The organism is Bradyrhizobium sp. 190, assembly GCF_023073415.1.
In the GTDB taxonomy this organism is placed as follows: domain Bacteria; phylum Pseudomonadota; class Alphaproteobacteria; order Rhizobiales; family Xanthobacteraceae; genus Bradyrhizobium.
In genome coordinates this window covers 1-175,990 of the sequence record NZ_JADPJL010000077.1, presented here as the reverse complement: position 1 = coordinate 175,990, position 175,990 = coordinate 1, and the positions used below count along the sequence as shown (strand labels likewise).

At 63.0% G+C, this 175,990-nt stretch carries 156 protein-coding genes, 1 tRNA gene, 2 other RNA genes and 5 pseudogenes; 97 read left to right on the top strand and 67 right to left on the bottom strand.

Annotated features, from left to right (window positions below):
- The 3 genes from IVB22_RS38600 to IVB22_RS38590 form a co-directional block, all read left to right on the top strand.
- Window positions 1-312 (top strand): DUF2147 domain-containing protein (locus IVB22_RS38600; RefSeq protein WP_247522369.1); only part of this gene is annotated, 312 nt, incomplete at its 5' end.
- Between the two features lie 353 nt (window positions 313-665).
- Window positions 666-1,937 (top strand): extensin family protein, encoded by a 1,272-nt coding sequence (locus tag IVB22_RS38595; RefSeq protein WP_247522368.1) that lies wholly within the window; start codon window positions 666-668, stop codon window positions 1,935-1,937.
- A 228-nt stretch (window positions 1,938-2,165) separates the two neighbouring features.
- On the top strand, window positions 2,166-2,849 hold the full coding sequence (locus tag IVB22_RS38590; RefSeq protein ID WP_247522367.1) for a hypothetical protein: 684 nt from the start codon (window positions 2,166-2,168) through the stop codon (window positions 2,847-2,849).
- Between the two features lie 37 nt (window positions 2,850-2,886).
- Here the strand turns inward: IVB22_RS38590 and IVB22_RS38585 are convergent, their stop codons facing one another.
- The 4 genes from IVB22_RS38585 to IVB22_RS38570 form a co-directional block, all read right to left on the bottom strand.
- On the bottom strand, window positions 2,887-3,807 hold the full coding sequence (locus tag IVB22_RS38585; protein WP_247522366.1) for a xanthine dehydrogenase family protein subunit M: 921 nt from the start codon (window positions 3,805-3,807) through the stop codon (window positions 2,887-2,889).
- Window positions 3,804-6,494 carry a molybdopterin-dependent oxidoreductase gene (locus IVB22_RS38580; protein WP_247522365.1) on the bottom strand — a complete coding sequence of 897 codons (2,691 nt, stop codon included), beginning with the start codon at window positions 6,492-6,494 and terminating at the stop codon, window positions 3,804-3,806. Before IVB22_RS38580 ends, IVB22_RS38585 begins: the two co-directional genes overlap by 4 nt.
- Entirely contained in the window at window positions 6,491-7,165 is a 675-nt protein-coding gene (locus IVB22_RS38575) for a TetR/AcrR family transcriptional regulator (protein WP_247522364.1), read from the bottom strand. Before IVB22_RS38575 ends, IVB22_RS38580 begins: the two co-directional genes overlap by 4 nt.
- A gap of 82 nt (window positions 7,166-7,247) precedes the next feature.
- Complete coding sequence (locus IVB22_RS38570; protein WP_247522363.1) at window positions 7,248-7,598, bottom strand: KTSC domain-containing protein; 351 nt, start codon at window positions 7,596-7,598, stop codon at window positions 7,248-7,250.
- Between the two features lie 432 nt (window positions 7,599-8,030).
- On the opposite strand from IVB22_RS38570, the gene IVB22_RS38565 reads away from it, so the two are divergent.
- The gene (locus tag IVB22_RS38565) at window positions 8,031-10,280 is read left to right on the top strand and encodes a TonB-dependent siderophore receptor (RefSeq protein WP_247522362.1); all 2,250 of its coding nucleotides are present in this window, start codon (window positions 8,031-8,033) and stop codon (window positions 10,278-10,280) included.
- Between the two features lie 28 nt (window positions 10,281-10,308).
- Here the strand turns inward: IVB22_RS38565 and IVB22_RS38560 are convergent, their stop codons facing one another.
- Entirely contained in the window at window positions 10,309-10,950 is a 642-nt protein-coding gene (locus IVB22_RS38560; RefSeq protein WP_247522361.1) for a TetR/AcrR family transcriptional regulator, read from the bottom strand.
- 187 nt (window positions 10,951-11,137) lie between these two features.
- Between IVB22_RS38560 and IVB22_RS38555 the strand changes: the two genes are divergently transcribed.
- The 4 genes from IVB22_RS38555 to IVB22_RS38540 all read left to right on the top strand — a co-directional run bounded on the left by IVB22_RS38555 (window position 11,138) and on the right by IVB22_RS38540 (window position 16,658).
- Complete coding sequence (locus tag IVB22_RS38555; RefSeq protein ID WP_247522360.1) at window positions 11,138-12,427, top strand: HlyD family secretion protein; 1,290 nt, start codon at window positions 11,138-11,140, stop codon at window positions 12,425-12,427.
- Between the two features lie 46 nt (window positions 12,428-12,473).
- Window positions 12,474-14,063, top strand: a complete 1,590-nt coding sequence (locus IVB22_RS38550; protein ID WP_247522359.1) for a DHA2 family efflux MFS transporter permease subunit — start codon at window positions 12,474-12,476, stop codon at window positions 14,061-14,063.
- Between the two features lie 327 nt (window positions 14,064-14,390).
- Window positions 14,391-16,193: an ABC transporter ATP-binding protein gene (locus tag IVB22_RS38545; RefSeq protein WP_247522358.1), complete on the top strand. Its 1,803-nt coding sequence runs from the start codon at window positions 14,391-14,393 to the stop codon at window positions 16,191-16,193.
- A 63-nt stretch (window positions 16,194-16,256) separates the two neighbouring features.
- Entirely contained in the window at window positions 16,257-16,658 is a 402-nt protein-coding gene (locus IVB22_RS38540; protein WP_247522357.1) for a hypothetical protein, read from the top strand.
- On the opposite strand, the gene IVB22_RS38535 is transcribed toward IVB22_RS38540, so the two are convergent.
- Both IVB22_RS38535 and IVB22_RS38530 read right to left on the bottom strand, forming a co-directional pair.
- Window positions 16,640-17,572 carry a DMT family transporter gene (locus IVB22_RS38535; RefSeq protein WP_247522356.1) on the bottom strand — a complete coding sequence of 311 codons (933 nt, stop codon included), beginning with the start codon at window positions 17,570-17,572 and terminating at the stop codon, window positions 16,640-16,642. The genes IVB22_RS38540 and IVB22_RS38535 overlap by 19 nt on opposite strands.
- A gap of 72 nt (window positions 17,573-17,644) precedes the next feature.
- Window positions 17,645-18,388 carry a sulfite exporter TauE/SafE family protein gene (locus IVB22_RS38530; RefSeq protein ID WP_247522355.1) on the bottom strand — a complete coding sequence of 248 codons (744 nt, stop codon included), beginning with the start codon at window positions 18,386-18,388 and terminating at the stop codon, window positions 17,645-17,647.
- Window positions 18,389-18,491: 103 nt separating this feature from the next.
- Between IVB22_RS38530 and IVB22_RS38525 the strand changes: the two genes are divergently transcribed.
- The 3 genes from IVB22_RS38525 to IVB22_RS38515 all read left to right on the top strand — a co-directional run bounded on the left by IVB22_RS38525 (window position 18,492) and on the right by IVB22_RS38515 (window position 21,190).
- Complete coding sequence (locus IVB22_RS38525) at window positions 18,492-19,208, top strand: alpha/beta fold hydrolase (RefSeq protein WP_247522354.1); 717 nt, start codon at window positions 18,492-18,494, stop codon at window positions 19,206-19,208.
- 170 nt (window positions 19,209-19,378) lie between these two features.
- The gene (locus IVB22_RS38520) at window positions 19,379-20,344 is read left to right on the top strand and encodes an AraC family transcriptional regulator (RefSeq protein ID WP_247522353.1); all 966 of its coding nucleotides are present in this window, start codon (window positions 19,379-19,381) and stop codon (window positions 20,342-20,344) included.
- 117 nt (window positions 20,345-20,461) lie between these two features.
- Window positions 20,462-21,190, top strand: coding sequence for an alpha/beta hydrolase (locus tag IVB22_RS38515; RefSeq protein WP_247522352.1), 729 nt, complete (start codon window positions 20,462-20,464; stop codon window positions 21,188-21,190).
- A 194-nt stretch (window positions 21,191-21,384) separates the two neighbouring features.
- Here the strand turns inward: IVB22_RS38515 and rnpB are convergent.
- Window positions 21,385-21,807, bottom strand: an RNA gene (gene rnpB, locus IVB22_RS38510) — RNase P RNA component class A.
- Between the two features lie 138 nt (window positions 21,808-21,945).
- Here rnpB and IVB22_RS38505 point away from each other — a divergent pair.
- From IVB22_RS38505 to IVB22_RS38495, 3 genes are all read left to right on the top strand, one after another.
- Window positions 21,946-22,380, top strand: coding sequence for a PAS domain S-box protein (locus IVB22_RS38505; RefSeq protein ID WP_247522351.1), 435 nt, complete (start codon window positions 21,946-21,948; stop codon window positions 22,378-22,380).
- Window positions 22,381-22,459: 79 nt separating this feature from the next.
- On the top strand, window positions 22,460-22,810 hold the full coding sequence (locus tag IVB22_RS38500; protein ID WP_247522350.1) for a YciI family protein: 351 nt from the start codon (window positions 22,460-22,462) through the stop codon (window positions 22,808-22,810).
- Window positions 22,811-22,816: 6 nt separating this feature from the next.
- Window positions 22,817-24,058: an RNA polymerase sigma factor gene (locus IVB22_RS38495; RefSeq protein ID WP_247522349.1), complete on the top strand. Its 1,242-nt coding sequence runs from the start codon at window positions 22,817-22,819 to the stop codon at window positions 24,056-24,058.
- Between the two features lie 125 nt (window positions 24,059-24,183).
- Here IVB22_RS38495 and IVB22_RS38490 read toward each other — a convergent pair whose 3' ends face one another.
- Window positions 24,184-25,053, bottom strand: a complete 870-nt coding sequence (locus IVB22_RS38490) for an N-acetylmuramoyl-L-alanine amidase (protein WP_247522348.1) — start codon at window positions 25,051-25,053, stop codon at window positions 24,184-24,186.
- 565 nt (window positions 25,054-25,618) lie between these two features.
- Here IVB22_RS38490 and rsmH point away from each other — a divergent pair.
- The 21 genes and pseudogenes from rsmH (at window position 25,619) to ligA (ending at window position 52,833) form a co-directional block, all read left to right on the top strand.
- Window positions 25,619-26,614 carry a 16S rRNA (cytosine(1402)-N(4))-methyltransferase RsmH gene (rsmH, locus tag IVB22_RS38485; RefSeq protein WP_247522347.1) on the top strand — a complete coding sequence of 332 codons (996 nt, stop codon included), beginning with the start codon at window positions 25,619-25,621 and terminating at the stop codon, window positions 26,612-26,614.
- Window positions 26,615-26,616: 2 nt separating this feature from the next.
- Window positions 26,617-27,009, top strand: coding sequence for a hypothetical protein (locus IVB22_RS38480; RefSeq protein WP_247522346.1), 393 nt, complete (start codon window positions 26,617-26,619; stop codon window positions 27,007-27,009).
- Window positions 27,006-28,757 carry a penicillin-binding protein 2 gene (locus tag IVB22_RS38475; RefSeq protein ID WP_247522345.1) on the top strand — a complete coding sequence of 584 codons (1,752 nt, stop codon included), beginning with the start codon at window positions 27,006-27,008 and terminating at the stop codon, window positions 28,755-28,757. Before IVB22_RS38480 ends, IVB22_RS38475 begins: the two co-directional genes overlap by 4 nt.
- 47 nt (window positions 28,758-28,804) lie before the next feature.
- Entirely contained in the window at window positions 28,805-30,262 is a 1,458-nt protein-coding gene (locus IVB22_RS38470) for a UDP-N-acetylmuramoyl-L-alanyl-D-glutamate--2,6-diaminopimelate ligase (protein WP_247522344.1), read from the top strand.
- Window positions 30,259-31,641, top strand: coding sequence for a UDP-N-acetylmuramoyl-tripeptide--D-alanyl-D-alanine ligase (gene murF / locus IVB22_RS38465; protein ID WP_247522343.1), 1,383 nt, complete (start codon window positions 30,259-30,261; stop codon window positions 31,639-31,641). Before IVB22_RS38470 ends, murF begins: the two co-directional genes overlap by 4 nt.
- Window positions 31,642-31,823: 182 nt before the next feature.
- Window positions 31,824-32,930, top strand: a complete 1,107-nt coding sequence (mraY, locus tag IVB22_RS38460; RefSeq protein ID WP_212417627.1) for a phospho-N-acetylmuramoyl-pentapeptide-transferase — start codon at window positions 31,824-31,826, stop codon at window positions 32,928-32,930.
- A gap of 10 nt (window positions 32,931-32,940) precedes the next feature.
- Window positions 32,941-34,341, top strand: coding sequence for a UDP-N-acetylmuramoyl-L-alanine--D-glutamate ligase (murD, locus tag IVB22_RS38455; RefSeq protein WP_247522342.1), 1,401 nt, complete (start codon window positions 32,941-32,943; stop codon window positions 34,339-34,341).
- Window positions 34,342-34,454: 113 nt separating this feature from the next.
- Window positions 34,455-35,903, top strand: a complete 1,449-nt coding sequence (locus IVB22_RS38450) for a DUF5107 domain-containing protein (RefSeq protein ID WP_247522341.1) — start codon at window positions 34,455-34,457, stop codon at window positions 35,901-35,903.
- Between the two features lie 271 nt (window positions 35,904-36,174).
- Window positions 36,175-37,326 (top strand): putative lipid II flippase FtsW, encoded by a 1,152-nt coding sequence (gene ftsW, locus IVB22_RS38445; RefSeq protein WP_247522340.1) that lies wholly within the window; start codon window positions 36,175-36,177, stop codon window positions 37,324-37,326.
- 65 nt (window positions 37,327-37,391) lie between these two features.
- Complete coding sequence (gene murG, locus IVB22_RS38440) at window positions 37,392-38,492, top strand: undecaprenyldiphospho-muramoylpentapeptide beta-N-acetylglucosaminyltransferase (RefSeq protein WP_249805667.1); 1,101 nt, start codon at window positions 37,392-37,394, stop codon at window positions 38,490-38,492.
- A 158-nt stretch (window positions 38,493-38,650) separates the two neighbouring features.
- Window positions 38,651-40,054, top strand: coding sequence for a UDP-N-acetylmuramate--L-alanine ligase (gene murC, locus IVB22_RS38435; RefSeq protein WP_247522339.1), 1,404 nt, complete (start codon window positions 38,651-38,653; stop codon window positions 40,052-40,054).
- Window positions 40,055-40,056: 2 nt separating this feature from the next.
- Window positions 40,057-40,980 (top strand): UDP-N-acetylmuramate dehydrogenase, encoded by a 924-nt coding sequence (murB, locus tag IVB22_RS38430; protein ID WP_247522338.1) that lies wholly within the window; start codon window positions 40,057-40,059, stop codon window positions 40,978-40,980.
- On the top strand, window positions 40,980-41,972 hold the full coding sequence (locus tag IVB22_RS38425; protein WP_247522337.1) for a D-alanine--D-alanine ligase: 993 nt from the start codon (window positions 40,980-40,982) through the stop codon (window positions 41,970-41,972). Before murB ends, IVB22_RS38425 begins: the two co-directional genes overlap by 1 nt.
- Before the next feature lie 84 nt (window positions 41,973-42,056).
- Window positions 42,057-42,316 (top strand): annotated as a pseudogene (locus IVB22_RS38420) (D-alanine--D-alanine ligase); the annotation flags it as partial.
- Window positions 42,283-43,269 (top strand): cell division protein FtsQ/DivIB, encoded by a 987-nt coding sequence (locus IVB22_RS38415; RefSeq protein WP_247522336.1) that lies wholly within the window; start codon window positions 42,283-42,285, stop codon window positions 43,267-43,269. The pseudogene IVB22_RS38420 and the gene IVB22_RS38415, both read left to right, overlap by 34 nt.
- Window positions 43,266-44,585, top strand: a complete 1,320-nt coding sequence (gene ftsA / locus IVB22_RS38410) for a cell division protein FtsA (protein ID WP_247522335.1) — start codon at window positions 43,266-43,268, stop codon at window positions 44,583-44,585. Before IVB22_RS38415 ends, ftsA begins: the two co-directional genes overlap by 4 nt.
- Window positions 44,586-44,675: 90 nt before the next feature.
- Complete coding sequence (gene ftsZ / locus IVB22_RS38405; RefSeq protein WP_247522334.1) at window positions 44,676-46,484, top strand: cell division protein FtsZ; 1,809 nt, start codon at window positions 44,676-44,678, stop codon at window positions 46,482-46,484.
- Between the two features lie 351 nt (window positions 46,485-46,835).
- Window positions 46,836-47,795 (top strand): UDP-3-O-acyl-N-acetylglucosamine deacetylase, encoded by a 960-nt coding sequence (gene lpxC / locus IVB22_RS38400; RefSeq protein ID WP_247522333.1) that lies wholly within the window; start codon window positions 46,836-46,838, stop codon window positions 47,793-47,795.
- A 313-nt stretch (window positions 47,796-48,108) separates the two neighbouring features.
- A complete protein-coding gene (locus tag IVB22_RS38395; protein WP_247522332.1) occupies window positions 48,109-48,990 on the top strand; it encodes an outer membrane protein assembly factor BamD in 882 nt (293 codons plus the stop codon).
- Between the two features lie 13 nt (window positions 48,991-49,003).
- Window positions 49,004-50,677, top strand: coding sequence for a DNA repair protein RecN (recN, locus tag IVB22_RS38390; protein WP_247522331.1), 1,674 nt, complete (start codon window positions 49,004-49,006; stop codon window positions 50,675-50,677).
- 2 nt (window positions 50,678-50,679) lie between these two features.
- Window positions 50,680-52,833, top strand: coding sequence for an NAD-dependent DNA ligase LigA (gene ligA / locus IVB22_RS38385; protein ID WP_247522330.1), 2,154 nt, complete (start codon window positions 50,680-50,682; stop codon window positions 52,831-52,833).
- 23 nt (window positions 52,834-52,856) lie between these two features.
- On the opposite strand, the gene IVB22_RS38380 is transcribed toward ligA, so the two are convergent.
- The 3 genes from IVB22_RS38380 to IVB22_RS38370 form a co-directional block, all read right to left on the bottom strand.
- The gene (locus tag IVB22_RS38380; RefSeq protein ID WP_247522329.1) at window positions 52,857-53,465 is read right to left on the bottom strand and encodes a WG repeat-containing protein; all 609 of its coding nucleotides are present in this window, start codon (window positions 53,463-53,465) and stop codon (window positions 52,857-52,859) included.
- A 287-nt stretch (window positions 53,466-53,752) separates the two neighbouring features.
- Window positions 53,753-55,036: a multidrug effflux MFS transporter gene (locus IVB22_RS38375; RefSeq protein ID WP_247522328.1), complete on the bottom strand. Its 1,284-nt coding sequence runs from the start codon at window positions 55,034-55,036 to the stop codon at window positions 53,753-53,755.
- A 307-nt stretch (window positions 55,037-55,343) separates the two neighbouring features.
- Window positions 55,344-57,179 (bottom strand): aminopeptidase P family protein, encoded by a 1,836-nt coding sequence (locus IVB22_RS38370; protein WP_247522327.1) that lies wholly within the window; start codon window positions 57,177-57,179, stop codon window positions 55,344-55,346.
- 191 nt (window positions 57,180-57,370) lie between these two features.
- Between IVB22_RS38370 and IVB22_RS38365 the strand changes: the two genes are divergently transcribed.
- Window positions 57,371-57,559 (top strand): hypothetical protein, encoded by a 189-nt coding sequence (locus IVB22_RS38365; RefSeq protein ID WP_247522326.1) that lies wholly within the window; start codon window positions 57,371-57,373, stop codon window positions 57,557-57,559.
- 4 nt (window positions 57,560-57,563) lie between these two features.
- Here the strand turns inward: IVB22_RS38365 and IVB22_RS38360 are convergent, their stop codons facing one another.
- Together IVB22_RS38360 and IVB22_RS38355 are read right to left on the bottom strand one after the other, a co-directional pair.
- A complete protein-coding gene (locus IVB22_RS38360; protein ID WP_247522325.1) occupies window positions 57,564-58,454 on the bottom strand; it encodes a 50S ribosomal protein L11 methyltransferase in 891 nt (296 codons plus the stop codon).
- A gap of 328 nt (window positions 58,455-58,782) precedes the next feature.
- Window positions 58,783-60,384 (bottom strand): NAD(P)/FAD-dependent oxidoreductase, encoded by a 1,602-nt coding sequence (locus IVB22_RS38355; RefSeq protein WP_247522324.1) that lies wholly within the window; start codon window positions 60,382-60,384, stop codon window positions 58,783-58,785.
- Window positions 60,385-60,551: 167 nt separating this feature from the next.
- On the opposite strand from IVB22_RS38355, the gene IVB22_RS38350 reads away from it, so the two are divergent.
- The 3 genes from IVB22_RS38350 to IVB22_RS38340 all read left to right on the top strand — a co-directional run bounded on the left by IVB22_RS38350 (window position 60,552) and on the right by IVB22_RS38340 (window position 63,788).
- Entirely contained in the window at window positions 60,552-62,837 is a 2,286-nt protein-coding gene (locus IVB22_RS38350; protein WP_247522323.1) for a fused MFS/spermidine synthase, read from the top strand.
- Window positions 62,838-62,900: 63 nt separating this feature from the next.
- Window positions 62,901-63,326: a YeeE/YedE family protein gene (locus IVB22_RS38345; protein ID WP_247522322.1), complete on the top strand. Its 426-nt coding sequence runs from the start codon at window positions 62,901-62,903 to the stop codon at window positions 63,324-63,326.
- 3 nt (window positions 63,327-63,329) lie between these two features.
- Window positions 63,330-63,788 (top strand): DUF6691 family protein, encoded by a 459-nt coding sequence (locus IVB22_RS38340; protein ID WP_247522321.1) that lies wholly within the window; start codon window positions 63,330-63,332, stop codon window positions 63,786-63,788.
- 43 nt (window positions 63,789-63,831) lie between these two features.
- Here the strand turns inward: IVB22_RS38340 and IVB22_RS38335 are convergent, their stop codons facing one another.
- From IVB22_RS38335 to IVB22_RS38320, 4 genes are all read right to left on the bottom strand, one after another.
- Window positions 63,832-64,632 carry a L,D-transpeptidase family protein gene (locus IVB22_RS38335; protein ID WP_247522320.1) on the bottom strand — a complete coding sequence of 267 codons (801 nt, stop codon included), beginning with the start codon at window positions 64,630-64,632 and terminating at the stop codon, window positions 63,832-63,834.
- 281 nt (window positions 64,633-64,913) lie between these two features.
- Window positions 64,914-65,675, bottom strand: coding sequence for an ABC transporter permease (locus tag IVB22_RS38330; RefSeq protein ID WP_247522319.1), 762 nt, complete (start codon window positions 65,673-65,675; stop codon window positions 64,914-64,916).
- Window positions 65,672-66,595 (bottom strand): ABC transporter ATP-binding protein, encoded by a 924-nt coding sequence (locus tag IVB22_RS38325; protein WP_247522377.1) that lies wholly within the window; start codon window positions 66,593-66,595, stop codon window positions 65,672-65,674. Before IVB22_RS38325 ends, IVB22_RS38330 begins: the two co-directional genes overlap by 4 nt.
- A 140-nt stretch (window positions 66,596-66,735) precedes the next feature.
- Complete coding sequence (locus tag IVB22_RS38320; RefSeq protein ID WP_247522318.1) at window positions 66,736-69,378, bottom strand: ATP-dependent helicase; 2,643 nt, start codon at window positions 69,376-69,378, stop codon at window positions 66,736-66,738.
- A 287-nt stretch (window positions 69,379-69,665) separates the two neighbouring features.
- Here IVB22_RS38320 and IVB22_RS38315 point away from each other — a divergent pair, with 287 nt between their 5' ends.
- Entirely contained in the window at window positions 69,666-69,839 is a 174-nt protein-coding gene (locus IVB22_RS38315) for a DUF1328 domain-containing protein (protein ID WP_247522317.1), read from the top strand.
- A gap of 40 nt (window positions 69,840-69,879) precedes the next feature.
- Here IVB22_RS38315 and IVB22_RS38310 read toward each other — a convergent pair whose 3' ends face one another.
- A complete protein-coding gene (locus IVB22_RS38310; protein ID WP_247522316.1) occupies window positions 69,880-70,719 on the bottom strand; it encodes an alpha/beta fold hydrolase in 840 nt (279 codons plus the stop codon).
- Window positions 70,720-70,790: 71 nt separating this feature from the next.
- A complete protein-coding gene (locus IVB22_RS38305) occupies window positions 70,791-71,633 on the bottom strand; it encodes a class I SAM-dependent methyltransferase (RefSeq protein WP_247522315.1) in 843 nt (280 codons plus the stop codon).
- 159 nt (window positions 71,634-71,792) lie between these two features.
- Between IVB22_RS38305 and IVB22_RS38300 the strand changes: the two genes are divergently transcribed.
- Window positions 71,793-73,364 (top strand): helix-turn-helix domain-containing protein, encoded by a 1,572-nt coding sequence (locus IVB22_RS38300; protein WP_247522314.1) that lies wholly within the window; start codon window positions 71,793-71,795, stop codon window positions 73,362-73,364.
- Window positions 73,365-73,372: 8 nt separating this feature from the next.
- On the opposite strand, the gene IVB22_RS38295 is transcribed toward IVB22_RS38300, so the two are convergent.
- Window positions 73,373-73,858: a thioesterase family protein gene (locus tag IVB22_RS38295; RefSeq protein WP_247522376.1), complete on the bottom strand. Its 486-nt coding sequence runs from the start codon at window positions 73,856-73,858 to the stop codon at window positions 73,373-73,375.
- A 145-nt stretch (window positions 73,859-74,003) separates the two neighbouring features.
- On the opposite strand from IVB22_RS38295, the gene IVB22_RS38290 reads away from it, so the two are divergent.
- The gene (locus IVB22_RS38290; RefSeq protein WP_247522313.1) at window positions 74,004-75,422 is read left to right on the top strand and encodes an FAD-binding oxidoreductase; all 1,419 of its coding nucleotides are present in this window, start codon (window positions 74,004-74,006) and stop codon (window positions 75,420-75,422) included.
- Between the two features lie 224 nt (window positions 75,423-75,646).
- Here the strand turns inward: IVB22_RS38290 and IVB22_RS38285 are convergent, their stop codons facing one another.
- Window positions 75,647-76,423: a hypothetical protein gene (locus IVB22_RS38285; protein ID WP_247522312.1), complete on the bottom strand. Its 777-nt coding sequence runs from the start codon at window positions 76,421-76,423 to the stop codon at window positions 75,647-75,649.
- A 569-nt stretch (window positions 76,424-76,992) separates the two neighbouring features.
- Here IVB22_RS38285 and IVB22_RS38280 point away from each other — a divergent pair.
- Entirely contained in the window at window positions 76,993-77,691 is a 699-nt protein-coding gene (locus tag IVB22_RS38280) for an outer membrane protein (RefSeq protein ID WP_247522311.1), read from the top strand.
- Between the two features lie 62 nt (window positions 77,692-77,753).
- Here IVB22_RS38280 and IVB22_RS38275 read toward each other — a convergent pair whose 3' ends face one another.
- The 9 genes from IVB22_RS38275 to IVB22_RS38235 form a co-directional block, all read right to left on the bottom strand.
- Window positions 77,754-78,740 (bottom strand): hypothetical protein, encoded by a 987-nt coding sequence (locus tag IVB22_RS38275; RefSeq protein WP_247522310.1) that lies wholly within the window; start codon window positions 78,738-78,740, stop codon window positions 77,754-77,756.
- A complete protein-coding gene (locus tag IVB22_RS38270; RefSeq protein ID WP_247522309.1) occupies window positions 78,737-79,522 on the bottom strand; it encodes a creatininase family protein in 786 nt (261 codons plus the stop codon). The genes IVB22_RS38275 and IVB22_RS38270 overlap by 4 nt, the downstream gene beginning before the upstream one ends.
- Before the next feature lie 17 nt (window positions 79,523-79,539).
- A complete protein-coding gene (locus IVB22_RS38265; protein ID WP_247522308.1) occupies window positions 79,540-80,325 on the bottom strand; it encodes a DNA-binding domain-containing protein in 786 nt (261 codons plus the stop codon).
- Window positions 80,322-81,227 (bottom strand): DUF692 domain-containing protein, encoded by a 906-nt coding sequence (locus tag IVB22_RS38260; RefSeq protein WP_247522307.1) that lies wholly within the window; start codon window positions 81,225-81,227, stop codon window positions 80,322-80,324. The genes IVB22_RS38265 and IVB22_RS38260 overlap by 4 nt, the downstream gene beginning before the upstream one ends.
- A gap of 109 nt (window positions 81,228-81,336) precedes the next feature.
- A complete protein-coding gene (locus IVB22_RS38255; RefSeq protein WP_276576937.1) occupies window positions 81,337-81,594 on the bottom strand; it encodes a hypothetical protein in 258 nt (85 codons plus the stop codon).
- A 190-nt stretch (window positions 81,595-81,784) separates the two neighbouring features.
- Window positions 81,785-82,048, bottom strand: a complete 264-nt coding sequence (locus tag IVB22_RS38250) for a hypothetical protein (protein ID WP_247522306.1) — start codon at window positions 82,046-82,048, stop codon at window positions 81,785-81,787.
- 385 nt (window positions 82,049-82,433) lie between these two features.
- Complete coding sequence (locus IVB22_RS38245; RefSeq protein WP_247522305.1) at window positions 82,434-84,218, bottom strand: thioredoxin domain-containing protein; 1,785 nt, start codon at window positions 84,216-84,218, stop codon at window positions 82,434-82,436.
- A 56-nt stretch (window positions 84,219-84,274) separates the two neighbouring features.
- Window positions 84,275-84,772: a DoxX family protein gene (locus tag IVB22_RS38240; RefSeq protein WP_247522304.1), complete on the bottom strand. Its 498-nt coding sequence runs from the start codon at window positions 84,770-84,772 to the stop codon at window positions 84,275-84,277.
- 107 nt (window positions 84,773-84,879) lie between these two features.
- Entirely contained in the window at window positions 84,880-85,611 is a 732-nt protein-coding gene (locus tag IVB22_RS38235; RefSeq protein ID WP_247522303.1) for a cytochrome c biogenesis CcdA family protein, read from the bottom strand.
- 199 nt (window positions 85,612-85,810) lie between these two features.
- Here IVB22_RS38235 and IVB22_RS38230 point away from each other — a divergent pair, with 199 nt between their 5' ends.
- Window positions 85,811-87,853: an adenylate/guanylate cyclase domain-containing protein gene (locus tag IVB22_RS38230; protein ID WP_247522302.1), complete on the top strand. Its 2,043-nt coding sequence runs from the start codon at window positions 85,811-85,813 to the stop codon at window positions 87,851-87,853.
- Window positions 87,854-87,955: 102 nt separating this feature from the next.
- Entirely contained in the window at window positions 87,956-88,933 is a 978-nt protein-coding gene (locus tag IVB22_RS38225; protein ID WP_247522301.1) for an NAD(P)-dependent oxidoreductase, read from the top strand.
- Between the two features lie 104 nt (window positions 88,934-89,037).
- Here IVB22_RS38225 and IVB22_RS38220 read toward each other — a convergent pair whose 3' ends face one another.
- From IVB22_RS38220 to IVB22_RS38210, 3 genes are read right to left on the bottom strand one after another with little or no spacing between them, the layout of a single operon-like run.
- Window positions 89,038-89,574 (bottom strand): hypothetical protein, encoded by a 537-nt coding sequence (locus IVB22_RS38220; RefSeq protein ID WP_247522300.1) that lies wholly within the window; start codon window positions 89,572-89,574, stop codon window positions 89,038-89,040.
- A 10-nt stretch (window positions 89,575-89,584) separates the two neighbouring features.
- Window positions 89,585-89,770, bottom strand: coding sequence for a PqqD family protein (locus IVB22_RS38215; RefSeq protein ID WP_247522299.1), 186 nt, complete (start codon window positions 89,768-89,770; stop codon window positions 89,585-89,587).
- Window positions 89,771-89,819: 49 nt separating this feature from the next.
- Window positions 89,820-90,863, bottom strand: a complete 1,044-nt coding sequence (locus IVB22_RS38210) for a radical SAM protein (protein ID WP_247522298.1) — start codon at window positions 90,861-90,863, stop codon at window positions 89,820-89,822.
- Between the two features lie 115 nt (window positions 90,864-90,978).
- Between IVB22_RS38210 and IVB22_RS38205 the strand changes: the two genes are divergently transcribed.
- Both IVB22_RS38205 and IVB22_RS38200 read left to right on the top strand, forming a co-directional pair.
- On the top strand, window positions 90,979-94,317 hold the full coding sequence (locus IVB22_RS38205) for an adenylate/guanylate cyclase domain-containing protein (RefSeq protein WP_249805681.1): 3,339 nt from the start codon (window positions 90,979-90,981) through the stop codon (window positions 94,315-94,317).
- Window positions 94,318-94,504: 187 nt separating this feature from the next.
- Window positions 94,505-95,806: an MFS transporter gene (locus tag IVB22_RS38200; protein ID WP_247522374.1), complete on the top strand. Its 1,302-nt coding sequence runs from the start codon at window positions 94,505-94,507 to the stop codon at window positions 95,804-95,806.
- Window positions 95,807-95,829: 23 nt separating this feature from the next.
- Here the strand turns inward: IVB22_RS38200 and IVB22_RS38195 are convergent, their stop codons facing one another.
- Both IVB22_RS38195 and IVB22_RS38190 read right to left on the bottom strand, forming a co-directional pair.
- Entirely contained in the window at window positions 95,830-96,807 is a 978-nt protein-coding gene (locus IVB22_RS38195; RefSeq protein WP_247522296.1) for a M23 family metallopeptidase, read from the bottom strand.
- Window positions 96,808-96,955: 148 nt separating this feature from the next.
- Complete coding sequence (locus IVB22_RS38190; protein ID WP_247522295.1) at window positions 96,956-97,567, bottom strand: TetR/AcrR family transcriptional regulator; 612 nt, start codon at window positions 97,565-97,567, stop codon at window positions 96,956-96,958.
- Between the two features lie 112 nt (window positions 97,568-97,679).
- Between IVB22_RS38190 and IVB22_RS38185 the strand changes: the two genes are divergently transcribed.
- Window positions 97,680-98,933, top strand: coding sequence for a cytochrome P450 (locus tag IVB22_RS38185; RefSeq protein ID WP_247522294.1), 1,254 nt, complete (start codon window positions 97,680-97,682; stop codon window positions 98,931-98,933).
- A 148-nt stretch (window positions 98,934-99,081) separates the two neighbouring features.
- Window positions 99,082-102,726: an AsmA-like C-terminal region-containing protein gene (locus IVB22_RS38180; RefSeq protein WP_247522293.1), complete on the top strand. Its 3,645-nt coding sequence runs from the start codon at window positions 99,082-99,084 to the stop codon at window positions 102,724-102,726.
- A 128-nt stretch (window positions 102,727-102,854) separates the two neighbouring features.
- Here the strand turns inward: IVB22_RS38180 and IVB22_RS38175 are convergent, their stop codons facing one another.
- Window positions 102,855-103,532, bottom strand: coding sequence for a hypothetical protein (locus IVB22_RS38175; protein ID WP_247522292.1), 678 nt, complete (start codon window positions 103,530-103,532; stop codon window positions 102,855-102,857).
- A gap of 254 nt (window positions 103,533-103,786) precedes the next feature.
- Complete coding sequence (locus IVB22_RS38170; RefSeq protein WP_247522291.1) at window positions 103,787-105,376, bottom strand: ABC-F family ATP-binding cassette domain-containing protein; 1,590 nt, start codon at window positions 105,374-105,376, stop codon at window positions 103,787-103,789.
- Window positions 105,377-105,673: 297 nt separating this feature from the next.
- Here IVB22_RS38170 and IVB22_RS38165 point away from each other — a divergent pair, with 297 nt between their 5' ends.
- Entirely contained in the window at window positions 105,674-106,258 is a 585-nt protein-coding gene (locus IVB22_RS38165; RefSeq protein ID WP_247522290.1) for a lipopolysaccharide assembly protein LapB, read from the top strand.
- A gap of 56 nt (window positions 106,259-106,314) precedes the next feature.
- On the opposite strand, the gene IVB22_RS38160 is transcribed toward IVB22_RS38165, so the two are convergent.
- The 5 genes from IVB22_RS38160 to ssrA all read right to left on the bottom strand — a co-directional run bounded on the left by IVB22_RS38160 (window position 106,315) and on the right by ssrA (window position 109,526).
- A complete protein-coding gene (locus IVB22_RS38160) occupies window positions 106,315-106,572 on the bottom strand; it encodes a ribbon-helix-helix domain-containing protein (RefSeq protein ID WP_247522289.1) in 258 nt (85 codons plus the stop codon).
- Window positions 106,569-106,757, bottom strand: coding sequence for a DUF4169 family protein (locus tag IVB22_RS38155; RefSeq protein ID WP_247522288.1), 189 nt, complete (start codon window positions 106,755-106,757; stop codon window positions 106,569-106,571). The genes IVB22_RS38160 and IVB22_RS38155 overlap by 4 nt, the downstream gene beginning before the upstream one ends.
- A gap of 265 nt (window positions 106,758-107,022) precedes the next feature.
- Complete coding sequence (gene fumC / locus IVB22_RS38150; protein ID WP_247522287.1) at window positions 107,023-108,438, bottom strand: class II fumarate hydratase; 1,416 nt, start codon at window positions 108,436-108,438, stop codon at window positions 107,023-107,025.
- Window positions 108,439-108,509: 71 nt separating this feature from the next.
- Window positions 108,510-109,025 carry an SspB family protein gene (locus IVB22_RS38145; RefSeq protein WP_247522286.1) on the bottom strand — a complete coding sequence of 172 codons (516 nt, stop codon included), beginning with the start codon at window positions 109,023-109,025 and terminating at the stop codon, window positions 108,510-108,512.
- A gap of 143 nt (window positions 109,026-109,168) precedes the next feature.
- Window positions 109,169-109,526: a transfer-messenger RNA gene (gene ssrA / locus IVB22_RS38140) on the bottom strand.
- Between the two features lie 374 nt (window positions 109,527-109,900).
- Here ssrA and IVB22_RS38135 point away from each other — a divergent pair.
- From IVB22_RS38135 to IVB22_RS38090, 10 genes are all read left to right on the top strand, one after another.
- On the top strand, window positions 109,901-110,419 hold the full coding sequence (locus IVB22_RS38135; RefSeq protein WP_247522285.1) for a tripartite tricarboxylate transporter TctB family protein: 519 nt from the start codon (window positions 109,901-109,903) through the stop codon (window positions 110,417-110,419).
- Window positions 110,420-110,426: 7 nt separating this feature from the next.
- Window positions 110,427-111,992, top strand: coding sequence for a tripartite tricarboxylate transporter permease (locus IVB22_RS38130; protein WP_247522284.1), 1,566 nt, complete (start codon window positions 110,427-110,429; stop codon window positions 111,990-111,992).
- 112 nt (window positions 111,993-112,104) lie between these two features.
- Entirely contained in the window at window positions 112,105-113,085 is a 981-nt protein-coding gene (locus IVB22_RS38125) for a tripartite tricarboxylate transporter substrate binding protein BugD (protein ID WP_247522283.1), read from the top strand.
- Window positions 113,086-113,258: 173 nt separating this feature from the next.
- The gene (locus IVB22_RS38120; RefSeq protein WP_247522282.1) at window positions 113,259-114,053 is read left to right on the top strand and encodes a thymidylate synthase; all 795 of its coding nucleotides are present in this window, start codon (window positions 113,259-113,261) and stop codon (window positions 114,051-114,053) included.
- Between the two features lie 22 nt (window positions 114,054-114,075).
- Window positions 114,076-114,561, top strand: coding sequence for a GNAT family N-acetyltransferase (locus tag IVB22_RS38115; RefSeq protein WP_247522281.1), 486 nt, complete (start codon window positions 114,076-114,078; stop codon window positions 114,559-114,561).
- Window positions 114,561-115,073 carry a dihydrofolate reductase gene (locus tag IVB22_RS38110; protein WP_247522280.1) on the top strand — a complete coding sequence of 171 codons (513 nt, stop codon included), beginning with the start codon at window positions 114,561-114,563 and terminating at the stop codon, window positions 115,071-115,073. Before IVB22_RS38115 ends, IVB22_RS38110 begins: the two co-directional genes overlap by 1 nt.
- A 171-nt stretch (window positions 115,074-115,244) precedes the next feature.
- Window positions 115,245-116,390 carry an FtsH protease activity modulator HflK gene (gene hflK / locus IVB22_RS38105; RefSeq protein WP_247522279.1) on the top strand — a complete coding sequence of 382 codons (1,146 nt, stop codon included), beginning with the start codon at window positions 115,245-115,247 and terminating at the stop codon, window positions 116,388-116,390.
- Entirely contained in the window at window positions 116,387-117,286 is a 900-nt protein-coding gene (hflC, locus tag IVB22_RS38100) for a protease modulator HflC (protein WP_247522278.1), read from the top strand. The genes hflK and hflC overlap by 4 nt, the downstream gene beginning before the upstream one ends.
- Window positions 117,287-117,380: 94 nt before the next feature.
- Window positions 117,381-117,581 carry a DUF2065 domain-containing protein gene (locus IVB22_RS38095; protein ID WP_247522277.1) on the top strand — a complete coding sequence of 67 codons (201 nt, stop codon included), beginning with the start codon at window positions 117,381-117,383 and terminating at the stop codon, window positions 117,579-117,581.
- A 240-nt stretch (window positions 117,582-117,821) separates the two neighbouring features.
- The gene (locus IVB22_RS38090) at window positions 117,822-119,336 is read left to right on the top strand and encodes a Do family serine endopeptidase (protein ID WP_247522276.1); all 1,515 of its coding nucleotides are present in this window, start codon (window positions 117,822-117,824) and stop codon (window positions 119,334-119,336) included.
- 272 nt (window positions 119,337-119,608) lie between these two features.
- Here IVB22_RS38090 and IVB22_RS38085 read toward each other — a convergent pair whose 3' ends face one another.
- Together IVB22_RS38085 and serB are read right to left on the bottom strand one after the other, a co-directional pair.
- A complete protein-coding gene (locus IVB22_RS38085) occupies window positions 119,609-120,511 on the bottom strand; it encodes a restriction endonuclease (protein ID WP_247522275.1) in 903 nt (300 codons plus the stop codon).
- Between the two features lie 97 nt (window positions 120,512-120,608).
- Window positions 120,609-121,511, bottom strand: coding sequence for a phosphoserine phosphatase SerB (serB, locus tag IVB22_RS38080; protein ID WP_247522274.1), 903 nt, complete (start codon window positions 121,509-121,511; stop codon window positions 120,609-120,611).
- Here serB and miaA point away from each other — a divergent pair.
- From miaA to ilvC, 8 genes are all read left to right on the top strand, one after another.
- Window positions 121,510-122,439 carry a tRNA (adenosine(37)-N6)-dimethylallyltransferase MiaA gene (gene miaA, locus IVB22_RS38075; protein WP_247522273.1) on the top strand — a complete coding sequence of 310 codons (930 nt, stop codon included), beginning with the start codon at window positions 121,510-121,512 and terminating at the stop codon, window positions 122,437-122,439. The two genes, serB and miaA, sit on opposite strands and share 2 nt — an antisense overlap.
- Window positions 122,440-122,963: 524 nt before the next feature.
- On the top strand, window positions 122,964-124,739 hold the full coding sequence (locus tag IVB22_RS38070; RefSeq protein WP_247522272.1) for an acetolactate synthase 3 large subunit: 1,776 nt from the start codon (window positions 122,964-122,966) through the stop codon (window positions 124,737-124,739).
- 14 nt (window positions 124,740-124,753) lie between these two features.
- Window positions 124,754-125,740, top strand: a complete 987-nt coding sequence (locus IVB22_RS38065; RefSeq protein ID WP_247522271.1) for a threonine dehydratase — start codon at window positions 124,754-124,756, stop codon at window positions 125,738-125,740.
- A gap of 153 nt (window positions 125,741-125,893) precedes the next feature.
- The gene (gene ilvN, locus IVB22_RS38060) at window positions 125,894-126,436 is read left to right on the top strand and encodes an acetolactate synthase small subunit (RefSeq protein ID WP_247522270.1); all 543 of its coding nucleotides are present in this window, start codon (window positions 125,894-125,896) and stop codon (window positions 126,434-126,436) included.
- 3 nt (window positions 126,437-126,439) lie between these two features.
- Window positions 126,440-127,135, top strand: a complete 696-nt coding sequence (locus IVB22_RS38055; protein WP_247522269.1) for a class I SAM-dependent methyltransferase — start codon at window positions 126,440-126,442, stop codon at window positions 127,133-127,135.
- Window positions 127,136-127,172: 37 nt separating this feature from the next.
- On the top strand, window positions 127,173-128,078 hold the full coding sequence (locus IVB22_RS38050; protein WP_247522268.1) for an EamA family transporter: 906 nt from the start codon (window positions 127,173-127,175) through the stop codon (window positions 128,076-128,078).
- A 6-nt stretch (window positions 128,079-128,084) separates the two neighbouring features.
- Entirely contained in the window at window positions 128,085-128,690 is a 606-nt protein-coding gene (locus IVB22_RS38045) for a LysE family translocator (protein WP_247522267.1), read from the top strand.
- Window positions 128,691-128,835: 145 nt separating this feature from the next.
- Entirely contained in the window at window positions 128,836-129,855 is a 1,020-nt protein-coding gene (ilvC, locus tag IVB22_RS38040; RefSeq protein ID WP_247522266.1) for a ketol-acid reductoisomerase, read from the top strand.
- Window positions 129,856-130,367: 512 nt separating this feature from the next.
- Here ilvC and IVB22_RS38035 read toward each other — a convergent pair.
- Together IVB22_RS38035 and IVB22_RS38030 are read right to left on the bottom strand one after the other, a co-directional pair.
- Window positions 130,368-131,453: a DUF2336 domain-containing protein gene (locus tag IVB22_RS38035; protein ID WP_247522265.1), complete on the bottom strand. Its 1,086-nt coding sequence runs from the start codon at window positions 131,451-131,453 to the stop codon at window positions 130,368-130,370.
- A gap of 188 nt (window positions 131,454-131,641) precedes the next feature.
- The gene (locus tag IVB22_RS38030) at window positions 131,642-131,881 is read right to left on the bottom strand and encodes a hypothetical protein (protein ID WP_247522264.1); all 240 of its coding nucleotides are present in this window, start codon (window positions 131,879-131,881) and stop codon (window positions 131,642-131,644) included.
- Between the two features lie 25 nt (window positions 131,882-131,906).
- Here IVB22_RS38030 and IVB22_RS38025 point away from each other — a divergent pair, with 25 nt between their 5' ends.
- Together IVB22_RS38025 and IVB22_RS38020 are read left to right on the top strand one after the other, a co-directional pair.
- Window positions 131,907-132,758, top strand: coding sequence for an SDR family oxidoreductase (locus IVB22_RS38025; protein ID WP_247522263.1), 852 nt, complete (start codon window positions 131,907-131,909; stop codon window positions 132,756-132,758).
- Between the two features lie 11 nt (window positions 132,759-132,769).
- Entirely contained in the window at window positions 132,770-133,012 is a 243-nt protein-coding gene (locus tag IVB22_RS38020) for a hypothetical protein (protein WP_247522373.1), read from the top strand.
- A 1-nt stretch (window position 133,013) separates the two neighbouring features.
- Here the strand turns inward: IVB22_RS38020 and IVB22_RS38015 are convergent, their stop codons facing one another.
- Window positions 133,014-133,631 (bottom strand): hypothetical protein, encoded by a 618-nt coding sequence (locus tag IVB22_RS38015; protein WP_247522262.1) that lies wholly within the window; start codon window positions 133,629-133,631, stop codon window positions 133,014-133,016.
- A gap of 125 nt (window positions 133,632-133,756) precedes the next feature.
- Between IVB22_RS38015 and IVB22_RS38010 the strand changes: the two genes are divergently transcribed.
- The 3 genes from IVB22_RS38010 (at window position 133,757) to IVB22_RS38000 (ending at window position 138,181) form a co-directional block, all read left to right on the top strand.
- On the top strand, window positions 133,757-134,419 hold the full coding sequence (locus IVB22_RS38010; protein WP_247522261.1) for a TetR/AcrR family transcriptional regulator: 663 nt from the start codon (window positions 133,757-133,759) through the stop codon (window positions 134,417-134,419).
- 291 nt (window positions 134,420-134,710) lie between these two features.
- Window positions 134,711-136,420 carry a sulfatase-like hydrolase/transferase gene (locus IVB22_RS38005; protein WP_247522260.1) on the top strand — a complete coding sequence of 570 codons (1,710 nt, stop codon included), beginning with the start codon at window positions 134,711-134,713 and terminating at the stop codon, window positions 136,418-136,420.
- Between the two features lie 30 nt (window positions 136,421-136,450).
- Window positions 136,451-138,181 (top strand): sulfatase-like hydrolase/transferase, encoded by a 1,731-nt coding sequence (locus IVB22_RS38000; protein WP_247522259.1) that lies wholly within the window; start codon window positions 136,451-136,453, stop codon window positions 138,179-138,181.
- Window positions 138,182-138,326: 145 nt separating this feature from the next.
- Here IVB22_RS38000 and IVB22_RS37995 read toward each other — a convergent pair whose 3' ends face one another.
- On the bottom strand, window positions 138,327-139,886 hold the full coding sequence (locus IVB22_RS37995; protein ID WP_247522258.1) for an ABC transporter permease/substrate-binding protein: 1,560 nt from the start codon (window positions 139,884-139,886) through the stop codon (window positions 138,327-138,329).
- Complete coding sequence (locus IVB22_RS37990) at window positions 139,883-140,671, bottom strand: ATP-binding cassette domain-containing protein (RefSeq protein WP_247522257.1); 789 nt, start codon at window positions 140,669-140,671, stop codon at window positions 139,883-139,885. Before IVB22_RS37990 ends, IVB22_RS37995 begins: the two co-directional genes overlap by 4 nt.
- A gap of 367 nt (window positions 140,672-141,038) precedes the next feature.
- Here IVB22_RS37990 and IVB22_RS37985 point away from each other — a divergent pair, with 367 nt between their 5' ends.
- Together IVB22_RS37985 and IVB22_RS37980 are read left to right on the top strand one after the other, a co-directional pair.
- Entirely contained in the window at window positions 141,039-141,698 is a 660-nt protein-coding gene (locus IVB22_RS37985) for a VIT1/CCC1 transporter family protein (RefSeq protein WP_247522256.1), read from the top strand.
- 3 nt (window positions 141,699-141,701) lie between these two features.
- Window positions 141,702-142,646, top strand: a complete 945-nt coding sequence (locus IVB22_RS37980) for a TorF family putative porin (protein WP_247522255.1) — start codon at window positions 141,702-141,704, stop codon at window positions 142,644-142,646.
- A gap of 122 nt (window positions 142,647-142,768) precedes the next feature.
- On the opposite strand, the gene IVB22_RS37975 is transcribed toward IVB22_RS37980, so the two are convergent.
- Complete coding sequence (locus tag IVB22_RS37975) at window positions 142,769-143,143, bottom strand: hypothetical protein (protein ID WP_247522254.1); 375 nt, start codon at window positions 143,141-143,143, stop codon at window positions 142,769-142,771.
- A gap of 401 nt (window positions 143,144-143,544) precedes the next feature.
- On the opposite strand from IVB22_RS37975, the gene IVB22_RS37970 reads away from it, so the two are divergent.
- Window positions 143,545-144,372: an ABC transporter ATP-binding protein gene (locus IVB22_RS37970; protein ID WP_247522253.1), complete on the top strand. Its 828-nt coding sequence runs from the start codon at window positions 143,545-143,547 to the stop codon at window positions 144,370-144,372.
- Window positions 144,372-145,160, top strand: a complete 789-nt coding sequence (locus tag IVB22_RS37965; RefSeq protein ID WP_247522252.1) for an ABC transporter permease — start codon at window positions 144,372-144,374, stop codon at window positions 145,158-145,160. The genes IVB22_RS37970 and IVB22_RS37965 overlap by 1 nt, the downstream gene beginning before the upstream one ends.
- Window positions 145,161-145,325: 165 nt before the next feature.
- Here IVB22_RS37965 and IVB22_RS41205 read toward each other — a convergent pair whose 3' ends face one another.
- Window positions 145,326-145,787 carry an OsmC family protein gene (locus IVB22_RS41205; protein WP_247522251.1) on the bottom strand — a complete coding sequence of 154 codons (462 nt, stop codon included), beginning with the start codon at window positions 145,785-145,787 and terminating at the stop codon, window positions 145,326-145,328.
- 251 nt (window positions 145,788-146,038) lie between these two features.
- Window positions 146,039-146,488, bottom strand: coding sequence for a cupin domain-containing protein (locus IVB22_RS37955; protein ID WP_247522250.1), 450 nt, complete (start codon window positions 146,486-146,488; stop codon window positions 146,039-146,041).
- Window positions 146,489-146,624: 136 nt separating this feature from the next.
- On the opposite strand from IVB22_RS37955, the gene IVB22_RS37950 reads away from it, so the two are divergent.
- Window positions 146,625-147,653: an ABC transporter substrate-binding protein gene (locus tag IVB22_RS37950; protein ID WP_247522249.1), complete on the top strand. Its 1,029-nt coding sequence runs from the start codon at window positions 146,625-146,627 to the stop codon at window positions 147,651-147,653.
- A 41-nt stretch (window positions 147,654-147,694) separates the two neighbouring features.
- Window positions 147,695-148,405 (top strand): NUDIX hydrolase, encoded by a 711-nt coding sequence (locus IVB22_RS37945; RefSeq protein WP_247522248.1) that lies wholly within the window; start codon window positions 147,695-147,697, stop codon window positions 148,403-148,405.
- On the opposite strand, the gene IVB22_RS37940 is transcribed toward IVB22_RS37945, so the two are convergent.
- Window positions 148,402-149,232 (bottom strand): FadR/GntR family transcriptional regulator, encoded by an 831-nt coding sequence (locus IVB22_RS37940; RefSeq protein ID WP_247522247.1) that lies wholly within the window; start codon window positions 149,230-149,232, stop codon window positions 148,402-148,404. The genes IVB22_RS37945 and IVB22_RS37940 overlap by 4 nt on opposite strands.
- 279 nt (window positions 149,233-149,511) lie before the next feature.
- On the opposite strand from IVB22_RS37940, the gene IVB22_RS37935 reads away from it, so the two are divergent.
- The 6 genes and pseudogenes from IVB22_RS37935 (at window position 149,512) to IVB22_RS37910 (ending at window position 155,231) form a co-directional block, all read left to right on the top strand.
- Entirely contained in the window at window positions 149,512-150,822 is a 1,311-nt protein-coding gene (locus tag IVB22_RS37935) for an ABC transporter substrate-binding protein (protein ID WP_247522246.1), read from the top strand.
- 83 nt (window positions 150,823-150,905) lie between these two features.
- Complete coding sequence (locus IVB22_RS37930) at window positions 150,906-151,673, top strand: ABC transporter ATP-binding protein (RefSeq protein WP_247522245.1); 768 nt, start codon at window positions 150,906-150,908, stop codon at window positions 151,671-151,673.
- Between the two features lie 3 nt (window positions 151,674-151,676).
- Entirely contained in the window at window positions 151,677-152,381 is a 705-nt protein-coding gene (locus IVB22_RS37925; protein ID WP_247522244.1) for an ABC transporter ATP-binding protein, read from the top strand.
- Window positions 152,382-152,455: 74 nt separating this feature from the next.
- A complete protein-coding gene (locus IVB22_RS37920; protein ID WP_247522243.1) occupies window positions 152,456-153,337 on the top strand; it encodes a branched-chain amino acid ABC transporter permease in 882 nt (293 codons plus the stop codon).
- A pseudogene (locus tag IVB22_RS37915) lies at window positions 153,334-154,345 on the top strand (branched-chain amino acid ABC transporter permease). The gene IVB22_RS37920 and the pseudogene IVB22_RS37915 overlap by 4 nt, the downstream one beginning before the upstream one ends.
- A complete protein-coding gene (locus tag IVB22_RS37910) occupies window positions 154,311-155,231 on the top strand; it encodes a polyphosphate kinase 2 family protein (protein WP_247522241.1) in 921 nt (306 codons plus the stop codon). Before IVB22_RS37915 ends, IVB22_RS37910 begins: the two are co-directional and overlap by 35 nt.
- Before the next feature lie 647 nt (window positions 155,232-155,878).
- Here the strand turns inward: IVB22_RS37910 and IVB22_RS37905 are convergent.
- Window positions 155,879-156,304, bottom strand: coding sequence for a nuclear transport factor 2 family protein (locus IVB22_RS37905; RefSeq protein ID WP_247522240.1), 426 nt, complete (start codon window positions 156,302-156,304; stop codon window positions 155,879-155,881).
- 130 nt (window positions 156,305-156,434) lie between these two features.
- On the opposite strand from IVB22_RS37905, the pseudogene IVB22_RS37900 reads away from it, so the two are divergent.
- Window positions 156,435-157,008: pseudogene (locus IVB22_RS37900) on the top strand (bifunctional transcriptional activator/DNA repair enzyme AdaA).
- Between the two features lie 46 nt (window positions 157,009-157,054).
- Here the strand turns inward: IVB22_RS37900 and IVB22_RS41300 are convergent.
- Complete coding sequence (locus IVB22_RS41300; protein ID WP_308200502.1) at window positions 157,055-157,744, bottom strand: CHAD domain-containing protein; 690 nt, start codon at window positions 157,742-157,744, stop codon at window positions 157,055-157,057.
- The gene (locus IVB22_RS41295) at window positions 157,720-158,568 is read right to left on the bottom strand and encodes an inorganic triphosphatase (RefSeq protein ID WP_308200501.1); all 849 of its coding nucleotides are present in this window, start codon (window positions 158,566-158,568) and stop codon (window positions 157,720-157,722) included. The genes IVB22_RS41300 and IVB22_RS41295 overlap by 25 nt, the downstream gene beginning before the upstream one ends.
- A 449-nt stretch (window positions 158,569-159,017) precedes the next feature.
- On the opposite strand from IVB22_RS41295, the gene IVB22_RS37890 reads away from it, so the two are divergent.
- Together IVB22_RS37890 and IVB22_RS37885 are read left to right on the top strand one after the other, a co-directional pair.
- Complete coding sequence (locus IVB22_RS37890) at window positions 159,018-160,577, top strand: 2-isopropylmalate synthase (protein WP_247522239.1); 1,560 nt, start codon at window positions 159,018-159,020, stop codon at window positions 160,575-160,577.
- Between the two features lie 143 nt (window positions 160,578-160,720).
- Entirely contained in the window at window positions 160,721-161,236 is a 516-nt protein-coding gene (locus IVB22_RS37885; RefSeq protein WP_308200500.1) for a GFA family protein, read from the top strand.
- Here IVB22_RS37885 and IVB22_RS37880 read toward each other — a convergent pair.
- Window positions 161,206-161,400 carry a hypothetical protein gene (locus IVB22_RS37880; RefSeq protein ID WP_247522238.1) on the bottom strand — a complete coding sequence of 65 codons (195 nt, stop codon included), beginning with the start codon at window positions 161,398-161,400 and terminating at the stop codon, window positions 161,206-161,208. The genes IVB22_RS37885 and IVB22_RS37880 overlap by 31 nt on opposite strands.
- 280 nt (window positions 161,401-161,680) lie before the next feature.
- Between IVB22_RS37880 and IVB22_RS37875 the strand changes: the two genes are divergently transcribed.
- A complete protein-coding gene (locus tag IVB22_RS37875) occupies window positions 161,681-161,845 on the top strand; it encodes a hypothetical protein (protein WP_247522237.1) in 165 nt (54 codons plus the stop codon).
- 251 nt (window positions 161,846-162,096) lie between these two features.
- Here the strand turns inward: IVB22_RS37875 and IVB22_RS37870 are convergent.
- Window positions 162,097-163,663 (bottom strand): annotated as a pseudogene (locus tag IVB22_RS37870) (winged helix-turn-helix domain-containing tetratricopeptide repeat protein).
- A 431-nt stretch (window positions 163,664-164,094) separates the two neighbouring features.
- Here IVB22_RS37870 and IVB22_RS37865 point away from each other — a divergent pair.
- From IVB22_RS37865 to IVB22_RS37845, 5 genes are all read left to right on the top strand, one after another.
- Window positions 164,095-165,096 carry a TRAP transporter substrate-binding protein gene (locus tag IVB22_RS37865; protein WP_247522236.1) on the top strand — a complete coding sequence of 334 codons (1,002 nt, stop codon included), beginning with the start codon at window positions 164,095-164,097 and terminating at the stop codon, window positions 165,094-165,096.
- 127 nt (window positions 165,097-165,223) lie between these two features.
- Complete coding sequence (locus tag IVB22_RS37860) at window positions 165,224-165,799, top strand: TRAP transporter small permease (RefSeq protein WP_247522371.1); 576 nt, start codon at window positions 165,224-165,226, stop codon at window positions 165,797-165,799.
- The gene (locus IVB22_RS37855) at window positions 165,796-167,121 is read left to right on the top strand and encodes a TRAP transporter large permease (RefSeq protein ID WP_247522235.1); all 1,326 of its coding nucleotides are present in this window, start codon (window positions 165,796-165,798) and stop codon (window positions 167,119-167,121) included. Before IVB22_RS37860 ends, IVB22_RS37855 begins: the two co-directional genes overlap by 4 nt.
- A 130-nt stretch (window positions 167,122-167,251) precedes the next feature.
- Window positions 167,252-167,833 carry a Spy/CpxP family protein refolding chaperone gene (locus IVB22_RS37850; RefSeq protein ID WP_247522234.1) on the top strand — a complete coding sequence of 194 codons (582 nt, stop codon included), beginning with the start codon at window positions 167,252-167,254 and terminating at the stop codon, window positions 167,831-167,833.
- A gap of 175 nt (window positions 167,834-168,008) precedes the next feature.
- Window positions 168,009-168,084 (top strand) — tRNA-Lys (locus IVB22_RS37845).
- A 308-nt stretch (window positions 168,085-168,392) separates the two neighbouring features.
- On the opposite strand, the gene IVB22_RS37840 is transcribed toward IVB22_RS37845, so the two are convergent.
- The 5 genes and pseudogenes from IVB22_RS37840 to IVB22_RS37820 form a co-directional block, all read right to left on the bottom strand.
- A complete protein-coding gene (locus tag IVB22_RS37840) occupies window positions 168,393-169,919 on the bottom strand; it encodes a hypothetical protein (RefSeq protein WP_247522233.1) in 1,527 nt (508 codons plus the stop codon).
- 61 nt (window positions 169,920-169,980) lie between these two features.
- The gene (locus tag IVB22_RS37835) at window positions 169,981-170,235 is read right to left on the bottom strand and encodes a hypothetical protein (protein ID WP_247522232.1); all 255 of its coding nucleotides are present in this window, start codon (window positions 170,233-170,235) and stop codon (window positions 169,981-169,983) included.
- Window positions 170,236-171,023: 788 nt separating this feature from the next.
- Complete coding sequence (locus tag IVB22_RS37830; RefSeq protein ID WP_247522370.1) at window positions 171,024-171,239, bottom strand: AlpA family transcriptional regulator; 216 nt, start codon at window positions 171,237-171,239, stop codon at window positions 171,024-171,026.
- 128 nt (window positions 171,240-171,367) lie between these two features.
- A pseudogene (locus tag IVB22_RS37825) lies at window positions 171,368-172,649 on the bottom strand (Ti-type conjugative transfer relaxase TraA); the annotation flags it as partial.
- A gap of 72 nt (window positions 172,650-172,721) precedes the next feature.
- Window positions 172,722-173,039, bottom strand: a complete 318-nt coding sequence (locus IVB22_RS37820) for a hypothetical protein (protein WP_247522231.1) — start codon at window positions 173,037-173,039, stop codon at window positions 172,722-172,724.
- Between the two features lie 237 nt (window positions 173,040-173,276).
- On the opposite strand from IVB22_RS37820, the gene IVB22_RS37815 reads away from it, so the two are divergent.
- On the top strand, window positions 173,277-173,771 hold the full coding sequence (locus tag IVB22_RS37815) for a DUF4142 domain-containing protein (protein ID WP_247522230.1): 495 nt from the start codon (window positions 173,277-173,279) through the stop codon (window positions 173,769-173,771).
- A 29-nt stretch (window positions 173,772-173,800) separates the two neighbouring features.
- Here the strand turns inward: IVB22_RS37815 and IVB22_RS37810 are convergent, their stop codons facing one another.
- Window positions 173,801-173,977: a hypothetical protein gene (locus tag IVB22_RS37810; RefSeq protein ID WP_247522229.1), complete on the bottom strand. Its 177-nt coding sequence runs from the start codon at window positions 173,975-173,977 to the stop codon at window positions 173,801-173,803.
- A 10-nt stretch (window positions 173,978-173,987) separates the two neighbouring features.
- The gene (locus tag IVB22_RS37805) at window positions 173,988-174,185 is read right to left on the bottom strand and encodes a hypothetical protein (RefSeq protein ID WP_247522228.1); all 198 of its coding nucleotides are present in this window, start codon (window positions 174,183-174,185) and stop codon (window positions 173,988-173,990) included.
- 275 nt (window positions 174,186-174,460) lie between these two features.
- Here IVB22_RS37805 and IVB22_RS37800 point away from each other — a divergent pair, with 275 nt between their 5' ends.
- Window positions 174,461-174,670 carry a hypothetical protein gene (locus IVB22_RS37800; protein ID WP_247522227.1) on the top strand — a complete coding sequence of 70 codons (210 nt, stop codon included), beginning with the start codon at window positions 174,461-174,463 and terminating at the stop codon, window positions 174,668-174,670.
- Here the strand turns inward: IVB22_RS37800 and IVB22_RS37795 are convergent.
- A complete protein-coding gene (locus IVB22_RS37795; RefSeq protein WP_247522226.1) occupies window positions 174,647-174,991 on the bottom strand; it encodes a response regulator in 345 nt (114 codons plus the stop codon). The genes IVB22_RS37800 and IVB22_RS37795 overlap by 24 nt on opposite strands.
- Before the next feature lie 625 nt (window positions 174,992-175,616).
- On the opposite strand from IVB22_RS37795, the gene IVB22_RS37790 reads away from it, so the two are divergent.
- Window positions 175,617-175,790, top strand: coding sequence for a hypothetical protein (locus IVB22_RS37790; RefSeq protein ID WP_247522379.1), 174 nt, complete (start codon window positions 175,617-175,619; stop codon window positions 175,788-175,790).
- Window positions 175,791-175,990: the final 200 nt, after the last annotated feature.

Here is a 175,990-nt window from a genome sequence, read left to right as displayed (position 1 = left end):
GTGGAGAACAAGGGCAACGTTCGCGTCGAGGAATGCGGCGCCAATCTGTGCGGTTATTCCGTCAACACCGGCGAAGCGATCCTGATCAACATGAAGCCGAAGACGGAAAGGCAATGGACCGGCGGCGTCTACAGCCAGGACTCTGGCGAGACGTATTACGGCACGATGTCGATGAAGGGGATCAACACGCTTCGCATCGAAGCCTGCGCGCTCGGCCGCTTCTACTGCTCCGGCAACAACTGGAGCCGAATCACGCGCCGCGCCGACGGCCTGGTGACGTCGCGGCAGATGTCCGCTGACCCAAGATCCTAACCGGTCACGAAAACGCCCGGTGACACGGCCACCGGGCGCTCAGGTCCATCGCTGGACGGAAGTTTAGAACACGCCGAGTACAATCGCCCCGACGAAAGCGAGTGCAACATACGCGGTTACAACGCTAAGTCTGGTGACGAGAGGACTTGCGAAATCCATTGGGAGTACTCCCTGGGTTCACGTCGTGCCCGCACATAACACTTAAGGCTAGCAAACCGTTCCCGGCCCAAAAAGTCAGCGTTGCTGTCCATCCATGGGCTCTAAACAGGCGGCAGCCCCCGAAAACATGGTAAAAAATTCGTAAAATCAACATGTTGAAGAGTCTTTAAATAAATTCGTTGAACGTGCGGGGGATGACGCACGGAGTTCGTTTGTATCTCGTCGGCTCCTTCGTCCTCGTCTCGCTAGCGGGTTGTGGCCGCGGATTTTTTCAGTCCGCCGAACGCGAACCGTGGCGTGCCGAGGCCGAAGTCGCTTGCCTGAAGTCCGGCGCGGTCAAGGAGAGCCCGGAACTGGTCCGGATCGATCCGATTTCCGGTCCCGGCGTGTGCGGCGCGGAATATCCGCTGAAGGTGGCGGCGCTCGGCGAAAACATCACCAGCTTCGGCTTTGCCGATGAAAGCCTGCGGCCGCCCGGCAATATCGGCAATCAGCCGCGCTGGCCAATCACGCGCGCGCCGGCGGCGGCTCCGCCCCAGGGAAATTATCAGGGAAATAATCAGGGAAGCTATCAAGGAAACCATTCAGGAAACTATCCGCGAACCTATCCTGATCCGGCGCCGCGCCAGCCGACCTATGCCGCGCCGTCGAACGGCCCGATCTCGCTGTCCGCGCCTGGTGTCGCCACGCAAGAGGATGACATCGACCTGCCGCCCCAAGGCATGCCGGCATCGCGCGACGGCGGCTATCCGCCGCGCGACCGTTACACGGCGCCTTCTCCTGCGCCGTATCCGCAGCCATCCTATTCGCCTCCGCCGGCAACGCCGGCTGCGCCGCGGCTCGGGCCCGCGCAGGGCAATTCCGTCGGGGCCTTCGGGCAGGTCTCGATGAAGCCCGCGGCGACGCTGGCGTGCCCGATCGTCTCGGCGCTCGACCGCTGGCTCACCGATTCCGTGCAGCCGGCGGCGATGCGCTGGTTCGGCGTGCGTGTCGTCGAGATCAAGCAGATCTCCGCCTATTCCTGCCGCGGCATGAACGGCAATCGGCACGCGCATATTTCCGAGCACGCCTTCGGCAACGCGCTCGACATCGCAGCCTTCACGCTCGCCGACGGCCGCCGCATCACGGTGAAGGGTGGCTGGCGCGGCATGCCGGAAGAGCAGGGCTTTCTGCGCGACGTGCAGGGGGCCGCCTGTCAGCAGTTCAACACCGTGCTGGCACCGGGCTCCAACTCCCACCACGAGGATCACATCCACGTCGACCTGATGCGCCGCGCCTCGCGCCGCACGATCTGTCAACCCGCCGCGGTGCCGGGTGACCAGGTTGCCGCGCGCGCCGGGCAGCGCAATCCCTATGCGTCACGCGATCCTTATTCGACGGGATCGGTCGGAGCCAAAAAGTCGGTGTCACGCTGGTTCAGGGGCAACAGCAAGGTCAACGAGGAAGACGAGTTCGAGGATCACTAGAACGATCTCGGCTTCGTTGGGCGGATCGGCCAAAGGCGTAATCCGCCGGCCACAATCATATCGACATCAGCCTTTCGTCTATCCGTCACGTGTGGAAATTCCTGCCGCTGTCGGCAAGATTTTCCGGCGCGCGGCCCTTTTCGAGAGAGAGGACACCAGCCTTATCAATCATTTCCGCGTTGGCATGGTGATTGCTTCACCCTGAAATTGCCGAGGAAGGGTGTATCCATGATTACGAGTATGGCCAATGCCGGAAGCTATTTGCGTCCCACCCAAGCGTATCCGTCGAAGACGACATTGACGCCGGCAGATGCGTTGCCGGCGGCTGGCGCAGATGCAGGCGCGACAGCAGCAAATGCGAAGCCGGGAATTCCAGTTTCGGCCGTCAAGGCACTCGACATCTCGGGACTGAAGATCATCTCGATCAGGGACATCCCCGAGCTTCGCGACCGGATGGCGTCGAATTGGTTAAGGATGCAAGCCGCTAACTCAGCCGCCGTCACTGACGTTCCCGACAATGCGCCGCAAAATATCTATGCGACCGTCAAGGTCAACGGCAAGGTCGTTGCGACCCTTTATAACGCTGGTTCTTCGGCGATGACGAACGATGCGGCGGGAAAGGTCGGAGACTGGCAAGACCCTCCCGGCCTGATCGGCGGCCCCGATCTGGCGCAATGGCGTGCGGAGCATTTCGCGAAAGCCGTCGGCGGCACGGTCGAGAAGGCATCCACGGCGATCACGCAGTCCGAATGGAAGCCACGTGAGACGACCTCGACAGACTATACCCGCGCGCAGTTGGACGCTGCCTTCGAAGCCATGATGGCGGAACGACAGACGGCCATCATGCAGCGGTATGCGGGCTATTCAACTCCGCACGAATCCTCCGGCGGCTATACAGACATCAATGCCTGAGGCTCCTCAATCCGCCGCAAGTGAATGCACGCCCAAGTTATCCAGCCAGCCGCTCCAGCAGATCCTGCACGACGCCCTTCAGCAGATCGAGTTTGTACCCCGTCATCGGCAACGGTTTTGCACCTGATGTCGCTTGTTTGGCGGCAACGGCAATCGTTGCGACATTGGCGCGCTTCCCCTGCAGTGCGGCTTCCACGGCCGCAAGGCGAAGCGGCACCGGTGCGATGCCGCCGGCGGTGAGGCGCGTGAACTGGAAGGCATCGTCCTTGATCACGACACGCGCGCAGACTTCGACCAGCGGCCACTCGGCATGGGTGCGGCTGATCGCGCGCTTGTAGAGCGCGCGCTCGCCTTCCAGCGGTGAAGCAAGTGTGACGCTCTTGATCATCTCGCCCGGCTGCAGCGCGTTATCGGCGGTGCCGTTGGAGCCGTCGCCGAGGAGATCGCCGATCGTCAGCGAACTCCTGCGGTCGGTGGTTATCTTCGCTTCATAGGCAAGCAGCGCGGCGGCCATGGTCGAGGGATGCGGCGCCACGCAGGGGCCGAGGTCGAACGCTGAGTGATAGAGATGATTGCCCGATCGTGCCGGACAATCCGATCCGCCTTTCTTCAGGCAGGCGATATGCGGATTACGGTAGTACCAGCAGCGCGAACGTTGCGCGAGATTGCCGCCGAGGGTGGCGAGGTGGCGGATCTGCGGCGTCGCCAAACCTTGTGCCGACGCCGCAATGCCGGGATACGCCTCGGCGACGCGCGCATCTGCGGCGATGACCGCAATGGTGGTGAAGGCGCCGATGCGCAAACTGCCGTCATCGCCCCAATGCATCCCGATCGTGTCGGGTGCGGCTGATATATCGACCAGCGGTCCCGTCGAGACGCCGCTCCGTCGCCTCTCGCTGAGGTCGGTGCCGGCGGCGCGGAATTCGCCTGCTGTGGCGGTCATGGCTGATGGTGTCATGCGGCGGCCCTCCCTTTGAGCGCGGCGACGAGACGGTCCGGACGGATCGGCAGTTCGGTCAGCCGAACGCCGGTGGCGTTGCAAATGGCGTTGGCGACCGCGGGCGAGGTCGGCACGGTTGCGACTTCGCCGATGCCGACGCTGCCGCCGAGCACGTGGTCGAAGCCGCCCTCGTCGAAATGCACGTCGATCATTGGCGTGTCCGCGATACCGGGAATGCGATAGTCCTCCATGCCGCCGCTGAGCACATCGCCGGTGCGGGCATCGACTTCGCGCGCTTCGTAGAGCGCGTAGCCGATGCCCTGAATGACGGCGCCGGCCGCCTGGCTGTGCGCCAGCGCGGGCGCTGCGATTTTGCCGACCGCAATGCCGGTATGAACGTTGAGGACGCGCACATGGCCGAGCCAGGTGTCGACTTCGACTTCGATGACCTGCACCGAACTCGGCACGCCGGCGCCGATCGCAAGGTTGGAGAAGCGTCGCATCATCCAGCCGAAGATCCAGCCCAGGAAGCCGACTTGCTTGAGCGGCGATTCGATTCCCGGCGCCGTCTGCCTGGAGTCTTCCGGCCGCACGCTGGAAGCGGAGAGGTCGGGCGAGGCCGCGAGCATTTCGCGCCATGGCGCGTTGGAGCCGGGGACCGGTTGCCGTTTTGCATTTTGCTGGATCGCGGCTTTCAACTGCTCGATCGCCAGCAGCATCGGCGGGATCATCGAAGCCGTGACCCGGCTGCCGCCCGAGCCGGGTCCTTCCGGCAGTTTCGAATCGCCGATCCTGACCTCGATCTCATGCGGCTCCAGGCCGAATTCGCGCGCGACCGTATTGGCGATTACGGTGCGGGTCCCGGTGCCGATATCCTGCGTCGCGGTGCTCGCGATCAGGCGTCCGCCCTTCACAGCGACTTCGACCTTCGAGCCGGGCTGCCACAGATAGAGCCAGTAGCCGGTGGCGACGCCGACGCCGCGGCGATAACGGCCGCTCTGCGCGGCGATTGGTTTGCGGTTGCGCCAGACCTCCAGGTTTGTCGCCCAATCGTAAAGCCGTTGTCGGTTGGGATCGGGATCCCAGCGCTTGCGCAGCGCGATCGGATCGACGTTCATGCGCAGCGCCGCTTCGTCGATCGCCTGTTCCAGCGCAAAGGCCATCGGCGGCCCGCCGGGCCCGCGGAAGGGAGCACCGGCCGGCAAATTGCTGATGACGTCGAAATCGGCCAGTTCCTTGCCTTCCGCGGGATAGATCAGGCGGGCAAGCGCCGCGATGGTCGAATTGGTCGCGGCTCCCGTGTCGGCATAAGCGGTTAGCGACAGTGCTTTCAATTCGCCTTGCTCGGACGGCAGCAACGCAATTTTCATTTCCGTCGCCGGCCGATAGCCGGTCACCGAAAGCTCCTCGTGCCGGTCGTAGGCTATTCTGACCGGCGCCTTCGCTTCGCGCGCCAGTTCGATCGCGGTGGTCGTTTCCACGCCAAGCGCGGCCTTCGAACCAAAACCGCCGCCGACATGATCGGCGATCACGCGCACCTTGTCGTGGCCGAGCTTGTAGCGCTTGGCGATCAGCTCCATCAGATGAAACACCGACTGCGTCGAAACATGCACGGTCAGCCGGTCGCCGTCGAAACGCGCCACCGCGGCATGCGGCTCGAGGCACGCATGCTGTTGCGTGCCGGTGCGGAAGGTGCCCTCGACCAGCAGCGGATTATTCGCTGCGCGCGCGCCGTCGACCCAGCTCCGCACTTTTTTCGGCTTCTTGGAGAACGCCGCCGACGGGCCGCGGACATTGCCTTTCCAGGCGGCCGGCGCACCGCCGCCTTCGGAGACGTTGCCGGCCTTTTTTCGCGCGGATTTTTCGAACACCACCGGCGCATCGGCCCTGCGCGCCTCGTCGAGCCCGATCGCCGACGGCAGGCGCTCGCTGCCGAGTTTGATGGCGGCGATCGCGGCGCGCGCAGTCTTGCGGTCCTTCGCCGCAATGGCGGCGATCGGTTCGCCGACATAGCGAACGATGCGGTCGTCGCCGAGCAGCGAGATTGCCGCGCTCACGCCCGGCATCGCGCGCGCCGGCGCCAGATCGAGTTCGCTGATGCGCGCATGCGCGAACGGCGAGCGCAGGATCACGCCTTCGAGCTGGCCGTCATGATGGATGTCGACGGTATACTTCGCCGATCCCGTCACCTTGTCGCGGGCTTCCATGCGCGGCGGCAGGATATCGTTGCCGTCGAAGCGGCCGGCGCAGGCATCCGCCACCGCACGGAAGATGCCGTCGTAGGCGCCGCAGCGGCAGAGATGGCCCGACAGCGCCGCGCCGATTTCCTCGCGCGATGGCACGGATGCCCCCTTTGCTGCGCGCCAGGAATCGTGAAACGCCGCGGCCTCGACGATGAAGCCTGGCGTGCAGAAGCCGCATTGCAGGGCGTCGTGCGCCATGAAGGCCTTCTGCACCGGGTGCAGCGCCTTGGCGCCGATGCCTTCGACCGTCGTGATGCTCTTGGCTGCGGCTGATCGAGCCGGCATCAGGCAGCTCACGGCGGGCTCGCCATTGACCAGCACCGTGCAGGCGCCGCAGACGCCGGCCTCGCACACGAGCTTGGTGCCGGTGAGATCGAGCGCGTCGCGCACGACGTCGACCAGCAGCGCATCGGGATCGTCGGGGAGGGGAGCGAGCTTGCCGTTGATCGTCATCGTGCTCATCTGCGATCTCCAGGTTTGCGGGCGGTGGATCGAGGGACTGCTTTCTTCGCGGGCTTCAGCGTGGCTGCGCGTGGCTTCGATGCCGGGCGCACAGCGCCCGCAATCAGCGTGCGCAGCATGATTTCCAAATCCTTCAGGAAAGCATCGGCCGGCTGCATCGCGGGGTAGGCGGACTTGGTGCCGTTGACCGCCATCTCGACACAACGCGCAAGGTCGCGCGGCGTCATGCCGGCGCTCAGCGTCAGGCCCTGCTTGCGGCAGACGCGCGCGATCGTCGCGGCAAGCTGCTCCGCATACAACGTGGTGTATTTCTGGTAGAGGTCGCGCGCCTGCAGCAGATGTTCGGAGAACAGTTCCTCGACATGGGGCGAGCCGTCGAGCGAAGCGGCCAACTGCCCGAGCTTGGCGCTGACCGACGCGACCAGAATATCGGCAAGGCTGCAGCCTTGCTTCTCGGCGGCGCCGGCTGCCGCGATCTCGGCGGCGAGCGCGTCCTCGTGCAGCCGCTCGATGACGGCGCGAAACAGCGCTTCCTTGGACTTGAAATGATGGTAGAGCGCCTGCCGCGTCAGGCCAGCGGCCTCCGCCGCCTGCTCGATCGACGAGCGCCGGAAACCGTGCCGGCGGAACACCAGCATCGCGGCATCGAGAATACGTGTACGCGGGCCCATTTGACGATTTTGACAAAATTAGAAGAAGTGTCAAATAACGAGATCGCGAACAGGGATCCGTGCGGTAACGGCAGGTCTGATGTCACTGATAGGACGAGACTTTATGTGTCCGGCAGTCGTACGGGCCGCTCTCGTTGCGGCCGGCCCCCTTGATGTTGGCGTTGAAGTACTGGCCCATCGAAGGTGCGTTCAGGAACGCATCGAGCGTGTCCTTCGGCACATCGCAATATTGGTGGTAGGCTGCGTAGCGCTGGACGAGCATACGCCGGTCGTCGGCGTCGTAGCAGACCCGGCTGATGACGCTGCTCCGGGTGGTGTCCAGACAGTTGAAAGGCTTGAGATCGACCGCTCCCCGATCTTTCACGTCAACGATCTCGGCTTCTTCCCAAGGCGCGGTGAAGAGCAGGGCGAGGATGAAAGCAAGACGGATCATGGCGTTTTGCACCTGTGAAAATAGCTCACGCGCATGCTGCCGGCGACGACCCCGCCGAACGATCCGTCGTCGTTGGTGATGCGCCGGCTGAGACCGATCAGATATTGGCCGTCGGAGGCGACCCCCATCGCGTGGCGGCCTGAACCATCCGATCCGGCGCTTCGCTCGCAGTGATGTGGAGGCTGTCGCGTGTGGATACAAGCGCACGCCGGCGTGACGGTCGTCAGCGGTTGCAGGGCTCGCTGTGTTCTCGCATAACGTCATTTGATTAGACCAATACTAATTCAAAAAATTTTTCCGGCGGCTGCGAGTCATCTGTTTGGACAAATACTAATTCTAAACGCGTGTTTGATGCGCCGCTGTATCCTTCGCGCACTTCATTGCAGTGGTCGCGCTTGTTACTGGTCCCGCGCGAAGCGATGAGGACTGGAAATGAATGCATGCTTGAAGACCGCGGGATGGCTCGGCGCCGCGCTGCCGATGTTTGCCGCGATGATCGATGTGACGCCGGCGGAAGCGCAATCGTCCTCACGGGAATTACCGGCAGTCGTCGTCGACCAGCCCTCACGTCCGCCGGCCGCGCGGTCGCGCCCCGCGCCCAGACGGCAAGCCGCGTCGGCGGCGAGCCGTCGCGCAGCTCAGCGCGCACAGACAACGCCCGATGCCGCGGCGGCCGCAGGCGCGGGCGCCGAGACCGCGACCGGCCCGGTGCGCGGTTATCTCGCGGGCCAGAGCGGCACCGGCACCAAGACCGACACGCCGCTGCGTGAAACCCCGCAATCGATCACGGTGGTCACCGCCGACCGTATCACCGACCAGGGCGCGCTCACCGTGCAGGAATCATTGCGCTATGTGCCCGGCGTCTTCGCCGACGCTTATGGTCCCGATTCGCGCGGCGATTATCCGCGCATTCGTGGCCAGGATCCCAACATCTATCTCGACGGCACGCGCGTGGTGAACACGTGGCAGTTCAACGAATGGCGGCCCGATCCTTTCACGCTGGAACGCATCGAGGTGCTGCGCGGTCCGGCATCGGTGCTGTATGGCGACACATCGACGGCAGGTCTCTTGAACCTGGTCTCGAAGCGTCCGCAGGCGGAGGCATTCAACGAGATCGGCGTGCAGTATGGCAGCTTCAACCGCAAGCAGGTGCAACTCGACTCGACCGGCAAGCTGACCAAGGATGGCGAGTGGCTGTATCGGTTCATCGGCGTGTTCCGCGACAGCGGCACGCAAACCGACTACGTTCCGGACGACCGCCTCGTGCTGGCGCCGTCGCTAACCTGGCGGCCGACCAACAACACGAGCTGGACCGTGCTCGGTACCTATCAGAAGGACACGACCGGCTCCTCCACCGCGTTCCTGCCGCATGAGGGAACGCTGTTCCCCGGTCCCAACGGCTTGATTCCGGTGCGGCGATTCGCCAGCGATCCGAGTTTTGACAAATACCAGACCGAAACCGGCGCGGTCTCCAGCCTGTTCGAGCACAGCTTTGGCTATGGGCTGAAGATCCGTCACAACATGCGCTACACCCATGTCGAGGGCATCTACCGGTCAGTATATCCGGACAATTATACAACCCCGGCCGATCCGTTTCTCGATCCCGGGACGCATCGCACCATGGCGCGCTGGGTCTCGAGCCGGCAAACGACCAAGGACAGCTTCACCTCGGACTCCAACGCCGAATTGAAGTTCGCGACTGGCGCGATCACGCACAAGGCGCTGTTCGGTGTCGATTATCGCGGCCTCGGCGAGCGCGCCTCGGCAGGGTCCTACCTTGATACGAAGCCATTCGACCTCTATGCGCCGGTCTACAATCCGGTCGTCCCGCCAACGCTGTCACCTGAACCGGACCTGCGGCAAAGCCAGCTCGGGCTCTACGCACAGGACCAGATGCGGCTCGGGCCGTGGCTGGCGGTCCTCGGCATCCGCCAGGATTTCGTCAGCAATAATGTGCAGGGCTCGCCCGCGGAAGATACCAAAGCGACCACCGGCCGCGCCGCGCTGATGTACGAATTGCCGTTCGGGCTGACGCCCTACGTCACCTACGCGCAGTCGTTCACGCCGATCTTCGGCTCCGCCTGCATTGGCGGCATCTGCAAGGCCCAGCAGGGAGAAATGGTGGAGCTCGGCTTCAAGTACAATCCGATGCCCGGCACGGCAATCAACGGCGCGATCTTCGACACCATCGAGAAGAACCGGCTGGCGAGCGACCCCGGCGGCACCCAGTTCTCGGTCCAGACCGGCAAGGTGCGGATTCGCGGCGCCGAGCTCGAGGTGATCTCCCGCGTGACGCCGGACCTCGATCTGATCGGCGCTTATTCCTACCTCAATGCCACAGTGGAAAGCGGCGACAACGCCGGCAAGCGCGTCGAAACCGTACCCGAACATCAAGCCTCGCTATGGGCGAAGTACCGTCTCACCGCGGTCGGCCTGCAGGGTGTCACGATCGGCGGCGGCGTGCGCTATATCGGCGTCTCCTGGGACGGCGCCGACAAACTCCAGACGCCTGACTACACCCTGTTCGACGCGATGATCCGCTACGAGACCGGGCCGTGGCGGTTTCAGGTCAATGCCAGCAACATTGCCGACAAGCGCCATCTCACCACCTGCCTCGCGCGTGGCGACTGCTTCTACGGCATCGGCCGCACCGTGCTCGGCAGCGCGACGTACAGGTTCTAGGGCATGACGCCGAAAAGGGGAGGCCGGCTTACGCCGGCTTCGCCCGATACGTGTTCAGAAACATCCGCGTCGCGCTGTCGACCACGCGCGCGATGCGCTCCGCCGATGGCGCCGGCTCTGCCTGAAACACGAACGGCAGAAACAGCGTCGCCTGGCACATCTGCAGGAACTGCGCGGCGGCAAGCACGCAATCGTCGATCGCAAGATCGTCCGGCCCGACATGGGCCTGCAGATAGTCGGCGAGACGGTTGATCGTCTGAGCCAGCACGTTCTCGTAGAACTGGCGTCCGACGTCGGGCATCCGCTCGGCGATCGCCATCACCGTGCGGATCGACGATCCGCCGCCTGGCCGGCAGATCGATCCGATGTAGGTTTGGCCGAATTCCCGCAGCGTGGTTTCGGCATCGCGTTTGGGATCGAGATTGTAGGCGATCCTGGCCTTTTCGAGCGCTTCGTCCTCGACGATGGCCTCGAACAGCCGGCTCTTGTCGGCGAAGTAGACGTAGAGCGTGCCCTTGGAGACGCCGGCGGCGCGCGCGATCTCGTTCATACTGGCTCCATCAAAGCCCAGATCCATGAACACCTTTCGCGCGCCGTCCAAAATCTGGCGGCGCTTCGAACTGTCCTCCTCGCCAAAGGGATGAATGGTGTTTGAAGTGGATGCAACCATTGGTTTATCTTCCTCGCGAAAGAATTCAACCCGGGGTGAGGCCCGCATGTGTTTTCGCTTTATGGTCTGTGCCATTGAATGGGTATCTTGACCGAACCGTTCGGTCAATGCTACATTTTGTCTCGATGGTGACCGCGCGGCAAGGATTAGGCTCGCTGGCACCGCGATATTGTATGGGGGGCCGGTGATGGCCGCAGCGAGAGAGCAGGCCGCGCGCATCGTTCGCGCCGGACCCGAAACGGCGGAGGATGAAGCCGAAGTCTCGGCCCAGCCACGAACCGCCGCTGCGGAAGAAGCGAGGCGCCGCCCCGCGGAGACCCCCGGCGCGCCGACCATCGAACAACCCGTTGCGACACCCGCCAGCGCCACAGATGCGTCGGCGGCCAAACCGGCCAAACGCAAATTCGTCATGGTGGGTGCGCTCGCACTGCTCGCGCTGGCCGCGATCGCTTACGGCGCCTACTTCGTCCTGGTGGGGCGCTTCTATGTCTCGACCGACAACGCTTATGTTCGCGCCAATAACACCACGCTTGGTGCCCGGGTGTCGGGCCATGTCGCGGCAATTCTGCCTGCCGACAATTCGACCGTTCGCAGCGGCGATGTGATTTTCAGGATCGATGACGGCGATTATCGCATTGCGGTGGAAGCGGCGCGCAGCAAGATCGCGACCCAGCAGGCGACGATCGACCGCATCGGCCATCAGGTCACGGCGCTGGAAAGCGCCGTGGAGCAAACCAAGGCACAGCTTGCCTCGTCCGAAGCGGCACTGAAGCGCGCCGGTCTCGACTTCGATCGCCAGCAGACGCTGAGCACCAAGGGCTTTGCCTCGCGCGCCGCCTTCGAAGTCTCCGAAGCCGGCCGCGACCAGAGCCTTGCCGCGGTGAAGTCGGCGCAGGCCGCCTATGAAGCCGCGCGCGACAATGTCGAGGTGACGAAGGCGCAGCAGGCCGAGGCCCGCGCGCAACTTGCCGAATTGCAGACCCAGCTTGCCAAGGCGGAGCGCGACCTTGCCTTCACCGCGGTGCGCGCCCCCATCGACGGCACCTTCGCCAACCGCATCGTCAATGCCGGCGACTTCATCCAGGCAGGGCAGCGGCTCGCCAACGTGGTGCCGCTCAATGACGTCTTCATCGACGCCAATTTCAAGGAAACCCAGCTCAAGCGCGTCCGTCCCGGCCAGCCGGTCAAGATCTCGGTCGATGCCTACGGTCATCGCAAATTTGCAGGCGTCGTCGACAGCATCTCGCCGGCGGCGGGATCGGTGTTCACGCTGCTGCCGCCGGACAACGCCACCGGCAATTTCACCAAGATCGTGCAGCGGCTGCCGGTTCGCATTCGCGTCCCGAAGGATGTGGCGAAGCAGCACCTGCTGCGCGCCGGCATGTCGGTCTATGTCACCGTCGATACCCGTGAGGGTGCGGCCGACGCCGACAGCGAGACCGATCTCGACGCTCCGGCGATGGTTCAACCGCAGTAATTTTTATGGGCGCCGGCTAACGACCGGCGCCTGCCTCGAGCAAATCATGGCCGACGCCACCACCGCTTCGCCTTCGATGATGAACGCCGGCGCCGAAGCCTCCGAGCGCATCCCGCCGCGGCGGCTGTTTGCGTTTCTCATCATGGTGTTCGGGATGTTCATGTCGATCCTGGACATCCAGATCGTCTCGGCATCGCTGGCGGAGATCCAGGCCGGCCTTTCGGCCAGCTCCAGCGAAGTATCGTGGGTGCAGACCTCCTACCTGATCGCCGAGGTGATCGCGATCCCGCTGTCCGGATTCCTGTCGCGCGCGTTCGGCACCCGCTTGCTGTTTGCGATTTCCGCCTCCGGCTTCACTATCGCGAGCTTCTTTTGCGGGCTTGCCTCGACCATTGAGCAGATGATCCTGTGGCGCGCGCTCCAGGGATTTCTCGGCGCCGGCATGATCCCTACCGTGTTCGCGTCAGCCTATACGGTGTTTCCGCGCTCGAAGTTCCACATCGTCGGTCCCATCATCGGATTGGTCGCAACGCTGGCGCCGACCATCGGACCGACGATCGGCGGTTACATCACCGGCATGATGTCCTGGCATTGGCTGTTCTTCATCAACATCATCCCCGGCATCGGCATCACCATCGGCGTGCTCGCGCTGGTCGACTTCGATCGGCCGAACTTCGCCCTGCTCGAGCATTTCGACTGGTGGGGCCTTTTGTTCATGGCGGGCTTCCTCGGTACGCTGGAATACGTGCTGGAAGAGGGCCCGCAATCCGAGTGGCTGCAGGACACCTCGGTTGCGATCTGCGCGGCGATCTGTGTGGTCTCGGCGATCGCCTTCTTCTGGCGCGTGCTCACCGTCAGGGAGCCGATCGTCGATATCAGAACCTTCACCGACCGCAATTTCGGCGTCGGCTGTCTGATCTCGTTCTGTGTCGGCATCGGGCTCTACGGCCTGACCTACCTGTATCCGCGCTATCTGGCCGAAGTGCGCGGCTACAGCGCGCTGATGATCGGCGAGACCATGTTCGTCTCGGGCATCGCCATGTTCCTCACCGCGCCGATCGTGGGGCGGCTGATGGTGAAGTACGACATGCGCTACCTCATCGCGATCGGCCTGGTGCTGTTCGCGCTCGGCTCCTACCAGATGACCTGGATCACCCGTGACTATGATTTCTACGAATTGCTGATTCCGCAGATTCTGCGCGGCGTCGGCATGATGCTGGCGATGGTGCCGACCAACACGATCGCGCTCGGGACGCTGGCGCCGGAGCGGGTGAAGAACGCCTCCGGCCTGTTCAACCTGACACGCAATCTTGGCGGCGCGGTGGGGCTGGCGGTCATCAACCAGGCGCTGAACGAACGCACCGACCTCCACATCTCGCGCCTGCACGACAGCGTTACCTGGGGCAACGCCACCGCGGTCGAGACGCTCAACATGCTTACCCAGCGCATGCAGGGCATGGGCGATGCCGCGCTGATGGCGTTGAAGCAATTGTCGCAGATCGTGCATCGCCAGGCGGTGGTGATGGGCTATGGCGACGTCTTCTTCCTGCTGGCCGTGTTTTATTTCGGCCTGAGCCTGCTCGTCCTGGTTCTGAAAAAGCCTTCCGCGATGGCGGCCGGGGGCGACGCGCACTAGCAGGCGTGGCTATACGCGATCACGCCCTTGTCATGTTGCAAATCACCCACGACGCATTTATAAGCAGCACGTTGTCGCTCGAACCGGGGAGATTTGCATGATTTCGATGTATTCGCAGATCGCACCCTCGCGTCCGATGCTCGTGCTGGTATTTCGATCGCGTCACTGAGCGCGATCTCCGCCGGCCCTGATCGGGTCTGACGCCTGATCTTCAAAGCTTCCCAACGACTTAACGCTAATTTCAACGACGCTTGCGTTCGGCCTTAGGCCACCGCGCGTCAATTCAGATGGAGCCGGCGTGTGCCTTAAGCGCAGCCGGATGACGCCATGATCGCTCTTAAAGACAAACGTCCTGCGGCAATACGCGTGGTGATCCCGTTCGTGTTTCGCCACTGGCTGCAACAGCCCGGCCGCGCCGCAATCGTCGCCGGTGGCCTGCTCGGCGCGACGGCGGCCGACCTGTTCATGCCGATCTTCTCCGGCCGCCTGGTCGATGCGCTGACCTTGGGCACTTCGGACGCGGCGGCGCGGCATGCCGCGTTCGTTGCCTTCGGCGGGATCGTGGCGCTCGGCCTCATGTCGATGATCCTGCGGCTGATCGGCCTGCAGGCGATCGTGCCGTTCACGCTGAAGACCATGTCAGACGTGTCGCGCGATGCGTTCGCGCGCGTGCAGCGTTTCTCCACCGACTGGCACGCCAACAGCTTCGCAGGATCGACCGTGCGCAAGGTCACGCGCGGCATGTGGGCGCTCGACCTGCTCAACGACACCATCCTGATGGCGCTGGCACCGTCGCTGCTGGTGCTGCTGGGCTCAATGATCCTGCTTGGGCTGCACTGGCCCGTGCTCGGCGCGGTCATCGCTGTCGGCACGGTGATCTACGTCTCGATGACGCTGGCGTTCTCGATGAACTACATCGCCCCTGCCGCGCGCGTCTCCAACGCCTGGGACACCAAGGTCGGCGGTACGCTGGCGGACGCCCTGACCTGCAACGCGGTGGTGAAATCCTTCGGCGCGGAGGCGCGCGAGGACGCGCGGCTGGCCGGCGTCATCGGCCGGTGGCGCACGCGTGTGCGGCGGACGTGGTACCGTTACAATTACACCTCGACGGCGCAGCTCGCGGTGCTGTTGTGCTTTCGCGCGTCGGTAATCGGCGGCGCGATCCTGCTGTGGATCGCGGGCCGCGCCACGCCGGGCGACGTCACCTATGTGCTGACCAGCTACTACATCATCCACGCCTACCTGCGTGACGTCGGCATGCACATCAACAATCTGCAGCGTTCGGTGAACGACATGGAGGAGCTGGTCGCGATCCATGGCGAGCCGATCGGCATTGCCGATGCGCCCGATGCCAAGCCGATCGACATCCAGGGCGGGCGCATCGTGTTCGATGACGTGACGTTCCATTATGGCGGCCATCGCGCGCCGCTGTATGACGGCCTGTCGGTGGAGATCCGCGCCGGCGAACGGGTGGGCCTGGTCGGCCGTTCCGGCTCCGGCAAGACCACCTTCGTCAAGCTGGTGCAGCGGCTCTACGACGTCAGTGGCGGCAAGATCCTGATCGACGGTCAGGACATCGCGAAAGCGACGCAGCATTCGCTGCGCAGCCAAATCGCGATCGTGCAGCAGGACCCGATCCTGTTTCACCGCACACTGGCCGAGAACATCGCCTATGGCCGGCCGGGCGCCAGCATGGCTGCGATCGAGCAGGCGGCGCGGCTTGCCAACGCGCACGACTTTATCCTGCGGCTGCCGAAAGGCTACGGCACGCTGGTCGGCGAACGCGGCGTTAAGCTGTCGGGCGGCGAGCGGCAGCGCGTCGCGCTCGCGCGTGCGTTCCTGGCGGACGCGCCGGTTCTGATCCTGGACGAGGCGACTTCGAGCCTCGATTCGGAATCGGAAGGCCTGATCCAGCAGGCGATGGAGCGGCTGATGAAAGGGCGCACCTCGATCGTGATCGCGCACCGGCTGTCGACGGTGCGCAGCCTCGACCGCATCCTGGTGTTCGACCGCGGCGAGATCGTCGAGCAGGGGACGCATGCGGCGCTGACGGCGCGTCCGGGCGGCATCTATCGCGGGCTGTTCGAACTGCAGGCGACCGAGTTCGGCCGCATCTCGGCAGCGGAGTAAGGTGCATTCTTGCGGTCCAGCTCGGTGTCGGAATATGTTTCCGGCATCGAGAGGACTTGCGCGATGAGCTGGTTTCATAGGGAACGGCAGCCGGAAGTCTGGGAAGTTGCCGACGATCAACCGTTGGGCGATATCGGTGCGGTCCAGAAGATCCGCGATATTTGTGCTTCCGCCGGCGCCATCGCGGAAAAGCTGGTGGCGGCCGGCGGGCCCGATACCGAGAAGAAGCTCGCCGCCGATGCCGAGCGATACCAGGCCGCCATCAAGCGCGCGCTCGAAATAGCGATGCAAATCTCAGACGATTCGATGCGCGACGTTTCAGTGAGCCAGATCATCAAGCTGTGCGTGCAGGTAGATCATCTGAAAACCGCGAGGGTCCTGCTTCGCACCGTACAGTCGGAAAAGACGAGGGCGGAATTGGTGGCCGATCACCCGAAACTGATCGATCAGGATGCCGCCAACTGAGGCGGCTCCCGATCCTGCTTCGATGGCGCCGGCGCCACAGATGCGCGCGTGCGCGTCGAGATCGCAACCGTCACCACGACGGCGGCGGCGAACAGCAGGATCTGCAGCGTGATGGTCTCGTCGTTGAACAATGCCGCGAGCGCAAAGGTGACGAAGGGTTGCAGCAATTGTATCTGCGACACCCGCGCGATGCCGCCCATTGCGAGGCCGGCGTTCCATGCGAAGAACCCGATCCATTGCGAGAACAGCGCGACATAGAGCAGCCCGAGCCACGGCTTCAGCGCGATGTGGCTGATGTCGGAAGGCATGGTCAGCGCGGCCGCGGGGATCGAGAGCGGCAGTGCGATGACCAGCACCCAGCTTATCACCTCCCAGCCCGGCATCTGCGACGTGAGCCGGCCGGAGAACGCGTAGCCGATCGCGGCGACAGCGACGGACGCGAACAGAAACAGGTCGCCGGCCGCGAGCGCCCCGCCGCCTTGACGCAAGGCAAACATGATCACCAGCGCGGCGCCGGCGACGGAAGCGATCCAGAACAGCGGCCTCGGCCGCTCATGGGTGACGGCGACGGCGACGAGCGCGGTGGCGATCGGCAACACGCCCAGCACCACGCCGCCATGCGAGGCGTCGACCCGCTGCATCCCGAGCGACATCAGCAGTGGAAACAGGATGGCGACGCAGAGCATGGCGATCACGAGTTGCGGCCACAGTGCGCGCGGAGGCAGCGGGCGGCGCAACACGAGGAGAAGCGCCAGCGAGCACAGCCCGGCGATCGCGGTGCGCAGCGAGGTCAGTGCAATCGGATCAATTTCCGCAACCGCGATCCGCGTCGCCGGTAGCGTGCCGCCGAAGATCGCCATGCCGACGAAGCCCAGCAGCAGACCGAGACGCTCGCGTGACGCAGGGGAGGACATGAGGCGATTAGTTAGCTGCTTTGCCGGTCAGCGTACAGCAATCTACTCGGAGCACATGGCGGCCATGCGCCGCTATCTCGGAGCAATGCTGCTCCACACCAATCCGGCGCCTGACAGAAACAGCAGCGCCAGCACGACGTCGTAGAAATTGCGGTCGTTCAGGGCCTGGTAGGTTCGCATGCCGAGGCGAGCGCCGATCAGTGTGCCGGGCATCGCCAGCAGCGCCAACCAGAAGACGTTCAGCTTCACGAAACCGGTAGCGGCTTGCAGGATCAGCGCGGCGCCGAGCACGGTGCCGTTGAAGATCTGGAAAACGCCGCGGCGCTGATCCTTGGTCCAGCCGCGTATGCTGGCCCACAGGGTCGGAAGCGGGCCCGACAGGCCGGCAAGGCCACCGAGAATGCCGCCGGCAAATCCGACGCAGGCATCGGCGATGCGGCCGCCGAAACGAAAGGCCATCGGCTTGCGGATGAAATAGAGCGCGGTCGGAAACACCAGCAGCATCACGCCGACGCTGAGCTTGAAAACCTGCGGGTCGGCGCGCGCGACCAATAGCGCCCCGATCGGCATGCCGACAAGTCCGCCGGCCACGAACGGCAAGGCCAGCTTGAAGTCGAGCAGCTTCCACATCAACGGCAATGTCGAGATCTGCGAGCTGACCGAACAGATCAGCACCAGCGGCACGGCAATCGCGGGCGGCAGGATGTATAGCCAGATCCCCAGCGCCATCAGCGCCGTGCCGAAACCGGCGAGACCTGAGACGAAGCCACCGGCGAGCGCGCCGGCAAGCAGGATCGCGTAGGTGGCGACGTCCATTACTGTCTCTTGTTCTTGATCATTGCGGCGACGTTTACACCACGCGACGGACGGGTACTATCGCAATTGAAGCCTTCAACAACAACCCGGTGGAAACGGCCCGATGAGCACAACTCCTTCGAAAACATTTCTCGTCTGTCACGGCGCGTGGTCCGCGGGCTGGGTCTGGAAGAAGATGCACCCGCTAATGCAGGCGGCCGGGCATCGTCTGGTGACGCCCACCTATACGGGTCTCGGCGAACGCGCGCATCTGGCCAATGCATCGATCGATCTCAATTCGCATATCGAGGACATGCTGAACGTCATCAAATACGAGGACCTGCGCGACATCGTGCTGATCGGCCACAGCTATGGCGGCATGGTTGCTACCGGCGTTGCAGACCGTGCGCGCGACAAGGTCAGGCAACTCATCTATGTCGACGCCTTCGTGCCGCAGGACGGCCAATCGCTGCTTGATCTGAACGAGGTCGCGCGGGCGCGGATGCAGGAGCTCGCCAAGAGCGGTGATGGCTGGCGCGTTCCGCCGAACCCGACGCCGCCGGATACGTCGCCTGCCGATGTCGAATGGCTCAGCGCGCGCCGCGTCGACATGCCGATCAAATGCTTTGAAACAAAACTCAAGCTGCAGGGCGGCGCGTTGACGCTGCCGCGAAGCTACATCTACGCCACGCGCATTACGCCGGCCGATACGTTCGGGCCGTTCGCCAGGATGACGAAGGGCGATCCCGCCTGGAGCTATTACGAGATCGACGCCAGCCATTCGCCGAATGTAACTGCGCCGGAAACGCTGATGGCGCTGCTGCAAAAGATCGCTGCGTAGCCCGGATGTAGCGAAGCGAAATCCGGGGGCCGGTGCCTGACCGGGCGCACAGGTCCCGGATTGCGCTGCGCTCCATCCGGGCTACGATGCCTCGCATACCGATTGACTCTCCGCCATGCGCCCAACAAGCTGGGAAACCGGTGGTCGACGTCGATCGCGGAGGGCGGGTCATGACGGCCAGGACGACGGCAGGCATCGAGACGTGGTCGACCGGCCTGGTCGAGCCTGAACGGCGCCTGGACTATTGGATCGGCGCCGTCTGCGAATGTTTTCTCGAAATGGATATCACGACGCAGGTTCGATCGGGCTTCGACTGCTCGGTTCAGCGCGGGCAACTCGACACGATCGGCATCAACCGCGTGCAGGGATCGGCGCAGCACGTCTACCGCCGGAAAGCCAGCGTCTCGCGCAGCACGGCCAACTACTATTACCTGCTGTGCAAGACCGACAACGACTGGACTGTCATGCAGAACGGTCACGCGTCGCGGATGCGGCCGATGGATCTCGTGCTGCTGGATTCCCGGCGCTGCTATGAATTCAACTTTCCGGTGACCGCCGACACGCTGTCGCTGGAGCTGCCGATCCACTGGGTCGAATCGTGGATATCAGATCCCGAGCAGCGCATCGGGCAGCGCATCGACGGTCGCGCCGGCTGGGGTGCTGCGCTCAGCGCATTTGCCTGCCAGCTAACGCCCAAGCTCGCCTCCGACCAGCCGCTGCCGGCGCGAGTGTTGACCGACCAACTCGGCGCGCTGCTGGCGCTTGGGTTCGGCAGCGAGATTCCAGGCACGCCCGCCGAGCAGCGCGATGGCGCGAAGCTCTTGGACCAGATCGGCCGTGTCATCCGGCTGCGTTACGCCGAACCGGGGTTGACGGCTGTGGCGGTCGCGGAGGATTTGCGTGTCTCGGAGCGGACCTTGCATCGCTGCCTCAACAAAGCGGGGCTGACGTTCAGCGGGCTGCTCAACGATTGCAGGATGGCGGCGGCGCGACGGATGCTGAGCGAGCCGCGGTTCGATCGCATCAGCGTCGGCGGGATCGGACTGCGGGTCGGGCTATCAGATCCATCCCACTTCATCCGTCAATACCGCAAGTTTCTCGGGATGACCCCGGGCGCATTCCGGCGGCAGCGCTGAGGCGTTATTGTAGCGCCCCTGGCGCAATCAGGCGATGACGTTGGCCGAATCCGGCCATCGGGGGCGAGACGCCATCTCTATCAAGGTCTGATTTTTCGAAATCGAGGGGAGACGGGAATGGCAGACACTTACGTCCTGGTTCACGGCGCGTGGCACACCGGCGCTGAGATGGAAGCGGTGGCCGGACATCTGCGAAAGAGCGGCCACGTCGTGCATTGCCCGACGGTTGCCGGCAACAACAAGGACGACGACCGCGAGACGATTGGCCTCGAGCAGGCGATCTCGTCGATCGCTTCCTACATCGAAGCGAACAATCTGCGCGACATCCGCCTGGTCGGCCACTCCTATGGAGGCATGGTGATTTCGGGCGTCGCCGATCGTCTGACCGACCGCATCAGACGGCTCGTCTACGTCAACGCCTTCGTTCCGCTGGACGGGCAGTGCCTCAACGACATGGTGCCGCCGCACTATGTCGGCCTGTTCGACGCGGTGGCCGCCGCCAACAAGGGCGCCGTCATGCTGCCGTTCGAGATCTGGCGCGATGCCTTCATCAATGACGCCGACCTCGAACTGGCGAAGTCCGCCTATGCCAAACTCAATCTGCATCCGTACAAGACATTCACCGACAAGATCACGCTGAAGCACGTGTTGGCGGAACTGCCGGTCGGCAAGTCCTACGTCAACTGCCGGCAGGACATCGCGCTTCCGCACGGCATGCCATGGCATCCGCGGTTGTCGGAACGGCTGGGCCTGTTTCGTTTGGTCGAGTGCGACGGCAGCCACGAGATGTTCTTCAGCAATCCGGCGCGGCTGGCGCAGGCGATCGCGGAGGCCGGGCGCGACTGAGGCATCGCCAGTCGTGTAGCCCGGATGGAGCGCAGCGCAATCCGGGATCTGTGCACCAGAGCGGCCCCCGGATTGCGCTGCGCTCCATCCGGGCTACGGGTTGCGTTGGTTGAAATGGCGAGGGGCCCGGCGTGTTTGCGCCGAACCCCTCATTCTTAGCAAGACGCGTTTTCTTCGAAAACGCTTTCGCTTAGAGCATCAGCCAGCCTGTAAGCCGGGTTCTGTAGGGCACCATTCTTGCGAATGGTACGTGACGGCCATTCCTCTGGGGCCATGTTTACACATGGCCTCGAGCAACCTACCCGGACGGCGAGCCTGACATCGCCCTGCGGTGTTATCGCTTTCGCGAACGGACCCGCGTTGCCGTCCCTATTCGGTTTTGCTCCCGGTGTGGTTTGCCATGCCGTTTCCGTTGCCGGATACGCGGTGCGCTCTTACCGCACCTTTTCACCCTTACTGTCCTCTCCCTTTCGGGCGGGGAAGCGGTTCGTTCTCTGTGGCACTTTCCCTGGGGTCACCCCCGCCGGACGTTATCCGGCACCGTATGTCGATGGAGCCCGGACTTTCCTCCCCCGCAGCCTTTCGACGATAGCGGGAGCGGCCGTCCGGCCGACTGACGCCCTACGCATGGGGATTTCGGTGCGCCGCGTCAAGGGAAAGCGATGGTTAATCAGGTTCCGTTCGGGCTTATTTTGACATCTGCGAAGCAGCGGCATTTCACGCCAATGACTGAGGATGATGAGCAGATAACAGCGATGAATACTCCTGCCGGTCTTGGTGAAGCCCTGCTGAACAGCGCCTCCGACGCGATCATCGCCACCGATCGCGAGGGCCGTATCACATTCTGGAATCCCGGCGCGGAGCGGATATTCGGCTTCACGGCCGCCGACGCGGTCGGGCAGTCGCTCGACCTGATCATTCCCGAGAATTTGCGTGCTCGGCACTGGAGCGGATTTCGCCACACGATGGCGACGGGGACGAGCCGCTATGGTCACGGCGACCTGTTGTCGGTACCCGGCCTGACCAGGGATGGCGCGCGGATTTCGGTCGAGTTCACCATCGTGCTGCTGCGCGATGGGGCGCAGGCTGTCACGGGCACCGTGGCCGTAATGCGCGACGTGACGAAGCGCTTCGAGGAGGTGAGGGAATTGAGGCGGCGGCTCGCCGGGGCTGACGCCCGCTCAAAATAATTATCCCGGCGATGTCGTCTTGCGAGAACCCCGTTCGACTGGGTGTCGGCGATCCAGCCGATCAAGAGGAGTTTTCGAAATGCAGTATCTGTTGATGACCTATCGGAGCGAAGCCGAGCTTGGCAAAATGGACGCGGCGGCGCGCAAGGAAATGTCGGCGGAATACGGCGCGTTCACCCAGTCCATTATCCAGAGCGGCCATTTCAAGGCCGGCGACGGCTTGCAGCCGACGACGACGGCGACCACGGTGCGCGTCCGCGACGGCAAGACACTGACGACGGACGGTCCGTTCGCGGAAACGCGCGAGCAGCTTGGCGGCTATTACCTGGTCGAGGCCAAGGATCTCGACACGGCGCTGGCGATCGCCGCACGCATTCCCGGCGCCAGGACCGGTTCGATCGAGGTTCGGCCGGTCATGGTTTATGATTGACGGTGCATGACGCCCATCGAAATCGAAGAAATCTTTCGCGACGAGGCGGGGCGGGCGCTGGCCACGCTGATCCGCCTCGTCGGCGATTTCGATCTGGCGGAAGATGCGTTGCAGGATGCGGTCGCGGTGGCGCTGGAACGCTGGCCCGCGGCCGGCCTGCCTTCCAATCCGCGCGCCTGGCTGGTCAATGTCGGGCGCAACAAGGCGGTCGACCGCGTCAGGCGCAATGTTTCGTTTCGGAGCAAACAGCAGCAACTGACACATGAGCTGCTGCTCAACGCGTCCACGGCATGCGAGGACGCTGACAACGCGCTCGAGGACGACATGCTGCGGCTGATCTTCACCTGCTGCCATCCGTCCTTTGCCGCCGAGGTGCAGGTCGCGCTGACGCTGCGCACGGTGTGCGGGCTGACGACAGCGCAGGTCGCGCGCGCCTTTCTCGCGAGCGAAGACGCGATGGCGCAGCGGCTGTTGCGCGCCAAGCAGAAGATTCGTCTCGCCGGCATTCCTTATGAGGTGCCGGAGCGCGACGCGCTGGAGCCGCGGCTGCGCGGCGTGCTCGCCGTGATCTATCTCGTGTTCACCGAAGGCTATGCGGCGACATCAGGCGAAGACCTGATGCGGCCGGATCTGGCGCGCGAAGCCATCCGGCTGGCGCGGCTGCTCGACGCGCTGATGCCGGGACGCGGCGAGATCAAGGGATTGCTGGCCCTGATGCTACTGCACGATTCCCGCCGCGCCGGCCGCGAGACCGCGGGCGGCGATATCGTGCTGCTCGAAGAGCAGGACCGGACGCTGTGGGATCGCGGGCAGATATCGGAGGGTCTGCTTCTGGTGGAAGAAGCGCTGCGGATGCCGGGGCGGCCGCAATCCTATGCGGTGCAGGCGGCGATTGCGGCGCTGCATGCGCGTGCGTCCAGCTACACAGATACCGATTGGCGGCAGATCGCCGGCCTCTATGAAGTGCTGCTGCGGATCAGCCCGTCGCCGGTGATCGAGCTCAATCACGCCGCTGCGGTGTCGATGGTCGACGGGCCGGCGCGGGCGCTCGACCTGACCGATGCGCTGGAGGCGCGTGGTGGGCTGAAAGGTTATGAGCTGCTACCAGCGATACGCGCTGATCTGCTGCGCAGGTTGGGCCGACGTGACGCGGCGCGCGCAGCGTATCAGATGGCGACGGCCGCGACGCGGCTCGAGCCGTTGCGGCGATTTTATGCGCGGCGGATCGCGGAACTGGATCGCAATTAGTTCTCCGTCATTGCCTGCGACAAACGCGAAGCGCTTGCGCAAGGGAGCGAAGCGACGAAGCAAATCCATATATCCACGGATGCGGAAAGATGGGTTGCTTCGCTGCGCTCGCAATGACGGTGAAACTACTTCGCCGCCACCACCGTCGTGGTCGCTTCCGGCGGCAGGCTCGTCAGCAGCGCGTGCAGCGTGCTCATGGTCGAGTGATCGGCGATCCCATCGACGCGCGCGGGACGGAAGTGGCGCTGAAACGCGGTGACCACTTCCATGGTCGGGCCGTCAAACTTGCCGTGGGTCGGAATTTTGTAGCCGTATTTGGCAAGCGCCGCCTGCATACCGGCGACGTCGTCGCTGATGCTGCCGAGCTTGAGCGTTTCGCCGCGCACGATCGGCGCCGGCTGCACCCAATGGCCGACGCCGGAATTGGCCAGCGAATGCCACGGAAACTTTTCGCCGGGATCCCTTTTGCGCGCCGGGGCGACATCGGAATGCGCGAGCACGCGATGCGAAGGAATCTTGCGGCGGAGCATGATGCCCCGACACAGCGCGATCACGGCGGCGATCTGGCGCAGCGGGAAATCCGGATAGCCCCAGTCGTGGCCGCGATTGATGATCTCGATCCCGATCGAGCAGGAATTGATGTCTTCCTCGCCGGCCCAAAAGGACACGCCGGCGTGCCAGGCGCGCTGGGCTTCCGGCACGCATTGCACGATGCGGCCGTCTTCCAGCACGATGTAATGCGCTGACACGTCGGTGCCGGGGGTGCAGAGCTGGGCGATCGCGCCTTCCACATCCGGCATGCCGGTGTAGTGCAGCAGGATCATGTCCGCGAGGCGGCCATTGTTGCGGTCGCCATGGTTCGGCGACGGGATGACGTCGGATGCGATCGAGGAATCTGGAGTAAAGATCTTCATGTCGGCGTTGGCCCTGGGAACGGGAAGGGCGCGTTGACGCCTCGAATCAATACCAGCAGATGCGAACGAACCAGTAGCCATTTTTTCAACCCAAACGGGGCGGGAGAGCGGCAACATCGTGGCTTAAGCGGCAATGCCGTTTACTATTCATTTACCGCGTGGCCGCGCAATCCGGCGGTCGAGTTCCATCTCGCATTTTGACCGAGTGTGTGCGAGGCGCATCACGATTTTTCAGTATCTAGAGCTTCGGGTCTGATTGAATCAGAACCGAAGCTCTAGGTTCTTGTTTTGACGCGTTTTCTTCACGCGAACCGGTACCCACTTCGCTCGAAAACGCTGTAGAAAGCGCGCAAAGCCCGTAGCCGACCATCAACGCTTTCTTAACGCTAAGTGCCGTTACTGAGTGGTGAAGAGCCGAACCGGGTTGGGGACGGCCGAGGCCCTCTTTCACGCTCGCAATGCCATGGCAACCCAGCAAATTCCGTCTGGAAATGAGGGGGCGCGGGACCGGGCCAAAAACGGCAATCGCGCCGAGTCGCGGCTTTTTGGCCGGAAAAGCGCGGCGAGGCGCAGAGATTTGAGGCGCAATGGGCCCGTTCGCGTCCATCTTCCATATTGCAGGCTGGAAAACGCCGGGGGACGGCGCATGAGCCCGGCTGCGCCGCGCCATATCTCGGTGCTCGGCCGCGAGGCGGTCGAGATGCTCAACCCTAAGGACGGCGGCATCTATGTCGACGCGACCTTCGGCGCCGGCGGCTACAGCCGCGCGATCCTCGCGGTCGAAGGAACCCAGGTCATCGGTATCGATCGCGACCGGTCGGCGGTTACCGGCGGGTTCGATCTGGTCGATCAGTCCGACGGCCGGCTGACCCTGGTCGAAGACCGATTCTCCAACCTTGCAGACATCTGCGCGGCGCAAGGCATTGTCCGGGTGGACGGCGTCGTGATGGACGTCGGCGTTTCCTCGATGCAGCTCGACCAGGCCGAACGCGGCTTCTCGTTCCGGCTCGGCGGCCCGCTCGATATGCGGATGGGCCATGACGGGCCGACCGCCGCGGATGTCGTTGCGAAGGCCTCCGAGGCCGATCTCGCCAACATCATCTATATTTTTGGCGAAGAGCGACATTCTCGCGCCGTGGCGCGCGCCATCGTGGCGGCGCGGAAAGAGGCGCCGATCACGACTACGCAGGCTCTGGCCGATATCGTCGGCAAGGTGGTGCGCTCTAAACCGAACGAGATTCATCCGGCGACGCGCACGTTCCAGGGCCTGAGGATTTTCGTCAACGCGGAACTCGACGAATTGCATCTAGCGTTGGCGGCAGCCGAGCGCGTGCTGAAGCCCGGCGGGCGGCTGGTGGTCGTGTCGTTCCATTCGCTGGAAGACCGCATCGTCAAGGACTTTTTCAACGCGCGCGGCAAGACCGGCGGCGGATCGCGGCACTTGCCCGAGGTGGCGCAGGCGGCACCGAGTTTTCATATCCTGACCAAACGTCCGGTTACGCCAACTGAAGCGCAAGTGTCAGCCAATCCACGCGCGCGTTCCGCAAAACTGCGCGCTGCCGAGCGCACCACAACGCCCGCGCATGCGGCAGGCCGCCTGCCGGCCTGGCCCGTTCTCGCCGACGTGATGAGGGGAGGCTGACCATGCGGATGATCCACCTCCTCGTCATCGGCGTGCTGGTGTTCGCGGCAGCCTACGTCTATCGGATCAAGATGGAATCGACCTCGCGCGTCGAGCGCGTGCTGCGGCTCAACGCCGAGATCCGCGAGCAGCGCGACGCCATCGCGGCGCTGCGCGCGGAATGGGCCAAGCTCGATGCGCCGCTGCGGCTGCAAGGGCTCGCCGACCGCCACCTCGGCCTGAAGCCGCTCAACGCCACGCAATACGATCAGTTGAAAAACCTGCCGGAACGGCCGCCGGCCTTTGCAAGGCCCGGGGCGCCCGATCCGATCGGCGCGATGATCAACACCATCGAGGCCGCTGCCGATGCACCGCCGACAACCGGGTCCGTGCCCGCACCGGGAGATCGGCAATGACCGGCCGGGCGCTCACCAACATCAAGCGGCCGGCGGAGCCGTGGCGGCAGCGGTTGATCCGCAGCCTGCTCTACGGGCGCAACGTCGATCGCGCCGTCAAGGCTCGGGCCCGCGTAGGGCTTGCGATCCTGCTGTTCGCGGCGATCTATGCGGTGCTGGCCGGACGTCTGGTGATGTTTGCGGTCGGTGCCGACAGCCACGGCGCGCGCCGCGCCGGCTCGCAGGACGCGATCGCGACCGCGCGACCCGATATCGTCGACCGCAACGGCACAGTGCTCGCGACCGACGTCAAGAGCCCGAGCCTGTTCGGCGAGCCCAGGCGCATCATCGACAAGGACGAGGCGATCGAACTTTTGACCGCGGCGCTGCCGGACCTCGACGAAGCGGAGGCCCGCACGCGCCTGTCGTCGCGCAAGGGTTTTGTGTGGCTCAAGCGTGAGATCACGCCAAAGCAGCAGCACGACATCCACAAGCTCGGCATTCCCGGCATCGGATTCCTGCGCGAGAACAAGCGCGTCTATCCGACTGGTGCTGCGGTCGCGCATTTGATCGGGCTCGTCAACATCGACAACCAGGGCATCGCCGGGATGGAGAAGTGGCTGGACAATAATGGTCTGGCCGATCTGCACCGCGCCGGCTTCGCCACCGATCGCCTGCAGCGCCCGGTGGAACTGTCGATCGACCTGCGCGTCGAGCACGCCCTGCGCGACGAGCTGCTGAAGGCGAAAGAGAAATACAAGGCCAAGGCGGCGTCCGGCCTCGTCTCCAACGTCCGGACCGGTGAGATCGTGGCCCTGGTGTCGCTGCCGGACTTCGATCCGAACAATCCGAAAGAGGCACACGACCCCGAGCGCATCAACCGCCTGACCACGGGCGTGTTCGAAATGGGCTCGACCTTCAAGGCGCTGACGCTGGCGATGGCGCTGGATTCCGGCAAGGCCAACCTCAACACCCTCTATGACGGGCGCGGGGCGCTGAAGTTCGGCAAGTTCACCATTCACGACACCCATCCGGTCGGCCGCAACATCACGCTGGCGGAAGTGTTTACGTTCTCCTCGAACGTCGGCGCGGCCAAGATCGCGCTGGCGCAAGGCGTCGAGGCGCACAAGGCGTTCCTGAAGAAGCTCGGCCAGATGGACCGGCTGCGCACCGAGCTGCCTGAAAGCACCGCGCCGATCGTGCCGAAGCGCTGGACCGAACTCAACACCATCACGGCTTCCTTCGGTCACGGTATCGCGGTGGCGCCGCTGCAGGCGGTGATGGGCATCAACGCCTGCATCAATGGCGGTCTCCTGATCCCCCCGACCTTCCTCAAGCGATCGGAAGAGGAGGCGAGGGCTATGGCCAAGAAGGTGCTCCGAACCGAAACCTCCGACAAGATGCGCTATCTGATGCGGCTCAACGCCGAGATCGGAACCGCCAAGAAGGCCGACGTGAAGGGCTATTATATCGGCGGCAAGACCGGCACGTCCGAAAAGGTGGTCAACGGCCGCTATTCCAAGAAGCAGGTGCTCAACTCCTTCACCGCGATCATTCCGGCCGACAATCCCCAGTATCAGCTGCTGGTCATGCTGGACGAGCCGAAGGCGCTGCCGGAAACCCATGGCTTCATCACCTCGGGCTGGAACGCGGTGCCGACCGGCGGCAAGGTGATTGCCCGCATCGGGCCGCTTCTGGGCATCGAACCGCGCTTCGATCTGCCGCCGTCCGACCGCCTTATTCTTGCGGCATCGAGGACAACCCAGTAAGGCGTAATATCACGCGCGCCTCACTGCGCCGGCCGGACTGGAACACGATGAAACTTCGCGACCTCTTCAGCGATGACGCTGCGATCGAGCCGCAGGCGGAAGCTGTCGATGTGAAAGGCCTTGCGGTCGACAGCCGCGCGGTGAAGCCGGGCGACCTGTTCTTTGCCATTGCAGGCAGCAAGACCGACGGCTCCCGCTTCGTCGATGCCGCCATTGACGCGGGCGCGGTTGCGGTAGCCGGCGACCGCGCTTCGCCAGACCGCAGCGTGCCGTTCGTCGTCACGCCAAATCCGCGCCGTGCGCTGGCGCAGGCGGCGGCGAGATTTTATCCGCGCCAGCCTGCGACAACAGCAGCGGTGACCGGGACCAGCGGCAAGACGTCGGTCGCAGCGTTCACGCGCCAGGTCTGGGAACGGCTCGGCCATGCCGCGGCCAGCATCGGGACCATCGGCCTCGTTTCGCCGAAGCGCACGGTCTACGGCTCGCTGACGACGCCGGACCCGATCGCGCTGCACAAGCAGCTCGACGAGATTGTGGGTGAGGGCGTTACGCATCTGGCCTTCGAGGCATCCTCGCACGGGCTCGACCAGTTCAGGCTGGACGGCGTGCGCATCGCCGCCGGCGGCTTCACCAATCTTTCGCGCGATCACATGGATTATCATCCTGACGTCGCGCATTACCTCGCCGCCAAGCTGCGGCTGTTCCGCGATCTCGTTGCGCCCGGTGGTGCGGCGGTCATCTCGGCCGATCATGAGTGTTCTCAAGAAGTGATCGACGCGGCGCAATCGCGATCCCTGCGGATCATCACCGTCGGCCGCAATGCGGATGGCGCCGGTGAAGGCATCCGCCTCGTTGGTGCTACCGTCGAAGGATATGCGCAGAACCTTGCGCTGACGAACCGTGGGCGCAATTACACGATCAAGCTGCCGCTGGTCGGCGAGTTCCAGATCGAGAATGCGCTGGTTGCCGCGGGGCTGGCGATCGGCACCGGCAGCGAGGCGGATGACGTCTTCGCGACACTCGAACACCTCGAAGGCGCCAAGGGGCGGCTGGAACGGGTCGGCGAACACAACGGCGCGCCGATCTTCGTCGATTACGCGCACAAGCCGGACGCGCTGGCGAAGGCGCTGCAGGCGCTGCGGCCTTACGCCAAACGCAAGCTCGTCGTCATCTTCGGCGCCGGCGGCGACCGCGATGCCGGCAAGCGCCCGATCATGGGCGCGATTGCCGCCGAGAATGCCGATCAAATCATCGTCACCGACGACAATCCCCGCAGCGAAAATCCAGAAACGATCCGCGCCGCCATTCTGGCGGCGGCGAAGGGCGCCAGCGACATCGGCGATCGCGCGGAAGCGATCAGGGCAGCGATAGCCGCGCTGCAGCCCGGCGATGCGCTCTTGATCGCCGGCAAGGGCCATGAGACCGGCCAGATCGTCGGCGACAAGGTTTTGCCGTTCAGCGATCACGAGGCAGTGGCCGCCGCGCTGGCAGCGAGGGTGGCATGAGCACGGCGCCATTGTGGACCATCGCCGAAGTCGCGCGCGCGCTCGGGCTATCAGGCGAATATCCGGATACGCCGATTGATTTCGTCACGCAGGACAGCCGTTTGGTGAAACCAGGCTGCCTGTTCGTGGCGCTGAGCGGCACGCCGAGCGGCGGCTTCATTTCGAGTTTCGCCAGCGCGCGCGACGGCTGGGAATTCGCCGACAAGGCGCAAGCCGCCGGCGCGGCGGCGATGATCGTTCCGCATCGGATCGACGGTGTCAGCGTTCCGCAGCTGATCGTCAAGGACACGCTGATCGATGGTTTGTGGACATTGGCGCGCGCCGCGCGGGCGCGGTTCAACGGCCCGGTGATCGGCCTGACCGGCAGCGCCGGCAAGACCAGCACCAAGGAATTTCTCGCCGCGTATCCTGCCGCCTATGCCAGCCCGAGCAGCTTCAACAATTTCTGGGGCGTACCGCTGACGCTGTGCAACGCCAGCCCTGACGCGAGCGTGTGGGTCGTTGAAATGGGCATGAACCAATCAGGCGAGATCGCGCGGCTCAGCGAACTGACCCAGCCTACGGTCGCGCTTGTCGTGAACGTGCAGCCGGTGCACCTGGAAAAGCTTGGCAGCCTGGAGGCGATCCGGCGCGAGAAGGTGAGCATCGCGCAAGGTCTGCCAAAGGACGGCGTGCTGGTGTTGCCTGATGATGTCGAGGCGCCGGAATGGAACGGCAAGGTCGTTCGCTTCGGCGAAGCGTCTGAGGTTCGGGAACTGAAGCATACGGCCGAGGGCGAGAGCTGGAATGTCGCCGCCGATGTGAACGGCAAGCCGATCGAATTCGGCCTGACGCCCGGGGCCCCGCATCGCCTGCAGAACGCGCTTGCCGCGCTGGCGTCCATCCATGCCGCCGGGCTCGAACCCGCGGCGCTGGCCAACGAGCTCAGCCATGTCGGCATCATGACCGGCCGCGGCGTGGAACAGGCGGCCCGCGGCGTCACCGTGATCGACGACAGTTTTAACGGCAACCCGGCCAGCATGGTGGCAGCGCTCGGCAGCCTGAAGGCGCGGCCGGTGAAGGCCGGCCGGCGCATCGCCATTCTCGGCGACATGCTGGAATTGGGCGCTGACGCGCCCGCCTATCACGTGAAGCTCGCAAAAGACCTGCCTGATATCGACGGCGTCTACTGCGTCGGCCCGCTGATGCGCCATCTATATGATCTCGTGCCGGCGGAGCGGGCGCTCGGCTGGCATGAAGACCCGGCCACGCTCGATCCCCAGGAAATCGCCACATTGCTGCGGGACGGGGACGTGGTGGTCGTCAAGGGCAGCAAAAAGATGTTCTGGGTGAACAAGTTTGTGCCCCGGCTGCTGGCCGCCTTGCAGGCAAAGGCGTAAACTGGCCGCACTTGACGGCTGTTGTTTCGGCGAGACCCGATTCGTCAATACCCCATGCATGACCAAGATTTGCTTGGTTTGAGGATGAAAACGATTATCAAGGCGTTCCCGGAACGAAGGCGTTCTCGGAGCACTTCCCGCCAAAGACGGCGCAACCAAGCCGCGTGATAGGGCCTACCTGAATGTTTTACTGGCTGATCGAGCTTTCCAATACCGTCCCGGGTTTTGGCATCTTCCGCGGCTTGTTCAACGTGTTTCGCTACATCACCTTCCGCACCGGCGGGGCGATGGTGACGGGCGCGCTGTTCGTATTCCTGTTCGGCCCCTGGATCATCGATCATCTGCGGCTCAGGCAAGGCAAGGGCCAGCCGATCCGCACCGATGGCCCGCAATCGCACCTGATCTCCAAAAAGGGCACGCCGACGATGGGCGGGCTGATGATCCTGTCGGGCCTCGTCGTCTCGACGTTGCTGTGGGCCAATCCGCTCAATCCCTATGTCTGGATCGTGCTGGCGGTGACGCTCGGCTTCGGCTTTGTCGGATTTTACGACGATTATCTGAAGGTCACGAAACAGAGCCATAGCGGCTTCGCCGGCAAGCTGCGGCTCATGATCGAAGCGGTGATTGCGCTCGCGGCCTGCTATGCGCTGGTGCGGCTCGGCCGCGATGCGACCTCGACCTCGCTTGCGGTACCCTTCCTGAAAGATGTGGTGATCAATTTCGGCTGGTTCTTCGTGATCTTCGGCGCCTTCGTCATCGTCGGCGCCGGCAATGCGGTCAATTTGACCGACGGCCTCGACGGGCTTGCGATCGTGCCGGTCATGATCGCCGCGGCGAGCTTCGGCATGATCTCGTATCTGACCGGCAACGCGGTGTTCTCCGACTACCTGCAGATCAGATACGTCGCCGGCACCGGCGAGCTCGCGGTGCTGTGCGGCGCGGTGCTCGGCGCCGGACTCGGATTCCTCTGGTTCAATGCGCCGCCGGCCTCGATCTTCATGGGCGATACAGGCTCGCTCGCGCTCGGCGGCATGCTCGGCGCGACCGCGGTGGCCGTGAAGCACGAGATCGTGCTGGCCGTGATCGGCGGATTGTTCGTGCTGGAAGCCGTCTCCGTGATCGTGCAGGTCGCCTCGTTCAAGCTGACGGGAAAACGGGTGTTCCGGATGGCGCCGCTGCATCATCATTTCGAGCAGAAGGGCTGGACCGAGCCGCAGATTGTGATCCGGTTCTGGATCATCTCGGTGATGCTGGCGCTGGCCGGCCTCTCCACGCTGAAGCTGCGGTGAGCCGCGCGCGATGATTCCCGTCACCTCCTTTGCACGCAAGACGGTCGCCGTCTTCGGCCTCGGCGGTTCCGGCCTTGCAAGCTGTCACGCCCTGAAAGCGGGCGGCGCGGAAGTGATCGCCGGCGACGACAGCGCGGACAATATCGCCAAGGCGGCGCAGGCCGGTTTCACCACCGCCGATCTGCGCACGGTGTCGTGGTCGAATTTCTCGGCGCTAATCTTGACGCCCGGCGCGCCGCTCACCCATCCGGCGCCGCATTGGTCGGTGCTGATGGCGCGGCAGGCCGGCATTGAGGTGATCGGCGACATCGAATTGTTCTGCCGCGAGCGCCGTCGCCATGCGCCGGACGCGCCGTTCGTCGCGATCACCGGCACCAACGGCAAGTCGACCACCACGGCTCTGATTGCGCATCTGATGAAGGTGGCAGGCTACGACACCCAGATGGGCGGCAATATCGGCACCGCGATCCTGTCGCTGGAACCGCCGCGCATCGGGCGTGTGCATGTGGTTGAGATGTCGTCCTACCAGATCGATCTGGCGCCCTCGCTCGATCCGTCGGTCGGCATTCTCCTCAATATCAGCGAAGACCATATCGACCGCCACGGTACGCTGGAGCACTACGCCGCCGTCAAGGCGCGGCTGGTTGCCGGCGTGCAGCCGCAGGGCACGTCGATCGTCGGGGTCGATGATGGCTGGTCCCGCAACATCGCCGACCGGCTCGACCAGGCCGGCAAGCGCGTGGTGCGGATATCAGTGAAGAACCCGCTGCCCGACGGGATCTATGTCGAGCGCGAGACCATCGTGCAGGCCTCCGGCGGCGCGCGCCGCGAGATCGCAAGGCTGGGCGGCATCGGTTCGCTGCGCGGCCTGCACAACGCGCAAAATGCCGCCTGCGCCTCGGCCTGCGCGCTGGCGATGGACATCTCGACTGACACGTTGCAGAACGGCCTGCGCAGCTTTCCGGGCCTGGCGCACCGCATGGAGCAGGTCGGCCGCCGCGGCAACGTGCTGTTCGTCAACGACTCCAAGGGCACCAATGCCGATGCCGCCGCGCATGCGCTGTCGTCGTTCGCCGATATCTTCTGGATCGCCGGTGGCAAGCCGAAGCAGGGCGGCATTACCGGCCTGACCGAATATTTCCCGCGCATCCGAAAAGCCTATCTGATCGGCGAGGCCGCGCCGGAATTTTCCGGCACGCTCGGCGAGCGCGTGGCACACGAAATTTCAGAGACGCTCGATGTCGCCGTCGCCAGCGCCGCGCGCGACGCAGAGGCCTCAGGGATCGCCGATCCGGTCGTGCTGCTGTCGCCCGCCTGCGCTTCGTTCGACCAGTATCGCAACTTCGAAATTCGCGGCGCCAAGTTTCGCGATCTGGTGACGGCGTTGCCGGGCGTCAAGCCGGTGGTGTGAGCGCAGACTGTAGGATGGGTAGAGCGCAGCGAAACCCATCGCTGCGGTGTCGGATTGATGGGGTTCGCTGCGCTCTACCCATCCTACATCCTGCTCCTTCGAGGGCGTCGCAAATGGCAGTTCATGCTCCCTCACGTGCCCGTGTCCGTTTCGTGGTTGCAGTGCTTTCAGCGACCGTTGCGCTTCATACCGTCGCAGGGACGGCTTCGCTGGCGTCCGACGGCGTGACTCTCACCGAGTCGACGATTTCGTGGAGCACCGTCAACTACGCGACCTCTGCGGAGAACGGATTCGTCAGCGGGTCGCTCGACAAGAAGACCATCGTCGATCGCACGTTCAGGACCCACGTGCTCGAGAATCGTTATCTGAAGGTAACGCTCGTCCCCGAATTTGGCGGGCGCATTCTTTCCATCATTTACAAGCCGACCGGCCACGAACAACTCTATCGCACTGAGGTGGGCGTACCCTACGGGATGACGGCCGGCGTCTTTTATTACGACTGGCTGATGGTGTATGGCGGCATCTTCCCCACCTTCCCGGATGCCGAGCACGGCAGGGCGTGGCTGAAGCCGTGGAATTTCAAGGTGGTGAAGGAGAGCGCCGGCGAAGTGACGGTGTCGATGTCGCTCAAGGATGATGCCGCATATTCTGCCGCACCAAGCCAGTTCCTCAAGGGTTCGACGGGCATCGAAGCGACTTACTATGTCACGCTGAAAGCCGATCGCGCCGCACTTGATGCGCGCGTGGTGCTGAAAAACTCGCAACCCAGGGCGATCGATTACGAGTACTGGACGTGCACGACGCTCGCGCCGGGATCGGATCCGAATAATCCGAAGACGACCGGCGGCGCCGAAATCGTCGCGCCGATCGAGGCCTACAGCACACCCCGCTGGTCGGCCAATCTGTCCGAAGGCGACGAGAGCTTGGGTCAGGGCAGGAGCCGTTTCGAAAAACTGCGCTACTTCAGGAATTGGCCGACGATGGGCATCGCCTACGCGGCGCCCGATATGCAGGGCGGGAATTTTTGGGGTGTGATCAATCACGACAACGAGGAGGGGATCATCCGCATCGCCGACAATAGGGTCACGCCGGGCCTGAAGATGTGGACGTGGGGATATCAGTCGTTCACGAACGAGACCGACGCACGCAAGGACCCGAACGAAGCGCGGCCTTACGTCGAATTGTGGGCCGGCGTGTCGGACCAGTTTTTCCACCGCGCCAAGCTTCCCGCGCGGAGCGAAGTGTCGATTCCGGAGACCTACAGCCCGATCGTCGGCATGAGCAACGTGACGGCTGCGAACGAGAATATCCTGATCAATTTCTCGGCGGCGGCATCGAGCGTGAACCTTCAGTTCTTCAGCATCGAACCGGCCAAGCCGTTGCGCGTCACGTTTAAGCGCGGCGATGCGATATTGTTCAACGACGCCGTGAAAGCCGACCCGAAAAACGGAAATCGCATTTCCGTAGGGGTTCCTGCAGGCCACAGCGGCGAACAGGTGCGGCTGACGATCACGACCGCCGAAGGCAAAGAGCTGATCGCGGCCGAGACAAGAATAAAGTGATCTGACCGTAGGATGGGTAGAGCCATCGGGTCCGGCCTCCGGCCGGCCCGATGATAAACTCCGCGAAACCCATCAACTTCGCTAACCGACCCAGTATTCCAGAGACGGCGGTAGTTGAGCTGAGAAGCCGCGGCGTACTGGATACCGCCTTCGCGGGTATGACGACCTTTTGTGAGGTGCGCTCCCATCTTAGAAGTTACCGCCCCCGTTAACCCCCCGTAAACCATCCTGCGCCACCAATGGGCGTTACCTCTGCCATTTGGGGACGCCCATGCTCGCCCGTGACCAACGCACGCCGTTTTCGGACTGGTGGTGGACCGTGGATAAGCTGCTGCTCGGCGCGATCATGGCGCTGATGCTGGGCGGCGTCATCCTGTCGCTGGCGGCAAGCCCGCCGGTGGCGACGCGGATCGGGCTCGATCCTTTTCATTTCTTCGGCCGGCACGTGCTGTTCCTGTTGCCGTCCTTGATGGTGCTGATCGGCGTATCGTTCCTGTCTCCGAAGCATATCCGCCGCCTCGCGTTGCTGGTGTTCGTGGTCTCGATCCTGCTGATCGTGGCGACGCTGGTCTTCGGCGCGGAGGTGAAGGGATCGCGGCGCTGGATCACGCTGCTTGGCGTCAACATCCAGGCCTCCGAATCCGCAAAACCCGCTTTCGTGGTGATGGCGGCGTGGCTGTTTGCGGAATCGACCAGGCGGCCGGAAATGCCGGCAACGTCGATGGCGATCGTGCTCTTGCTGACGCTGGTGGCTCTTTTGGTCATGGAACCGGATTTCGGCCAGACCATGCTGATCCTGATGGTGTGGGGCGCGCTGTTCTTCATCGCAGGCATGAGGATGATCTGGGTGGCCGGCCTTGCCGGCATCTCGGCGGCCGGATTGTTCGGCGCCTATCTTCTGGTGCCGCACGTCGCAGGCCGCATCCGCCGCTTCATGAACCCGGCCTCCGGCGACACCTTCCAGGTCGACATGGCGATGGAAGCATTCTGGAACGGCGGCTGGTTCGGCCTCGGCCCCGGCGAAGGCATCGCCAAACGCAGCCTGCCGGACAGCCATACCGACTTCGTGTTCGCGGTGGCCGCCGAAGAGTTCGGCATCATCCTGTGCCTGGCGCTGGTTTCGCTGTTCGCCTTCGTCGTGATCCGGACGCTGACGCGCGCCTATTCGAACGAGGATATGTTCGCGCGCTTTGCGGCGTCGGGGCTTGCGATCCTGTTCGGCGTGCAGGCCGCGATCAACATGGCGGTCAATCTGCAACTGATCCCCGCCAAGGGCATGACGCTGCCCTTCATCTCCTATGGCGGCTCGTCGATGATCTCGCTGGCCTATGGGATCGGCATGATGCTGGCGCTGACCCGGCAACGCCCGAGCACCGAGGTGGAATCGATGAACGCGGCAGGCGCGGCGCGGGGCTACGCGTAGAACCTTATCGGTTCTGAAAACGCTATGGGGCGTGACTAGCGTCGCCGCGTCGGCTATTTGAAATCATGGAAAACGTGCCTCTCATTCTACTCGCCGCGGGCGGCACCGGCGGTCATCTGTTTCCCGCCGAAGCGCTGGGCGTCGAGCTCATCAAGCGCGGCTTGCGCGTGCGTCTCGCAACCGACGCCCGCGCGCTGCGCTACAGCGGCCTGTTCACCCCTGACAATATCGACGTGGTGCCGAGCGAGACCGTGCGCGGCCGCTCGCTGATGTCGCTGGTGCGCACCGCTTACATGCTCAGTTACGGCACGCTGGTTGCCGCCAGACTGGTGCGGCGGCTAAAACCCGCCGCCGTGGTCGGCTTTGGCGGTTATCCGACGCTGCCGCCGCTGATGGCGGCAAGGCTGCTCGGCGTGCCCGGTATCATTCACGACGCCAATGCCGTGCTCGGCCGCGCCAACCGCTTTCTTTCCCGTCGCGTCAACGCCATTGCCACCTCGCTGCCGGGCGTGCTCGATCGCGATCCCGATCTCGCAGGCAAGACGACGACCGTCGGCACGCCGATGCGCCCCGCGGTCCTCACGGCCGCCGCCGTGCCGTTTGCGTCTCCGGAACCGAACGGACCGCTGCGCGTGCTGGTGGTCGGCGGCAGCCAGGGCGCGCGGGTCATGAGCGATATCGTGCCGGGCGCAATCGAAAAGCTGGAGCCGATGCTGTGGAGTCGCCTGCTTCTGACGCAGCAGGTCCGCAAGGAAGACATGGGGCGGGTGCGCTCGATCTATGAGCGGCGCAGGATCAATGCCGAACTCGCGCCGTTCTTTACCGACCTGCCGGCGCGGCTGGCGTCCAGCCATCTCGTGGTCTCGCGCTCCGGCGCCGGCACGGTGGCGGAACTCGCCGCGATCGGCCGGCCCTCGATTTTGGTGCCGCTGCCCGGCGCGATCGACCAGGACCAGTTCGCCAATGCGGGCGTGCTGGCCCAGGTGGACGGGGCTTTACGGATTCCGCAGGCCGAATTCACGCCCGACCGGCTGGCAGCGGAAATCTCCGCCTTTGCCGCCGAACCGGCGCGGCTGACCGCGATGGCCGCCGCCGCCCGCAAGGTGGGCCGGCTGGATGCCGCGGAACGGCTGGCCGATCTGGTGATGAAAACCGCCGGAATCTAGGCCGTCGCGTGCAAAATTGCCCCTTGTCATGCCCCGCGAAAGCGGGGCATCCAGTACTCTGCGGCGCCTGATTTGAGCCTCAGCTTCGCGGGATACTGGGTCATCCGCTCCTGTGCGCAATTGCGCACAAGGCGGATGATGACGATTAAGGATGCTTCATGAGACTGCCGCGCGAGATCGGACCCATTCACTTCGTCGGGATCGGCGGCATCGGCATGAGCGGCATCGCCGAGGTGCTCGTCAATCTCGGCTACATCGTGCAGGGCTCGGACGCCTCCGAGAGCGGCAATGTCGCGCGGCTGCGGGAGAAGGGCGTCACGGTCTCGGTCGGCCACAAGGCCGAGAATGTCGACGGCGCCGACGTGGTCGTGGTCTCGACCGCGATCAAGCGCGACAATCCCGAATTGATGGCGGCCCGCGCCCAGCGCATTCCGGTGGTGCGTCGCGCCGAAATGCTGGCCGAACTGATGCGGCTGAAGAGCTGCGTCGCGATTGCCGGCACCCATGGCAAGACCACGACCACCTCGATGGTCGCAGCCCTGCTCGATGGCGGTAATCTCGACCCGACCGTGATCAATGGCGGCATCATCAATGCCTATGGCACCAATGCGCGGCTGGGGGCCGGCGACTGGATGGTGGTCGAAGCCGACGAGAGCGACGGCACGTTCCTGAAACTGCCGACGGATGTGGCCATCGTTACCAACGTCGACCCTGAACATCTCGACCACTTCAAGACGTTCGAGGCCGTGCAGGACGCGTTCCGCAATTTCGTCGAGAACGTGCCGTTCTACGGCTTTGCCGTGATGTGCATCGATCATCCCGTGGTGCAGTCAATCGTCGGCAGGATCGAGGACCGTCGCATCATCACCTATGGCGAGAACCCGCAGGCCGACGCGCGGCTGGTCGATCTGACACCGACCGGCGGCGGCTCCAAATTCAAGGTCGTGTTCCGAAACCGCAAGACCGACGCCACCCACGAGATCGCGGACATCATGCTGCCGATGCCGGGACGCCATAACGCCTCAAATGCGACGGCGGCGATCGCGGTGGCGCACGAGCTCGGCATTTCCGACGAGGCGATCCGCAAGGCGCTCGCAGGCTTCGGCGGCGTCAAGCGGCGTTTCACCCGGACCGGCGAATGGAACGGCGTCACCGTGATCGACGATTACGGCCATCACCCCGTCGAGATCGCGGCCGTTCTTAAAGCGGCGCGTGAATCCGCCAACGGCAAGATCATCGCCGTGGTGCAGCCGCACCGCTTCACCCGCCTGCAATCGCTGTTCGAGGAATTCTGCACCTGCTTCAATGATGCGGACGCGGTCATCGTCGCCGAGGTCTATCCGGCCGGCGAGGCGCCGATCGAAGGCATCGACCGCGACCATTTCGTGCTCGGCTTGCGCACGCACGGCCATCGCGAGGTGATTCCGCTGCCGAGTTCGGCGGAGCTGGCGAAAGTCGTTCGCGGCATCGCCGCCCCCGGCGATCTCGTCGTCTGCCTGGGCGCCGGCAACATCACGCAATGGGCCTACGCCTTGCCGGGCGAATTGAAGGCTTTGGGTTAGCGGTGGCATTCCCCGACATCACATCCGAACTGAAAGCCGCCATGCCGCAACTGCGCGGGCGCTTGCTGGCGAACCAGTCGCTGGCGGAGCTGACGTGGTTTCGTGTCGGCGGGCCGGCGCAGGTGCTGTTTACGCCGGCGGATGAGGACGATCTTGCGTACTTCTTAAAGCTGCTTCCGAAGGAATTGCCGGTCTATGTCGTCGGCGTCGGCTCCAACCTGATCGTGCGCGACGGCGGCATGGCGGGTGTGGTGATCCGCCTGTCGCCGCGGGCGTTCGGCGAGACATCTGCGTCGGGCGATATCGTCAGCGCGGGTACGGCCGCGCTCGACAAGCGGGTGGCGGAGACCGCGTCAGCCGCCAATATAGGTGGCATGGAATTCTTCTTCGGTATCCCCGGCACCATCGGCGGCGCGCTGCGGATGAATGCTGGCGCCAATGGCAGCGAGACCAAGGATGTACTAGTCGAGGCCGTCGGCATCGGCCGCGACGGTACGAAACACATCTTCAACAATGCCGACATGAAGTTCGTCTATCGCAGCAGCGGCGTCGACCCATCGATCATTTTCACCTCCGCGCGTTTTCGCGGCGCCATCGCCGACCCCGAAACCATTCGCGCGCGGATGAACGAGGTGCAGAACCATCGCGAAACCGCCCAGCCGATTCGCGAAAAAACCGGTGGTTCGACCTTCAAGAATCCACCCGGCAACAGCGCGTGGAAACTGATCGACGCTGCCGGCTGCCGGGGCTTGCGCGTCGGTGGGGCGCAGGTCTCGGAAATGCACTGCAATTTCCTCATCAACACCGGTAATGCTACCGGGCATGATATTGAAACGCTGGGTGAAACCGTGCGCGAGCGGGTTAAAGCGAATTCTGGAATTGAGCTACACTGGGAAATCAAAAGGATCGGAATCGAGCAAAGCTGATGCGGATTACCATTCTCTTTGGCGGCACTAACACGGAGCGGCTGGTCTCGGTCGCGAGCGGCCAGGCGCTGCATCGGGCGTTGCCCGAAGCCGATCTCTGGTTCTGGGACGTTGCCGATACCGTGCATGAGGTCGCGTCGCAGAAGCTGCTCGGGCACGCGCGTCCGTTCGAGGATGAATTCAAGCCCGGCAACCGCGGCCTGCCGCTCGAAGCGGCGCTCGACAAGGCGAAGTCCGAGGATCGCGTGCTGGTGCTCGGCCTGCATGGCGGCCGGGCCGAGAACGGCGAATTGCAGGCGATGTGCGAACTGCGTGGGATTCCCTTCACCGGCTCCGGCTCGGCGTCGTCCAATCTCGCCCTGGACAAGGTGGCGGCCAAACGATTCGCCGCGATAGCGGGCGTAGCAACGCCGGCCAGCGTCACCCTGGAACACCTCGACGCGGCGTTCGCCGAATACGGCAAGCTGATTGCAAAGCCGGCGCGGGATGGATCGAGCTACGGCCTGATCTTCGTCAATGCGCAGCAGGATCTTGTCGCCGTCCGCAACGCCGCCAAGACAGAGGAATATCTGATCGAGCCGTTCGTCTCAGGAGTGGAGGCGACCTGCGGCGTGCTGGAGCAGTCGGACGGCTCGATGTTTTCGCTGCCGCCGATCGAGATCGTGCCCGCGGATGGCGCGTTCGACTACGCGGCGAAATACCTGCTGAAATCGACCCAGGAGATCTGTCCGGGGCGATTTTCGCCCGAAATCAGCGCCGCGCTCATGGACCAGGCGCTGCGGGCGCACCGGGCGCTGTCGTGCAGCGGTTACTCCCGGACCGACTTCATTGTCTCGGCGAAGGGGCTAGTTTACCTGGAAACCAACACGCTGCCAGGCTTGACCGCCGCATCGCTCTACCCGAAGGCGCTGAAGGCGCAGGGGATCGAATTCCCGGATTTTCTGCGTGATCAGATCACGCTGGCCGAACGGCGCAGCCGCGAGCGGGTTTGACCGGCCGCACAAGCCATTAACAGGTCGTTAACCCGGAACTAACCTCGCCACGAGAATTATTGCTAAAATCCTAAGAATTGTGGGGCAAACCACTCAAAAGACGCACCAAAGCGCGTCCGCAGCGCCCCGAATTTACACTTTGTTTACCAGGAAGTCCGAAGGTTAACGCTGGCGGCGCATGTTGCGCTTGGCTCCGGGGCGTGCGCTGTTCCGACTTCAGATCAGCACCAAGTCCGGCAAGACCGAGGCGTCACATGGGCCGGAACCCGCAAAAATGCTTGCGGGAACAACACTTGGACAGGCTCGTGCAATGGATGGTGCAGGACGCCTCGCTCGGTCGGTGAGATCGCTGGGGCCCCAAGCTGACCTGAAAGCGGCCGCTATTGGAGCGGCCGTGCTGCTGCGCGAGCGGCTGGGCCTTCGTGCCCGCGTCCCGGCAAAGCGCGTGGTCGATCGCGAGCCGCCGAATCGCCTGGTCCGTCTGGTCGAACGTCATCTTCCGAATCGCCTCGGCGTCACCCTGACCGCGCTGATGTTGCTCGGCAGCGCCGGCCTTGGGATCGTCAAGGGCGGTCATGTTGACGAATTCATGGTTGCGCTCAGCGACACCCGCAACGCGTTGGCCAATTCAGCCGGGTTCCGCATCACCGAGGTTGCCATCAACGGCCGCAAGCAGTTGAGCCAGGACGAGGTGCTCGCGATCGGTGGCGTCAATGGCCGCTCTTCGCTGCTGTTTCTCGATGCCACCACCCTGCGCGACAAGCTCAAGGCGAATCCCTGGATATCAGACGCGACCATCTTGAAGCTTTATCCGGGCCGGCTGCAGATCGACATCGTCGAGCGCACGGCGTTCGCGCTGTGGCAGCAGGACGGCCGGCTGTCCGTGATCTCGGAAGATGGCGCGGTGCTGGAGCCCTACGTGTCGCGCCGCTTCGTGACGCTGCCGCTGGTGGTGGGCAAGGGCGCCGACGTCAAGGCCCGCGACTTCCTCGCCCTTCTGGACCGCTATCCGCAGGTTCGCGCAGCGACCAAGGCTGCGATCTTCGTCGGCGAACGGCGCTGGAATTTGCGGCTGAAGGACGGCCTCGACATTCGCCTGCCGGAGAACGACGTCGGCAACGCGCTTGCCATGCTGAGCAAGCTGGACAAGGACGACCGGCTGTTCTCGCGCGACATCGTCGCCGTCGACATGCGCCTGCCGGACCGCTTGACGGTGCAACTGTCTGAGGACGCGGCCAAGGCCCGCGAAGAACTGTTCAAGGAAAAGAAACCAAAGAAAAAGGCCGGTGACGCATGACCGGCCTCGATCGCAACCAGACCCCGAAGACGCGTCCCGTCGATCACAAGCGCACGGCGCTGGTGGCGTCGCTCGATGTCGGCACCAGCAAGATCGCCTGCATGATCGCGCGGCTGAAGCCGTCGCCGGCGAACGACGCGCTGCGCGGCCGCACCCATGCGGTGGAATTGATCGGCTACAGCCAGATCCAGTCGCGCGGCGTCAAGGCAGGCTCCGTGGTCGATCTCGCCGAATGCGAGCAGGCGGTGCGCCAGGCGGTGGCGCTGGCCGAGCGCATGGCCAAGGTCCGTGTTGAGTCAATATTGCTGTCGGTTTCCGGCGGCCGGCTGCAGGGCCAGCTGGTCGAGGCCGCGGCCGATATTCGCGGTGGCGCCGTTACCGCAGATGACGTCACACGGGTGACCTCCACCGGCATGCGCCACGCCACCGGCGAGGGGCGCACGGTGCTGCATGCGTTGCCGGTCGGCTACGCGCTGGATGGCGTCAAGGGCATCCGCGACCCCCGCGGCATGGTTGCCCGGCAGTTCGGCGTCGACATGAACGTGGTGACGGCGGACGCAACGGTTGCGCGCAACCTGATGCTGGTGGTCGAGCGCTGCCATCTCAATGTCGAAGCCATGGCGGCGAGTCCTTATGTCGCAGGCCTGTCCGTGTTGACCGACGACGAGGCCGATCTCGGCGCCGCCGTGATCGAAATGGGGGCCGGATCCACCACGATTGCGACCTATTCGGCCGGCCGCTTCGTTCATGCCAGCGGATTTGCGCTCGGCGGGCAGCACGTGACGATGGATCTTGCACGCGGCGTCGGCGCATGCATTGCGGATGCCGAGCGAATCAAGACTTTATATGGGACCGTGCTGACCGGCGGGTCCGACGCGCGCGAGCTGATGTCTGTTCCGACTGCAGGCGAGGAACACGATGCGCCGCAGATCGTCTCGCGCGCCACGATCGCGAACATCGTCCGGCATCGCGCCGAGGAGATTTTTGAAATGGTCCGGGACCGGCTCGCGGATTCCCCCTTTGCGGCAGAGCCGCGGGCGCGGGTTGTCTTGAGCGGCGGCGCGTCCCAGCTGACCGGCACCGTCGAACTCGCCACGCGCATTCTCAACCGGCCGGTCAGGATCGGCCGTCCGCTCGGTTTCGGTCGGCTGCCCAACGAGGCCAAGAGCGCCTCGTTCGCGGTGCCGACCGGCCTCTTGGTCTATCCGCAATACGCTCATCTGGAACACGTCGAACCGCGGCATACGCGGCAGCTCAGGACAGGGACTGACGGCTATTTCGGAAAGGTCGGACGATGGCTTCGCGAGGGCTTCTGATGACCGGTCCAGTAACCAAACGATTTTCACCAAATCCCGCGGCCGCCGGCCCGGGCGAACCAAAGCGCGCGTCGTAATCGAGAGGCACCCATGGCACTCAATCTGACCCCCCCTGACATCAGTGAGCTGAAACCGCGGATTACCGTCTTCGGCGTCGGTGGAGCAGGCGGCAATGCCGTCAATAACATGATCACTGCCGGGTTGCAGGGCGTCGATTTCGTCGTCGCCAACACCGACGCGCAGGCCCTGACCATGTCGAAGGCCCAGCGCATCGTGCAGATGGGCACGCAGGTGACGCAGGGCCTCGGCGCGGGGTCCCAGCCTGATGTCGGCGCGGCGGCGGCGCAGGAGGTCATCGACGAGCTTCGCGACCATCTCTCGGGCGCCAACATGGTGTTCGTCACCGCCGGCATGGGCGGCGGCACCGGCACCGGAGCAGCCCCGGTGATTGCCAAGACCGCGCGCGAAATGGGCATCCTTACCGTTGGCGTCGTGACCAAGCCGTTCCACTTCGAGGGCATGCGCCGCATGCGCACCGCCGAGTCCGGCATTGCCGAACTGCACAAGGTGGTCGATACGCTCTTGATCATCCCGAACCAGAACCTGTTCCGGGTCGCCAACGAAAAGACCACCTTCGCCGACGCCTTCGCGATGGCTGACCAGGTGCTCTATTCGGGCGTTGCCTGCATTACCGATCTGATGGTCAAGGAAGGCCTGATCAACCTCGACTTCGCCGACGTCCGCGCCGTGATGCGCGAGATGGGCAAGGCGATGATGGGCACCGGCGAAGCCACCGGCGATAAGCGGGCGCTGACCGCAGCCGAAGCCGCGATCGCCAACCCGCTGATCGACGACTCATCGATGAAGGGCGCCCGCGGCCTGTTGATCTCGATCACCGGCGGCAAGGACCTCACGCTGTTCGAAGTCGACGAAGCCGCTACCCGGATTCGCGAGGAAGTGGATCAGGACGCCAACATCATCGTCGGCGCCACCTTCGACGAAACGCTCGACGGCATCATCCGCGTTTCCGTCGTCGCCACGGGTATCGAGCAGGCGCAGATCGCGCGCAATGCCGCCGCCGCTCCGGCGGTCGCTGCCACTGCGACGGCCACCGGCACGTCCACGCCCGACAACCGTCTGGCCGAACTGACCGCTCGCCTTCGCGCCGACAATGCCCGCCTGGCCGAACGCGCCCAGAAGCTCGAGCCAGCGCCCGCGCCGCAGGCGGTTGCTCCGGTTCCCGCGCAGGCCCCTGCCGTCGCGTCGGCGCACCGCGCAGCCAGCAATGTCGAGCGTGCAGCGCTCGCCGCGATCGCCGCGGCGGTCGAGACGCCGCAACAGGCTCCGATCCAGCCGGCGTCCTATGGCGATGTCACGGTCCGCCCGATCGCGCAGAAGCCGACCTTGTTCCCGGATCATAACGAGGCCGCCCGCGTCGAGCCCGAGCAGCCTGCGACACCGGAAACCTTCATCCCGCAGGCGGCCGAGCGTCCGCCGTCCCGCTCGCCGCGGATGCCGAAATTCGAGGATCTCCCGATGCCGGCGCAGGCCGAAATCCGGCAGGCCCGCGGCGACGGCGAGGAGGAGCATCCGCAGAAGACCCGGCTGTCGCTATTGCAGCGGCTTGCCAATGTCGGCCTCGGCCGCCGCGACGAAGAGACCGAGCCGCCGATCGCGGCCCGCGCCTCCGGTCCCGCGATGGCGCCGCTGCCCGATCGCAAGCCGCAGCGCACCGTCGCCCAGCAAATGGCGGCGAATCACGAGCCGGTATCGGAGTACGCTAAGCGCCCGGCGCCGCAGGGTTTGGACGTCCATGGCCGCCCGGCACCTGTTGCGCCGACGCCACAGGGCGACGACCATCTTGATATCCCGGCCTTCCTCCGACGCCAGGCCAACTGAGGTTTTGTAACAATTGAGGCAAGCCAAGTGGCCCCGGCTGACCCAGCCGGGGCCCTTCTCTTTGGGGTGGTGGCGAGCCTCGGTTGACCACTCAAGCAACTGATTTTAAATGATTAATTATTCATTCCATGATCGGATAATACAGCTGAAACGGCCCTCGGCCGCGCCGGAGTTTGGTTAACCCTTGGCGCGATTGCGGCAGAGATAGGGTAACAATCCGTAAAGAAGCGTGAGTTGGCGCGCTTTGGGAAATGACTATGGTTTGCCGTGACTTGGGGATGCCTAGAACGCGAATCGGCGCTCACGCGTGGTTCCAGTCTTTAGGTTAAGTCGGGTAGTGGGCAGTTATCGATGAAATTCAGCCGCCAAACGACGCTTCGTGCGCAAGCCACCGTAACGGGTGTTGGCGTTCATTCCGGTTTACCTGTCAGCCTGACGCTTGGACCGGCACCTGTGGATGCGGGTTTTATTTTTGTCCGCACCGGCCTTGATGAGGCCGACCGCGAAGTTCCCGCAATCGCGGAATCCGTGACCGCCACCGATCTCGCTACCGTTCTCGGCGACCGCGAAGGCCCGCTGGTTTCCACCGCCGAACATGTGCTCGCTGCCTTGCGCGGCATGGGCGTCGACAACGCCATCATCGAAGTCGACGGTCCGGAAGTTCCGATCATGGACGGCAGCGCGGCGGCCTTCGTCGCCGCCATCGATCAGGCCGGCATCGTCACCCAGTCGGCCTCGCGCCGCTTCATTCAGATCTTGAAGCCGGTGCAGGTCGCGATCGGCGATAGCTTCGGCGAGCTGCGACCCCATGCAGGCGGGTTCCGCGTCGAGGTCGAGATCGATTTCGCCAATCCCGTGATCGGCCGCCAGAATTTCTCGCTCGATCTCAACCCGGAAAGCTTCCGCCGCGAGATTTCCCGCGCCCGGACTTTTGGCTTCATGAACGACGTCGCGCGGCTCTGGAGCGCCGGCTTTGCGCGCGGCGCCTCCTTTGAGAATACCGTGGTGCTCGATGACGCCCGTCTGCTCAACACCGAAGGGCTGCGCTTCAGCGACGAATGCGCCCGCCACAAGGCGCTGGATGCGGTTGGCGATCTTACCCTGGCCGGTTTGCCGCTGCTCGGCGCCTACCGCTCGGTGCGTGGCGGCCACAAGCTGAACCACGCGGTGCTGACAGCCCTGTTGGCCGATCGCAGCGCTTGGCGGGTGGTCGAGGCCGAACCGGCACGCCGTCCCCGCGCCCATGTCGAGGCCGGCGCGGGCATGGTGGGCGGCTTGATCGCCCCGGCCTATGGTCCGGACGTTTCCTGACTTTCGCTTCGCTTGTGAAATGCACTGACGTCGGACGTGAAAGGCCGGGCTTTGCCGTACGGACGCGTTTTCCGTAGTAACCACAATTGGTAACGATGCCCGTTCCGCCGCCTTAATCCGGGCGAATTGGCTGCGTATTCGGTTGGTTGAGGACCATTTTTCGGCTACAGAGGCTCGCGGTTGCACGACAAGCGCCACGGGCCCCTGAGGAATTACGCATTTGGGCACGGGAAATATGGCTTCCATGATCGCGGTTCATGGACAGGCGGGCTCCAGTCATCAACCGCATCAAAGGCGTCAGGTCACAGATTCAATGTCGGCACAGCGTATGACGCTTGAACCACGCAAATCACTACGGTCGCTGCGGCTGGTGGCGGGCCTGATTGCGCTCGCCATTCCCTTGAGCGGATGCGGCACCGGCGCGCTGTGGGACAAGTTCACCGCCAAGGACGACACCTTCAACGAGGAACCGGCAGACAAGCTCTATAATGAGGGCTTGTACCTGATGAACCAGCGCAAGGATAACAAGGCGGCGTCGAAGAAATTCGAGGAAGTCGACCGCCAGCACCCTTATTCGGACTGGGCGCGCAAATCGCTGCTGATGTCGGCCTATTCCTTCTACAATTCCGGCGACTACGACAGCTGCATCGGCGCCGCCACCCGTTACGTCACCCTGCATCCCGGCAGCTCCGATGCGGCTTACGCGCAATATCTGATCGCGGCCTCGCATTACGACCAGATCCCGGACATCTCCCGCGACCAGGGCCGCACCGAAAAGGCGATCGCGGCGCTGGAAGAGGTGATTCGCAAGTATCCGACCTCGGAATATGCCAACTCCGCCAAGGCCAAGCTCGAAGGCGCGCGCGACCAACTCGCCGGCAAGGAAATGGACGTCGGCCGCTATTATTTGGCTAAGCGCGACTTCACCCCGGCGATCAACCGTTTCAAGACCGTGGTCACCCGCTACCAGACCACGCGGCATGTCGAGGAGGCGCTGGCGCGGCTCACCGAGGCCTATATGGCGATCGGCATCGTCGGCGAGGCGCAGACCGCGGCGGCCGTACTTGGACACAACTTTCCTGACAGCCGCTGGTACAAGGACGCCTATAATCTTGTAAAGTCGGGCGGTCTCGAGCCGAGCGAGAACAAGGGTTCCTACATTTCCAGGGCCTTCAAGAAATTGGGTCTCGGCTAGGAATTTACTTCGCATGCTGGCGCGTCTGTCGATCCGTGACATCGTCCTGATCGAACGGCTCGATATCGAATTCTCCCGTGGCCTCGCGGTGCTGACCGGCGAAACCGGCGCGGGCAAATCCATCCTGCTTGATGCCTTCGCGCTGGCGCTCGGCGGCCGCGGCGATGCGGGCTTGGTTCGCCATGGCGCGGAGCAGGGCCAGGTGACGGCCACTTTCGACGTCCCCAAGGGCCATCCGGCGGCAAAGATCCTGTCCGAGAACGGCCTCGACGATACCGGCGAAATGATTCTCCGCCGCGTACAGCTTGCCGACGGCCGCACCCGCGCCTTCATCAACGACCAGTCGATCAGCGTGCAGACCCTCAAAGCGGTCGGCGCGGCGCTGGTCGAGATCCATGGCCAGCATGACGAGCGCGCCCTCGTCGATGCCTCGACGCACCGGCAGTTGCTCGACGCCTTTGCCGGACTGGAGAAAGAGGTCGCGGCAGTGGAAACGCTATGGGAAGTGCGGCGCACCGCGAATCAAGCGCTCGACGCGCATCGCGCCAGCATGGAACGCGCCGCGCGCGAGGCGGACTATCTGCGTCACGCCGCCGACGAGCTGAAGACGTTGAAGCCGAAGGACGGCGAGGAGACGGCGCTCGCCGAACGCCGCACTATCATGATGCAGGGCGAGAAGATCGCAAGCGACCTGCGCGAGGCGCAGGAGGCGGTCGGCGGCCCCCATTCGCCGGTGCCGGCGCTGGCCGCCGCCGTGCGCCGCCTCGAACGCCGTGCCGCCAATTCGCCCGCCCTGGTCGAGCCGGCGGTGAGGGCGATCGATATCGCGATCAACGCGCTGGAAGAGGCCGACCAGCATCTCAGCGCAGCCCTGATCGCGGCCGATTTCGATCCCGCCGAGTTGGAGCGCATCGAGGAGCGGCTGTTTGCGCTGCGCGCCGCCTCGCGCAAATATTCGACGCCGGTCGACGGGCTGGCGGCGCTCGCCGCCAAATTCGTCGCCGACGTCGCGCTGATCGATGCCGGCGCGGACCGGTTGAAGAAACTGGAAGCCGCCGCTGCCGAGGCCGACCAGCGCTATGGCGCGGCTGCCGAGAAGCTTTCTGCGGGCCGCAACAAATCCGCCGAGAAGCTCAACAAGGCCGTGAACGCCGAACTGGCGCCACTAAAACTCGAACGCGCAAAATTCATGACGCAGGTTGAAACCGACGCGAAGTCGCCGGGGCCGCAGGGCATCGACCGCGTCGAATTCTGGGTGCAAACCAATCCGGGCACCAAGCCAGGCCCGCTGATGAAGGTTGCTTCCGGCGGCGAGCTGTCGCGGTTCCTGCTGGCGCTCAAGGTGGTGCTGTCCGACCGCGGCTCGGCGCCCACGCTGGTGTTCGACGAAATCGATACCGGCGTCGGCGGCGCGGTGGCGGACGCGATCGGTGCGCGGCTTTCGCGGCTGGCCGGCCAGGTCCAGGTGATGGCGGTGACGCACGCGCCGCAGGTCGCGGCACGGGCCAACCAGCATCTGCTCATTTCCAAGGACGCGCTCGACAAGGGCAAGCGCGTCGCCACCCGCGTCAACGCGCTCGCCGCCGACCACCGCCGCGAGGAAATCGCCCGCATGCTGGCCGGTGCCGAGATCACGGCCGAGGCAAGGGCGGCGGCGGAGCGGCTGTTGCGCGCGGCGACGGCGTGACCATGGCTGCGAAAGCGACGAAAGCGCTGGTTGAAGTCGAGAAGCTCACCAAGGCGCAGGCCAAGGTCGAGCACATGCGGCTGTCGCTCGAAATCGAGGCCCACAACGAGCGCTATTATCAGAAAGATGCACCGACCGTTTCGGATGCGGCCTATGACGCGCTGCGCCAGCGGCTGGTGGCCATTGAGGCAAAATTTCCAGATCTCGTCACGACGGATTCGCCCACGCAAAAGGTTGGCGCGGCGCCCGCACGCGGCTTTGCGAAAGTGCAGCATGCCGTTCCGATGCTGTCGCTCGGCAACGCCTTCAGCGATGAGGACGTCACTGAGTTCGTCGATCGCATCCGGCGGTTTCTCAAGCTCGATACCGAGCATATTCCGGCACTTGTCGCCGAACCGAAGATCGACGGCCTGTCGTTGTCGCTGCGCTACGAAAACGGCGAGCTGGTCCGCGCGGCGACGCGCGGCGATGGCTTCACCGGCGAGGATGTCACCGCCAACGTTCGCACCATCAAGGATATTCCGCACACGCTGAAGGGGCGAAATATTCCCGCGGCCTGTGAAATGCGCGGCGAAGTCTACATGCTCAAGAAGGACTTTCTCGAGCTGAACAAGAAGCAGGCAGAAGCCGAAGACACGGTGTTCGCCAATCCGCGCAACTCGGCGGCAGGTTCGCTGCGCCAGAAGGACGTTTCGATCACCGCGTCGCGGCCGCTGAAATTCTTCGCCTATACCTGGGGCGAGATGAACGAACGCCCGGCCGATACGCAGCACGGCATGCTGGACTGGATGGACAAGGCCGGCTTCGTCGTCAATCCGCTAACGAAACTATGCAAGGATGTCGACGCCGTCCTGGAATTCTACAACAAGATCGGCGAAGAGCGCGCCTCGCTCGGCTACGATATCGACGGCGTGGTCTACAAGGTCGACCGGCTCGACTGGCAGGATCGGCTTGGCTTCGTGTCGCGCAGCCCGCGCTGGGCGATCGCGCACAAATTCGCGGCCGAGCAGGCGATGACGATCCTCAATGGCATCGACATTCAGGTTGGCCGCACCGGTGCGATGACGCCGGTGGCGCGGCTGGAGCCTGTCACCGTCGGCGGCGTCGTCGTGTCGAACGCGACGCTGCACAACGAGGATTACATCAAGGGCATCGGCAACGACGGCAATCCGATTCGTGACGGCGTCGATCTCCGTGTCGGCGACACGGTCGTTGTCCAGCGCGCCGGTGATGTGATCCCGCAGGTCGTCAGCGTCGTCATGGACAAGCGGCCGAAGAGCGCGAAGCCCTACAAATTTCCCGAGACATGTCCGGTCTGCGGCAGTCATGCCGTCCGCGAGGAAGACGAGGCGGTGCGCCGTTGCACCGGCGCGCTGATCTGTCCGGCGCAGGCGGTGGAGCGGCTGAAGCATTTCGTTTCGCGGCTGGCGTTCGATATCGACGGCTTGGGCGACAAGCAGATCCAGGAATTCTACGAGGAGGGCCTCGTGATGTCGCCGGTCGACATCTTCACGCTGCAGAAGCGCGATGCCCGCTCGACCACCAAGCTGATGGCGCGCGAGGGTTATGGTGAGACTTCGGTACGCAATTTATTTAATGCGATCGATGCCCGCCGCACGATCGAGCTGCACCGCCTGATCTTCGGGCTCGGTATCCGTCACGTCGGCGAGGGCAACGCCAAGCTGCTGGCGCGGCACTACGGCACGATCGAGAATTTTCGCGAGGCGATGCTGGCCGCGGCCAAGGGAACGAAGGACGAGGAGAACACCACCGAGGCCTATCAGGACCTCAACAATATCGGCGGCATCGGTGAGATCGTTGCCGATGCGGTGGTGGAATTTTTCGCCGAGCCGCGCAATGTGAAGGCGCTCGGCGAACTCCTCCGCGAGATCGAGGTGAAGCCGGCCGAACAGCCGCGCAAGAGCTCGCCGGTCTCGGACAAGACCGTGGTGTTCACGGGCTCGCTGACCAAATTCACCCGCGACGAAGCCAAGGCGATGGCGGAGCGCCTCGGCGCCAAGGTCGCGGGCTCGGTGTCGAAGAAGACGGATTATGTCGTGGCGGGCGAGGACGCGGGCTCGAAGTTGACCAAGGCGCGTGAGCTTGGCGTGGCCGTGCTGACCGAGGACGAGTGGCTCAAGCTGATTGGGGAGTGAAGGTCGTTGGTGGAGTTCGGTCGTCAGTTGAATTCGAGGCGCTGACCTTTTACCCACAGTCGGAAGGGTGAGACCACACGTCCCCTGCGGTCGATGCGTCCCCATTGTCCGCCCTCGTACCAGCTACGCTCGCCCTCAGTGACAGTGCGGTCATAGACAATCGTGCAAGCCGTGCAGACAACAGCAACTCCATCCCTGAACGGATAGGCTCCGTCATACGTCGCCGGGATCACGAGATTGAGTTTGCGGTCGATGTATCCAATCTTGCCTCCGACCCGCGACCGCGCGAGACCATCCTCGAAATAGTCCGGGCCGTTGTCCATTGTTTCAACCGGCACCGGGATGACGCCACGTCGAACGTAGAACCATTGGTATTTTCGTGTGTCAGTCCCATTGAACAACATGACGGAAGCCAGCCCATCACGGTCATATCGAAGTCGAGCCAGATAGGATCGCTTCAAGCGCGGCCGCCCGTCAGGGGCGGTTGCCGCACACCGCTTGAAAGTGCGCTCGGGCTCCCAGCAATCGAACACCGCTGGCGCGACCGTGTCCTGATCTTTTGCTATGACCGGCTTGGACGAGAGTGCAAACAGAGCGCCCAGTACAATAATCTTGAGAAAATCCGGCATCATGCACGCTCGTCGTGGGCAGACTGTATCCAGCCGTCATTGCGAGCAAAGCAATCCATTGCGGCATAAAGAAGTGATGGATTGATTTGCCTGGCCCGCAACGACGAAATGACGTCGTCGGGTGCGACCAATCGGCACGACAACACGTTGTCATCACCCGCGAAGGCGAAGGCGGGTGATCCAGTATTCCAGAGATGCTGGTTATCAATCGAGAAGCCGCGGCGTACTGGATCCCCCGCCTTCGCGGGGGATGACAGCGGAGTGTGAGGTGCTGACGTCGCTCATACCTCTCACAACATCCCCGACTCTTCCTCCTCCGCCTTCTTGATCAATTCCTCGCTGACCACGACGTCCCGCCGTGGCACGAGAAAGAACATCGCCGACGCACAGGCGATCGAGAGCGCGAATATGGCCGCCGTCAACGGCAGCGTGGTGGTGGAGTGGCCGCCGAGATAGGCGCCGAATTGCGAGACCAGCGCGCCGATGCCCTGCTGCAGGAAGCCCATCGCGCCCGCGGCGGTGCCGGCGGCCTCGGGCCGCACGCTGATGGCGCCGGCCGCGGCGTTGTTCATTACGAAGGCGTTGGCGACCATCACGATCATCTGGGTGCCGAATAGCCAGAGCGGCGCCTGGTTGGTCCCGGCGATGCTCAAGAGAAGGTTCAGCAGGGCGCCGGCGAATTGGAGCGCTAGCCCGAACCAGATCAGCTTCTCCAGCGAATGGCGCGGCGCGAAGCGGACGCAGAACAGGTTGCCGACCAGATAGGCAAATCCGGTGGTCGCAAACCAGGCGCCATATTCGGCGGTGGTTCGGCCCATCTGCGTTACCACGATGTAAGGCCCGCCGCCGGCAAAGGCGAAGATGATCTGCGAAGCTAGCACCTGGCACAGCACATAGCCGAGGAAGGCGCGGTCGCGGATCAGCTTGCCGACATCGCCGCGGAAGCTGCTGCTCGCGATGCGGTCGCCGCGCGTCTCGGGTAGCGCGATGGTGATCAGCACGGCAGTGCTGAGCGATGCGGCCGTGATGAAATAGAAGATCGCGCGCCAGCCGAACGCAGTCTCCAAAAGGCCGCCGACGAGCGCGCTCAGCATCTGCGCCACCATCATGACGGCGATCACGAGGCTGATCATCGAACTGATGCGGTCGCGGCTGTAGAGATCGCGGATGATGGCGCGGCTCACCACCATGCCGGTGGCGCCGCCGAGCGCCTGCAGGAACCGCGCGGCGATCAACTGCGGCAGCGTCTGCGCCAGCGAGCAGCCGATGCTGGCCGCCACCATCAGGGCAAGGCCCGCGAGCAGCACCGGACGGCGGCCGAACTTGTCCGACAGCGGCCCCATGATGAGCTGCGAGCAGGCGATGCCGACCATGAACAGCGACACCGTCATCTGTGCGATCGAGATGTCGCTGCCGAACGTCGTCGCCAGCACGGGCAGCGCCGGCACCAGCATATAGAGCGAGATCGGCGCGACGCCGGTCATGGCGACCAGCATCAGCAGCATGATCTTCGATGTCGCGACGGCGTTATTGTTCGCCGCCGCGCCGGGCGGCTTGCCCACGACGCCGTGCATTCAGTCCGATCCTGTTTTGGTTGAATCGGACTTTTAACCGAATGGCTCAGCAGGAATACGGATGTTTCAGCATGCGGCCATGCCGAATTCGGGAGGCGAGGCGAGACGTATTTCGTCAGGCGCAACAAGTTCCGCCGTCGTCACCCGCCTTGTGCGCAATTGCGCACAGGGGCGGGTGACCCAGTATTCCAGGGAAGTCAGCGATTGAACCGATAGGCCGCGGCGTACTGGGTCCCCCGCCGGAGCCTGTCATCGGGCGGCGCTTCGCGCCGACCCGGTGGCGGAGGACGACAGCGGAGGATGACGATCAAAGCGGCAGCATCGCTGCCGTCGCGTCATCCAGCCACAGTTTCGTGGCGTTGTCGTCGAGATGCGGGCGCACCGCGCGATTGACGCGTTCGTGGTAATCGTTCAGCCATTTCAGTTCCGTCGCGCTCAGCATATTCACGTCGATCAGGCGGCGGTCGATCGGCGCCAGCGTCAGCGTCTCGAATGCATTCACCGGCTTCTCGGCGCCCGGCACGTCGGTGCCGATGACGAGTTCGAGGTTCTCGATCCGGATGCCATAGACGTCGGTCTTGTAATAGCCGGGCTCGTTGGAAAGGATCATGCCGCGCTTCAGCGGCGTGGTGCCGAGTTTAGAAATGCGCGCCGGGCCTTCATGTACCGAAAGGTAGCTGCCGACGCCATGGCCGGTACCGTGCTCGAAATCGAGGCCGGCCTGCCACAAAAATTGCCGTGCAAAGGAGTCGAGCTGTGCGCCGGTCGTGCCGTCGGGAAAGATCGCGCGCGCGATCGCGACGTGCCCGCGCAGCACGCGGGTAAAGCGGTCGCGCATTTCGTCGGTGGGCTTGCCGATCGCGATCGTGCGGGTGACGTCGGTGGTGCCGTCTTCATATTGCGCGCCGGAATCGATCAGCAGGAGGTCGCCGGGCGAAATCCGCCGGTTGCTCCTGCGGGTGACGCGGTAATGCACGATCGCGCCGTTCGGCCCGGTGCCCGCGATCGTGGGAAACGAAACATCCTTCAGCGCGCAGGTCTGGCGCCGAAAAGTTTCCAGCGCCTCGACGGTGTCGATCTCCGTCAGCGAGCCGGAGGGTGCCTCGCGGTCGATCCAGGCGAGGAAACGTGTCAGCGCCACAGCATCGCGCCTGTGCGCGGTCCGCGTGCCCTCGATCTCGGTGATGTTCTTCACCGCCTTCAGCAGGCTCACCGGATCGTTGCCGCGCACCGGTTTTCCCCCGGCGCCTGCGATCAGACGGCTCAGCGCGTCCGCGGCGGTGGCGCTGTCGAGGGCGATCGCGGCGCCGCTGCGCGCGAGCTCGCTCAGATCAGGCACCAGCGCGTCGGGCTCCCGGACATCGGCGGATTGTTCGAGATGGTCGCGCGTCAGGTTCGACAGCTTGCGATGGTCGATGAAGACGGTGGGGCGGCCGTCCTTGGGCACCAGCGCGTAGGACAAAGGCAGCGGCGTGTGCGAGACGTCGGCGCCGCGGATGTTGAAGGTCCAGGCCACCGCGTGGCTGTCCGACAGCACCAGCGCCTCGACCCCGAGCTTGCTCATCTCGAGCCGGATCCGCTTGAGTTTTTCGGCCTCGATCTCGCCGGAAAACTGCGTGCCATGAATGGCGACGGGGCCGAGCGGCGGGGCCGGGCGCTCATGCCACACCGAATCCACGGGATTGCTGTCCACCGCGATCAATTCGGCGCCGGCCTTGGCGCAGGCGGCGGCCAGACGCTCGGTTGCCGCCGAAGTGTGCAGCCAGGGGTCAAAACCGAGGCGGTCACCGGCCACGAGATGCTTGGTCAGCCAGTGTTCCGGCGGCGGATCGGCCAGCGGCTCGATGTGCCAGGCCTTGCGGTCGACCTGCTTGGCGGCCTGCAGCGTATAGCGGCCATCGACGAAAACAGCGGCCTCGCGCGTCAGGACGATGGCCATGCCGGCCGAGCCGGTGAAGCCGGTGAGCCAGGCCAGCCGCTCTTCGGAGGCGGCGACATACTCGTTTTGCTGCTGGTCGGCGCGGGGAATCACGAATCCCGTCAGCTTCCGGCGCGCCAGTTCCTCGCGGAAGGTGCCCAGCCGCGCGGTCAGCGCGATGCCGCTCTCGGGTTCCTCGAATGTCTGGAAATGAGCTTCGAACATCGCCTGGTCACTTTAGAGTTCGGTGGAGCGGTCCGCAATGAGGCGGAGTTGGCCACCATTTGGCATAATCCGTGCTTCAATATATCCGTCCGCGTCAGTCGGATCGAACGGTTTTGCGGGTGCAGGCTGTTCGGCTCAAGATAGCCGGGAGGCTCCGGGAGTGTTTCAACTCAACGAAGAGGGGATGCACCATGCCTGTTTTTACGTTTGAGAAGATTTCCCCACCGGCCGACCGCGGCCCGATCCCGCCGGTCGCCAACAAGAAGCAGCGCGGCGTCATCGTGCAGATCCTCGATCGGTTCGCGGAAGCGCGCGTCAAGCGGTCGCTGAAGGAAGAAAAGCACGTGATCGCCCGCAACCGTCGCAGACCAGCCGAATAGAGTTTCAATTCACCTTGCGCAGCAACAGGCTGCTCCAGCCTTCGATGCGAAGGTGCCGCACCGGCACCAGCCCACGGGCGCGATAGGCCGCGATGACGCCGGGCGCCTGGTGCGTCAGCAGGCCCGACAGAATGACCAGCGCCGATGGCGCCAGATGCTGCGCCATCGGCCCTGCCAGTTGCCGCAACGGATTGGCGAGAATATTCGCCAGCACCAGGTCGAACGGCGCGGCATCAGCGAATTGCGGGGCCGCGAAGCCGGTAGCGCGGATCGCCTGCACCAGATGCCCTGACACGTTCAGCCGCGCGTTTTCGCGGGCGACCTGCACCGAGGGCGGATCGATATCGCTGGCCAGTATCTTTTCATGCAGCGCCCTGGCTGCGGCGATCGCCAGCACGCCGGTGCCGGTGCCGAGATCGAGCACGCGGCGCGGACGCCGGGCTTTCAGGACATGATCGAGCAGCAGCAGGCAGCCGCGCGTGGTGCCGTGGTGGCCGGTGCCGAATGCCAGCGCCGCCTCGATCTCGATGCCGAGCTTGTTGGCCGCGATCCTCTCGCGGTCATGCTGGCCGTGAACCACGAAACGCCCGGCGGGGACGGGGACGAGGTCTTCGAGGCTGGCCTTGACCCAATCCTTGGCCTCGACCGTGTCGAAGGTGATGCTCTCTGCGGCTTCTGCACCGGCTGCGTTGGCAACAAGCTCGCGGACCAGCGTCTGATCGGGCGGCTCAGCAAAATGCACCGTGACGTCCCATCGGCCATCCGGCCGTTCGAACGCGGCGATTGCGGCCTCGCCCTCAAAAAAAATTTCGGTCAGGGCATCGACCACGCCTTTGGCTGTGTGCTCGTCGCCGATTGCAAAGCTGACACGGTACGTAGGGGCGATGGAAGTCATTGAAGGACCTGGAGAAAAGCGGGAGGGGTCGATTGGGGGAAGGTGCGTTTCGGGTTCGGCGCGCCAAAGCGCCGGCCCCGTCTTTTTATAGGCCGGGTTTGCGCACGCAATCTCCACCGGATATCCACAGCCGAGCGGGGCATTAGCCAACCGGCTATTCGCGAAAGCATCCCGATGCTTTCCACAGATGCTGCGGTGAGGTTTCCACAGCCGCCCCGGCAAGTTTTCGACAACCAATCCACAGGCTTTTTCCGTCGTTATCCACCGGCCTTACACACATTGTCCCCATCGAGCCGCATGCCGGAGCCGAATGCGAGCGGCGGGAAACCTATCCGAACAGCGCGCGGTGATCGCCCAGGATTACGTGCGCAGCGTTGTGGCCGGGGGCGCCGGTGACGCCGCCGCCGGGATGGGCGCCCGAGCCGCAATGATAGAGGCCCTTCAGCGGCCCGCGATAATCGGCATGGCCCAGCATCGGCCGCGCCGAGAACAATTGGTTCAATGTCAGGGCGCCGTGAAAGATGTCGCCGCCGAGCAGGCCGAACTGCCGCTCGAGGTCGAGCGGCGAGAGTATCTGGCGGCCGATCACGCTGGCCGCGAAGCCCGGCGCGAATTTATCCACAGTCGCAATCATGAGGTCGGCGACCTCCTCGCGATGGTCGTCCCATGATTTCCCGTCCGGCAATTCCGGTGCGACATGCTGGCAGAACAGGCTCGCGACATGTTGGCCTTCCGGCGCGAGCGAATCGTCGAGCGTCGAGGGGATCAGCACTTCCACCACCGGCTCGCGGCTCCAGCCATGGCTGCGCGCATCCTGCCAGGCGCGATCCATGTAGCCGAGGCTGGGCGCAAGGATGATACCGGCGGTGAGATGGTCGCCGGCGCCGGGCAATGCGGTGAAGGAAGGCAACGCGTTCAGCGCGACATTCATCCGGAAGGTGCCGGAGCCGTTGCGCCAGCGCGCGATACGCTCGAGGAATTCCGGCGCCAGCGCGCCCGACGGCACGAGCCGCGTATACAGCAATTTCGGATTGACGCCGGAGACGACGTATTTCGCGCGGATGGCCTCGCCATTGTCGAGGATGACGCCCGCGGCGCGCCCGCCCTCGACGATCACTTCGCGCACGCTCGCCTCGGTTTCGATCTCGACGCCATGCCCGCGCGCGGCGCGCGCCATCGCCTGCGTGATCGCTCCCATGCCGCCGATGGCATGGCCCCACACGCCTTTCTTGCCGTTCACCTCGCCGAACGCATGGTGCAGCATCACATAGGCGGAGCCGGCGGCGTAGGGGCTGGCGTAATTGCCGACGATGGCGTCGAAGCCGAACAGCGCCTTCACCAGGTCGTTCTCGAAACGCTCGTCGAGCATCTCGCCGGCCGAGCACGTGAACAGGTCGAGCAGATTGCGCTGCTGTTCCAGCGAGAGCTTGCGCAGGATGCCTGCGGTGCCCATGGCGTTGAAGGCTTCGCGGATCGCGCCGATCCCAAAGCCCTCGACGATGTTCGGCGGCGCGCGCAGCACGAATTGCCGCAGCACGTCGGCGATGGCCTCCAGCTCGCGCGAGAAAGCTTCAATAGTGGCCGCATCGCGCTCGCTGAGTTTTGCCACCGATTGCCTGGTGCGGCCTTCGCCGGTCAAAAGATAGCTGCCGTCGGGCGCGGGCAGAAAATTCTGTGCGCGGCGCTCGACGATGCGCAGGCCGTGTTCGGCGAGTTTCAGGTCGGCAATGATCTGCGGATTGAGCAGGCTGACCGTATAGGCGGCCACCGAATTGCGGAAGCCGGGATGGAATTCCTCGGTCACCGCGGCGCCGCCGACCGCCTTGCGGCGCTCCACAACTTTCACGCGCAGGCCGGCCATCGCGAGATAGGCGGCGCAAGTGAGGCCGTTATGCCCCGCCCCAACAATGACAACGTCCGTCTCGTTCATGCCAGTTTCAGCTCAAGAAGGTTTGATCGGGATGGGCGCGGCGCGCCCTATCCATGCTTTCTTATCCCGCATTGCTCGCCGTGTCGCCCTATGCTCCATTGCACCCCTCCGGCGACTCCGCCGGGCATCCCGCCACCGGCGCCCGCCGGTTTCCAGCCGGAGTTTTGATGACTTCTCCCTATCCGTCCGTTTCAGCGGACCAGCCTTCCGAAAGTCGGAACCGGCTGGTCTTGGTCGTCTACACCGCTGCGATCTTCGTCAGCGCGCTGCTGCTGTTTTCGGTGCAGCCCCTGTTCACCAAGATGGTGCTGCCGCGGCTCGGCGGCTCGCCGGCGGTGTGGTCGGTGGCGATGGTGTTCTTCCAGTCGCTGTTGCTCGGCGGCTATGCCTATGCGCATTTTCTGATGCAGCTCCGCAACCGCGCGATTCCCGTGGCGATCCATCTGGCGCTGCTCGCGGTCGCGATGCTGACGCTGCCGCTGTCGATCTCGAGCGGGTGGGGCGATCCGCCGAATTCAGGCTATGCGCTCTGGCTGCTCGGCCTCTTTGCGGTGTCGATCGGGCTGCCGTTCTTCGCGCTGGCGGCCAACAATCCGCTGCTGCAGGCCTGGTTCGTCCGCACCGGCCACCCCAACGGCCCCGACCCTTACTTTCTCTACGCTTCCTCGAATATCGGCAGCTTCCTGGCGCTGCTGTCCTATCCAGTGCTGCTGGAGCCGATGTTCACGCTGCGCACGCAAAACCTGATCTGGACCGGCGGTTACGGCCTGCTGATCGTGCTGATCGCAACCTGCGGCGTGTTGCTGCTGCGCTCGCCGGCGAATGCGGCAAAGCTGAACATGCCGGACGACGATACCGACGCGCCAGCGCCGTCATGGATTTTGCGCGCCCGCTGGATCTTCCTTGCCGCCGTCCCGTCGGGGCTGCTGATCGCGGTGACCGCCCATATTTCCACCGATGTCGCCGCCGCGCCTCTGCTGTGGGTGCTGCCGCTGTCGCTCTATCTCCTGACGTGGGTGCTGGTGTTCCAGTCGCGCCCGCTGTTGCCGCACAAGTTCATGCTGATGCTGCAACCGCTGGCGATCATGGGGGTGATCCTGCTGTTGGCGATAGGCGGCGAGCAGAACCTGTTGCTGACGCTCGGCGGCCACCAGCTTTGCTTCTTCATCATTGCGATGGCCTGTCATGGCGAGTTGGCGCGCACCCGCCCCGCCGCGAAATATCTCACTGGTTTCTATGTCGCGCTGTCGTTCGGCGGCATGGTCGGCGGACTGTTCGCGGGACTGATCGCGCCGTTCACGTTCTCCTGGGTCGCGGAATATCCGATCATGGTGGCGCTGGCGGTGCTGTGCCGGCCGCCGGTCGCCGAGCGGTGGCCGCAATGGACCCGCTGGTTCTGGCCACTGCTGGCCATCGCTGCGGTGGCGCTGATCGCGCCGTCCTACAGCAGCGGCAAAATCTTCACATGGCTGGATACCAATCGAGTCTACGTGGTAGCCGCAGTTGCGGCCGTCTCGATGTTGTTGGCGATCCTGCTCAAGGCGGATCGCTGGAAGCTGGCCGCCGTGGTGACGTTGGCGCTGGTGCTGATCCGGATGTATCCCACCGACGAGGGGCGCGTGGAGACCGTGCGCAGCTTCTTCGGCGTCCACAAGATCGTGGTGACGCCGAACGGCCAGTATCACGTGCTGATGCACGGCACCACGATCCATGGCGCGGAAAAATTCAAGAACGACGACGGCACGCCGGTCACCGGCCAGCCGGAGCCGATCACCTACTATCACAAGGATGGCGGCATCGGTCAGGCGATCACGGCGATCCGCGAGCGCAAGGGCGCCCCGCTGCGGGTAGCCGTGATCGGGCTCGGCTCCGGCACGCTGGTCTGCGCCTCCGAGCCCGGCGAGGAGTGGAAGTTCTTCGAGATCGACCAGACAATGGTCGATACTGCGCGCGACCCGAAATATTTCACCTACATCCAGGTCTGCGAGCCGAATCTCGAACCCGTGATCGGCGATGCGCGGCTGACCTTCGCGCGAGAGCCCGACGGCGTCTACGATCTGATCATCGTCGACGCCTATTCCTCGGATGCGATCCCGATTCATCTGGCGACCGAAGAGGCGATGGAAATTTACAAGTCCAAGCTGGCGCCGCAGGGAGCTGTCGTGATGCATGTCTCCAACCGGCATCTGGAACTGTCGAGCGTCGTCGTCGGCATCGCCGACGCCAACGACTTGAAGAGCTGGGTCTACAGCGAGGATTCCGGCCGCGACAATGAATACATCTTCTCGACCTCGGTCGTGGTCTCGGCGCGCGAAGAGGCCGACGTCGGCAAGCTGGCGTCGTCGGATAAATGGACGCTGACCGAGGCCGAGGATCACCAGCGTGTCTGGACCGACGATTATTCCAACGTGCTGGGCGCGGTATGGCGACGGCTCAGAAATAGTGAGGAATAGACGGGTTGCGGTCAGGCAAGGCGCGCCTATGATTGAGCACGCCCCAACGAAGGAAAACCCGTCATGGCCAATTTCACTCCCGTATCGGCCGCGATCGGCGGTGTGCTGATCGGGCTTTCCGCTGTCCTGCTGATGTTGTCGACCGGGCGGATCGCCGGCATCAGCGGCATCTTCAGTGGCCTGTTGAATTTGCGCGGCGAGGACAAGGGCTGGCGCATCGCTTTCATCGCCGGGCTCATTCTCGCGCCCGTCATCGCCGGCCTGATCGGCCACGGAATGGCGCAGCCCAAGCTGCCATCGAGTTGGGCCGTCATTATCGCAGCAGGACTGCTGGTGGGGTTCGGCACCCGGCTTGGCGGCGGCTGCACCTCCGGTCACGGTATCTGCGGAATAGCACGGCTGTCGCCGCGCTCGATCGCCGCCACGATCGTCTTCATGGTGACGGCGGTCATCACGGTGGCGGTCACCCGCCATGTGTTGGGAGGTTGAGCCATGTGGATCATCGCTCCCTTGATTTGCGGCCTGATCTTCGGCGCGGGCCTGCTGATTTCAGGCATGGTGCAGCCGACAAAGGTTTTGGCTTTCCTGGATATCTTCGGCGCGTGGGATCCGAGTCTCGCGGTGGTGATGGCTGCGGCGCTCGCAGTGTCGGTGCCCGGCTTCAGGTTGGCTGATCGCGGTGCGCAGCCCTGGTTTGCCGGGCAATATTTTCGGCCGGGCAAATCGGGAATCGATCTACCGCTGGTTGCGGGCGCAGCGCTGTTTGGAATCGGGTGGGGCCTTGTCGGGTTATGCCCGGGGCCGGCCTTGGAGAGCCTGGCGACGCTGTCGCCGGAGGTCATCGTCTTCGTGGTCGCGATGGCCGCCGGCATGGTGGCTCACGACGCCTGGCAACAGTCGCGGCTGACGGCGCAACGCGAACGTCTGCTGGCGAGTGCGACGGACGGCTGAAATGACGGCTTGCGGCCGTGCGCGACCGCGATGAAGCTGCCGGCTAGTCCTGGTAGGTGAACAGCCCGCGCTGCTGATAAGTCTGCCGCGGTTGATAGTAGTAGCCCTGCGGCGCCGGCACATAGCCGCGGTTGCCGTAATATTGCTGCTGCGGCTGCTGCTGCTGCTGATAAGCTTGGGTGTCGTAGACGCGGCGGCTGGGTGGCGCGGGGTAGCGCGCTTCGTTCGAAGAACCATCGGCGGGATAGATATAGCCGTCATCGGCCCGCGCCTGCGGCGCCACGCGCTGCTGTGGCGGCGTGATCACGACGGGATCGCCGGCGGCGGAGTCGTATTGCTGCTCATATTGCGGCAGCGGCGCGCGGCGGGCGACGGCGGTGTTGGTGCGCGGCCGCGGATTGCGCGCCAGCGCGACCTGGGACGAGCCGGACAGCGTCACCGTAGTGTTGAGCACGCCTTGCTCCTTGACCAGTGCAAAGAGCTTTGCGGCGTTCTCGCGCGACAGCCGCACGCAGCCATGCGAAGCGGGAGAACCGAGACGGTTGACGGAATCTGTGCCGTGGATGGCGTGGCCGATCTTCGTGAAGAAGATCGAGTGCGGCATCGGCGCCTCGTCGAATTCCTTGGAGTAGTGGTCCTCCTCCATGCGAAAGGCGCGGAAACTGCCGTTCGGCGTCTCGTAGGAGGGAAGGCCTGACGACACCGGCCACCGGTACGTTTCGACGCCGTCGACGGCGACGGTCATCTGCTGGTTGTCCTTGTCGACTGATATGGCGACTTTGGCTTGGGCTGTGCCCGCCGCAAACAGCGTCAGGGCAGTGACGGCAATGAGGAAGGAACGCATTTTACCTTTGGCCTCCAGGCCCTGTACTAAAGCTGCCGGCTCTCCGTCCCCGGCATCCAATATGCCCGGAAACCGGCACTGGTTCCAGTGGCCCGCGCTCGCAATCGTTAACATCAGCCGCGGCGCAAACAAGGCGTTAGGACGGCGCAGGCCTGCTGTGGCGCTGACTTTTTCGCGAGCGGAAGACCGTAGCCCGGATGGAGCGAAGCGTAATCCGGGACTTCGCCCGATCGCGGGAATCCCGGATTGCGCTTCGCTCCATCCGGGCTACTGACCCTCCGTCAATTCTTCAGCCGGTAACCGGTCCGGAAAATCCACCACACCAGGATCATGCAGATGGCGAGGAAGCCGAGCGTCATGCCGAGGCTCAGGGCCACGCTGACGTCTGCGATCTCGTAAAAGCTCCAGCGGAAACCCGAGATCAGATAGACCACCGGATTGAGCAGGGTGATGGTGCGCCAGCCCGACGGCAGCATGTTCACCGAGTAGAAGCTGCCGCCGAGAAAGGTCAGCGGTGTTACTATCAGCATCGGGATCATCTGCAGCTTTTCGAAGCCGTCGGCCCAGATGCCGATGATGAAGCCGAACAGGCTGAAGGTTACCGCGGTCAGCACCAGGAAGGTCAGCATCCACCAGGGATGAAGGATATGCAGTGGTACGAACAGCGCCGCGGTGGCCAGAATGATAAGGCCGAGGATGATGGATTTGGTCGCGGCAGCCCCGACATAGCCGATGACGATCTCGTAATAGGAAATCGGCGCCGACAGTATTTCATAGATGGTGCCGACGAATTTCGGAAAATAGATTCCAAACGAGGCGTTGGCGATGCTCTGTGTCAGCACCGACAGCATCACCAGCCCCGGCACGATGAAGGTGCCATAGCTGACGCCCTCGACCTCGGTGATGCGCGAGCCGATCGCGGCGCCGAACACCACGAAATAAAGCGAGGTGGAGACCACCGGCGAGACGATGCTCTGCAGCAGCGTGCGCCAGGTGCGGGCCATTTCGAACAAATAGATGGCGCGGATCGCACGGTAATTCATGGCGCCCTCACCAGGCTGACGAAGATGTCTTCGAGGGAAGATTGGCGGGTATCGAGGTCCGAGATGCGAATGCCAGCATCGCGGAGATCGGTGAGCAGGCTGGTGATGCCTGTGCGGTCGCCCTTGGTGTCGTAGTCGTAGATCACCGCGTGGCCATCGTCGCACAGTTCGAGATTGTAGGCGGCGAGCGAGGCGGGGATCGCATCGATCCTGCCTTGCAGATGCACCTTCAACTCTTTCTTGCCGAGCTTCTGCATCAGCCCGGCCTTGTCTTCAACCAAAATGATCTCACCCTTGTTGATGACGCCGATGCGGTCGGCCATCTCCTCGGCTTCCTCGATGTAGTGCGTGGTCAGGATGATGGTGACGCCGGAGGCCTGCAGTGTGCGCACCACCTCCCACATGCCCTTGCGCAGTTCGACATCGACGCCGGCGGTCGGTTCGTCCAGGAACAGGATCTGCGGCTCGTGCGACAGCGCCTTCGCAATCATCACGCGGCGCTTCATGCCGCCGGAGAGCGTGATGATCTTGGAATCCTTCTTGTCCCACAGCGACAGGTCTTTCAGGACCTTTTCGATGTGCGCTGGATTCTTGGGCTTGCCGAACAGGCCGCGGCTGAAGCTGACGGTCGCCCATACGGTTTCAAAGGAGTCGGTGTGCAGTTCCTGCGGCACCAGCCCGATCAGCGAGCGCGCGGCGCGATAATCCCGGTTGATGTCATGGCCATCCACCGTAACGCTGCCCTCGCTCAAATTGGCGATACCGCAGATGATGCTGATCAGCGTGGTCTTGCCGGCGCCGTTCGGCCCGAGCAGCGCGAAGATTTCGCCGCGCTTGATATCCAGATTGATACCGTTCAGCGCCTTGAACCCGGAGCCGTAGGTTTTTGAGAGATTTGAGACGGATATGATGGGAGTCATCGCGAGCATGGCAGTCTGAAACGGAAATGGGCGAACGACACAGCGGCGCTTCGGCCGGATCGACGCGGGGAAGGGGTGGGAACCGGGAGATAAGAACGCGAGGCGCGTTCCGCAATGCGTCGGACGGAGAAAAGCGCCCCCTACGCCCGCTCGACGAAACTATCGACGACCTTCTTCTCGCCGGCCTTCTCGAACGCGATCGTCAGCTTGTTGCCGTCGATCTTCACCACGTTGCCGTAACCGAATTTCTGGTGAAACACGCGGTCGTCGAGCGAGAATTCCGAAACCGTGCCGGTGGATTTTGCGACCAGTTCGCCTTCGATCACCATCGGACCGCGCTTGTTGCGCGAGAAGCCGCCAGAGAAGGCATCGCTGCGCGAGCCTGAAAATGGCGACTGGCTTTCCTCGAAACCGCCGCGGGCCTGTCCGCGACCGCTCTGGCCACGGTTGCGATTGGCCTGCGCGCGCTGCCAGCCCGGCGTCGTGTAACTGGAGCCGAAGGATTCGACGTTGTCGAAACGTGAGGGGCCGTAGCCGCCGCTGCCGCCCCAGCCGGAGCCGCCCTTGGATTCCGTGATCTCGACATTGGTCGTCGGCAATTCGTCGAGGAAGCGCGACGGGATCGTGGTCGTCCACGTGCCATGAATGCGGCGGTTGGTGGCGAAGTAGAGTTTGGCGCGGCGGCGCGCGCGGGTCAGCCCGACATGGGCGAGGCGTCGTTCTTCTTCGAGACCGGCGCGTCCCTGTTCGTCGAGCGTCCGCTGGCTCGGAAACAGGCCTTCTTCCCAGCCGGGCAGGAAGACGTTGTCGAATTCGAGCCCCTTGGCCGAGTGCAGCGTCATCAGCGAGACGGCTTCATCCTCGGCGCCGCCGTCGCGGTCCATCACCAGCGAGATGTGTTCGAGAAAGCCTTGCAGGTTCTCGAACTCTTCCATCGAGCGCACGAGTTCCTTCAAGTTATCCAGCCGGCCGGCAGCATCGGCCGAGCGGTCCTTCTGCCACATCTCGGTATAGCCGCTCTCGTCCAGCACGATTTCGGCCAGCTCTGTATGCGCAGTGACCTCGCGCTGCGCGCGCCAGCGATCGAAATGCAGGATGAGATCGCGCAGGCTCCCGCGCGCCTTCGGCTTCAGCTCGTCGGTTTCGACCACGGCGCGCGCGGCCTCGAACAGGGGAATGCGGCGCTTGCGGGCGTGGTCGTGCAGCATCTGCACGGTGGCGTCGCCCAGCCCGCGCTTGGGCACGTTGACGATACGCTCGAAGGCGAGGTCGTCGGCCGGTGAATTGATCACGCGCAAGTATGCCAGCGCGTCGCGGATCTCGGCGCGCTCATAGAACCTGGGACCGCCGATGACGCGATAGGGCAGGCCGAGCGTGACGAAGCGATCTTCGAACTCGCGCATCTGGAACGAGGCCCGCACCAGGATCGCGACCTCGTTAAGGTTCTCGCCTGAGCGTTGCAGCTCCTCGATTTCCTCGCCGATGGCGCGGGCTTCCTCTTCCGAATCCCAGGAGCCGGTCACGGTTACCTTCTCGCCGTCAACATCCTCGGTGCGCAGCGTCTTGCCGAGACGGCCTTCGTTGTGCGCGATCAGATGCGAGGCGGCGGCGAGGATATGGCCGGTGGAGCGGTAATTGCGCTCGAGGCGGATGACTTTTGCGCCGGGAAAATCGTGATCGAAGCGCAGGATGTTGTCGACCTCGGCGCCGCGCCAGCCATAGATCGATTGATCGTCGTCGCCGACGCAGCAGATGTTCTTGAGGGGGGAGGCGGGCGCCGCAGCCGTCGTCATTCCGGGTTGCGCTGAAAGCGCAGACCCGGAATCTGGAGATGAGTCTTCGCCTGCTCGAGATTCCGGGTTCACGCCTTCGGCGTGCCCCGGAATGACGGCGGGATCGATGCGCTCCGGAATGACGGCGGGGTCCGTGGCCCCCGGAATGATCGCGGAAAGCGGTACCCCGGGCCGCGACGGCGCCTGCGACAGCAGCCGCAGCCATAGATACTGCGCGACGTTGGTGTCCTGGTATTCGTCGACCAGAATGAACTTGAACCGGTTCTGGTACTGCCGCAGCACGTCGGGATGCTCGCGGAACAGCCGGATGTTCTCCAGCAGCAGATCGCCGAAATCGGCGGCGTTGAGAATCTTCAGCCGCTCCTGGTAGCTGGCGTAGAGCTTGCCGCCCTTGCCGTTGCCGAACATGGCGGCTTCACCCGCCGGCACCTGGCCGGGCGTCAGGCCGCGGTTCTTCCAGCCGTCGATCAGTCCGGCCAGCATGCGTGCGGGCCAGCGCTTGTCGTCGATGCTCTCGGCCTGCAGCAATTGCTTCAAGAGCCGCACCTGATCGTCGACATCGAGCACGGTGAAATTGGATTTGAGCTGCACCAGTTCGGCGTGGAAACGCAGGATGCGGCCGCCGATCGAGTGGAAGGTGCCGAGCCACGGCATGCCTTCCACGGCCTGGCCGAGCATCTGGCCGAGGCGCAACTTCATCTCGCGCGCGGCCTTGTTGGTGAAGGTCACCGACAGGATTTCATGCGGCCGCGCCCGGCCCTGACTCAGGATGTGGGCGATCCGCGTGGTCAGCACGCGCGTCTTGCCGGTGCCGGCGCCGGCGAGCACCAGAACCGGTCCGTCCAGCGTCACGACCGCATCGCGCTGTTCGGGATTAAGGCCGTTGAGATATTGCGGGCCGGCCGCGGCCCGCGCACGCGCGGCGATACCGCCAGCCGCTGGCTGGTGCTCGGGGACGCCGCGATGGGGTAGTTTGCTCGGCTCGGTCATGCTCGAATCGTCTTGGCCCCACGATGGCACCGTGAGGCGGTAAAGGGGAGCCTTCATAGCAAGGATTAAGGGCCATATAGGGCCTGTCCGGCCGTTTTGACAGGTTTTATCCCGGCGCTTTTGCAAGCCGGATTTCGAGGCGCGGCTGCGATTTTGTTCCGCCGGAATCGTCAAATTTCGCGGTTTTGCCGCCCGGAACCATCATTCCCGGCCCGGATTGTTCCTGCAGGCGATGCGTGGCGCTTCAGTCACCACCGTCGCGAGCAACAGCCAATCGAGGTCGTGTCATGCTGAGCTGGGTCGTTACGTTTCTGATCGTCGCGTTGATCGCAGGTATTCTGGGCTTCGGCGGCATCGCCGGCGCTTCCGTCGAAATCGCCAAGGCGATCTTCTTTATCGCCGTGATCCTGTTTCTGATCTCCGCCGTGGTCGGATTGGTGCGCGGACGAACCAACGTCTAGCCAGTCGGCGCAACCAATGGCTGGTGCCGCGCGCAAAAAGCTAGCGCGCGGCGGCCAGTTCAAGGCTGGACTGCCCGAGGCCGGACTGGCCGACGTGACGGGCCACCAAGTCCGCAAACTGCTTCGGGTGGGTCGCGATCATGAAATGAGCCGCGCCGGCAATCGTGGCGCGGTCGGCGCGCGGGATATATCGACTCAGGCAATCGTTCGCCTGACGTACAGCCGGATGACTGGTTTCACCCCATATGACGAGCGTGGGAATTTTCACGGTCGCCAGTGACATGGGTGTTAGTCGAAAACCATAAGCCGATTTCCAGTCCAGCAAATTCGCAGAGGTCGTTTCGATGGCGTAGTCGCGAACGCGCTGCGGCCAGGCGGCGAAGGTGCCGGCGCCGCCGTAGAAGTCGACCATTCGCGCGATCGCATCGGCTTCGCCGCGCATGACAGCATCGGAATAGGCGCGGGACATGTTCCGGAAAGCGCCATAGTGCTGCTGCTCTCCGGTTTCTTTCAGGATTTCCATGGCCGGTGCTTCGGCGATTGTCAGGCTGAGCAGCGGAACACGCCCCCGTAGTGCGACTGCAAGCGCCGTCAATCCGCCGAACGAGTGACCAACGAGATGCACCGGGCCGCCTGCACGACGAATCACAGACTCGAGGATTTCGCGCTCATGGGCGATATCGGTATCATCTGCGGCGCGGCGCTCGGCGGTACCGCCATATCCCAACAGGCTGGTGGTCACGCAGCGGAACTGGCCCTGCCAATGAGCCATGACCGGCCGCCAGGCCGCGCCGGTGCTGCATGAGCCCGGCACGAGCACTACGGTCGGGCCCTTGCCGGTCTCTTGGTAATCGATGAGCCCGGGCGTTTGGTAAATCATCTCGGAAGCTCCTTCGTGGACACCACCGACGGACGGCGGCCCGTTGGGGCCGTCGCCGCGTCACAGTTGAATCATCGCTTGGTGATGACGATTTCCAGATACTCACTCGCCACCACCATGGTGCCGTCCTCGGCGCGATTCATCGATGCGATCAGTTTCAGGATATCGTCGGCGAGTTGGCGCTGGTTGGTTTCATCAAGCGCGGCAAAGGCTTTCAGCGTCGGGCCATAGTAGTTCCTGAACACGTCGAGAAAGTGCATCGGCGAGCGGTAGCGGAACGTGAAGTGACGCTTCTCGGCCTTGATCGAGGCTGCCGACGCGCCGAACATCTCCGTGATGCGCGCCTGCGTTCCCCACATCGCCGGCGATTTCGCGCCGGCAGGCGGCGGCAGATATTTGCCGAGCGTCTTGAACAACTGGCCAATAAAGCCTTCCGGCGTCCAGTTGGTGAGGCCGATCTTGCCGCCGCTCTTGCATACCCGCAGCAATTCGGAAGCCGCGCGATCCTGGTCCGGCGTGAACATCACGCCGAAGGTCGAGAGCACGGTATCGAAAGTCGCATCGCCGAAGTCGAGGGCCTCGGCATCCGCTTCCTTGAACTGAACCGACAGGCCTTCCGCCGCGGCACGCGCGCGGCCGCGTTCGAGCAGGCTCGGCACATAATCGGTCGAGGTCACCTCGCACCAGCGGCGCGCAGCGGCCAGCGTCGCGTTGCCGTTGCCGGCGGCGACATCCAGCACCTTCTGGCCGGCCCTAAGATCGAGGGCCTCGCACAGCTCTTCGCCGACGATCTGCAACGTGGTGCCGACAATGGCATAGTCGCCGGACGACCAGGCGCCGTGCTGCTTGGTCTTGAGTGCGGAAAGGTCGATCTGGCCGGGTTGTTCGTTCTTGACGGCAGCGGATGTAGCCATGGGCTTCCTCCTTGGAGGCGTGGGGTTGACGGTTCGGCGTGGTCCGGGCTTTAGGCCCGAGGACCGCCGGACGGCTATCCACTTCGCGACACGGCTATCCCGAACGTGAACCTTTCCGCTGTTCCCAGGACTCACAACCAGGGGCCTTCGGAGTTGCGGATGATTGCTGGCCAGGACATTTCACAAGTCATTTCACAAGACATTCCACAACGCATTTCATCGGCGACGTCGCCGGTGCCGCGCGGTGTCAGGCGGGCGCTGGACGCGATGCGCGCCAATGTCGGCCACAATTGGCGCTTGACGGAACTCGCTGCCATCGCCGGCACTTCCGGCCGAACCTTGCAGCGCCAGTTCCTCAGCTTTGTCGGCAAGACCCCGCGCGCCGTGCTTCGCGACATCGGGCTCGAATGCGCCCGCCGCGAGCTGCTGCAGGGAGCGCCCGGCGTCACGATCATGGATGTCGCGCTGCGCTGCGGCTTTCCCCATTGCGGCCGGTTTTCGATCGCGTATCGCCGTCGCTATGGCGAGACGCCGTCGCAGACGCTGAAGCGGCAGGGGGTGTTCACGGCCACGCTCGGCGCCATGCCTTCGCTGTTTGGATCGGCGCGGGACCGGCCGGCGGTCGCCTTCGGGGCGATCGAGGCGGCGACAGAAAATCTGGAGATTGCGGCCGATATCGCCGACGATATTGCCGCCGCACTCACCCGCGCCGGGATTTCGGTCGCATCCAGCCCGCGGACGGCGGGCTATCAGTTGACCGGTTCGATGCGGGGATCAGGTCCGCAGACGCGCCTGATCTTCCGGCTGATCGACACTGAAACCGGCGGCCAGCTCTGGGCCCATCGCGCCGACGGGGTGCCGCGCGACGAAACCGCAACCGGAGAACATCTCGCGACCAGGATCGCTGCGGCGCTGCAGCCATGCCTGCGCGTCGCCGAGATCGATCGCGCCTTGCGAAAACCGGCGAGTTGCCTCAGCGCGCGCGATCTCGCCCTGCGCGCCATGCCGGGCGTATTGTCGCTCGATGCCGACGGCAATGCCCGCGCTCTCGAACTGCTGGAGCGCGCACTCGATCTGGATCCCGATCATCCACTGGCGATTTCACTGGCGGCCTGGGCGCATGTCCAGCGCGTTGTCTATCACTTCACGCATGCACCACGGGAAGAGCGCGCCCGCAGCCTCGAGCTGGCGCACAAAGCGAGCACGCTTTGCAACGATGCCACGGTGCTCGCGGTTCTCGGCAATGCATTGACGTTGCTCAACGAGGTCGACGCCGCGGATGTCGTCATTCGAAAGGCGCTTGCGGTCGACGGCGGATCTGCCTGGGCGTGGAGCCGCAGCGGATGGATCGACGTCTACAAGGGTGACCCGCAATCCGGGATCGAGCGCTTCAAGATCGCGCTCGACCTCGCGCCGCACGATCCGCTCGCCTTCAACAGCATGGTCGGAATCGGCTGCGCGCATTTCAACGCCGGCCAATATGCCGATGCGGCCGTCTGGCAGGAACGCGCGCTGGCCGAACATCCCTCGGCAAGCTGGGTGCATCGTACCCTGTGCCCCGCCTATGTGCTCGCGGGGCAGGGGCCGCTGGCCCGCCGCAGCCTCGGTGCGCTGCGGCAGCACTATCCCGATCTCACGGTGTCGGAGGTGGAGCGAGGCATGCCGCCGCTGCCGCCAAGCCAGTGCGACCTGGTTTTCGGGGCCCTGCAAGAGGCCGGGCTGCCGGCCTGAACCGAAACCTATTTCTGGGGCATCGCAACCTTGCGGCCGGTCCCCTCGGGCCGCGGCACGGCTGCATGCGAATCCACCACCGCCTGGACGCGGGCGTAAATGTCCGGCGGGAAGGGAGCCACTTTCCGCGCATTCATGTCCATATGGAGCGTCATGTTTTCCGACGTCGCGGAGAGCCAGCCTTCGGTCGCGTGCCGCAATTCCTCGAACGTGTGCAGCCGCTTCTCGTCATGACCTAACAGATAAACCGAAATCTGAACGGGATCGCCGAGGTGAATCTCGCGTATGTAGCGTACATGGCATTCGGCGGTGAAGGTCGAGCTGTGGCGCTCCTTCATGTAGGCCGGCCCGATCCCGAGTTGCAGCCACATCTCGTCGATCGCGCGGTCCATCATCACGTTGTAGTAGGCCATGTTGAGGTGGCCGTTATAGTCGATCCATTGCGGTTCGATCTGCATCACCGAGGACAGGAACGGAGCCGGCGGTAACGGCATATCCTTCAAATTGTCCTGCAAATTATCCTTCAAGTTTTCCTTGGCGGCGGCAGCGGTCGTCATCATCCATCCCTTTGTTTTTACGGGTCTCTTGACCCCCCTTATATCCTTTGCCACGGTCCGCTCAAATCCGGAGGAATTTGGCGTGGCGACGACGATATCAGGTAGTGTGAAGCGGCCGGAGCCGCAGGCGCTGGCAAGCGCGGTCGAGGCGCTGGCGGCGCGATTCGGCAACCGGCTGATTACCTCGCAGGCGGTGCGCGAGCAGCACGCCCATACCACCACGTGGCTGCCGACGCAGCCGCCCGATGCGGTGGTGATGGCGCAGGAAACCCAGGACATCCAGGACGTGGTGCGGATCTGCGCCAAACATAGCGTTCCCGTGATCGCCTTCGGCACCGGCACTTCGCTGGAGGGCCAGGTCAACGCGCCGGCCGGTGGCGTCTGCATCGACCTGCGCGACATGAACCAGATTCTCGAAGTTCACGCCGAGGACCTTGATTGCGTGATCCAGCCGGGTGTGACCCGCAAGGCGCTGAACGAGCATCTGCGTGACCAGGGGCTGTTCTTCCCGATCGATCCCGGCGCCGATGCTTCGCTCGGCGGCATGGCTTCGACGCGGGCCTCAGGGACCAATGCGGTGCGTTACGGCACTATCCGCGACAATGTGCTGGCGCTCAAGGTGGTGCGCGGCGACGGCGAGATCATCACGACCGGCACGCGGGCGAAAAAATCATCGGCCGGTTACGACCTGACGCACCTGTTCGTCGGCGCCGAGGGTACGCTCGGCATCATCTCCGAACTCACCATCAAGCTGCGCGGTATCCCTGAGACGATCGCAGCCGCGGCCTGTTCGTTCGAGACCGTGCGCGGCGCCTGTCAGGCCACGATCCTCGCCATCCAGACCGGCATTCCGCTCGCGCGGATCGAACTGCTCAACGCCGAGCAGGTCCGCGCCTGCAATTCCTATTCGAAGCTGACCCTGCCGGAGACGCCGCTGCTGCTTCTGGAATTTCATGGCAGCGAGGTCGAGGTGGCCGAGCAGTCGAGGAATTTCAGCGAGATCGCCAAGGAATGCGGCGGCGGCGATTTCACCTGGACCACCAAGCCGGAGGACCGCACCAAGCTGTGGCAGGCGCGGCATGACGCCTATTGGTCGGTGAAGGCGCTGCGGCCCGGGGCCGGCGTGGTGGCGACCGACGTCTGCGTGCCGATCTCAAGGCTGGCAGATTGCGTCACCGAGACCGAAGACGATCTGAAGCGGCTCGGCCTGCTGTCGCCGATCGTCGGCCATGTCGGCGACGGCAATTTCCACTGTTCGCTGGTCTGCGACGTCGACAATGCGGAGGAAATGGCGCGCGGCGAGGACTTCATGCATCGCCTGGTCGAGCGGGCGCAATCGATGGGCGGCACCTGCACCGGCGAGCATGGCATCGGGCAGGGCAAGCAGAAATACCTCAAGGCCGAGCTTGGCCCCGAGGCGATCGACGCCATGCGCGCGCTGAAGCAGGCGCTCGACCCGCAGAACATTTTCAATCCCGGCAAGATCGTGCCGGTGAACTAGCCAGGGCGTGGGCTCATTAGCGCGCAGCCACAGCCTGGTCAAACGCAACGCCCCTAGCCAAGGCCTGGCTTCGGCGTGCTTTCGAGGCAAAGCGGACATCAACCAGCCGACAACCTCCACTGAATCCGTCGAAAATGACCCGGAGCGGACCTCAGCTCTGAACCTGCAAAGCGCCGAACTCCGGCGATGAATCACGGCAACGCCCGCTGGCTTGTGGATCGGCGCTAGGGGTTTCCTGTTGCAGGTTTCATGCTTTTAAGGACGTTGATGATATCTTCCGGCGAATAGTCATCGCCAGCGCTCTGCGTCAGAGAAATCGAAATCCTTTGTTTGGGGGGATTGAGCCAGACGAGAGTCATCTCTTTGCCCCTTTTGCCACTGTATGCGTACACGTGGCCGGTTATTCCTTGATAATCGAACTCACGAACTAGCTTTGATTGTGAATAAAGGAACTGTGTAATGGGACTCTCGAATATATCCAGATCGATCTGATTATCGTTCTGCATCTTTCTGAATTTGATTTCGTACTCCTGTTTCGTATAGCGATGAGAAACTTCTTGAAAGCCCGGCGGCGCCTCTCCCGGAGGCAGAATGAGAAAGCCCGGATATGGGGCAGGCCTTGGTCCAAAGTTATCCAAGATGGGGTCAGGCACGACCGCGTTATGAATTTGCCCCGCGAAGGCGGCAACGGTCAGCAGAACTAATGGTAACGACGCTGCAGCACGGTAGCTTCCATTTCTGTGGAGCAGAAATGATAGAATGATGCCAATGGGCAAGATTAAATAGGGCGCTAAAGCAGCAACGAGCCTTCCTAGATGGGAGAACCAAGCGCCTGCTCCGATGACGTACCCGAGTTGCTGAAAGAGAAAAATCGTTCCCAAAACGAACGCTAGGATTTGTAGAAGCAGAACACAAGCTGACAGGTATTTCATACGAGGCATCTTTCCAGCATCAAGATCAGGCAGCACCAACGCTTTTGGTTCGAACTCGATCTTACCCATGAGAGGCTTCAGAGATCGATAATGGTCTCGTTGCAGTGTTTGGCGGCGGGCTCCTCGGCGCGGGCAACTCCACAGTGGAAGCAATGCCGAGTGTTGACATATCATATCTATCCTAGGTTGATAGAGGGCAGGTTCGTTCAGTCACCGACCGCCTGCAGTGGCGAAGGCTCATCCAGTCAACGTGCACTGCCGCCGAAAATAGTGCGCCTTGCAACGGCCCACTTCGGTTACTGGGCCCTTCGCGGCATATTGCGCCGCTGCGCTAGCCTGGTCGCTACCGGCGCAAGGCGGAGCCTTCGTCGCGTTACGCCAACGGGATTATGAGTACACGGCCCAGATGAGCCGCACTCCGCCACCTTCGTGTTGAAACCGCAGGTGGCGGCCAGGGGCTTGCAGCGACCTTCTTCGCCCACAGGTTGTACATTGTGGCGGCCGTCGCAGTTTGGTTCCAAACATAGCCTCGTTTCAACACAGCGCCGCCCGACTTAAACATCGTCGCGCCCGAAGTTCCCTCTCCAGCTTGGTTCCGCAACATGTGTTGCGTGTGTCGTGCGTGATGAGGTGCGTTGATGCGTTTTGTTTCCTGGGGGATTGTTGCGGCTTGTGGCTTTTTACTGGCAGGATCGGCAGCTAAGGCTGCCGATCTTCGTATTCCGGACCTGCCTTCGCCTCATTACAACTGGACCGGATTTTATGCGGGCGTTTACGGCGGCGGGGCGTATGCGGCGTGGGCTGCCGATTACTGCCGAAACGGCGCTTGTCGCCATGCAGAGGGGCAGGCGGGCGGCTTCGCGGTCGGCGTCTATGGCGGCTACAACCATCAGTTCGCCAACCGCTTTGTGATCGGCGGCGAGTTCGAGTGGGGCAAGTCCTCTTCGTCGCGGGACGAACTGATCTTTGGTGACAGCGCCTTGCTGTCGAGCTTCGGCGCGTTCGGTGGGGCTCGCCTGCGCGCCGGCTACGCGTTCGACCGCCTGCTGGCGTACGGCGCCGTCGGTGTCGGCGTAGCCAGCATCGGCAACGGCTACCGCTATACGGTGCAGAAGGGGTGCGACACCGTGCAAGAGATGATCTGGGACGAGCAGGTCAAGGCCGGGTTGATCGTGGGCGGCGGCTTCGAGTATGCTTTCACGAAGCATTTTGTCGGGCGCGGCGAATATCTCTATGCCGACTATGGCAGCGTCACGCTGTCAGGCAAGGACCGCACGCGAACAGAATTCCGCAAAGAGATGCACCTCGTGCGCGTCGGCGCCAGCTATCGGTTCTGACCTCTGGCGCAAAGGGTCCGGCAGCGACTGGCTGCCGGATCTTCGAGTTCTCCATAGGCCTTTTATCCACGCGGCGCGGTGATCGCCTTGCGGATCGCCGCGAGCGGCGCGGCGTCGTCGAACTCAAGATCTTCGCCAATCCGCTTCAATCCGAGGTCGTGCCATAGCGCGGCAAGGTCTGGCGTCATCGGCTTCGGCCCCATCTCGTTGTGGAGCCGGGTCAGTACGTCGACGCCGACGGCCCTGTCGGCGGTCGAGAGAATGCGCTCGATCGGCCAGTCCTGCTCATGATTGCCGCCGGCGGCGAGCACGCCGCGCATCGCGTCCTGCAAACCCAGACGATTATTCGTCGCTTTGCGGATTTCGATGTCGGCCAGCAGGCAGAACATCGCGCCGCCCCAGTACTTCCGTCCCCAGGTGGGCGTGTTGTCGAGACCCTGATCGCCGGCCTGCGGCAATCCTTTCGGCATGTCGCGCGTCATCCCCTGCCAGATTTCCCGCTCGTTAAGGTCTCCGGCCTGCACCCGCGCGACCGGCTCGACATAGACGGCAAGCCCCTCCGACAGCCAGGCGTAGCGATCGGGCATATCGGGCAGGGCGGTATGCACCATCTCGTGCACCATCACCCAGTCGCGCTGCAAGACATCCTCGGTGGAATCGCGGCCGAGCGGAATCCGAATGGCGGCGCCGCGATAGCCCCAGGTCGTGCCGCCGCGGATGCGCCCGCCATCGACGGGCACCAACAGCAGCCGCAGCGATTTGACGGGAAAGCGTCCATAATAGGTCGTGACGGCCCGGGCCGACATACTGATCCAGCCGAGCAGCTTTTCCTTAGGGAGCGTGATGTCGCCCGGCGCGAACGCGACATGGATGGTGCCGCCAGGCACTTCAAGATCGGTCTTCGGTAGCCGGTCGAACGCATCATAGGGCATGCGGTCGCCGCGCATATATTCCGATTGCGCGTCGGCGCGGAACGATATGGCGCTTGTCAGCATTGCGGCGATGACGGCGGCGGCAACGGTCCAGCGAAAGACGCCGCCGGCTTTCATCTCAGCACGCTTTGGACCGCGGCCGGTCGGTGCTCCTCGGTGCCTTGCGCGATGAACGCGGCGGCCTGTTCGTGGAGGTCGTCCAGCATGGCGGCGAGCAAGGCTTCGCCCTTGGCCGATGTCGCCCGCGTCGGATCGCCATAGCTGCCGGAGCGGCTGTAGTTCGGGGAATTCGGATCCGACGGCGTCAATGCGCCCGGTGTCTCCTTCAGCTCGGGGCTGGCTTCGGCGCGCGTCATGTCGACCAGATGCGGCGCCAGCGCCAGCATCAGCGAGGTTTCCAGTTCGTCGGCATGGCTGCCATGGCTCTGCTCGGCCAGCTGCTTGGCCGCGCGGGGATAGCGCGGACCTTCATGGATCCACAAATGCTTGACCCGCTCGTTCGCGAGGCGCGCCAGCGCGCGGTCGACCGGCGCCAACGTGCTGATCCCGGTATTGAGCACGAGGAGCTTTGCGCATCCGCTGGCGAGAATCTGCCCCGCAACCTCGCGCACGAGCGCCTCGAAGGTCGAAATCGAAAGACTGCTGCTGCCGGCATATTCGACGAAGGCAGGGTAATGGCCGTAGGTCAGCGTCGGCCAGACCAGCGCGTCGATTTTTTCCGCCATCCTGCCTGCGAGCCATTCGGCCTGAATGCGGTCGGTATTGAGGGGGAGGTGGAAGCCGTGCTGCTTGGCTGCGGCGCCGATCGGCAATATTGCCACCGCGCCATCACCGATGCGCCGCGCGACTTCGTCCCAATGCATGCGCTCGATGAAATGGCGATCGGTGTCTATTCCCATTCGCCGAGCGCTCCCCTTCATGAGCCGACGGAAACATCCGCCAAAAGTCCTGCCGTGATCCAGCCGTGCAGATAACCCGCGCCGCGGCCCGCCGCGCTGTCGGGATCGTCATAGGTAGCCAGCATTTCGCAGAGCACGCCGAACGGAATGCCGTTCGCGGCCTCGTCCCACATCATCGCTTCCTCCGCCGAAAGTTCGCGGAACATCGGCGTGACGTCCTGGCGCCAAATCAGGAGATGCGCGGGCTGCTCCAGCCCGGTCGCGTCCGGCGGCGCTTCGTCGTTCTTGAGTGCGAGCCAGATCGCAGCCGCGTTGGTCGCAAGGTCGAGCCTGATCGCGCTGGGATGCGGCCGGAATCGGAGGCCGGACCATGCTTCCGGCGCAAAGCCCGCCATGTCGGTCAGCTCGTCGACCTTGCCTTCCGCGGCATCGAAGGCGTCGTTGAGCGCCTTTTCGAGTGCGGCGAGATCGGACAATTCGGGATGCTCGGCGTAGGGCGCGGTCGACTTCAGGAACTCCGGCAGGCCTTGCGAGAACCAGCGCAGGTTCGGATGCGCGGATGGGCGCGCCTTGACGTAAGCGTGGCCCATCTCGTCGAACATCTCGTCACCGAGATAGAGATGCAGCACCTCGTGGTCGTTGCGCATTGCCTCGACCAGCCGTGAACCATAGGCATAGCGATAGACACCGAACAGCACGCCGCGCTTCTCTCGTGGGCTGTCGAGGATTTCAGCCAGCACCGCATCATCGCCATCAAGGATGCCGCGCTGAAACTCGGCCTGCTGTCGCGCGAAGTCACTCATTCCGCATGCACGCCCGCAGGCAAGACCTTCTCGGCCATGTCGCGGGTCCTGGCGACCTCTATCAGCAGTTCGTCGAGCGGTGGAATGTTGTCGTCGCGCTCGATCATGGTCGAGACCCGGCCGAAGCGTCTTAACGCCGCGGCATAGAGATCCCAGACGTCCTCGCACACCGGATGGTCGTGGGTGTCGATGATATGGGTGCCCATGTGGCTGTGGCCGGCCATGTGAAACTGCACCACGCGATCCGCCGGAATTCCATTGAGGAAGGTCAAGGGATCGTAGCCGTGATTGAAGGCGCTGACATAGACGTTGTTGACGTCGAACAAGAGCCAGCATCCGGAGCGTCGCGACAGCTCGGACAGGAATTCCCATTCCGTCATTTCGGAATTGCTGAACTGGACATAGGTCGAGACATTTTCGAGCACGATGGCGCGGCCGAGAAAATCCTGCACCAGTTGCACCCGGCTGACGACATGGTCGAGCGCTTCTTTGGTGTAAGGAATCGGCAGGAGATCATGCAGGTTCTTGCCGTGGACGCCGGTCCAGCACAGATGGTCCGACACCCATTTCGGCTCGACGCGTCTGGCGAGGTCCTTCAAGGCTTGCAGATATTCGAAATTCGGCGGCGCGGTGGAGGCGATCGACATCGACACGCCGTGCATCACCACGGGATAGCGTTCGCAAATGCGATCGAGCGTGCGCAGCGGCTGGCCGCCGGGCAGCATGTAGTTTTCGCTGATGACCTCGAACCAGTCGATCGGCGGACTGCCGCTCAGGATTTCGTCGTAATGCTGGTGGCGCAGGCCGAGCCCGAAGCCGAGGAAGGGCGGCTTGGCCGATATCGCCGGACGGTCTGCAAGCGCGGCCGCCGAAGTCTCAGGCAATCTGCTCGCGACGTTCATCTCGTCTCCGCTCGGACGGCACCGCCAAACAATGCGTGTCCTAAACCGTTCCGTCAACCCAGCATGGATACGAGGCCCGGCCTACACCGGGCCTCGATCGGACCGCGACTTACGACGGCATGTACTTGCCCTTGGCGGCGTCGCACTTTTCCTTGGTCATGGCCGAGAAGCCCTGGCCCTTGCAGGCGTTCTGGCCCTTGCAGGCATTTGCCCCGCCCTTGCATGCGCTCTGACCCTTGCAGGCATTGGCGCCGACGCACTTACCTTCGCCGGCAGCATAGGCCACGGTCGACATGGTGGCGCCCGCCAGAAACAGGGTGGCTGCGGCGGCGGCGAGGGTCGCGCCGGACTTGGAAGTCATCTTCATTTGTATCCTCCAACAGAAGTGTGAGGGTGCATCGCCCGCAAGCGACAGTTCCAGCCGACAAACGGCACCCGGAGATAGTTACGCGATGGGTCTGGCATTGGTTACACGCGGGGCCGAATTTATTTCAGCCGCCGGGTCGAAACAACAAGGGCCCGGCACCGCCGGGCCCTCCGCGCACCTGATCCGCCGATCAGCCCTTGACGAACTTGGCACCCTTGGCGGCGCACTCCTTTTCGCCAGCCATCGAGAAGCCGGTGCCCTTGCAGGCGTTCTGGCCCTTGCAGGCATTGGCCGAGCCCTTGCAGGCGCTCTGGCCCTTGCAGGCGTTGCCGGCCATGCACTTGCCCGCGGCGGCGTTCGCTGATGTCGACACCGTCGACACGACAGAGCCGGCGAGGAACAGGGTGGCGGCGGCAGCGGCGAGCGTCGCACCGGATTTCGAATTCAACTTCATGACGATCTCCTCGATGATTGTTTGAATACAGAACGTGACGCCGTGAAGATCTGTCGACCGTTCGGTCGCAGACCCCCACGACGCAGGGGCAGGGCGGATGCCAATCAGATCGCGATGACTTGCCGAAGGAGGTCAGGTCGCCTTGATGTGAGTGCTCATCCAGAACCAGCTACGGGGCATCGGGCGATTTGGTTACAAAGTTTCGAAAGAAAATTTTCTTTTTCTGCGGCTGGACATTCCGCCGCTGTTTAACCCCGGCGCCGCCGGCGTATTTCCTTGCGAGGCAACGCGATGGCAGAAGCGTAATTCAGCCGGAAAGCGTGCAGCTTCAACCGATTAGACCGGACGCGCATGCGGCCGGTTTGCGTCGCACAGTGAACTTCCGCTAGCCGCGCACAGGTTTCAGCCTGGCCATCTGCGCAACCGTGGCCCGCAATTCCTCGGCATTGAAGGAGGGAAAAGAACAGATGCGGTTGCTGCAGGCGAACGCCGCGGGTTCGCCGAGGTCAGGATATTCGACGTCGGGGTTGGGCAGCTTGCCCTCGCGCAGATCCAGCCACTCCAGGCGCTTGTAGCGGGCCGGCAGCGCGCGGGCGAGTGTGTGCAAGGTTTTCGCGCGGGCGTCGTCCTTGTGTCCGACGATTGTCATGTGGGTGGGCTCGATCGCGAGTTCTTCGTCGGCGAGCAGGACGCCGGGCAGGGGGCGCATCATGCCGGCCGAGGCGCTGGCGAGATAACGCATCGCGTGCGCGGCCTGCTCGCGATAGCCCTCGTTGCCGAAGTAGCGGTTGAGCAGGTTCATGAACCTTGCGACCTGCACCTGGTCGTCAATCGGCTTGGCGGGCTTTGCGAGCACGCCGGTCTTGCCTTCCGCGGTCTTCGAGGTCACGAAGCCGCCGGCCTCATCCCGGAAGGTCGCGACGAAATCGCCAGCCTTGGCGGCGGCGGTGAGCCAGTCGCGATTTCCGGTGGCGGCATAGAGATCGAGGAAGGCCTGGCCCATAGAGAGCGTATCGCCCAGAAATGGGCCGCCGCGATCCTTCTCGCCATGACGGAAACCGCCACCCGGCAGCGCGCGGTTGTCGATCACCCATTTCGCCGCGCGTTCTGCGATCGCCAGCACCTTGGAATCGTTGGTGACGTTGTAGTACGCGGAAAGTCCCGATATCGCCCAGCCGTTTTCGCGCGCGTATAAATTCTTGTCGATGCGCGGCATGCCCAGTTTGCGGCGTTCGCCGTCCGGCAGCGCGTAATATTTGTGCCCGTCGGTATCGTGATCGAGATCGGCGTCCTGGCTGACATAGAACGCACCGTCAGGGCTCGTCAGAAACGCCGCGAGATAGCGCTCGATGTTGCGTGCGGCGGCAAGATATTTCGGATCCTTCCACAGCGCATAGGCCTGGCTGTACTGCCGGAGATATTGCGCCTGGAACGACATGATCTTTTCGAAATGCGCGTGCGTCCAGGAGCCCGCTTCGGAATATTGGTAGACGCCGCCCCAGACCGGATCGATCAGCGCGACCGCGGCATCCAGCGTCTGCCGGGCGCGCTTGATCGCCATGGCGTCGCCGGCCTCGGCGCGGGTGATGGCAAGGTCCATGCTGTCGGCGTCGATGTATTTCTGGTTCTCGCCCCAGCCGCCGAGTTTTTCCTCGTAGGATTCGTCGACATTCTTCGTCAACGCGGCGCGCTGCTCCTTGTCGAGGAAGGCCGAGGTCGACGGCTTCACCTCAAAGGCTTCGCCGACTGACGGTCCGGGTGAGGGATCGTCGATGATCGCCTTGAGAAGCGCCTGCATCCGCTCCGGCTCGATATATCCCCTGATCTTGGCGATCTCGGTGCCGTCGGGGCCGAACACGATGGTCGCCGGCCAGCCCCAGTCGCCATAGCGGCTCGACAGATCGGGGTTGGCGTCCTGATCGACCCGCACCGGCAGATATTTCGCGGCCAGCAATTCCTTGACCTCGGGATTGGCGTAGGTCGTCTTCTCCATGACGTGGCACCAGTGGCACCACACCGCCTCGAGATCGAGGATAACGAAGCGCTGCTCGGCCTGCGCGCGGGCGAACAGATGGTCGCTCCATTCACTCCATTTCGGCCCATCCGCGGCTAACGATGGCGACGCAACCAGCGTGGCGAGGGCGAAGGCGACGATGCGGACGAGTGTCATGGCGGCTCCCGGAAACGCTGGCGTTTCGACAGCTACGTGGCGGGCTAGATCCGGGCTCAGCTTTTCGGCGCTGTCACGGGATTGTGAGATCGGGTTGATTTCTCGCTGTGGCCGGCCGCATTCGCCAGCAGCCGGTCCAGCGAGGCAGCGCCGGGACCTGCGATGGCGAGCCACATGAAGCCGGCGAAGTAGGCCGCTTCCTCGAAGCCGAGGAGCGTTTCCAGCGAATCGACGTCGCCCCATTTCGCGGACTTGATGGCGACCACCATGACCACTGCCAGCATCGCGGCTGGGATTCGCGTGAACAGGCCGAGGATAAGCATGGCGCCGCCGAAGCATTCGACGCCGGATACAAAGGGGGTGAGGATTTTCGGGAACGGAATGCCCCAGCCGACAAAGTTCTCGGTCACCTGCTCAAGATGGGTCAACTTGCCCCAGCCGGCCAGCATGAAGGTGTAACCGACGATCAGCCGCATGATCAGCGGCCCGACCCAGGAAAAATACGATGCGATTTGCGCGGGCAGCAGGATGAGCAGATGGACGATGAAATACATACGAACCCCCCTTCAAATATTTTGGCGACGTGGTGCGCGCAAAAAGCCGCGGCCGCGATCTGGTCCTGACAGGAATTTCGCTATGGCCGGCCCGCTTGTTACGGGGCCTAACCGAAATTTTGCAGTGCGGGGAAAGTCTCCAGCAGCCAGATGCTGATGCTGGTGACGGAGCCGGTCAGGAAGCCGATGCCGGTGATCACCATCAGGACACCCATTGCCTGCTCGACCTTGCCGAGGTGTCGCTTCATCCGCGCAAACAGCGAGGAGAACTGCTCGACCATGAAGGCTGCCAGCAGGAACGGGATTCCGAGCCCGGCGGAATAGACCGCAAGCAAGCCCGCGCCCTTGGTCACGGTAGCCTCAGCCGCTGCGATCGACAGGATCGCCGCCAGAATGGGGCCGATGCAGGGCGTCCAGCCAAACGCAAAGGCGAGCCCCATGGCATAGGCACCCCAAAGGCCGACCGGCTTCGGCATCGTCATCCGTCCCTCGCGCATCAACAGCCCGATCCGGGTCAAGCCGAGGAAATGCAGGCCCATGATGATGATCACGATGCCGGCGACGATCGAGAGCTCGGCCGACCAGGCTCGGATCAGGCCGCCGATCAGGGAGGCGCTGGCGCCAAGCGCCACGAAGACGGTGGAAAAGCCGAGCACGAACATCAGCGCCGACGCCATCACCGCGCGCCTGGAGGCCTGCGTCGGTCCGTCATTGGCGACACGCTCGATGGTCGCGCCGGTGAGATAGATCAGATAAGGCGGCACCAGCGGCAGCACGCAAGGAGACAGGAAGCTGACGAGACCGGCAATCAGGGCCGCCGGGATGGAAACATCGTGCATTGCATGACCTTCGAGAATTGCCACAAGGCATAGCGCCGTCCTGGCTTGTACGGAACAGACAATCGATAAGTTTCGTCGTCATTGCGGCTCAACTGCGGTCACAGAGCCGTGTCCGGGGCGCCGAAATGGCCCCGCGGCTGAAACAGACGCTGCTATGGTCGCGTAAAGCCCATAAGCGCCCCGCGAAACAGGACCCTGCATGCGTCTCGGCATCCGCACCGCCATTTCCGCCCTCGTGCTGACGTCCATCGTCGTCAGCGCCGTCGGCGTTCATCTGTTGTGGTGGCGCACCGCCCATCAGGTCAGCCAGACGCTCGCCAACACCATCAACGACCAGATCGTTTCAGCTGTTGGCGACGAATTGCAGTCGGTCACGTCGGAGGCGCGCTCGTCGATGATGGCGGTGCGAACGCTGCTGGCCGAAAAGGTGTTCGAGCCGCGCGATGCCAGGAAACGCGAAGTCGTCTTCCGGTCGCAATTGTTGTCGCAGCCGACCATCTCCTGGGTGGCGTTCGGGTGGCCGGATGGATCGTTCTTTGCCGGGCACAAGCTCGGCAACAATGTGATCGAAATGCTCGAGATCACGCCCGATCGCAACATGCGCATTAACCGCTACGAATTCGTCGGCAACGATCTGCGCCTCAAGGCCAGCTGGTTCGAAGAAACCGACTATTCCGTGACGGAGCAGGAATGGTTTCGGGTCGCCCACCAGACCAACGATGAATACTGGTCGACGTTGACGGCGCATCCGCGCGGCGAACGGTTGGCGGCGGCGTTTTCGGCCCCGGTCGCGATTGACGGCAAGCCGGCCGGCGTCGTCGCCATCATCATCGAACTGACCCGTGTCTCGAATTTCCTGTCGCAGCTCACGGTCGGAAAATCTGCCGGCGCCTTTATCCTTGAGCGGGACGGCAAGGTGGTGGCCTCGCCCGATCCTGATGCCAGCGAGCTGGTGACGCTGAAAACCAATCATCCGCTGTTTCCGGTCGCGGTCGATGCGATCCGAAACGCCGGCAGCGCCTATGAGCCCGGTGAAGGGGAGCCGTTCAATACGACGGTGACGCGGGACGGCAAGGCTTACCAGGCGGTCATAACGCCGATTTCGTTTCCCGGCTGGTCACTGGTGACGGTGGTGCCGGAATCGGAATTTCTCGGACCGGTGCAGATGACGATCCGGAATTTGCTGATCGGCCTTGCGGTCCTGATCGTTTTCGCGGGGCTCTTGTCGGCATGGCTCGCCCAGCGCCTGATCGCCGCGCCCCTGATCAAGGTGGTGAACGAGATCAGGCATGTCGAGCGTTTTGACCTCGACAAGGTGCAGCGGCATCCGTCGCGGCTGACCGAGATCGGGAATCTCTCTGGCGCGATCGGCGACATGGCGCAGGGGCTTGCCGCTTTCCGGAAATACATTCCGGCCGACCTCGTGAAGCGGCTGATCAGCGACGGCAACGGGGCGCGCCTCGGCGGCGCGGTGCGGCCGATGAGCGTGATGTTCATCGACCTCGCCGGCTTTACCGGGATGTCGGAGCGGCTCGGCGACCGCATCATTCCGCTGCTGTCGCGCTATTTCGACAGCGTCTCGGTGCAGATTCAAAACCAGAACGGCACGATCGACAAATTCATCGGCGATGCCGTGATGGCGTTCTGGGGCGCGCCGTCGCCCAACCCGGATCATGCCGTCGATTGCTGCCGGGCGGCCCTGGCGTGCCGGCGCGCGGTGGAGGAGGCTGGCCTCGTCGACGACCATGGCGAGCGCGTCAAGATTCGCATCGGCATCAATTCCGGCGACATGCTGGTCGGCAATATCGGATCGGAAGTGCGGCTGAACTACACCGTGATCGGCGATGCCGTGAATATTGCGAGCCGGCTGGAGAGCACCAACAAGGCGTATGGCTCCACGATCATCATCGGCCCCGAAACGCGCCGGCTGGCGGGGAAAAGCATCGTCGTTCGCGAACTCGACCGGCTGGCGGTCTACGGCCGCGCGGGTGGACTGCAGATCTATGAATTGCTTGATATGGCCGGCGAGTTCGGCGGCGCCCCCGACTGGGTGGCCTCGTATGAATCCGGCCTGGCCGCCTTCCGCGCGCGCGATTTCACGGCCGCGATCGGCGCGTTCGAGCGTGTGCTGGAAATCCATGACGATGCAGCATCATCGGCGATGATCGAACGCTGCCGACAGCAGCTCGACAATCCCGCCGGCGAAGATTGGGACAGCACGACGGTCGCACGATCCAAGTAGCCCGACGCGGCCGCCGCAGCCTTGCGCGAGGCGGCAGCTTTGCCATAGATGTGCCGGCCGTGACGCCACATGTCATGGCGATCGACAGGGAGACCGCCAGCGTTGAAAATCCTGCTGACCCATACGCCGCAGTCTCGCACCCAGTATAACGGCGCGCGCAGCCTCAACGGGCTGCAAGCCATCGCGCAGGTCAAGCTGCATGAATCGAACGATGCGCTCGATGCCGCCGGTCTGGTCGAGGCCGCGCGCGAGGTCGATATCATCGTGGCCGACCGGCTCACCGCGGGGCCGGGCGAGATATTTCCGGCGCTACCAAACTTGCGCGCCTTCGTTCGCTGCGCGGTCGATATCCGCAACATCGACGTCGATGCCGCGTCCGCGGCCGGCGTGCTGGTCACGCGGGCGGGGCCGGGGTTCGTCCAGTCGGTCGCCGAGCTCGCACTCGGCTTCATGGTCGATCTGTCGCGCAGCGTTTCGCGGGCCACCGCCGATTATCACGCCGCGCGCAAGCCCGAGATCATCATGGGCCGGCAACTGGCCGGCAGCCGCCTCGGCATCATCGGCTACGGCAGCATCGGCCGTTATCTGGCGCAGATCGCCATGGTGTTGGGCATGGAAGTTCTCATTGCCGATCCCTTTGCGACCGTGAGCGAACAGGGTCTCCAGCATGTGCCGCTCGACGATCTGCTGGCGCGCTCCGACTACATCGTCTGTGTCGCTGTTGCCAACGAGCAAACCGAAAATCTGATCGGGCAGGCGGCGTTGGCGTGCATGCAGAGGCATGCCTTCTTCATCAACCTGTCGCGCGGCAATCTCGTCGACGAGGCGGCGTTGTCGGCGGCATTGCGCGAGAACCGCATCGCCGGCGCCGCGATGGATGTCGGCCGCGCGCTGGACCAGATGCCGACGCCGGAATTGGCAAAACTGCCGAACGTCATCGCAACGCCGCATATCGGCGGCCTGACGCCGCCGGCGATCGAGAGCCAGTCGCTCGAAACGGTGCGGCAGGTCGGGGCCATCATCGCCGGCGAGGTGCCAGCCGGCGCGGTGAATGCCGATCATTGGAAGCGGCATATCTGACTCAAGCGCGGGCGATCGCGCCTTCGGATTTCGTGCGCGATGCTTATCGCATTCGCCGCGATGGATAACTACAGCCACAGCCGCCAGCGATGTATTGTTCGGTCTTAACCGAAACGATGTGCGCAACGCACCGGCTGGTAAATTTGCTGGCTACTGTCTGCGCCGCGGTCGCGGTCGCGGAAGTCGCACAGTTTGTTAACAAGTTGGGCAAAATCCGATCCGTCGTGCATGGCGTCGCTGAAGGTCTCTAGCGCATGAAGCGTCCTGAACGACCAGATTGTGCGGTAGAGCCCGCTGCGCTTTTCGCTAGTTGCTGAAACTGCATAGGTGCCGCGGTAGCGGACGTCTTCCGGCTGATACGTTACAATTTTCTTTTCATTGTCGATCAGCCACGTCTTGAACTCGTCGTGCTTGTCGAACGGAACGTCGTAACCCCATTCAATCACAAGCGCGCCCAGCAGGGTGCTGTCCGCAAGGAGCTGTGTAATTTCTCCCGGGCTCGCATCATGCTTGAGGAGATCGCAGAAAGGGAAATAGCCGCCCGATCGCACCTCCGGATCGATCGGCTTGACGGTGGGAGTGGTCAGCTGGTTGCCGGCGATAAGGTCGGCAACGAGCAGTGTCGGATCGACGTTGCTCATCCAGTCCTCCTCAATCTGTTACGTTCAACTCAATCAAACCCTGGTCATGCAAGTTCTTGATACCAATCATAAGATTGCGATCGGCCTCGCGTTCGGACATCTGAGCCGCCACGCTTTTTCGATACCTCTGCGCGACGTGCTCGGGCCTGCTGCCGTCGCAGAGCTCAAAAATGAGCCAGGCATTGAGGTTCAGCATGAAAAGTTTCGGCGGTTTAGGCCGAAACACCACGCAACTCTTCATCTCTTCAACGGGGCGTACCCGGAGGTTTGGGGCGCGGCTGTAGCAGCCATTCGGGTAGGACACGCAAATCAACTCCATGGTTGAGCGTTCGGTCGAATGGATCCGGCGCGTCCCACGCGCCGTGGAATGCGTAAGCAGTAGATCGACATCCACCGTGAGACCCTTGGCTCGAAGAGCAGCTAGAGCACGTCTCCTTAACCCGACCTGATCTCAACTCGCGGTACAGCGGATGTTCCCACGTCTCCATAAAGGAGACATTCCTGATATTTCCGTAGTCAACGTATTCCCGAAGATAGGCGCATCCTATCGAATCCCCGAACGCATTGACCGCGGCCATTTGCCAGCACGAATTGCCATCGTTTGGATGCCAGGACTGCATCAGTTTCATGCCAGCGGGCAACTGCAGCGCGTCGAGCGCCGCATGCATCTCGTCGAGCGACAGGGAAACTTCGTTCCAGCGGTATTTAAAGCGGCCAAGCGGATAAGGCCGCAAAACGCCGGCCGTCTTCACGCCGAGCCGTTGAGCCAGATCGATGTAGCCTTGCAGATCATCGACGTTTTTCCGGTTAAGGATGGTGAGCAGTTGTGTTTCAATCCCTGCTTCCACCAGGTACGTGACGGCTTCGCAGGCGCGCGCATGACTGCCTTGCGTGCCCGTAAAGTAGTCGTGCACCTCGGCATGTGGGCTAAGAATATCGACGAGCACGATACCGACGCCGATATCCTTAAGTCTGTTGGATAGATCGCGCGTAATAAGCGTGCCGTTGGTCCGAACTTCCGTGAAGAAACGGTTCGATGCGGAAACCAGGAAGGGCAGGAAGTCCGGCCGATGAAAAGGCTCGCCTCCTTCAATGTAGAGATAGACTACGCCCAGCTCGGCAATTTCATCGAGAAAGCGACCCCACTCCTCGCTATTCAGCTCGGCCGATGCTTTTTCAGGTGAGCAGTCTGCATAGCAATGTTGGCAGGAGAGGTTGCAAGTTTCCGTGTAGCAAATCGAAAGCTTGAGCGGCTTCTCAAGCGAAAATGGATTTTGTATGGATGCCATGGTGGCTGACCATATGGTTGCGACGCATCCTGTCGCGTCGCGGGCCTATCTCGCGCAAGCTTAGAGTGCTAAGCTGGCATAAGATATTTTGATTGGCAAGTCTGCAGTCATTCACATGCAATGCTCCGGTTGCGGTTGTTCGAATCCAGAAATAGCGCGTTTCTGCCTGCACTGCGGCGCGAGGCTGCATCTGGTCTGCGAGGGCTGCGGCTTCGAGAGCCCAGCCGGATCTCATTTTTGTGGCGGGTGCGGTGCGTCGCTTTCCGATCTCTTAGGTGTTCAGCGCCCAGATCACTCCACTTCAACTGAGGCGGCTAGCGCGCCGAACCATGATCAGCGCCCCGAGCGACGCCAAGTTACTGTGCTTTTCATTGATATGATCGGGTCTACCGATCTGTCGGTTCAGCTCGACGAGGAAGATTTCAGAGATGTTATTTACAAGTACCGCGACACGTGCGCCAACGCGGTTCGACGATTTGATGGCACCATTGTTCGCTACATCGGAGATGGGCTACTTGTTTGTTTCGGCTTTCCAGTAGCGCACGAGGATGATCCGGCCAGAGCGGTGCGCGCTGCGCTGTCACTCCTGGACGAAATGCGTCAGCTGAACAGCCGGGAATCTTCTTCTATGCCACCGATCCGTGTGCGTTTGGGCATGCATACTGGCATTGTCATTGCAGGCGATCTGAGATCATCAGGCACATTTGAGACGATGGGTATCCTCGGTGAGACCCCCAATATTGCGTCTCGACTGCAGCAAATTGCGTCCCCCGATAAGTTGGTGATCTCCGAAGCCACGGCGCGGCTCGTCGGCAATTCGTTCGATCTACATGGCCTTGGTCCGCACGAAATCCGCGGCACACATGGAGCGATGAACCTCTACGAGGTAATTGCTGAACAGCCGTATCTCGGTCGCGATGCGCTGCGCGCTGTCCATCAGATGGTTGGACGCCGTCAGGAGCTTGCCCTTCTACAGGATCGCTTCACTCAAACGAGCAACGGGGACGGGCAGCTTGTCCTCATTACGGCTGAGGCTGGCGCGGGCAAGACACGATTGGTGCGCGAGTTCAAGGATTCGCTTGTAGGCACGAAATTTCTCCCCGTCACCTGCTATTGCTCGGCGTACAATCAGTCGAGCGCGCTTTACCCGATCATCGAGTTGATCCGGCGAGCGCTGAGCTTGGATAGTCTCGGCAACGTCGAGGACAAGCTTGCGAGTATTGACCGGGCATTTGCCGGATTGGAGTCCGTTACCTCAGATGCCGTTCAGCTGATTGCTGAGCTGCTCGAACTACCAGTATTGTCATCGAAACACGAGTTGGCGCCATCGCAGCGCCGCGAACTCCTGCTTGATGTCCTCACACACTGGCTGCTTAAACAATCTGAACAACTGCCTGTTCTGCTTATTGTTGAAGATCTTCATTGGGCTGATGCTTCAACTAGCAGCCTGCTCGCCCGGCTAATTCAGCGAATTGCGGCACGGCAGGTGATGGCGATCTTTACGTTCCGACCAGAATTTAGGGCTGAATGGGTGCTGGAAGCGCAAGGGACGCGCCTCGGCCTTCGGCGACTTTCTCCGATTGAGGCTCGATCCCTGGTCGAGCAAATCGTCGGGGCCGCGACAATCCCGACCGATGTGACCGAGTTAATTATTGTAAAGACGGCTGGTATCCCGCTTTTTATCGAGGAGCTAACTAAGACGGTGCTTGAGGACCATGTGTCCACAAGCGACGAGGGCGATTTGCGACTTGCATCTGCCGTTGACAGCATTCCCTCTACGCTGCGTGGTTCACTGGCTGCCCGGCTGGATCGTCTGAAAGTCGCTAAACCCCTGGCGCAAATCGCTGCAACACTCGGAAGTGTTTTCGATGGAGAAGTTCTAAGTGCGGTCACTGGCGAAAGCCAGGCGGTACTTCGCGATCAGTTGGATGAACTCCTGCGCGACGACTTTCTGCAGCAGCACGGAATGCTCGCCAATGCCAAATATTCGTTCCGGCACGCGCTCATTCAAGACGCCGCGTACGACTCGTTGCTGAAAAGTGAGCGCCAAGCATTGCATTGTAAAATTGCGGAGGTTCTGTCGAGCCAATTTCCAGCCGTGGTCGCGGCAACGCCCGAAGTGGTTGCTCAGCACTACACGGCAGCGAACCTCATTGAACCTGCCATATTGCATTGGGAGGCGGCGGGAAAAAAGGCTGCGGAGCGCTCGGCGAACGTAGAAGCCGCCAGTCATTTTGCGAGCGCTCTGGCCGCATTGCGTCGCCTCCCTGATACAGTCGAGCGCGCGCGGCGCGAGCTCTCGCTGGAGATTGACCGGGGATCGCAGCTTCTCGTCACAAAGGGTAATGCTGCGCCAGAAGTCGAAACGGTATTCTTCCGCGCTTGCGAATTGAGTGAACGGCTAGGTGAGCATCACCTGCTTTTTAGGGCCCTTTACGGCCTCATGATGTTCTGTATCGTTCGAGGTCAGCTTGACAAGGCGAATACGCTCGGCGTGCGTCTGGTTGAACGAGCAGAACTGGCAAATGACCGCGATCTCCTGCTGCAGGCAAAGCGGCCGCTTGGACTGACTCTTTTCTACCTCGGTCAATTCGCAGTTGCAAAGGCAACTCTTGAGGAGGCGCTCCGGCTATATGATCCGGATCGGCACCACCATCACCGTTTTGAGTATGGTTCGGATCCTGCCGTTCTGGCCCAATGCAATCTCGCGTGGACTGAGTGGTTTATGGGCTTGGCCGATAGCGCTGTGACGGACAGCGCGCAGGCGATTGATAGAGCCGTTCAACTCGATCATCCCCACAGTCTTGGGTTTGCGTTGAGCTTCGAGGCTTCGATTCGACAGGCGCGAGGCGAACCAGCCGAGACCCTCGAAGCTGCCGAGCGAGCCATTAATGTCGGGCGCAAGTATCGCTTTCCATATTGGAGTGCGTGGGGCCAGATGCTGCGGGGCTGGGCTATCGGCAAGCTCGGCGACTCGCGAGAAGGCGTTGCAGAAATCGAACAGGGGCTTGCCGATTATCGCGCAACGGGTGCAGAGCTCATGCGGCCTTATGGACTTATGTTGCTCGCTGAGACTGTTGCGGCAGCCGGCGATCCGCAGCATGCGCTACATCTGCTCGATGAGGTCGCCGTGACCATATCGACGAATAAGTTCTGTGAACCGGAATTACACAGACTCCGAGGCGAGTTTCTTCTTGCTGGAAATCGCGGAAGTTCAACGGCTCTTGATCTTATCCGAAGAGCCGCCGACCTTGCGCACGAAATGGGTGCTCAGGCGCTGGAACTGCGAGCGATCCTTAGCTTGGCATCGGCTACACGGGGCGCTGAACGGGTGACCGCCTTGGAGAAGCTCAGGCAGCTCCACGGCCAAATTACCGAAGGATTTGGCACGTCAGATCTGATTTCAGCTGCTCGTCTATTAGATTCGACAGCTGGACAGAAAACCAACGCCTGATCCGCTTCAGCTGAGGCACCGGGCGATCTCGAGCCCAGCTCTTCGAGCATGCTGCCCTGGTCTTGCCCGATCAGATAGGAAGTGCTTCATGTTTTAGGCGTTTCCTGACTTTCTTCGCGAACCAATTCGAACAGAACAGACCTTGGCGAAGCCAGCCGGCATTCAGAACCACACAAAAGGCCCGCTGATGCGTCTTCCCTTCTTCTACGGCTGGTTGATCGTTGCGGTGACGTTCGTCACCATGGCGATCGGCGTCAATGCGCGGACGGCGTTCTCGCTGTTCTTTCCGCCGATCATCGGCGAGTTCGGATGGGAGCGCGGCGTCACGGCCGGCGCCTTCTCTTTCGGCTTCGTGGTTTCGGGTGCCGTCAGTCCGCTGATCGGACGCATGATGGATCGCTTCGGTCCGCGTGGGGTGATGGGGCTCGGCGTCGCACTGATGGGCGGCGGTTTGTTGCTCGCGCCGCTGACGACGCAGCCCTGGCATCTCTATCTCACGATCGGCGTGCTGGTCGGCGCGGGGAGCGTGTGCCTCGGCTATTCCGGCCAATCGCTGTTCCTGCCGAACTGGTTCATTCGCCGCCGCGGGCTCGCCATGGGACTAGCCTTTGCCGGCGTCGGCATCGGTTCGGTGACCTTGCTGCCATGGGTGCAGCATTTGATCGAGCAGACCGGCTGGCGCACCGCCTGCACCGCGATGGGCATTCTGGTGCTCGCCGTGCTCGCGCCGATCAACCTCTTGCTGCGCAAGCGCCCCGAGGATATCGGGCTATTGCCGGATGGCGATGCGGCGCCGTCGGCGACATCGGCCGCGCCTCGCTCGAACGTTGTCGATCCCGTGTGGGCCGCCACCGACTGGACGCTGCGCCGCGCGCTGCGTACCGCGCGATTCTGGTGGATCTCGCTCGGTTACTTCTGTGGCCTTTATGTCTGGTACGCGGTGCAGGTGCACCAGACCAAGTTTCTGCTCGATATCGGCTTCAGCGCGAATGTCGCGGTGTGGGCGCTCGGCGTCGTCAGCCTGCTGGGAATCCCCGGCCAGATCTGGCTCGGGCATCTTTCCGACCGGATCGGGCGCGAATGGATCTGGGCCATCAGCTGCGCCGGCTTTGCGATCTGCTTTGCGGCGCTGATCGCCCTTAAATTCGCGCCGGTGTTGCCGCTGGTCTATCTCATGATCTTCACCCAAGGCGTGCTCGGCTACGGCCTGACGTCGGTCATGGGCGCGGTGGTGCTGGAAATTTTTCAGGGCAAGCAATACGGCAGCATCTTCGGCACCATCATGCTGGCGGCGCTGGCCGGCGGCGCGGCAGGTCCGTGGGCGACCGGGCTGCTGTACGATCTTTCGGGCAGCTACACGTCAGCCTTTGCGATCGGCATTGCCGTCAGCATCCTGTCGGCGGTTGCGATCTGGCGGGCGTCGCCGGGCAAGGTGAGGGCGGTCGCGGGACAAATGCACAAGGCGCATGTCAGGAGCGGCGCGGGCTAGCCGCAATTGCTCTCGTCCGCGGCTCACCGAGGCCGTGCGTCAATGTCGAACGTTTTTCGCAGCACTTCCGCACCGTCTCTGGTCACCCGGTACGTCGCGCTGTAGCGGCCGGCAGGCCACGCCGCCTCGTTGCGCTTCTTTCCAGCGATGACAAGAAACTGCGCCTTGTCTCGATCAAGCGCCGGAAGATTGTTGGCGGAGATGGAAGCGCCGCCCGGGCCTTGCACCGTGAGGATTTGCTGGTCGCCTGCCTGCAGGCCGATGGCCCTGACATAGGCGACGAGAGCATCCGAGCCCGGCGTGACGGGATGCTTGCCGATTTCGCCGGACTCGATCAGCTCCATGGTCGGAGCGATACCGGCAAAGCCGTAATCGATGATTTCACGGGGGCGGTATTGCGTCTGCTCGCCAAGGGAAGCAGCCCAGATCGACCGGCCGCCGCCGCAGGAATTCTCAGGCGCACCATAGGCAAAGGGATCCACGGTCTTTCCGCGATGCCGCACCGTGAAGTGAAGATGAAAGAATTCGGTATCTCCGGATAGCCCGACCAGGCCGATCGGCTGCCCGGTCGTCGTTTGATCACCTGCTTTGACGCGAACGCTGCCCTTGGCCATGTGACAATATTGGGTACGCCAGCCGCCCTCATGCTCGATGACCACACCGTTGCCGCATTCCTTTCCGGCGATCGTGGCCTTGCCCGCGGTCTTGACCGAGATGTCTTCCATGTCGTTGCGCGTCCCGATCACGCGTCCGGGCGCGGCGGCGAGCACCTCTATTCCCTGTCTTTGTATTTCGAGGTTTACGATCCTGATGTCGGTGCCGTCGTGACCGTCATAGCTGCGTCCGCCGCAGCGATAGTCGCGGGCCTTGTCCGAGGCATCATGATCGACATAGTTCTGAAAGAAGCAGGTCAGGCCCGGCCGGCACTTGATCGGCAGCGCGAGTGAAATGACTTCCTCGGCCCTGGCGTCGATCGCACCGGCAAGACATAGAGAAATCAAAGCCAGGCACGTCAGGCGCGGCCATCCGAGTGCATGGATCCGACATATGCGTCGGTGCGCGGAATGTGTCGAATATTCGGTGTCGGCGTTCGCAGGCATCCGCCAACGCTAGCAACTCACAATGACTTGCGCGAGGCGGATTTCCGTCTCAGGCCGCTGAAATTCCCATCGCCCGCTGCAGGTCGCCGATGGCGCGAAAAAAGCTGTCGGGCGACGTCGTCTCGGGATCGATCAGGCGGTGCAGACGGAAGCCGTCCTCCAGCGCCAGCACCAGCGCGCCGGCCCATGTCGGGTTGAGAATGGTCGTCCTGCCGCTGTTCCTGGCCGTGGTCTCGATGATGTCGGTGACCAGCTTTCGCCGGGCGCGCAGCCGCTTGGCGAGTTCAGGCCGGCGCTTTTCCGCGCGCGCCACGAACAGGATCATTTCCATATGCAGCAGGGGAGAGCGGCCGAGCGGATCCTGCTGGCTGCGGTCCATGGTCTTCAGCGCATCGATGAAATCCGCAAGGTTCTTGTGCCTGTCGAGCAGATCGCGGATGCGCCCGATGGATTGCTCGACGTGATCCTCGAGCATGGCGATGATCAGTTCGTCCTTGCTCTTGAAGTTCGAGTAGAACGCCCCGCGCGTGAAGCCGGCCGCCGCCGCGATCGCCTCGATGCTGGCTCCGCCTATGCCTTGGTCCTCGAACACGCGCGCCGCCGCCTCGAACAGCTTTTCGCGGGTGTCGTCCCTTGTGGGTCTCGTTCGCACTCTTGACATCCGCCCAGTTTAGGCGAGAATGCAACTCAATACAATAATGTATCGAGTTTCGATCGATCGGCCCGGGGAAACGCGCTGTACTACGCACGGCCAGCAACCAGTTGAGGTCACCATGAACGAGCATGCTCAGACTGCCAGTAGCGCGCCGTTGTTCAATCCGCTGTCCCCCGATTTCATTCGCGATCCCTATCCGCATTACGAGCGGATGCGCGCCACTGATCCGGTGCACCTGACGCCGTTCGGCGTATACGCCTGCAGCCGCCACGCCGAGGCCAGCCTCGTGGTCCGCGACAAGCGGTTCGGCAAGGATTACGTCGAACGCACCATCCGCCGCTATGGCCCCAAGATCATGGACGAGCCGGTGTTCCGCAGCATGAGCCACTGGATGCTGCAGCAGGATCCGCCGGACCACACCCGCCTGCGCGGGCTGGTGGTGAAGGCCTTCACCGCCCGCCGGGTCGAGGACATGCGCCCGCGCATCCAGCAGGTCGTCGATGAGACGCTCGACCGCATCATCCCGCACGGGAAGATGGACCTGATCGAGGACTTTGCGTTCCGCCTGCCGGTCACCATCATCTGCGACATGCTCGGAATCCCCGAGGAGCATCGCGAGGTGTTTTATACGAGTTCGCGCGATGGCGGGCGCCTGCTCGATCCGGTGCCGCTGACGCCGGACGAGATCAAGCAGGGCAACGCCGGCAATGCGATGGCGGCGATGTATTTCCAGCAGATGTTCGAGCTGCGGCGGAAGACACCCGGCGACGACCTGATCACGCAACTGGTGCAGGCCGAGGAGGACGGCAGCAAGCTCTCCAACGAGGAACTGACCGCCAATATCATTCTGTTGTTCGGCGCGGGCCACGAGACTACCGTCAACCTGATCGGCAACGGTTTGCTGGCGCTGCATCGCAATCCCGACCAGCTCGCGCTGCTCAAGGCCAGGCCCGAGCTCATCACCAACGCCATCGAAGAATTCCTGCGCTACGATTCATCAGTGCAGCTGACCGGCCGGGTGGCGCTGGAAGACATCGACGATCTCGGGGGAAAGCGCATCCCAAAGGGCGAGAGCGTGCTGTGTCTGCTGGGCTCGGCCAACCATGACCCGGCGGTCTATCCCGACCACCCGGAACGCCTCGATATCACCAGGCCCAATGTGAGGCCGCTGTCCTTTGGCGGCGGCATCCATTTCTGCCTCGGCGCCCAGCTGGCGCGGATCGAGGCCGAGGTCGCGATTTCGACCCTGCTGCGCCGGCTGCCGGACCTGCGGCTCGATGACGCTGTCAATCCGGAATGGCGGCCGACCTTCGTGCTGCGCGGCCTGAAGCGCCTGCCGGCGAGCTGGAAGGCCTTGGCGGGGCGTTTTTAACCCTCTGCGCCGGTGCTCGGAGCCGGGCGGGGCGCCTGTCAGTATGACGCTGTGACTTCGCCATACTTCTCTCTATATTCCGGGCAGCTCCGGGGCCGGATTCGGCGTAGCGCGGCCTGCGCGCCGGGGCGGTTCAAAGGGAGATACCGTGCAGACGACGCTGCTCGGCCTGGCAATCGCCTTCATCATTGCGCTGATTGCCGCGCTCGTCGGGCCATATTTCATTGACTGGAACCAGTTCCGGCCGCAATTCGAGGCCGAGGCGACGCGGATCATCGGCGCGCCGGTCCGCGTCGGTGGCAAGCTCGACGCGCGGCTGTTGCCGGCGCCGTCGCTGCAACTGCGCTCGGTCGCGGTCGGCGGCGCCAACGATCTCGGCAAGGTTCGCGCCGACAAGCTCGACGTGGAATTCAGTCTGGGCTCGCTGATGCGCGGCGAGGTGCGCGCCACCGAACTGACGATCAACGGCATGTCGCTCGATCTCGGGCTCGACGCGAAGGGGCGCATCGATTGGCCGGCGACGACCGGGACAGTCAATCTGGGCTCGCTGGCGATCGACCGGCTCAATCTCACCGGCCGCATCGCCCTGCATGATGCGGCCAGCCGCAGCACGTTCGAACTGAACGATATCGCCTTCAGCGGCGATGTGCGCTCGCTGGCCGGCTCGATCCGCGGCGACGGCAACTTCATGCTGTCGGGCACGCGCTATCCGTTTCGCGTCTCCTCGGGGCAGGGTCCCGACGGCAACGGTACCCGCGTTCATCTCAATATCGATCCGGGCCAGCGTGCGCTCGCCATCGATCTCGACGGTGTTCTGAATTTCGATGCCCGCGCGCCGCGCTTCGAGGGCGCGATGACGCTCGTCGCTCCTCCCGGACAGAAGGGCAAGGGCAACGATCCACCGTGGCGTATCGCGGCGAAAGTCAAAACCGATTACTCGGCGGCCCGGCTCGAACAAATCGAGGTGACCTACGGCGCCGAGGAGCGCGCGCTAAAACTCTCCGGCAACGGCGACATTCGCTTCGGCGCATCGCCGCTGTTGCGTGCGGCGCTTTCGGCGCGCCAGCTCGATGCCGACAGATTCGTCACCAAGGACAATTCCACCGAACCGGCCCGCGCGCTACCGGCGCTGTGGGCGCTCACATCCGTCGTTCCACATCTGCCGGTCCCCGCGCAGATCGAACTCGCTTCCGAGCAGGTCATGCTGGGCGGACGCCCATTGCAGGACATCGCTGCCGAGCTGGAAGGCGATGCCAAATCCTGGCGCATTCACAGGCTGGAGTTCCGCGCGCCCGGCGCGACCAGGGTTTCGCTCAGCGAGACCGGTACGAAGAGCGTTGCGCCTGATAGCTTCAAGGCCGCGCTCAGCGTCGAATCCTCCGATCCAGAGGCGCTGCTCACCTGGCTGCAGGGCCGCGGCGAGATCGCCTATCGCAGCCAGAAGCCGCTTCGGCTGCGCGGCGACGTGACCGTCGCGCCCGAGGGCTTTGCCATCGACGCCATGAAGGCCGACATCGAAGGCGGCACGGTGGAGGGGCGGGTGGTGGTGTCGCACCGGCAGGTGGATCGCGGCTCCCGCGTTGATGCGGAATTGAAGGCGGAGCGGCTCGATCTCGGTGCCGCCACCGCCTTTGTGCGGTCGCTGGCGGGACCGCAAGGCGAGTGGCCGGATGAAGGAAAGCTTTCGCTCGACATCGGCCGCGCCACCTCCGCCGGGCAGGAGCTGAGTCCGCTGCTCGCCAGACTGGCCTACTCGCCGGCAAAGATATCGCTCGAGCAGTTGAAGATCGGCCAGCTTGAAAGCGTGACGCTGGACGGCGCGGGCAATTTCGACCGCGTCAACGCGACCGGATGGTTCGCGCTCAATTCAAGCGCCGCCTCGCTCAGTCGGTTGACCAGCCTGATCGTTCCCTTTTCACCGGTGCTGGCCGCGCGGCTCAATGCGATGGGGACCAGCCCGGGCCCGGCGCGCCTGAAATTGGCGCTCGACCTCACCAGGAGTGCCGGGCAGTCCGATCGCGTCCAGGCGCGTGCCACAGCCGATCTCGACTCGCCGTTGCTCAAGGGCGTCACCACGATCACCGGCAGGCCGGCTGTCGCGGCAATCCAGGGCCTCGATCTCGCAGCTCTCGGGCGCAGTGAAGTCTGGGTCGATTCGAAATTGTCGTCCGAGCAAGGTCGCGCCTTGCTTGCCGGGCTCGGTCTTGATCGCGTCGTCGCGGCGGGCGATGGCCCTGGGCAGTTCGAGGGCACCGCGACCGGCGCGTGGGGTGCGCCGTTGCGGCTCAAGGCAAAGATCTCGGCAACGGGCCTTGATGCCGAAGCGGAAGGCTCCGCCGAGCCATGGGCGCCAGAGGCGCAGGCAAGTCTCGGCCTGAAAGTTCGCCGCGGCGATTTCGGGCCGCTGCTCGATCTCAAGCCGGCGGATACGCTGGCGCAGAACATCGGCCTGTCTTCGCGCGTACAGCTCACCGGGAACAGGCTGACCTTCGACGACCTCGACAGTAGCCTCGGCGGTTCGCGCCTGCGCGGCAGCCTGGCGGTGACGCTCGGCGCGGAGAAGGAGATCGAGGGTGAAATCGGCGCCGATCAGGTCGCGCTGGCGCCGGCCTTTGCCATGGCGCTCGGCGCCGCCGGACACGATGCCGCCGAGCCGCTCGGCACTGGCCTGGCGAAGGGCTGGCGCGGCCGGATCGCGTTTCAGGCGCTGCGCGGCCTGCTGCCGGGCGGAAGCGAATTGCAGCCGGTGAGCGGGGTGATCAAGAGCGACGGCCAGTCGCTGACCTTCGATGCCATCAAAGGCAAGATCGGCGGCGGCGATGTCACCGCCAGCATGGATGCGAAGCCAGGCGCGACCGGCATTGCGTTGAACGCGAGTATCCAGTTCTCCGGTGTCGACGGCACGGCGCTGCGCTATCGCAACCTCGCGATGCCCGCCGGTCGCGCGTCGATGCAGATGACGCTGACGAGCCAGGGCCGCAGCGCCTCGGCGCTGGCGGGCGCGCTGTCCGGCAGCGGAACGCTGACGCTGGAAGCGGCCCGGATTTCAGGCCTCGATCCGCGCGCCTTCGAAGTAGCGGTCCGCGCCAATGACAGCGGGCAGGCAAAGGACGACGTCCGACTGAAGCAGATCGTCGAAGCCGCGCTTCCGGTGGGCGCGCTTGCGGTTCCTTCCGCGCAGATACCGTTCACCGTCAGGGACGGCCGGCTTCGGGTGGGAGCGACGACGCTGGACGGCAATGGCGTGCGCGCCATCGTTTCGGGCGGATACGATATTGCCGCCGATCAGGCCGATGTCCGCGCCGCCCTTTCCTTGACGATGACGACCGGGCGTCCGGAGATTCAATTGCTTGCCGTGGGCACGCCCGACGCGATGAATCGCAGCGTCGACGTTGCCCCCTTGTCTTCGTGGCTGGCGGTGCGCGCGATCGATCACGAAACCCGAAGGCTCGATGCCATCGAACGGGGCGAGCCGCCGCCGCCGTCGCCGCCGCCGATCGTGCTGCCCGCGGATGGACTATCGCCGATCCCGGAGGCGGCGCTGCCGCCCGCGCCGGTGACCCCAAAGGGCCGCGACCCACGGCGGCCTCCTGCGAAGAAGGCGACGGCGCCGCGTCCGCCCGTCGTCAATGCGCCGCCGGCGCCTGTCGCCGGCCAGCCGCAGGTTGCGCCGCTGCCGCCGCCGATCGAAATCAGGCCAGCGCCGGGCACGGCCAAGCAGAAGCCGCCGCCGCCGCGTCCGCCGCTGGCGCTGACGCCGCAGGTCGCCAATCCGCCGGCGCGTCCCAATTAGGGCGTGGACTCATCATTAGCGCGCAGCCATAGGCAGCCGGTCGCTTTTGAGGCAAAGCAGACATCAAATGACAGGCAGCGCACGCAGACTCAGTCGAAAATGACCCGGAGCAGACGAACGTCCGCCGGTCACGTCGTGTTTTCTCCCACAAACATCTTGTAAATGAGCTGGAATTTTCCGGGCTCTGATAGGATGAGTTTTCCCTTCTGCGCCTCGAGCAATGCCGGATACCACGGCAGCTTTTTTGCGATATCCACGACAATCGGGTCGCGCGTGATTTCAACGAAGGTTTCCGTGAAGCGCGCAGTCGGATCGACAATGCTTGCGACATTCTCCGCGGTCACCTTCCGGGCGGATTTCGGATCGGCTGGATTTGAGAACCAAACCAGCCGTGGAAGGCTATTTGGCGAAAGTTCGCGACGTCCCTTGAGGAGCGGAAGCTTCGGTAAGTCCTCGGTGGTGCTTCGATTGCCGAATGCGTTGGCGCATAGCCATGTCGCGTCAACGGCTCCGTCTGGAACGGGAGAGACATTTTCTCCGGTATAAAGCGTTGCGACGACAACCCCGCGGGATCCAAGATCTATCACGGTTGCCTGTCCGCCAAGGCTCGGCGCGCACTGACCCAAGCCAGCGATCTTCGGTCCACACCCCCAGGCAACCTCGATCACACTCGATCCGGTGTAAACCTTTCCATCAACCGATAGAGATATCTCAAGACGGTAGCGATACGAATAGGTCGGAAAATTCAGCTTGTAGACCGCGTAAACGGCAACAATGACAGCCAACGACGCTGCAAGCCATTTCATGCTGGTTAGCGAACCTCTACAGCAGATTCTGAACCGAATAAGGTGTTCAGCCTAAAGACCGGCAAGGATTTGGCCCATGATCACGCATTCCTGCATGTAGCAAACGAAGATTAACTGAATGTTTGGGTGACGCCAGCAATTGTCTCCTCTTGGCCCTTCGCGTCATTTCGCTGCCGTGCGGTATCGGCGTCGCTCCAAAAGCAAAGCAGGCATTTCTTCTTTACGTCACGCCACCGGTTTCATGAGTACATGGCCTAGCCGAGCGCGATCTCCCGACTGATTCCGATCGCCCGCAAAAATGCCTCGTCATGGCTGACCACGATCAACGCGCCGTCGTATCCTTGCAGCGCATCTTCCAGTTCTTCGATTGAGGCGAGATCGAGATGGTTGGTCGGCTCGTCCAGCAGCAGGATGAAGGGCGGCTGCGGGCGTGCGAATACGCAGGCGAGGCCCGCGCGCAGCCGTTCGCCGCCTGAGAGCGTGGCCGCGATCTGCAACGCCGCCCGGTTACGGAACGCAAACCGCGCGAGCGCCGCGTGGGCCTCGTTGGCTGTGAGCTCTGGATTGAGGCGACGCAGATTGTCGAGAATGCTCGCGTGGGGATCGAGCAGGCCGATGTGCTGATCGAGCACGGCAATGCGGTCGGTGCGGCGGCCGACGTCGCCGCTCGCAGGTTTCAGATCGCCGGTGATCAGGCGGAACAAGGTGGTCTTGCCGGAACCGTTGGCGCCGCGGATGGCAATCCGCTCGGGTCCGCGAACGTCGAATGACAGCGGTCCGAACAGATGGCGCTCCCCAAAGGTCATCGCCACGTCCTTGAAGGCGATGAGTTCGCGCCCGCCGGGTAGGTGGGTGCGCGGCAGGTCGATCGAAAGCGGCGTCAGGATCTCGACTTGCGACCTGGCCATCTCCAGCGCCTCGGCGCGCTCACCGAGCAGGCGGCCGGCGAGCTGGCTTTCGCGGGCGGCGCTGTTCTCTGCGCGCTCCTTCTCGCGGTCCATGAACATCTTGTCCTCGATGCCCTTGGCGCGCCAGGCGCGGCCAGCCTTGTCGCGGCGCGCCTTCTTTTCCCGCGACTTCTGCAGCGCGCGCTCGGTGTTGCGCAGGGCGTCCGAGGCGCGGTCGAGGTCATCAGCGGCGCGGGCGCGTGCGGCCTCGCGCGCTTCGGCAAAGGCCGACCACGCGCCACCGAATATGCTGATGCCGACCGGCGTCAACTCGACGATGCGGTCGACGCGTTCCAGTAGCGCGCGGTCGTGGCTGGCGACGAGGACGCCGCCCTGCCAGCGTTCGAGCATCTGCGCCACGGCCTGCCGGCCGCAGCTATCGAGATTGTTGGTGGGCTCGTCCAGCAGCAGCAGATCCGGCGCTTCGATCAAGAGGCGCGCCAGTGCGATCCGCGTCCGCTCGCCGCCGCTCAAGGAGACGATCGGGCGATGCAGCGGCATTGACGGCAGTCCGGCTTCGACCAGCGCCGCCTGTATCCTCGCCTCCAGCGTCCAATCCGCTTCCGTCGCGTCATCAAGCGATCCTTGAATCGATCCTTGGCCGCGTTCGAGCCGGCGTAGGCGGGCAAGGCCGCCGGCGACGCCGAGCGCCTCGTCGACCGTCAGTCGTTCATCGGTCAGTTGCGCGAGCATGCCGATCGAGCCGATGCGTTGCAGCGATCCGCTCGCGGGCTCGATCTCGCCCGCGATCAAGCGCAGCAATGTGGATTTGCCGCAGCCGTTGCGGCCGACAAGGCCGGTGCGCTCGCGCCCGTTCGCAAGCGTCAATCCATCGAACAGCAGGCGTCCGTCAGGCGTGGCGAGGGAGATGGAATCCAGAACGAGAAAGGCAGGCATGGAGAGCTTCCGAAAATGGACTGAGGTCGCGAGGCGCGGTCAGCTTTGCGATGTCCATTTCTCTCTCCAGGCTCTCTGTGCGACGGGTCTTCTTCCGTCAGTCTTCGTCGGTTCCGCCCGCCGCTTTTGCGGGGAACTGTCACGACCATCAATTAGATAGGCGCCTTGCCGTCATTCGTCCAGCCTGCCGCAATGCGCAACGCTTGCGCTGGTCCGGCGGGAATACTTGCCGCCCGGCGGGGTCTGTACCTGCGGCTGGACCATGGATTCGCTCACGCAGGAAAACCGGAGGTTCGCATGATGAAATCGGCAATCAGGCTCGCAACGCTGGCACTGTTTTCGGTGGCTCTGATCGCATCGCCGCCATCCGGTCCGGCCTTTGCCGCGGGAGGCGGCGGCGATCCACCTTCGGCCACCCCACCACCGCCGCCGCCGGACAATAGATCCGCTCCCAGGTCGAGCTCCAAATCCAAGAAGAAGCCCACCAAACAGTCGAGCGCCGACGATGCTGCCTTCCGACAAGGATACCGTGCCGCTCACGCGACGATCTATGAGCGCAACGATTATGCTGCCGCCATCGAGCAGCTAAAGGCGCTTCACCGCGACGACAACGCCAGCGTCGCCAACCTGATCGGCTATTCCTATCGCAAGCTCGGCGACTACAAGCTGTCGCAGACCTGGTACGAGCGCGCGCTGAAAGCAGACCCGAAGCACGTGCTGACCTGGCAGTATTACGGCCTGTGGCAGATCGAACAGGGCAATCGCGACCAGGCCTCGTATCATCTCGGCCGCATCGCAGCGATTTGCGGCACGGGCTGCGAGGAGTATCGGTCGTTGGCCGCGGCGCTCGAAAAACCGCCCGGCACCGGACTCGTTTATTGAGGTTGCGATGAAACAGGGCGGGTGCGCTTGCGGCGCGCTCGCCTGAACAGCAAGCCTTAAGCCTGGGGCCGCGGAGCGTCCGGCGCGGCAGGCGGCATGGCGCGGGTGCGGAAATAGTCGAGCACGAAGAGGCGGATCGCCGAGGACAGATTGCCCTGCTGGCGATTGCTGTCGATCTCGCCGACCAGCTCGGACAAGGTCATGTTCCGCAGCCCCGAGATTTCCTTCATGCCGTTCCAGAAAGCCTCTTCGAGGCTGACACTGGTCTTGTGGCCGGCGACCACGATCGAGCGCTTGACGACGGGTGACTTCATGACGCGTCTCCGTCATCGAGCTTGTGCTGGTCCAAAAGATCGCCGGCGCGATCCTTGCGACGTTCATCGAGAGCGCGTTCGGCTTTGGTCCGGCCAAACCGTGCGCGGTTGGCGTCGGCCTGCCTTTCCGATTGTTCCCGTTCGTTGCGCTTCTTGAATCGCTTCAGATTGATCACGTCTGCCATGTTCGCCTCCATCATCCGGCGACTCGAAGGCATGATAATTCATTGGCTGGAAAAAAATCGTGTGGTGCGTTGACAAATTGAATGGTCATTCGGAATCCCCGTGTAGCGTTCTTTGATAGCATCAAAAAATATGTTTCGCTCTGCGAAAACCGAATAATTCCTGCTCGTACCATGCGTCAACGCAACCGCGATAGATGACCAACCTCATTCTTCAGGTATGATCCATAATTTATATTTCTCACCCGTAGTTTCCCGGGGGAGGCACTCAGCCCGGGTGTGTCATTTTGTCCGGCTGCACCAGGCGTTCGAATTCGGCGGCGTTGACAAATCCGAGGCGTACAGCCTCTTCCTTCAATGTTGTTCCGCGCGCGTGCGCCGATTTGGCGACCTTCGCGGCGTTGTCGTATCCGATCTTCGGAGCCAGTGCAGTGACCAGCATCAGCGAACGCTCCATCAATTCGCGAATTCGCTTTTCGTCGGCGCTTATGCCCGCCACGCAAAGTTCGGTGAACGAGCGCGTCGCGTCCGACAGCAGTTGAATGGAATGCATCATACAATATGCCAATACGGGTTTGTAAACATTCAATTCGAAATGTCCCTGGCTCCCGGCAACGGTGACGGCTGTCTGGTTACCGAACACCTGACAGCAGACCATGGTCATCGCTTCGCACTGGGTCGGGTTGACCTTGCCGGGCATGATCGAAGAGCCCGGTTCGTTTTCCGGCAGGATCAATTCGCCAAGACCGGAGCGCGGGCCCGAGCCCAAGAAGCGAATGTCATTGGCGATCTTGAACAGGCCGGTCGCCACCGAATTGATCGCGCCATGCACCATGACATAAGCGTCGTTGGAAGCCAGTGCCTCGAATTTGTTGGGCGCGCTGGTGAAGGGCAGTTTTGTAATCTTCGCGACGTGCCTGGCAAACAGTTTTGCAAATCGCGGCTTGGAATTGAGACCGGTTCCAACCGCGGTGCCGCCTTGCGCCAGCGGGAACAACTCCTTCACCGCGATGCGCAGCCGCGCGATGCCGCTCTCGACCTGCGCGGCATAGCCCGAGAATTCCTGCCCCAGCGTCAATGGCGTTGCGTCCTGGGTGTGGGTTCGCCCGATCTTGACGATTTTTGCGAAGGCCTTTTCTTTCTTGCGCAACTCGCGATGCAGTTCGCTGAGCGCCGGAATCAGGTCGGCGATGATGCGTCCCGCGGCGGCGATATGCATCGCCGTCGGAAATGAATCGTTCGACGACTGGCTCATGTTGACGTGGTCGTTGGGATGAACCGGCTCCTTGGCGCCGAGTTTGCCGCCCAGCAACACGTTGGCGCGGTTGGCGATCACCTCGTTGAGGTTCATGTTGCTCTGGGTGCCGGAGCCGGTCTGCCAGACCACGAGCGGAAAGTGATCGTCGAGCTTGCCCTCGATCACCTCGCGTGCGGCACGGATGATGGCGCCGGCGCGGCGCGCATCGAGCAATCCGAGTTCCTGGTTGCTTTGGGCGGCGGCGAGTTTGACGGTTCCTAACGCATGGACGATCGCCATCGGCATGCGATCCTGGCCGATCTTGAAATTCTGTCGCGAGCGTTCGGTCTGCGCGCCCCAATAGCGGTCGGCGGGAACGTCGATCGGACCGAAGCTGTCGGTCTCACTGCGGGTAGATTTGTTTCCGGATGTTTCTGATCGAGCCATGCGTAAGTCCGTTGCGCCGTGAAATGGCGGAACGTGTACACTACAGCGTAGCCGATTTTCTCGCGCTTAGATTATTTCTTACGAAAGCGATCCAGTCGCACCACTTCCGCGCCTTCGCTCGTCTTCGCCGGCTCGTCCTTGCTTTCCGCGGCGAGCTCCGGCGCGGCGACGGGCAGGGCGGACGGAGCGGGGACAGCCGGCAGCTTCGCTGCAGGTGTCTCTGCCGTGGCTTCCGACGGCTCGAACTGCAGGCCGAACTGCACCGAGGGATCGAGAAAACTCTTGATCGCCGCGAACGGCACCACCAGCCGTTCGGGGATGCCGCCGAACGACAGGCCGACCTCGAAACGATCCTCCGTCACCACCAGGTCCCAGAACTGATGCTGCAGGATGATCGTCATCTCTTCCGGATATTGCGCCAGAAGCCTCGGCGACAGCTTCACGCCGTCGGCGGTGGACAGGAAGGTGATGAAGAAGTGATGCTCGCCCGGCAGGCCGTGTTCGGCGGCGTCGGTTAGCACGCGGCGCAGCACCCCGCGCAGCGCGTCGCGCGCCAGCACGTCATAACGGATATGATCGGTCGCCATGGTCGTCCTGTTACGTTGGATGGCCGCCGGTCTCCCGACTCGCCCCTTTGCCCCATGCTACCCCGGCGGGAGCCGCAGGTCAGCAGGCGTGACGGAGCGAATTTGCGGCAGAACGGCGTCGTCGGCCGGAAATGAAAGAATAAAGTGGAGGCTTCTGTTGCCAGGTGCCTCCGAACCCCGCCTAGCGGAGCTTAACCCACCAGGACTTTAGACTTGGTCTTTCAAACTGCGTTACGCAGCCTGAGCAACCGGAGCATAGTTGTCGTTTGCAACTATTGCATAGCCCGATAACGGCGGAACCATACCGAGAAAAAACTCGCCCTTTACGCCCTCGTCGATCCTGTTTCGCCCCCGCCGAAACCCATCCTTCAGGGGTGGGCTTGGGTGGAGGCGCCGGGTACTGCCCCCGGGTCCGAATGGTTTATTGCGACGGCCATTTATTTCCATAGCCGGCGAACCGGCACCCCCAATATAGGGTGCAAGTTTGGAGAAAAATAGGGCTGAAGGCGCTGAACGGGCGGGGATTACGGCCCCCGGGCTTTCGGTTTGATGTCGCACAGTTGCGGTTTCGCCACGAATTCGACCATTCCCGAAATGCACGGGGTTCCGACCGCGTCCCAGCGCGGCATGAATTTTCGCCGGCGTAGACGCTGGATCGTGCTGCTGATCGGCTGATCGCTCGCGTATTTGCGGCGCTACAATCGCAAAGGTTGCGATCTGCGGCCCCTTGCTGGGCTGATTGCAGCTTTGCCACTTCATTTGCCATCCGACTCGGAGGCGCCTTGGGTTTTGCTGGCGTTGTCTGAGGAAAATCGCTAGCAAGTTTCCGGGACAAGCATCCAGGTTATCCAAACAAGCGGGCGAGAAGCCCGCTGTTGGGGGAGGAGATATCTATGAACGCTACGCCGGGCCATGCGCCGGTCAAATCCATCATACCGAAATGGGTTCGCAACCCGCAGGAGTTTGTCGGCGGAATTGCCTTGATGGCGATTGCCTTGTTTGCCCTTTGGGCGTCGAGCGACCTGCAGGGAATGCGCGGGTTCTCGTTCGGCGCCGGTACCGCGCCGCGGATGTTCGGATTTTTGCTGCTGGGACTGGGCGCCCTCATCACTGTTGTCGGCGTTGTCACCGAAGGTCCCCACCTGGCAAAATACCATTGGCGGGGACCCTTTTTCGTGACGGTCGCGATCTTGACGTTCGCCTTCACGATCCGGCCGATGGGAATGATCTTTGCGGCCATGGCGAGCTTTATGATCGCGGCATGCGGGACGCCCGAGACTCGGTGGGTGGAAACGTTTATCGTGGGCGTCTGCCTGACCGCATTTTGCTGCCTGTTGTTTCCGTACGCGCTCGGACTGCCTTTGCAGCTCCTGCCGTCATTCATGATCCGTTGAGGGCGCAATGGGAGACGTTTTCACAAATCTTGGACTCGGCTTCGGCGTCGTTTTCCAGTTCGTGCAGTGGACGCCCGCCTTTCTTGGCGGAATGTCCATTCCGATCCCGGTCAATATTCTGCTGTGCCTGATCGGTGCGCTGGTCGGTACGCTGGTCGGCGTGCTGCCGGGCATCGGCACCATCGCCACCGTGGCCATGCTGCTGCCGATCACCTTTGGCCTGCCCCCGGTCGGCGCGCTGATCATGCTGGCCGGCATCTACTACGGTGCGCAATATGGCGGCTCGACCACGTCGATCCTGGTCAACATTCCAGGTGAGGCTGGTTCCGTGGTCACCGCGCTCGACGGTTTCCAGATGGCGAAAAAAGGCCGCGCCGGTCCGGCGCTGGCGATCGCCGCGATCGGATCGTTCTTCGCCGGCTGCGTCGCGACCGTGCTGATTGCCCTGCTCGGCGCGCCGCTCACCAAGATTGCGCTGGCGTTCGGTCCTGCCGAATACTTCTCGCTGATGGTGCTCGGTCTGATCTTCGCAGTTGTGCTCGCGAAGGGCTCGGTGCTGAAGGCGATCGCGATGATCGTGTTCGGCCTGCTGCTTTCCATGGTCGGGTCCGACATCGAGACTGGCGCGTCTCGCATGGCCTTCAACATTCCAGAACTGGCTGACGGTCTTGGTTTTGCCACGCTGGCGATGGGACTGTTCGGCTTTGCGGAGATCATTCGCAATCTCGATGCCGGCGGCGAGACCGATCGCAAGCTGGTTCAGGAGAAGGTCTCGGGACTGATGCCGACGGGGAAGGATCTCAAGGAGTCGACCCCTGCGATCCTGCGCGGCACCATGCTCGGATCGATTCTCGGCATCCTGCCGGGCGGTGGTGCTACGATCGCATCGTTCGCGGCATACACGTTCGAGAAGAAAATCGCGAAGGATCCCTCGAAGTTCGGTCATGGCGAAATCCGGGGCGTCGCAGCACCCGAGAGCGCCAACAATGCCGCCGCGCAGACCTCCTTCATCCCGTTGCTGACGCTCGGCATCCCGCCCAACGCCGTCATGGCGCTGATGGTCGGAGCGATGACCATTCACGGCATCGTGCCGGGCCCGCAGGTGATGCAGAAGCAGCCGGAACTGGTTTGGGGCATGATTGCCTCGATGTGGGTCGGCAATCTCATGCTCCTCATCATCAACCTGCCGATGGTCGGGATATGGGTGCGGCTCCTGCGCGTGCCGTATCGCCTGATGTTTCCGGCCATCGTGATCTTCTGCTGCATCGGCATCTACTCCGTGAACAATGCGCCAACGGATGTCATGATCGCAGGCGCCTTCGGCCTGGTCGGCTACTGGCTGATCAAGCACGATTTCGAGCCGGCGCCGCTGCTGCTCGGCATGGTGCTCGGACCGCTGATGGAAGAAAATCTGCGTCGGGCGCTTCTGATCTCGCGCGGCGACTGGTCGGTCTTCCTGACGCGTCCGCTGTCGGCGGTGCTGATGGCGATTGCCGCAGCGTTGCTGGTCCTTACGGTACTGCCAGCGCTACGCAAGAAGCGCGACGAGGTGTTTGTGGAGTCGGAAAACTGACCTGCGTCGGTGCGCCGCAGCCCGAAGTCTGGTCGACTTCGGGCTAATTTTCTATGCCATGGAAAATGCCGGCCGGCGGGTTCGGCATTGCAACGGATATCGGGAGGTCAAAATGAATTGGTACGGTCGCTCGCTCGCGAGCGGTTTTCTGGCAGTGCTTGCCGGAATGGGCTTGTCTTCGCAGGCTCAGGCTCAGGCCTATCCGACGCGCAACATCACCATGATCGTGCCGTTCGCGGCAGGCGGTCCGACCGATGTCATCGCACGCATCGTCACCGGCCATATGGCGCAGACGCTCGGTCAAGCCATCATCATCGAGAACGTCGTCGGCGCCGGTGGCACTACCGCCACCACGCGCGCATCGAAGGCCACGAATGACGGCTATACGCTGATTACCGGGCATATGGGCACGCATGCGGCCTCCGTGCCGCTTTATCCCAAGCTGGCCTATCACCCGGAGAAGGATTTCGAGCCGGTCGGTATGCTCGCCGGCACCCCGATCCTGATCCTGGCGCGCAAGGATTTCCCGCCGAAGGATCTCAAGGAATTCATCACCTATGTGAAAGCGAATGAATCCAAGGTCAACGCGGCGCATGCCGGCATAGGTTCTGTCTCGAATGTATCGTGCGAATTGTTGAACTCGATCCTGGGAGTCAAGCCAATCGGCGTTCCCTTCAACGGCACCGGGCCGGCGATGAACGCGCTGGTGGCCGGGCAGGTCGATTACATGTGCGACCAGATCGTCAATGCCGTGCCGCAGATCAACGGCGGCACCATCAAGGCCTATGCCGTGGCGACGGCGGAGCGCAATCCGTCCCTGCCTAATGTTCCGACCACCACCGAGGCCGGTCTGCCGGCCTTCCAGGCTCAGGCGTGGAACGCGATTTTTGCGCCCAAGGGAACGCCTGCAGACGTCATCGCCAAATTGAACGCTGCGATCGTCAAGGCGCTGGATGACGAGGGCGTGCGCAAGCGCCTGCTCGAACTCGGCAGTGTGATCCCGGCTCCCGCCGACCGCACCCCGGCCGCGCTGGGAACCCTAGTGAAAAATGAAATCGCCAAGTGGACGCCGGTGCTCAAAGCGGTGAATTAACCCACACAATCAAGACAATGGGCGAGGGGCGGGACGCAGGTTCCGCCCCTTGTCGTTTGCGCAGGGGATGATCATTTTTCCGGGTATAATCGGTGTGCGAAGCCGAATCGGCGTGTCGATCGGATCTCCCGGCCGCTAAATTCGCCGTCCCGAAAAGGTCTGAAGCACCTGCCATGAACCAGTACCACGATCTGCTTGAACGTATCCTCAGCGACGGCGCGGAAAAGCACGACCGCACCGGCACCGGCACGCTGTCGATCTTCGGCCACCAGATGCGTTTCAACCTGTCTTCCGGCTTTCCGATGCTGACGACCAAACGGCTGCCGCTGAAGGCGATCGTGCACGAATTGCTGTGGTTTCTCGCCGGCGACACCAACATCAAATATCTCAAGGACAATGGCGTTTCGATCTGGGATGAATGGGCCGACGCCAACGGCGATCTCGGCCCCGTCTACGGATCGCAGTGGCGCTCGTGGCCGGCGCCGGACGGGCGCAGCATCGACCAGATTTCCAACGTCATCGACATGATCAAGCGCAACCCGGATTCGCGGCGGCTGATCGTCAGCGCGTGGAATCCGGCCGATGTCGACAAGATGGCGCTGCCGCCCTGTCACTGCCTGTTTCAGTTTTACGTCGCGAACGGCAAGCTCTCCTGCCAGCTCTACCAGCGTTCCGCCGATGTGTTCCTCGGCGTGCCTTTCAACATCGCTTCCTATTCGCTGCTGACCATGATGGTCGCGCAGGTGACGGGCCTGAAGCCCGGCGATTTCGTGCACTCGCTCGGCGACGCGCATCTCTACTCCAACCATCTCGAACAGGCGCGGCTGCAACTGACGCGGCCGACGCGGCAATTGCCGGCCATGAAGATCAATCCGGAAGTGACGGATATTTTCGCGTTCCGTTACGAGGATTTTGCGCTCGAAGGCTACGATCCGCACCCGCATATCAAGGCCGAAGTGGCTGTATGAGCAGCAGCGGTGTGAGCATCTGATGTCCCTCACGATCCGCCGCGCGCGGCCGGGCGAAGCGGGGCTTGTCCTGTCCTTCGTGCGCGAACTCGCCGAATACGAAAAGCTGCTTCACGAAATGGAGGCGACGGAGGCCGACATCGATGCGGCGCTGTTCGGCGCCAATCCGCGATTGTTCTGCGAGATCGCCGAATGGGACGGCGTCCCCGCCGGCTTCGCGGTCTGGTTCGTCAATTTCTCGACCTTCAGCGGTCGCTCCGGGATCTATCTCGAAGATCTGTTCGTTCGCCCGGCGCTGCGCGGCAAGGGCATCGGCAAGGCGCTCCTGGTGCATCTCGCAAAAGAATGCGTGGCAAACGGCTGGTCGCGTCTGCAATGGTCGGTGCTGGACTGGAACACGCCGTCGATCGAATTCTACAAATCGCTCGGCGCGGTCCTGATGGACGAGTGGACGGTTTGCCGGGTCAGCGGTCCTGATCTGACAGCGCTGGCGCAAGGGACGCGGTAATGGAAGTCGTTCTCATCGTTGCGGTCGCGGAGAACGGCGTCATCGGGGCAGGTGGCGCCATTCCGTGGCGGCTGAAATCCGACATGGCGCGTTTCAAGGCGCTGACGACGGGAAAGCCCGTGGTGATGGGGCGCAAGACCTTCGTCTCGATCGGCCGGCCGCTTCCCAGACGGACCAATATCGTGGTCACCCGCGATTTGGGCTTTCGCGCCGATGGCGTGGTGGTTACCCATTCCTTCGCCGACGCGAAGGTGATCGCCACCGGCGATGCGCTGCGACGTTTCGCCACTGAGATCGCGGTGATCGGCGGCGCGGAAATCTATGCCCAATGGATCGACAGCGCCGATCGCCTGGAGATTACCGAGGTGCACGCCCGGCCCGACGGCGACACGCGTTTCCCACCTGTCGATCTGACCGCTTGGGAAGAGGTGGCGCGGGTGCGGAATCCGGCCGGTCCGCAGGACAGCGCCGGTTTCTCGTATGTGACATTTCGCCGGCGCAAGCCGCGTTAACCGCGCTAGCCAATGTTTGCATTGACAATTTTGGCATCAGGCATAGCTGCTTCGAACAGGAAGCTTGCGTTGTAAGGGACCTAGCGGTCCCCTATAAAGCCGGGCGGATATGCGAGGCTTAAGGCATCTTGCCAACAGGCGGACCCGGGCCCCCCGCAGAGGAGAGTTTATATGCCGTGGAAGAATCAAGGCGGAGGCCCATGGGGCCAGGGTCCCAAGGGGCCATGGGGCGGCGGACCGCAATCGGTCGGGCCGAGGCCCCCCGATCTGGAGGACCTTCTGCGGCGCGGCCAGGACAAGCTGCAGGCGCTTTTGCCGGGCGGACATTTCAGCGGCATGGGCATCGCGCTGGTGCTGGTTGGCGCGCTGGCGATCTGGGGATTGTCCGGATTCTTCCGCGTGCAGTCGGAGGAACTCGGCGTCGTGCTGCGCTTCGGCAAGCATGTGCGCACGGTGCAGCCCGGCCTGAACTATCATCTGCCCTATCCGATCGAGACCGTGCTGCTGCCGAAGGCGTTGCGCGTCTCCACCCTCTCGATCGGCATGTCGCTGATTGACGATCCGGCGCGGAGAGGCCGCACCATGCGGGACGTGCCGGAAGAAAGCCTGATGCTGACCGGCGACGAAAACATCGTCGACGTCGACTTCACCGTGTTGTGGCGGATCAAGCCCGACGGCGTCGGCAATTTCCTCTTCAACATCCAGAACCCCGAAGGCACCGTGAAGGCGGTGGCCGAAAGCGCGATGCGCGAGGTGATCGGCCGCTCCTTGATTCAGCCGATCCTCACCGGCGCCCGCACCACGAACGAGCAGGGCGTGCAGGAATTGATGCAGAAGACGCTGGATCAATACGGCTCCGGCATTCAGATCACGCAGGTGCAGATGCAGAAGGTCGACCCGCCCGCGCAGGTGATCGACGCGTTCCGCGACGTGCAGGCCGCGCGCGCCGACTTCGAGCGGCTGCAGAACGAGGCGCAGACCTATGCCAACCGCGTTATTCCCGACGCGCGCGGCCGCGCCGCGCAGATCCTGCAGGTCGCCGAAGGTTACAAGGAACAGGCGGTCGCCGAGGCCAAGGGCCAGAGCTCGCGCTTCACAAAAGTCTACGACGAATACAAGAAGGCACCTGACGTGACGCGGCAGCGAATTTATCTCGAGACGATGGAGCGGATTCTCGGCGGCTCCGAGAAGCTGGTCTATGACGGCGGCAACGGCAACGCACAGAGCGTCGTGCCGTATCTACCGCTCAGCGAATTGACGCCGCGCCGTCCGCCGGCCACGGCTGGCCAGCAGCAGCAGCAGGGAGGCACGCGATGAGGTCTCCCGTTACAGGTATTGTCATCCTGGTCCTGCTGTTCCTCGCGGTGATCGTGGGCTACAGCTCGATCTTCACGGTGTCGCAGACCGAACAGGCGCTCGTGGTCCGGCTCGGCCGGCCGGTCGACGTCGTGTCGCAGCCGGGCCTGAACTTCAAGGCGCCGTTCATCGACACCGTCATCAGCATCGACAAGCGCATCCTCGATCTGGAAAATCCGTCCCAGGAAGTCATCGCTTCCGACCAGAAGCGGCTCGTCGTCGACGCCTTCGCCCGCTACCGGATCAAAAACCCGCTGCGCTTCTATCAGAGCATCGGCTCGATCCAGGCAGCCAACATCCAGCTCACCACGCTGTTGAACGCGGCGCTGCGCCGCGTGCTGGGCGAGGTCACCTTCATCAATGTGGTGCGCGACGAACGCGAGGGCCTGATGACGCGTATCCGCGACCAACTCGACAGGGAGGCCGATCAGTATGGCATCGAGGTGGTCGACGTGCGTATCCGCCGCGCCGATCTGCCGGAGCAGAACAGCCAGGCGGTCTACAAGCGAATGCAGACCGAACGTGAACGCGAGGCCCAGGAATTTCGCGCCCAGGGCGGCCAGAAATCGCAGGAGATCCGCTCCAGGGCCGATCGCGAGGCGACCGTCATCGTCGCCGAGGCCAATTCGACCGCCGAGCAGACGCGCGGTGTCGGCGACGCCGAACGCAACCGCCTGTTCGCCGAGGCCTATGGCAGGGATCCGGATTTCTTTGCCTTCTACCGTTCGATGTCGGCCTACGAGACCGGGCTTCGCTCCAACGATACTCGCTTCTTGTTGCGGCCGGATTCCGAGTTCTTCCGCTTCTTTGCCAATCCGTCGGGCTATCCCCCGACGGCCGCGGCGCCGAAGCCATAGCCGTCCGGCCGGAATACACGCGTTGCGGCGAAGCGGGCTCGCTTCGCCGGCATAGAAAGCAAAAGGCGCTTGAATAGCGGGGGGTTACCATCCGATGAGGTCCATAGCGTTTGCCGACTTCCTCATCGGTGTGGCTCTGCTTTTTGTATTCGAGGGCCTGATGTTCGCCGCGAGCCCAGCCTGGATGCGCCGGGCGATGAAGAGCGCGCTGGCAACGCCTGACAATATCCTGCGGATCGTCGGCATCGTCTCGGCGGTCGTGGGTCTGCTCCTGATCTGGTTTGTGCGGCGGTAAGCTTCCACCGTCATTCCGGGATGGTCCGCAGGACCGGGCCTCAGACGTGAAATTGCGCATCTGGGTTCGCTTCGCGCCCGGAATGATGGCGACCAACCCGTGCAAGTAGCTGTGGCGTCAACGTAATCGTGAGCCGGCTGGGGCCGGTTTTTCGCCGGAATATCGGGCGCAGATGCTTGCGCCTCGGACCCGTTCGGGCGCACTGTGGGCCCGAATTCACCCCCTTGGAGACAAGCCGACATGACCGGTGTCAGACCCACCTTGAGCCGCCGCCTGCGCCTGATGGGGATTGCGATCTCGTTCAGTGCCGCCAGCTTGCTGGCGTCGGTGCCGGCCAGCGCGCGCGGGCCGGACGGCATCGCCGACATTGCCGAAAAGGTGATCGACTCAGTCGTCAATATCTCGACCTCGCAGAACGTCGAGGCCAAAGGCGGCGGCAACAACAGGGAAGCGATGCCGCAATTGCCGCCGGGCTCGCCGTTCGAAGAGTTCTTCGACGATTTCTTCAAGAACCGTCGCGGCGGCGCTGCTCCCAAGGACGGCGACAAGAGCGGTGAGATGCAGCGACGCAAGACCAATTCGCTCGGCTCCGGGTTCATCATCGATGCCGCGGGCGTCGTCGTCACCAACAATCACGTCATTGCGGACGCCGACGAGATCAACGTGATCATGAACGACGGCACCAAGATCAAGGCCGAACTGGTCGGCGTCGACAAGAAGACCGACATCGCGGTGCTGAAGTTCAAGCCGGTGAAGCCCGTGAACGCGGTGAAGTTCGGCGATTCCGACAAGCTGCGGCTCGGCGAGTGGGTGATCGCGATCGGCAATCCGTTCAGCCTCGGCGGCTCGGTCACGGCCGGCATCGTGTCGGCGCGCAACCGCGACATCAGCCAGGGGCCGTATGACAGCTACATCCAGACCGATGCATCGATCAATCGCGGCAATTCCGGTGGGCCGCTGTTCAACCTCGAAGGCGAGGTAGTCGGTGTCAACACGCTGATCATCTCGCCGACCGGCGGTTCGATCGGCCTCGGCTTCGCGGTGCCGTCGAAGACGGTGGCGGGCGTGGTCGATCAGCTCCGGCAGTTCGGCGAGCTGCGCCGCGGCTGGCTCGGCGTGCGGATCCAGCAGGTCACCGAGGAGATCGCCGAAAGTCTCAACATCAAGCCCGCCCGCGGCGCGCTGGTTGCGGGTATCGACGACAAGGGGCCGGCCAAGCCCGCCGGCATCGAGCCCGGCGACGTCGTCGTCAAGTTCGACGGCAAGGACGTCAAGGATCCGAAGGATCTCTCGCGCGTCGTTGCCGATACCGCGGTCGGCAAGGAAGTCGACGTGGTGGTCATCCGTAAGGGCAAGGAGGAAAGCCGCAAGGTCACGCTCGGGCGCCTCGAGGATAACGAAAAGGTGCAGCAGGCCGCCGCCAAGACCAAGGACGACCCCGTCGAGAAGCCGGTGACGCAAAAGGCGCTCGGCCTCGATCTCGCCGCGCTGAGCAAGGACCTGCGCACGAAGTACAAGATCAAGGACAGCGTCAAGGGCGTGATTGTCACCGGTGTCGATGGTTCCTCCGACGCCGCCGAAAAGCGGCTCTCCGCTGGCGACGTCATCGTCGAGGTGGCGCAGGAAGCGGTCACTAACGCCGCCGACATCAAGAAGCGCGTCGATCAGCTCAAGAAGGACGGCAAGAAGTCGGTGCTGCTGCTGGTTTCGAACGGCGAAGGCGAATTGCGCTTCGTCGCGCTGAGCGTGCAGTAAAACTGGTGTGACCTCGGCTGGCCGCTCCACACGACGATGTCGTCCCTGCCTAGTGCGCAATTGCGCACGGGCGCAGGGACCCATACGCCGCGGCACCAATTGTTTTGGAAGACGTCAGCCATCTTGCTTTTATCGAGAGGACAACGCGCTATGGGTCCCTGCGTTCGCAGGGACGACGTAGAGTTTTATCCCCCGCGAACTCCTCGCGCCGCAATTTTCGCGCCTGCGAGCGAGCGTCACCACAAGCACTTCGGTAGCGATGCGCGAAAGGCTCAGGTGAGCGAGACCACGGCCAGAAAGTGGATTGGTTCGAGGCGAAGCTTTGATCGCTTGACTTCAGGTATCTTGCTGTAGTGCTGCAGCCAAAGTTCAAGAAAACGGTCGAGGTCGACCAGTTCGATGTGAACGGCGCCATTGCCGGCTTCGCGACGCGCCTCCCTTGAGAAGCCGCCGGAAGAAACAAACAGGCCAATTTCCCGATCGCCACGGATGATGCCTCGAAGTGCTGCGACATCTTCACGCGAAGCTGTCTGGTCTCGATGCTTCACCTGAACCCGGATATGCGGCGTCTGCGCGCCCAGCGGATCGATATAGGCAAGGATGTCCGTCCCTCCATCCGAGCCTGGTTTTGAGACCGTGCTTGTGGCGTATCCCATCCCTTCAAGCAGCGCCGCTACGAGGTTCTGAAATTCGTAGCCCGAGAGGGTGTCGAGATAGGTGTCGATTTCCTCGCGGGCCTTTTCCTTGGCATCTTCGAACAGAACCGAAGTGTCGAGTGGCGGCGTTTCGTCGACAGCGTTTGCAGTTCCAGCGCCAGTCTTTACCTTCTGATGGCTCCAACGCCATTCGCGGTAGCGGGATCGCATCAGCCGCTTGAGTTCGTAATCCGGCAGGGTCACAAACTTCTGGCCCTCGTCCGTCACCCGCCACCGTCCGTCTGACTTGACGAGCAATACAGCTTTCGTCGCTGCGACAGAGTGGAAATGCAGGGTGGCTCGCCACCGCGGCAGCCCCGAGCCCTTCATCGTCTCCTTGTCGAAATCATCCAGGGGCAGCTTTGATTGGATCTCTGCGTAGATGTCGCGTGGGCGCATGCCGTCCGGGTGAGCCCTTAGAAGTCCAAGCACGAATTTTATGAATGAAACGCCACGATCAACCGTCTTAGGTTGGCTCATTGCGACCCCTTAAGATGCTCATTTGTGCAAGCTACTTAAGGTTGCTCATCGTCGCAATAGGTTCGCGTTGCTGGCGTGAGCAACAGACCAATTTCAATTAGTCCGCGAACTCGTCGCGCCGGTAGCCCTGCGTATATAGCAACGCGGTGAGATCGCCGTAGTCGATCCGCGCGGCGGCAGCGGCGGCGACCGCGGGCTTGGCGTGATAGGCGACGCCGAGCCCCGCCGCCTGGATCATGCCGAGGTCGTTGGCGCCGTCGCCGGTCACCAGCGTGTCGATTTCGTCGAGGTCGAAGGATTCGCGAAGCTCGATGAGTGTTGCGAGCTTGGCGGCGCGGCCCAGGATTGGTTCAGCGACTTCGCCGGTGAATTTGCCGTCGCGCACAACGAGTTCGTTGGCGCGGTTCTCCTGGAAGCCGATCTTGGCGGCGACCGCATTGGTGAACAGCGTGAAGCCGCCCGAGATCAGGCAGGTGTAAGCGCCGCTCGCGCGCATGGTGGAAACCAGCTCGCGGCCTCCCGGCGTCGGCGTGATGCGTTTTGCCAGCACCTCGTCGACCACGCCGACCGGCAGGTCCTTCAGCAGCGCAACGCGCTCGCGCAGCGCCGGCTCGAATTCGATTTCGCCGCGCATGGCCCGTTCGGTGATTCCGGCGACATGCGCCTTTAGCCCGACGAAATCCGCCAGCTCGTCGATGCATTCCTGGCCGATCATGGTGGAATCCATGTCCGCCAGAAAAAGCTTCTTGCGCCTGAAGGCGACAGGCTGCACGACGATGTCGATCGGCAGGTCGCCGCGCGCCTGTTGCAGGCGGGTTTCGATCGCCTTGATGTCATCAGGGCTCTTGACCTGATGGTCGAAGGGAATGTCGACTGCGACCTCGTCGAACAGCCATTGCGCCGTGCCGGGCGAGGGGAGAACGGCCAGCGCGCCGTCGACAATGGTGGTGTCGAGCGCGGGATTGGCCGGGTTGCAGATCAGGGTGGCGACGAGGGACATGCAGGCGAATTCGCTTAGTTTGAGCAAGGCCGTGCTTATCGCAGGGCCGACCGCCAGCGGCAAGTCGGCGCTGGCGCTCGAATTGGCGCAAAAGACCGGCGGCGTCGTCGTCAACACCGATTCCATGCAGGTCTATCGCGATCTCCGCATCATCACGGCGCGGCCGACGGTGGAGGAGGAGGCCCGCGCGCCGCACCGGCTCTATGGCCATGTCGACGCGTCGGTCAACTTTTCGGCCGGCGCCTGGGTGGCGGACGCTGCCAAGGTGCTGTCGGAGGCGCGTGCGGAAAAGCGCGTGGCCGTCTTCATCGGCGGTTCCGGCCTGTACTTCAAGGCGTTGACGCGTGGTCTCTCCGCAGTGCCGCCGATTCCAGCCGAGGTGCGCGATGCGGTGCGTGCGCGGCTGGAGCGCGACGGTGTCGAAGCGCTGCATACTGAGCTGGCGCGGCGCGATCCCGTCTCGGCCGAACGCCTGAAGCCGCGCGATCGCACGCGGATTGCCCGCGCGCTGGAGGTCGTCGAAGCCACCGGCCGTACGCTGCCCGACTGGCACCAGGAAGGCCTGCCGCCGCTGCTGCCTCGGAGCGAATTCACCGCGCTGTTCCTCGCGCCCGAACGCGACCAGCTTTATGCGCGGATCGATGCGCGGTTCGACGCGATGCTGGCCGCGGGCGCGCTGGAGGAGGTCGCGGCGCTCGCCGCGCGAAAGCTAGATCCCTTGCTGCCGGCCATGAAGGCCCATGGCGTACCGGCGTTGATCCGCTACCTACGCGGCGAGATCACGCGCGAAGAGGCCGCCGAAATCGGCCGCGCCGATACCCGCCATTACGCCAAGCGGCAATTCACCTGGTTCCGGCACCAGCTGCCGGAGTTTGAGTGGGTAGCCCCGGAAGCGGCGAGGGGGTGGGTGGCGGCGCGGACCTCGTAGCCCGGATGGAGTGCAGCGCAATCCGGGATTCTCTCCGCGGCTCCCGGCCCCCCGGGTTGCGCTTCGCTCCACCCGGGCTACGGGCTACCGGCTACGAGCCTCCCCGCATGGCTGCAGGCTTAAAATTCCCACTCGCCGAACGCCCGGAACGCCGCTAAGCTGCAAAAATCGCGCTAAAGGCGTCCTTCCCTTGACTTCCGGGGATCGGGCGGTATAACCGCGCAACCTTTGGGAAGTCCGAGCCGCCAAATGCGTAACATTATTACCAAACTCCTTATCGTAGTCGTACCCAGGCGCACCGCCGGGGGTGGCTGAGGCCATCCCAAATTCAGGCGGTGTGCATGGGGCCTCTCGGGCCCTTTTTTTATTCCCTGAAGCATGATCCGGAAAAGTGGGAACCGGTTTTCCGAAAAGATCATGCTCAAACAAGAAGATAGAGCGAGATGAAGTTTCGAAGAAACGTCATCTCGCTCTAGCACTCGAAACCGAAGAAAGCCGCGCCAGCAGCGCATCCGGAGCAAGCCATGACCGACAAGAGCCACGATCCGAACCAGATGACCGGCGCCGCGATGATCGTGCGCGCGCTCATCGATCATGGCGTCCAGCACCTCTTCGGCTATCCCGGCGGCGCGGTGCTTCCGATCTATGACGAGATTTTCCAGCAGAGCGACGTCGAGCACATTCTGGTGCGGCACGAGCAGGGCGCCGGCCATGCCGCCGAAGGCTATGCGCGCTCGACCGGCAAACCCGGCGTGGTGCTGGTGACGTCAGGTCCCGGCGCCACCAACATGGTGACGCCGCTGACGGACGCGCTGATGGATTCGATTCCCGTGGTCTGCATCACCGGACAGGTGCCGACGCATCTGATCGGCAATGACGCGTTCCAGGAATGCGACACCGTCGGCATCACACGTCCCTGCACCAAGCACAACTGGCTCGTGCGCGACGTCGAAGACCTGGCCAAGGTGCTGCACGAGGCGTTCTATGTCGCGACGTCAGGCCGTCCCGGTCCGGTCGTGGTCGATGTCCCTAAGGACGTGCAGTTCGCTGTCGGCACCTATCATCCGCCGCGCAAGTCCGACGTGCATGTCTCCTACACGCCGCGGGTCAAGGGCGATGCCGCGCAGATCCGCAAGGCGGTGGCGCTATTGGCGTCCGCCAAGCGGCCGGTGATCTATTCCGGCGGCGGCGTCATCAATTCCGGACCCGAGGCGTCGAAGCTCCTGCGCGAGTTGGTCGACGTCACCGGATTCCCGATCACCTCGACGCTGATGGGCCTCGGCGCCTATCCTGCGACCGGCAAGAACTGGCTGGGCATGCTCGGCATGCACGGCACCTACGAGTCCAACATGGCGATGCATGATTGCGACGTCATGCTGTGCGTCGGCGCGCGCTTCGACGACCGCATCACCGGCCGCACCGACGCGTTCTCGCCGGGCTCGAAGAAGATCCACATCGACATCGATCCGTCCTCGATCAACAAGAACATCCGCGTCGACGTGCCGATCATCGGCGATGCCGCCAACGTGCTGGGCGACCTCCTGCAGGTGTTCACGGCCGAAGCGAAGAAGCCTGACATCAAGAGCTGGTGGCAGGAGATTGCCACCTGGCGGGCGCGCAATTCGCTCGCCTACAAGAAGAGCAACGACGTCATCCTGCCGCAATACGCCATCCAGAAGCTGTTCGAGGCGACGCGCGGCCATGACACCTACATCACGACCGAAGTCGGGCAGCACCAGATGTGGGCGGCGCAGTTCTTCGGGTTCGAGGAGCCGCACCGCTGGATGACGTCGGGCGGTCTCGGCACCATGGGCTACGGCCTGCCGGCAGCGCTTGGCGTGCAGGTCGCGCATCGCGACAGCCTCGTGATCGATATCGCGGGCGACGCCTCGGTGCAGATGACGATGCAGGAGATGTCGACGGCCGTTCAGTATGAATTGCCGATCAAGATCTTCATCCTGAACAACCAGTACATGGGCATGGTGCGGCAGTGGCAGCAGCTCCTGCACGGCAACCGGCTGTCGCATTCCTACTCCGAAGCGCTGCCGGATTTTGTCAAGCTCGCGGATGCGTTCGGCTGCGTCGGTTTGCAGGCGATCAAGCCCGGCGATCTCGACGGCGCGCTCAAGGAGATGATCAAGGTCAAGCGCCCGGTGCTGTTCGATTGCCGCGTCGCCGCACTGGAAAACTGCTTCCCGATGATTCCGTCCGGCAAGGCGCATAACGAAATGCTGCTGCCGGTGGAAGCCACCGACGAAGCCACCGCCGCCGCCTTCGCCGGCGGCAAGGCGCTGGTGTGAGGTGAAGCATTCAAATGTTTGACCTCACGGACCTCGAACGCGCGCACGAAATCGTCGGCCAGGCCGTGCCGCCGACACCGGCGCATGCCTGGCCGCTGCTTAGCGAGCGGCTCGGCGCTGATGTTGTGGTCAAGCATGAGAACCACACGCCGATCGGCGCCTTCAAGGTGCGCGGCGGGCTGGTTTATCTCGACCGGCTGAAGCGGGAGCGGGCGAACACACCCGGAATCATTTCCGCCACGCGCGGCAATCACGGGCAGAGTCTTGCGTTCGCCGCCGGCCGTCATGGCGTTCGCGCGGTGATCTATGTCCCGAAAGGAAATTCGGTCGAGAAGAACCGCGCCATGTGCGCGTTCGGCGCCGAGTTGGTCGAACATGGCGAGGACTTTCAGGCGGCAGCCGAAGAAGCCGCGCGCCGCGCCCAGTTCGATGGTCTTCATATGGTGCCGTCGTTCCATCCCGACCTCGTGCTCGGCGTCGCGACCTATGCGCTCGAATTGCTGCGCGCGGCGCCGGACCTCGACGTGCTCTATGTGCCGATTGGGCAGGGCTCAGGCATCTGCGGCTGCATCATGGCGCGCGATCTGCTTGGACTGAAGACAGAGATCGTCGGCGTGCAGTCGACCGAAGCGCCATCCTACGCGCTGTCGTTTGCGGCCGGCACGGTCGTGACTACCGAGACCAGCAACACGCTGGCCGACGGCATGGCCACCCGCGTTCCCGTTGCCGAGGCGCTCGCGGTTATCCGCAAGGGCGCCTCGCGCATCGTGCAAGTTACCGACGACGAGGTCGCTGCGGCGGTGCGCGCCTACTGGACCGATACGCACAATCTTGCCGAAGGCGCAGGCGCCGCTGCGCTCGCCGCCGCGCTGCAGGAGAAGGCAAAGCTCGCCGGCAAGCGCGGCGGCCTGATCCTGAGCGGCGGTAATATCGATTTCGATCTGTTCCGCAAATGGGTCGGGACGGATGCTACCGCCGTTGGTGAAAGGGCATTGGCGTGATGTCACGAATGCCAGCCAAGTATTTTGCCGTCATCGTCCGGCTTGACCGGACGATCCAGTACGCCGCGGCCTGTCCGTTGATCTCAGGCGCCGGCGATTACTGGATGCCCGCCTTCGCGGGCATGACAACTGAGAATGTTGAGGGGACTTGAAATGAACCAGCCCGCATCCGCCTACTTCCTGGAAGACCGCCACGATCCCAACGAGACGCACACGCTCTCAGTCCTGGTGCAGAACGAGCCGGGCGTGCTCGCGCGCGTGATCGGGCTGTTCTCCGGCCGCGGCTACAACATCGAGAGCCTTACGGTCTCTGAAACCGAAAGCCAGAAACATCTCTCGCGCATCACCATCGTCACCACGGGCACGCCGATGGTGATCGAGCAGATCAAGCACCAGCTCGATCGCATGGTGCCGATCTATCGCGTCGTCGACATGACGATCACCGGCCGCTCCATCGAGCGGGAACTCGCCATGGTGAAGGTGCGCGGTGGCGGCGACCACCGCGTCGAGGCGCTGCGGCTGGCGGATGCGTTCCGCGCCCGCGTGATCGACGCCACCACCGAGAGTTTTGTGTTCGAGATCACAGGCAATTCTTCCAAAATCAGTCAATTCATCGATCTGATGCGCCCGCTCGGCCTTGTCGAAGTGTCGCGCACCGGCGTTGCCGCGATCGGGCGCGGGCCTGAGGGGATGTGAAACATGCTGGCGCGGGACTGGTATTACAATCAAAGGCGACAGCTCGGGCTCGATTCCGCGGTCGCCTCGATCTACGACCGGCATGACGACAGCGACCTCCGCGCCCGCGCGGCGCTGACCATGCTCGGCGTGCAGAAGGGCTGGCGGCTGGCCGATATCGGCTGCGGCAACGGCGTGCTGGCCTGCGAGGCCGCGCTGTTGGGCGCCGAAGTCGATGCGATCGACATTTCGCCTGCGATGCTGGCGCTTGCCAACATCCAGGCCCGCGACCGCAAGGTGGCGATCCGTACCCAGCCGGCCGGCATGCTGAGCTTTGCCTACCAGCCGAATTCGTATGACCTGATCGTCAGCGAATTCACGCTGCATCATTTGCCGGATTTCTGGAAGGCGGTGGCGCTGGCAAGAATCTACGCGGCGCTGAAGCCCGGCGCCAATTTCTACCTGCGCGACATCGTGTTCGTCAGCATGCCCGACGGCACCGAGCGCGATGTCGAGCAGTGGGCCGATTTCACCATCAAGAACCACGATTTCCAGCGCGAGGGCGTGGTCACCCATATGCGCGACGAATACTCGACCTTCGGCTGGGTGATCGAGCGCATGCTGACCGATGTCGGCTTCACGCTGGAATCGGTCGACTATCACGCGCCCCTCCACGGCACCTATCTCCTGCGCAAGCCAAAGCCGGACCAACAGAGCTAAGAAAACCAACAGAGCCAAGAACCAACAGAGCCAAAAAATGAAACCGGCCGATGTCTGCATCGCCGTCCTGGTAGCGGTGATCTGGGGGCTTGCCTTTGTCGCGAGCCGGATCGCGCTGAACGAGTTTTCGCCGGAACTGATGACGACGCTGCGCTTTGCCATCGCCGCCTTGCCTTGCCTGTTCGTGGCGCGGCCGAAGGTTTCATGGACGGTGCTGGCCTCGATCAGCTTCACGCTGTTCCTCGGCCAGTTTCTGGCGCAAGCCTTTGCCATCGCCTACGGCGTTCCCGTCGGCCTTTCCAGCGTGATCGTGCAGAGCCAGGCGCTGTTCACCATCGGCTTTGCCGCGCTGCTGTTCCGCGAGCGGCCGGGTGCGTGGCAGACGGTGGGCATCGGCGTTGCCACGGTCGGCCTGCTGATGATCTGCGGTACCGTCGGTTACGATTTCAGCGTCAGTGCCTTCGCCATACTGATGATCTCGCCGCTCAGCTTCGCGGCCGGCAATCTTCTGCTGCGGCGTGCGCAGGGCGTGCCGATGTTCGACCTGTTCGCGTGGCTGTGCCTGGTCGCCGCGGTCCCGTTGTTGGCGCTGACGCTGGTCAGCAACGGCCCGCAGCCGACCTGGCATGCGCTGACCCATATGTCGCAGACCGGCCTGTTGTGCATGATCGGTCTCGGCGGCGTCTCCACCAGCATCGCCTACTGGCTGTGGGGAAGGCTGCTGCGGGACTACCCGGCGGCGCAGGTGGTGCCGTTCGCGCTGCTGGTGCCGTTCGTCGGTTCCGCCGCCTCCAGCGTGGTGTTCGGCGAAACCTTTGGACTGCTGCGGCTGGCCGGGATGGTCACCGTGGTGGGCGGCATTGCTATCATGCTGCTGTCGAAGCGGCCCAAGGCTTCAGAAGATTCGGCCTTAGAAAAACAAGTTCTGCCAAAGATCGCGTGAGGCCCCATGTCGCATTCGCTCCTGATCGCCTTCGTCATGTTCGCCACGGTGATGTTTTTCACGCCGGGGCCGAACAACATCATGCTGCTGTCGTCGGGGCTCACCTACGGCTTCCGCCCAACCATCCCCCACATCATGGGCATTACGGTCGGCTTCGCCTTCATGGTCGGCGCGGTTGGCCTCGGGCTCGGGACCATCTTCATCGCCTATCCGATTTTGCAGACCATCCTGAAATATGCCGGCGTGGCCTATCTGGTCTATCTGGCGTGGGCGATCGCGATCTCCGAGCCGCCCTCGGCGGAGCAGGACAAAGCCCGCGGCCGCCCGATGACGTTCTGGGGCGCGGCCATGTTCCAGTGGGTCAACGCCAAGGGCTGGGTCATGGTGATCGGCACCATCACCGCCTATGCGGCGATCGCCGCCTATCCCTGGAACATCGTGATCCAGGTCGGGCTGAGCCTGCTCCTGGGCATCCTGTCCTGCACCGCCTGGGCCCTGTTCGGCACCGCGCTGCGGCCGGTCCTGACCTCCCGGCGGGCGGTGCGGGCCTTCAACATCGTCATGGCGGTCTTGCTGCTGGCCTCGCTCTATCCGGTCTTCATGGACGCATGATGCCGCACCGGGCCATGCATAAACGGGTTTCCCAGAAAGCGGAAAATGCTCTAGACAACGCCGGAAATTCACGGGCGACCGGCGGTCACATCCACCCAAATGCCTGATTAACCGGCCGATTTGGCCATCGATTAAGGAAACGACCATGCGTGTTTATTACGATCGCGACGCCGACCTGAACCTGATCAAGGGCAAGAAGGTTGTCATCGTCGGCTATGGCAGCCAGGGCCATGCCCATGCGCTGAACCTGAAGGATTCCGGCGTCAAGGAAGTCGCCATTGCGCTGCGCAAGGGCTCGGCCTCGGCCAAGAAGGCGGAAACCGCCGGCTTCAAGGTGATGGAAGTCGCCGAAGCCGCCAAATGGGCCGACCTCGTCATGATGCTCACCCCGGACGAACTGCAGGGCGACATCTACCGCGAGCACCTGCACGACAACATGAAGAAGGGCGCAGCGCTCGTGTTCGCGCACGGCCTCAACGTCCATTTCAACCTGCTCGACCCGCGCGCCGACCTCGACGTGCTGATGATCGCCCCGAAGGGCCCCGGCCACACCGTCCGCTCGGAATACCAGCGCGGCGGCGGCGTGCCCTGCCTGATCGCGATCGCCAAGGACGTTTCCGGCAATGCCCACGACCTCGGCCTCAGCTATGCCTCGGCGATCGGCGGCGGCCGCGCCGGCATCATCGAGACCTCGTTCAAGGAAGAGTGCGAGACCGACCTGTTCGGCGAGCAGGTGGTGCTTTGCGGCGGCCTGGTCGAGCTGATCAAGGGCGGCTTCGAGACGCTGGTGGAAGCCGGCTACGCCCCCGAGATGGCCTATTTCGAGTGCCTGCACGAGGTGAAGCTGATCGTCGACCTGATCTATGAAGGCGGCATCGCCAACATGAACTACTCGATCTCCAACACCGCCGAATACGGCGAGTACGTCACTGGTCCGCGCATCGTTACCGACGAGACCAAGAAGGAGATGAAGCGGGTTCTCAACGACATCCAGTCCGGCAAGTTCGCCCGCGACTGGATGCTGGAGAACAAGGTCAACCAGACCTCGTTCAAGGCGACCCGCGCCAAGCTCGCCGCCCATCCGATCGAGGAAGTCGGCGAGAAGCTCCGCGATATGATGCCGTGGATCAAGAAGGGCGCGCTGGTCGACAAGACCAAGAACTGAGGCTGGCTCGATCGCCGTAGGGTGGGCAAAGCGCAGCGTGCCCACCATTCAGGTGCCTCGGTGCATAGAATGGTGGGCACGGCGCAAGAGCGCCTTTGCCCACCCTACAATTCCTGCAGCGCGTCCGGGACACGAGAGAGTCCAAGCGCAGGTTCGGCGTTACCGACATACCAATAATTAAGCCCTCGACGCTACGTTCCGGCGAGATCGCGAATGCGGTCTCGCCGCTTCTTCGAAGAATTGACGGCTCAACTATATTCTTGAACGTGGCGCGCAGAGTGCGCCGCCCGAGCCAAAACGAAGAACTGACGCTTCATGCACATTCTTGGTGCGAAGCAATTCAACAGCTACATCAGCGACGGAAAAGTCAGCGTTTACCGAGTCAAAGCGCGATTGCTTAATCTGCATCCCCGTGCGTGAAACGGATGTCGCCGGTCGAACAGCGCGACCGGGTATCCGTTTCCCCATGCAGTGAGGCGAGGTCGACCCCGTCGAAGACGTCGGTGGGCCGGCTACTTCTCGATCCTGTTGTGCAACTGCCAGAAGCGCACGGTGCGCTGGGCCGTCTCCAGCGACAGTTTCCGGTAATCGCGCTCTGCGATCTCCAGCGTCTGCTCGTTGACCGAAGGCATTACCGGCCGGTTGCGCAGGATCGACTCGACGGTCGGCCAGTTCAGGCGAGCCGACCGGCACGGAATGAGGAGGAGGTCGGCGCGGGGGCCTTCCATCAGCCGGGCCACCATTTCGATTGGCATCTCATTGAGAACCGCGATCGCAACCGTGACCTCGTCGAACTTTTTCGATTCGGCGAAACTATAGACCGCCGCGTCGTCCAGCTCGTTCAGCCCCTTCATCAGCTTCACGTACTCCTCGGCGACGCCGAAGCTCCGCCCCGGAGGCGGCGCCTCGCGGGCGATTATGTTCAAGACCTTCTTGATCTCTTCCTGAAGCGCGGGCGGCGCGATGGCCAGCAGGCGGGCGCGGACCGCGTCCTTGGCGCGGCGCAGCAGATCGCGCATGCAATTTTCCGGCAAATCGCCGCGAAGGCCGAGAATCTCGACCAGTTCGTCGTCGGCGAAGGCGCGGGCGACGATGTTGGAATAGCCTCCCTCGGAGAACTGCGCGCCGGCATTGTTGGCCAGTTTGCGGATCACCTGGTTTTCGCCGCGATCGACGATGACGTCGGTCACCGCCGCGGGCAAATTGGGCCGGCCGGAAATGGCGAGCAGGTGATCCTGCCCCTTGCTGCTGGCGATCTCGACCAGCACGTCGGTCCCGAGCCGGCTGGAATTTGCAAGCACGCTGCCGGCAACCTCGATCTCGTCGTCCCAGGCCAAATGCTGAATCACCTCGAACGGCGCGTAGTCGAGCGGCGCCAGCCGTTTGGAGAGCTCGGCTTTGGCCCGCGTTTCGACACGTGCGATCAGGAGGCAGAGCACGTCGTCGAAGACCTTGACCTGGTCGTCGCTGAGGCGTTCTCCGTCGTTGAGAAAGAGGTCGGTAACCTGCCGCAGGGTTTCCACCCGGCGGGCAGATGAACCGCCTCTGACCGCGTCTTCCAATTCGGCAATGATCGAGTGCGCTGGCTGTTGCACCATTGTGGGCAGCCTATCTGGTTGTTGAAGGGTTGGTGCACAATGACGAGCCGAGCCTTACGCCGCGTTAAAGGCGCGATCCGGCAGAAATACAGACCGACCGCACCTGAAATGGGCAATCCATTGGCCACGGCCGTCGCGAGCGCTCAGGCGTCGAAGCAGGCCGCGCATTGCAAACGTCGTGTTCCGAATTATTTACCAACGCGATCGGGGGGCGAACGCAGCGATTTCACGCGATAAATCGCCGATGTCGCGCCGGATCTGATATGCGGCACCGCTTCCGGTCGTCCGGCCCGGCTGCTATCCTCTCCAAATCGTTCCCGGGAAAAATCGAATAGCAACTTGCCGAACAAGACGCCGTCAAGGCTGCCGCACCCGCGGAGGAAGCTCACGAAGCCGGGGCTTAAGCATTCCTTCACGACGAACTTCATTAAACCTCTTACAAGGGCTTAGGTCATGAGATCTGTTGTGATCACCGGCGCGTCCACCGGCATCGGCTGGGCCAGCGCGAAACTGCTGCTCGATCGCGGCTTCCGCGTGTTCGGCAGCGTGCGCAAGCAGGCCGACGCCGACCGTCTCAAGGGCGAGTTCGGAGCAAACTTCACACCGTTGATCTTCGACGTCACCGATGAGGCTGCCGTGCTGGCCGCCGCGCGCGAGGTGCGCAATGCCCTCAACGGCGAAACGCTCGCCGGTCTCGTCAACAATGCCGGCATTGCGGTCGCAGGCCCGGTGCTCGAACTCGCCGCCGACGAATTCCGCCGCCAGATGGACGTCAATTTCATTGGGCCCATCATTGCGACCCAGGCGTTCGGGCCGCTGCTCGGCTCCGATCCGGCCCTGAAGGGACCGAAGGGACGGATCGTGATGATCTCCTCGGTCGCGGGCAAGAATGGCAATCCGTTGACCTCGGCCTATTCGGCGTCGAAGCACGCAATCGAGGGGTTGTCGGATAGCCTCCGTCGCGAACTGATGCTGTTCGGGATCGACGTCATCGTGGTGGCGCCGGGCGCGGTGAAGACCCCGATCTGGAGCAAGGCCGAGCAGGTCGATATTTCCGTCTACAAGAACTCGCCATATTTCCCGGCGCTGGAAAAGCTCCGTGCCTTCATGCTGGCGCTTGGCGCCAGCGGATTGCCGGCCGAGACGATTGCCGAGAAGGTGTTCGGGGCATTGACGCTGCCGAACCCCAAGGCGCGCTACATGATCGCGCCGGACCCGATGAACCAGTTCATGGCAGCGGTGTTGCCCAAGCGCACCCTCGACCGGATCATCGCCAAGCGCCTTGGGCTGATGCCGCAGGGATGATTCCGACCGTGATGACGCGCATTGGTAAGACCCACGCCGAGTTGACCCTGCTCGCCAACGCGGCGCTTCGCGCTCAACCCGGGTGCGAAACCGCGTCCGTTCCCGCGCTGTCGGCATTGCCCGTCCGCGAGGGGCGAAACTGGGAAATCCCCAACGTCGTGCTCGGCGACAGCCTGATCAGCGATGTCGATCGGGCTGTCATCACGGTGCACCATCAGCTCGGCCGAAAGTTCTTCTTGCTGGCGGACAACTAGATCAACCGGCCTGAACGGTCCGCTTGGCCCGCGGCGCCATCGCGATCATCCGCAGCGCGAACACCGCCACCAGCGGGATCAGGAACAGCGCGTAAAGCGGCATGTCGGGAATCCGCTTGCCGAACGACACCATGAACTGGAACAGCAGGTAGTAGCCGCCGGCGAGATGCAGCCGGCGCCAGGCGCGTGCGCCGATCGCTGTGGCGGTGCGGTCGAACGAGGTGGCGGTCATGGCCATGATGAAGGCGTAGCCGATGCCGCCGAAGATGTAGGACGCGATCGAGGTCGCCGCCGCATACCCTGCGGGATCCATCACGGCGAAAGCCAGGATGGCGACTGCGTGGATGGCGTGCGAGGCCGCAAAGCTGACGCCGAGATAGCGGCGGTTGCGGCGCAGCCATCGGGTCCCCGCGTTGGGCCACAGCCGCGCAAGCGCGGCACCTGCGAAGGCGAGGCAGAACAACACCAGCGAGGTTCGCGCGGTGAAGCGGATCACCATGCGCACGCCGTCGACCTCGAAGCCCCGCATGCCGGCGATCCAGATGCTGAGGGCAAGCAGGGTCAGCGAGAGCAGCGCGAACAGCCGCCAGCCATCGAACCAGTTTTGACGTGCCGGCATGTTCGTCCCCCAAGGATTTGTGACGCGGATGCATAATGTAATCACCAGTTACATATCCGGTGCGGGTCAAGTCAATCCGTGTAATCGGTGCTTACATTCACAAGGCGGTGATGGTAGGAAAAGGCATGCGCTCTGCCGCCAAATCCTCCGCCGCCAAGCCGCGCCGCCGCGCGACCGCGCCAAAGCCGTATCACCACGGCGATCTCCGGCGCGTCCTGATCGACGCCGCGCTGCAATTGGTCGGCGAGGGCGGGGCGGAGGCGGTCAGCGTTCGCGAGGCCGCCCGCCGCGCCGGCGTCTCGCCGGGGGCGCCGTTTCGGCATTTTCCGAGCCGCGACGCCCTGATGCAGGCGGTGGCGGAGGAGGCGCAGCGGCGGTTCCGCGCCGAGATCGAGGCGGCGCTGGCCGCGGCGCCTGGCGATCCGCTCGGCCGCTTTCGCTGCCTCGGGCTCGCCTACCTGCGCTGGGCGATGCGCAACCCGACCCATTTCGAAATCATTTCCAGCCGCCGCTTTTTCGATCATGACCGGGCGGACGCCATCAGCCGTGACAATGCCGAACTGATCGAGCTGACCGAGCGGACGCTCGCCGAGGCCTTTGCGGCAGGTCAGCTCCGACCAGCGGACCTCAAGCAGGTCCAGATCGCCGGGCGGGCACTGGTTTATGGCTTTGCCCGGATGAATATCGACGGCCATTTTCCGCGCTGGGGGGTGGCCGGCCCCGAGGCCGAGCGGACCGCCGAGGCAATCCTCGACCTCTTCATCGAGGGCATCGCCAGCCGCCCCTAACTCCCGTCGTCATTCCGGGACGCGAAGCGAACTTCAGATGAGCAATTGCGCATCGAATCTCGAGATTCTCAGGTGCGCAATTGCGCACCCTGGTTCGATGCTTCGCATCGCCCCGGAATGACAGCACCAAATTTACTCCTGCCGCGACCGCCGTTGGGCAAATTCATTGCGCGTTCATGACGATTCCACTACGTTTTTATGACGCGATCCAGGTTCCGGATGGGTCGTGCGTCTCCTGGTCGTCGCCAGCCAAGGCTTTGCATTGCGCCGGGTCATGTTGCGTATCCTCCCATGGCGCCCGCGCCAAATTCTGGGCCCTCCGCCACCACCCTTGCCGCAGGCCTTGCCGCGATCGGTTTTTGGCGGCTTTCGGCCGTTGCTGCACCGCACATGGCGGCGCTGGCGATCCTGCTGCAGACCGAAACCGATTTCGGCGGCCGCATGGGTTTTGCGCTGGCATGGGGCATCCTGAACTTCTTCTTTATCGCGCTGCTGCGGCGCCCGGCGCTGTCGGGCGCGCTGTCGCTGACGCTGGTCGTGCTCTTGGTGCTGCTGTCGCGGCTCAAGCACGACGTCGTCCAGATGACCGCGAACTTCGTCGACCTGATGGTGATCGACCGCGACACCGCGGCCTACCTGTTCACGATCTTTCCCAATCTGCGCTGGAGCGTGGTCGGCGCCGCGCTCGTCATCCTGCCGCTGATGTACGCGCTGTGGTGGCTCGATCCGTTCCGCATCCGCCGCCTGCCGGCGGTGGCCGGCCTGCTGGCCGGTCTCGCTGCGCTCGTCGGTTATTCCATGGCCTGGCCGGATGAAGCCTGGCGCGGCTATTACGACGACGGCTATTTCTCCAAATTCGCCCGCTCGGGCGTGACGGCGGTCTCCGACTTCGCCAATTACGGCTTCATGGAATCGGAAGCCGTGACCGCCGAGCGGCTCAAGGTGCCGCTGGTTGATTCCTGTCATGTTGCCGGCCGCCGCCCGCACATCATCATGATCCATGACGAGTCGAGCTTCGACATCCGCCAGGCCAGTGGCGTCAAGGTGCCGCCGGGCTATGGCGGCCACTTCAAGTCCTTTGACGGCCGCGAGCGCAGGTTCATGGCCGAAAGCAGCGGCGGCGCAAGCTGGATGGCCGAGTACAACGTGCTGGCCGGCCTGTCGTCGCGCTCGTTCGGCCGCTTCTCCTATTTCGTCACCCGCATCGCGGCGGGGCGGGTCGAGCGCGGGTTGCCGCTGGCGCTGCGCCGTTGCGGTTACAGCACCCTCTCGCTCTATCCGGCCTACGGTGCCTTCATGGGCGCGCGCGGTTTCCAGACTTCCACGGGCATCCAGCACTTCTACGATGCGCGCGACCTCGGCGCCAAGGGCATCGAGCCGGACAGTTTCTTCTACGACAAGGCCGTCAAGCTGATCGCCGAGCAGCCGGTCAACACGCCGCTGTTCACCTTCGTCTATCTCGCCGCCAACCATTTCCCCTGGGAAACCAGGTTCCGCCCGGACCTGCTGCCGTCCTGGCGCAAGCCGGGCAACGAGCCGGTGGTCGACGAATATCTGCGGCGCCAGACCATGAGCGCCGGCGACTATGCGGGCTTCGTCGCCAGCCTGAAGAAGAAGTTCCCGGCGCAGCCGTTCCTGATCGTTCGCTACGGCGACCATCAGCCGGAGTTCTCGTCGAACTTGCTGGATCCCGGCCTGGATGAAGCCAGGGTCGCCCGCAAGTTCAACACCTATGATCCGCGCTACTTCACCACCTATTACGCGATCGATGCCATCAACTTCGAGCCGGTGAAGAGTTCCGCCGTGATGGACACGATCGACGCGCCCTATCTGCCGCTGGTGATTCAGGAAGCCGCCGGCATTCCGCTCGACCCGTCCTTCGAGGAGCAAAAGAACATCATGCTCCGCTGCAAGGGGGTATTCTACGCCTGCAAGGACGGCGCCGAAGCGCGCAGGTTCAACCGATTGTTGATCGAGGCAGGTTTCATCAAAGGGCTCTGAGGATAAATGTCAGCCGTAGCGGGACCCGGAATGAGCGACAGCATCCGCGCGGAATCGCGGGACGCTCGGTTCTTTGCGCTGGCTGGCCTGATCGTTGCCGTCCATCTGGCGGGGCTCGTGGTTTTCTTGACCACCGAATACGGGCCGTTTGCGATCACGCTCTCCTTGTTGGCGTGGGTCTTCGTGAATTGCTTCCTGCTGGTCGTGCTGCAGCGGCCCGGAATCTGCGCCGCCCTCGCGCTGGCCTTGATCGTGATCCTGATCGCACTGTCGCACTTCAAGTTTGGAATTCTGCAGCTAACGCTGACGTTCCTCGACTTCCTGATCATCGACCGCGATACGTTTTCGTTCCTGCTCTCGGTGTTCCCGAAGCTGCAAATGCAGTTGATGATCGCGGGGCTGATTGCGGTTCCGCTGCTGTGGGCGCTCTGGCGCTTCGATCCGTTTCGCGTGCGCCGCCGCCTTGCATTGATGGGAGTGGGGGCGAGCGCTGCGCTGATCGCGGTGATGTCGGTCGTATCGCCCGAGCAGGCATGGGAGCCGTTCCAGGGCGTCAATCATATTTCCAATCTGGCGCGCTCGGGTGTGGTGGCGGTGTCGCGGCTGGCTTCGACGGGATGGATTGAGGCCGATCCGCCGGCGAACGGCCCGCTCAGCCTCGCGCGGGACGCCCACGCCGCCGGCCTGCCTGGGCTGCCATCAGGCGAGGCCTGCGAAGCCACGGCCAAGCGGCCGCACATCATCATGCTGCTCGATGAGTCGAGCTTCGACGTCACCTCGGCGCCCGGCATCAAGGTGCCGGCGGGATATGCCGATTTCTTCAAGTCGATCGACGGCAAGCAGCGGACGATGATCGCGGAGTCGACCGGCGGCCCGACATGGTACACCGAGTACAACGTGCTGACCGGCCTGTCGGCGCGCTCGTTCGGCGATCTGAAATTCTACGTCACGCGGATCGCCGCCGGCCGCGTGACGCGCGGACTGCCGCATGCCCTGCAGCGCTGCGGCTACAAGACTGTCTCGCTCTATCCGACCTATGGCGACTTCCTGAGCGCGCGTGCCTTCCAGAAGGGCATCGGCGTCGAAGAGTTCATCGACATGGCTGAGATGGGCGTGAACGAGGACATGCAGCCCGACCAGTTCTATTACGATCAGGCGCTGAAGGTGTTCGCGCGCGAGCAGCCGCGGCAGTCGCCGGTCTTCATGTTCGTCTACCTCACCGCCAATCATTTCCCCTGGACCGACGTCTATCGGCCCGATCTGACGCCCGCGGGCTGGACGCCGCCGGGCAACACCGCCGAGGTCGATGAGTACATTCGCCGCCAGACCATGACGGCCAACGACTATCGCGAATTCACCGAGCGGCTGAAGCGCGACTATCCGGAAGAGTCGTTCCTTGTGCTGCGCTTCGGCGATCACCAGCCGGCGATCTCGCAAAAGCTGCTGGAGCCCGGGATCGATCGGAAACTGCTGGCGAAACGCCTGATGGCCACCGATCCGCGCTATTACTCGACTTATTATGCGATCGACGGCATCAACTACCAGCCGCGCAATTTGTCGTCCGCCCTTGAAACGCTCGACGCGGCCTATATCCCGCTCGTGCTCCAGGAAGCCGCCGGCCTCCCGCTCGATCCGTCGTTCGCCGAGCAGAAGAGCATCATGTTCCGCTGCAAAGGCACGTTCTACACCTGCAAGAAAGGCGCGGAGGCGCGCCGGTTCAACCGCCTCCTGATCGATGCCGGGATGATTAAGGGGCTGTGACGCGCGCCGTCATTGCCAGGTTTGACTCCGGCCCATCACCGTCATTGCGAGGAGCGAAGCGACGAAGCAATCCATCTGTCCCCGCGTGGAGAGATGGATTGCTTCGCTTCGCTCGCAATGACGGGGAGGGGGCGCGGCAAGCCTCCTACTTCTTCCCCACCTTCTCCCACAGCCACTGCGCCACCGCATCCGGCGAGCTCGTTGCGTCATTTCCTGCCGCGCGCAGGTTCGCCTCGCGCATCGTGGCGATGTCGATCTTTCCGAGCAGTGGCGCCAGCGCCTTGCGCAAGCCATCGTCATTGGCACGCTTCGGCGCCAGCAGCACCATCGCGTCGTAGGGCGGGATCGCGCGCCTGATATCGCCGAGAACAACCAGGTCGTATTTCGCGATCAGCCCGTCGCTGGTGTAGCCGGCGATGACGTCGACTTCGCCGGAGGCGACCGCCGCATACATGAAGTCCGGCTGCATCTGCCGCTGGCCGCGGAACGACAGACCGTAGGCCTTGCGCAGCGCGGTCCATTCGGGGCGCGAGAAGAACTCATAGTCGCCGGCGATCGACATGTTCGCCGCGCGTGCGGCGAGGTCGGCAATGGTTCGGATGCCCAATTGCTCGGCGCGCTTGCGCGGCATCACCAGCGCATAGGCGTTCTCGAAGCCGAGTTCGCCCAATAGCGTGATGTTCTGCTTTGCCAGCATCGTCTTCAGCTCGGCCAGCAGCTCCTGGCGCGGCCTGATGTCGGTGCGCTGGAACTGGTTGGCCCACAGCGTGCCGGAATAGTCGACATAGACGTCGATATCGTTGGCCGCCAGCGCCTCGAAGATCACGTTGGAGCCGAGGCCTTCGCGCGTCGTCGCAGGAAGGGAGGCTGCTTTCAGCCGCTGCGCCATCAATGCCGAAAGCACATATTGTTCGGTGAAGGTTTTTGCGCCGACGATGTAGCTGGTCTGCGAGCGCATCATGGTCGGCACCAGCGTCGCCGCGACGAGCACCGCGATGCCGGCGCCACCCAGCGCCGCGCGAAAACGGCTGCGGTGGCGCAGGCCGCTTTCGATCAGCGCCAGCAGTTGATCGACCAGCAGCGCCAGCACCGCGGCGGCAAGACAGCCGAACAGCACGAACACCCAGTTCTGGGTCTGTAGCCCCGCAAAAATGTAATTGCCGAGACTGGTCTGGCCGATCGGCGTCGACAGCGTCGCGGTGCCGATCACCCAGACCGCCGCGGTGCGGATGCCCGCCATCATTACCGGCAGCGCCAGCGGCAATTCCACCGTGAACAGCGATTGCCGCGGTGTCATGCCCACGCCCTGGGCTGCTTCGAGGATGGCGGCATCGACGCCCTGCAAGCCGGTGATGGTGTTGCGCAGCACCGGCAGCATCGAATAGAGCGCCAGCGCCAGCACCGCGGGCAAAAATCCGAACGCGGAAAAACTGACGCCGAACCACGACAGCGAGAGCGCCGCGAGCGCCAGCAGCAGCGGATAGAACAGCGCCAGCAGCGCCAGCCCCGGCACCGTCTGCACGATGCTGGCGAGGCCGAGCAGGGCGCCGCGCATCACCGGGCGATGACGCGAGAGGATGGCGAGCGGCAAGCTGACGAGTAAGCCCAGCGCCAGCGCGGTGACGCTGACGCGGACATGGTTGCCGAGATAGTCGGGCAGGTGGCCCAACGCCTCGCCCCAGCGCGGATCGGCGAAGATGCTCATGCCGCACCGTCCTGCGGCAGCAACGCGCCGAGCCGCTCGGCCTGCCGCCGCGGCGTGCGCAGGAGTTCGCCGACGTAAGCGTCACTGCTTTCGGAAAGTTCTGACGGCGTACCCTGCGCCAGCAGCCGGCCGCCTCCCATCACCGCGATCCGGTCGGCGAGCAGGATCGCTTCGGTCATGTCATGGGTGATCATGACCGTGGTCAGGCCTAGCGTGCGATGCAGCTCGCGAAAATCGTCGCCGAGCGCGTCGCGGGTCAAGGGGTCGAGCGCGCCGAACGGCTCGTCCATCAGCACGATGCGCGGCTTTGCGGCCAGCGCGCGCGCCACGCCGACGCGCTGGCGCTGGCCGCCGGAGAGTTCATGCGGCAGGCGGTCGCGGTATTGGGCGCGGTCGAGCCTGACAAGGTCGAGCAGTTCATCCACCCGCGCGGAAATCTCGGCGGGCGGCGTGCCCGTCAGCTTCGGCGTGATGCCGATATTGCCGGCGACGGACAGATGCGGAAACAATCCCCCGCTCTGGAAGACATAACCGATCCGCCGCCGCAGCAGGATCGGATCGACGTTTTGCACGTCCTCGCCTTCGACCGTGATCGAACCGGAGTCCGCCTCGATCAGCCGATTGGCGAGCCGCAATAGCGTGGTCTTGCCCGAGCCGGAGCCGCCGACGATGGCCAGGAATTCGCCCTCGGCGACGTCGAGCGAGACGTCGTCGACGGCCCTCACGCGGCCATCGTCGAAGGTTTTGCCGACGTGCGCATAGGCGATCAGGGGAGTGGTCGGCATTTGGTGCGGTCTCAACCCTTGGCGCGATTCCCAACGGATACAGTGATAGCCGATAAATGGCCGGCCGTGAGCCGAGCGCGGGGTCTTTTATGCCGACGGCCCTTCAATTCCAAACCTCATGATCGCGGATCACGCCGCAATTAAATGGCTTTGACTTCCGGCGATAACCTACCCATCATCGGGGTTCGGGTGGCGGCGCGCGATTTATTGCGAGCCGATGGCGGCGAACATGAATTCGGAAGGTTCGATCGTACTGCGGCACCCGGTACTGTGCTCCGCGCCTACTCTGTGCAGAAAGGTCGGCTCGGCCGGCTAAAATAGTCAGCAAATTTGCCCCTGGAGGTTGAGCCAACGGGCGTTTGATTCGATGTCAGAGGTCTCGGATAGTCCTTTCGGGCGTGTGCTGGATCCGATGGAACGGATCTCGGAGACCTTGTTCGGCCTGATCATGGCTCTCACCTTCATTTGCAGCCTCGGTGTCGCAACGTCGGGCAACATCAAGATTCAAACGATGCTGATCGGAGCGCTCGGCTGCAACCTGGCTTGGGGCATCGTTGACGGTGGTCTTTATCTGCTGGCGCGCATCAACGAGCGGGGCGGCAAGAACCTGACCCTGCGCGCAGTACGGCAGGCGCCGGATGCTGAGACCGCGCAACGCGTCATCTCCGACGCGCTGCCGCTGGAATTGGTGTCGGTCTTGACTGCGGAACAACTGGAGTTGATGCGGCAAAAATTGCTGCAGTCGCCTGAGCCCAAGGGTCCGAAACTGACCGGGCGTGACTGGACCGGCGCGCTGGGGCTTTGCTTGCTGAGTTTCCTTGCGACTTTCCCCGTCGTGATCCCCCTCATCGTCATCGGCGACGCCAAACTGGCGTTGCGCGTCTCCTACGCCGTCGCCATCGCGATGCTGTTCGGCTGTGGCTACGCGTTCGGAGTTCATAGCGGGATCAAACCCTGGGTGGCGGGTCTTTCGATGGTGGCCTTTGGCAGTGCGCTGGTCGGCATCGCGGTAGCCCTTGGAGGATAGTCAATGGTGCGGCAAGGAGGCGTTGCGAGAGTCTGGCACATCAGCGGCATCTCGATTGCCGCCTTCGTTGCCTTATCGCTTGCGCCGATGACCGGCGGCTTGGCGCACGCGCAAACCCTCGAGGTGAGCCCGGGCGGTGCGATCGGCCTTGGCAATCGCGGCTGGTCGGCCTCCGAACCGAACCGCGCGACGTCTGCGAATGAGCTCGAATTCAGCGCCCGCGCGGGGGCTGCATCCGACTACATTTATCGCGGGACCACGCTGTCCGATCACGGGCCCGCAGCCGGCGCCGCCGTTGAAGCAAGGTTTGGCGGTCTGTATGCCGGCACCACCGTGGCCACCGTCAAACTGCCGACTCAACCATCCGCCGAGTTCACTTTTGCGGCCGGCATCCGCCAGAAGATCGCAACGATCGACTTCGATTTCGGCATGACCTACTTCGCCTATCCCGGAGAGAGGCTACCCGGCGAGACCGGCATCAATTATTGGGAGGCGGTTGTCCGCGGCGATCGAAGCATCGGCGAACAGGTCCGCGTCGCCGCCGGCTATGCCTATTCTCCGAACGTCTCAAACACCGGCGCCTGGAGCCAATACGTCGCGGCTGGTGTGGGTTACGACGTGCCGGGCCGTCTGCTCCCGCCGAACCTTGGCGTATCCTTCACCACCGCTGCCGGCTATTCGTGGTTCGGAAATCAGGCGCCGACCCTCGGCGGCTTCCCGCTACCCGCCTATCTCAATTGGCAGGCGGGGGTGACCTTCACTCACAAGGCCTTCAACCTCGATCTGCGCTACTACGACACCAATCTGTCGAAAGAGAACTGCTTCGTCTTCACCGGAGATCCAAACGCGCGGCTGGGTGGCCGTGTCGATCCCGTTACCAACCCGGCTGGCCTCATCTCGAACTGGTGCAGCGCGACGTTCGTCGCCAAGGCCTGGTTTGCATTTTAGATAAAGCTCGTTCGCGGCGTCGGATTCCATTCGCGTGCGAGCTTTGCGCTTCGGTGATTCGAAGGGGCACCGTCACCCACCATTGTCCGGCAGCGACTTTTGAGCAGGCATCAGGCGTTCGCTTAGAACTTGCATCTCGTGTAGTTCAGGCTCATTCCCGCAATCTCGGGAAATGACCGGGAAATAGTGTCGTCGTCGATGATTTTCAGGTTGAAGCGGACATCCTGGGTCATGATGCTCGACGCGCAAGCTGCGGAAAGCTCGATTCTATCGCCCTCCTGCTTTCTGGATTTGATTGTGCAGGTCGCGGCTCTTCCTCTGATCCGGTCGCCATCGATGATGAAACCTGAACCAAAAAGCTCGGAAAACTCTGCATATACGACCCCGCCATCCTTCTTTGTGAAGACCTGGCTGCATAGATCCGCGTGCCCCGCCCATGCGCCTGTGAGTTCGATCGCCCGCGCTTCGGCCACGGAAAAGATGCTCGAGCCCAGCATGACGGCTGCCCCAGCCAATCGGAACGCTCTACACATAATCTCTTCTCCCAAATTCAATGGTTTTGAATGCCTTGCTTGCCCTTCTTGATCTTGCCCTTCTTTCGGCGGCCGCCATCTTAGCCTCTAATGTCAGCGATTTCAGCTAAGAACGGTCGCGGGTAGGGGGATGAACAAGGCATATCCAAGCGCCATCGTGCCAGCCTATCATCAGCCGAGCGTCGCGCGGCCCTCCTTTCTCGATCGCGGGACGTAAAAACGGTCGCCCTGCAAAAGAGGGCAGGCCGAAGTCTCGACCGGTTCGATCCGAAAGCCGGAGATGATCAACGACCCGCGTTGCAGCGCCGCGTTGAACTTATCCTTGGTAACCGCTAAGGCATCCGTCCAAATCTTGGGGAGAAAGCATGGCGGATACCGCAGAGCCCGTGGCGGTCGCACTCGACGACGCGACGGTGGCGTTTCGCGTGGCCGGGAATCGTGTCTACACAGCCGTGGAGCGGGCCAGCCTGTCCGTCGCCCATGGCGAGTTCGTCGCCATTGTGGGCCCGACAGGGTGCGGGAAATCGACGCTGCTCAACGTGGCGGCCGGGCTTTTGAAGCCCGCCGCGGGGTCGGTGAAGATTTTCGGTCAGCCGTTGACAGGGTTGAACCGGGATGCCGGCTATCTGTTTCAGGCCGATGCGCTGTTTCCCTGGAAGACCGCGATCGACAACGTCGCCATTGGCCTCGACATCAAGGGCGCCCCGCGCGAGCAGGCGCTGCAGCGCGCGCAGGGCTGGCTCACTTCCGTCGGCCTCGGCGCCTTCGCCAACCGCTATCCGCACATGCTGTCCGGCGGCCAGCGCAAGCGCGTCGGCCTTGCACAGGTGCTGATCCGCGATCCAAAAATCCTTTTGATGGACGAGCCGTTCGGCCCGCTCGACGCCCAGACCCGCCAGATCATGGGCAATTTGCTGCTGGAACTGTGGAACGCCGACCGCAAGGCGGTGCTGTTCGTCACCCACGATCTCGAAGAGGCGATCGCGCTCGCCGATCGGGTCGTGATCATGTCGGCAGGGCCCAGCGCGCGCATCATCGGCGACTGGCGGGTGCCGCTGCCGCGCCCGCGCGACATCTCGGAAGTGCGGATGGAAAAGCAATTCCACGAACTGCACCGCGAAATCTGGAGCGTGCTGAAGGACGAAGTGATGAAGGGTTATGCGCAGTCGACGCTAAGTGCGGAGGTCGGCTGATGTCGCGCCTGACACTGCTGTTCTGGCAATTGATGGTGGCCGTGGTCGCACTCTCGCTGTGGCACATCCTCACCACCGTCCCGCTGTTCGGCCGCATCCTGCTGCCGCCGTTCTTCTTCTCCAACCCGGTCGATGTCGCGAGCCAGATCGTCAAATGGTTCTCGAGCGGGGTGATCTGGAAGCATCTGATGATCACGCTGTGGGAGTCGGTGCTGGCTTTCGTGATCGGCTCGGTCGGCGGCGTGCTGGTCGGCTTCTGGTTCGCGCGCCAGCCGCGCGTCGCCGCGGTGTTCGATCCCTACGTCAAGATGGTCAACGCGCTGCCGCGCGTGGTGCTGGCGCCGATCTTCACACTGTGGCTCGGCCTCGGCATCTGGTCCAAGGTCGCGCTCGGCGTGACGCTGGTGTTCTTCATCGTGTTCTTCAACGTCTATCAGGGCGTCAAGGAGGTCAGCCAAACCGTGCTGGACAACGGCCGCATGCTCGGCATGAGCGAGCGGCAATTGACGCGGCATGTGTACTGGCCGTCGGCGCTGTCGTGGATGTTTTCCTCGCTGCACACTGCGGTCGGCTTTGCAGTTGTCGGCGCCGTCGTCGGCGAATATCTGGGGTCGGCGGCCGGTCTCGGCTACCTGATCCAGCAGGCCGAAGGCGTGTTCGACGTTGCCGCCGTGTTCGCCGGCATGTTCGTGCTGTCAGCTTTCGTCATCCTGATCGACATGGTGGTGACGCTGGTCGAGCGCCGGCTGCTGGTCTGGCGGCCGGTGGCGGCGGAGGGCAGGGGATAGGTCCCTCCGTCATTGCAGGAATCGTAGGGCGGGCAAAGCGACTTGTCCGCCGTAGCTCAACGAGCGAAGGCGGAAGCGTGCCCACCATCGAGACTGCGATGCGGATGGATGGTGGGCACGGCGCGATGCGCCTTTGCCCACCCTATGGCTCTGTCGAAGGCCACACTAGGTGGGGACATCGGATGCCATTTGAAATTGCGGAGCCAATTTCACGTCAGCGGTGATCGAGTTGGAAATGAAGCAGTTTGCTTTCACCTCGGCCATGATCGTTCGGGCGGCCTCGATATCGGCCTCGCTGCTCAAGACCACGATTGGCCGAACGCTGACTTCGACAATCCGATACTTGCCGTCGACGTTTGCCAGCAAGCCTTCCGCGGCGCTTTCATAGGCCACAAACTCCAGCCTCTTACCTTGGGCGAACGACACAAACGTCAGCATCATGCAAGCATTCAGCGCGGCGACCAACATTTCTTCGGGAGCCCAGACGCCGGCCTCTCCCTTGAATTCAGGAGGACTGCCGATCTCGATGTCGGGTTTGTCGGGTGCCGACGTTCGGCCGCGGCGAGCGGTGTCCCAGACCAGGTTATTCCTGTACTGAAAGGACTTGTATGTTTTCCCTGTTGCCACGAGATCCTCCAGGATGACCTTATCGGAGCCTTATGGCTCCAGCCGTCATTGCGAGGAGCGAAAGCGACGAAGCAATCCATTTCTCGGCTTGCAGTCCTATGGATTGCATCGCTTCGCTCGCAATGACGGCGGAGAACGTAGGGTGGGCAAAGCGCAGCGTGCCCACCATCTGCAGATCGTGATGACGCTGGATGGTGGGCACGGCACTGCGTGCCTTTGCCCACCCTACGGCTGAGGCGCCCCTGCAGCCCTCAATTCAACATCTTCGTATCGTCAGGCGCCTGCGGCGGCGTCTTGATCGCGATCGCCTTGATGGTCCGGCCGTCGGGCTTGGTGCCGCCATGCGCGGTGCCCTTCGGGATCACGACGAGGTCACCCGGCTTCACCTTCACTTCCTTGTCGCCCAGCCAGATCGTGCCGGTGCCGTCCAGGATGTACTGGATCTCGTTGGTGTTGGGATGCATGTGCTTGCCGACATTGCCGTCCTGGATCGAGATGGTCATGCCGTCGGCGGCCACGAACAGTTTGGAGCGCATTCCGGTGCCCGAGGGCATACCGAGCTTGTCGCCTTCGAGTTCGCCAGTGTGAATGACCTGCGCGGTGATGTTCTCGGCGGCGATCGCCGGACGGAGCAGGTGGGTGACGCTGCAGCCGGCGGCGAAAGCGGCGGCGAGCGATAGCGTGATGGCTAAGCGATTCATGGGCAATCCTCCCCTGTGATGTTTTTTTGTGGGAGGGATGCTATGCCGACGCTCCGCGCTTGGCCAGCCGGCGGAAAGTCGCCTTCTCAACGTCCGCGCGCTGCTCTATCTTGCCGGCCAACGAATGGAGGAACCCATGAAGAAACTGTTTGGCCGGCTGGCCGGAGCACTGCTGGCGCTGACGCTGACATCCGGCTTTGCCGCAGCGCAAAGCAAGGTCACGATCGCGATCGGGGGCGGCTCCTGCCTGTGCTACCTGCCGACCGTGCTTGCCAGGCAGCTCGGCGAATACGAGAAAGCGGGGCTGGCGGTCGAGCTGGTCGACCTCAAGGGCGGTTCGGACGCGCTGAAAGCCGTGCTCGGCGGCAGCGCCGACGTGGTGTCGGGCTATTTCGACCACTGCGTCAATCTGGCCGCCAAGAAGCAGGAGCTGCAGTCCTTCGTGATCTATGACCGCTATCCCGGCCTGGTGCTGGTTGTATCGCCCAAGCACACCAGCGAGATCAAATCGATCAAGGATCTGGCCGGCAAGAAGGTCGGCGTCAGCGCGCCGGGCTCCTCGACCGATTTCTTCCTGAAATATCTCCTGAAGAAGAATGGCCTCGACCCGACCAGCGCCGCGGTGATCGGCGTCGGTCTCGGCGCCACCGCCGTGGCGGCGATGCAGCAGGGACAGATCGAGGCGGCCGTGATGCTCGATCCCTCCGTCACCGTTCTGCAGGGCAGCTATCCCGATTTGAAGATACTGGCCGATACCCGCAGCGAGAAGGATACGCTCGCCGTGTTCGGCGGGGAATACCCGGGCGGCGCGCTCTATACGACCACGGCCTGGATCAAGTCGCACGAGAAGGAAGTGCAGGCGCTGACCACGGCGATCGTCAACACGCTCGACTGGATTCACTCGCATTCGCCGGAAGAGATCATGGCGAAGATGCCCGACGAAATCGTCGGCAAGAACAAGGAGCTTTATCTGGCGGCGCTGAAGAACACGATCCCGATGTATTCGCTGACCGGCAAGATGGACCCCAAGGGCGCGGATGCGGTGCTCGCGGTGTTCAGCGAGGGGTCGCCGGAGATCGCCAAGGCCAATATCGACGTGACCAAGACTTACACCAACAAATATGTCGAGCAGGTCAAGAAGACCTCGGGTGCGAATCCGAAGTAAGGTCTGGATAGGATCGGCGTGATATCAAGCGAAGTCAGGCGATGAGTGGCACGAAGCCTCCTGTCATTCATCGCGTCAGCGCGCTAGACCTCGTTGTCGAAGCGTGGACCTGGCCGTTTGCCGAAGAGCGGTGTGCCGAGATAGCTGCGCATTTCGCGGATAAGCAGCGCGAAAAGCCCGCTATGTGGAACGGCCGCGTGCTGCTCGGGCGCAATCCGGTGTTTTTAGGCGATCGCTTCAGCGCCAGCTATTTCGAAACCGATTTCGCAAGCTTTCTGGCCTGGCGCGATTGGGGCTTTCCTGACCCAAGCGTGTTCAACGGGTTCGGCATGGGCGCGCTCCGCTGTGCTGACGGCGCCTTCGTGCTCGGCGAGATGGGCCAACACACGTCGAACGCGGGGCGCATCTATTTCCCTTCCGGAACGCCCGACCTCGACGACATCAGGAACGGCACGGTCGACATATCAGGCAGCGTCACGCGCGAACTCGAGGAAGAGACCGGGCTGGCGCCGGGCGAATACGAGAGCGAGCCGCATTGGCACTGCGTCTACACCGGACCTGCGGTTGCGATGATCCGCATGTTGCGGGTCGATATGCCGGGTGACGTCGTGCGCGAGCGGATCGAGCGCAATCTCGCCGTGCAGCGTCAGCCGGAATTATCCGCCATCCACCTCGTGCGCGGCACGCACGATCTCACCGCCGCCATGCCGCGTTTTGTCACGGCCTTTCTTGAAGCGCAGTTTGCGGCCTAGCCATGGCGCTTTCTTTTTTTGGCGACGCCTGCCTTTTTGACGGTACCTCTCTTCGCTGACGCGCCTGTGGTCGCGCCGGCCGGTCGTCGCTCGGCGGCGGTGGCGATTGCCGTCTTCCGGTTCGACAGTTTCAACTTCGTATAATCAAGCACCCGTTCCATCGCGATCCGTGCCTTCCCGGCGTCGCCGCTCTCGATCGCGCGCGCGGCGGCGGCATGGTTGGGCAGATTCTCCTTGAACCAACCGACGCTGCCGACTGCGACATCGAAGACCGTGTTCAGGATGGTGTCGATGGCGCCGCGAAAGCCCTGCAGCACCGGATTGTGCGTGGCGTCGAGGATCGCAAGGTGAAACGCCTTGTCCGCGGTGATGGCGCTCGCCTCGTCCTGCGCGGTCTCCATCGCAGCTAAAGCCGTATTGATCCGCCAGCGGTCGTTTTTGGTGGCGCGTTCGGCGGCAAGTGCCGCGGCGGCCGGCTCGATGATCGAGCGGACTTCCTGGATGGCCAGCAGCAGATCGCGGTCCGGCTCGTTCTGGCCGACCAGCCAGCTCAAGACGTCGCGGTCGAGCAGGCTCCATTCAGAGCGCGGCAGCACATGCGTGCCGTGCCGGGGACGGACGCTCACCATTCCCTTTGCGGCGAGCGTCTTGACCGCTTCCCGTACCACGCCGCGGCCGACGCCGAAGCGGGCTTCGAGATCCGGCTCGGGCGGCAAGGCGGCTCCGACCGGAATGTGATCCTGCGCAATTTCGCGGCCGAGCCTCGTCAACACGTTGCGAATGCGCCCCGGCTTGATGCGCCTGTCGGCGGTCCGTGGCTTGGCCACCTCGTTCTGCTCCTGATCTCGGGTGAATTCGCGATTGCCTAACACGCGCACGCTGTGCTAGGCAATCATCCGATGTTTAACATCCGATGTTTGTGCTGATCACGCGCGCATCGGTCGGACCGGAGATTGCTACTTTTGGGTGCCGAGGCGCCGCGACAGTGTGGCATCGGTTATTCGGCTTGACATCGCGCGGCGCTGCCCGTGTGATGAGAAGAACAACTACAAAAAGAAAACGACAAAAAAGAAAAAGGTGCATTGCACCATCAGAGGGAGGATACGATGCCGGGGCACAAAGCTGCGCGCCTTCTCGTTGGCCTGTCTGCCGCAATCGCGGCGCTGGGGATGGCGGTGACCGCCGAAGCCCAGGAAAAGAAAATCAAGATTGGCGTGATTTACGACCTCACCGGCCCGCTCGCGGGCGGCGGTTCGGAGCTGCAACATATCGGCGCCAAGATCATGCTCGACCAGTACGCCAAGACCGGCGTCGAGGGCTACAAGGTCGAAGCGGTCTACGCCGACGCCCAGAGCAAGCCAGATGTGGCGATCAACGAGGCGGTGCGGCTGATCGAGCAGGAAAAAGTCAACATGCTGCTCGGCTTCTTCTCGTCGGCGCAGTGCGTGCCGGTGGCCGCGCGCGTCGAGCAGCTCAAGAACTTCATGTGGATCACCACCTGCATTTCCTCGGCGGTGCTGTCCGACAAGAACTTCAAATACGTGTTCCGGCCGCAGGCCTCGGGCGACCAGTTCGGTCTGATGACCACGGATTTCATCGCGCAGAACGCCAAGGAGAAGCTCGGCAAGGAGCCAAAGGATTTGCGCGTCGCCATCATCCACGAGGACGGCGCCTACGGCGTTGACGTGTCGAAGGGCAACGAGGCTGGTGCCAAGAAGGCCGGCTTCAACATCGTGTTGAAGGAGGGCTATGCCGCCACCGCGCCCGATCTTTCCTCCCTCGTGACCAAGCTGAAACGTGCGCGGCCGGACGTGATCTTTCACACCGGCTACAACCCCGACATCACCCTGTTCGGGCGTCAGGCGCGCGAGCAGGGCCTGAAATTCGCGGCGCTGGTCGGCCATGGCGCAGGCTACGGCGTTTACGAGAAGCTGAAGGAAGGCCTGGGCGGCGACGTCAACTACGTCTTCAACGCCGACCCGATCTCGATCTGGGCTTCGAACGAAAAAGGCCTGAATCCCAAGCTGCCGCCGGTCATCAAGATGGTCGGTGACGAGTTCGACAAGGTGAAGCCTGGGGTTGCTATCCGCTCCGCCCATGTCGGCATGGCGGCGTCGAACACCTACGTCTTTCTGACCGAGGTGCTGCCGCGCGCCATCAAGAAGCATGGCGGCGTTGATCCCGATGCGCTGCGCAAGGCCGCGCTGGAGGTCGACATTCCAGAGGGTGGCACCATGCTGGGCTTCGGCGTCAAGTTCTTTGGCGAGGGCAACCAGATGGCCGGTCAGAACGAGCGCTCATTCCCGGTGGTCATCCAGTATGTCGACGACAAGTCGTACGTGGTTTGGCCGAAGAGCCAGGCGCAGCGCGAGGCCGTGCTGCCCCTGCCGAAGGGAACCACGTTCAGCAACCAGTAGAGCATGATCCCCGCGCAAACGCTTCGCGTTTGTCGCGCTTTCTGGACTATGCTCAAACAAGAAACGTCGACGGAGAATCCGGCGTGCTGACGGTAGAAGGGTTGGTGAAGCGTTTCGGCGGCTTCACTGCTGTGAACAACGTGTCGTTCCGGGTCGAGCAGGGCGAGATTCTCGGCCTGATCGGCCCCAACGGCTCCGGCAAGAGCACGATCTTCAACATGCTGTCGGGCACGCTGGTGCCGACGGCGGGCTCGATCCTGTTCGACGGCGCGGAAATCGCGGGCGTCGCGCCGCACCGTATCATCAACAGCGGCATCGGCCGCACTTTCCAGATCCCGCGGCCGTTTCACCGGCTCAGCATTTTTGAGAACGTGGCGCTCGCCGGCTACTACGGCCAGGGCCGCCACAGCCGCGCCAAGGCGGATGAGGCGGCGGAGCGCGCGCTTCATATGGTCGGCCTGCCGACCAATCGGCATGCCAGCGTGGATGGGCTCGGTGCTGCCGGCCTGAAAAAACTCGAACTGGCAAAAGCGCTCGCGACGGGGCCAAAACTTCTGCTCGCCGACGAAAGCCTCGGCGGGCTCGACGAGCACGAGATGGATCAGGCCGCCGACATGCTGCGCAGGATCCGCGACGAGCTTGGCATCACCATCATCTGGGTCGAGCATATCATGGGCGTGTTGATGCGGGTGGTCGACCGCGTGATGGTGCTCGATCACGGCGAGAAGATTTCGGAAGGCCTGCCGAGCGCGGTGGCCGGCGATCCCAGGGTGATCGAGGTCTATCTCGGCACGGATGCGGATTCGAGCCAGGCTGCGGCGGCGGAAGCGCGCCGCAAGGCGGGGATCTGACGCATGCTCGAATTGAAATCGATCGACGCGGGCTACGGCACCTTCCAGGCATTGTTCGGCATCAATCTCGACGTCAAGGCGGGCGAGGCGGTCGGCGTGATCGGTCCCAACGGCGCCGGCAAGACCACGCTGATGCGGGTGATCTCAGGGCTGATCCGCCCCACCAGGGGCGCGATCTCGATGGAAGGCCACGACGTGCTGGCGACGCCGGCGCATCGCATCGTCGATCTCGGCATCGCGCACGTGCCGGAAAACCGCCGGCTGTTTCCGCGGCTGACCGTCGACGATAATCTGAAGATGGGCGCCTATATGCCGGGCGCGCGAGCCAAATATGCCGAGCGGCTGGAATTCGTGTTCGATCTGTTCCCGCGCATGAAGGAGCGGCGCAGCCAGATGGCCGGCACCCTGTCGGGCGGCGAGCAGCAGATGTGCGCGATCGGCCGCGCGCTGATGTCGGACCCGAAATTGTTGCTGCTCGACGAGCCCTCTGCGGGACTGGCGCCGGTCGTGGTGCAACAGGTGTTCGAACTGGTGAAGCGTATCCGCGCCAGCGGGCTGACGGTGCTGATCGTCGAACAGAACGTGCAGCAGGTGCTGAAGGTGGTCGACCGCGCCTATCTCCTCGAGGCCGGCACCATCCGCGCGTCCGGCACGTCGGAAGAGATGTTGTCCACCGATACCATCAAGCAGGCATATCTCGGAGTTTAGGGTAGGGCGAGCATGATCCGAAAAAGTGGGTACCGGTTTTTCGAAGAGATCATGCTCCAATAATAAGGGCTCGCATGCAGGGATTTCTCGACATCTTCGACATCTATCTGCTGGAAGCCGTGGTCAACGGCATCCTGCTTGGCGGGGTGCTGGCGCTGCTCGCGCTCGGGCTCAATTTGATCTTCGGCGTCATCGACGTCACCTGGATCTGCTACGCCGAGTTGGTCATGATCGGCATGTACGGCATGTACTACATGGTCCAGGTGTTCGGCCTGCCGTACTGGGTTGCTGCGCCGTTCGCCATCCTGCTGGTCGCGGCCCTTGGCGCGGCGCTGCACTACATCGTCATCGCGCCGCTGCTTACCGCGCCGCCGATCAACCAGTTGCTCGCCACCGGCGGTGTGCTGTTCATCCTGCAGAGCTTTGCCACCGTCGCCTTCGGCATCGACTTCCGCAACCTCGGCATCCGCCTGCCGGTGCTGGCGATCGGCGAGATGCATTTCAGCTATTCGCGGTTGCTCGCCTTCGCTGCCGCCTTGATCGGCATGTTGGCTATCTACTTCTTCATGAAGCGCACCTATACCGGGACTGCGATCCGCGCCGTCGCGCAGGACCGTCAGATCATGTCGCTGATGGGGGTGGATACCAAGCGCATTTACATCATCACCTCGGCGCTCGGCGGCGCGCTCGCCGGCCTCGCCGCTTGTCTCCTTGTGCTGCAGTATGACGTGCATCCCTTCGTCGGGCTGTCGTTCGGGCCGATCACCTTTCTGATCTGCGTGCTTGGCGGGCTCGGCAATTTCGTCGGCGGCTTCATCGCGGCATTCGTGTTCGCCCAGATCATTTCGCTGGGCGGCCTGTTCTCCGATCTTGAATGGGGCTACGTGCTGGCGTTCGCCTTCTTCATCGTCATGATGTTCATCCGGCCCGCGGGCCTTTTTGCGAGGCGCTCGTGAATTCCCGCTACATCGCCTGGGCCGTTGGCCTCGCCGCGCTGGTCGCGCTGCCTTTCGTCTATCGCGAGCCCTATCACCTGCACATCCTGGTGCTGATCCTGATCTGGTCGTTCGCCTATACCGCATGGTCGATCATGGGCCGCTTCGGGCTGGTGTCGCTCGGCCATGGCGGCTTCATGGGCGTCGGCGCCTATGTCACCGCGCTATTGTGGAACCATCTCGGCGTGTCGCCGTGGATCGGCATTCCGATCAGCATGGTGGCGGCGGGAGTATTGGCGCTTATCGTCGCCTATCCCTGTTTCCGTTTCCGCATCACCGGGCATTATTTCGTGCTGGTGACGCTGGCGTTGTCAGGCATCGTGCTGCAGGTCATTACCGCGACGCGTGACTACACCGGCGGCTCGCTCGGCTATACGCCGAACCGCGCCCCCAGCGGCAAGGGGCTGCTCGCGCTGCAATTCGACGATAAGACGACGTGGTACCTGATCGCGCTCGGCGTCTGGGTGCTCGGCCTTCTGGTCTGGCGCTGGGTCGACCGCAGCATGAGCCGCTACGCCATGGAGGCGATCTCAGAAGACGAGGACGCAGCGGCTGCCGCCGGCGTCAACGTCACGGCCGAAAAGCTCAAGATCACCCTGATTTCGGCGCTGATGACGGCGCTAGCCGGTGCGCTCTACTGCCAGTACCAGATGTTCATCTCGCCCGACACCGTCAGCGGCATCGCGGTGTCGCTGCAGATGGTGTTCGCCGTTATCGTCGGCGGCCTCTACGTCTCGCTTGGGCCGACGGTTGGCGCCATCATCACCATCATGCTCGCCGAAGTGCTGCGCATCGGCTTCGGCACCAAGGCGGTGGGCTGGGATAACCTGGTTTACGGCGTGCTGCTGGTCATCTTCATCATATTCCTTCCCAAGGGCATTCTTGGTAGCGTCCTCGACCGACTGAAGACGCAACCCAAGCCCTCCGGGACGAAATGAGCAAGAAACCCTCGCAATCGCTTGCCGATGAGCTGAAGCCCTATGTCGCCCCGTTCCGTTTTGACGGAGCGGGCGAATTTCACCTGAAGTCGCACAAGACCAACGAGAAGGGCGGCCTCGACAAGGATAAGGCGACCAGGATCATCGAGGCCAATCGCGAGCGCCTGAACGATTTCCAGGAAAAGCTCTACGCGCAGGACCGCTGGTCGCTACTCCTGATCTTCCAGGGCATGGACGCCGCCGGCAAGGATTCTGCGATCAAGAGCGTGTTCGAGGGCGTCAATCCGCAGGGCTGCGACGTCTGGTCGTTCAAGCAGCCGTCGAGCAGGGAACTTGACCACGATTTCCTGTGGCGATCCATGATCGCACTGCCGGAGCGCGGCCGGATCGGTATCTTCAACCGGTCCTATTATGAGGAGTGCCTGGTGGTGCGGGTGCATCCGGAGATACTCGCCAAGCAGAAGATACCCGAGCGGCTGGTGACCAAGGATATCTGGAAGGAGCGGTTCGAGGACATCTCCGCCATGGAACGCTACCTCGCGCGCAACGGCACCGTGATTCTGAAGTTCTTCATGAACGTGTCGAAAGAGGAACAGCGCGAGCGCTTCCTCGAGCGGCTGGAGGATCCCGCCAAGAATTGGAAATTCTCGCTGGCCGACATCGGCGAGCGCAAGCTGTGGGCGAAATATCAGGCCGCCTATCAGGATATGATCCACCACACCTCGACCAAACAGGCGCCCTGGCACATCGTGCCCGCCGACCACAAATGGTTCGCCCGCGTGGTGATCGGCTCGGCCATCGTCAGTGCACTAGACAGACTCGACCTGCATTTTCCCAAGGTCGACAAGGCCGACCGCAGCGAATTCAAGCAGGTCCGCGAGGCGCTGCTGGCGGAGGGAAAGGGTGTGGCGAAGTGACCGGTGCGTAGCCCGCATGAGCGGAGCGATATGCGGGAGCGTCACGTCCGTCTGGCGGCTATGCGACGAATTTTTTGTACAACCAGCGACGGCCGTCGTGGCGCCGCCAAACCTGTCCGCGCACCAGCCGGCCGGTAATGCTGCGTCTCGGCATGATGACCCGCCGTAGATGCCAGGTGGTTGGTTTGGCCGGGCGCTTCAGTCCAAACTTGTCGATGTTGATGGTTGTAAATCTGATCGATGCCATGCTGACCCACTTGGCTCAAGCTGCCCGCTGCAGGCACCGCCCACAGCGGGCATCTTGGCGCCCCTCATCGGCTTTCACGATCGTCGCCCTGCCACGACCGCGAGAAATAACACTGACTCGAGGGATCCCGTTCTCGATCCCCGCGATACGGGAATCATAGCGAATCGGGCGGCCACAGTGGTCAACGAAATCCGGGTTTTGACCTGGGTTATAATTATTGGCCGTCACTGCGATATTTTTGCCCCATGCTTCACCATGACTCATGAGCGTCCGCTAGTGTGCGTTTGGGTCTTCAGAAGTAGGGTGGGCAAAGGCGCGCTTGCGCCGTGCCCACCATGGCGCGGAATATTCGGACGGAATGGTGGGCACGCTGCGCTTTGCCCACCCTACGGGCGGTGCGTTACTCCGCGGTCTCCCCGAAGATCATCTGCCAGCCTTTTCGCGTGTCCATGTATTCGCGAACCTGCTTGATGCGGCCGTCAGCGACGACAAAGACGAAGCAGTAGTCGTTGTCATACGGCCGTCCTTCCGGAAGCGTCGCCCGCATCCGCTCTTCAATGATCACCGTGTCACCGTCGGCATGGATGGCGCGGAACGAAATATCTATCCCTGAGAACAGGCGGTGCATCTCGGAGGCGATGAAGCGTGCGATCTGGTCGGGGCCGATCATGTGATCGGTATGCGCCAGCGCCACCGCTGTTGCGTTGCGGGCCGGCGCGATCCATTCGGCGTCCGGCGTGAAGAGCGATGCGATCCGGCCGGCGTCGCGCGTCGAAAATGTTTTCCAGGCGTTGAGGACGACGTCTTTGGGTGTCGGGTGATCCATGGTTTGGCTTTCGGTCAGGAGTGAAACAATCGCTCCTCATCTAGGCCGGTCCTGCCGTTGCCGCTGGCCGGAATCGGACCTCATCATCCGCGCCGCTTTCCTCCGTTGCGCGATGCGCTAGAATTCGAGAATGCTGAGTTTCGATGTCTGCAATGCCGCCCGGCTGCGGCGTGATGCGCGCTACGACGGCCGCTTCTTCACGGCCGTGCGGACCACGCGGATCTATTGCCGCCCGGTCTGCCCGGTGAAGCACCCGCTGACGCGCAACGTCACCTATTATCCTACGGCCGCTGCCGCCGAGGCGGCGGGGTACCGGCCGTGCCTGCGCTGCCGCCCGGAGACCGCTCCATTCTGCCCGGCCTGGAATGGAACGCGCTCCACGGTTGCGCGGGCGCTGAAACTGATCGACGGCGGCGTGCTGGAGCGCGGCTCGGTCGACGCATTGGCGGAGAAACTCGGGATCACCTCGCGCCATCTCGCCCGCCTGTTCGAACGCCATGTCGGAGCAAGCCCGCAGCAGGTCGCGACCACCCGCCGCGTCCAGCGACGCCAAGCGGCTGCTCGACACCACCGACGACACGATGACGGAGATCGCCTTCCGCGCGGGCTTCGGCAGCGTCCGCCGCTTCAACGCCGCGTTCGCCGATCTGTATGGCCGCTCGCCATCGAGCCTTCGCGCCAAGCCGCGGAGGCGGTGGAATTGACGAGCGACCGCGACCAGCGGTCAGCTCGAATGTGTGGACGGCAGCGTCAGCCAAGTGCAGAAAGATGGCGAAGCGCACGCAGCTCCTTTGCCGCCGCTTTCATGAGAGGCTTTGCCTGCTCATCCTCGCGGCCAACGATAATGCCCGAAGCAAAGGCACGGGCGCGCCGGTCTTGCGGTGGCGCGTGGAGCGCAGCGTCTGCCGCCAACTTTCGGTCCGCAATGAAGTCGTTGAGCGAACCCAGCGCATCCTGAATCTTCTTCGCATGTTTCGATAGACACGCAAGCGCCTTTCGCTCGCGTTTGCTGCGGAAAAGGCTTTCGAAAAACTCGGCCGCGTATCTGAGCTTCTTCATCCTGATGCGGAATTTGTGCCGTTCGGTTGCCGTCATCTCCTGCAGCTTCTCTGCGTCCTTGTGTGCCTTCCTCATGCGCCGATCCAGCAGTTTCGCGGCGAATTCGCCAAGTTCGCTGTCTGCGACGTCTGTATGGCCGCGCTGGGTGTGGATCCACGCTAGCACATCGACGAGCAGCGCGCGGCATCGCGGCGAATTGACAGCCTTCCTGGCCCGCTCCAGCGCCTCGGCGCGTTTGTCGGCGAATTCCCTGGCGATGGCCTTGCCGCCCCGCTGCGATATTATTTCGCGGGCGACGGGACCAATCTTCTCCTGCAGGAAGACGTCGAGCTCGCGCGCGGGCGCCAACTCGTTTGTCAGCCATCTGAGTTCTGCCTTGATTTTTCGGTTTTCGCAGTCGCCAATGCCTTCGAAAACAGCGAGATGGCCGCGCGCAGACGGCGCAAGCCTACGCGCATCTGATGTACGCCTTCCGGATCAAGCTTGCGGATGGCGTCGGCATTTCCGGAAAAGTGGCGAAGCGCGGAGCGGGCGATGACTTGGAAACCCTCGATGGCGCTCATTCGCTTCTCGAGCTCGATCGGCTCGGCGAAAACAGCTTGATGGCCCTTGCCGTTGACAAGGTCGTAGCCCTGGTCAGCCTTGGCTCTCAAACTAAGTTCGGCGGCGAGCTTTCGCTCCAACGCCTTCGCGATGCGAAGCAGATCCCTTACTGGACCGCTTTTCAATTCGAGTTCAATTTCCTCGATGCGCCTTGTGTGTCCGGCCGCGACGATCCTGCCGTGATCAATCGCAAGCTCCAGTTCGCTCCGTTTGGTGCGGACCGGCATGGTGATGCGATGTACCGAGGTCTCGAAGATCGGCTTCAACTTGCGCCGCAGCTTGTTCGAGGCCAACCGCTGAAGCGGCGTGCCGTTCGCCTCGTCGAGATCGGGGGTGCGGCCTCCTATTTCGGTTTCCCACTCGCCCCGACCGAACTGCGCGCCGGACGTCTTCTTGATCGTTTGTACGTGCTTGCCGTCCATCTGCCTCACCCGGAGCAGAAGTCCGCGCCGCTTCAGCTTGTGTTTCCGCGTGTCGAAATAGGTCGACAGCAGATCGCTCTCCGAGGGCTCGCCGATCTTGCAGCCGGGCACCCTCAACTTGGAAGAGGACCCGAGATTGCGCTTGGGCATGCGGAACTTGATTTCGGTCTCAACGCCCATCTGATGCTCGCCTGACCCTGTGGGCTGGTAACGCCGGAAGGCGTTTCCTGGTGCCGGCCGCCTCGCATCCGATTTTGCTTGGCCATTGGGTCACCCGTCCTGACCATCTTTTGGCATTGCGGCCAGCCGCAAAATTCGTCTAGAACAGGTGCGGAACGCCGTCCCGGCAACGAACCGTCAATGGTTTTGGCTGAGGATTTGGTCGTCCAAAGGGTCTGGCAATGCTGATTCGCAGCAAAAAGTACGGAGTTCGGGGTGGAGCGGCCAAGGCTGCCCCCGCTCGTCCGGCTGCGACCGCGCCCACCCTCCTTCTTGGCGGGCTTCTGCTTCTTATCGGCCCCTGAGGGCCGTCTGGGCGGTTTGCGCCTGGGCACTCAGGGGTTCGCGCGAGATCACCAGACCCTTCAGCGCCTAGAAAACGGCGCTACCACCCAAAAGGAACTTCAGAAATGACCACCGCCAACAAGTCCGAAAAGGACCGCGTCATCGTATTCGACACCACCCTGCGCGACGGCGAGCAGTGCCCGGGCGCGACCATGACGTTCGAGGAAAAGCTCGAGATCGCCGAGATGCTCGACGACATGGGCGTCGACGTCATCGAGGCCGGTTTTCCGATCACCTCCGAAGGCGACTTCCAGGCGGTCAGCGAGATCGCCCGCCGCTCCAAGAACGCCGTGATCGCCGGCCTGTCGCGCGCCCACCCCAAGGACATCGACCGCTGCGCCGAAGCGGTGAAGTTTGCCAAGCGTGGCCGCGTCCACACCGTGATCGCGACCTCGCCGCTGCATATGCGCGTCAAATTGAACATGACGCCGGAGCAGGTGGTGGAGCTCTCGATCGCCAACGTCACCCGCGCCCGCAACCAGGTCGACGACGTCGAATGGTCGGCCGAAGACGGCACCCGCAGCGAGATGGATTTTCTCTGCCGCATCGTCGAGGCCGTCATCAAGGCCGGCGCCACCACGGTTAACATCCCCGACACGGTCGGCTACACCGTGCCGGAGGAATACACCAGGTTCATGCGCACGCTGATCGAGCGGGTGCCGAATTCCGACAGGGCGGTGTTCTCCGTGCACTGCCATAACGACCTCGGCATGGCGGTGGCGAACTCGCTGGCCGGCATTGCCGGCGGCGCGCGGCAGATCGAATGCACCGTCAACGGCATCGGCGAGCGAGCGGGCAATGCCGCGCTGGAAGAAGTCGTGATGGCGATCAACGTCCGCAACGACGTGTTTCCGTGGTGGAACAAGATCGACACCACCATGCTGACGCGGGCCTCGAAACTCGTTTCGGCGGCGACCTCGTTCCCGGTGCAGTACAACAAGGCGATCGTCGGCCGCAACGCGTTCGCCCATGAAAGCGGCATCCATCAGGACGGCGTGCTGAAGGACGCATCGACCTACGAGATCATGCGGCCCGAAATGATCGGCCTGAAGAAGTCGTCGCTGGTGCTCGGCAAGCATTCGGGCCGCCATGCCTTCGTGCACAAGCTGGAGGAGATGGGTTACAAGCTCGGCGCCAACCAGCTGGAAGACGCCTTCGTGAGGATGAAGGCGCTGGCCGATCGCAAGAAGGACATCTATGACGAGGACATCGAGGCGCTGGTCGATCAGGAGATCGCGGCCTCGCATGACCGCATCAAGCTGGTCTCGCTGACGGTCATCGCCGGCACCCATGGACCGCAGCGTGCCACCATGAAGCTCGACGTCGAAGGCCAGATGAAGATCGAGGAAGCCGAAGGCAACGGCCCGGTGGATGCTGTGTTCAACTGCATCAAGGCGCTGGTGCCGCACGAGGCCAAGCTGGAGCTCTATCAGGTCCACGCGGTCACCGAGGGCACCGACGCGCAAGCCGAAGTGTCGGTACGGCTCGCCCATGAAGGCCGCTCGATGACGTCGAAGGGGGCCGATCCGGATACGCTGGTGGCGTCCGCAAAAGCCTATCTCGGCGCGCTCAACAAGATCGTCATGAAGCATCAGCGCGACAGGCCGGCGCAGGTGGCGGGCTGAACGGCGCAGCTTTCGCAGCGGCAGTTCGTAGGGTGGGCAAAGCGAAGCGTGCCCACCATCGCGAGCAGAGTGTGAGACGGTGGGCACAGCGCAAGCGCGCCTTTGCCCACCCTACGGCACCGTCTGACAAGGGGACGGACGCGATGGCAGAGCGGATTGCCGCATGTGCGTGCGGTGAGATCAGATTGACGGTTTCGGCCGATCCGTGGGCAGTGTTTATGTGTCACTGTCAGCAATGCCAGCGCCGAACGGGAAGCACCTACAGCGTTCATGCGTACTTCGAAAAGAGCCAAGTGTCGATTAAAGGGGTAGCTAGGAAGTACTCCCGTTCATCGGATGCTGGGCGCGCGGTGGACTTTTACTTCTGCACGGCGTGTGGCTCGACAGCGTATTGGCACCCTGAGCTTTGGCCCGACAGGATCGGAATTCCGGTGGGCTTATTCGCCGACCCGACATTTCCGCCACCCAAGGTCTCGACATACTTCGCACCGTCACCTTTGGGCCTCGATACCCGAAGACGTTACGCAGCGCTGATGGCTACAGCGCGAAGCTGGTGCAGCCACCGAGGCGGTGGCTTCACCGGCTTCGGCTCCGGCGGCTTGCCAAAACGATACGCTCGGCGAGCGGCTCAGCCTGCATGTCGAAGAGAGCTTCCATAATGCTTGAAGAAGTGATCAAGCTTCACAGGTTCGCCGGTATCTCGCCAGAAAAGTCTTTTACCGAGGCTGGCCGCCTGTGAGAGGCGATGGTGGCCGCCGATCAAAGTATGGTCATCCGTTGCTTTGGCGATGATTTCGCCAGCTTCGTCGATGATGACTTTCATGCGCTGCCTCCAAATGCAACGCCCCTCCAAGCGCAGCTGCGACGCTGCGCGATTGATCTAACCCTGCAGCGGCCCCGACGTTCCAATGCATGAAGGCCGCGGATTTCGTGTCGCCGCGTGCCACATCGCGCGGCCATTCCCTCCTGAGCCTGCCTTGGCCACCTTGCAAGGCAAGGGTTCCTTCACCTTGATCTAGGGAACACCCGAATTGGCGATAGTCGGGGCTCGCTTCGCGTTGAAAATAAGACCGCTGCTGCTGGGGGCCAAATGGAGATGTCCGATGGGTGTGGCAGGCTGGCGCTTCGCGCAAGTGAAGAGAACTCTCCGCGTTCGGGCAGCCCTCGTCGGCTTGCTGGAAGAGTTGCCGTTTATCTGCCCGGTGGTCGTAGCAGTCGGCTCGACGGTCATGATCGCGATCAAGCTCTGCAAGGATTTGCCGCAGTGAGGCGGCCCGACCCCAAGGCGCTCACGGCACGCCTTCGTGTCCGAGATGGTACATAATTTAGGGCGATATGATGAATTGCAAATATCTTCATACGGCGCGGTCGCGCGGTCCCCCCGCAGGGTCGCGCCCTCCATAGGACCCTGGCGAGCGATTGCGGAGGGAGGCCATCCTTCGGCTAGTATCTGCTGTCGCAGCAAAAGGGGACATCGGTCTGGACGGCGCGGAGGTCCGAAAGGACGCCATCTCCGACATCAGCTCTCCGGTACCCCGGCCATGCGCATACCCTCATAGATGCGTTCGCGTCCGGCGAGGTACACTGGATGGTTGCTTGGGGTGTTAGTGCGATACCGGCGGATAGTGTAACTCGGATTGAGTGCAAGGCCCGCCTGCGCTGTAGCCCGTGCTTCAACCAGCTCACCGACGAGCGCCAACGCAGCCGCGAGATTGAAATGCGCAGCGGGATAATTTCGGTTGGCCTCAAGGCTGCGGCGTAGCCAAACAAGCGCTTCGGCATCGGCGCCCTGCCAAAATTTGGCGAGGCCAACAAACATACTCCAGATATAGGCCTGTGTATCGCGGGGAGAGAGACGGGGCGCTTGCACCATATGAGCTTCGGTTTCCCCGCCCCGACCGAGATAAAACTTCGCAATCCCGATGCTCGCGTGCGAGCGGGCCAAATTCCAATCCAGCGTCAACTCTGCGATGCCTTGAGCCGCGCGGTTCGTAAAAATTTTCACGAGGCCCATGACGTCATGAGCCATGGGATGGTTCGGTGCCAAGGACAGCGCCTTTGCGAGGGCCGCCTCGGCTGCGGCGAGACGCTCTACCCCATCGTCGGACACCAAGTTGGCGCCAATTGCAAAATTGGCCCGAGCTGTGCCGACCAACGCCTCAACATTTCCCGGTTCGAGTGCCAAGGCCCGTTCATAGAAGTCGCGCGCTTGCATCATGTTGTCAGGTGCTCGACCCATGTTCAGCCAAGCGGCGCCTTGGAAACACAAGTCAGTCGCGTCGGGGTGGGGTGAGCGCTCCGCGCGACGTGCTTCCGCGGCAACGAGTTGAGTGTCGAGAGCGTTGGCGAGCCTCGATACGATTTCGTCCTGCATATCAAAAAGGTCGCCGACGGGCTTTTCGAAGCGCTCGGCCCACAGCTGATTGCCCGTTTCAGCGTCGACTAGCTGCACATTCACCCGGAGACGATTGCTGCCCCGCTGCACCGAGCCTTCAAGCACATAGCGGGACGTTCAGCTCGCGTCCCAGCTTCACTACGTCTACGGCCTTTCCCTTGAACGTGAATGCGGTGTTGCGCGCAATTATGAACGCGCCACTGATGCGCGACAGGTCCGTGGTCAGGGTCTCGGTCACACCATCGACGAAGTAGTCTTGCTCGGGATCACCGCTGAGGTTGACGAACGGCAGCACAACAATGGACAGGCGCGGCGCTGAATTTGGGGTCGGCTTCGTGTCGCGGCTATGCGCCGAGCTAACCGGCTCAACAGCGAGCCTCTGCGCTTCCTGCACTGTACCAACGAAGCGAAAGCCTTTGCGCGGCAACGTTTTGATTAGGCGCTGTTTATCACCTCCATCACCGATGGCGTTTCGAGCGACATTCAGACGGGTCGTCAATGCGGCATCGGAGACGACACGTCCCTTCCAAACTGCATTGATCAGGTCGTCCTTGCTGACGACCCGCTCCCTGTGACGGACCAGATATTCAAGCAGGTCAAATACCTGAGGCGCGACCGGCAGGACGTCCGCCCCGCGATAAAGTTCACGCCGGTCCGTGTCCAGTTCGAACTCCTCGAAGAGATAGCGCAAGCTCAACCCCCGATGGCTTCCGGGAATGTAGCACAGGCTGCAGCGCAGGGGCCGCAGGCCACTGGGCGGGCATTCGCCCGACCCGGTGGCTCGCAATGACGGAAAAAGGCACTCGGGAGGACCTCCCGCCGAAGCTCAACGAGCAGATCCTGCACGCCACGGGAAAAAAACCTGCGGAGCCTTTCGTTACGAGGAAAGCAGACATAGCGAAGCTTTATTGGACGTGGCTCTTACAGGTCCGGCACGATTGCCGGAACCGACGGCCAAAAGCCGACGCGGGTAGCGACTGAATATTGCAGCGCAGCAAAGCTGCGAAAAGGGCTCCTCCTAACGGGCAATGGCAATTCGGCTGGCTTCTCTGTATTGGTGCAACTGGCATACAAGCTTCGGAACCGAGCTGGCAGGCTCGGAAGAAATAAACGGGAGGATACATGCGCAAGCTGATATTGGCCGCGGCATCGATCGCGGCACTGACTCTGGCCGGACCCGCCGCGGCGCAATCGCCGATCGTGATCAAGTTCAGCCACGTGGTGGCGTCCAACACGCCGAAGGGACTGGCGGCGGACAAGTTCAAGGAACTCGCCGAAAAATACACCGGCGGCAAGGTCAAGGTCGAAGTCTATCCGAACTCGCAGCTCTACAAGGACAAGGAAGAACTCGAGGCGCTGCAGCTCGGCGCCGTGCAGATGCTCGCGCCCTCGAACTCGAAATTCGGCCCGATCGGCGTCAGGGAATTCGAGGTGTTCGATCTGCCCTACATCCTCCCCGACCTGAAGACGCTGCGCAAAGTCACCGACGGCCCGCTCGGCGCGAAGCTCCTGAAGCTGCTCGACTCCAAGGGGATGATCGGCCTCGCTTACTGGGATAACGGCTTCAAGCAAATGAGCGCCAACAAGAAGCTGTTGTCGCCCGCCGACTACAAGGGGCTGAAATTCCGCATCCAGTCCTCCAAGGTGCTGGAAGCCCAGTTCCGCACCCTCGGCGTGATTCCGCAGGTGATGGCGTTCTCGGAAGTCTACCAGTCGCTGCAGACCGGCGTGGTGGACGGTCAGGAGAACACATGGTCGAACATCTACACGCAGAAAATGCATGAGGTGCAGAAGTACATGATCAACACCAACCACGGCTATATCGGCTACGTGGTGGTCGTGAACAAGAAGTTCTGGGACGACCTGCCGGCGGACATTCGCGCCGCCTGCGACAAGGCCATGAAGGAAGCCACCGAATATGGCAACAGCCAGTCGGCCAAGGAAAATGAAGACGCGCTCGCCGAGATTAAGAAGACCGGCAAGAGCGAGATCGTGACACTGACGCCCGAGCAGGATGCGGCGATGCGCAAGGCGCTCGAGTCGGTTTACCAGGATGTCGCAAAGCGCGTCGGCCAGCCGCTGATCGACGAATTCCTGAAAGAGACGAGGGGCGCGACCAACTAGGTCGATGTTGATCGGGCTTCCGTGTCACGGCACGGAAGCCCTTCGCATTTTTGGGGCGAGCGGCGCGAGCCGTGCAGGATAGGGAAGGTGAGGGCTGTTCGAGGCCCGGCCTGAAGGGGGAACATTGATACTGCTTCGCATCCTCGACCGGCTTGAGGAAGTGCTGATCACGGTGCTGATCGCGGCCGCTACTCTGATCATCTTCGTCGCGGTGATGCATCGCTATCTGGTCGGCGTTCCCTTCCTCTACGACATCCTGTTTCCGATCAATCTGGCCTGGGCGCAGGAGGTTTGCATCTACATGTTCGTGTGGATGGCGAAGTTCGGCGCCGCCTACGGCGTGCGCACCGGCATCCATGTCGGCGTCGACGTGCTGGTGAACAAGCTCAATCCGCCGGTGCGCAAGGGCACGGTGCTGTTCGGCCTCTTGTGCGGCGCGCTGTTTACCGCGGTGGTGGGAACGATGGGCGCAAAGTTCGTCCATGGACTTTACTACACCGACCAGGTCTCGCCCGACCTCGAACTGCCGATATGGATCATCTATCTCTGTGTCCCGCTCGGCTCCTATTTGATGTGCTTCCGCTTCCTGCAGGTTGCCTGGAATTTCTGGCAGACCGGCCATCTGCCGCATCACGACGAAACCCAGGTTGAGGGCGTCGAAGTCGACGCGCCCGGGGTCGGCGCCGGGGGAATCGCCCGATGACCGCCGCGATGATCTTCGGGCTGCTCGTCGCGCTGATGCTGACGGGCATGCCGATCTCGATTTCGCTCGGCCTCACCGTGCTGACGTTCCTGTTCTTCTTCACGTCGGTGCCGATCGAATCGGTGGCGCTAAAACTGTTCACCGGCATCGAGAAGTTCGAGATCATGGCGATCCCGTTCTTCATCCTCGCCGGAAATTTTCTCACCCATGGCGGTGTCGCGCGAAGAATGATCGCGTTCGCGCGGACCATGATCGGCCATTGGCCCGGCGGCCTCGGCATTGCTGCCACCATGTCGGCGGCGCTGTTTTCGGCCGTATCGGGATCGTCGCCCGCGACGGTGGTTGCCATCGGCTCAATCATGCTGCCCGCCATGTTGGCGGTCGGCTACCCCCGGCGCTTTGCCGCCGGCGTGATCGTCACCGGCGGGGCGCTCGGCAATCTGATTCCGCCGTCGATCATCATGGTGATCTATTCGGTCGCAACCAGCGGCGCCGTTTACCTCGGCCCGAACGGCGAGAAGGTCGGCTCCGCCTCGGTCGGGCAGTTGTTCATGGCCGGGATGGTGCCGGGCGTGATCCTGGCAATCATGCTGTCCTCGACCACGTGGTATCGCGCGTGGAAGAACAACATCCCACGGGTCGAGAAAGCATCGTGGGGAGAGGCCTTCAAAGCCTTCACGGAATCGGCCTGGGGAGTTTCCCTCATCGTCGTGGTGCTGGGCGGCATCTATGCCGGCTGGTTCACGCCGACGGAAGCCGCCGCGATGAGCGCGGTCTACGCCTTCCTGATCGAGATGTTCATCTACAAGGACCTGAAGTGGAAGGACGTGCCAAAGGTCCTGCTCGTCTCCGCGAACATGAGCGCGATGATCCTCTACATCGTCACCAACGCGGTGTTGTTCTCGTTCCTGATGACGAGCGAGCAGATTCCGCAGGCGATGTCCAACTGGATCACCGGCAGCGGTATCAACTGGATCACCTTCCTGCTGGTGGTGAACCTGCTGCTGCTGCTGGCCGGCAACGTGATGGAACCGTCCTCGATCGTTCTGATCATGGCGCCGATCCTCTATCCGATCGCGGTCAAGCTCGGAATCCATCCGGTGCATTTCGGCATCATCATCGTGGTCAACATGGAGATCGGCATGTGCCATCCGCCGGTCGGACTAAATCTCTATGTCGCCTCCGGTATCGCCAAGATGGGCATCACCGAATTGTCGATTGCGGTGCTGCCGTGGCTGGCCACGCTGCTGGTCTTCCTCGGCCTGATCACCTACATCCCGGAATTGTCGCTGTGGCTGCCGCGATTGCTCGGGATGCTCTAGCTTTTCTGCATTGCGATGGATCGAATTGATCGACATTACATCTTGGTAAGGAGGCCTCGCTTTCCGATCGTTAAGTTGATTACCGATTGGCGCGGGCCCATCTTCAGGCAACCTTTTACAGGAGGTTCGCATGAGGAAGTTCGCCATCGCAGCCGTTGCGGTCCTTGCCATCGCCGGTTCGACCGCCGTATATGCCCAGCACCGTCATTGGGGCTACGGCCATTCGCGGATGAATCCGGAGGACAGGGCGGCCTATGCCGACGCGCGGATCGCGGCCGTCCATGCCGGCCTCAAGTTGACGGCTGACCAGGAAAAATTGTGGCCGCCGGTCGAGGCCGCGGTACGGGAGCTCGCCAAGCTGCGGATTGATCGCGCCAATGCGCGGATGAATTCCTCGCGGGACGATTCCAGCCAGAAGCCGGACGATCCGGTGACGCGCCTGCGCGACCGCGCCGACAACATGGCGACTACGGCAGCCGCCATGAAGAAGATCGCCGATGCGGCCGACCCGCTCTACAAGACGCTGGATGACGGCCAGAAGCGCCGGCTTGCCGTCCTGACCCGTATGGACCGTCGGTTCGGCGGCCGGGGAGGCTGGCACCACGACCATGGAATGGGCGGGGACCGCGATTTTGACCGCCATCGCGGCTACGACCGCAACCGGAATGACCGGGATGACGGGCCGAACCGGGGCGGCCCCGAGCGGCTCTGACGCGCCCGATCTCCGGGCCCGGCCCGGACACCGGCAGAAGCCGCTGAAATCCAGCGGCTTTTCGCCATTCCGGCTGTCAGCCAAAGCCCGGGAAAACTCGCTCCGGCTTGCTGGACATCCCGGGGTCGCTTTGCTAAACGACGCCCTCTTGCGAGGGCTTTCCGGACCAAGTTCCGGGCGCATAGCTCAGTTGGTAGAGCAGCTGACTCTTAATCAGCGGGTCCCAGGTTCGAGCCCTGGTGCGCCCACCAAGCCATCTCGATGAGAAATCAGCGCTTTTCCCAAAACTCACGCTGACCAAAACGGGAACGTGCGACGCTTTTTGTGATCGCACGTCGCACGCCGTACGACGATTTGACGGAGTTCTCTTAACGTTCTTGTCGAAGCTGTGAAGAAAGAAGCGGGGCGATGCGCCGTCGCGTCTCTTGGACCAGGTGCGTGGGCGATCGACGAGATGGCGTTCGTCATCACCGAGGATCCCGAATATTGCTACGTCAAGCACCGCAGCATCTTCGCACGGCTGCAAGCGGCCGCCGAAGAACATTCGGCCGGTCGGCGATCAGCCCTTCATCCCTTCCTTGCGTACCTGCAATTCGAGCCGGTCGATGCCGGCATCGGCGCGATCGGCATTGCGGGCGCGGTAGTGCTTCACGATGGTCTGCGCGCTTCGGTACGAGTGCCCGGTGATGTCGCAGATCGTCAACAGGTCGCAGCCGGCCCGATCGAGCAACATGACACAGGTATCGCGCAGGTCCTGGTCGCGTTTTTGGTCAAGTTCGCCGGCGCCATTGACGAACATCAGCGACGGGCACGGCTTCAGGCGCCATGCTCCGTCATCGCGATTGCTGTCGCGCGCCGCCTGCGCCTCCTGCCATTCCGCCAGCATACGCGCGCGCTGATCAACTGTGCGAGCGCGCTGCGCCTTGTTCTCTTCACTGAGCGGGAAAGACGCGAACAGCCCGTCGACAGTTCTGATCAGTTCGGTGGTCAATCGCTCAGCGCGGACGATTGCCTGGCGCGCGGTATCGCGCGCGAGAAAGCCGAACACGGCAACGGCGCGCGCGGTCGATACCCAATGGCGATAGGTGCTCTCGTCATAAGGCTCGCCATTGTCTTCGTTGACGACGAGTTCGAGCGGCACCGTCTCAAGTTGAAGCCGCAGCTTAAGCGCTTTTATGCGCGCGCGCGAAGCGATTAGTCGTGCGCTAAGTTGTGGCGCCTCCTTGATGTCGACGAGTTCACCAGTCTTGCTTTGCCGGAACGCATGCCGTCCCGCAACGTTGCTCTCGTCGCGCATAATCAAACGGTCGGTCTGGCGCTGCCCGGTGAATAGCGCGAGATAGAAGCTGTCGCCTATCGAGGCCCGTTCGATCGCATCGGCTGCGGCGACCCACGCGGAAAATTCCTGCATCGCGACCAGCACGATGCGGCCGTCCGGATGATCGAACTCCATGCCCTCTCGCGGGTTGGGTCCGAGGCGCCACAGGATGCTTTCCTGGCCCCAAGTGAATGCCGCTGACAGCGTCGCGATCATCGCCAGCGCCATATGATGGCCGCGTACCGATTTAGCATAGTTGTAGAACGCTCGGAGTTCCGGCTTGCCGATCGATGATGGCGTCGCGGTCGCCATCGCCTCGAGTTCGCGCGCGGGCTCGGCCACGCTCAGCATTCTGGCTGCGCGGATATCGGCACGCATCTTCGCAGCAGCCTCGCGCGTTTGCGGCCGATAGAGGACGGCGGAGATGCACTTGCAATAGGACGATTGCGAGGCGGCCGACAATGCCTTGAACTCAGCCGATTTGCTCCAGTCGTCCAGAAGATCCTCAATCGTGGTACGCTTCCGTACAGTAATCTTTTTGAGCAGTTTGCCAGCGCGCCGTGCCGCCTCGATTTCCGATCTTCGTTTGTCGGAAAAATCGGAGGCCTCTTTAAGGTTGAACCACGCGCCGACCGGGCGGCCCTTTTCATCGTGGGGAGGATGGCGCAGGTCAGCGTCGACAAAGCCGAGCGCCCTGGCGTAAGCGCCATGTGATGAGCGCGGACGACCGTCACGCCACTTCACATAGGGAAATTTCGGATCGGCCATAGAAAGCCTCGGTGCCGAAGAAAGTGAAGGCACCTATTGGAATCTAGCACGATCTTGAATGTCAAGCGCCAAGATGCCCATAGGCCGTTCGCAGCCGCTCGCGATGTTCTTCATCGCTTTCTGCCGGCGGTGGCGCGAATGTGTCATTAGCGATCGTCTTCGGGCGCATGGGATGATTCCGAGTCAGCCAGGCGTCGAAGCTAGTACGTTCCCATTTGAGCGGCCCGCGTTCGCTGATCGGCGCTGGCAGGCCGTCGCGCTCGTGCCGGATTTGGCGCGTGCGATAGAAAGTATCGAGTGAGACGCCTATCGCCATCGCAATCTCGATCGAAGAATAGGGCGGCACCAGCCTCTGTGGACTATTCGGCAGGCCCAAATGCATAACTCCGCAACTCCGCGTCACGCTTCCCTCCTTTGACCAAAGTCGATGGAAGATGGGAGCAGACAAGAACGAAGGTGAAAAGTGCACGCACCAGACCGTAGGGAATTCGGCTAATTTGGAGCGCAAATAGGATGCAAGCGGCGCTGTCGCGTCGCGCATTCGCGCGCCCGCTTTATGCGAACCTGCAACCAGACCGTTATGAGCGGTAGGATAAAGATTGCTACCGTTGATTTTCTTGAATTTTTGGTGCGTTCGTCGCGCTTCGTTGCGGTGGTTTCTGGCGCGAAACTGGTGCGGTGCGTAGCAAATCGAATCTGGAGTTAGAGTGCAAGGCGCGACCGATGCTGTTCGGTTTCACCTTTCGGACCTTTAAACTACGAATCTGGGGGTCAGGAGTTCGAATCTCTTCGGGCGCGCCATCTATCTTCTTCACATGTCGTCGGTTTTCAGAACGGCCTAAAATGCGCCCAGACTAAAATTTGCGTTTAGTCTGGGGTTTAGTCTGGGGAAATTTTTTACCGTCGAGCTCCGCCCGCTGCCTCTCCGTTCTGGATTGGAAGCGCGACCGCTCCCAATCCGCCTTTGTCTGCTTGGAGAGCTCAAACCGGGACGGCGTCAGGCCGTCAAGGCCGAAGCCGCGAAGCGGGGGCGCGATAGCGTCAGCCTTTACGGCCTGACGCCGGTCCGGTTCACTGTCGCCGGCAGCAAGCCGACCGCTGACGTCATCTGGCCGCATCGAGCTCGTGCTTCGGGCGCCATGCGACGGGATCGGCAATCCAGCGGTTGATGTCGGATTCATGCCAGCCGCTCCCGTTGACGCTGATCTTAATCTGCGACGGGAATGTGCCCTCGGCGATCTTGCGGTAGATGGTGGACCGGGACAGCCCGGTCCGGGAAAGAACGGTCCTCAAGCGGATGATACGCTCTGGTTCGCGCATGGCCGCGCTGTCTCCTGCTGGCTGTTTCTGACGGCTGCTGAGACCAGACAGGACAAGCAGTTGCAGGTGGGCAAGAGGGGTGTTCCACTCGTCGTGGTGTGGCGTAGAGACGGCGGCAGCTGGATGGATCAAATTCCGATTCCCCGGCCTCTGACGATGGCGATGCCGTGAGTGAAGGCCAATTCCTGGCCGAGCCGGCGGCCCGATTCGAACGCTATGCCGAGGTCTTTCTTGCGGTCGGCGAGGATAGATTCCAGTTGCGGATCGCGTTCGAGGCTTTTGCCATGTCGCCCATCGCCGAGCGCGCCGCCTTGTAGCCGGCGATGTCGCCCGCCTGATACTGACGCTGGCTGGTGTGGTCGAGCTTCTGCCAGCGTTCCACGAAACGGTCGGCGCGGCGGTTCGGATCGGTGCGCAGTTCGGTTTCGAGCTGGAGCGCGCGGACGGCGCGGGCGGAGTTGCCCGAAGCGGCCTCAAGGGCGAGTTCCGGGTTTGTCTTGTAGGCCGCTTCGGCGTCGTGCGAGCCATAGGGCCGCACCTCCTCGAAGAGCTTGCGGGCCTGCTGCAATTCCTTCACCTGCTCCGGGCTGGCCTTGCCGCTCTGGTCCTGCATATCGAAGATCGCATTCACGGCTCGGGCGTGACGGATGAGAGCCTTGGTGCGGGCCTTACGCATCGCCGCTTCCGGGTCTTCCACCGCCTTCCTTGCCGGCGCTTTCCGTTGCGGCCTCCGCGCGCCGCCTGTGCCAGGCACAGCTTCGGCAGACGGGCGCAGGCCATCGAACATGTTGCGCACCCTCTCGGGGCACCACCTTGCGCACAATCCCGGCCACACGCTCGCGGAAGGTGATCCCACGCCGCTCGGCAAAGCTCTGTGCCGGATCGCCGCGTTCGTAGTCCGATGCCATGTCCTTGGCCCGGTCGCGCGACAGGGTGCGGACAAGTCGGTCCTGACTGGCAAAATCGTCGCCGCCATAATGCAGGTCCCACGCCGTCGCGGTGCCGCGACAGGGCGACATAGGTGCCATAGGCGTCCATGCCCGGCGTCGCCAGCACATGGGTGCGGTCTACCGTCATGCCCTGGGCCTTGTGGATGGTTGCGGCATAACCATGGTCGATCCGATTATAATCCTTGAGGTCGAAGCGAACGGATCGGCCGTCGTCGATCTCCACGGTCATGGATTGCGCGCTGACCTGTTCGATGATTCCCAGCGTGCCGTTCTTCACGCCAAGGCTGCGTTCATTTTGCAGGAACATGACGCGGTCTCCGGAGGCGAAGTGGCGCTCGCCGCGCTCGACCGTCAGGTGCACCTCATCGCCCAGATTGCCGCCACTCCGCATTCGTTCGCGCGCCGCCTCGTTCAGCGCGCGCACCTCGTCGTTGGTGTGGGTGAGGATGAGATGATGTCGCGCTTCCCCCGGTGCGACACAACCCCTTGAAAGGGTCTCGGCCGCCGCTGGGACCCTTTCTCTGTGAGAATTTCAGCAATCGTTGCCTGACTTTGCCTTGGCACCCTGGGCTTCTTGGGCAGCGGTGGGCTGGCCCTGCATCTGGCGCTGCGCATCTTGACTCGATGCTGCCGTATTGCCGGCCGCCTGATTCATCGTCGCCGTGGGCGGGTGTTCGCCACTGCGCGCGTTGGGGCTGGCGGTGCCCGTGGTTGCTTGAGCCGTGTTGCCGGGCGTCGGGCCCGACCCCGCGTCTTTGTCTGCAGTCGTGTTGCACGGCCCCGCCAGCGAAATCCCTGTGCTAATTAGTAAAGCTGCGAAGCTTGTGAAGAGAATCGGTCTTACCGTCATGGCAGGCTCCATCGGCTGAGGTGGCTGACAAACCACCGCGAGGGGGGAGGTTCCTAACTTTCCCCTTCGAAAAGGGGGTTAGAACGCGACGCTTTCCGATCGTGCTGGGCGAACCCTAGGTCTGCGCGGCTGCGGGCGGGCGCTCGTTAAACGGAAGACTACGCAGGCGCATGTGTCCATTGGAACCGCTCCGACTGGTGGCGTGTTTAAGGATAGACCGTCCAATAGGAGAACGCCGTGAATAGAATAATTTTGTGGCTCGGGACAGCAACCCTGATGGCAATCTCGATTGCCAGCGCATCTGCGAAAGACAAGCCCAGTGAAGCATTCCTCAAGAAGGCCATCGAGGGCAATTTCGCTGAAGTCATCATGGGAGACCTTGCGCAGAAGAATGGCCAGAGCGATGGCGTCAAGTCGTATGGCAAAATGCTTTCCACAGACCACGCCGCCGCCAACCAGAAGGCTTTGGATGCTGCCAAGGACTTGGGGATGAACCCACCAACCGGACCTAATGCGAAGCAAAAAGCCGACTTCGATAAGATGTCGAAAATGTCCGGCGTAGGCTTTGACAAAATGTTTGCAACGCACATGGTCGCAGACCATCAAAAAGATATCGCCGAGTACAAGAAGGCGTCCAAGATCAAGGATGCTGCCGGAGAATATGCTTCAGGCCAGATCGATACGTTGCAGAAACATTTGGAGACCGCAAAATCGTTGAAACCCGGCAAGTAATTCCCGGCCAAGATTTCCTTGGCCAGGAGTCAAGCGTGCTCGCCTTCAATTGCGCCGGTGCCGATTAGCCATTCTCGGTCCTTTGCCAACAGCCGGTAACAGGCGGCGATATCATTGTACCTCTTCTTCAGCGTTTCGTTCGACGCTTCCGCAGCCAGTGCTTCGAATTCGGCCGCCTTCTCAAAATATTCCGCGACGCTACGCACCTTGCACTCGTCATTCCGGGGGTCGCAAACCGGGCGACTCCAGCCATTCGTCGATATGTCCGGCGGTCTCCGCCTGCCGGGCCTTACGTTCGAGGTCATGCCGCTCCGTGCCGGGCGGGAGTTTCTCAGCTTCCGCGCGTAAGTGTTGGGCCTCTTGGGCGAGGTCATCGGGAAAGGACATCACGTGTTTGAAACGGCGTCGCTGCATGGCGCTGCTCCATCCAAAGGATCGTACGGTGACGGGGAATATTTTGCGCCCCGCCAAGTGCGGGGGCCATAGGTTTATTTCGTTCCCTACAGGGAACTTTTCGGTTTCGGCCGGCCCAAGTTCTTCCGGACGGCGGCCGAGCCCGGAGAAGAAACCGGCCGCAGTTAAGACGTTCTCTATGGGTTCGTTCGACGTTCGTCGTAAAGGAACTGGGCCTCGGAACTCCCTTTGACAATCGGGAGTTCCATGATCCGGAACAACGGAGGCGAACCTCTATGCAAGCTGCCATCGATCGTGTGATGCAAACCTATGGCATGATGGTCAATCTCACACCGGAGCAGGAGGCCGAAGCCCGGCAGAAGGTCTCCAATTTCTTGGAAGAAAAGGTCGGAGACGAGCACAACTTGGCCGTCGAAGGCCTCAAATATTTACTTGGCCACGTTACAAAGCCCCGACGACGCTCACCTCAGCACCGCGTCCAATAGCTGCCGTGGCTCATAAGGCTTCATTAAAAAGTTGGTGTCGTGCGGGACGGAGGGCGCGCTGTGTCCGGAGACCATCACGACGTTGAGGTCCGGGAATTTGCGCTTGGCATACCGCGCAAGTTCGACGCCGGACATCCTTCCACCAAGCTGTATGTCGGTCACCAGCGCCCGGAGTTCAGTGCCTGTTGTAGCTAGTACAAGTTCCGCGACCTCTCCATTGGCACACTCCACCACCTCAAGCCCCTCGCTTTTCAGAAGGTCAGCCAGGCGCTCCCGCTGGAACGGATCGTCCTCCACAATGAGGGCCACGAAGTTCGACATCATTGCCTCCGGAAAAGAAACCAAGTCCCGGTGTTCGCAATGGTTGCTTCAGCGTTCGTAGGCGCCTTGCCTTCCTTGTCGGCGCTCCCGACGCCGCAAAGAGCTGGAGCCGCAATGGCGTCTATTAAGGCGCCACGCGATTCATACGCCGTGAGGCTTGGATTCGTTCCTAGGAATGCTTGAGTAGCTCTTGAGGATTTCGCGCTTCTTGTGAAAACGGCCCCAGTCCTGGGAGCAGAACACTGGGGGGCCGCCACTCCAATGCGCTAAGCCAGGGCGTGACGCCCTGCATGAACGCGACCGGTTACAGGTCCGTTCCTGGCGAAGCCGAGACGGCCACGTGAGCTGTTGGCTGCTTTTCGGGAGCCTTCGGAATACTGAATGTCATGGGGAAGGTGCCGGCCCGGCGAAAAAATTAGGCACGGGCGGCAACCTGTCAAGAGGCTCGGGGACCACCCACGGAGATGGTCCGGTCCGGCGAAAAGCCAACCCGTGGCGCCGGGGTACGACCTGCAATGGCGGCCTCCGGCGCTTCGGAAGTGTCGTGTCGGGCCTTCCTCACCCCGAGCGCGCGCCTCTATTCCACAAGGCGAAGGCTTCGTCTCCGGTTCATTCGATCGAGAGCGTGGACAACCTCATCTTTATCGAGTACGGCGATGAGCCGGTGCACTGTACGCGTGGCATCATGTGGGCCTGGCGCGATATATTCTCCGAAGATGCGCCTGGCATCTTCCATACCTTGCAATACCGTGTCCTGATCCGTGGTGTTCATGCGCCTCACGGTGGGATTTGGCATTAGGCAACAATTCCGCTCTAGCCGCACGCGCACGCTCGGTGGACCGCAACCGAACGGGTTTGCCTCCCGGCGGATTCCGGGGCTTGCCGTCGAATTCGCAAAGTGCGTCGAGGATCTCGTCAACAGTCACCGGCGCCTTCAGGCCATTGGGCGCTCGAAGGGCGGGGCACGAAGCGATAGCGGACGCATCTGAAGCCCAGGAA

Coding starts and splice junctions, on each gene's coding strand:
- IVB22_RS38595 (WP_247522368.1), top strand. CDS start 666: ATGACGCACGGAGTTCGTTTGTATCTCGTCGGCTCCTTCGTCCTCGTC.
- IVB22_RS38590 (WP_247522367.1), top strand. CDS start 2,166: ATGATTACGAGTATGGCCAATGCCGGAAGCTATTTGCGTCCCACCCAA.
- IVB22_RS38585 (WP_247522366.1), bottom strand. CDS start 3,807: ATGACACCATCAGCCATGACCGCCACAGCAGGCGAATTCCGCGCCGCC.
- IVB22_RS38580 (WP_247522365.1), bottom strand. CDS start 6,494: ATGAGCACGATGACGATCAACGGCAAGCTCGCTCCCCTCCCCGACGAT.
- IVB22_RS38575 (WP_247522364.1), bottom strand. CDS start 7,165: ATGGGCCCGCGTACACGTATTCTCGATGCCGCGATGCTGGTGTTCCGC.
- IVB22_RS38570 (WP_247522363.1), bottom strand. CDS start 7,598: ATGATCCGTCTTGCTTTCATCCTCGCCCTGCTCTTCACCGCGCCTTGG.
- IVB22_RS38565 (WP_247522362.1), top strand. CDS start 8,031: ATGAATGCATGCTTGAAGACCGCGGGATGGCTCGGCGCCGCGCTGCCG.
- IVB22_RS38560 (WP_247522361.1), bottom strand. CDS start 10,950: ATGGTTGCATCCACTTCAAACACCATTCATCCCTTTGGCGAGGAGGAC.
- IVB22_RS38555 (WP_247522360.1), top strand. CDS start 11,138: ATGGCCGCAGCGAGAGAGCAGGCCGCGCGCATCGTTCGCGCCGGACCC.
- IVB22_RS38550 (WP_247522359.1), top strand. CDS start 12,474: ATGGCCGACGCCACCACCGCTTCGCCTTCGATGATGAACGCCGGCGCC.
- IVB22_RS38545 (WP_247522358.1), top strand. CDS start 14,391: ATGATCGCTCTTAAAGACAAACGTCCTGCGGCAATACGCGTGGTGATC.
- IVB22_RS38540 (WP_247522357.1), top strand. CDS start 16,257: ATGAGCTGGTTTCATAGGGAACGGCAGCCGGAAGTCTGGGAAGTTGCC.
- IVB22_RS38535 (WP_247522356.1), bottom strand. CDS start 17,572: ATGTCCTCCCCTGCGTCACGCGAGCGTCTCGGTCTGCTGCTGGGCTTC.
- IVB22_RS38530 (WP_247522355.1), bottom strand. CDS start 18,388: ATGGACGTCGCCACCTACGCGATCCTGCTTGCCGGCGCGCTCGCCGGT.
- IVB22_RS38525 (WP_247522354.1), top strand. CDS start 18,492: ATGAGCACAACTCCTTCGAAAACATTTCTCGTCTGTCACGGCGCGTGG.
- IVB22_RS38520 (WP_247522353.1), top strand. CDS start 19,379: ATGACGGCCAGGACGACGGCAGGCATCGAGACGTGGTCGACCGGCCTG.
- IVB22_RS38515 (WP_247522352.1), top strand. CDS start 20,462: ATGGCAGACACTTACGTCCTGGTTCACGGCGCGTGGCACACCGGCGCT.
- IVB22_RS38505 (WP_247522351.1), top strand. CDS start 21,946: ATGAATACTCCTGCCGGTCTTGGTGAAGCCCTGCTGAACAGCGCCTCC.
- IVB22_RS38500 (WP_247522350.1), top strand. CDS start 22,460: ATGCAGTATCTGTTGATGACCTATCGGAGCGAAGCCGAGCTTGGCAAA.
- IVB22_RS38495 (WP_247522349.1), top strand. CDS start 22,817: ATGACGCCCATCGAAATCGAAGAAATCTTTCGCGACGAGGCGGGGCGG.
- IVB22_RS38490 (WP_247522348.1), bottom strand. CDS start 25,053: ATGGCTACTGGTTCGTTCGCATCTGCTGGTATTGATTCGAGGCGTCAA.
- rsmH (WP_247522347.1), top strand. CDS start 25,619: ATGAGCCCGGCTGCGCCGCGCCATATCTCGGTGCTCGGCCGCGAGGCG.
- IVB22_RS38480 (WP_247522346.1), top strand. CDS start 26,617: ATGCGGATGATCCACCTCCTCGTCATCGGCGTGCTGGTGTTCGCGGCA.
- IVB22_RS38475 (WP_247522345.1), top strand. CDS start 27,006: ATGACCGGCCGGGCGCTCACCAACATCAAGCGGCCGGCGGAGCCGTGG.
- IVB22_RS38470 (WP_247522344.1), top strand. CDS start 28,805: ATGAAACTTCGCGACCTCTTCAGCGATGACGCTGCGATCGAGCCGCAG.
- murF (WP_247522343.1), top strand. CDS start 30,259: ATGAGCACGGCGCCATTGTGGACCATCGCCGAAGTCGCGCGCGCGCTC.
- mraY (WP_212417627.1), top strand. CDS start 31,824: ATGTTTTACTGGCTGATCGAGCTTTCCAATACCGTCCCGGGTTTTGGC.
- murD (WP_247522342.1), top strand. CDS start 32,941: ATGATTCCCGTCACCTCCTTTGCACGCAAGACGGTCGCCGTCTTCGGC.
- IVB22_RS38450 (WP_247522341.1), top strand. CDS start 34,455: ATGGCAGTTCATGCTCCCTCACGTGCCCGTGTCCGTTTCGTGGTTGCA.
- ftsW (WP_247522340.1), top strand. CDS start 36,175: ATGCTCGCCCGTGACCAACGCACGCCGTTTTCGGACTGGTGGTGGACC.
- murG (WP_249805667.1), top strand. CDS start 37,392: ATGGAAAACGTGCCTCTCATTCTACTCGCCGCGGGCGGCACCGGCGGT.
- murC (WP_247522339.1), top strand. CDS start 38,651: ATGAGACTGCCGCGCGAGATCGGACCCATTCACTTCGTCGGGATCGGC.
- IVB22_RS38425 (WP_247522337.1), top strand. CDS start 40,980: ATGCGGATTACCATTCTCTTTGGCGGCACTAACACGGAGCGGCTGGTC.
- IVB22_RS38415 (WP_247522336.1), top strand. CDS start 42,283: ATGGATGGTGCAGGACGCCTCGCTCGGTCGGTGAGATCGCTGGGGCCC.
- ftsA (WP_247522335.1), top strand. CDS start 43,266: ATGACCGGCCTCGATCGCAACCAGACCCCGAAGACGCGTCCCGTCGAT.
- ftsZ (WP_247522334.1), top strand. CDS start 44,676: ATGGCACTCAATCTGACCCCCCCTGACATCAGTGAGCTGAAACCGCGG.
- lpxC (WP_247522333.1), top strand. CDS start 46,836: ATGAAATTCAGCCGCCAAACGACGCTTCGTGCGCAAGCCACCGTAACG.
- IVB22_RS38395 (WP_247522332.1), top strand. CDS start 48,109: ATGTCGGCACAGCGTATGACGCTTGAACCACGCAAATCACTACGGTCG.
- recN (WP_247522331.1), top strand. CDS start 49,004: ATGCTGGCGCGTCTGTCGATCCGTGACATCGTCCTGATCGAACGGCTC.
- ligA (WP_247522330.1), top strand. CDS start 50,680: ATGGCTGCGAAAGCGACGAAAGCGCTGGTTGAAGTCGAGAAGCTCACC.
- IVB22_RS38380 (WP_247522329.1), bottom strand. CDS start 53,465: ATGATGCCGGATTTTCTCAAGATTATTGTACTGGGCGCTCTGTTTGCA.
- IVB22_RS38375 (WP_247522328.1), bottom strand. CDS start 55,036: ATGCACGGCGTCGTGGGCAAGCCGCCCGGCGCGGCGGCGAACAATAAC.
- IVB22_RS38370 (WP_247522327.1), bottom strand. CDS start 57,179: ATGTTCGAAGCTCATTTCCAGACATTCGAGGAACCCGAGAGCGGCATC.
- IVB22_RS38365 (WP_247522326.1), top strand. CDS start 57,371: ATGCCTGTTTTTACGTTTGAGAAGATTTCCCCACCGGCCGACCGCGGC.
- IVB22_RS38360 (WP_247522325.1), bottom strand. CDS start 58,454: ATGACTTCCATCGCCCCTACGTACCGTGTCAGCTTTGCAATCGGCGAC.
- IVB22_RS38355 (WP_247522324.1), bottom strand. CDS start 60,384: ATGAACGAGACGGACGTTGTCATTGTTGGGGCGGGGCATAACGGCCTC.
- IVB22_RS38350 (WP_247522323.1), top strand. CDS start 60,552: ATGACTTCTCCCTATCCGTCCGTTTCAGCGGACCAGCCTTCCGAAAGT.
- IVB22_RS38345 (WP_247522322.1), top strand. CDS start 62,901: ATGGCCAATTTCACTCCCGTATCGGCCGCGATCGGCGGTGTGCTGATC.
- IVB22_RS38340 (WP_247522321.1), top strand. CDS start 63,330: ATGTGGATCATCGCTCCCTTGATTTGCGGCCTGATCTTCGGCGCGGGC.
- IVB22_RS38335 (WP_247522320.1), bottom strand. CDS start 64,632: ATGCGTTCCTTCCTCATTGCCGTCACTGCCCTGACGCTGTTTGCGGCG.
- IVB22_RS38330 (WP_247522319.1), bottom strand. CDS start 65,675: ATGAATTACCGTGCGATCCGCGCCATCTATTTGTTCGAAATGGCCCGC.
- IVB22_RS38325 (WP_247522377.1), bottom strand. CDS start 66,595: ATGACTCCCATCATATCCGTCTCAAATCTCTCAAAAACCTACGGCTCC.
- IVB22_RS38320 (WP_247522318.1), bottom strand. CDS start 69,378: ATGACCGAGCCGAGCAAACTACCCCATCGCGGCGTCCCCGAGCACCAG.
- IVB22_RS38315 (WP_247522317.1), top strand. CDS start 69,666: ATGCTGAGCTGGGTCGTTACGTTTCTGATCGTCGCGTTGATCGCAGGT.
- IVB22_RS38310 (WP_247522316.1), bottom strand. CDS start 70,719: ATGATTTACCAAACGCCCGGGCTCATCGATTACCAAGAGACCGGCAAG.
- IVB22_RS38305 (WP_247522315.1), bottom strand. CDS start 71,633: ATGGCTACATCCGCTGCCGTCAAGAACGAACAACCCGGCCAGATCGAC.
- IVB22_RS38300 (WP_247522314.1), top strand. CDS start 71,793: ATGATTGCTGGCCAGGACATTTCACAAGTCATTTCACAAGACATTCCA.
- IVB22_RS38295 (WP_247522376.1), bottom strand. CDS start 73,858: ATGCCGTTACCGCCGGCTCCGTTCCTGTCCTCGGTGATGCAGATCGAA.
- IVB22_RS38285 (WP_247522312.1), bottom strand. CDS start 76,423: ATGGGTAAGATCGAGTTCGAACCAAAAGCGTTGGTGCTGCCTGATCTT.
- IVB22_RS38280 (WP_247522311.1), top strand. CDS start 76,993: ATGCGTTTTGTTTCCTGGGGGATTGTTGCGGCTTGTGGCTTTTTACTG.
- IVB22_RS38275 (WP_247522310.1), bottom strand. CDS start 78,740: ATGAAAGCCGGCGGCGTCTTTCGCTGGACCGTTGCCGCCGCCGTCATC.
- IVB22_RS38270 (WP_247522309.1), bottom strand. CDS start 79,522: ATGGGAATAGACACCGATCGCCATTTCATCGAGCGCATGCATTGGGAC.
- IVB22_RS38265 (WP_247522308.1), bottom strand. CDS start 80,325: ATGAGTGACTTCGCGCGACAGCAGGCCGAGTTTCAGCGCGGCATCCTT.
- IVB22_RS38260 (WP_247522307.1), bottom strand. CDS start 81,227: ATGAACGTCGCGAGCAGATTGCCTGAGACTTCGGCGGCCGCGCTTGCA.
- IVB22_RS38255 (WP_276576937.1), bottom strand. CDS start 81,594: ATGAAGATGACTTCCAAGTCCGGCGCGACCCTCGCCGCCGCCGCAGCC.
- IVB22_RS38250 (WP_247522306.1), bottom strand. CDS start 82,048: ATGAAGTTGAATTCGAAATCCGGTGCGACGCTCGCCGCTGCCGCCGCC.
- IVB22_RS38245 (WP_247522305.1), bottom strand. CDS start 84,218: ATGACACTCGTCCGCATCGTCGCCTTCGCCCTCGCCACGCTGGTTGCG.
- IVB22_RS38240 (WP_247522304.1), bottom strand. CDS start 84,772: ATGTATTTCATCGTCCATCTGCTCATCCTGCTGCCCGCGCAAATCGCA.
- IVB22_RS38235 (WP_247522303.1), bottom strand. CDS start 85,611: ATGCACGATGTTTCCATCCCGGCGGCCCTGATTGCCGGTCTCGTCAGC.
- IVB22_RS38230 (WP_247522302.1), top strand. CDS start 85,811: ATGCGTCTCGGCATCCGCACCGCCATTTCCGCCCTCGTGCTGACGTCC.
- IVB22_RS38220 (WP_247522300.1), bottom strand. CDS start 89,574: ATGAGCAACGTCGATCCGACACTGCTCGTTGCCGACCTTATCGCCGGC.
- IVB22_RS38215 (WP_247522299.1), bottom strand. CDS start 89,770: ATGCTGAACCTCAATGCCTGGCTCATTTTTGAGCTCTGCGACGGCAGC.
- IVB22_RS38210 (WP_247522298.1), bottom strand. CDS start 90,863: ATGGCATCCATACAAAATCCATTTTCGCTTGAGAAGCCGCTCAAGCTT.
- IVB22_RS38205 (WP_249805681.1), top strand. CDS start 90,979: ATGCAATGCTCCGGTTGCGGTTGTTCGAATCCAGAAATAGCGCGTTTC.
- IVB22_RS38200 (WP_247522374.1), top strand. CDS start 94,505: ATGCGTCTTCCCTTCTTCTACGGCTGGTTGATCGTTGCGGTGACGTTC.
- IVB22_RS38190 (WP_247522295.1), bottom strand. CDS start 97,567: ATGTCAAGAGTGCGAACGAGACCCACAAGGGACGACACCCGCGAAAAG.
- IVB22_RS38185 (WP_247522294.1), top strand. CDS start 97,680: ATGAACGAGCATGCTCAGACTGCCAGTAGCGCGCCGTTGTTCAATCCG.
- IVB22_RS38175 (WP_247522292.1), bottom strand. CDS start 103,532: ATGAAATGGCTTGCAGCGTCGTTGGCTGTCATTGTTGCCGTTTACGCG.
- IVB22_RS38170 (WP_247522291.1), bottom strand. CDS start 105,376: ATGCCTGCCTTTCTCGTTCTGGATTCCATCTCCCTCGCCACGCCTGAC.
- IVB22_RS38165 (WP_247522290.1), top strand. CDS start 105,674: ATGATGAAATCGGCAATCAGGCTCGCAACGCTGGCACTGTTTTCGGTG.
- IVB22_RS38160 (WP_247522289.1), bottom strand. CDS start 106,572: ATGAAGTCACCCGTCGTCAAGCGCTCGATCGTGGTCGCCGGCCACAAG.
- IVB22_RS38155 (WP_247522288.1), bottom strand. CDS start 106,757: ATGGCAGACGTGATCAATCTGAAGCGATTCAAGAAGCGCAACGAACGG.
- fumC (WP_247522287.1), bottom strand. CDS start 108,438: ATGGCTCGATCAGAAACATCCGGAAACAAATCTACCCGCAGTGAGACC.
- IVB22_RS38145 (WP_247522286.1), bottom strand. CDS start 109,025: ATGGCGACCGATCATATCCGTTATGACGTGCTGGCGCGCGACGCGCTG.
- IVB22_RS38130 (WP_247522284.1), top strand. CDS start 110,427: ATGGGAGACGTTTTCACAAATCTTGGACTCGGCTTCGGCGTCGTTTTC.
- IVB22_RS38125 (WP_247522283.1), top strand. CDS start 112,105: ATGAATTGGTACGGTCGCTCGCTCGCGAGCGGTTTTCTGGCAGTGCTT.
- IVB22_RS38120 (WP_247522282.1), top strand. CDS start 113,259: ATGAACCAGTACCACGATCTGCTTGAACGTATCCTCAGCGACGGCGCG.
- IVB22_RS38115 (WP_247522281.1), top strand. CDS start 114,076: ATGTCCCTCACGATCCGCCGCGCGCGGCCGGGCGAAGCGGGGCTTGTC.
- IVB22_RS38110 (WP_247522280.1), top strand. CDS start 114,561: ATGGAAGTCGTTCTCATCGTTGCGGTCGCGGAGAACGGCGTCATCGGG.
- hflK (WP_247522279.1), top strand. CDS start 115,245: ATGCCGTGGAAGAATCAAGGCGGAGGCCCATGGGGCCAGGGTCCCAAG.
- hflC (WP_247522278.1), top strand. CDS start 116,387: ATGAGGTCTCCCGTTACAGGTATTGTCATCCTGGTCCTGCTGTTCCTC.
- IVB22_RS38095 (WP_247522277.1), top strand. CDS start 117,381: ATGAGGTCCATAGCGTTTGCCGACTTCCTCATCGGTGTGGCTCTGCTT.
- IVB22_RS38090 (WP_247522276.1), top strand. CDS start 117,822: ATGACCGGTGTCAGACCCACCTTGAGCCGCCGCCTGCGCCTGATGGGG.
- IVB22_RS38085 (WP_247522275.1), bottom strand. CDS start 120,511: ATGAGCCAACCTAAGACGGTTGATCGTGGCGTTTCATTCATAAAATTC.
- miaA (WP_247522273.1), top strand. CDS start 121,510: ATGCAGGCGAATTCGCTTAGTTTGAGCAAGGCCGTGCTTATCGCAGGG.
- serB (WP_247522274.1), bottom strand. CDS start 121,511: ATGTCCCTCGTCGCCACCCTGATCTGCAACCCGGCCAATCCCGCGCTC.
- IVB22_RS38070 (WP_247522272.1), top strand. CDS start 122,964: ATGACCGACAAGAGCCACGATCCGAACCAGATGACCGGCGCCGCGATG.
- IVB22_RS38065 (WP_247522271.1), top strand. CDS start 124,754: ATGTTTGACCTCACGGACCTCGAACGCGCGCACGAAATCGTCGGCCAG.
- ilvN (WP_247522270.1), top strand. CDS start 125,894: ATGAACCAGCCCGCATCCGCCTACTTCCTGGAAGACCGCCACGATCCC.
- IVB22_RS38055 (WP_247522269.1), top strand. CDS start 126,440: ATGCTGGCGCGGGACTGGTATTACAATCAAAGGCGACAGCTCGGGCTC.
- IVB22_RS38050 (WP_247522268.1), top strand. CDS start 127,173: ATGAAACCGGCCGATGTCTGCATCGCCGTCCTGGTAGCGGTGATCTGG.
- IVB22_RS38045 (WP_247522267.1), top strand. CDS start 128,085: ATGTCGCATTCGCTCCTGATCGCCTTCGTCATGTTCGCCACGGTGATG.
- ilvC (WP_247522266.1), top strand. CDS start 128,836: ATGCGTGTTTATTACGATCGCGACGCCGACCTGAACCTGATCAAGGGC.
- IVB22_RS38035 (WP_247522265.1), bottom strand. CDS start 131,453: ATGGTGCAACAGCCAGCGCACTCGATCATTGCCGAATTGGAAGACGCG.
- IVB22_RS38030 (WP_247522264.1), bottom strand. CDS start 131,881: ATGAAGTTCGTCGTGAAGGAATGCTTAAGCCCCGGCTTCGTGAGCTTC.
- IVB22_RS38025 (WP_247522263.1), top strand. CDS start 131,907: ATGAGATCTGTTGTGATCACCGGCGCGTCCACCGGCATCGGCTGGGCC.
- IVB22_RS38020 (WP_247522373.1), top strand. CDS start 132,770: ATGACGCGCATTGGTAAGACCCACGCCGAGTTGACCCTGCTCGCCAAC.
- IVB22_RS38015 (WP_247522262.1), bottom strand. CDS start 133,631: ATGCCGGCACGTCAAAACTGGTTCGATGGCTGGCGGCTGTTCGCGCTG.
- IVB22_RS38010 (WP_247522261.1), top strand. CDS start 133,757: ATGCGCTCTGCCGCCAAATCCTCCGCCGCCAAGCCGCGCCGCCGCGCG.
- IVB22_RS38005 (WP_247522260.1), top strand. CDS start 134,711: ATGGCGCCCGCGCCAAATTCTGGGCCCTCCGCCACCACCCTTGCCGCA.
- IVB22_RS38000 (WP_247522259.1), top strand. CDS start 136,451: ATGAGCGACAGCATCCGCGCGGAATCGCGGGACGCTCGGTTCTTTGCG.
- IVB22_RS37995 (WP_247522258.1), bottom strand. CDS start 139,886: ATGAGCATCTTCGCCGATCCGCGCTGGGGCGAGGCGTTGGGCCACCTG.
- IVB22_RS37990 (WP_247522257.1), bottom strand. CDS start 140,671: ATGCCGACCACTCCCCTGATCGCCTATGCGCACGTCGGCAAAACCTTC.
- IVB22_RS37985 (WP_247522256.1), top strand. CDS start 141,039: ATGTCAGAGGTCTCGGATAGTCCTTTCGGGCGTGTGCTGGATCCGATG.
- IVB22_RS37980 (WP_247522255.1), top strand. CDS start 141,702: ATGGTGCGGCAAGGAGGCGTTGCGAGAGTCTGGCACATCAGCGGCATC.
- IVB22_RS37975 (WP_247522254.1), bottom strand. CDS start 143,143: ATGCTGGGCTCGAGCATCTTTTCCGTGGCCGAAGCGCGGGCGATCGAA.
- IVB22_RS37970 (WP_247522253.1), top strand. CDS start 143,545: ATGGCGGATACCGCAGAGCCCGTGGCGGTCGCACTCGACGACGCGACG.
- IVB22_RS37965 (WP_247522252.1), top strand. CDS start 144,372: ATGTCGCGCCTGACACTGCTGTTCTGGCAATTGATGGTGGCCGTGGTC.
- IVB22_RS37955 (WP_247522250.1), bottom strand. CDS start 146,488: ATGAATCGCTTAGCCATCACGCTATCGCTCGCCGCCGCTTTCGCCGCC.
- IVB22_RS37950 (WP_247522249.1), top strand. CDS start 146,625: ATGAAGAAACTGTTTGGCCGGCTGGCCGGAGCACTGCTGGCGCTGACG.
- IVB22_RS37945 (WP_247522248.1), top strand. CDS start 147,695: ATGAGTGGCACGAAGCCTCCTGTCATTCATCGCGTCAGCGCGCTAGAC.
- IVB22_RS37935 (WP_247522246.1), top strand. CDS start 149,512: ATGCCGGGGCACAAAGCTGCGCGCCTTCTCGTTGGCCTGTCTGCCGCA.
- IVB22_RS37925 (WP_247522244.1), top strand. CDS start 151,677: ATGCTCGAATTGAAATCGATCGACGCGGGCTACGGCACCTTCCAGGCA.
- IVB22_RS37920 (WP_247522243.1), top strand. CDS start 152,456: ATGCAGGGATTTCTCGACATCTTCGACATCTATCTGCTGGAAGCCGTG.
- IVB22_RS37910 (WP_247522241.1), top strand. CDS start 154,311: ATGAGCAAGAAACCCTCGCAATCGCTTGCCGATGAGCTGAAGCCCTAT.
- IVB22_RS37905 (WP_247522240.1), bottom strand. CDS start 156,304: ATGGATCACCCGACACCCAAAGACGTCGTCCTCAACGCCTGGAAAACA.
- IVB22_RS41295 (WP_308200501.1), bottom strand. CDS start 158,568: ATGGGCGTTGAGACCGAAATCAAGTTCCGCATGCCCAAGCGCAATCTC.
- IVB22_RS37890 (WP_247522239.1), top strand. CDS start 159,018: ATGACCACCGCCAACAAGTCCGAAAAGGACCGCGTCATCGTATTCGAC.
- IVB22_RS37885 (WP_308200500.1), top strand. CDS start 160,721: ATGGCAGAGCGGATTGCCGCATGTGCGTGCGGTGAGATCAGATTGACG.
- IVB22_RS37880 (WP_247522238.1), bottom strand. CDS start 161,400: ATGAAAGTCATCATCGACGAAGCTGGCGAAATCATCGCCAAAGCAACG.
- IVB22_RS37875 (WP_247522237.1), top strand. CDS start 161,681: ATGGGTGTGGCAGGCTGGCGCTTCGCGCAAGTGAAGAGAACTCTCCGC.
- IVB22_RS37865 (WP_247522236.1), top strand. CDS start 164,095: ATGCGCAAGCTGATATTGGCCGCGGCATCGATCGCGGCACTGACTCTG.
- IVB22_RS37855 (WP_247522235.1), top strand. CDS start 165,796: ATGACCGCCGCGATGATCTTCGGGCTGCTCGTCGCGCTGATGCTGACG.
- IVB22_RS37850 (WP_247522234.1), top strand. CDS start 167,252: ATGAGGAAGTTCGCCATCGCAGCCGTTGCGGTCCTTGCCATCGCCGGT.
- IVB22_RS37840 (WP_247522233.1), bottom strand. CDS start 169,919: ATGGCCGATCCGAAATTTCCCTATGTGAAGTGGCGTGACGGTCGTCCG.
- IVB22_RS37835 (WP_247522232.1), bottom strand. CDS start 170,235: ATGGCGATAGGCGTCTCACTCGATACTTTCTATCGCACGCGCCAAATC.
- IVB22_RS37830 (WP_247522370.1), bottom strand. CDS start 171,239: ATGCGCGAACCAGAGCGTATCATCCGCTTGAGGACCGTTCTTTCCCGG.
- IVB22_RS37820 (WP_247522231.1), bottom strand. CDS start 173,039: ATGACGGTAAGACCGATTCTCTTCACAAGCTTCGCAGCTTTACTAATT.
- IVB22_RS37805 (WP_247522228.1), bottom strand. CDS start 174,185: ATGCAGCGACGCCGTTTCAAACACGTGATGTCCTTTCCCGATGACCTC.
- IVB22_RS37800 (WP_247522227.1), top strand. CDS start 174,461: ATGCAAGCTGCCATCGATCGTGTGATGCAAACCTATGGCATGATGGTC.
- IVB22_RS37795 (WP_247522226.1), bottom strand. CDS start 174,991: ATGTCGAACTTCGTGGCCCTCATTGTGGAGGACGATCCGTTCCAGCGG.